At 64.8% G+C, this 221,551-nt stretch carries 216 protein-coding genes and 4 tRNA genes (2 of these 220 running past the window's edge); 132 read left to right on the top strand and 88 right to left on the bottom strand.

Translation table 11 applies throughout. The features are described from left to right. Positions 1-1,875: the 3' portion of a PepSY domain-containing protein gene (locus PSV26_RS20305; protein ID WP_300573533.1), read on the top strand. It extends 333 nt beyond the left edge of the window; only the last 1,875 of its 2,208 coding nucleotides appear in the window; its start codon lies beyond the left edge, outside the window; its stop codon occupies positions 1,873-1,875. Then, positions 1,856-2,863, top strand: a complete 1,008-nt coding sequence (locus PSV26_RS20300; RefSeq protein ID WP_300573530.1) for an FAD:protein FMN transferase — start codon at positions 1,856-1,858, stop codon at positions 2,861-2,863. The genes PSV26_RS20305 and PSV26_RS20300 overlap by 20 nt, the downstream gene beginning before the upstream one ends. On the opposite strand, the gene PSV26_RS20295 is transcribed toward PSV26_RS20300, so the two are convergent. The 3 genes from PSV26_RS20295 to PSV26_RS20285 form a co-directional block, all read right to left on the bottom strand. After that, on the bottom strand, positions 2,846-3,178 hold the full coding sequence (locus PSV26_RS20295) for a BON domain-containing protein (RefSeq protein ID WP_300573527.1): 333 nt from the start codon (positions 3,176-3,178) through the stop codon (positions 2,846-2,848). The two genes, PSV26_RS20300 and PSV26_RS20295, sit on opposite strands and share 18 nt — an antisense overlap. Before the next feature lie 230 nt (positions 3,179-3,408). Beyond that, a complete protein-coding gene (xdhB, locus tag PSV26_RS20290; protein ID WP_300573524.1) occupies positions 3,409-5,793 on the bottom strand; it encodes a xanthine dehydrogenase molybdopterin binding subunit in 2,385 nt (794 codons plus the stop codon). Further along, on the bottom strand, positions 5,790-7,355 hold the full coding sequence (locus PSV26_RS20285; RefSeq protein ID WP_300573521.1) for an FAD binding domain-containing protein: 1,566 nt from the start codon (positions 7,353-7,355) through the stop codon (positions 5,790-5,792). Before PSV26_RS20285 ends, xdhB begins: the two co-directional genes overlap by 4 nt. A 72-nt stretch (positions 7,356-7,427) precedes the next feature. On the opposite strand from PSV26_RS20285, the gene PSV26_RS20280 reads away from it, so the two are divergent. From PSV26_RS20280 to PSV26_RS20255, 6 genes are all read left to right on the top strand, one after another. Then, on the top strand, positions 7,428-8,360 hold the full coding sequence (locus PSV26_RS20280) for a LysR family transcriptional regulator (RefSeq protein ID WP_300573519.1): 933 nt from the start codon (positions 7,428-7,430) through the stop codon (positions 8,358-8,360). 60 nt (positions 8,361-8,420) lie between these two features. After that, positions 8,421-9,998, top strand: coding sequence for an ABC transporter ATP-binding protein (locus PSV26_RS20275; protein ID WP_300573517.1), 1,578 nt, complete (start codon positions 8,421-8,423; stop codon positions 9,996-9,998). Next, on the top strand, positions 9,985-11,070 hold the full coding sequence (locus PSV26_RS20270) for an ABC transporter permease (RefSeq protein ID WP_300513391.1): 1,086 nt from the start codon (positions 9,985-9,987) through the stop codon (positions 11,068-11,070). Before PSV26_RS20275 ends, PSV26_RS20270 begins: the two co-directional genes overlap by 14 nt. Continuing rightward, complete coding sequence (locus PSV26_RS20265; protein ID WP_300513389.1) at positions 11,070-11,990, top strand: ABC transporter permease; 921 nt, start codon at positions 11,070-11,072, stop codon at positions 11,988-11,990. Before PSV26_RS20270 ends, PSV26_RS20265 begins: the two co-directional genes overlap by 1 nt. Positions 11,991-12,068: 78 nt before the next feature. Then, a complete protein-coding gene (locus PSV26_RS20260) occupies positions 12,069-13,220 on the top strand; it encodes a BMP family ABC transporter substrate-binding protein (RefSeq protein ID WP_300513387.1) in 1,152 nt (383 codons plus the stop codon). 90 nt (positions 13,221-13,310) lie between these two features. Next, positions 13,311-14,351 carry an adenosine deaminase gene (locus PSV26_RS20255; RefSeq protein ID WP_300573514.1) on the top strand — a complete coding sequence of 347 codons (1,041 nt, stop codon included), beginning with the start codon at positions 13,311-13,313 and terminating at the stop codon, positions 14,349-14,351. A 63-nt stretch (positions 14,352-14,414) separates the two neighbouring features. Here PSV26_RS20255 and PSV26_RS20250 read toward each other — a convergent pair whose 3' ends face one another. Continuing rightward, the gene (locus PSV26_RS20250) at positions 14,415-15,200 is read right to left on the bottom strand and encodes a response regulator (RefSeq protein WP_300573511.1); all 786 of its coding nucleotides are present in this window, start codon (positions 15,198-15,200) and stop codon (positions 14,415-14,417) included. Positions 15,201-15,373: 173 nt separating this feature from the next. Between PSV26_RS20250 and PSV26_RS20245 the strand changes: the two genes are divergently transcribed. From PSV26_RS20245 to dcd, 4 genes are all read left to right on the top strand, one after another. Beyond that, positions 15,374-15,760: a surface-adhesin E family protein gene (locus PSV26_RS20245; RefSeq protein WP_300573509.1), complete on the top strand. Its 387-nt coding sequence runs from the start codon at positions 15,374-15,376 to the stop codon at positions 15,758-15,760. 220 nt (positions 15,761-15,980) lie between these two features. After that, positions 15,981-17,063 carry a BMP family ABC transporter substrate-binding protein gene (locus PSV26_RS20240; RefSeq protein WP_300573506.1) on the top strand — a complete coding sequence of 361 codons (1,083 nt, stop codon included), beginning with the start codon at positions 15,981-15,983 and terminating at the stop codon, positions 17,061-17,063. Positions 17,064-17,118: 55 nt separating this feature from the next. Beyond that, positions 17,119-18,441 carry a guanine deaminase gene (gene guaD / locus PSV26_RS20235; RefSeq protein WP_300573503.1) on the top strand — a complete coding sequence of 441 codons (1,323 nt, stop codon included), beginning with the start codon at positions 17,119-17,121 and terminating at the stop codon, positions 18,439-18,441. Positions 18,442-18,557: 116 nt separating this feature from the next. After that, positions 18,558-19,130: a dCTP deaminase gene (dcd, locus tag PSV26_RS20230; protein ID WP_096663150.1), complete on the top strand. Its 573-nt coding sequence runs from the start codon at positions 18,558-18,560 to the stop codon at positions 19,128-19,130. 183 nt (positions 19,131-19,313) lie between these two features. On the opposite strand, the gene PSV26_RS20225 is transcribed toward dcd, so the two are convergent. Both PSV26_RS20225 and PSV26_RS20220 read right to left on the bottom strand, forming a co-directional pair. Next, positions 19,314-19,736: a universal stress protein gene (locus PSV26_RS20225; protein ID WP_300513373.1), complete on the bottom strand. Its 423-nt coding sequence runs from the start codon at positions 19,734-19,736 to the stop codon at positions 19,314-19,316. A gap of 44 nt (positions 19,737-19,780) precedes the next feature. Next, positions 19,781-20,224 (bottom strand): universal stress protein, encoded by a 444-nt coding sequence (locus PSV26_RS20220; RefSeq protein ID WP_300513371.1) that lies wholly within the window; start codon positions 20,222-20,224, stop codon positions 19,781-19,783. A gap of 109 nt (positions 20,225-20,333) precedes the next feature. On the opposite strand from PSV26_RS20220, the gene PSV26_RS20215 reads away from it, so the two are divergent. The 10 genes from PSV26_RS20215 to PSV26_RS20170 all read left to right on the top strand — a co-directional run bounded on the left by PSV26_RS20215 (position 20,334) and on the right by PSV26_RS20170 (position 28,815). Further along, a complete protein-coding gene (locus PSV26_RS20215) occupies positions 20,334-22,607 on the top strand; it encodes a cation-translocating P-type ATPase (protein WP_300573499.1) in 2,274 nt (757 codons plus the stop codon). 12 nt (positions 22,608-22,619) lie between these two features. After that, positions 22,620-22,757 (top strand): cbb3-type cytochrome oxidase assembly protein CcoS, encoded by a 138-nt coding sequence (ccoS, locus tag PSV26_RS20210; protein WP_300513367.1) that lies wholly within the window; start codon positions 22,620-22,622, stop codon positions 22,755-22,757. Between the two features lie 64 nt (positions 22,758-22,821). Next, complete coding sequence (gene ccoN / locus PSV26_RS20205) at positions 22,822-24,255, top strand: cytochrome-c oxidase, cbb3-type subunit I (RefSeq protein WP_300513365.1); 1,434 nt, start codon at positions 22,822-22,824, stop codon at positions 24,253-24,255. A gap of 10 nt (positions 24,256-24,265) precedes the next feature. After that, entirely contained in the window at positions 24,266-24,991 is a 726-nt protein-coding gene (gene ccoO / locus PSV26_RS20200; RefSeq protein WP_300573497.1) for a cytochrome-c oxidase, cbb3-type subunit II, read from the top strand. Positions 24,992-25,005: 14 nt separating this feature from the next. Next, a complete protein-coding gene (locus PSV26_RS20195) occupies positions 25,006-25,143 on the top strand; it encodes a CcoQ/FixQ family Cbb3-type cytochrome c oxidase assembly chaperone (RefSeq protein WP_096663174.1) in 138 nt (45 codons plus the stop codon). Between the two features lie 2 nt (positions 25,144-25,145). Continuing rightward, positions 25,146-26,072: a cytochrome-c oxidase, cbb3-type subunit III gene (gene ccoP / locus PSV26_RS20190; RefSeq protein WP_300573494.1), complete on the top strand. Its 927-nt coding sequence runs from the start codon at positions 25,146-25,148 to the stop codon at positions 26,070-26,072. A 20-nt stretch (positions 26,073-26,092) separates the two neighbouring features. Beyond that, positions 26,093-27,511 carry a cytochrome c oxidase accessory protein CcoG gene (gene ccoG, locus PSV26_RS20185; RefSeq protein ID WP_300573492.1) on the top strand — a complete coding sequence of 473 codons (1,419 nt, stop codon included), beginning with the start codon at positions 26,093-26,095 and terminating at the stop codon, positions 27,509-27,511. Positions 27,512-27,522: 11 nt separating this feature from the next. Then, entirely contained in the window at positions 27,523-27,828 is a 306-nt protein-coding gene (locus tag PSV26_RS20180; RefSeq protein ID WP_300573489.1) for a FixH family protein, read from the top strand. Positions 27,829-27,851: 23 nt separating this feature from the next. Then, complete coding sequence (locus tag PSV26_RS20175) at positions 27,852-28,133, top strand: hypothetical protein (RefSeq protein ID WP_300573486.1); 282 nt, start codon at positions 27,852-27,854, stop codon at positions 28,131-28,133. Between the two features lie 43 nt (positions 28,134-28,176). Then, the gene (locus PSV26_RS20170) at positions 28,177-28,815 is read left to right on the top strand and encodes a phosphoribosyltransferase (protein WP_300573483.1); all 639 of its coding nucleotides are present in this window, start codon (positions 28,177-28,179) and stop codon (positions 28,813-28,815) included. Between the two features lie 53 nt (positions 28,816-28,868). On the opposite strand, the gene PSV26_RS20165 is transcribed toward PSV26_RS20170, so the two are convergent. Then, complete coding sequence (locus tag PSV26_RS20165) at positions 28,869-29,339, bottom strand: universal stress protein (protein WP_300573481.1); 471 nt, start codon at positions 29,337-29,339, stop codon at positions 28,869-28,871. A gap of 201 nt (positions 29,340-29,540) precedes the next feature. On the opposite strand from PSV26_RS20165, the gene PSV26_RS20160 reads away from it, so the two are divergent. The 7 genes from PSV26_RS20160 (at position 29,541) to PSV26_RS20130 (ending at position 35,441) form a co-directional block, all read left to right on the top strand. After that, positions 29,541-31,010, top strand: a complete 1,470-nt coding sequence (locus tag PSV26_RS20160) for a PAS domain-containing sensor histidine kinase (protein ID WP_300573478.1) — start codon at positions 29,541-29,543, stop codon at positions 31,008-31,010. After that, a complete protein-coding gene (locus PSV26_RS20155) occupies positions 31,007-31,651 on the top strand; it encodes a response regulator transcription factor (protein WP_300573476.1) in 645 nt (214 codons plus the stop codon). The genes PSV26_RS20160 and PSV26_RS20155 overlap by 4 nt, the downstream gene beginning before the upstream one ends. Before the next feature lie 92 nt (positions 31,652-31,743). Then, positions 31,744-32,583: a universal stress protein gene (locus PSV26_RS20150; RefSeq protein WP_300573473.1), complete on the top strand. Its 840-nt coding sequence runs from the start codon at positions 31,744-31,746 to the stop codon at positions 32,581-32,583. A gap of 169 nt (positions 32,584-32,752) precedes the next feature. Beyond that, positions 32,753-33,157 carry a response regulator gene (locus PSV26_RS20145; RefSeq protein WP_300573470.1) on the top strand — a complete coding sequence of 135 codons (405 nt, stop codon included), beginning with the start codon at positions 32,753-32,755 and terminating at the stop codon, positions 33,155-33,157. A gap of 313 nt (positions 33,158-33,470) precedes the next feature. Further along, entirely contained in the window at positions 33,471-34,169 is a 699-nt protein-coding gene (locus PSV26_RS20140; protein ID WP_300573632.1) for a helix-turn-helix domain-containing protein, read from the top strand. A 26-nt stretch (positions 34,170-34,195) separates the two neighbouring features. Further along, complete coding sequence (locus PSV26_RS20135; protein WP_300513341.1) at positions 34,196-35,122, top strand: J domain-containing protein; 927 nt, start codon at positions 34,196-34,198, stop codon at positions 35,120-35,122. Next, the gene (locus PSV26_RS20130; protein ID WP_300573468.1) at positions 35,103-35,441 is read left to right on the top strand and encodes a chaperone modulator CbpM; all 339 of its coding nucleotides are present in this window, start codon (positions 35,103-35,105) and stop codon (positions 35,439-35,441) included. Before PSV26_RS20135 ends, PSV26_RS20130 begins: the two co-directional genes overlap by 20 nt. Positions 35,442-35,453: 12 nt before the next feature. On the opposite strand, the gene PSV26_RS20125 is transcribed toward PSV26_RS20130, so the two are convergent. Beyond that, positions 35,454-35,786: a metalloregulator ArsR/SmtB family transcription factor gene (locus PSV26_RS20125; RefSeq protein WP_300573465.1), complete on the bottom strand. Its 333-nt coding sequence runs from the start codon at positions 35,784-35,786 to the stop codon at positions 35,454-35,456. A gap of 101 nt (positions 35,787-35,887) precedes the next feature. Here PSV26_RS20125 and PSV26_RS20120 point away from each other — a divergent pair, with 101 nt between their 5' ends. The 9 genes from PSV26_RS20120 to PSV26_RS20080 all read left to right on the top strand — a co-directional run bounded on the left by PSV26_RS20120 (position 35,888) and on the right by PSV26_RS20080 (position 45,529). Beyond that, positions 35,888-36,748: an MBL fold metallo-hydrolase gene (locus PSV26_RS20120; RefSeq protein WP_300573462.1), complete on the top strand. Its 861-nt coding sequence runs from the start codon at positions 35,888-35,890 to the stop codon at positions 36,746-36,748. 156 nt (positions 36,749-36,904) lie between these two features. After that, positions 36,905-37,981 (top strand): efflux RND transporter periplasmic adaptor subunit, encoded by a 1,077-nt coding sequence (locus PSV26_RS20115; protein WP_300573459.1) that lies wholly within the window; start codon positions 36,905-36,907, stop codon positions 37,979-37,981. Between the two features lie 7 nt (positions 37,982-37,988). Then, complete coding sequence (locus tag PSV26_RS20110) at positions 37,989-41,285, top strand: efflux RND transporter permease subunit (protein WP_300573456.1); 3,297 nt, start codon at positions 37,989-37,991, stop codon at positions 41,283-41,285. Between the two features lie 41 nt (positions 41,286-41,326). Further along, positions 41,327-42,598, top strand: a complete 1,272-nt coding sequence (locus tag PSV26_RS20105) for an FAD/NAD(P)-binding oxidoreductase (protein ID WP_300573453.1) — start codon at positions 41,327-41,329, stop codon at positions 42,596-42,598. A gap of 39 nt (positions 42,599-42,637) precedes the next feature. Further along, on the top strand, positions 42,638-42,862 hold the full coding sequence (locus PSV26_RS20100) for a DUF2892 domain-containing protein (RefSeq protein ID WP_300513328.1): 225 nt from the start codon (positions 42,638-42,640) through the stop codon (positions 42,860-42,862). 2 nt (positions 42,863-42,864) lie between these two features. Then, positions 42,865-43,311 (top strand): OsmC family protein, encoded by a 447-nt coding sequence (locus tag PSV26_RS20095; RefSeq protein ID WP_300573451.1) that lies wholly within the window; start codon positions 42,865-42,867, stop codon positions 43,309-43,311. 112 nt (positions 43,312-43,423) lie between these two features. Further along, a complete protein-coding gene (locus PSV26_RS20090) occupies positions 43,424-44,770 on the top strand; it encodes a DUF3422 family protein (protein ID WP_300573449.1) in 1,347 nt (448 codons plus the stop codon). An 87-nt stretch (positions 44,771-44,857) separates the two neighbouring features. Then, a complete protein-coding gene (locus PSV26_RS20085) occupies positions 44,858-45,238 on the top strand; it encodes a rhodanese-like domain-containing protein (RefSeq protein WP_300513322.1) in 381 nt (126 codons plus the stop codon). A 51-nt stretch (positions 45,239-45,289) separates the two neighbouring features. Beyond that, complete coding sequence (locus PSV26_RS20080) at positions 45,290-45,529, top strand: hypothetical protein (protein ID WP_300573446.1); 240 nt, start codon at positions 45,290-45,292, stop codon at positions 45,527-45,529. 299 nt (positions 45,530-45,828) lie between these two features. Here the strand turns inward: PSV26_RS20080 and katG are convergent, their stop codons facing one another. From katG to PSV26_RS20025, 11 genes are all read right to left on the bottom strand, one after another. Further along, positions 45,829-48,003, bottom strand: coding sequence for a catalase/peroxidase HPI (gene katG, locus PSV26_RS20075; protein ID WP_300573443.1), 2,175 nt, complete (start codon positions 48,001-48,003; stop codon positions 45,829-45,831). Between the two features lie 327 nt (positions 48,004-48,330). Continuing rightward, on the bottom strand, positions 48,331-48,981 hold the full coding sequence (locus tag PSV26_RS20070) for a nitroreductase family protein (RefSeq protein WP_300513316.1): 651 nt from the start codon (positions 48,979-48,981) through the stop codon (positions 48,331-48,333). A 26-nt stretch (positions 48,982-49,007) separates the two neighbouring features. Beyond that, positions 49,008-50,534 carry a DASS family sodium-coupled anion symporter gene (locus PSV26_RS20065; RefSeq protein WP_300573441.1) on the bottom strand — a complete coding sequence of 509 codons (1,527 nt, stop codon included), beginning with the start codon at positions 50,532-50,534 and terminating at the stop codon, positions 49,008-49,010. A 57-nt stretch (positions 50,535-50,591) separates the two neighbouring features. After that, positions 50,592-51,185 (bottom strand): NAD(P)H-dependent oxidoreductase, encoded by a 594-nt coding sequence (locus PSV26_RS20060; protein WP_300573438.1) that lies wholly within the window; start codon positions 51,183-51,185, stop codon positions 50,592-50,594. After that, positions 51,182-52,084 (bottom strand): ribose-phosphate pyrophosphokinase, encoded by a 903-nt coding sequence (locus tag PSV26_RS20055; protein WP_300573435.1) that lies wholly within the window; start codon positions 52,082-52,084, stop codon positions 51,182-51,184. The genes PSV26_RS20060 and PSV26_RS20055 overlap by 4 nt, the downstream gene beginning before the upstream one ends. Then, positions 52,084-53,610, bottom strand: coding sequence for a thymidine phosphorylase family protein (locus tag PSV26_RS20050; RefSeq protein WP_300573433.1), 1,527 nt, complete (start codon positions 53,608-53,610; stop codon positions 52,084-52,086). Before PSV26_RS20050 ends, PSV26_RS20055 begins: the two co-directional genes overlap by 1 nt. 122 nt (positions 53,611-53,732) lie before the next feature. Further along, the gene (locus PSV26_RS20045; protein WP_300573430.1) at positions 53,733-55,202 is read right to left on the bottom strand and encodes a bifunctional aminoglycoside phosphotransferase/ATP-binding protein; all 1,470 of its coding nucleotides are present in this window, start codon (positions 55,200-55,202) and stop codon (positions 53,733-53,735) included. A gap of 7 nt (positions 55,203-55,209) precedes the next feature. Next, on the bottom strand, positions 55,210-56,412 hold the full coding sequence (locus PSV26_RS20040; RefSeq protein WP_300573427.1) for an HlyD family efflux transporter periplasmic adaptor subunit: 1,203 nt from the start codon (positions 56,410-56,412) through the stop codon (positions 55,210-55,212). Positions 56,413-56,431: 19 nt separating this feature from the next. Continuing rightward, the gene (locus PSV26_RS20035; protein ID WP_300573424.1) at positions 56,432-58,813 is read right to left on the bottom strand and encodes an ABC transporter permease; all 2,382 of its coding nucleotides are present in this window, start codon (positions 58,811-58,813) and stop codon (positions 56,432-56,434) included. A 4-nt stretch (positions 58,814-58,817) separates the two neighbouring features. Next, positions 58,818-59,543, bottom strand: a complete 726-nt coding sequence (locus tag PSV26_RS20030) for an ABC transporter ATP-binding protein (RefSeq protein WP_300513300.1) — start codon at positions 59,541-59,543, stop codon at positions 58,818-58,820. An 11-nt stretch (positions 59,544-59,554) separates the two neighbouring features. Beyond that, the gene (locus PSV26_RS20025) at positions 59,555-59,845 is read right to left on the bottom strand and encodes an Hsp20/alpha crystallin family protein (RefSeq protein WP_300573421.1); all 291 of its coding nucleotides are present in this window, start codon (positions 59,843-59,845) and stop codon (positions 59,555-59,557) included. 350 nt (positions 59,846-60,195) lie between these two features. Here PSV26_RS20025 and PSV26_RS20020 point away from each other — a divergent pair, with 350 nt between their 5' ends. Continuing rightward, on the top strand, positions 60,196-61,947 hold the full coding sequence (locus PSV26_RS20020) for an alpha/beta fold hydrolase (RefSeq protein ID WP_300573418.1): 1,752 nt from the start codon (positions 60,196-60,198) through the stop codon (positions 61,945-61,947). Between the two features lie 51 nt (positions 61,948-61,998). Here the strand turns inward: PSV26_RS20020 and PSV26_RS20015 are convergent, their stop codons facing one another. Together PSV26_RS20015 and PSV26_RS20010 are read right to left on the bottom strand one after the other, a co-directional pair. After that, positions 61,999-62,484 (bottom strand): phasin family protein, encoded by a 486-nt coding sequence (locus PSV26_RS20015; RefSeq protein WP_300573416.1) that lies wholly within the window; start codon positions 62,482-62,484, stop codon positions 61,999-62,001. Between the two features lie 33 nt (positions 62,485-62,517). Then, a complete protein-coding gene (locus tag PSV26_RS20010; protein WP_300573413.1) occupies positions 62,518-62,904 on the bottom strand; it encodes a TraR/DksA C4-type zinc finger protein in 387 nt (128 codons plus the stop codon). 134 nt (positions 62,905-63,038) lie between these two features. On the opposite strand from PSV26_RS20010, the gene PSV26_RS20005 reads away from it, so the two are divergent. Together PSV26_RS20005 and PSV26_RS20000 are read left to right on the top strand one after the other, a co-directional pair. Further along, a complete protein-coding gene (locus tag PSV26_RS20005; protein WP_300573410.1) occupies positions 63,039-65,714 on the top strand; it encodes a bifunctional acetate--CoA ligase family protein/GNAT family N-acetyltransferase in 2,676 nt (891 codons plus the stop codon). A gap of 23 nt (positions 65,715-65,737) precedes the next feature. After that, positions 65,738-66,208: a universal stress protein gene (locus PSV26_RS20000; RefSeq protein ID WP_300513288.1), complete on the top strand. Its 471-nt coding sequence runs from the start codon at positions 65,738-65,740 to the stop codon at positions 66,206-66,208. Between the two features lie 119 nt (positions 66,209-66,327). On the opposite strand, the gene PSV26_RS19995 is transcribed toward PSV26_RS20000, so the two are convergent. Further along, the gene (locus PSV26_RS19995) at positions 66,328-66,990 is read right to left on the bottom strand and encodes a helix-turn-helix domain-containing protein (RefSeq protein WP_300514585.1); all 663 of its coding nucleotides are present in this window, start codon (positions 66,988-66,990) and stop codon (positions 66,328-66,330) included. Between the two features lie 244 nt (positions 66,991-67,234). Between PSV26_RS19995 and hemN the strand changes: the two genes are divergently transcribed. Together hemN and PSV26_RS19985 are read left to right on the top strand one after the other, a co-directional pair. Then, entirely contained in the window at positions 67,235-68,617 is a 1,383-nt protein-coding gene (gene hemN, locus PSV26_RS19990; RefSeq protein ID WP_300573407.1) for an oxygen-independent coproporphyrinogen III oxidase, read from the top strand. Between the two features lie 13 nt (positions 68,618-68,630). Further along, the gene (locus PSV26_RS19985; RefSeq protein ID WP_300573404.1) at positions 68,631-69,323 is read left to right on the top strand and encodes a sulfite exporter TauE/SafE family protein; all 693 of its coding nucleotides are present in this window, start codon (positions 68,631-68,633) and stop codon (positions 69,321-69,323) included. A 37-nt stretch (positions 69,324-69,360) separates the two neighbouring features. Here the strand turns inward: PSV26_RS19985 and PSV26_RS19980 are convergent, their stop codons facing one another. After that, entirely contained in the window at positions 69,361-70,719 is a 1,359-nt protein-coding gene (locus tag PSV26_RS19980; protein WP_300513282.1) for an MBL fold metallo-hydrolase, read from the bottom strand. 75 nt (positions 70,720-70,794) lie between these two features. Then, the gene (locus PSV26_RS19975; RefSeq protein ID WP_300513280.1) at positions 70,795-71,709 is read right to left on the bottom strand and encodes a delta(1)-pyrroline-2-carboxylate reductase family protein; all 915 of its coding nucleotides are present in this window, start codon (positions 71,707-71,709) and stop codon (positions 70,795-70,797) included. Between the two features lie 184 nt (positions 71,710-71,893). Here PSV26_RS19975 and PSV26_RS19970 point away from each other — a divergent pair, with 184 nt between their 5' ends. Together PSV26_RS19970 and PSV26_RS19965 are read left to right on the top strand one after the other, a co-directional pair. Beyond that, complete coding sequence (locus tag PSV26_RS19970; RefSeq protein ID WP_300513278.1) at positions 71,894-72,265, top strand: hypothetical protein; 372 nt, start codon at positions 71,894-71,896, stop codon at positions 72,263-72,265. Positions 72,266-72,362: 97 nt separating this feature from the next. Further along, positions 72,363-72,584, top strand: a complete 222-nt coding sequence (locus tag PSV26_RS19965) for a hypothetical protein (RefSeq protein WP_300513276.1) — start codon at positions 72,363-72,365, stop codon at positions 72,582-72,584. Here PSV26_RS19965 and pcp read toward each other — a convergent pair. Then, positions 72,577-73,215 carry a pyroglutamyl-peptidase I gene (pcp, locus tag PSV26_RS19960; RefSeq protein WP_366946020.1) on the bottom strand — a complete coding sequence of 213 codons (639 nt, stop codon included), beginning with the start codon at positions 73,213-73,215 and terminating at the stop codon, positions 72,577-72,579. The two genes, PSV26_RS19965 and pcp, sit on opposite strands and share 8 nt — an antisense overlap. Positions 73,216-73,308: 93 nt before the next feature. Beyond that, on the bottom strand, positions 73,309-73,986 hold the full coding sequence (locus PSV26_RS19955; RefSeq protein ID WP_300513272.1) for a DUF4136 domain-containing protein: 678 nt from the start codon (positions 73,984-73,986) through the stop codon (positions 73,309-73,311). Positions 73,987-74,128: 142 nt separating this feature from the next. Between PSV26_RS19955 and PSV26_RS19950 the strand changes: the two genes are divergently transcribed. The 3 genes from PSV26_RS19950 (at position 74,129) to PSV26_RS19940 (ending at position 77,612) form a co-directional block, all read left to right on the top strand. Continuing rightward, a complete protein-coding gene (locus tag PSV26_RS19950; RefSeq protein ID WP_300513270.1) occupies positions 74,129-74,998 on the top strand; it encodes a neutral zinc metallopeptidase in 870 nt (289 codons plus the stop codon). Between the two features lie 151 nt (positions 74,999-75,149). Beyond that, entirely contained in the window at positions 75,150-76,607 is a 1,458-nt protein-coding gene (locus tag PSV26_RS19945) for a DEAD/DEAH box helicase (protein ID WP_300573396.1), read from the top strand. Positions 76,608-76,706: 99 nt separating this feature from the next. After that, positions 76,707-77,612 (top strand): YihY/virulence factor BrkB family protein, encoded by a 906-nt coding sequence (locus tag PSV26_RS19940; protein WP_300513266.1) that lies wholly within the window; start codon positions 76,707-76,709, stop codon positions 77,610-77,612. 96 nt (positions 77,613-77,708) lie between these two features. Here the strand turns inward: PSV26_RS19940 and PSV26_RS19935 are convergent, their stop codons facing one another. After that, positions 77,709-78,560, bottom strand: a complete 852-nt coding sequence (locus PSV26_RS19935; protein WP_300573394.1) for a symmetrical bis(5'-nucleosyl)-tetraphosphatase — start codon at positions 78,558-78,560, stop codon at positions 77,709-77,711. A 23-nt stretch (positions 78,561-78,583) separates the two neighbouring features. Between PSV26_RS19935 and PSV26_RS19930 the strand changes: the two genes are divergently transcribed. Beyond that, the gene (locus PSV26_RS19930) at positions 78,584-79,927 is read left to right on the top strand and encodes a hemolysin family protein (RefSeq protein ID WP_300513262.1); all 1,344 of its coding nucleotides are present in this window, start codon (positions 78,584-78,586) and stop codon (positions 79,925-79,927) included. Between the two features lie 128 nt (positions 79,928-80,055). On the opposite strand, the gene PSV26_RS19925 is transcribed toward PSV26_RS19930, so the two are convergent. Next, positions 80,056-80,493, bottom strand: a complete 438-nt coding sequence (locus PSV26_RS19925; RefSeq protein ID WP_300513260.1) for a hypothetical protein — start codon at positions 80,491-80,493, stop codon at positions 80,056-80,058. 277 nt (positions 80,494-80,770) lie between these two features. Here PSV26_RS19925 and PSV26_RS19920 point away from each other — a divergent pair, with 277 nt between their 5' ends. The 7 genes from PSV26_RS19920 (at position 80,771) to PSV26_RS19890 (ending at position 85,548) form a co-directional block, all read left to right on the top strand. Next, positions 80,771-82,093, top strand: coding sequence for a cation:proton antiporter (locus PSV26_RS19920; RefSeq protein ID WP_300573391.1), 1,323 nt, complete (start codon positions 80,771-80,773; stop codon positions 82,091-82,093). Between the two features lie 130 nt (positions 82,094-82,223). After that, positions 82,224-83,231 carry a metal-dependent hydrolase gene (locus PSV26_RS19915; protein ID WP_300573389.1) on the top strand — a complete coding sequence of 336 codons (1,008 nt, stop codon included), beginning with the start codon at positions 82,224-82,226 and terminating at the stop codon, positions 83,229-83,231. 137 nt (positions 83,232-83,368) lie between these two features. Next, positions 83,369-83,881, top strand: a complete 513-nt coding sequence (locus PSV26_RS19910; RefSeq protein ID WP_300573386.1) for an NUDIX domain-containing protein — start codon at positions 83,369-83,371, stop codon at positions 83,879-83,881. Between the two features lie 290 nt (positions 83,882-84,171). Then, the gene (locus PSV26_RS19905) at positions 84,172-84,378 is read left to right on the top strand and encodes a BrnT family toxin (RefSeq protein ID WP_366946017.1); all 207 of its coding nucleotides are present in this window, start codon (positions 84,172-84,174) and stop codon (positions 84,376-84,378) included. After that, positions 84,365-84,646: a BrnA antitoxin family protein gene (locus PSV26_RS19900; protein WP_300573383.1), complete on the top strand. Its 282-nt coding sequence runs from the start codon at positions 84,365-84,367 to the stop codon at positions 84,644-84,646. The genes PSV26_RS19905 and PSV26_RS19900 overlap by 14 nt, the downstream gene beginning before the upstream one ends. A 48-nt stretch (positions 84,647-84,694) precedes the next feature. Then, positions 84,695-84,988: an addiction module antidote protein gene (locus PSV26_RS19895; protein ID WP_300573380.1), complete on the top strand. Its 294-nt coding sequence runs from the start codon at positions 84,695-84,697 to the stop codon at positions 84,986-84,988. A gap of 17 nt (positions 84,989-85,005) precedes the next feature. Then, entirely contained in the window at positions 85,006-85,548 is a 543-nt protein-coding gene (locus PSV26_RS19890; RefSeq protein ID WP_300573377.1) for a hypothetical protein, read from the top strand. A 68-nt stretch (positions 85,549-85,616) separates the two neighbouring features. Here PSV26_RS19890 and PSV26_RS19885 read toward each other — a convergent pair. The 9 genes from PSV26_RS19885 to PSV26_RS19845 form a co-directional block, all read right to left on the bottom strand. Further along, positions 85,617-85,692, bottom strand: a tRNA-Thr gene (locus PSV26_RS19885). 22 nt (positions 85,693-85,714) lie between these two features. Continuing rightward, positions 85,715-86,722 carry a class 1 fructose-bisphosphatase gene (locus PSV26_RS19880; RefSeq protein ID WP_300513212.1) on the bottom strand — a complete coding sequence of 336 codons (1,008 nt, stop codon included), beginning with the start codon at positions 86,720-86,722 and terminating at the stop codon, positions 85,715-85,717. A gap of 154 nt (positions 86,723-86,876) precedes the next feature. Continuing rightward, the gene (gene pepN / locus PSV26_RS19875) at positions 86,877-89,570 is read right to left on the bottom strand and encodes an aminopeptidase N (RefSeq protein ID WP_300573374.1); all 2,694 of its coding nucleotides are present in this window, start codon (positions 89,568-89,570) and stop codon (positions 86,877-86,879) included. A gap of 42 nt (positions 89,571-89,612) precedes the next feature. Next, a protein-coding gene (gene prfB / locus PSV26_RS19870) for a peptide chain release factor 2 (protein WP_300573371.1) occupies positions 89,613-90,717 on the bottom strand; the annotation gives its coding sequence in 2 pieces (ribosomal slippage) (positions 89,613-90,635 and positions 90,637-90,717; 1,104 coding nt in all). A 144-nt stretch (positions 90,718-90,861) separates the two neighbouring features. Continuing rightward, positions 90,862-92,067, bottom strand: a complete 1,206-nt coding sequence (locus tag PSV26_RS19865) for a hybrid sensor histidine kinase/response regulator (protein WP_300573368.1) — start codon at positions 92,065-92,067, stop codon at positions 90,862-90,864. Beyond that, positions 92,054-92,659: a chemotaxis protein CheB gene (locus tag PSV26_RS19860; protein ID WP_300573365.1), complete on the bottom strand. Its 606-nt coding sequence runs from the start codon at positions 92,657-92,659 to the stop codon at positions 92,054-92,056. The genes PSV26_RS19865 and PSV26_RS19860 overlap by 14 nt, the downstream gene beginning before the upstream one ends. Before the next feature lie 8 nt (positions 92,660-92,667). Continuing rightward, a complete protein-coding gene (locus tag PSV26_RS19855; RefSeq protein ID WP_300573629.1) occupies positions 92,668-93,495 on the bottom strand; it encodes a protein-glutamate O-methyltransferase CheR in 828 nt (275 codons plus the stop codon). 53 nt (positions 93,496-93,548) lie between these two features. Continuing rightward, on the bottom strand, positions 93,549-97,022 hold the full coding sequence (locus tag PSV26_RS19850) for a response regulator (RefSeq protein WP_300573361.1): 3,474 nt from the start codon (positions 97,020-97,022) through the stop codon (positions 93,549-93,551). 131 nt (positions 97,023-97,153) lie between these two features. Beyond that, positions 97,154-98,068, bottom strand: coding sequence for an alpha/beta hydrolase (locus tag PSV26_RS19845; protein ID WP_300573359.1), 915 nt, complete (start codon positions 98,066-98,068; stop codon positions 97,154-97,156). Between the two features lie 2 nt (positions 98,069-98,070). Here PSV26_RS19845 and PSV26_RS19840 point away from each other — a divergent pair, with 2 nt between their 5' ends. Continuing rightward, the gene (locus tag PSV26_RS19840) at positions 98,071-99,921 is read left to right on the top strand and encodes an AMP-binding protein (protein ID WP_300573356.1); all 1,851 of its coding nucleotides are present in this window, start codon (positions 98,071-98,073) and stop codon (positions 99,919-99,921) included. A 202-nt stretch (positions 99,922-100,123) separates the two neighbouring features. Here PSV26_RS19840 and PSV26_RS19835 read toward each other — a convergent pair whose 3' ends face one another. Further along, positions 100,124-101,263: a sensor histidine kinase gene (locus PSV26_RS19835; RefSeq protein WP_300573353.1), complete on the bottom strand. Its 1,140-nt coding sequence runs from the start codon at positions 101,261-101,263 to the stop codon at positions 100,124-100,126. Between the two features lie 137 nt (positions 101,264-101,400). After that, positions 101,401-102,060, bottom strand: coding sequence for an OmpA family protein (locus PSV26_RS19830; RefSeq protein WP_300573351.1), 660 nt, complete (start codon positions 102,058-102,060; stop codon positions 101,401-101,403). Between the two features lie 209 nt (positions 102,061-102,269). On the opposite strand from PSV26_RS19830, the gene PSV26_RS19825 reads away from it, so the two are divergent. The 3 genes from PSV26_RS19825 (at position 102,270) to plsY (ending at position 104,684) form a co-directional block, all read left to right on the top strand. After that, on the top strand, positions 102,270-103,334 hold the full coding sequence (locus PSV26_RS19825) for an aldo/keto reductase (RefSeq protein ID WP_300573348.1): 1,065 nt from the start codon (positions 102,270-102,272) through the stop codon (positions 103,332-103,334). A gap of 177 nt (positions 103,335-103,511) precedes the next feature. After that, entirely contained in the window at positions 103,512-104,003 is a 492-nt protein-coding gene (locus tag PSV26_RS19820) for an aminoacyl-tRNA deacylase (RefSeq protein WP_300573345.1), read from the top strand. Positions 104,004-104,051: 48 nt separating this feature from the next. Then, positions 104,052-104,684: a glycerol-3-phosphate 1-O-acyltransferase PlsY gene (plsY, locus tag PSV26_RS19815; protein WP_300573342.1), complete on the top strand. Its 633-nt coding sequence runs from the start codon at positions 104,052-104,054 to the stop codon at positions 104,682-104,684. A gap of 74 nt (positions 104,685-104,758) precedes the next feature. On the opposite strand, the gene PSV26_RS19810 is transcribed toward plsY, so the two are convergent. Together PSV26_RS19810 and PSV26_RS19805 are read right to left on the bottom strand one after the other, a co-directional pair. Continuing rightward, on the bottom strand, positions 104,759-105,424 hold the full coding sequence (locus PSV26_RS19810; protein WP_300513170.1) for a TIGR02281 family clan AA aspartic protease: 666 nt from the start codon (positions 105,422-105,424) through the stop codon (positions 104,759-104,761). Positions 105,425-105,435: 11 nt separating this feature from the next. Next, a complete protein-coding gene (locus PSV26_RS19805; RefSeq protein ID WP_300573339.1) occupies positions 105,436-105,921 on the bottom strand; it encodes a YajQ family cyclic di-GMP-binding protein in 486 nt (161 codons plus the stop codon). 56 nt (positions 105,922-105,977) lie between these two features. Between PSV26_RS19805 and murB the strand changes: the two genes are divergently transcribed. Beyond that, positions 105,978-107,039: a UDP-N-acetylmuramate dehydrogenase gene (gene murB / locus PSV26_RS19800; RefSeq protein ID WP_300573336.1), complete on the top strand. Its 1,062-nt coding sequence runs from the start codon at positions 105,978-105,980 to the stop codon at positions 107,037-107,039. Between the two features lie 115 nt (positions 107,040-107,154). Continuing rightward, entirely contained in the window at positions 107,155-107,790 is a 636-nt protein-coding gene (locus PSV26_RS19795; RefSeq protein ID WP_300573334.1) for a hypothetical protein, read from the top strand. A gap of 91 nt (positions 107,791-107,881) precedes the next feature. Here PSV26_RS19795 and argG read toward each other — a convergent pair whose 3' ends face one another. Next, the gene (gene argG, locus PSV26_RS19790) at positions 107,882-109,213 is read right to left on the bottom strand and encodes an argininosuccinate synthase (RefSeq protein WP_300573331.1); all 1,332 of its coding nucleotides are present in this window, start codon (positions 109,211-109,213) and stop codon (positions 107,882-107,884) included. A 69-nt stretch (positions 109,214-109,282) separates the two neighbouring features. Next, positions 109,283-109,600, bottom strand: coding sequence for a pyrimidine/purine nucleoside phosphorylase (locus PSV26_RS19785; RefSeq protein WP_300573327.1), 318 nt, complete (start codon positions 109,598-109,600; stop codon positions 109,283-109,285). 172 nt (positions 109,601-109,772) lie between these two features. Here PSV26_RS19785 and PSV26_RS19780 point away from each other — a divergent pair, with 172 nt between their 5' ends. Both PSV26_RS19780 and PSV26_RS19775 read left to right on the top strand, forming a co-directional pair. After that, positions 109,773-110,348 (top strand): sigma-70 family RNA polymerase sigma factor, encoded by a 576-nt coding sequence (locus PSV26_RS19780; RefSeq protein ID WP_300513154.1) that lies wholly within the window; start codon positions 109,773-109,775, stop codon positions 110,346-110,348. A 96-nt stretch (positions 110,349-110,444) separates the two neighbouring features. Beyond that, the gene (locus PSV26_RS19775; protein ID WP_300573324.1) at positions 110,445-111,227 is read left to right on the top strand and encodes an anti-sigma factor; all 783 of its coding nucleotides are present in this window, start codon (positions 110,445-110,447) and stop codon (positions 111,225-111,227) included. 74 nt (positions 111,228-111,301) lie between these two features. On the opposite strand, the gene PSV26_RS19770 is transcribed toward PSV26_RS19775, so the two are convergent. Next, on the bottom strand, positions 111,302-112,045 hold the full coding sequence (locus PSV26_RS19770) for a glycine zipper 2TM domain-containing protein (protein WP_300573320.1): 744 nt from the start codon (positions 112,043-112,045) through the stop codon (positions 111,302-111,304). Between the two features lie 162 nt (positions 112,046-112,207). Next, entirely contained in the window at positions 112,208-112,552 is a 345-nt protein-coding gene (locus PSV26_RS19765) for an arsenate reductase (RefSeq protein ID WP_300513148.1), read from the bottom strand. Positions 112,553-112,711: 159 nt separating this feature from the next. Between PSV26_RS19765 and folC the strand changes: the two genes are divergently transcribed. The 10 genes from folC to PSV26_RS19715 all read left to right on the top strand — a co-directional run bounded on the left by folC (position 112,712) and on the right by PSV26_RS19715 (position 120,631). After that, positions 112,712-114,037, top strand: coding sequence for a bifunctional tetrahydrofolate synthase/dihydrofolate synthase (gene folC / locus PSV26_RS19760; protein WP_300573317.1), 1,326 nt, complete (start codon positions 112,712-112,714; stop codon positions 114,035-114,037). 28 nt (positions 114,038-114,065) lie between these two features. Further along, a complete protein-coding gene (locus tag PSV26_RS19755) occupies positions 114,066-114,848 on the top strand; it encodes an SPOR domain-containing protein (RefSeq protein ID WP_300573314.1) in 783 nt (260 codons plus the stop codon). A gap of 14 nt (positions 114,849-114,862) precedes the next feature. After that, on the top strand, positions 114,863-115,345 hold the full coding sequence (locus PSV26_RS19750; RefSeq protein WP_300513142.1) for a CvpA family protein: 483 nt from the start codon (positions 114,863-114,865) through the stop codon (positions 115,343-115,345). Positions 115,346-115,373: 28 nt separating this feature from the next. Continuing rightward, positions 115,374-116,891 (top strand): amidophosphoribosyltransferase, encoded by a 1,518-nt coding sequence (purF, locus tag PSV26_RS19745; RefSeq protein WP_300513140.1) that lies wholly within the window; start codon positions 115,374-115,376, stop codon positions 116,889-116,891. A 2-nt stretch (positions 116,892-116,893) separates the two neighbouring features. Next, complete coding sequence (locus tag PSV26_RS19740) at positions 116,894-118,108, top strand: O-succinylhomoserine sulfhydrylase (RefSeq protein WP_300573311.1); 1,215 nt, start codon at positions 116,894-116,896, stop codon at positions 118,106-118,108. Further along, entirely contained in the window at positions 118,105-119,508 is a 1,404-nt protein-coding gene (gene gltX / locus PSV26_RS19735) for a glutamate--tRNA ligase (protein WP_300573308.1), read from the top strand. The genes PSV26_RS19740 and gltX overlap by 4 nt, the downstream gene beginning before the upstream one ends. A gap of 50 nt (positions 119,509-119,558) precedes the next feature. Further along, positions 119,559-119,634, top strand: a tRNA-Ala gene (locus PSV26_RS19730). Between the two features lie 91 nt (positions 119,635-119,725). Next, a tRNA-Glu gene (locus PSV26_RS19725) sits at positions 119,726-119,801 on the top strand. Positions 119,802-119,898: 97 nt separating this feature from the next. Beyond that, positions 119,899-119,975: transfer RNA gene (locus PSV26_RS19720), tRNA-Asp, on the top strand. Between the two features lie 176 nt (positions 119,976-120,151). Continuing rightward, positions 120,152-120,631, top strand: coding sequence for an Arm DNA-binding domain-containing protein (locus PSV26_RS19715; RefSeq protein ID WP_300573305.1), 480 nt, complete (start codon positions 120,152-120,154; stop codon positions 120,629-120,631). Positions 120,632-120,803: 172 nt separating this feature from the next. On the opposite strand, the gene PSV26_RS19710 is transcribed toward PSV26_RS19715, so the two are convergent. Genes PSV26_RS19710 through PSV26_RS19665 form a run of 10 tightly spaced genes read right to left on the bottom strand, consistent with a single transcriptional unit; the run spans position 120,804 to position 133,605 of the window. Continuing rightward, on the bottom strand, positions 120,804-121,916 hold the full coding sequence (locus tag PSV26_RS19710; protein WP_300573302.1) for a CoA transferase: 1,113 nt from the start codon (positions 121,914-121,916) through the stop codon (positions 120,804-120,806). Further along, positions 121,913-123,160: an acetyl-CoA acetyltransferase gene (locus tag PSV26_RS19705; protein WP_300573299.1), complete on the bottom strand. Its 1,248-nt coding sequence runs from the start codon at positions 123,158-123,160 to the stop codon at positions 121,913-121,915. Before PSV26_RS19705 ends, PSV26_RS19710 begins: the two co-directional genes overlap by 4 nt. After that, on the bottom strand, positions 123,153-124,121 hold the full coding sequence (locus PSV26_RS19700; protein WP_300573296.1) for a nitronate monooxygenase: 969 nt from the start codon (positions 124,119-124,121) through the stop codon (positions 123,153-123,155). The genes PSV26_RS19705 and PSV26_RS19700 overlap by 8 nt, the downstream gene beginning before the upstream one ends. Before the next feature lie 5 nt (positions 124,122-124,126). Then, positions 124,127-125,116, bottom strand: coding sequence for a tripartite tricarboxylate transporter substrate binding protein (locus PSV26_RS19695; protein WP_300573294.1), 990 nt, complete (start codon positions 125,114-125,116; stop codon positions 124,127-124,129). Positions 125,117-125,141: 25 nt separating this feature from the next. Further along, positions 125,142-125,843, bottom strand: a complete 702-nt coding sequence (locus PSV26_RS19690) for an alpha/beta fold hydrolase (protein WP_300573291.1) — start codon at positions 125,841-125,843, stop codon at positions 125,142-125,144. Next, complete coding sequence (locus PSV26_RS19685) at positions 125,840-127,591, bottom strand: class I adenylate-forming enzyme family protein (protein WP_300573288.1); 1,752 nt, start codon at positions 127,589-127,591, stop codon at positions 125,840-125,842. The genes PSV26_RS19690 and PSV26_RS19685 overlap by 4 nt, the downstream gene beginning before the upstream one ends. A gap of 2 nt (positions 127,592-127,593) precedes the next feature. Then, complete coding sequence (locus PSV26_RS19680) at positions 127,594-129,039, bottom strand: carotenoid oxygenase family protein (RefSeq protein WP_300573285.1); 1,446 nt, start codon at positions 129,037-129,039, stop codon at positions 127,594-127,596. An 11-nt stretch (positions 129,040-129,050) separates the two neighbouring features. Beyond that, positions 129,051-130,790, bottom strand: a complete 1,740-nt coding sequence (paaN, locus tag PSV26_RS19675; RefSeq protein ID WP_300573282.1) for a phenylacetic acid degradation protein PaaN — start codon at positions 130,788-130,790, stop codon at positions 129,051-129,053. Then, positions 130,787-132,370, bottom strand: coding sequence for an AMP-binding protein (locus PSV26_RS19670; protein ID WP_300573279.1), 1,584 nt, complete (start codon positions 132,368-132,370; stop codon positions 130,787-130,789). Before PSV26_RS19670 ends, paaN begins: the two co-directional genes overlap by 4 nt. Further along, complete coding sequence (locus tag PSV26_RS19665; protein WP_300573276.1) at positions 132,367-133,605, bottom strand: thiolase family protein; 1,239 nt, start codon at positions 133,603-133,605, stop codon at positions 132,367-132,369. Before PSV26_RS19665 ends, PSV26_RS19670 begins: the two co-directional genes overlap by 4 nt. A 132-nt stretch (positions 133,606-133,737) precedes the next feature. On the opposite strand from PSV26_RS19665, the gene PSV26_RS19660 reads away from it, so the two are divergent. Together PSV26_RS19660 and PSV26_RS19655 are read left to right on the top strand one after the other, a co-directional pair. Continuing rightward, positions 133,738-134,535: an IclR family transcriptional regulator gene (locus PSV26_RS19660; protein WP_300573273.1), complete on the top strand. Its 798-nt coding sequence runs from the start codon at positions 133,738-133,740 to the stop codon at positions 134,533-134,535. A 150-nt stretch (positions 134,536-134,685) separates the two neighbouring features. Then, the gene (locus tag PSV26_RS19655) at positions 134,686-135,138 is read left to right on the top strand and encodes a LysR substrate-binding domain-containing protein (RefSeq protein WP_366946019.1); all 453 of its coding nucleotides are present in this window, start codon (positions 134,686-134,688) and stop codon (positions 135,136-135,138) included. A 54-nt stretch (positions 135,139-135,192) separates the two neighbouring features. Here the strand turns inward: PSV26_RS19655 and PSV26_RS19650 are convergent, their stop codons facing one another. Continuing rightward, positions 135,193-135,513 carry a hypothetical protein gene (locus PSV26_RS19650; protein WP_300573271.1) on the bottom strand — a complete coding sequence of 107 codons (321 nt, stop codon included), beginning with the start codon at positions 135,511-135,513 and terminating at the stop codon, positions 135,193-135,195. Between the two features lie 120 nt (positions 135,514-135,633). On the opposite strand from PSV26_RS19650, the gene PSV26_RS19645 reads away from it, so the two are divergent. Together PSV26_RS19645 and PSV26_RS19640 are read left to right on the top strand one after the other, a co-directional pair. Further along, on the top strand, positions 135,634-135,888 hold the full coding sequence (locus PSV26_RS19645) for a hypothetical protein (RefSeq protein ID WP_300513132.1): 255 nt from the start codon (positions 135,634-135,636) through the stop codon (positions 135,886-135,888). A gap of 119 nt (positions 135,889-136,007) precedes the next feature. Beyond that, on the top strand, positions 136,008-136,667 hold the full coding sequence (locus PSV26_RS19640; protein ID WP_300573268.1) for a DUF1345 domain-containing protein: 660 nt from the start codon (positions 136,008-136,010) through the stop codon (positions 136,665-136,667). A 5-nt stretch (positions 136,668-136,672) separates the two neighbouring features. On the opposite strand, the gene PSV26_RS19635 is transcribed toward PSV26_RS19640, so the two are convergent. The 4 genes from PSV26_RS19635 to PSV26_RS19620 all read right to left on the bottom strand — a co-directional run bounded on the left by PSV26_RS19635 (position 136,673) and on the right by PSV26_RS19620 (position 140,284). Continuing rightward, positions 136,673-136,843 carry a hypothetical protein gene (locus tag PSV26_RS19635; protein ID WP_300513128.1) on the bottom strand — a complete coding sequence of 57 codons (171 nt, stop codon included), beginning with the start codon at positions 136,841-136,843 and terminating at the stop codon, positions 136,673-136,675. Continuing rightward, a complete protein-coding gene (locus PSV26_RS19630) occupies positions 136,840-137,757 on the bottom strand; it encodes a DMT family transporter (RefSeq protein ID WP_300573265.1) in 918 nt (305 codons plus the stop codon). Before PSV26_RS19630 ends, PSV26_RS19635 begins: the two co-directional genes overlap by 4 nt. Continuing rightward, positions 137,754-138,383, bottom strand: a complete 630-nt coding sequence (locus tag PSV26_RS19625) for a methylated-DNA--[protein]-cysteine S-methyltransferase (protein WP_300573262.1) — start codon at positions 138,381-138,383, stop codon at positions 137,754-137,756. Before PSV26_RS19625 ends, PSV26_RS19630 begins: the two co-directional genes overlap by 4 nt. Positions 138,384-138,631: 248 nt before the next feature. After that, complete coding sequence (locus PSV26_RS19620) at positions 138,632-140,284, bottom strand: AlkA N-terminal domain-containing protein (RefSeq protein WP_300573259.1); 1,653 nt, start codon at positions 140,282-140,284, stop codon at positions 138,632-138,634. A gap of 112 nt (positions 140,285-140,396) precedes the next feature. Between PSV26_RS19620 and PSV26_RS19615 the strand changes: the two genes are divergently transcribed. The 8 genes from PSV26_RS19615 (at position 140,397) to PSV26_RS19580 (ending at position 148,555) form a co-directional block, all read left to right on the top strand. Then, the gene (locus PSV26_RS19615; protein ID WP_300573256.1) at positions 140,397-141,854 is read left to right on the top strand and encodes a phosphomannomutase/phosphoglucomutase; all 1,458 of its coding nucleotides are present in this window, start codon (positions 140,397-140,399) and stop codon (positions 141,852-141,854) included. Positions 141,855-141,945: 91 nt separating this feature from the next. Further along, positions 141,946-143,127 carry a lipopolysaccharide heptosyltransferase I gene (gene waaC / locus PSV26_RS19610; protein WP_300573623.1) on the top strand — a complete coding sequence of 394 codons (1,182 nt, stop codon included), beginning with the start codon at positions 141,946-141,948 and terminating at the stop codon, positions 143,125-143,127. After that, a complete protein-coding gene (locus PSV26_RS19605) occupies positions 143,109-144,443 on the top strand; it encodes a 3-deoxy-D-manno-octulosonic acid transferase (RefSeq protein WP_300573253.1) in 1,335 nt (444 codons plus the stop codon). Before waaC ends, PSV26_RS19605 begins: the two co-directional genes overlap by 19 nt. 4 nt (positions 144,444-144,447) lie before the next feature. Further along, entirely contained in the window at positions 144,448-145,572 is a 1,125-nt protein-coding gene (locus PSV26_RS19600; protein WP_300573250.1) for a DNA alkylation repair protein, read from the top strand. 441 nt (positions 145,573-146,013) lie between these two features. Further along, positions 146,014-146,652, top strand: coding sequence for a DUF2239 family protein (locus PSV26_RS19595; protein ID WP_300573247.1), 639 nt, complete (start codon positions 146,014-146,016; stop codon positions 146,650-146,652). A gap of 26 nt (positions 146,653-146,678) precedes the next feature. Then, complete coding sequence (locus tag PSV26_RS19590; RefSeq protein WP_300513112.1) at positions 146,679-147,044, top strand: GIY-YIG nuclease family protein; 366 nt, start codon at positions 146,679-146,681, stop codon at positions 147,042-147,044. Beyond that, positions 147,041-147,472, top strand: coding sequence for an AsnC family transcriptional regulator (locus PSV26_RS19585; RefSeq protein ID WP_300513110.1), 432 nt, complete (start codon positions 147,041-147,043; stop codon positions 147,470-147,472). Before PSV26_RS19590 ends, PSV26_RS19585 begins: the two co-directional genes overlap by 4 nt. Positions 147,473-147,619: 147 nt before the next feature. Then, positions 147,620-148,555, top strand: a complete 936-nt coding sequence (locus PSV26_RS19580; RefSeq protein WP_300573245.1) for an alpha/beta hydrolase — start codon at positions 147,620-147,622, stop codon at positions 148,553-148,555. A 92-nt stretch (positions 148,556-148,647) separates the two neighbouring features. Here the strand turns inward: PSV26_RS19580 and PSV26_RS19575 are convergent, their stop codons facing one another. After that, entirely contained in the window at positions 148,648-149,244 is a 597-nt protein-coding gene (locus PSV26_RS19575; protein ID WP_300513106.1) for an ATP-dependent Clp protease proteolytic subunit, read from the bottom strand. Between the two features lie 89 nt (positions 149,245-149,333). On the opposite strand from PSV26_RS19575, the gene PSV26_RS19570 reads away from it, so the two are divergent. Then, the gene (locus PSV26_RS19570) at positions 149,334-150,131 is read left to right on the top strand and encodes a sigma-70 family RNA polymerase sigma factor (RefSeq protein ID WP_300513104.1); all 798 of its coding nucleotides are present in this window, start codon (positions 149,334-149,336) and stop codon (positions 150,129-150,131) included. On the opposite strand, the gene PSV26_RS19565 is transcribed toward PSV26_RS19570, so the two are convergent. Further along, complete coding sequence (locus tag PSV26_RS19565; protein ID WP_300513102.1) at positions 150,064-151,035, bottom strand: LysR family transcriptional regulator; 972 nt, start codon at positions 151,033-151,035, stop codon at positions 150,064-150,066. The genes PSV26_RS19570 and PSV26_RS19565 overlap by 68 nt on opposite strands. 139 nt (positions 151,036-151,174) lie before the next feature. On the opposite strand from PSV26_RS19565, the gene PSV26_RS19560 reads away from it, so the two are divergent. Next, positions 151,175-151,579, top strand: a complete 405-nt coding sequence (locus PSV26_RS19560) for a RidA family protein (RefSeq protein WP_300573242.1) — start codon at positions 151,175-151,177, stop codon at positions 151,577-151,579. A gap of 51 nt (positions 151,580-151,630) precedes the next feature. Here the strand turns inward: PSV26_RS19560 and PSV26_RS19555 are convergent, their stop codons facing one another. The 7 genes from PSV26_RS19555 to PSV26_RS19525 all read right to left on the bottom strand — a co-directional run bounded on the left by PSV26_RS19555 (position 151,631) and on the right by PSV26_RS19525 (position 160,195). Continuing rightward, positions 151,631-152,974, bottom strand: coding sequence for a TolC family outer membrane protein (locus PSV26_RS19555; protein ID WP_300573239.1), 1,344 nt, complete (start codon positions 152,972-152,974; stop codon positions 151,631-151,633). A 47-nt stretch (positions 152,975-153,021) separates the two neighbouring features. Then, on the bottom strand, positions 153,022-153,378 hold the full coding sequence (locus tag PSV26_RS19550; protein WP_300573236.1) for a rhodanese-like domain-containing protein: 357 nt from the start codon (positions 153,376-153,378) through the stop codon (positions 153,022-153,024). A gap of 14 nt (positions 153,379-153,392) precedes the next feature. Then, positions 153,393-154,076, bottom strand: a complete 684-nt coding sequence (locus PSV26_RS19545) for a protein-L-isoaspartate O-methyltransferase (RefSeq protein ID WP_300513094.1) — start codon at positions 154,074-154,076, stop codon at positions 153,393-153,395. 44 nt (positions 154,077-154,120) lie between these two features. Next, complete coding sequence (locus PSV26_RS19540; RefSeq protein WP_300573233.1) at positions 154,121-157,348, bottom strand: efflux RND transporter permease subunit; 3,228 nt, start codon at positions 157,346-157,348, stop codon at positions 154,121-154,123. An 87-nt stretch (positions 157,349-157,435) separates the two neighbouring features. After that, complete coding sequence (locus PSV26_RS19535; RefSeq protein ID WP_300573231.1) at positions 157,436-158,629, bottom strand: efflux RND transporter periplasmic adaptor subunit; 1,194 nt, start codon at positions 158,627-158,629, stop codon at positions 157,436-157,438. Next, positions 158,626-159,312, bottom strand: a complete 687-nt coding sequence (locus tag PSV26_RS19530) for a TetR/AcrR family transcriptional regulator (protein ID WP_300573228.1) — start codon at positions 159,310-159,312, stop codon at positions 158,626-158,628. The genes PSV26_RS19535 and PSV26_RS19530 overlap by 4 nt, the downstream gene beginning before the upstream one ends. A gap of 112 nt (positions 159,313-159,424) precedes the next feature. After that, complete coding sequence (locus PSV26_RS19525) at positions 159,425-160,195, bottom strand: YdcF family protein (protein WP_300573225.1); 771 nt, start codon at positions 160,193-160,195, stop codon at positions 159,425-159,427. 223 nt (positions 160,196-160,418) lie between these two features. Between PSV26_RS19525 and msrA the strand changes: the two genes are divergently transcribed. The 16 genes from msrA (at position 160,419) to PSV26_RS19445 (ending at position 176,614) form a co-directional block, all read left to right on the top strand. Next, on the top strand, positions 160,419-160,979 hold the full coding sequence (msrA, locus tag PSV26_RS19520; RefSeq protein ID WP_300513084.1) for a peptide-methionine (S)-S-oxide reductase MsrA: 561 nt from the start codon (positions 160,419-160,421) through the stop codon (positions 160,977-160,979). A gap of 276 nt (positions 160,980-161,255) precedes the next feature. Further along, positions 161,256-162,050 carry a GntR family transcriptional regulator gene (locus tag PSV26_RS19515; RefSeq protein ID WP_300573222.1) on the top strand — a complete coding sequence of 265 codons (795 nt, stop codon included), beginning with the start codon at positions 161,256-161,258 and terminating at the stop codon, positions 162,048-162,050. A 19-nt stretch (positions 162,051-162,069) separates the two neighbouring features. Further along, complete coding sequence (locus PSV26_RS19510) at positions 162,070-163,272, top strand: ABC transporter substrate-binding protein (RefSeq protein WP_300573219.1); 1,203 nt, start codon at positions 162,070-162,072, stop codon at positions 163,270-163,272. 107 nt (positions 163,273-163,379) lie between these two features. Beyond that, on the top strand, positions 163,380-164,252 hold the full coding sequence (locus PSV26_RS19505) for a branched-chain amino acid ABC transporter permease (RefSeq protein WP_300513078.1): 873 nt from the start codon (positions 163,380-163,382) through the stop codon (positions 164,250-164,252). Then, a complete protein-coding gene (locus PSV26_RS19500) occupies positions 164,249-165,241 on the top strand; it encodes a branched-chain amino acid ABC transporter permease (RefSeq protein ID WP_300573216.1) in 993 nt (330 codons plus the stop codon). The genes PSV26_RS19505 and PSV26_RS19500 overlap by 4 nt, the downstream gene beginning before the upstream one ends. Beyond that, positions 165,234-166,007 (top strand): ABC transporter ATP-binding protein, encoded by a 774-nt coding sequence (locus tag PSV26_RS19495; RefSeq protein ID WP_300573213.1) that lies wholly within the window; start codon positions 165,234-165,236, stop codon positions 166,005-166,007. The genes PSV26_RS19500 and PSV26_RS19495 overlap by 8 nt, the downstream gene beginning before the upstream one ends. After that, positions 166,004-166,714 carry an ABC transporter ATP-binding protein gene (locus PSV26_RS19490; protein WP_300573210.1) on the top strand — a complete coding sequence of 237 codons (711 nt, stop codon included), beginning with the start codon at positions 166,004-166,006 and terminating at the stop codon, positions 166,712-166,714. Before PSV26_RS19495 ends, PSV26_RS19490 begins: the two co-directional genes overlap by 4 nt. Positions 166,715-166,733: 19 nt before the next feature. Beyond that, positions 166,734-167,681, top strand: coding sequence for a tripartite tricarboxylate transporter substrate binding protein (locus tag PSV26_RS19485; protein WP_300573207.1), 948 nt, complete (start codon positions 166,734-166,736; stop codon positions 167,679-167,681). Next, positions 167,678-168,958, top strand: coding sequence for a 3-isopropylmalate dehydratase large subunit (locus tag PSV26_RS19480; protein WP_300513069.1), 1,281 nt, complete (start codon positions 167,678-167,680; stop codon positions 168,956-168,958). The genes PSV26_RS19485 and PSV26_RS19480 overlap by 4 nt, the downstream gene beginning before the upstream one ends. Then, on the top strand, positions 168,955-169,464 hold the full coding sequence (locus PSV26_RS19475; RefSeq protein ID WP_300513067.1) for a 3-isopropylmalate dehydratase: 510 nt from the start codon (positions 168,955-168,957) through the stop codon (positions 169,462-169,464). The genes PSV26_RS19480 and PSV26_RS19475 overlap by 4 nt, the downstream gene beginning before the upstream one ends. Beyond that, positions 169,457-171,175 (top strand): hydantoinase B/oxoprolinase family protein, encoded by a 1,719-nt coding sequence (locus PSV26_RS19470; RefSeq protein WP_300573204.1) that lies wholly within the window; start codon positions 169,457-169,459, stop codon positions 171,173-171,175. Before PSV26_RS19475 ends, PSV26_RS19470 begins: the two co-directional genes overlap by 8 nt. Next, the gene (locus PSV26_RS19465) at positions 171,172-173,223 is read left to right on the top strand and encodes a hydantoinase/oxoprolinase family protein (RefSeq protein ID WP_300573201.1); all 2,052 of its coding nucleotides are present in this window, start codon (positions 171,172-171,174) and stop codon (positions 173,221-173,223) included. Before PSV26_RS19470 ends, PSV26_RS19465 begins: the two co-directional genes overlap by 4 nt. Then, complete coding sequence (locus tag PSV26_RS19460; RefSeq protein ID WP_300573198.1) at positions 173,220-173,822, top strand: isochorismatase family cysteine hydrolase; 603 nt, start codon at positions 173,220-173,222, stop codon at positions 173,820-173,822. Before PSV26_RS19465 ends, PSV26_RS19460 begins: the two co-directional genes overlap by 4 nt. Continuing rightward, positions 173,819-175,213, top strand: coding sequence for an FAD-dependent oxidoreductase (locus tag PSV26_RS19455; RefSeq protein WP_300573195.1), 1,395 nt, complete (start codon positions 173,819-173,821; stop codon positions 175,211-175,213). Before PSV26_RS19460 ends, PSV26_RS19455 begins: the two co-directional genes overlap by 4 nt. Further along, complete coding sequence (locus tag PSV26_RS19450; RefSeq protein WP_300573192.1) at positions 175,210-176,076, top strand: isocitrate lyase/PEP mutase family protein; 867 nt, start codon at positions 175,210-175,212, stop codon at positions 176,074-176,076. Before PSV26_RS19455 ends, PSV26_RS19450 begins: the two co-directional genes overlap by 4 nt. Before the next feature lie 31 nt (positions 176,077-176,107). Beyond that, on the top strand, positions 176,108-176,614 hold the full coding sequence (locus tag PSV26_RS19445; RefSeq protein WP_300573190.1) for a DUF2127 domain-containing protein: 507 nt from the start codon (positions 176,108-176,110) through the stop codon (positions 176,612-176,614). Positions 176,615-176,692: 78 nt separating this feature from the next. Here the strand turns inward: PSV26_RS19445 and PSV26_RS19440 are convergent, their stop codons facing one another. Next, complete coding sequence (locus tag PSV26_RS19440) at positions 176,693-177,670, bottom strand: succinylglutamate desuccinylase/aspartoacylase family protein (protein ID WP_300513053.1); 978 nt, start codon at positions 177,668-177,670, stop codon at positions 176,693-176,695. A 140-nt stretch (positions 177,671-177,810) separates the two neighbouring features. Here PSV26_RS19440 and PSV26_RS19435 point away from each other — a divergent pair, with 140 nt between their 5' ends. The 13 genes from PSV26_RS19435 (at position 177,811) to PSV26_RS19375 (ending at position 190,084) form a co-directional block, all read left to right on the top strand. After that, positions 177,811-178,608 carry a DUF5677 domain-containing protein gene (locus tag PSV26_RS19435; protein ID WP_300573188.1) on the top strand — a complete coding sequence of 266 codons (798 nt, stop codon included), beginning with the start codon at positions 177,811-177,813 and terminating at the stop codon, positions 178,606-178,608. A gap of 148 nt (positions 178,609-178,756) precedes the next feature. Continuing rightward, positions 178,757-179,254 carry a Fur family transcriptional regulator gene (locus PSV26_RS19430; RefSeq protein ID WP_300573186.1) on the top strand — a complete coding sequence of 166 codons (498 nt, stop codon included), beginning with the start codon at positions 178,757-178,759 and terminating at the stop codon, positions 179,252-179,254. Next, positions 179,251-179,907 carry an ATP-binding cassette domain-containing protein gene (locus tag PSV26_RS19425; RefSeq protein ID WP_300573183.1) on the top strand — a complete coding sequence of 219 codons (657 nt, stop codon included), beginning with the start codon at positions 179,251-179,253 and terminating at the stop codon, positions 179,905-179,907. Before PSV26_RS19430 ends, PSV26_RS19425 begins: the two co-directional genes overlap by 4 nt. Beyond that, positions 179,904-181,106 carry an FtsX-like permease family protein gene (locus PSV26_RS19420; protein ID WP_300573180.1) on the top strand — a complete coding sequence of 401 codons (1,203 nt, stop codon included), beginning with the start codon at positions 179,904-179,906 and terminating at the stop codon, positions 181,104-181,106. Before PSV26_RS19425 ends, PSV26_RS19420 begins: the two co-directional genes overlap by 4 nt. A 16-nt stretch (positions 181,107-181,122) precedes the next feature. After that, a complete protein-coding gene (locus tag PSV26_RS19415; RefSeq protein ID WP_300514579.1) occupies positions 181,123-181,371 on the top strand; it encodes a hypothetical protein in 249 nt (82 codons plus the stop codon). Positions 181,372-181,405: 34 nt separating this feature from the next. Next, entirely contained in the window at positions 181,406-181,990 is a 585-nt protein-coding gene (locus PSV26_RS19410) for a DUF3299 domain-containing protein (protein WP_300513043.1), read from the top strand. A 6-nt stretch (positions 181,991-181,996) separates the two neighbouring features. Next, a complete protein-coding gene (locus tag PSV26_RS19405) occupies positions 181,997-182,404 on the top strand; it encodes a hypothetical protein (protein WP_300573177.1) in 408 nt (135 codons plus the stop codon). A gap of 77 nt (positions 182,405-182,481) precedes the next feature. Then, the gene (locus PSV26_RS19400; protein ID WP_300573175.1) at positions 182,482-184,581 is read left to right on the top strand and encodes a TonB-dependent receptor; all 2,100 of its coding nucleotides are present in this window, start codon (positions 182,482-182,484) and stop codon (positions 184,579-184,581) included. A gap of 634 nt (positions 184,582-185,215) precedes the next feature. Then, positions 185,216-187,129, top strand: coding sequence for a DUF294 nucleotidyltransferase-like domain-containing protein (locus tag PSV26_RS19395; protein ID WP_300573172.1), 1,914 nt, complete (start codon positions 185,216-185,218; stop codon positions 187,127-187,129). Continuing rightward, complete coding sequence (locus PSV26_RS19390) at positions 187,126-187,779, top strand: 3'-5' exonuclease (protein ID WP_300573169.1); 654 nt, start codon at positions 187,126-187,128, stop codon at positions 187,777-187,779. The genes PSV26_RS19395 and PSV26_RS19390 overlap by 4 nt, the downstream gene beginning before the upstream one ends. Before the next feature lie 77 nt (positions 187,780-187,856). Next, positions 187,857-188,219 (top strand): DMT family protein, encoded by a 363-nt coding sequence (locus tag PSV26_RS19385; protein ID WP_300513033.1) that lies wholly within the window; start codon positions 187,857-187,859, stop codon positions 188,217-188,219. 204 nt (positions 188,220-188,423) lie between these two features. Beyond that, positions 188,424-189,071, top strand: a complete 648-nt coding sequence (locus PSV26_RS19380) for a DUF47 domain-containing protein (RefSeq protein ID WP_300513031.1) — start codon at positions 188,424-188,426, stop codon at positions 189,069-189,071. Between the two features lie 2 nt (positions 189,072-189,073). Next, positions 189,074-190,084 (top strand): inorganic phosphate transporter, encoded by a 1,011-nt coding sequence (locus PSV26_RS19375; RefSeq protein ID WP_300513029.1) that lies wholly within the window; start codon positions 189,074-189,076, stop codon positions 190,082-190,084. A gap of 23 nt (positions 190,085-190,107) precedes the next feature. On the opposite strand, the gene PSV26_RS19370 is transcribed toward PSV26_RS19375, so the two are convergent. After that, on the bottom strand, positions 190,108-190,800 hold the full coding sequence (locus tag PSV26_RS19370; RefSeq protein WP_300573167.1) for a glutathione S-transferase N-terminal domain-containing protein: 693 nt from the start codon (positions 190,798-190,800) through the stop codon (positions 190,108-190,110). A gap of 38 nt (positions 190,801-190,838) precedes the next feature. Further along, positions 190,839-191,714 carry an AEC family transporter gene (locus tag PSV26_RS19365; protein ID WP_300573164.1) on the bottom strand — a complete coding sequence of 292 codons (876 nt, stop codon included), beginning with the start codon at positions 191,712-191,714 and terminating at the stop codon, positions 190,839-190,841. A gap of 138 nt (positions 191,715-191,852) precedes the next feature. On the opposite strand from PSV26_RS19365, the gene PSV26_RS19360 reads away from it, so the two are divergent. After that, positions 191,853-192,689 carry an AraC family transcriptional regulator gene (locus PSV26_RS19360; protein ID WP_300513023.1) on the top strand — a complete coding sequence of 279 codons (837 nt, stop codon included), beginning with the start codon at positions 191,853-191,855 and terminating at the stop codon, positions 192,687-192,689. Positions 192,690-192,707: 18 nt separating this feature from the next. Here the strand turns inward: PSV26_RS19360 and PSV26_RS19355 are convergent, their stop codons facing one another. Both PSV26_RS19355 and PSV26_RS19350 read right to left on the bottom strand, forming a co-directional pair. Beyond that, the gene (locus PSV26_RS19355; protein WP_300513022.1) at positions 192,708-193,160 is read right to left on the bottom strand and encodes a hypothetical protein; all 453 of its coding nucleotides are present in this window, start codon (positions 193,158-193,160) and stop codon (positions 192,708-192,710) included. Positions 193,161-193,168: 8 nt separating this feature from the next. Beyond that, complete coding sequence (locus PSV26_RS19350; protein ID WP_300513020.1) at positions 193,169-193,726, bottom strand: GNAT family N-acetyltransferase; 558 nt, start codon at positions 193,724-193,726, stop codon at positions 193,169-193,171. A 183-nt stretch (positions 193,727-193,909) separates the two neighbouring features. On the opposite strand from PSV26_RS19350, the gene rpsP reads away from it, so the two are divergent. The 7 genes from rpsP to hisC all read left to right on the top strand — a co-directional run bounded on the left by rpsP (position 193,910) and on the right by hisC (position 199,273). Then, positions 193,910-194,170 (top strand): 30S ribosomal protein S16, encoded by a 261-nt coding sequence (gene rpsP, locus PSV26_RS19345; RefSeq protein ID WP_096668573.1) that lies wholly within the window; start codon positions 193,910-193,912, stop codon positions 194,168-194,170. A gap of 15 nt (positions 194,171-194,185) precedes the next feature. Further along, a complete protein-coding gene (gene rimM / locus PSV26_RS19340; protein WP_300573161.1) occupies positions 194,186-194,761 on the top strand; it encodes a ribosome maturation factor RimM in 576 nt (191 codons plus the stop codon). A 169-nt stretch (positions 194,762-194,930) separates the two neighbouring features. After that, a complete protein-coding gene (trmD, locus tag PSV26_RS19335) occupies positions 194,931-195,710 on the top strand; it encodes a tRNA (guanosine(37)-N1)-methyltransferase TrmD (RefSeq protein WP_300573159.1) in 780 nt (259 codons plus the stop codon). Positions 195,711-195,841: 131 nt separating this feature from the next. Then, positions 195,842-196,207, top strand: coding sequence for a 50S ribosomal protein L19 (rplS, locus tag PSV26_RS19330; RefSeq protein ID WP_096668567.1), 366 nt, complete (start codon positions 195,842-195,844; stop codon positions 196,205-196,207). A gap of 70 nt (positions 196,208-196,277) precedes the next feature. After that, a complete protein-coding gene (locus PSV26_RS19325) occupies positions 196,278-196,985 on the top strand; it encodes a CoA pyrophosphatase (protein WP_300573156.1) in 708 nt (235 codons plus the stop codon). Between the two features lie 176 nt (positions 196,986-197,161). Then, positions 197,162-198,169 carry a CobD/CbiB family protein gene (locus tag PSV26_RS19320; RefSeq protein WP_300573153.1) on the top strand — a complete coding sequence of 336 codons (1,008 nt, stop codon included), beginning with the start codon at positions 197,162-197,164 and terminating at the stop codon, positions 198,167-198,169. Positions 198,170-198,190: 21 nt separating this feature from the next. Beyond that, entirely contained in the window at positions 198,191-199,273 is a 1,083-nt protein-coding gene (gene hisC / locus PSV26_RS19315) for a histidinol-phosphate transaminase (protein WP_300573150.1), read from the top strand. Here the strand turns inward: hisC and rsgA are convergent. The 3 genes from rsgA to PSV26_RS19300 are packed head-to-tail and all read right to left on the bottom strand — an operon-like array spanning position 199,267 to position 201,814. Further along, positions 199,267-200,214 (bottom strand): ribosome small subunit-dependent GTPase A, encoded by a 948-nt coding sequence (rsgA, locus tag PSV26_RS19310; protein ID WP_300573148.1) that lies wholly within the window; start codon positions 200,212-200,214, stop codon positions 199,267-199,269. The two genes, hisC and rsgA, sit on opposite strands and share 7 nt — an antisense overlap. Then, the gene (locus PSV26_RS19305; RefSeq protein WP_300573146.1) at positions 200,211-200,531 is read right to left on the bottom strand and encodes a 4a-hydroxytetrahydrobiopterin dehydratase; all 321 of its coding nucleotides are present in this window, start codon (positions 200,529-200,531) and stop codon (positions 200,211-200,213) included. The genes rsgA and PSV26_RS19305 overlap by 4 nt, the downstream gene beginning before the upstream one ends. Then, positions 200,528-201,814: a M48 family metallopeptidase gene (locus PSV26_RS19300; protein ID WP_300573143.1), complete on the bottom strand. Its 1,287-nt coding sequence runs from the start codon at positions 201,812-201,814 to the stop codon at positions 200,528-200,530. The genes PSV26_RS19305 and PSV26_RS19300 overlap by 4 nt, the downstream gene beginning before the upstream one ends. Before the next feature lie 35 nt (positions 201,815-201,849). Here PSV26_RS19300 and orn point away from each other — a divergent pair, with 35 nt between their 5' ends. From orn to PSV26_RS19285, 3 genes are all read left to right on the top strand, one after another. Continuing rightward, positions 201,850-202,413, top strand: a complete 564-nt coding sequence (gene orn / locus PSV26_RS19295; protein WP_300513001.1) for an oligoribonuclease — start codon at positions 201,850-201,852, stop codon at positions 202,411-202,413. Positions 202,414-202,562: 149 nt separating this feature from the next. Beyond that, entirely contained in the window at positions 202,563-202,811 is a 249-nt protein-coding gene (locus tag PSV26_RS19290) for a hypothetical protein (protein WP_300573140.1), read from the top strand. Continuing rightward, positions 202,804-204,765, top strand: a complete 1,962-nt coding sequence (locus PSV26_RS19285; protein ID WP_300573137.1) for a DEAD/DEAH box helicase — start codon at positions 202,804-202,806, stop codon at positions 204,763-204,765. The genes PSV26_RS19290 and PSV26_RS19285 overlap by 8 nt, the downstream gene beginning before the upstream one ends. Before the next feature lie 72 nt (positions 204,766-204,837). Here the strand turns inward: PSV26_RS19285 and PSV26_RS19280 are convergent, their stop codons facing one another. The 4 genes from PSV26_RS19280 to PSV26_RS19265 all read right to left on the bottom strand — a co-directional run bounded on the left by PSV26_RS19280 (position 204,838) and on the right by PSV26_RS19265 (position 208,931). After that, on the bottom strand, positions 204,838-205,734 hold the full coding sequence (locus PSV26_RS19280) for an NAD(P)-dependent oxidoreductase (protein ID WP_300573134.1): 897 nt from the start codon (positions 205,732-205,734) through the stop codon (positions 204,838-204,840). A 59-nt stretch (positions 205,735-205,793) separates the two neighbouring features. Next, the gene (locus PSV26_RS19275; protein ID WP_300573132.1) at positions 205,794-207,152 is read right to left on the bottom strand and encodes a Gfo/Idh/MocA family oxidoreductase; all 1,359 of its coding nucleotides are present in this window, start codon (positions 207,150-207,152) and stop codon (positions 205,794-205,796) included. A 168-nt stretch (positions 207,153-207,320) separates the two neighbouring features. Beyond that, the gene (locus PSV26_RS19270) at positions 207,321-208,202 is read right to left on the bottom strand and encodes a phytanoyl-CoA dioxygenase family protein (RefSeq protein ID WP_300512991.1); all 882 of its coding nucleotides are present in this window, start codon (positions 208,200-208,202) and stop codon (positions 207,321-207,323) included. Positions 208,203-208,238: 36 nt separating this feature from the next. After that, a complete protein-coding gene (locus tag PSV26_RS19265; protein WP_300573129.1) occupies positions 208,239-208,931 on the bottom strand; it encodes a GntR family transcriptional regulator in 693 nt (230 codons plus the stop codon). 139 nt (positions 208,932-209,070) lie between these two features. On the opposite strand from PSV26_RS19265, the gene PSV26_RS19260 reads away from it, so the two are divergent. After that, on the top strand, positions 209,071-209,940 hold the full coding sequence (locus PSV26_RS19260) for an alpha/beta hydrolase (RefSeq protein WP_300573127.1): 870 nt from the start codon (positions 209,071-209,073) through the stop codon (positions 209,938-209,940). Positions 209,941-209,944: 4 nt separating this feature from the next. Here the strand turns inward: PSV26_RS19260 and PSV26_RS19255 are convergent, their stop codons facing one another. Both PSV26_RS19255 and PSV26_RS19250 read right to left on the bottom strand, forming a co-directional pair. Next, the gene (locus PSV26_RS19255; RefSeq protein ID WP_300573124.1) at positions 209,945-210,922 is read right to left on the bottom strand and encodes a GMP reductase; all 978 of its coding nucleotides are present in this window, start codon (positions 210,920-210,922) and stop codon (positions 209,945-209,947) included. 197 nt (positions 210,923-211,119) lie between these two features. After that, complete coding sequence (locus tag PSV26_RS19250; RefSeq protein ID WP_300573121.1) at positions 211,120-211,836, bottom strand: hypothetical protein; 717 nt, start codon at positions 211,834-211,836, stop codon at positions 211,120-211,122. A gap of 23 nt (positions 211,837-211,859) precedes the next feature. Here PSV26_RS19250 and PSV26_RS19245 point away from each other — a divergent pair, with 23 nt between their 5' ends. Then, a complete protein-coding gene (locus PSV26_RS19245) occupies positions 211,860-214,292 on the top strand; it encodes a UvrD-helicase domain-containing protein (protein WP_300573118.1) in 2,433 nt (810 codons plus the stop codon). A gap of 173 nt (positions 214,293-214,465) precedes the next feature. On the opposite strand, the gene PSV26_RS19240 is transcribed toward PSV26_RS19245, so the two are convergent. Next, on the bottom strand, positions 214,466-215,614 hold the full coding sequence (locus PSV26_RS19240; protein ID WP_300573116.1) for an ABC transporter substrate-binding protein: 1,149 nt from the start codon (positions 215,612-215,614) through the stop codon (positions 214,466-214,468). A 188-nt stretch (positions 215,615-215,802) separates the two neighbouring features. Between PSV26_RS19240 and PSV26_RS19235 the strand changes: the two genes are divergently transcribed. Continuing rightward, complete coding sequence (locus PSV26_RS19235) at positions 215,803-216,639, top strand: IclR family transcriptional regulator (RefSeq protein ID WP_300573113.1); 837 nt, start codon at positions 215,803-215,805, stop codon at positions 216,637-216,639. A 54-nt stretch (positions 216,640-216,693) separates the two neighbouring features. On the opposite strand, the gene PSV26_RS19230 is transcribed toward PSV26_RS19235, so the two are convergent. From PSV26_RS19230 to PSV26_RS19215, 4 genes are all read right to left on the bottom strand, one after another. After that, positions 216,694-217,413: an iron dicitrate transport regulator FecR gene (locus PSV26_RS19230; RefSeq protein WP_300573110.1), complete on the bottom strand. Its 720-nt coding sequence runs from the start codon at positions 217,411-217,413 to the stop codon at positions 216,694-216,696. Next, on the bottom strand, positions 217,410-218,207 hold the full coding sequence (locus tag PSV26_RS19225) for a BPSS1780 family membrane protein (RefSeq protein WP_300573107.1): 798 nt from the start codon (positions 218,205-218,207) through the stop codon (positions 217,410-217,412). Before PSV26_RS19225 ends, PSV26_RS19230 begins: the two co-directional genes overlap by 4 nt. A 189-nt stretch (positions 218,208-218,396) precedes the next feature. After that, positions 218,397-219,386, bottom strand: coding sequence for a homoserine kinase (locus tag PSV26_RS19220; protein WP_300573104.1), 990 nt, complete (start codon positions 219,384-219,386; stop codon positions 218,397-218,399). A gap of 33 nt (positions 219,387-219,419) precedes the next feature. Beyond that, positions 219,420-219,785, bottom strand: coding sequence for a hypothetical protein (locus tag PSV26_RS19215; RefSeq protein WP_300573101.1), 366 nt, complete (start codon positions 219,783-219,785; stop codon positions 219,420-219,422). Between the two features lie 330 nt (positions 219,786-220,115). Here PSV26_RS19215 and polA point away from each other — a divergent pair, with 330 nt between their 5' ends. Continuing rightward, positions 220,116-221,551, top strand: partial view of a DNA polymerase I gene (gene polA, locus PSV26_RS19210; RefSeq protein ID WP_300573098.1) — the 5' portion only. The gene runs 1,396 nt beyond the window's last position; 1,436 of the gene's 2,832 nt are visible here — the first part of the coding sequence; the start codon lies at positions 220,116-220,118; its stop codon lies off the right edge, out of view.

The raw sequence follows: 221,551 nt of genomic DNA, 5'->3' as shown, positions 1-221,551 counted from the left end.
CACCGCTCACTGCTGCTCGGCGACGCCGGGCGCTGGGGTGCAGCGGGCATTGCGCTGGCCATGGGCCTGGTGTGCGTTTCTGCGCTGGTGCTGCTGCTGCGGCGCATGGGCGGCTGGCGGCGGCTGGCGGCGCGGGTGCGTGGCTCGATGGCGCAACGCATCCATGTGGTCGCGGGCCGTGTGGTACTCGCAGTCCTGTGCCTGACATCGATCACGGCGCTGACCATGAGCGCATCGACCCTGGGCCTCGTGGCACTGGACACCAGGATCGAGCCTGAAGTGCTCTCGGTGGTCACCGGCAAGCCAGCCTTGCCCGGCGCACAGCTCGCCACGCTGCAAAGCCTTGCTGTGCAGGATTTGCGCAAGCTGAATTTCCCCGGCGCCACCGACCCGGAGGATACCTGGAAGGTCGCCACCGCCCAGGGTCAAGGCTGGATCGACAGGTACTCGGGGCAAATGCTGGCCTGGCAGGACGCCACCTCTGCGCAGCGTGTTTACGACCTCGCCGTGGTGCTGCACACGGGCGAAGCGGCCTGGCCCTGGGCCGTGGTGCTCGGGCTCGTGGGCGCCAGCGTGCTGCTGTTCTGGCTGTCGGGCCTTGTCATCTGGTGGCAAGCACGCCGCCAGGCACCACACATCACGGGCAACACCCCGCTGGCACAGGCCGACGTGCTCATCTTCGTTGCCAGCGAAGGCGGCAGTACCTGGGGTTTTGCCCAAACGCTGCAAGACGCGCTGAGCCAGGGCGGCCACCGCGTTCACACCAGCGCGCTGGAAAATTTTCGAACCACGGCCGCCACGCGGCAGGTGTTTGTGCTTGCAGCAACCTATGGTGAAGGCCAGGCCCCGGCTCACGCCAGCCACGCCCTGGAGCGCATCGCCAGGCTCAACGCCAGCGCTGTGCCGGTGACGGTGCTGGGCTTTGGCGACCGGCAGTTTCCGGCCTTCTGCGCCTTTGCCGAGGTGTTGGACCAGACGCTGCGCGCGCAGGGCTGCCCCGCACTGCTGCCGCTCGAGTGCATCCACCAGCAATCGGGCCAGCAGTTCGCGCGCTGGGGCCTTGCCCTGGCACAGGCGCTGGGCGAACCCCTGGTGCTGGAGCATGTGCCGCGCGTGCCACCCACTGCGGCGCTCACGCTTTTGGCGCGCCAGGACTACCCCGGTGCGACCGGGCAGGCCACGGCGATCCTGCGCTTTGCGTGGCCTGCACAGGGCCCGGGCGCACGCCTGCGCGGGCACGGTCTGGCGCGGTTTGCAGCAGGCGATCTCGTGGGCATCGTGCCGCCGGGTTCGGCCGTGCCGCGCTACTACTCGCTGGCGTCGGGGTGGGAAGACGGGTTTCTGGAAATCTGCGTGCGTCAAATGCCTGGCGGCCTGTGCTCCACGCACTTGCTGGGCCTGCAGAAGGGGGATAGCATCACCGCCTTTATCCGGCCCAACCCCGGCTTTGCACTGTCGCGAACGCGGCGGCCTGTGCTGCTGATCGGGTCGGGCACAGGCGTGGCGCCGCTGGCCGGCTTCATCCGCCGCAACGACAGACGGACCCCGATGCACCTGTACTTTGGAGGACGAGACCCGGCGCTGGATTTTTACTTCGGCCCCGACATCCAGCGCTGGCTCGGCGAAGGGCGCCTGACAACGCTGCAGACGGCTTTCTCCCGCGTGCCCGACGGCGGCGGCTATGTGCAGGATGCCCTGCGCCGCGACGCCGAGCGCGTGCGCGGCCTGGTGGCACAGGGCGCCATCGTGCGCGTTTGCGGAAGCCGCGCCATGGCGCATGGCGTGGCCGAGACGCTGGACGTGGTGCTGGCACCCCTGCAGTTGAATGTATCGACGCTGAAAGCAAAGGAGCGTTATGCCGAAGATGTCTTCTGAGCCCGCCACGGCCTGCAAGCGGACCACCCTGCACGGCCCGACCATGGGCACACGCTGGTCGGCCAGTATCGACGCCGACCACACCATGGACCTGGAGGCCTTGCACCAGGACCTCGCCGCTGCGGTGGAGCAGGTGGACGAGCAGATGTCGCCCTGGAAACCGGACAGCGACCTCATGCGCCTGAACCGCGCGCCCGTGGACGACTGGGTGGACCTGCCCGCTGAAATACTGGAGGTACTGGACTGTGCGCTCGACGTCCGCCGCCTGAGCGCGGGTGCATTCGATCCGTGCGTTGGGGCACTGGTTGATGCCTGGGGGTTTGGCGCGGTGCGCGATGCACCCGACGCGCAGGCGATCCGCGCCGCAAGCCAGTCCACCCCCCTCACTGCGCACGGGTGCCTGGAGCTGGACAGGCCCGCAGGCCGCGCCCGCAAGCGTGCGCCCTTGCAGCTCGACCTGTGCGGCATCGCCAAGGGCTACGCGGTGGACCGCATGGCCACCGTGCTGCTACAGCACGGTGTGCGGCATGCGCTCGCAGCGCTGGATGGTGAGCTGCGCGCCGTGGGAGCCCAGGCCAGCGGCGTGCCCTGGGCGGTGGCGCTCGAACGCCCCGAGGCGGGACACCGCGCGGTGCACGGGGTCATCGAGCTGGAAGATCTGGCCGTGGCCACCTCGGGCGACTACCGGCGTTATCTGGAGGTGGGCGATGCGCGCCTCGCGCACACCATGGACGCGCGCCGCTGTGCGCCTGTGAACAACGCCGTGGCATCGGTCACCGTGCTGGCGCGTACCTGCATGCAAGCGGACGCCTGGGCCACGGCCTTGCTGGTGGCAGGCCCCGACGAAGGTCTGGCCATGGCACAGCGCATGGGGATGGATGTGTTGTTCCTGCTTCGCCGTCCCGAAGGTCTGGTGGAGGTGGGGCTGGGTCGGTTTGGCAGGCAGGGTGACCGGATCGCGGGGCTGTATTCACTGCTTGACGGTTAACTCATCGTGGATGGTGTGGGCGCCCTGGGCGGCCCGTGCGGCGCTGATGGCGGTATCGATCTGCGCCTGGCTTGACACGACACCCGTGAGCCGAACGTCGCCCTTGGTGGTGACGACTGCGATGTCCAGCCCCGCCAGACCGGGTTCCTTGTTCAGTGCGGATTTGACATGGATGGTGATGTCGGCGTCTGAAACATTGGCAACTGCGCTGGCAGCCGGAGTCAGTGTCGCGCCCGGGTTCTCCGCCTTGTTGCATGCGGTCAGCAGCATCGTGCAGCAGGCGGTCAACAGGAAGACCTGGTTGATGGATTTCATGGAATTCTTTCGCGGGATGTGGGCAAGAAAAGCGCTTTGCTCTGCGGCTTTTCTCTACGGCTTTGCTCGGTGGGAAAGGTTCAAGGGGTTGAGGCCCGGTGGTCTGTCCTGAACCTTGGGGCCATGTTGCAGGCGTGCGGCTGAACCTGAGCTGAACAGGATGCGCGTTCGGTGGCGTTTGAGCCAAATCTTTGCGTCATCGACCTACAACTCGCAAACTCCTGATTGTCCTAGCCCTGGAGTGCCCGCAGCACATGTTCGGCCGTCGCCGGTGCTTCCAAATTCACCGCACCCGGCCTTGCCGCCGCGACGGCCTCCTTCAGCGCTTCCAGCACGCTGATCGCCAGCATGAAGGGCGGCTCACCGACGGCCTTGCTGCCGAAGACGTTGTCCTCCCGGTTCGGCTCGGGCCAGAAGTCCACCTTGAAGTGTTCGGGGATGTCGCCGGTCGCCGGGATCTTGTAGGTGCTGGGCGCGTGCGTGCTCAGGTGGCCCTTGTTGTTCCACACCAGCTGCTCTGTCGTCAGCCAGCCCATGCCCTGCACAAAGCCGCCCTCGATCTGGCCGATGTCGATGGCCGGATTGATGCTGGTGCCCACGTCGTGCAGGATGTCGACCTTGAGCACGCGGCTTTCGCCGGTCAGGGTGTCGATGGCGACCTCGCTGCAGGCCGCACCGTAGGCAAAGTAATAAAACGGCCGGCCGGTCAGCGTGGTTTTGTCGTAGTGGATTTTGGGTGTGCGGTAAAAACCGTCGCTCCACAGCTGGATGCGGTTGGCGTAGGCCAGGCGCACCACTTCCGGGAAGGGACGGCTGCCTTTGGGCGAGCTGATCTTGCCGCCGGCAAAAGACACGGCGCCGGCGCCGCAGCCGTCCAGCCCGGCCACAAACTGCGCCAGGTTGTCGCGTACGTTGCGCGCGGCGTACTGGGCGGCGCGCGCGTTCAGGTCGGTGCCGGCCGAGGCGGCGGTGGCCGAGGCGTTCGGTATCTTGCTGGTGTCGCTGGCGGTGGCCAGCACGTCGTCAAAGGCCACGCCGAGTTCGTCGGCAACAATTTGCGCCACCTTGGTGTTCAGACCCTGGCCCATCTCGGTGCCGCCGTGATTCACCTGCACGCTGCCGTCGGTGTACACATGCACCAGCGCGCCGGCCTGGTTGAACAGGGTGGCGGTGAACGAGATGCCGAACTTCACCGGCGTGATCGCGATGCCGCGCTTGATCACCGGGCTCTTCGCGTTCCATGCCGAAATGGCCTTGCGCCGGCTCCGGTATTGCGCAGACAGCTCCAGTTTTGATAGCATTGGGTCGAGGATGTTGTCTTCGACCTTCATCTGGTAGTGGGTGACATTGCGCCCGTCGACGCCGTACAGGTTGCGCTTGCGCACATCCAGCGGGTCCAGGCCCAGGTGCCGGGCGATGTCGCCGAGGATGGTTTCGATCAGCACCACGCCCTGCGGACCGCCGAAGCCGCGAAACGCGGTGTGGCTCTGGGTGTTGGTCTTGCATCGGTAGGACGCAATCTCCACGTCTTCCAGAAAGTAGGCGTTGTCGGTGTGAAAAATCGCGCGGTCCGCGACCGGGCCGCTCAGGTCGGCGCTGAAGCCGCAGTTGGCGGCCATCAAAAGTTTCAGGCCGTGCAGGCGCCCGCTGTCATCGAACCCCACCGTGTAGTCGTAGGCAAACGGGTGGCGCTTGCCGGTGACCATGAAGTCGTCGTCGCGGTCCAGCCGCAGCTTGATGGGGCATTTTAATTTGTTCGCAGCCACCGCGGCCCACACCGCCAGGTGGCCGGCCTGCGTTTCCTTGCCGCCGAAGCCGCCGCCCATGCGCCGGCATTCGACACGCACCGCATGGTTGTGGATGCCCAGCGCGTGCGACACCCAGTGCTGCACCTCCCCCGGGTGCTGGGTGCTGGAATACACCAGCCACTGGTTCTGCTCCTGCGGCACGACGTAGGCGATCTGCCCTTCGAGGTAGAAGTGTTCCTGGCCGCCCACCTCGAGCTGGCCGCTCAAGGTGTGCGGGGCCGAGGCCAGCGCCTGCGCCGCGTCGCCGCGCTGGACGAACACCGGTGGCAACACGTAGTTTTCGGCTTTCAGCGCATCGCGTACGTCCAGGATGGCCGGCAGTTCCTCGATGGCCAGGGTGACCTTGCGTGCAGCGCGGCGCGCCTGCATGACCGATCCGGCGACCACCAGTCCGATCACCTGGCCGATGTGCTCGACGGTATCGGTGGCAAACACCGGCTCGTCATGCACAAAAGTAGCCAGCAGCGGGTCGCCGGGCACGTCGCTAGCCAGCACGATACCGCGCACGCCGGGCATGGCCAGCGCGGCGGCGGCATCCACGCCCAGCAGCCGGCCGTGGGCGATGGTCGAGAGAATGGGCGCCGCGTACAGGGTGCCGCGCGCTTCCAGGATGTCGTCCACATAGGTGGCGGCACCGGCCACCTGCGCGCGGGCGCTTTCGTGTTTGTGCGACTTGCCGGCAGCGCCGCGCGCGGGCTTGTTCGATGCGGCGGGGGCGGCCACGGGCGGCACAGGGGCAACCGGCGTGGCCGGGTTGTCGGCGCGGCTGACCGGGCCTTCGTTGTGGTTCTTTTCCCGGGCGTTCATGCGGATTCCTCCACCAGGACAAAAGACTCCAGATTGATCTGCTGCAAACCCTGGCTCTCCAGCCAGAAGCGCTGCAGCAGGTTGCCCAGCACCTCGCTGCGGTAGGCGCCCGAGGCGCGCATGTCGGAGATCGGCGAAAACTCGGCGCGCAGTGTGGTGATGGCGCGCCGCACGGTTGCCTGTGACCAGGGCTGGCCGGCGAGCGCGGCTTCGGTGCGCGCCGCGCGCACGGGCGTGGCCGCCACGCCGCCCGCGCCGATAGAGGCTTTCAGCACCTTGCCGTCCTCGATCTGCAGGTTCAGGGCTAGGCAGACGGCCGAGATATCGTCGTCGTAGCGCTTGGAAATCTTGTAGACGCGCAACAACTCCTGCCCCTCACCCCGGCCCTCTCCCCGGTGGGGCGAGGGGGTCGGAGCGTTTGGTGTTTTTCCCTCTCCCTCTGGGAGAGGGTTAGGGTGAGGGCTGCCAGGCTTGGGCACCTTGACCCAGGCCAGCACCTCGTCTTTGGCCATCACATTCTTGCGGTAGCCGGTGTAGAGCTGCTCCAGCGGCAGCTCGCGGTGGCCGCGCACACTCATCAGCACGACATTCGCGCCCAGCGCAATCAGCAGCGGCATCGAGTCGCCAATCGGCGAACCGTTGGCCACGTTGCCGCCCAGGGTGCCGGCGTTGCGTACGGGCAGGCCGGCAAAACGATGGGCAAAGGCCTGCAGCTGCGGCCGATCGGTCACCAGCGCGGCGAAGGCGTCGCTGAGCGTGACGGCCGCGCCTATCGCGATGTGGTGCGCGTAGTGCTCGACGCGCCGCAGTTCTGTCACCCGCGTGACGTCCAGCACCTGGCCGAACTGCATGTGCATCTTGGTCACCCAGAGGCCGACGTCGGTGCAACCGGCCACGAGTTGGGCCTCGGGGTAGGCGGCGCGGGCGGCCAGCAGTCCAGCAAGCGTCTGCGGCGCGTTATAAGCCGAATCGGCCCCCAGCCCTTGCCGGGTCTGAGCAAGCAGCTCCAGTTTTGATAGCAAGGTGACGTCCACCGGCACGGCCGGGAGCGTCGCCATCTGCTGCGCAGCGTCCAGAATAGGCCGGTAGCCGGTACAGCGGCACAGGTTGCCCGACAGCTCCTGCTGCGCCAGCTCGCGCGTGATGGTCTGGCCTTTGCTGACATGGTTCTGGTACATGCCAAACAGGCTCATGACAAAACCGGGGGTGCAGAAGCCGCACTGGCTGCCATGACACTGCACCATGGCCTCCTGCGCCGGATGCAGCGTGCCGTCGTCGGCGGCCAGGTCCTCAACGGTCCACAGCGCCTGTCCATCGATCGAATGCGCCAGCTTGATGCAGCTGTTGACCGCCCGGTAACGGATGCGTCCGCCTTCGGCCTCGCCGACCACCACCGTGCAGGCGCCGCAGTCGCCTTCGCCGCAGCCTTCCTTGGTGCCGGTGCAGCCCAGGTCCTCGCGCAGCACCTCCAGCAGCGTGCGGCTGGGTGGTACATTGGCGAGCGCGACCACTTCGCCCCCCCGGATGAACTGAATGGTTTTAAGAGGCGATTGAATGTCCATAATTACTAGGGTAAACCCAATCGCGCGACGCGGGTATACCCATCGCCGTATCAAGCCGATGCACAAAAAGGTATGAAAGACCAGGCCTTATTCGACAAGATAGACCTCCATCTCATAAGGGTCTTGAATACCGTGCTGACCGAACGCAGTGTTTCACGCGCCGCCATCCGCCTGGGAATGTACCAGCCCGCCGTCAGCGCCGCGCTCAAGCGCCTGCGCGAGCTGGCGGGGGACCCGCTGCTGGTGCGTTCGGGCGCGGGCATGGTGCCCACCGACGCCGGCCTGCGCATGATCGACCCGTCGGCGCGCATTCTCCGGGCGGCCGAGGTGCTGTTCAGCGATGCACGCGGCTTCGACCCGGCCACCGCCACCAGCACCTTCAGCCTGGCCTGCAGCGACTACATGGACCCGCTGTTTTTGCCGCAGCTCGTGGCGCAGATCAAGAACACGGCGCCGCTGTGCCATGTGGACATTCATCCGCTGTCGGGCGCGTCGGACTACCGCACGCGGCTGGCGCAGGGCGAGGTCGACATCGTGGTCGGCAACTGGCCCGCGCCGCCGGATGACCTGCACATGGCGCGCCTGTTCGGTGACGAGGTGGTGTGCCTGGTGGCCCAAGACCACCCGGCGGCCCGCCGCGGCTGGGACAGCGCCAGCTGGCTGGCCGCCGAACATGTGGCGCCCACGCCCACGCACCCGGGCGCCAAGGGGGTGATCGACGAACACCTGGACAAGCTGGGCCTGCAGCGCAACATCACGGTGCGCTGCCCGCACTTCGGCCTGATCCCGGCCATGGTGGCGTCCAGCCTGCTGGTGCTGACCACCGGCCGCCAGTACTGCGAGCGTTACACGGCCACCTTGCCGCTGAAAATCCTGCCGTGCCCGGTAGACTTCCCCCGCATGATGTATTACCAGCTCTGGCATGAGCGCACCCATGCGTCGGCGTCGGCCAAATGGCTGCGTGACCGGGTCAAGACGGTGGCATCGGCGCTACGAAAAGAATAGCTGTTTGCGCATGATGCACAAGGGCTAGAGCCTTAAAACATATATAAAAACCACGAGACAATGTCCGCTTCCACTGTTCCTTCCGACCCGACTGCCGGCCCGCCCTCCGCTGGCGCGCCGCGCCTGCGGCTGACCGGCATCACCAAGGCCTACCCGGCGGTGGTCGCCAACAGCGATGTCTCGCTGACGGTGTTGCCGGGCGAAATCCACGCCGTGCTCGGCGAAAACGGCGCCGGCAAATCGACGCTGATGAAAATCATCTACGGCGCGGTCAAGCCCGACGCCGGCCAGGTCGAGGTCGACGGCCGTCCGGTGGTGATCCGCAACCCGCAGGAGGCACGCGCGCTGGGCATCGCCATGGTGTTCCAGCATTTCAGCCTGTTCGACACGCTGACGGTGGCGGAAAACGTCTGGCTCGGTCTGGGTAAAAGTCTGAGCCTGGCCGAGGTATCGCGCCGCATCATCGCCACCACGCAGGAGTACGGCCTGCAGCTCGAACCCACGCGCCCGGTGCACACCCTGGGTGTGGGCGAGCGCCAGCGCGTGGAGATTGTGCGTTCGCTGCTGACCAACCCCAAACTCCTGATACTTGACGAGCCGACCTCGGTGCTGACGCCGCAGGCGGTCGAAAACCTGTTTGTCACCCTGCGCCAGCTGGCCGCACGCGGCTGCAGCATTTTGTACATCAGCCACAAGCTGCACGAGATCCGGGCGCTGTGCACGGCGTGCACGGTGCTGCGCGGTGGCAAGGTCACCGGCGTCTGTGATCCGCGCGAGGAGTCCAATGCCTCGCTGAGCCGCCTGATGATTGGCGCCGAGCCGCCGGCACTGGAACACCGTGAGCAGCCCGCCGGCGCCGTGGTGCTGCAGGTGCGCGACCTGAGCCTGGCGCGGGAAGACCAGTTCGGCGTGGACCTGCAACACATTGCGCTGACGGTGCGCGCCGGCGAGGTGGTGGGCATTGCCGGCGTCTCGGGCAACGGCCAGAAGGAGCTGCTGTATGCGTTGTCGGGTGAAGACAGGCGTGCGGCAGGCGACAGCATCCAGGTCGCGGGGCAGGGCGTGGGCCGGCTCGGTCCCATGCAGCGCCGTGCGCTGGGCCTGCATTTCCTGCCGGAAGAGCGCCTGGGGCGCGGTGCCGTGCCGACGCTGAGCCTGGCGCACAACCTGCTGCTCACGCGCAGTGATGCGGTGGGCCGGGGCGGCTGGCTCAAGCTCGGTGCCCTGCAGGCGCAGGCGGCCGGCATCATCGCCCGTTACCAGGTCAAGGCCGGCGGCCCGCAGGCGGCGGCGCAGTCGCTGTCGGGCGGCAACCTGCAGAAATTCCTGGTCGGCCGCGAGATCGAGGCCCAACCCACGCTGCTGATTGTTTCGCAACCCACATGGGGTGTGGACGTGGGCGCCTCGGCGCAAATCCGCGGTGAACTGCTCAAGCTGCGCGACAACGGCTGTGCGGTGCTGGTGGTCAGTGAGGAACTCGAGGAGCTGTTCGATATCTGTGACCGCCTCTACGTGATGGCCAAGGGCCAGATCTCGCCGGCCCTGCCGCGTGCCGGTGCGACGGTGGAACTGGTCGGGCAGTGGATGAGCGGACTGTGGACGGACCATGCCGGGGAGGTTGCCCATGCTCAAGCTTGAAGCCCGGCCGCAGCCCTCGCGATGGTGGAGCATCGGCTCGCCGCTGCTGGCGCTGCTGATCACGGTGGTGATCGGCGTGTTGCTGTTTGCGGCACTGGGCAAGGACCCGGTGCGCGGCCTGCAGATCTTTTTCTGGGAACCGGTCAAGTCGCCTTATGCGCTGAGCGAACTGATGGTCAAGGCGACCCCGCTGCTGATCATTGCGCTGGGTCTGGCCGTGTGTTTCCGCTCCAATGTCTGGAACATCGGCGCCGAGGGCCAGTTTGTCATCGGCGCGGTGGCGGCGGGCGGCGTAGCCCTGCTGGCCGACAAAACCACCGGTCCGTGGATCGTTCCGGCCATCATCGCGGCCGGTGTGCTGGGTGGCATGGCCTGGGCCGGCATCACGGCACTGCTGCGCGACCGCTTCAACGCCAATGAAATCCTGGTCAGCCTGATGCTGGTTTATGTGGCCGACATGGTGCTCAGCTACCTGGTGTTCGGCCCCTGGAAGGATCCGCAGGGCTACAACTTTCCGCAGACCAAGACCTTTGAGGCGGTGACGCAGATTCCGCGCCTGATGAGCGGCTCGCGCGTCAGCATCGGCCTGCTGATCGGCCTGGCCGGCGCGCTGGCCTTGTGGCTTTTCCTGTTTCGCACCCGCGCCGGTTTTGCCCAGCAGGTGGGCGGCCTGGCGCCCGCCGCGGCGCGGTACGCCGGCTTTTCCTCGCGCAAGGCCTTGTGGGTGGCGCTCTTGACCTCCGGCGGGGCGGCCGGGCTGGCCGGTGCGCTGGAGGTGGCCGGGCCGATTGGCCAGCTCACGCCTTATGTGCCGGCCGGCTACGGCTTTGCCGCGATCATCGTGGCCTTTGTCGGGCGCCTGCACCCGGCCGGCATGGTGTTTTCGGCGATCCTGATGAGCATGTTCTATATTGGCGGCGAACTGGCCCAGTCGCGCCTGGGGCTGCCCAAGTCGCTGACCGGGGTGTTCCAGGGCCTGCTGCTGTTCAGTCTGCTGGCCTGCGACACCCTGATTGCTTACCGTGTACGCTGGACAGGCCGCATCTCCGCATCCATGAAAGGAGCGCGCTGATGGACTCCACCGCATTGCTGGTGGCAGCCACCCTGAGCGCCGGCACCGTGCTGGCGATTGCTTCTCTGGGCCTCTTGATCAATGAAAAAGCCGGCATCGTCAACCTGGGCGCCGAGGGCATGATGCTCTGCGCCGCGATTGCCGGTTTTGCCGCCGTGGTGCACAGCGGCAACATCTGGCTCGGTTTTGCCGCCGGCATGGCCGCCGGCGCCCTGTTGGCCGCCGTCTTCGGTGTGCTGGTGATCTGGCTGAACACCAACCAGTACGCCACCGGGCTGGCGCTGAGCCTGTTTGGTGCAGGCTTTTCGGCCTTTGCCGGCATCAAGTACGTGCAGGAAAAACTCCCCGAGCAGGGCCAGTACGCCTTGCCCTGGCTCGGTGACCTGCCTTTTGTCGGGCCGGCGCTGTTTCGCCAGCACCCCATGGTCTACCTGGCCATGGTGCTGACGGTCGGGCTGATCTGGTTTTTGTACCGCACCCGCGCCGGTCTGGTGCTGCGTTCGGTCGGTGAAAGCCCGGAATCGGCGCACGCGCTCGGTTACCCGGTGCGGCGCATCCGCCTGGCAGCGGTGGTGGCCGGTGGCGCGCTGTGCGGCCTGGCCGGTGCCTATGTCTCGGTGGTCTACACGCCGCTGTGGGTCGAAGGCATGATTGCCGGCAAAGGATGGATTGCGCTGGCCCTGACCACCTTTGCCACCTGGCGCCCGGCACGGGTGTTGCTTGGTGCTTATCTGTTCGGTGGCGTGACCATGCTGCAGTTTCATCTGCAAGGGCTGGGCGTGGATGTGCCGCCCCAGTTCCTGACCATGCTGCCCTACCTGGCGACCATCGTGGTGCTGGTGCTGATCTCGCGCAACCCGCGCTGGATCAGGCTGAACATGCCGACATCGATCGGAAAGCCTTTCTACCCCGGTTCATGATGTTCCCGGCCCATAATCGGGGGTTTGCCGCCTCGCCAACCGTTAACCGCAACCGCAACCGTCCTTACAGGAGATGACATGACTGACCTACAAAAACGCTCATTGCTCAAGCTGGCTGCCCTTTCCGCAGTCGCCTCAGCCGCCCTCATCGGTTGCGGCAAAAAGGAAGAGCCCGCACCTGCACCGGCCCCTGCGCCTGTGGCAACGCCGGCTCCGGCCAAGGTGGAGCCTTTGAAAATCGCCTTTGCCTACGTCGGCCCGGTTGGCGACGGTGGCTGGACCTTTGCGCACGACAACGGCCGCAAGGCGATCGAGAAGGAATTTGGCGACAAGGTGGTCACCAGCTTCGTCGAGAAGGTCCCCGAGTCGGCCGATGCCGAGCGCGTCATCCGGGACATGGCCAGCCAGGGCAACAAGCTGGTCTTCGGCACCACCTTCGGTTACATGGAGCCCATGCTCAAGGTCGCGGCCGACTTCAAGGACGTGAAGTTCGAACACGCTACCGGTTACAAGACCGCCGACAACCTGCGCACCTATGACAGCCGCACCTACGAAGGTGCCTACATGGCCGGCGTGATCGCCGGCAAGATGAGCAAGACCGGCACGCTGGGCGTGGTCGGCTCGGTGCCGATTCCTGAGGTCGTGCGCAACATCAACAGCTTCACGCTGGGCGCGCAGTCGGTCAACCCCAAGGTCAAGACCAAGGTGGTCTGGGTCAACGAGTGGTTCAACCCGCCGAAGGAAACCGAAGCTGCCACTGCGCTGATCAACGGCGGCGCCGATGTGCTGTTCCAGAACACCGACTCGTCGGCCGTGCTGCAGACCGCAGAAAAGATGAACAAGCGCGCCTTTGGCTGGGATTCGGACATGACCGCCTACGGCCCCAAGGCTCACCTCGGTTCGGCCGTGATCAACTGGGGCCCTTACTACGTCAAGGCCGTCCGGGAAGCGCTTGAAGGCAAGTGGGCGACCGGCCAGGCCTGGTGGGGCGTCAAGGAAGGCGCCATCGACATGGTGTCGATTGCCGCCGATGTGCCCGATGACACCAAGAAGCGCATCGACGAGATCAAGGCCGGTCTCAAGGACGGCAGCTTCTCCATCTGGAAAGGCCCGATCATGGACAACACCGGCAAGGAACTGGTGGCCAAGGACACGGTGGCCGACGACAAGTTCCTCGGTGGCCTGAAGACCTACGTCAAGGGCGTGGAAGGCAAAGTCCCGGGCAACTGATGCCTTGCTCCCTCTCCCTCTCCCCAGGGAGAGGGCAGGGGTGAGGGTCCCAGCTGCCTTTGGGCAGCTTTTTTCGTTTCTGGAGCAGACATGAATTCCGTTCGACCCGTATCCCCCGACAGATTGCCTGAGCTGCTGCGTGTCATGCCCAAGGCCGAGCTGCACATCCATATTGAAGGCTCGCTCGAACCCGAGCTGATTTTTGCGCTGGCAAAGCGCAACGGCATGGCGCTGCCTTATGCAAACGTGGAGACCTTGCGCGAGGCTTATGCCTTCACCAACCTGCAGAGTTTCCTGGACATCTATTACGCCGGCGCCAGCGTGCTGATCACCGAGCAGGATTTCTATGACATGACGCGGGCTTACCTGGAGCGGGCCGCGCAGGACAACGTGATTCACACCGAAATTTTTTTCGACCCGCAAACCCACACCGCGCGCGGTGTCAGCATGGAGACGGTCATCAAGGGCCTGCACCGCGCCTGTGTCGATGCGCAGGCCGAGCTCGGCATCAGTGCCGCGCTGATTCTGTGTTTTCTGCGCCATCTCAGCGAGGAGGACGCTTTCGGGACGCTGGAGCAGGCCCTGCCCTGGCGTGATCTGATCGTCGGCGTGGGGCTGGATTCCGGCGAGGTCGGCAACCCGCCCGAGAAGTTTGCGCGTGTGTTCGCACGCTGCCGCGAACTCGGCCTGCACCTGGTGGCGCATGCGGGCGAGGAGGGCCCGCCGGCCTACATCTGGACCGCCCTCGACCTGCTCAAGGTCGAGCGCATCGACCACGGCGTGCAGTCGGCCAAGGACCCCGCGCTGATGCAGCGCCTGGCCAAAGACCGCATCGCGCTGACGGTGTGCCCCCTGTCCAACCTCAAGCTGTGCGTGTTTCCGGACCTGGCACAGCACAACCTGCCCCGGTTGCTGGATGCCGGACTGGCCGCGACCGTCAACTCCGACGACCCGGCCTATTTTGGCGGCTACATGAACGACAACTTCACGCAGACCTTTGCGGCCACCGGCATGGATGCGCAGCACGCCTGGACGCTGGCGCGCAACAGTTTTGATGCCAGCTTTGCCGACGCTGCGGCCAGACGCGGCCACATCGAGCGGCTCACTGCCTGTTTCGAGACTTTTCGCTAGAGGGAAAAGAGGGTGAGAGGGGGAGAGGGCCGCCGCCGGGTGCCTGGTCCGTCTCCGGACGGCTTACAGCAGCGAGAGTTCCGGCCCCTTGGATTCCGGGGGAAGGCCCAGCACGGTCCGGACGACAAGCATCAGGGCATCGGCTTCGAAGGGCTTGGTGACATAGCCATCGGCACCGCCGGCCAGGCCCTTGAGCACGGCTTCGCGTGTGGCCTTGCCGGTCAGCATGATGACCGGCACGTCTTTCAGCGCGGGATGCTGGCGCAGCCTGAGCAGGATGTCAAAGCCGTCGGCGTCGGGCAGCATCACGTCCAGAAGAATCAGGTCCGGCGCGGGCTGCTTGCGGAACTCGGCCACCACTTCCGCACGGTTGCTCGCCAGCCGCACGTGGAAACCTTCGAAAGACAGGTAGCTCTGGATGAATTTGGCGAGCATGGGCTCATCGTCCACCACGATGGCGGACAAGGCTTCGCCGGGTTGTCGCGTGCGAGCCGGTCCGCGGGGTCGCGCGATCCTGACGTAATAGCCGGCTTTCTTGAGGGATGCGGCCCCGGAGTCGGCTTCTGATTCGGCCTGGGTCACCGCGAAGTCAGTCATCCGGGCGGTGAACTGCTCGGTAAAGGGGTCGACCTCTGCCAGCGTGACCAGTCCCTTGTCCCGCAACGCCATGAACGCTGCAGTGAACATGCCTGGGGCATCCGTCGTCATGCCCGCCCTGAGCTGGCTGAGGGTCTGCGATCCGTCGACCCTGATCAGCAGTTCCATTTCAGCCGGGTTCAGGGCGGTGGCACCACCGCGCAGTTCCTCCTGGCCCCGGGGGGTGAGCGTGTAAATGTCGTTGTCGTGCATGGTTGCTGGCTTCCTTTGGAAAAGTGGCCTCCGCGGTCCTTTCTGCGAGAGCCTTGTTTTTCAGGCGATTATCCTCGGTTGGTCACGGGTCGGGCTGATACGGTGTGCTAATGTGGTGACCGGACAACCTGCCGCATTGCGGCGGGATTCATCCTACTGCCAGAGCTGCGCCCATGAAACGCCTGATCACCGTCCTGTCCCTGATGTGCCTGAGCGCCGGCGCTGCCGCGCAATGGACCCCGGTCATGATTGATCCGGTGGTCGTCACCTACATCGACCGCACCACCCTGCGCGGCAAGGGCCGCATGGTGAGGATGTGGTGGCTGATGGATTACCAGCTGGTGCAGATCACCGACGAAAAGGGCTATTTCTCGCGCCTGCACCACAGCGAATTCGACTGCAAGGGCCAGCGCATGCGCCTGCTCTCGGTGGCCCTGCTGTCCGAGCCCATGGGCCATGGCCAGACCGTTTTCGAGGACGTGTTGCCGCGTCAATGGGAAGCCGTGCAGGAGGGCTCCTTCCAGGACGCGTTGTGGGACATTGCCTGCGTGGCTTATTAGCCCCCACGCTCGGCACTTCGTGTCCTCGCTGCCCCCCGAGGGGGCGCTGCGCCTGCGGCCCGGCAAAGCCGGTTCCGCGGCCCCTGCTTGAATAAGACCTCCGTGGATGCTTCGGTCCTCTGCGGGGCCTGAGCGCCTGAGCGGCTAAAATAGCGTTTCACCCGCGTGCTGTCCCGGCGCGCTGGTGTTTTTGTTTTCCGGGGCCATGTAGAGGACCACCATGTATAAAAACCTCGCTGCCGCGCTCGCGGCCGCCTGTTTTATTTCACCCGTTTTTTCCCAATCCGCGGCCCCCGCCCGGGAGCCTTTGAAGATCGGCTTTGTGTATGTCGCGCCCATCACCGATGCCGGCTGGGTGCGCCAGCATGACGACGCCCGCAAGGCGGTCGAGGCGGCGCTGGGTGACCGGGTCAAAACCACCTATGTTGAAAACGTGCCCGAAGGTGCCGATGCCGAACGCGTGATCCGCGACCTGGCCAGTCAGGGCCACCGGCTCATCTTCACGCCCAGTTTCGGCTACATGGAGCCGACGCTGAAGGTGGCGAAGGACTTTCCGGATGTGAAATTCGAATCCATCACCGGTTACAAGACGGCAGCGAACGTGGCGGTGGCCAATGCGCGGTATTACGAAGGCCGCTACCTCGCCGGCATCGCGGCGGGCCGGATGGCCAGCAGCGCCGGTTACGTCGCGGGTTTTCCGATTCCTGAAGTGATCCAGGGCATCAACGCCTTCACGCTGGGCATGCGTTCAGTCAATCCGCGGGCCAGCGTCAAGGTGGTCTGGCTGGGTGCGTGGTTTGATCCGCCGCGCGAACGCGAGGCGGCGATGACGCTGTTCAACCAGGGCGTGGAAGTGATGGCCTTTCACACCGGCTCCACGGCGGTGATGAGCGCCGCGCAGGAGCGCGGGAAACTCGCCATTGCCTACCACTCGGACATGCGCAAGGTCGCGCCCGACGCCCAGCTGCTGGCCGTGACACATCAGTGGGGCGACTACTACACCCGGCGCGCCCGGGCCGTGCTTGACGGCAGCTGGAAAAGCGGCGCGCTGTGGGGCGGGGTCAAGGACGGCATGATCCGCGTCGACAGCTTCGGCCCGAAAGTGCCGAAAAAGGTGGTTGACGAGGTGCTGGCGCGGCAAAAGGACATTGCCGCCGGCAAGCTGCATCCGTTCCGGGCGCGCACTGCGCTGCTGGACAACGAGGGCCGCGAAGTGCTGGCGGCCGGCCAGACGCTGACGGACGAGCAGATTCTGGGCATGAACTTTCTGGTGCAGGGCGTCCAGGGCAAGCTGGCCAGATAAACCTTATGCGGGTCGGCATATCGCCGGGGCCGGCGGCTGCGTTAAGCTTTGAGGAATGAAAGCCTGGCGCGCCTCCCTTCTTTATTTTCCCGAGCCGGCGCAGGCTGTGCTGGAAACCGACGGCCTGCTGGTGGTCGGACCGGACGCTGGCGGCCGGCAGGTCGTTCAGGCGGTGGGCAGCTACAGTGCGCTGGCGCCGCGTTTTCCCGGTCTTGAGGTCACCCACCTGCCCGGCCGCATCATCGCGCCGGGTTTTGTGGACATGCATATCCACTACCCGCAGCTCGACGTGATCGGCTCGCCCGCCGAAGGCCTGCTGCCGTGGCTGGAAAATTACACTTTTCCGCATGAAAAACGCTTCACCGACCCCGCCTACAGTGCCGAAGCAGCTACTTTTTTCATAGCGGAGCTGCTGCGCCACGGCGTCACCACGGCGCTGGCCTTTGCCACCTCGCATCCCGAGTCGGTGGATGCCCTGCTCGGCGAGGCGCAGCGCCGCAGCCTGCGATTGATTGCCGGCAAGGTATTGATGGACCAGAACGCGCCCGATGGCGTGCGCGATGCCACCGAACAAAGCCTGATCGACACCGAGGCGCTGATCACGCGCTGGCATGGCGTGGACCGGCTCGGTTACGCGATCACGCCGCGTTTCGTGCCCAGTTGCAGCGAAGCGCAGCTGCGCGGCGCCGGCGAGCTGGCCGCGCGTTATGCCGACGTGTGGATCCAGTCGCATGTGGCGGAGAACAGGGACGAGGTCGCCTGGGTGCGCGAGCTCTATCCGCAGGCGCGCAGCTACCTCAGCGTGTATGAACAGTTCGGCCTGCTGCGTCCACGTGCCGTGTATGCCCACTGCATCCACATCGACGACGAAGACCGCGCGCTGATGCGCGGCACCGGCACGGCCGCGGCCGTCAGCCCGACCAGCAACCTGTTCCTGGGCAGTGGTTTTTTTGACTACGCCGCCGCCGACCGGACGGGTTTCCTGTACGGACTGGCCAGCGACGTCGGTGGTGGCACCAGCTTCAGCCCCTTTCACACCATGCTGGCCGCCTATTACGTGGGTCGGGAAGGGCAGACCAAGACGGGCGTGTCGCTCAAACCGCAGCAACTTTGGTGGCAGCACACCGCAGGCGCAGCGCGGGCGCTGGGTCTGGAAGGAGTGGTGGGCAACCTGTTGCCCGGCTGCGAGGCAGATTTCGTGGTCCTCAACCCGCAGGCGACGCCGCTGTTGGCACGCAAGACAGCGCAGGCCGGCAGCCTGGACGAGTTGCTGTTTGCGCTGATCGTGCTGGGCGACGACCGCGTGATAGAGCGCACCGTGATTTCGCAGGCTGCCAGCACCACCTGGCCGGATCATGAAGAATTTTCAGCTAAATAGGCCGCTAACCCTTTCCTCACGGGCGCAAGCAGCTATCAAATAAGTAGCAGATCCGGTGGCAGCCAGACCCTGCCGCAGCTTGCCTACAATTGGCGGCAAAGCGAGGAACCTTCCGAATGAGCATCAAAAGCGACAAATGGATACGCCGCATGGCGGAAACGACCGGGATGATCGAACCCTTCGAGCCGGGCCAGATCCGCGAAAGCGAAGGCAGGAAGATCATCAGCTACGGCACCAGCAGCTACGGCTACGACATCCGCTGTGCGCCCGAGTTCAAGGTGTTCACCAACATCCACAGCACGGTGGTTGATCCGAAAAACTTCGATGAAAAGAGTTTTGTCGACTTCCATGGCGACAGCTGCATCATCCCGCCCAACAGCTTTGCGCTGGCCCGCACGCTGGAGTACTTTCGCATCCCGCGCAACGTGCTGACCATCTGCCTGGGCAAAAGCACCTACGCGCGCTGCGGCATTATCGTCAACGTCACGCCGTTCGAGCCCGAATGGGAAGGTTATGTGACGCTGGAGTTCTCCAACACCACGCCGCTGCCCGCGAGGATTTACGCCGGTGAAGGCTGCGCGCAGGTGTTGTTCTTCGAGAGCGATCCCGACGACGTCTGCGAAGTCAGCTACAAGGACCGCGGCGGCAAGTACCAGGGCCAGGTCGGGGTGACCCTGCCCAAGGCCTAGCTTTAAACCTGTTCGATGTGGATGCAGGTGGTGATGGGAAAACTTCTCACGTTTGACCGGAGGGCGGACGTGGAAGGCCTGCCAAACGGGGGTGTCGAGACGCTTGCTTCAATGAAAAAAAGCTGGCGCTGCCAGCTTTTTTTGTGGGATGGCGGTTGAGGTTGAGGCCTGGTGTGCTGCCGTCTATTTAACCAGCAGTACCGGAATTTCCGAGTCTGTCACCACCCGCTGGGCCACGCTGCCCATGACGGCCCGGCCGAGGATGCCGTGACCGTGGGTCCCCATGACAATCATGTGGGCCTTTTCGCGCTTGGAGGCGCGCGCCACTTCTGTCGCTGGTGATCCTGCGACCCAGATGGTGCGGTATTGCAGCTTGTGCCGCTTGAGGAAACGCCCGATCGGGTCCAGCACTTTCTTGGCCTCGTCCTCATAGTAGGCGTTGACGGTGCTTGCACCCACCATGCCCTTGACCCGCGGAGGAACAGGCGGCTGCACGTTGAGCACCACCACTTCATCCTCGGGGCCGGCCAGGCTTTCGTGCGTGACGAGAAAGGCCAGGGCCTTCTTGGTGTATTTGCTGCCATCAGCGGCGAACAGGACCTTCATTGTTTCTCCTTGTGCTGGGTAAGTACCGGTGTTGAGAAATCAGTTTAGCGCAACACCAGAACCGGCACGCTGCTGTGTGTCAGCACATGCTGGGTTTCGCTGCCCAGCAGGACGCGCTTGATCCCCTTGCGGCCATGCGAGGCCATGACGACAAGGTCGCATTTGTGTTTTTTCACGGCCGAGATGATGGACTCGGCCACCAGGTCGGAGCGCGCAATGACGGCCTTGGCCTTGAGGCCTTCGCCCTGCGCCTGCAACTGAACGGCATCCACCACAGCCTGGCCCTTGTCGGCCCATTGTTTCTCGGTGCGCGCCACGTCCTGCGACGAAATCGTGATCCCGCCTTCAAAATAGCTGACCGGATAACGCGGCACCACATACAGCGCGACCAGGTCCGCGCCAACGGCGCTGGCCAGGTCAATGGCGCTGCGCACGGCTTTTTTCGAGAGGGCGGAACCATCGGTGGCGACGAGGATGCGTTTGTACATGGTGGTTTCTCCTGGGAGTTGATGCGAGGCTTGCAGCTTAGGCTGGCGATTGTCCGGCGCGCTTGATCCATGTCAATCGGGTGCTACCGGCTGGCGGTAGGCTTGCTCCATGCTCACTGCCACCCTCGATACCGGCGCCGCGCAACAGGCTTTGCGCTGGTCCGCTCTGGACGAGCGCGCCGAATGGGAGGGCTTCAGTCGGCCGCTGTCTGGGCGCGCGGACCTGTGGGAGTCCTACCTCGCGATCGAGGGCATGCATTGCGCAGCCTGCTCGCTCACGGTGGAGGAGGTGCTGCAAAAGCTTCCCGGCGTGGACAACGTACAGGTCAATGGCGCCAGCGCCGTGGCCCGCGTGGTCTGGTCGCCAGGGCAGGGCCGGCCTTCTGCCTGGCTGGCCGCGCTGCAGCGAGCCGGTTACGGTGCGCTGCCCGCCGGCGACATGCTGGCTGCCGCGCCGCGCATCCAGGCCCAGCGAATGATGCTCTGGCGCTGGCTGGTGGCGGGCTTTTGCATGATGCAGGTCATGATGTACGCCTTCCCGGCCTACATCGCCGGGCCGGGCGACATCTCGGCCGAGGCCCAGGGGCTGCTGCGCTGGGCCTCCTGGGTGTTGACCCTGCCGGTCGTGCTTTTTTCGTGCTGGCCATTTTTCTCTTCGGCCTTGCGCGATCTGCGCAACCGGCGTGTCGGCATGGACGTGCCGGTGGCGCTGGGCATCCTCATTGCGTTCGGTGCCAGCTCTGCGGCCACCTTTGACCCGGCTTCGCGCTGGGGCGCCGAGGTCTGGTACGACTCTGTCACCATGTTTGTGTTCTTCCTGCTCTCCGGGCGCCTGCTGGAGCAGCGCCTGCGTGATCGCACCGCCGGTTCGCTCGAGGCGTTGATGCGCAGCCTGCCCGATGGCGTGGAGCGGCAGGGGGCGGACGGCGCCTTCGAGCGGGTGGCCGTGCGCCGTCTTGTACGCGGGGACCTGATCCGCCTGCTGCCCGGTGACGTGATTCCGGCAGACGGTACGGTGACGGCCGGCGAAAGCCGGGTCGATGAAGCGCTGCTCACCGGCGAGTCCACCCCGCTGCACCGCCGTGCCGGTAGCGCGGTCATTGCAGGCAGCCACAACCTGAGCGGCATGCTGTTGGTGCGGGTGGAGCGCGCGGGCAGTGAAACCCGTTACGCCGCCATGGTGGCGCTGATGGAGCAGGCCTCGGTACAGAAGCCGCGTCTGGCGCGAATCGCCGACCGTATCGCAGGGCCCTTTGTCCTGCTGGTCCTGCTGGCGAGTGTCGCCGCGGCGCTCTGGTGGTGGACCAGCGACCCGGTGCATGCGATCAGCGTGGCCGTGGCGGTGCTGATTGTGACCTGTCCCTGCGCGCTCTCGCTGGCCACGCCGGCCGCGACACTGGCCGCCGCTGGCGCCCTCGCGCGGCGGGGTGTTCTGGTGCGCCGGTTGGAGGCGCTGGAGAGCTGTGCCATGGTGGATACCGTGGTGTTCGACAAAACCGGCACGCTGACCGAAGACCGCATGGCGGCGAGCGTCAGCCGCACGCGCGAGGGGACCACTGCGCCGCAGGCCCTGTTGCTGGCGGCTGCGCTGGCGCAGCATTCCCTGCATCCTCTGTCGCGTGCCATTGTTCACGCGGCCGGCTTTGCGCCGGGGTCTGCTGTGGATGTCACCGAAGTTCCCGGCCAGGGTTTGCAGGGCCATGTCGCCGCCGGTACCGATGGAAAATTTCGCGCCATGCGTCTCGGAGCGGCCGCGTTTTGCGGAGCGCCGGCCGATGTTCAGGCCGCGGGCGGCCCGCAGGTGCACCTGTCGGATGAGCAGGGCTGGCTCGCCAGTTTTGAGATGGATGAGGCCTTTCGGCCAGATGCCGGACCGGCGGTGGACGCGCTGCATGCTCTGGGCCTGCAGGTGCAACTGCTTTCCGGCGACCGGATGGCCGCCGTCACGCGGCTGGCTGAGCGCGCCGGCATCGACAGGGCGTACGGACAGCGCACGCCGGAAGGCAAGCTGGCGCACGTGCGCGAGTTGCAGCAGCAGGGCCAGCGCGTTGCCATGGTCGGCGACGGCATGAACGACGGGCCGGTGCTGGCCTGTGCCGATGTATCGGTCGCGATGGGCCAGGCCGTGCCGCTGGCGCAGGCCAAATCCGACTTCATTGTGCTGGGCGGTCAGCTGGCTGCAGTGTCTGCGCTGCTGAAGCATGCGCGCCGTGCCCGTGCCGTCGTGCGCCAGAACCTGGCGTGGGCAGCCCTTTACAACGCCGTGTGTGTGCCTCTGGCGATTCTCGGCTTCATGCCGCCCTGGCTGGCCGGACTGGGCATGGCCGCCAGTTCGCTGCTGGTTGTACTCAATTCAGCCCGGCTGGCCCACATGCCGCAATAACAGGACGATGCCATGGACATTCTTTTTATTTTGATTCCCCTGTCGGTCGGCCTGGCGCTACTGATTATTGTGGCGCTGGCCTGGGCCGTCTGGCGCGGCCAGTTTGATTCCGTGGAAGCCGAAGGTGAGCGCATTCTTCGATCGGATTGACTTGCATCAAGCGAATCCGTGATGCCGGAAGAGACACTACTCACATCTCGACAATAGGTGACTCATGAACGAACCACAAGCTCGCGCTGCGCACTACCACGACACGGTAGTTCGGCAGTTTTCCCTGATGGCCGTGGTCTGGGGTGTCGTCGGCATGCTGGTCGGCGTGATCATCGCCTCCCAGCTTGCCTGGCCCGAACTCAACTTCGGTATCCCCTGGCTCAGTTATGGCCGCCTCAGGCCGCTGCATACCAATGCGGTGATTTTTGCGTTCGGGGGTTGCGGATTGTTCGCCACCAGCTATTACGTGGTGCAGCGTACCTGTAGCGTGCCGCTTTTTGCGCCCAAACTGGCCGCGTTCACTTTCTGGGGCTGGCAGCTTGTCATCGTGGCGGCAGCGATCAGCCTGCCGTTGGGTTACACCTCAGGCAAGGAGTACGCTGAACTGGAGTGGCCCATCGACATCCTGATCACGCTGGTGTGGGTGTCCTACGCCATCGTCTTCTTCGGCACCATCGGCATCCGCAAGGTGCGCCATATCTACGTGGCCAACTGGTTTTTTGGTGCATTCATTCTGGCCATCGCCTTGCTGCATGTGGTCAACAGTGCCGAGGTGCCTTATAGCTGGATGAAATCCTATTCCGCCTACGCCGGGGTGCAGGATGCGATGATCCAGTGGTGGTACGGTCACAACGCGGTGGGCTTCTTCCTGACCACCGGCTTCCTGGGCATGATGTACTACTTCATTCCAAAGCAGGCCGAGCGCCCTGTGTACAGCTACCGGCTGTCCATCGTCCACTTCTGGGCGCTGATCTTCACTTACATGTGGGCCGGTCCGCACCACCTGCACTACACGGCCTTGCCGGACTGGACCCAGTCGGTCGGCATGGTGTTCTCGCTGATCCTGCTGGCGCCCAGTTGGGGCGGCATGATCAACGGCATCATGACCCTGTCGGGGGCCTGGCACAAGCTGCGCGACGACCCGATCCTGCGCTTCATGATCGTGTCGCTGTCCTTCTACGGCATGAGCACCTTCGAAGGGCCCATGATGTCCATCAAGACCGTCAATGCCCTGAGCCATTACACCGACTGGACAATCGGCCACGTGCACTCCGGCGCTCTTGGCTGGGTCGGATTGATCACGATGGGCTCCTTGTATTACCTGATCCCGCGCATGTTCGGCCAGAAGAAGATGTATTCGGTCAAGGCGATCGAGGTGCATTTCTGGACCGCCACCATTGGCATCGTGTTCTATATCGCCGCGATGTGGATCGCCGGGGTGATGCAGGGCCTGATGTGGCGCGCCCTCAATGCCGACGGCACGCTGACCTACACCTTCGTCGAATCTGTCAAGGCGACCTATCCCTTCTACGTTGTTCGGGTGTTCGGCGGCCTGCTGTACCTGTTCGGCATGCTGGTGATGGCCTGGAATACCTGGATGACCGTGGCCAATGGCCGTTCCGTCACCGTGGCCGTGCCGGCGCCGCAAGCCGCCTGAGGAAACACACATGAGCGACAACAAAAACATATCCCCCGGCTTCTCGCACGAGAAGGTCGAAACCAACAACTTCCTGATGATCGTGCTGATCCTGCTGGTTGTCGCCGTCGGCGGCCTGGTCGAGATCGTGCCGCTGTTCTTCCAGAAGTCCACCACCGAGCCTGTCACGGGTATCAAGCCCTACACCACGCTGCAACTGGCCGGGCGCGACATCTATATCCGTGAAGGCTGCTACAACTGCCACTCGCAGATGATCCGGCCGTTCCGCGCCGAGACGCTGCGCTATGGCCACTACTCGGTGGCTGGCGAATTCGTCTACGACCATCCCTTCCAGTGGGGCAGCAAGCGTACCGGGCCTGACTTGCATCGCGTGGGCGGCAAGTACAGCGACGAATGGCACCGCATCCACCTGAACAATCCGCGCGATCTGGTTCCCGAATCCAACATGCCCGCCTATCCCTGGCTGGAGAAGAACTTGGTTGATGCCGCCGACATGGCGCCGCGCATGCGGGCACTGCGCATGGTGGGTGTGCCCTACACCGATGCCGAGATCGCCAAATCCGCCGAGGACGTCAAGGGCAAAACCGAAATGGACGCTCTGGTCGCCTATCTGCAGAACATGGGCCTGGCCCTGACCAACAATTTCGCCGGCAAGACCGTTGGGGGCAGCGCCGCCACAGGGGCACCCGGCGTATCGGCTCCGTCAACGGCGCCTGCAGCACCTGCTGCCAACTGACCAGGAGCCAGCCAATGGACATCACCACCCTGCGTATTCTGGCCACGCTGGCCAGCTTCGCCACCTTTCTGGGCATTGCATGGTGGGCCTACGCCCGCCACAACCGTGACCGCTTCGATGAAGCTGCACGCATCCCCTTCGAGCAGGATTGATCATGAGCGATTTCACCGGTAATTTCTGGTCGGTCTATGTGACCGTCTTCACCCTCGTCGGTATCCTTGCCTGCCTGCTGCTGCTTTGGATCACGGCCCGCAAGAAGGTCACCCCCAGCGCCGATAACACCACGGGCCATGTCTGGGACGAGGACCTGCGGGAAATGAACAATCCCATGCCGCGATGGTGGATGTGGCTGTTTGTGCTGACCATCATTTTTGGTCTTGGCTATCTGGCGGCTTATCCCGGCCTGGGCAGCTACAAGGGCGCGCTGGGCTGGACTACCCACGGCGAATATACCGATGAGGTGGAAAAAGCCAACAAGGAGCTGGAGCCGCTGTATGCGCAGTTCACCGCGAAACCGGCCGAGGTACTGGCCGGCGACCCTGCGGCCATGGCTGTCGGCGAGCGCCTGTTCATGAACAACTGCGCCCAGTGCCACGGCTCGGACGCGCGCGGCAGCAAGGGTTTCCCCAATCTGACTGATGGTGACTGGCTGCACGGCGGTGCGCCTGCCAAGCTTGTCGAGACCCTCACTCTGGGCCGGCAGGGCAACATGCCGCCCATGGCGGCGGCCGTGGGGACCCCCGATGACGTGAAGAATGTGGCTCACTATGTGCTCAGCCTGTCCGGCAGTCCGCACGACTCGCTGCGCTCCCAGCTCGGCAAGGCCAAGTTCACGGCTTGTGCCGCCTGTCACGGGATGGACGGCAAAGGCAACCAGGCCCTGGGTGCCCCCAACCTTACGGACGACATCTGGTTGCACGGCTGGGGCGAACAGGCCATCGTCAGCATGGTCAATAACGGCAAGGTCAACGTCATGCCGGCCCAGGCAGGCAAGCTGACCGAAGCGCAGATCCATGTGTTGTCGGCTTACGTCTGGGGCCTGTCCAACAAACCAGCGACGCTCGCAACCGCGCGCCCCTGATAAGCGAAAGAGTTCACGCCGTGCAGGAAACCCCGGTCCGCAAGGTCATCCCCATCGTTCCCGAGGAAGAGGTGTCGCTGTACGAGGCGCAGAAGAAGCTGTATCCGCGTTCGGTGACCGGGTTGTTCGCCCGCTGGCGCTGGTTTTTCGTGTTCCTGACCCAGCTGGTGTTCTACGGCCTGCCCTGGCTGGAATGGGGTCAGCGGCAGGCCGTGTTGTTCGACCTGGGGGCACGCCGCTTCTACCTGTTCGGCGTCGTTTTGTATCCGCAGGACTTCATCTATCTGACAGGTCTGTTGGTCATCAGTGCGCTGTCATTGTTCCTTTTTACGGCGGTGGCGGGCCGGCTGTGGTGTGGGTTCACCTGCCCGCAGACCGTCTATACCGAGATATTCCTCTGGATCGAGCGCAAGGTTGAGGGTGATCGTAGCGCGCGCATGCGACTGGACGCGGAGCCGGCTTCGGCGCGCAAGCTGCTGAAAAAGGGGAGCAAACACTTTTTATGGATCGCCCTGTCGCTGTGGACCGGCTTCACCTTTGTGGGCTACTTCACCCCGATCCAGACTTTATGGGCCCAGGCCTTCACGCTGTCGTTCGGCCCCTGGGAGTGGTTCTGGGTGAACTTCTACGCCATCGCCACCTACGGAAACGCCGGTTTTCTTCGCGAGCAGGTGTGCAAATACATGTGTCCTTATGCCCGCTTCCAGAGCGCCATGTTTGACCGCGACACCTTGATCGTGAGCTATGACACCGCGCGTGGCGAACCCCGCGGCGCTCGCTCGCGCAAGGCCGACCTGTCGACGCTCGCGTTGGGGTCCTGTGTGGATTGCACCCTGTGCGTGCAGGTTTGCCCGACGGGCATCGACATCCGCGAGGGACTGCAGTACGAATGCATCGGTTGCGCCGCCTGTGTTGACGTGTGTGACACCGTGATGGACAAGATGAGTTACCCGCGGGGCCTGATCCGCTTCAGCACCCAGAACGCCATGGCTGGTCAGTGGAGCAAGGCCCAGCTGTGGAGCAGGGTGCGGCGCCCGCGTGTGCTGGTCTACAGCGTGATTCTTGTGGCGCTCTGCGTCGGTCTCATGTGGAGCCTGCTTGAACGCACGCCGCTGAAGGTGGACGTGGTGAGGGACCGCGCAGCGTTGTCGCGCATCGTGGCCGGCGGCAAGCTGGAAAATGTGTATCGGCTGCAGATCATGAACGCCACCGAGCAGCCGCAGCGTTACCGCATCACGGCGTCCGGTCTGGAAGGTCTGGTCCTGGCGTCGGAGTCCGAAGTCGATATCGGACCTGCCGAATCGCGCTGGGTGCCGGTACGGCTGCAGATCGGCTACGGCTCGGCCAATCCCGGATCCCACCCGATCGAATTCAATGTCGGTGACCTTGCAGGCGAGAGCCGTGTGAGCGAAAAGTCGATTTTCCTTGTCCCGCGATGATGGAGAGCAGCATGAAGGAAAACAACATGAGTATGGCCCAGGCACCCCAGATGGCGCCCGCACCCTGGTGGAAATTCGGCTATGTCTGGATGGTGATTGCCGGTCCCGCCATCGTGGTGGTGGCCGGTTTTGCAACGCTCTGGCTTGCCCTGGCCAACCCGGAAACTCTGGTGGCCGAAGACTATTACCGGCAAGGCATCGAAATCAACAAGACGCTCGCCGCAGAGAAGGATAAATCCCTCATGCCAGCGGTGCAGGGCCGTAACCATGCAGCCACGCCGCCTGGTGCCACGCCGGCGCCGGCCGGACAGCGCTGAACCACCAACAGACGGAGACAGCCATGTGGAACCAGAAACTGATGTGGATCGCGTGGCCCGCGTTCCTGGGTGCTTGCGCGCTTGAGCTGCTCGTTTTCGCGGTGGTGGATCCAGGCGATCTGCACTGGTCCGGCCAGCCGCTTGGTCTTTCTCGGCAGGGCGTGTACACCGCGGCTTTTTTTGTATTCTGGATGGTGTGCATGGTGTCGTGTGCATTGGCCACGCTGCTGGGAATGTCGTCAGCCGAGGTCAACCGCTGCCCTGTCCCCACAGGCGATCGTCCGGACAGTTGCCGCCCGCGGTAACGCGGATACGGGGTGCACTGGCGCATTTCAGCACCGCACGGTCATGACCACCCTGTTCGAGGACCGCGTTGACGCCGGTCGTGTATTGGCCTCCCACCTGCAGGCGTATGCGGGACGCGACGATGTCGTTGTACTGGCACTGGCACGTGGCGGCGTGCCAGTTGCGTGGGAAGTAGCCCGGGCGCTGATTGCCGAACTCGACTTGCTGGTTGTGCGAAAGCTGGGGCTTCCGGGCCGTCCCGATCTGGCCCTGGGTGCCATTGCCAGCGGCGGCGCAAGGTACATCGATCCCAAGGTGCTGGTTGCCAGCGGGCTGAGCCCGCAGCAGCTCGAAGAGATCGTCGAGACCCAGAGCCGCGAGCTGGCGCGCATCGATGCGCTGTATCGCGGGACAAGGAAAGCCGTACGCATTGAAGGTTGCACGGTCATTGTGGTGGACGATGGTGTAGCCACCGGAGCCTCGATGTGCGCCGCACTGATGGCTTTGCGGGAGGCCAAGCCAGCGTGGATTGTGGTGGCTGTGCCGGTCGCGCCCCCCGGTGCGCAGGAATGGATCGGAACCGCGGCGGATGAGTTTGTCTGCGCCGTGAGTCCGCCGGATTTCCGCGGTGTTGGAAGCTGTTACCGCGACTTCGCACCGGTAGGCGACGAGAAGGTGCGCACGCTACTGGCCGCGTCCTGAGGACGCGCTCCCAAGTCAGCCTGCCAGGTCAGCCCGGGTATCCTTGCCCCGCTTCAGTGAGCGGCTGGCTGGCTTTCCGACTCCGATCGGATCACCAGCACCGGCACCGGGGCAAGCCGGATGACCTGCTCGGCACCGCTGCCCAGCAACATGCGCCCGACGCCGCGTCGGCCATGGGTACCGACAACCACCAGCTCTGCTTTCCATTGCCTGGCTGCCTCGGCCACCGTCTCGGCGAGACGTTCTCCCAGAGTGTCGAAAAGTACCGTGTCCGCCTCCACGCCGGCGGCGGCTGCAATGGCCTTGGCGTCATTGAGGATCTGCATCCCGGAGTCGCGCATGATCCGGGTCATGTCTCCCGAATAGCCGCCAAACTGTTCATAACCGCTCAGGTAGCTCAACTCCTCCAGCACATGAACAAGACGGACCCGGCCACCAGCATCCCTGGCGAGTTGCAGGGCCGCTGTCAGGGCCTTGTTGGAGGTTTCGCTGCCATCGACGGGGACAAGTATGCGCTGGTACATGATCTATTCCTTCAAAGGCTGCCTTGGCTGGATTCAGTGTGAAGGGGTGGCGGAGGAAAGCCATTGATGTGGATCAACGGCATTTGATCGGGGAACTGGACAGGGGAGAGGGGAGAGGGGAGAGGGGCAGCCTGGTCCCAGGTTGTCGCCACCCGGTTATGGGTCAAAAATGAGTACTTTTGGTCATTGCTACACTGAGGCATGGATTCTTCTCCTATCGGTCTCCTGGACACAGCCTCACTGGCTGACAACCCCGGCAGCGCAGCGGCTCTGCTTGCGGGGGTGCTGGACTCGGCCATGGATGCCATCATCACCGTGGATGAGAACCAGAACATTGTTTTGTACAACCGCGCAGCCGAAACAATCTTCGGATGGCCTCAGCAGGAGGTCATGCATCAGTCCCTGCAGAGGTTGATTCCCGGCCGTTTCCGGCAAGGGCATGGCGAGCATGTCGAACGCTTCGGAACCACGGGGGCGACATCGCGGCGCATGGGTACGCGCAATGTGGTTTACGGCCTGCGCGCCAACGGGGAGGAGTTTCCGCTGGATGCGTCGATTTCGCATCTGGATACACCGAACGGGAGGCTGTTCACGGTGATCCTGCGCGACATCACCGGCCGGCTGCTGGCGGAAGAGGAGCATTCGCGCCTGGCGGCCCTGCTGGACTCCGCGATGGACGGAATCATCACAGTGAACGACAAACAGCAGATCGTGATGTACAACCGCGCGGCGGAAAAAATCTTCGGCTGGCCGAGCGGGCAGGCCCTGGGTCAGGCTCTGGGCGAGCTCATGCCCGAACGTTTTCGCGCCGGTCACGATGAGCACGTCCGCCGGTTTTCGGCAACCGGTGTCACCTCACGGCGCATGGGTGATGGCTCCGTGATTTACGGGGTGCGCGCCAACGGGGAGGAGTTCCCGATGGACGCCTCCATCTCCCAGCTCGAGACGGCCGACGGAAAACTCTACACGGTGATCCTGCGCGACGTGACCGAGCGGGTGCGGGCCCAGCAGGAACGCAGTGCCTTTGCAGCTGCCGTGAATGCCGCGCGTGAGGAAGAAAAAACCCGGGTGGCCCGTGAGTTGCACGACGAGCTGGCGCAGTCGCTGACGGCGCTGAAGATGGACACTCTCTGGGTACGCGACAACACCCTCACGGAGCCTGACGTTGCCCGGGCCAAACTGACGGACATGCTGGGGATGGTGGACGGCATGGTGGCTTCCACGCGCCGCATCGCGGCGGACTTGCGGCCGCTGTTGCTGGACGACCTGGGCCTGCTGGCAGCCATCGAGTGGCTGGTTCACAGCTTCAGCCAGCGTACAGGCGTGGCTTGCAGCCTCTCGGCCGGCGAAGAGCTGGAGTTGCAGGAGCCTTATGCCACTGCTGTTTTCCGCATTGTCCAGGAGGCGCTGGCCAACGTCGCCAAACACGCCGCAGCGACCGAAGTCGCCGTTGCCATCGGCAGCCTGCCGGGCGAGATCACGCTGTCGGTGAGCGACAACGGCGGAGGCTTTGTGACCGGGATGCCGCGCAAGCCACAGTCGCTGGGGCTGATGGGTTTGCACGAGCGGGCCCAACTGCTCAACGGGCGCGTCATCATTGACAGCGCGCCGGGGCAAGGCACGCGTATTGGCGTGACCATTCCGTTGCCCGAAGCGGAGGCCACCCCGTGATCAGGATTGTGATTGCCGACGACCACGCCATTGTCCGCGAAGGTCTCAAACGCATCGTCTCTTCAGCGGATGACCTGCAGGTGGTGGCTGAGGCAGCCAACGGCACCGAAGTCATGCAGCGCGTGCGCGAATTCGATTTTGATGTGCTGGTGCTGGATCTGTCCATGCCAGGCCGTAGCGGCATGGAGCTGATCAAGCTGGTACGCAGTGAAAAACCGAAGGTACGGATTCTTGTGCTCAGCATGCACCAGGAGCTTCAGTACGCGGTGCGCGCCATCAAGTCCGGCGCCAGCGGTTACCTGACGAAGGAAAGCGCCCCGGGGCAGCTGGAGCAGGCCATCCGCAAGATCGCCGCCGGCGGCGCCTTCATCAGCGCGGAAGTGGCCGAGCAGCTCGCCCTGAGCGCGATGCCGGGCGGAACCTCGGCGCCGCACGAGTCGCTGTCGAACCGCGAATTCGAGGTGTTTCGCCTGATTGCTGCTGGCGTTTCCGTGACGGACATCGCCACGCGCCTGAAACTTTCAGTCAAGACCATCAGCACCCACAAGGCCAATCTGATGCAGAAGATGGGTCTGCAAAACCAGAGCGAGCTGATCCGCTACGCCATCAAACACGGGGTGTCGGAGCCGTTGGAACCCTGAGCTGGCTCGTGCCCCGCGCTTGACCTTCGTCAAGCCGCTTCCCGGGCCTGCCCCCTAAGGTGGCGGGATCGCAATGACCCAGGAGCCGGCCCATGAAAACCACCCTCACGCAGCTGCTCGTTCATCTGGACGCTTTGCCGCAGGCCGCGCAACGTCTCGATGCAGCGTGCCGTATCGGTCAGGCCCATGGTGCTGCCGTGACCGGCCTTTACGCCGTGACACCCAGTTTCGTGGCGCTGCCTTTCGCGCCCGAGGTCGGCCCGGGCGTGGCCGCGGCCTTGCGCGAGATCGATGACGAGTTGCGAACGCGCGCCCGCGCAGCGTTCGACCGCGTGCAGGCCAAGCCCGGTATGCAGGCCGCCTGGGCCGAGGTGGGAGACGACCCCATCATGGGCGTCTTTGCCCAGCAGGCCCTGTATGCCGACCTGCTGGTTCTCGGCCAGCACGATCCGGCCAGTACACCGGCGACTGGCGTGCCGGCCGATTTTGCCGAGTCCGTGATGGTCGCCAGCGGCAAACCGGCCCTGATCCTGCCCTACATCGGTGTGCCAGCGTCCATCGGCGACACCATGGTGCTTGCCTGGAAGCCGACGCGCGAGGCGGCCCGGGCGGTCAGTGCTGCGCTGCCCCTGCTGCAACGGGCCAGGCGTGTGCATGTCCTTTCCTGGTCAGACGCGGACGAGGCGGTGAGCGGTCAGCGGCTGGATCTGGACAGTTATCTCAAACTGCACGGGGTGGATGCGACCTGGCACCGCGAGACCGGGGAGCCCGAGCTGCTCGGTGAGTTGCTGCTGTCGCGCGCCTTCGACCTGGAGGCCGACCTGCTGGTGATGGGCTGCTATGGCCACAGCCGCGCGCGGGAGTGGGTTCTGGGCGGTACGTCGCGTACGGTGCTGCGGTCCATGACCCTTCCGGTGCTCATGGCGCATTGACGGGTGCGGTCACGCCAGGACCGGCCGGTAGAGGCGTGTCCCGACACCCTGCGCTCGGATTATTCCTAGACCGGGTAGGCGCGCAGGCGTCGGGAATCCGGACTTCGCCGAGGTGTGTATTCAGCCACTGCCTATAGCCGCAGGGAGCACCGGCAGTCACAGTAGAGCCATGCCTTCCCGCCACGCGCCTGTCAAAGTTTTTATCGCCGACGATTCGGTTCTGATCCGGGATCGTGTCGCGGCCATGTTCGAAGCCAGCGCGATGAATGTCGTTGGTTGGGCCGCGACGCCGCAAAGTGCCATTGAGGGCATTCTGTCCGCTGCGCCCGATGTGGTGGTGCTGGATGTCCAGCTTGAAGGGGGCTCAGGCCTGCAGGTTCTGCGCGCTGTCCGCCAGGCCGCACCGGACATCGCTTTTGTGGTGTTCAGCAGCAATTCCGGCCCTGCGTACCGCAAACGTTATGCGGCCGAAGGTGCCGAAGTATTTCTCGACAAAAGCATCGAATTTGACCAGCTCGTGGACGTCGTCATAAAAGCGTCGCGACATGGGGCTGCGCTGATTCCGGATAACTGAAGGAGAACACCATGCTCTCTCTCCCTGCTGCCACCATCAGGCGACCTGCGTCCGACTCTGTGAAAGTCGTCGCGAAGGTTGAGTGTGCCAGCGCACAGACGGTTAATGCTCCAAGGGCGCAACCTGTTCTCATGAGTTGGTTTGCGCCTTGCTGCTCCGCACGTTCCCCATCGCCCAGTCGTCCTCACGCTGCACGCCTTTGATACCCCCAGTCCCCAAGGAGAACATCATGTCCATATCCACGGCGGTAGCCAGGGACACGCCTGTAGGCATCGTGCCCCGCCAGGCGGTCCCTCTGGCCGTAGTGCCTCTCATGACGCATTGCTCCACCTGCCACCTGCGCGACCTGTGTCTGCCTTGCGGCATGACGGGCAGCGACGTGGAGCGGCTGGACAGCCTGATGTTCAGCCGGCGCAAGGTGAAGGCTGCCCAGACCCTGTACCGTGAAGGGGACCGTTTCCAGTTCATCTATGCCGTACGCAGCGGCACCTTCAAGTCCAGCCTGACGCTGGCGGACGGCCGTGAGCAGGTGGGGGGTTTTTACATGGCCGGTGAACTGATGGGCCTGGACGGCGTCGCCAACGGCGCCCACGCCAGCAGCACCACCGCGCTGGAAGACACCGAGGTGTGCGCCATACCCTTTGCCCATTTCGCCGAAGTGGCGGCCGGCAACCCCGGCATGCAGCATGTGGTCACCCGGCTGATGAGCCGCGAGATCGTGCGCGAGCACAGCCTCATGGTGTTGCTGGGCAGCATGAATGCCGAGGAGAGGCTGGCGGCATTTTTGTTGAACCTGTCGCAGCGCATGAAGGCGCGCGGGTATTCCGCGACCGAGTTCCACCTGCGCATGTCGCGCGCCGAGATCGGCAGCTACCTCGGCATGACCCTTGAAACCGTGAGCCGGACCTTCTCGGCTTTCCAGCAGCAGCGCCTGCTGGAGGTGGACAAGCGCCACATCCGCATCACCGACCTGGACGGCCTGACCCGGGCTTTCGAGACCCGCGTTCACTGAACGCGGGTTGAGCGGCGAGCCCTGGCATGAAGTACAAGGACTATTACGCCGCTCTGGGTGTGCCCCGCGACGCGGACGCCGAGCAGATCAAGAAGGCCTACCGCAAGCTCGCGCGCCAACACCATCCCGACGTGTCCAAGGCGCCCGATGCCGAGGCCCGCTTCAAGGAAGCGGGGGAAGCGTATGCGACGCTCAAGGACCCCGAAAAACGTGCGGCTTACGACCAGTTGGGACGCCGTCCTGCCGGGGAGGAGTTCGCGCCGCCGCCGCAGTGGCGCCAGGATTTCGGTGCGGACGGCCAGGGGTTCGAGGGGGTTGATCTGGCCGATCTGCTGGCGGCGATGGGCCGGGGGCAAAGGTCGGCCCGGGGTCCTGTGCCGATGCGCGGTCGTGACTATGAGACCAGCATTCGCATCACGGTGGAAGACGCGCACCGGGGCGCCAGCGTCAGTCTCAATCTGGCCGATGATGAAGGTGAACGCATGCTGGAAGTCACTATTCCGCCCGGCGTGACCGAGGGCCAGAAGCTGCGCTTGCGGGGCAAGGGTGGAAAGGGCAGCAACGGCGGTACCGATGGCGACATTTACCTGCACATCACACTGGCGCCGCATCAGGTGTTTCGTCCGGATCACCACGACCTGTACTTTGATCTGGCGCTGACACCCTGGGAAGCAGCGCTCGGCGCGGAAGTGGAAGTGCCGACGCTGGACGGCCCGGTGGTTCTCACCGTGCCACCGGGAACACACTCGGGCCGCAAGCTGCGCCTGCGGGGCCGGGGTCTGGCCGATGGCCGCAGCGGGCGTGGCGACCTGTACGCCGCCGTGCGCATTGACGTGCCCGCCCACCTGACCGAACGGGAGCGCGAGCTCTTCGGGGAGTTGGCAAAAACCTCGCATTTCAACCCGCGCGAACCAGCGGGCACGGAGAAGTCTTATGGAAAAACAGCTGTTTGACGTTGCCTGGCTCGACGCACGCGAGGCTGTGACCCTGGCTGAACTCGCACAGATCTGCGCCATGAGCGTGGATGAACTGGACGAACTGACGGACTATGGCGTCCTTGTGCCGATGGGGGATGGGCGCCAGGAGCGCCTGTTCAGTGCCGAATGCGTCGTGCCGCTCCGCACGGCTGGCAAGCTGCGCCAGGATTTCGACCTGGATCTGTTCACGGTCGGGCTCATGCTTGGTTACCTGAACCGCATCGAGGCGCTGGAGCGCCAGCTGCTGTCCCTGCAGGCGCAACTGCCCGGCAACGCGCCGGCCGAACCTCGTTAGGTCCAGCGGGCGTCAGCGCTTTTTCTTGCCGGGAACGCTGCAGAACTGGTCGTAGAGAACCTTCATCACGTCGAGCGCCTGCGGGCTGTCGATGCGGTAATAAATGGCCTTGCCGTCGCGGCGGGTGCTGACCACGCCCTCGTCGCGCAACACGCCAAGCTGTTGCGACAGTGTGGGCTGCAGAATGCCGACCGACTCCTCCAACTCGCCGACGCGCATCTCGCCCTGGGCCAGCTGGCACAGCAGGAGCAGGCGATCCGGATTGGAAAGCACTTTCATCAGTCGGCAGGCGGCATCGGCAGAACTGCGCAGGTTGCCGAGATCCATCACGGTGTCTGCGGGCATGAAAAACTCCTTTTGATTTGCGATAGTGATATTATATTGACAAATATAATGTATTTAAATATACTTTGAAAATCAAAATGGAACAAACCGGAAAACAAGACATGGCACCGATTGTCACCAGCTTTTTTGACCCCGACACCTGGACCGTCAGCCACGTGGTTCATGAGAAGCAGGGCGGGGCCTGCGCCATCGTCGACGCCGTGCTCGACTACGACGCCAGGTCCGGCCGCACCCGTACCACCTCTGCCGACAAACTGGCGGTTTTCGTGCGGGACAACAGGCTGCAGGTGGCGTGGATTCTGGAAACCCATGCCCATGCGGACCACCTGTCTGCCGCCCACTATCTGCGCGGGAAGCTGGGCGGGAAGATCGCCATCGGGGCGGCCATCACCCAGGTGCAGGCCACCTTCAAGCATATCTTCAACCTCGAGCCCGGATTCCAGACCGATGGTCGCCAGTTCGACCACTTGGTGCAGGATGGCGAGACCCTGGCCATCGGTGCACTCGAGATGCGCGCCTTGTCCGTCCCCGGCCATACGCCGGCCTGCATGGCCTACCGTCTCGGCGATGCCGTATTTGTCGGCGACACCCTGTTCATGCCCGATGTCGGCACGGCACGCTGTGACTTTCCTGGCGGGGACGCCTCCGTCCTGTACCGTTCCGTGCGCAAGCTGCTGGACTTTCCGCCTGAAACCCGCCTGTTCATGTGCCACGACTACCCGCCCGCAGGCAGGTCTCCGGCGTGGGAAACCACGGTTGCCGAGCAGCGGGCCAGGAACATCCATGTCCATGACGGCGTGGACGAAGAAGAGTTCGTGAAGATGCGCACCGCCCGGGACGCCACCCTTGACATGCCCAACCTGATCCTGCCGTCGGTGCAGGTCAATATCCGCGCCGGCGAGATGCCCCCGGCCGAGGACAACGGCGTCTCCTACCTGAAGATTCCGCTCAACGCACTGTGATTCAGCGCGACTTCCCATTCGAAAAAGAAGATGCATGGCTGCAAAAGAAGCGGGACATTGACATGAAGCAAGTGCAGAAACAGCTATTGAACCCACTATGAAAAGCAGGCCGCGGCGCTGACGCCCGGCGACCTCGCGCATGACAAAGGACAAATGATGAAAAATTTTCGGTTTCCCGCTTCTCCGGTGCTCGCCGTGCTGCTGGGCCTGACGCTCAGCGCTGCTTCGGCACTCGCTGCTACAGCCGTTGAGGTGCCGGTGGTGCAGATCCGGGCGAAGGCGGTACCCACGGGCTTCGAGCTCGACGGTGTGGTCCAGCCGGTGCAGCAAAGCACCTTGTCGGCGCAGGCTTCGGGACGTGTGGCCTCCTTGCTGGTGAAGGCGGGGGACCGGGTTCGTGCCGGACAGTTGCTGGCCACCATTGACGACCGCGAGACCCAGACCGGCGTTCAGCGCAGTCAGGCGCAGGTGGCGCAGGCCGAGGCCGAGTTGCGCAATGCCCGGGCCAACGCCGAGCGTTCCCGTGAGCTGCAAGCCATGGGGTTTGTCAGCAAGGCTGCACTCGACACCGCCAATACGCAGCTCAACGCCGCGCAGGCCGGGCGCGACCAGGCCGCCGCCGGTTCCCGTCAGTCGGCACTGGCGCAGGGTTTCACGCGCGTGTCAGCGCCTTATGACGGCTGGGTGTTGCAGACCCTGAGCGAAGCGGGCGACCTGGCCATGCCGGGGACGCCCCTGCTGACGCTGTATGCGCCGCTGCCTTTGCGTGCCGTGGTGCAGGTTCCGGCGTCGCTGGGCGACATTGCCCGGTCGGCCAGCCGGGTGGACATCCAGGGTCCGGCCGGCAAGACCGGCTCGCAGTGGCTGGTCCCGGTGGCCCGCAGTGTATTGCCCTCGGCGGACCCGGTATCGCAGACCATCGAGTGGCGGCTGGAGCTGCCGAGCGCCGGCGCGGAGGGTCTGGTGCCGGGCCAGCAGGTGCGTGTGCGTTTTGTCGGTGGCGCGTCCGAGCGCATGGTGTTGCCGGCCTCGGCCGTGGTCCGGCGTGGTGAGCTGACCGCGGTGTATGTCGTGGCCGGACAGGGTTTCTCGCTCCGGGCGGTACGGCTGGGCGCCGACCATGGCGCGGCCGGCGTGGAGGTGCTGGCCGGCCTGTCCGCCGGGGACAGCGTGGCGCTGGACCCGGTGCGCGCCGGGCTGGCCGGTGCCCGTCCGCAGACCGCTGCGCGCTGAGGTGGCCATGAACGACCACACATCTTCCGGTTCCACCCGCCTCGGCACCTCAGGTCGCATGGCGGCGGCCTTCCAGTCCAATGCCATCACGCCGCTGCTGGCACTGATGGCCCTGCTACTGGGCTTGTTTGCCGTGCTGGTCACCCCGCGCGAGGAAGAGCCGCAGATCAACGTGACCATGGCCAACGTGCTGATCCCGTTTCCCGGGGCCAGCAGCGAAAACGTGCAGAACATGGTGGCCCGGCCCGCCGAGCAGGTGCTCAGCCAGATTGCGGGCATCGAGCATACCTATTCTGTGGCCCGGCCTGGCCTGGCCGTGCTGACGGTGCAGTTCAAGGTGGGTGTGCCGCGCACCGAGGCGCTGGTGCGCCTGTACGACGTGCTCAACGCCAACCAGGACTGGTTGCCGCGTGACCTGGGCACACTCGCGCCCATCGTCAAGCCCAAGGGCATCGACGACGTGCCGGTGCTGGCCGTCACGCTCTGGAGCGGCGATGCACTGGCCGCCAACGATCTCGAGCGGGTGGCGCGCACCCTGGAGATGGAACTCAAACGCGTGCCGGGCGCACGTGAAGTGCAAACCATAGGCGGCCCGGGCCGTGCCGTGCACGTGTGGCTGGATCCGGTGCGCCTGCGCGAACGCGGGGTCGATGTGCTGGGACTCAAGCAGACGCTGGCCGCTGCCAATTTCGGTATGCCTTCGGGTTCGGTGCTGGACCCTTCGGGCCCGACGCCGCAGATGCTCAGCGTGGAGACCGGCGAGTTTCTCTCTTCCGCCGAAGAGATCGGCTCCCTGGTCGTCGGTGTCAGCAACGGCAAGCCGGTTTATCTGAGCGAGGTGGCCCGCATTGAGGCCGGCGCCCAATTGCCGCAGCGTTATGTGTGGTTCACGCCGGGCGCCGCCGTGACGGATGCCGGTCCGGCGGCCGCAGCGCCACCGTCTGCGGGGCAGGTCTACCCTGCGGTGACGCTGACCGTGACCAAGAAGCCCGGCGAAAACGCCGTGGATGTCGCGCGTGCGGCCAATGCCCGCCTGGAGGAGCTGCGCAACACGGTGATCCCGGCCAACATCCAGACCACCGTCACGCGCGACTATGGCGAAACGGCGGCAGAAAAAGCCAACAAGCTGATCCAGAAGCTGGCCTTTGCCACGGGCTCGGTGATTTTGCTGGTGGGTTTCGCCCTGGGACGCCGGGAGGCCGTGATTGTCGGTGCGGCCGTGATCCTGACGCTGATGGCCACGCTGTTTGCCAGCTGGGCCTGGGGTTTCACGCTGAACCGCGTGTCGCTGTTCGCGCTGATTTTCTCCATCGGTATCCTGGTGGACGACGCGATCGTGGTGGTGGAAAACATCCACCGCCACCAGCAGCTCTACCCGGAGAAATCGCTGGCCGAGATCATTCCCGGTGCGGTCGACGAGGTCGGCGGGCCGACCATTCTGGCGACCCTTACGGTGATTGCCGCACTGCTGCCCATGGCCTTTGTGAGCGGCCTGATGGGGCCTTACATGAGCCCGATCCCGATCAACTCCAGCCTCGGCATGGCGATTTCGCTGGCTATTGCCTTCACGGTCACGCCGTGGCTGGCGCTCAAACTCATGAAGCCGCACGGCGGCGGGCACGGCCATGAGGTCGCGGCAGCGCCCGGCGGGCTGGGTCCCAGGCTGCAACGCTTTTTCACGCGCGTCCTCACGCCCCTGCTCGACAGCGCGCGCAAACGCTGGTTGCTGCTGGCCGGCATCCTGGTCGCCCTGCTGCTCTCGGTCGGCCTGACCATGGTCCAGTGGGTGGTGCTCAAGATGCTGCCCTTTGACAACAAGAGCGAGTTCCAGGTGGTGGTGGACATGCCGGCCGGCACGCCGCTGGAAAACACCGCGGCAGCCCTGCACGAACTCGGCGCCTTCCTGGCGCAACAGCCCGAGGTGCGTGACCTGCAGGGTTATGCCGGGACGGCCAGCCCGATCACCTTCAACGGCCTGGTGCGCCAGTACTACCTGCGTGCCGAGGCCGAGCAGGGCGACCTGCAGGTCAACCTGGTCGACAAGCATCACCGCAGCGACAAGAGCCATGTGATCGCCCAGCGCCTGCGCCCGGAACTGGAAAAAATCGGCGCGCGCCACCAGGCCCGGGTCAAGGTGGTGGAAGTGCCGCCCGGCCCGCCGGTCATGAGCCCGCTGGTGGCCGAGGTCTACGGCCCGGACGAGGCCGGCCGCCAGGCACTGGCCCGGCGCATTGCCGCCGCCTTTGCGGCCACGCCCGACATCGTGGGTATCGACACCTCGCTCAAGGAAGACGCGCCGCGCGCGCACCTCACGGTGCGCCGCCAGCGCGCCGAGTCGCTGGGCATTCCTGTGGCGGCGATTGCCCAGACGGTGCAGGGTGCGCTTTCTGGCGCGGATGCCGCCTACATGCACGATGGCCAGTCCAAGAACCCGGTGCCGGTCCGCCTGCAACTGCCGCTGGACAGTCAGGTGGGGCTTGATGCCCTGCTGGCGCTGCCCATGAAGGCCGCCAACGGCCGCATGGTGCCGCTGTCGGAGCTCGTGCGTGTGGACCGGGGCGTGATCAACAAGCCGCTGTTCACCAAGGACCTGCAGCCGGTCAGTTATGTCTTTGGCGACATGGCGGGCAAGCTCGACTCGCCGCTCTACGGCCTGTTCGGCATTCGGCCCAAGCTGGCACAGGCGGCGCTTCCCAACACCGGCGAGCTCGGTGAATACTGGATCCACCAGCCCTCCGATCCCTACCGCCAGTACGCCATCAAATGGGACGGCGAGTCGCAGATCACCTATGAAACCTTCCGCGACATGGGCACCGCCTACGGCGTGGGTTTGATCCTGATCTACCTGCTGGTGGTGGCGCAGTTCAAGAGTTACCTGGCGCCGCTGGTGATCATGGCGCCCATTCCTCTGACCATCATTGGCGTGATGCCGGGGCACGCGCTGCTCAATGCCCAGTTCACGGCCACCAGCATGATCGGAATGATCGCGCTGGCCGGCATCATCGTGCGCAACTCCATCCTGCTGGTGGACTTCATTGAGCTGCAGGTCGCGCAGGGCATGGCCTTCAAGGAGGCCGTGGTGAGCTCGGCCGCCGTGCGCGCCCAGCCGATTGCGCTGACCGGCCTGGCCGCCATGATAGGCGCCTTTTTCATCCTGGACGATCCCATCTTCAACGGTCTGGCCATTGCGCTGATCTTCGGCATCCTGGTGTCCACGTTGCTGACACTGGTGGTCATTCCGGTTCTCTATTTCGCGCTGTACCAGCACCGGGTGGCCCCGCCGGCTGCGCGCATGGATGCCTGAGCGACGGACTGATTTTTCAACCTGAACCACGGAGACAAGACATGGCCAACATCATCATCATGGGTGCCGGAATAGGCGGCATGCCGGCTGCCTACGAAATGCGGGAGCTGCTGCCGCCGGAGCACAAGATCACGGTGGTCAGCGCGGTGGACTATTTCCAGTTCGTGCCTTCCAACCCCTGGGTGGCGGTGGGCTGGCGCAAGCGGGACGACATCGTGCTGAAGATCGCCCCTCTGCTGGAGCGCAAGGGCATTGCCTTTGTGCCCAAGGCCGTCACCACCATCGACGCCGAGGCCAGGCGCCTGACGCTGGAAGGCGGCGACAGCCTGGACTACGACTACCTGGTGATCACCACCGGTCCCAAGCTCAGCTTCGACGAGGTTCCGGGTGCCGGCCCCCACGGCGGACACACCCATTCCGTGTGCACCGTGGCGCACGCGGAGGCCTTCTGGGCGGAATACCAGGAGTTCCTCAAGAACCCCGGCCCGGTCGTCATCGGTGCCATGCCGATGGCCAGCTGTTTCGGGCCGGCCTACGAATTCGCCTTCATCCTCGACGCCGACCTGCGCAAGCGCAAGCTGCGCCACCTGGTGCCCATCACCTTCGTGACCAGCGAGCCCTACATCGGCCACCTGGGCCTGGGCGGTGTCGGCGACAGCAAGTCCATGATGGAGTCGGAGATGCGCGGCCACGACATGAAGTGGATCACCAACGCCAAGACCACGCGTGTCGAGGACGGGAAAATGTTTGTCACCCAGGTCGATGACCTCGGCAATGTGTACAAGGAGCATGAGGTCCCGTTCAAGCTGTCCATGATGCTGCCGGCCTTCAAGGGCGTGGACGCGGTGGCGGCGGTGCCGGGGCTGTGCAACCCGCGCGGCTTCGTGCTGATCGACGAACACCAGCGCAGCAAGGCCTGGCCCAACATCTTTGCGGCCGGCGTCTGCGTCGCCATCCCGCCGGTGGAGGTCACGCCGGTGCCGACGGGTGCTCCCAAGACCGGCTACATGATCGAAACCATGGTGACCGCCATCACCCACAACATCGCCGACGAAATTGCCGGCCGGCCGGTGCAGGCCAAGGCCACCTGGAATGCGATCTGTCTGGCCGACATGGGCGACACGGGGGCTGCCTTTGTGGCCCTGCCGCAGATACCGCCGCGTAACGTGAACTGGTTCAAGAAGGGCAAATGGGTGCACCTGGCCAAGATCGCATTCGAGAAATATTTCATCCGCAAGATGAAGACCGGCAACTCGGAGCCGGTGTATGAGAAGTACGTGCTCAAGCTCCTGGGCATCGTGCGCCTGAAATAAAACCCGCTTTTTCTTTTTTTTAACTCTCTGGAGAATTTCATGACCGTCGAACGTTACATCCGCATCATTGCTGGCCTGTTCATCCTGGCTTCGCTCGCACTCGGTATCGAGGGCAGCCCGCTGTTCGTGAGCAAGTGGGCCCTGGCCTTCACCGCCTTTGTCGGCTTTAACCTGTTCCAGTTCGGTTTCACCAACGTCTGCCCGCTCGGCTTCATCTTGAAGAAGCTGGGTGTGCCTGAGTCCAAAGTGTCCTGCGGTACCTGACCATGAGCGACACCCTCGTCCAGGTCAGCCTGGTCCAGCAGCACGACTACCGGTTTGACATCCACTTCGGTGGCGACATACCGCTACTGACCGGTGATGAGCCGGCGCCACTGGGGACCGGCCTCGGGCCCTCGCCGGTGCAGCTTCTCAGCGCCGCCGTCGGAAACTGCCTGAGCGATTCGCTGCTGTTTGCGCTGCGCAAGTTCAAGCAGGCCCCGGAGCCGATACGCTGCGACATCACCTCGCAGGTGGGCCGCAACTCGGAAGGGCGCCTGCGTGTGCTGGCCATGACCGCCCGGTTGACGCTGGGCGTACCGGCGGCCTCGCTGCAGCACCTGGAGCGCGTGATTGAGCAGTTTGAGGCCTTCTGCACCGTCACCCAGAGCGTCGGGCAGGGCATCCCGATCACCATCGAGATTTCCGACAGTACCGGGCAGCGCCTGAAATAGACCGTGTCGATCTTCCACGCCTTCCGCTTTCCATTGGTGCGGTCCTCATGAAAACTGGCCTTGGCCCTTATAGGGAAAACGCAGGCCGCTATCAAAACGGTAGTATCCGGTCATGACTCCCAGCCTGCCTTCCACTGCTGCCTTCTCCGCTGCGTCCTTTGCCCTGCTGCCGCCCGACGACGCGCAGCGTGCCGTGCTGCACAACGAACTGCATGCGCGGCCGTCGGCCCGCGTGCGGCTACCGGCACTCATTATTTATGTGGCGGTGCTCAACGCCGGCGTGACGCGCGAGCAGGAATGTGAGCATCTGCGACGGCTGCCGGGTCAGCAGGATTTGCCGCAGGACAGCCTGAACGGCAACTTCCTGAGCCTGCACTGCGAAGGCTACACCGTACAGTGGGAACGTCACACCGAGTTTACGCGTTACGCCGTCGTGCAGGCGCTGCCTGCCAGCGCGCTGCTGGGTGCCACCGAGCCGCCCCTGCTGGCTGCCCCGGTGGTGGCGCCGGGCTGGTTGCCGGGCATTCCCGGGAAAACGGTGGCCGCCATCCAGCTGGCCATGGTTCACGGCGACCTTTCCGGCGAGGCGGCGCTGATGGCACAGGCACTGGCCTGGTTCGGCGGCCGGTCCGTGGTGGCCTCGCAGCTGGGCAACGGCCACTCGTGGGCGGTGACCGAATTCCACCTGGGCGCCGATGGGTTCGAGCGCATGCTGGTGATCGCCCCACCGGGCATGACCGACATGCGTGCCGGCCGCATCTCCCAGCGCCTGCTGGAACTCGAAACCTACCGGCTGATGGCGCTGCGCGGCCTGCCCGTGGCCAAGGCGCTGGGCCCGATGCTGGCCGAGGCCGAAGGGCAACTGGCCGAGATCACGGCGCGACTGGAAAACAAGTCAGCCTCGGACCAGGACCTGCTGGACACGCTGGTGTCGCTGGCGGCCCGCGTGGAGCGGGCCACGGCCGAGCATAGCTACCGCTTCTCGGCCACGCGTGCTTACAGTGCGCTGGTCGGTCAGCGCATCGCGGAGCTGCGCGAAAAACCGATTCCAGGCACCCAGCTCCTCGGTGAATTCATGCAGCGCCGCCTGTCGCCGGCCATGGCCACGGTGGAGGCTACCGCGCAGCGGCTGGCTTCCCTGTCCGGGCGGGTGTCGCGCACCAGCGCGCTGCTGCGCACGCGGGTGGACATCGCCACCGAGGTGCAGAACCAGCAACTGCTGGAAAAACTCACGCGCGGGCAGGAACTGCAACTGCGTCTGCAATCCACAGTGGAGGGCCTGTCGATTGCGGCCATCTCGTATTACGTGGTGAGCCTGCTGCTGTATGTGGGCAAGGCGTTCAAGGCCGCAGGTGCGCCCGTCAACCCGGAAATCGCCGCCGGGGCCCTGATCCCGCTGGTGTTGTGGGGTGTGTGGCGCACCACGCGCCGCATCCACGAAAAAATCCGCGCACCCTGAACTTCCGGGATCCGGCGCACGCGCCGGGTGCATGCTGCCCGACCTGTTCCCAATCCGATTCTTCACTTTGTTACCAGGAGCCATTCCATGAAAACCGCCCATGATCTCGTTGCCGCTGCCAAAACCCGCGTGCAGGAAATCGCTCTGCCAGACGCTGAAGCCGCCGTGCGTGATGCCGACCTGCTGGTGGACGTGCGTGAAGCCGACGAATACGCAGCCGGTCATCTGGCCGGCGCGGTGCTCGTCCCGCGCGGCCTGCTTGAATTCAAGTTCAGCGGTACCCCGGCACTGCAGCCGCGTGACCTGAAGATCGTGCTGTATTGCAAGACCAGCGGCCGCGCCGCCCTGTGCGGCGCCGCTTTGCACGAGATGGGCTACCTGAACGTGCAGTCGATTGCCGGCGGCATCGATGGCTGGGTGGCGGCCGGCAAGCCGGTGGTCAAGCCGGAGGCGCCGTCCTTTGAATGATGATCTGCCTGTTCGTCTGGCTGGGCCGCCGCGGCTGCGGGAGGCCGGGCCATGAGGTGGCTGGACCGCATTCCGCTGGTATGGCTGGTCGTCCTGGCCCTTTGGATGGCTGTGGCGCCGATCACACCCGAGCCGCACCTGATTGAAAAAGTGCGGATGCTGGGTCAGGGCACGCTGTCCCGACCCCTGGACATCTTCGACCTGTTCATTCACGCCCTACCCTCGGCGCTGCTGGTGCTGCGACTCTGGCGCCGGGTGACCGGCGCACGCGCTGCAGCAGGGGAGCACTGAGCCTGCCGACGCCGGGCCTGACGGGTCATGACCGGGTGCTGCACTGCCCTCCGGCGGCGCTTGCAGCATCGCAATAGTGATAAAAAGTGGCCCCAGCCCTTTCCTGTATCGCGCAAGCAGCTATCAAATAAGTAGCAAATTGTGGTCAGCGACCGTGCGTGCACCGCTGCCACTGTGACTCATGGCCGGGGCCCGCAAAGCCCGGCACGGGACACGCGTCACCTGGTCGATGGCACCGGAAGGACCCCGCGCCGCGCTACGCGTGACGTGGGGATGTCTGCCAGACCTCAGCCCGGACTTCAGACCAGGTCGAAGCGGTCAGCGTTCATGACCTTGGTCCATGCGGCGACAAAGTCCTTCACGAACTTTTCATGGTTGTCGTCCTGCGCGTAGACCTCGGCATAGGCGCGCAGGATGGCGTTGGAGCCGAACACCAGATCCACCCGGGTGGCTGTCCACTTGACTCGACCCGTCTTGCGGTCGCAGATGTCGTACAGGTTCTGGCCGGTGGGCTTCCACGTGTAGGCCATGTCGGTCAGGTTCACGAAGAAATCGTTGGTCAAGGCACCGGCGCGATCGGTCAGCACGCCGTGCCGGGTACCACCGTGGTTGGTGCCCAGAACGCGCAGGCCTCCCACCAGCGCCGTCATCTCATGGGCGGTCAAACCCATCAGCTGCGTACGGTCGAGCATCAACTCTTCGGCGCTCACGGCATAGTCCTTCTTGAGCCAGTTGCGGTAGGCGTCATGCACCGGCTCCAGCGCCTCGAACGACTCGATGTCCGTGGCATCCTGGGTCGCATCACCACGGCCTGCAGAGAACGGGACCGTGATGTCGACCCCGGAAGCCGTGGCCGCCTGCTCCACGCCGAGGTTGCCGGCCAGCACAATCACGTCCGCCACACTGGCGCCACTCTCAGCCGCAATACCTTCAAGCACGCCAAGCACCCTGGCCAGACGCGCAGGCTCGTTGCCTTCCCAGTCTTTTTGCGGGGCCAGCCGGATGCGGGCACCGTTGGCGCCACCGCGCATGTCCGAACCACGGTAGGTGCGGGCGCTGTCCCAGGCGGTGGTGACCATCTCGCTGACGCTCAGGCCGCTGGCTGCAATTTTTGCCTTCACCGCCGCCACGTCGTAGTCGGTGCGGCCTGCGGGTACCGGGTCCTGCCAGATCAGGTTTTCCTCGGGCACCTCGGGGCCGATGTAGCGCGCCTTCGGGCCCAGGTCGCGGTGGGTCAGCTTGAACCAGGCGCGGGCAAAGACTTTCGAGAAGTAGTCGGGGTCCTTGTGGAAACGTTCGGCAATCACCCGGTAGGCCGGGTCCATCTTCATGGCCATGTCGGCGTCGGTCATCATGGGCATGCAGCGGATAGAGGGGTCTTCCACGTCCACCGGCATGTCTTCTGGCCGGATGTTCACCGGCTTGTACTGCCAGGCGCCCGCCGGGCTCTTGGTGAGTTCCCAGTCATAACCGAGCAGCAGCTGGAAGTAGCCGTTGTCCCACTGGGTGGGGTGGGTCGTCCAGGCGCCTTCGATGCCGCTGGACATGGTGTCGCGGCCGATGCTGCGGGTGGTTTTGTTCATCCAGCCCAGGCCTTGTTCGTCCACATCGGCGCCCTCCGGGACGGGGCCCAGCAGTTTGGCATCGCCATTGCCATGGGATTTACCCACCGTGTGTCCCCCGGCGGTCAGGGCCACGGTTTCTTCGTCATTCATCGCCATGCGCAGGAATGTCACGCGCACGTCCTGCGCTGTCCTGAGCGGGTCAGGCTTGCCGTCCACGCCTTCCGGGTTGACGTAGATCAGGCCCATCATCACGGCAGCCAGCGGGTTTTCCAGATCGCGCTCGCCGGAGTAGCGGCTGTTTTCGCTGCCGCTGGGGGCCAGCCACTCTTTTTCGGCGCCCCAGTAGATGTCCTCTTCCGGATGCCAGATGTCGGCGCGGCCAAAGGCAAATCCGAAGGTCTTCAGGCCCATGGATTCATAGGCCACAGTACCGGCCAGGACGATCAGGTCAGCCCAGCTGAGCTTGTTGCCGTATTTTTTCTTGATCGGCCAGAGCAGCCGGCGGGCCTTGTCCAGGTTCACGTTGTCGGGCCAGGAGTTCAGCGGCGCGAAGCGCTGGTTGCCGGTGCCGGCGCCGCCGCGGCCGTCGGCGATGCGGTAAGAGCCGGCCGAGTGCCAGGCCATGCGAATCATGAGGCCGCCATAGTGGCCCCAGTCAGCGGGCCACCAGTCCTTGCTGTCGGTCATGAAGGCGGTCAGATCCTTCTTGAGCGCTGCCACGTCGAGTTTCCTGACTTCTTCCCGGTACTTGAAGTCCTCGCCCATGGGATTGGTCTTGGTGTCGTGCTGATGAAGAATGTCCAGGTTCAGCGCCTTCGGCCACCACGCCATGTTCGAGTTGCCGGTGCTTGTATTGCCGCCGTGCACCACCGGGCATTTGCCGGCAGTGTTCATAATTTTCGAGTCCATATAAATTTCCGTTCAAGGCATCGTTTATTGAAGTTCGCCAAAGTGGGACGATCGGGCTGCGAAGAGCCTGCCGTGCGCAAGGCTTGAAAAAACAAACACTGCGGGCCACCTTTTCGATCGAAGGGTCAGTGTACTGAGCGGGAGTTGTTTTGAATGTCATTTTTAACAATCGTCCCGATAGTCCAGGGGCAGGAAGCCCCACGGGGCGCGGCCAGTTTCAATGCGCGCCAAGGTTCCCGCCCGGGCTGTTGAAGGACCGCCAGCACCGGCCGGAGCAGCACCCTCCCGGTCATTGCGGGGCGGCGGTCGGCCTGTTGCGCCGCGCAGTCAGGGGGCGGCAGCCGGATAACCGACCGTCTGCGACAGCAGGACCTGCTGGTCATGCGTCAATCCCAGGGCATCGGCGATGGCGGCGCGGTCTATCCAGGCGCGTATCACCGTGGACAGGCCGCTGCTGGCCGCAAACAGGTAGACGTTCTGCGTGATGGCGCCGGCGGCGACATGGGCGTAGGCCTCGCGTTGCCCGGCCGGCACGAGCGACATGCGCGGGTGGTTGGCGACGTAGACCAGGTCCATGGGTGCCTCATCGACAAAGTCCTGGTAGCCGGTCACCCGCCGCAGGTCGGCGCCGGCGATCAGTTGCAGTTGATGGGCGGCGGCGTCGTAGCGGTAGGCGCCTTCGGGCAAGGCCACATAAATGTCGATTTCCTGCGCATTGAGGGCCGACGGTGCGGTGCGACCGCCATCGGCGCGGTTGACGCCGCAGGCGGCCCAGAGCAGGCCGGACAGCAGCACCAGTGGCAGCGGGGCCGGCTTGTAGTCGCGGCACGACTGGCGTTGGGCCAGCGCCTGCATCAGCGGCAGCCCGGCCTGCCGGTCAGGCGGGGGCAGGCTGATCAGGGCGGTGGCGTTGCCGAGGGCCGGTTGGGGCCGCAATTTGCCCATCATGCCGAGGGCGAGCTTGGTCAGGGTGGTCATGTTGCTCCTCCTTGTTTCCGTTCTGCCTAGACCGCCTTGGTCATGTAGCCCATCCACGGCCAGTAGGTCAGCGCGAAGACGACCAGCAGCGCCATGGCGGCCAGTGTGATCACCAGGCCGGTGCGCACGAAGTCGCGCGCATCGAAGGTGTCCGTGCCGTAGGCGATCATGTTTTGCGGCGCATTGACCGGCAGGATGAAGCCGAAACTCACCACGAACTGCAGCAGCATGGTCATGCCGATCACGTTGATGCCCGGGGTCTGCACGGCTGTCAGCACGCTGATGATGATGGGAATCATGGTGGATGCCAGCGCCGTGGCGCTGGCAAAGCCGAGGTGGATCACGATCAGGAACAGCGACAGCAGCATCAGGATCGCAAAGGCGCTGGCCTGCTGCAGCCCGAGGTGCTGGACGATCAGGTTGGCCAGCCAGCCGGCCGCGTTGGTTTTCAGGAGAGCGGTGCCGACGCTGATGCCGACCGCGAACAGGATCACCGTGCCCCAGGGGAAACCGCGCTGCGATTCCTTCCAGTCCATCACCCCCAGACGCGGCACCAGCATCAGCGCAATGGCCGCGATGGTGGTCGACGAGGTGTCGAAGTTGTGCAGCACTTTTTCGGTGGCCCAGAAACCCAGCAACACCAGCACGATGAACAGCAGCTTCCACTGCCGCAGCGTCATCGGCCCGATCGCTTCGAGCTGTTGCCGGATGGTGGCCTGGCCGCCCGCGATTTCCTTCATCTCCGGTTTCATCAGGCGGGTCATGATGAAATACACGGCCACGCTCAGCACGGCTGAAAACGGCGCACCGGCAACGAACCACTCGGTCCAGCTGATGCTGGTGCCGAACTGCTTTTCGATGAAGCCGATGGCCACCATGTTTTGCGCCGCCGCCGTCTTGATGCCGATGTTCCAGACGCTGGCGGTTTGTGCCGCGGTGATCACCAGCAGGCCGGCAAAGCGGCTGCGCCTGTCGACCTTGAAGGCCAGAATGAAACCCATCATGATGGGCACCAGGCAGGCGACGCGCGCCGTGGTGCTGGGCACGATGAAGGACAGCAGGAAACCCGTGACCATGGCACCGATCACGATGTGGTTGGTGCCCGCATCCACCCTGGACAGCACCTTGAGCGCGATGCGCCTGTCCAGCCCGGTGGCGGACATGGCCGCGGCGATGAAGCAGGCGGCCGCCACCAGCGCCACGGCGCTGTTGGAAAAGCCGGACAGAGCCAGGCCCAGCGCTGCGCCGGTACCCATGTCCGGCCCGGCGGGTTTGGCCGCATCGGGCGCATAGGCCAGCAGGAAGATCATAAGCGCGCCTATGACCACAGAACTCACCGCGTAGTCGAGCGCTTCGGTCATCCAGACAATCACGGCAAAGGCCAGGATGGCCAGCATCACCTGCCCGGCGTGCGGCAGGCCCGGCAGGGCAGGCATCCAGACAATGGTCAGCAGGGCGGCCAGCGCGGCGAGCAGACCGACACGCTTGACGATGTCGCTGCCGGGGTTGCCGGGTGCGGGAGCGGTGGGTGGTGCAATCGGTGCAGGGTTCATGGTGGTCTTCCTGGCGTGGAGGGGTTCGGTGGAGTGGGTGGGTTGGCCATGCATGCCCTACTTAGCGCTTTGCCCGAGCCGCCGCAGTTTGGACAGCCAGCGGCTGCCGTCGTTCGCCTTGAAATCGCCGACCATGCCAATCAGTGTGGTGTGGACCGGGGTGATGCCGATGAAGCCCAGGATGTTGCGCTCCAGCGACTTGATGCTGTGGGCGCGAAAATACCAGCGGTAAACCATGGCAGGCATGCCCATGGTCACCACCACCCGGGCCGATCGGCCTGTCAGACCTTTTTTGGTGAAGGTCGCGCGGCCCGCTTCATGTTCAAAAGCAAAACCGGGCCTGGCCACCTGCTCCAGAAAGCCCTTGAGCAGGGCCGGCATGTCGCCCAGGCAGAGCGGGAAGAACAGCACGATGTGCTCGGCCCAGCGGATGTCGGCCTGTGCCTGCTTCAAGCCGGCGGGCAGCGGGTCTTCCTCCCAGGCCTGCTGGCTGCCCAGCAGCGGGAAATCGAGTTCGGCGACTTTGACGATGCGCACGATGTGCCCGGCCTCTTGGGCGCCCGCGGTATATGCGGCCGCGAGCGCGTGACACAGGTGGGGCTCGGTGCTGTCGGGATGACCCTGGATCAGGACAATGCGTCTGGCCGTCATGGTTTGGCATCCTTGCCGGCTGCGCTGAGTTGGCGCACGGCGCGGGCCAGCAGTGGGGCCATGCGTATCGCGTTGCTAGGGTGTGTGATGGTGTCGCAGGTCAGCACACGCGTGACGCCTGCTTCGAGCAGCTGGCGTTGGGCCTCGGCGTTGAAGAGCGCATGCACACCTATGCACAGCGGTGCACCCAGACCGGCTTTTTTCAGGAGCCGCGTGGCGGCCAGCATGGTTTGCCCCGTGGAAATGATGTCGTCGAGCAGCACCGGGGTCCGTTCTGGCCAGCGTTCTCGGCTGGCCAGCCGGACCCCCACCTCGCGGTCGCCGCGCCGTGTCTTGGCCAGCACGGTCCAGGGGGCGCCGGCCAGGCCTGCCACTTCTGAGACCCACTGTTCGCTTTCCTGATCGGGGCCGATCAACCAGGGGGCTGGCACGTGACTGCGCAGCCAGCGCGCGATCAGCGGCGCGGCCGGGATGACCTGCGTGCGGATGCTGTACACCTCGTCCAGGCTGTGAATGCGGTGCAGGTGCGGATCCACGGTGACCAGAAAGTCCAGCGAAGCAGACAGCAGCCGCGCGTAGCTGCGGGAGGTCACGGCTTCCCCTGGTTTGAAGCGTTTGTCTTGCCGCATGTAGGCCAGGTAGGGCGCGACCAGTCCGACCTGCCGGGCGCCCAGTTCGCGCGCCGCGTCGGCAGCAAAAATCAGCGGCAGGGTCTTGCCATCGGGCTGGTCCAGGCTGCCGGCCAGCACCACGCAGCGGCCCTTGACTGGCGCATCAATACGCACGCCGGTTTCGCCGTCGGGAAACTGGTGCAGCTGCAGGCTGGCGCAGTCGCAGCGCAGGCGGCTGGCGAGGCCGGCCGCGAGCTGCTCACCACCGGGAAGTGCCAGGACCAGCATCAGGCTTCTTCCATCACATGCACCGCTTCGGCCTGGGTGGTGGCGTACTCCAGCGCGTAGGCGAGTTCGCCCGGCGTTGCCGCGTGCAGCGTGAACAGCGGCTGGCCGCGCTCGACCACCGTGCCGAGCTGCACATTCATGTCGATGCCGGCACACGCCGCCGAAGGGGCGCCGGCCAGTTTGGCGATGCGCGCCAGGCGCCGGTTGTCGATGGCGATCACGGTGCCGCCATGCCGGGACAGCACTGCTTGCTGGTGAGGGGCCACAGGCGGCTCGCGCAGGCCGCCCTGCGCCTCGCAGATGTCCTGGAATTTCTGCCAGGCGCGACCGTCCTCCAGCACCGCTCTGGCCAGGGCCAGGCCGGCGCCGGCTGGCGCCGCGCCGCCGAACTCGAGAATCTGTCCGGCCAGCTGCAGCGCACGCAGTGCCAGGTCGGCCGGGGCCGAGGTTTCGCGGCGAAGAACGGCCAGCACGTCGCGCGCTTCCAGCGCGGGGCCGATGCCGCGGCCCACCGGGGCCACGCCGTCGGTCTGCACCACACGCACCTGCATGCCCAGCGCCTGGCCGACCTGCTTGAGCTGCTGCCCCAGCAGGTTGGCCGCGTGCGCGCTGCGGACCTTGGCCGTCAGCCCGACCGGCATGTCGATCAGCACATGGGTGGCACCGGCCGCGGCTTTCTTGGACAGGACCGAGGCTACGAGTTGCCCCTGGCTGTCCAGGTCCAGCGGGCGCTCCACGCGGATCAGGATGTCGTCGGCGGGGCTGAGCCGTACGGCACCGCCCCAGACAATGCAGCCGCCGGTGCGGTCGACCACGCGCCGGATCTGGGCCACGTCGAGGTCCACCGGTGCCAGCGTTTCCATGGTGTCGGCGGTGCCGGCCGGCGAGGTGATGGCGCGCGACGAGGTCTTGGGCATGCGCAGCCCGCAGGCGGCAATGATGGGAACAATGATCATGGTGGTGCGGTTGCCGGGCAGCCCGCCCACGCAGTGTTTGTCCATGACCAGGCCCTCACCCCAGTGAATGCGCTCGCCCACATTGACCATGGCGCGGGTCAACGCGATGGTTTCATCCATGTCCAGATGATCGCCGGCACAGGCCGTGACAAAGGCCGCGAGTTGCAGGTCGGAATACCGCCCGGCCGCCACGTCCCCGATCACGGCGTCGATGGCGGCCTGGCCGAGGCGGCGGCCATAGACCTTGGCGCGTACATGGCTGAGCGACTCAAGCGGAGCCGGATGGTGCAAGGAAATTTCATCGCCAGGTTGCGCATGGAGCAGGCGCCATGCTGCCTCGGACAGGCCGGCCTCGTCGGCGGCGAGGAAGTCTCCGGTCACCACATTGAGCGTCGCCACGATGGTGCGGCCATTGAGCCGCAGTTCCACGCGCGACCGCGCCTCGAAGCCTTCCGAATGGCAGATGGGGCAGTCGCGGTGCATATAGAGCACCGGTTCCTGGTAGGTGTCGATGCCCAGCCTGCGCAGGCGCAGGCGGTTGACAGTGGGAGGGGGCGACGTTGCTTGCATGGGAATCCTTCGCGTCACTGTAGGCAAGGCGAGTATCGCTGGCCTTGATAAAACGCAAGTCCGGCTTCCGGGCCGGGGAGCGCGCAAGTGCACTGGTGCGCACCGGTCCCACCGGTGGAAGATCACGCGGGTTTGTCTGGCGCCATAGAGCGCACAAGAGAAAACTCGTTTCCCGACAGGGGCTCCACGACTTCGCGCACCTGTTCAAGCACAGTCACGTTGGCCTCCGACGCATCGCCACGGCGCGCCAGCAGGCGTTCGCGCAACACAGGCAGGGGCGCTTCGCAGTGCACGATGGAAAACGGCACACCCAGGTCTTGTGCCAGCGCGTGCGCCTGATCCCGTTCGATGCGGCGCGGGAAAGCCGCGTCAAGGATCACCGGGTGACCGGCCTGCAATACCGTGCGTGCCAGGCCGAACAGCTGCGCATAAGTGCGCGCGGTGGTGTCCGCGCCGTACAGATCCAACCCCTTGGCACGCGAATCCTCCAGCATGCCCAGGCCGTACAGGCGCTTGCGTTCCACGTCCGAGCGTAGCCGGATCGCACCTTCCTGCTCTAGAAGGCGCTGCGAGACCCAGGTTTTTCCCGACCCCGGCAGGCCGTGCATGATGGACAGCCCCGCCTTGCCCGGCTGCGCCCAGGTCAGGGCTGTTGCCAGGTAGCGGCGGGCCGCGTCGCTCCCGGCGCTGCGCAGGTGCGCCACCTGGGCGCGGACCAGTGCCCGGTAAACGACGGAAAAACGCAGTGCCGGCAGGCCGGCGTGGTCGCCGGTGCGGTCCAGCCAGGCGTTGAGGAAACGGAAGCACAGGTCCTGCCGCTGGTGGGCAGCGAGATCCATCACCACAAAGGCAACATCGTCGATCACGTCGATCCAGCGCAGTGCCGGGTCGAACTCGATGCCATCGAAGGCTGCGACATGGTCTTCAAGACGCACCACGTTCGCCAGATGCAGGTCACCGTGGCATTCGCGCACATGCCCGTCTATCTGGCGGGAGGTCCACAAGGGCGCCAGTGCGTCGGACTCCGCCGTCAGCCATGTTTGCAAGGCGGACAGCGCGGCTTCGCTGGCCAATGGCCGGACGCCTTCGAGCGCAGCCAGCGCGATGCGCCGGCGCTGGTCGGCGCCGGAAAAACCATCCGAGGCAGTGGCGCGCGGCGCACTTTCATGAAAGTCGGCCAGCAAGGCGGCCAGCTGATCCACGTCTTGGTTGTTGAGGGTGCCGGCGGCGATTCTTTCGCTGAAGAGTGCTCCCGGGGGAAAGCGGCGCATGCGCACGGCGTGTTCCAGCACCGCCCCGGCACCGTCGATCTCGGGCGAGGCGGGCATACCGGTGATGTCCGTGACGCCCAGGTACAGCCCTGGCGCCAGCCGCTGGTTGAGCCGGACCTCTTCCTCGCAGAAATGGCGCCGGGCCTGCAAGGTGCTGTAGTCGACGAAGGGCAGGTGCACCGGCTTCTTGATCTTGTACGCGGTGTGTGTGGCCAGCAATACCCAGGAAATATGGGTTTCGATCAGTTCCGCGCGCAAGGCGTTGGCCAGGGTGGTGACCAGCGCCCGGGCAGGGCCCATGGAATCGTCTGGGATGGACATGGCTGGCTCAGGGCGTGCGCACGTGCACTTTGCTGCCGTCCCGGATGGTGGCGGGAGGGTAAACAACCACGACCTGCCCCTGCGTCAGGCCGCTGCGCAGCCAGGCCTCGTTGTTGTTGCGTGCGCCCACTTCGACCGGTTGCAGCCGGGCATGGGAACCCTCCAGCCTGTAAACCGCCATACCCTTGCCGTGAGGAAACAGCGCCCCCAGGGGGGCGAGCACGGCCTGCTCGACACTGGCCGTGATGATCCGCACCGACACCCGGAAGCCGTCACCCATGCTGCGCCAGGCTTGGGGCGGGTTGCTGACGTCGATCTGCACGTTGACACGCTGCTCTTCGATGCCCAGCGCAGAAACCTTGGTGAAGGCGGCCGGTTCCACGCGGCGCACCACGCCCTCGACGGGCGGCCCGCCCCAGCGTTCGATCACCACGCGGCGCCCGGCCGTGGCCTGCACGGCGTCGGTGGTGAGCAGTTCGCTGATCACTTCCATGCGCTGGGGGTCGCCAATGTCCAGCAGGGCGGCGCCGGCGGCAAGGGTGGCCTCGCTGGGCTGCGGCACGCGCAACACCACCCCGCTGACCGGCGAACGCACGCTCAGCGGCCGGGTGCTGCTGCTGCCGGCCCCGGCTGGTTGCAGCACCGCCGCGGCCTGGGCCTTTTCCTGCACCGCCATCTCACGTTCTGCGTCCGCCACCTCCAGTTCGCGGCGGGCGCCTGACTGGGCCAGCCGGACCGCATCGAGCTTTGAGGCCGACAGGAATCCTTCACCGGCCAGTTTCTCGGTGCGCTCCTTTTCCAGTTGAGCCTCCTGCAGGGAAATTCTGGCGCGTGCCACGCGGGCCGAGGCGCGCTCTACCCCGGCAGCGGCCGCTTTCAGCCGCGCCGTCGCTTCGCGCGCACTGCGTTCATCGACCATTGATGACATGACCGGCGTCAGCACGGCCACGACGTCGCCGGCGGCCACAGGGTCACCCTCGCGCAGCACCATGCGTGCCACACGTGCGGCCACCGGCGCCGAGACGGTGTAGCGGTCCTTGAGCCGGGTGCGACCATCCTCCTCGATGGACTGCTCGAAATGGCCTTGTTTGACGGCCGCGGTTTCGACTTCGACGGGTCGCGGCGAAAAGGCCCAGGCCAGCGCCGCAAGCACCGCGACGCCCGCCGCGATCCATAGCCAGGTTGTTTTTTTCAGTTTCAGCACATTCATTCCCTGTTTCCCCTCTTCCTTATTCCCTGGTCTTGAGCGCAGCCACCATGTCCAGCCGGTCGATCCGCCGCCGCACCACCAGGGCGCTGGCCACGCCGGCGGCGACCACGCAGATGGCCGCCCAGGCATAGGTACGGGGCTGGATCACCACCGGGAACTGGAACTGGTCGGACTTGAGCAGTTCCGCGACCAGATGTACCAGGCCCCAGCCCATCAACATGCCCAGCGGCAGCGCAATGGCGATGCTGATAGCCAGTTCACCGAGCAGCAGCACCGAGACTTCGGCACGCGTGAAGCCCAGCACCCGCAGGCTGGCCAGCTCCCAGGTGCGCTCCGACAGCGCAATGCGTGCATTGTTGTAGACCACCCCGATGGCGATCACGCTGGCAAACAGGGTGAGAACCGTGCTCATGAGGCGGACGTTGCGGGCGCTGACTTCCTGCATGTTGCGCAGCAGATTGGCTTTGCTGAAAGTGCCGGCGACGCGCGGCAGGCCCTGGCTGGCGGCCAGGAAGGCGGCTTCGCTGCCGCGCTGCAGTGCCACCGCGTACTGCGAGGCCACATCGCCTTCGCGCATCAGCCGGTTCAGCGCGCGGCGCTCCATGTAGGCGTTCAGTCCCATCATTTCCTGTGCGGTGGCTGCCAGTGTCAGCTGCAGTGTCTCGCGGCGTCCTTCGAGCACCTCGGTGCGCACCGTGTCACCTACACGCAGCCCCAGCTTGCTGGCCAGGCGGTCGGTCATCACCAGTCCGCCATCGGGCAGGGGCACTTCCTTGCCGCGGATGTCGATGATGCGCCGCAGCTCGGGGTTTTCTGCATAACCCTGGATGAGGCCGCGCTCGCTGACCGGGCCGTTGACGAAACGCACCGGAACGTCGCGGGTTGCCTCCACCGCGATGACCCCGGGCAGGCGCGCCACCTCATGGCGGGCCTCGTTGCCAATGGGGTCGCTCATCCACAGGATCACGTCGCTGCGCATGGCCAGGGAGAACTGGGTGTCCACAATATGGTCGATCGCATCGCGTATGAAATTTCCCATCACCACGATGGCCACGGCTGCTGCCACGCCGGCAATGGACAGTCCGGTGCGCAGCGGGCGGCGCTCCATGTTGCGCAGGATCATCTGCAGGGCCGGCTTGACCCCCTTGACGCCCAGGCGTTCCAGCAGCGTGCGCCGAAAGTGTCCCGGTGCGGGCGGGCGCATGGCCTCGGCCGGTGCCAGGCGCACCGTGGCGCCGATGGCACTGAGCGTCCCGACCACGGCGGTCGCCAGCGTCAGGCCCGCGCCCACCACCAGCAGCCACGGTGCAAGGTGGTGCTCGAACTTCGGGAAGTAGAAGAAGTCGGCATACAGCCGCGTGAAGGCGCCGCCCAGCCAGTCGCCGAGCCAGATGCCCAGCAAGAGCCCCAGGATGACGATCACCAGCACCATCTTGAGATAGTGCGCACCTATGCTTCGGTTGGTGTAGCCCAGCGCCTTCAGGGCGGCGATCTGCTCACGTTGTGTGGACACCAGCCGCGAGACCACCACATGCAGAAGAAAGGCTGCCACGCCGAGAAAGATGGAAGGCAGCACCGTGCCCAGCACCTGCTGCTCCTTGATCTCGGCGTCGAGCATGGCGTGGGAGATCTGGTCTTCGCGGCCGTAGGCTTCTCCCGCACCGTAACGTGACAGCAGCCGGCTCATACGGGCAATCACGTCGCGCTGCGATGCCCCGGGTGCGAGCTTGATACTCACGCGGTTGAAGGCGCCCTGCATGTCGTAGGCCGCGGCCAGGGTGTCGCGGTCCATCCAGAACACCCCGAAGCCGCGCTGGTCAGGGCTGCCGCCCAGGCCGGCAAAAATATACTCGGGGGACAGCGCGATGCCGGCGATCAGGAGGGTACGCTGTTTCCCGTTGATCAGGGCGGTGAAGATGTCGCCCGGTTTGACGCCGCGCGATGTCGCAAAGCCGGCCGAGACCAGCACCTCGATGCGGCCGTCGCTGCGTGCGCCGGAGGAGAGTCCCGCGTGGTCGAGCGCCCGGCCGCGCGAGACGCTCACCTGGTTCATGCGCGGCAGCTGTTTGCGGTCCACGCCGATCAGCTGACCGAGGATGGGGTCACTCACTCCCGGAGCCGCTATGCGGACCACCTGTTCGATCGTGGTCTGCACGTCGGCCACGCCGGGCACCTCCCGCAGTGTCTCCACCAACGCGTTCGGCGCGCGTTTGACGGTGGCGAACACATCGGCAAAATGAGCCTCAGCATAAAAACGTTCGCGTGCCAGGCCCAGCGAGTCCACCGCACTCAGGCTGGTGATGAAGCCGCCGATGCCGCTGGCCACCACCAGCGCGATGGTCAGGCCCTGGCTCCACAGCAGCCGCAGGTCCCTCAGCAACTTCCGGTCCAGTGCTTTCATGGCTTCACCATGACAATTCTGCGGGGGTGAGGCGCCGCGACGGCGCCTCAATGCTGGCGATGCGCCCGTCCGCCAGGCGGATGACGCGGTCGGCCATCCCGGCGATGGCGGCGTTGTGCGTGATGACAATGGCCGTGGTGCCCAGTTCCTGGTTGATGCGGGCGATGACTTCGAGCACCAGCTTGCCGGTGGCATAGTCCAGCGCGCCGGTCGGCTCGTCGCACAGCAGGAGCTGTGGACGCTTGACGATGGCGCGCGCAATGGCCACGCGCTGCTGCTCGCCACCCGACAGCTGGGAAGGGAAGTGGTCCTGCCGGGGCGTCAACGCCACCAGCGCCAGTGCCTCGTCCACCGGCATGGGGTTGCTGGCGATGTCGGTGACCAGTGCCACGTTCTCGCGAACGGTCAGGCTGGGAATGAGGTTGTAGAACTGGAATACGAAGCCGACGTGTTCGCGACGGTAACGCGTCAACTCCTCATCGGGCGCATCGGTCAGGCGGTGGTCCAGGAATTCCACCTCGCCGGTGCTCGGCCGGTCCAGTCCGCCCAGGATGTTCAGCAGCGTGGACTTGCCGCTGCCCGAGGCACCCAGCAGCACCAGAAATTCGCCCGCCCGCACCTCGAGATCCACATCGCGCAAGGCAAACACGGCGGTTTCACCGCTGCCATAGGTTTTGGACAGCGACCGGATGCGCAGCACCGGGGCGTCCGGCTGCTGCGCCGTGGTCATGCGTGCGGGGCCTATTGAATCGTTATTTTTTTGCTCGCTGCCGAGGCCTTTTTAGGCAGCTCCAGGCTCAAGACGCCGTCGGCATACCTGGCCTGGACCTTGTCGTCGTCCACGTCCTGGGCCAGGCTGAAGGTGCGCGAAATATTGCCCCAGTAGCGCTCGCTGCGCAGGACCTTGTCACCATTTCCTCTGGTCTCTTTTTCGCGCTTGACCCCGGCGTCGATCCGCACCACATTGCCGACCATGTGCAAACCGGGAATGTCAGCCTTGACGTCGGCCTTGATGTGGGCATCCGTTTTCATGGAACTCTCCTGCGTGCTTTCGGAATCTGAACGCGGCGGCATGGCGCTGCCAAGGCGCCCAATTTATGCTTCTTTGCGCGGCGGGCATTGACATTGCTCAAGTCGGCGCGGAACCCGGCTCGCGCGGGGTGAATGCGCCTGCGGCACAGGTTGCAGTTTCGCACCGGAGGAATTGACGGTCATCGCGAACATGGCATCGGGCGGCCTCCGGACAGGGTACGCAGCTGGCGAGGCCGGAGCCGGGATTGAGGGCTTTTGTTGACCTTGCGCAAATGCGGGGTGGCGCTGCTACGGGACGATCATGTTTTTTGACTGACTGGAGGCGCGGCGTAGTGACGCCGGACTTTTTCATGGCAATTTCTGACTCCCGCCCGCACGGGCACACGCCGGCTCCGATGGACCTTCCACTCAAGGCCGGGTTGGCCCGACTCACGCACGGCGTCTCACCGGCCTCGGTCGCCGGGGCGTATGCCGACTGGTTCACGCACCTGCTGGCGTCGCCTTCCCGGCAGGCTGAATTGGTTGCCGACGGGCTGCGCAAGGGTCTGCTGTGGGCGCAGTATGCGCCGCAGGCCTGGCGCGGTGATTGTGTGCGCTGCGTGGAGCCGGCCCCCCAGGACAAGCGCTTCTCGCCGCAGGAGTGGGACATGCTGCCGTTCAGCGCCATGGCCCAGGCCTTTCTGCTGCAGGACCAGTGGTGGACTGCGGCCATGACAGGCGTGCGCGGCGTCTCCCGGCACCATGAAGACGTGGCGGCATTCACGACACGCCAGTGGCTGGACATCTGGTCGCCCTCGAACTTTCCGATGACCAACCCCCAGGTACTGAAAGAAACCCTGGCCACGGGCGGGGCGAATCTGGCCAACGGTTTTGCCAACTGGTCGCGCGACGCCATGGCGGTCCTGACGGAGGGCAAGCCACGCGGCGTGGAGGCTTTTCTCCCCGGAACAGGGGTGGCGCTGACCCCGGGCAAGGTGGTTTTCCGCAACCGCCTGATCGAACTGATCCAGTACGAGCCGGCTACACCGAAAGTTGACGCCGAGCCGGTACTGATCGTGCCCTCGTGGATCATGAAGTACTACATCCTTGATTTGACGCCGGCCGATTCGCTGGTCCGCTACCTGGTGGACCAGGGCCACAGCGTCTTCATGGTTTCCTGGAAAAATCCGGACAGCCAGGACCGGGACCTGGGGCTCGACGATTACCTGGAACTCGGGGCCATGGCCGCGCTGAAGGCGGTGGGCGAGTTGCGGCCCGGTGCCGGCACTCACGCGGCGGGTTATTGCCTGGGCGGCACCTTGCTGGCCATGGCGGCTGCGGCCTTGGGCGCCCGGCCGCGCAACCCGCTGAAAACCGTGTCATTGCTGGCCGCGCAGGTTGATTTTCATGAGCCTGGCGAGTTGGGGTTGTTCATCGACGAGAGCCAGATCGCGTTTCTGGAAGACCTGATGGCGGGACGCGGCTATCTCGATGGCCGCCAGATGGCCGGCGCCTTTGCCCTCATCAATTCCAAAGACCTGGTCTGGTCCAAACTCGTGCATGAATACCTGATGGGCGCGCAGACACCGATGACGGCGCTGCGCGCCTGGAATGCCGACGCCACGCGCATGCCGGCGCGCATGCACAGCGAGTACCTGCGCAGGCTGTACCTGCACAACGACCTGGCCGAGGGGCGCTACATGGCAGCCGGCCACGCCATTTCGCTGGCCGACATCAAGGTGCCGATGTTTGTGGTGGCCACCGAGCGCGACCATGTGTCGCCGTGGACTTCGGTCTACAAGATTCACCGTCTGACGCGCGCGCCTGTGAGTTTTGTGCTGACCTCGGGGGGGCACAACGTCGGCATCGTCAATCCGCCGTCCGGCGCCGCCGCCCATTCCCAGGCCGGTTACCGCGTCGCCACCCATGCGGAAGGCAGGGCGCCTGCAGATCCGCAGGACTGGCTGCAAGGTGCGCCACCGGTCGCCGGCTCCTGGTGGCCGTGCTGGCATGCCTGGCTGCATGAACAATCGACGGGACAAACCAAGGCAGCGCCGGTCGCCGGCCTGCGTTCTGCGGGCCTGCTGTCAGCCGCACCCGGCACCTACGTTCACCAAGGATAAGGTGCGGTTTTAGTACCCCTGCCCGCGGACACCGGCAGCGGGTAACCGGCTTCAGGTGCGGGTTGGTGGTGCCGTGGCGGTGGGTTTTCCCGCAAAAAAGCCATTACCTGAAGCGATCGCCGCCTGAAAACTCTCCATGGCCGATTTCAATGCACCGCCCTGTTCGTTGTCGAGCAGGTGGGTGGCGTTGGCCATCATCTCGACCTGCGACTGCAGTGCCGTGGCCGTGATCTGTTGCCAGTACTGGGTGGCACCCAGCAGGTCAAAACGCAGCAGATCCGACTGGATGGCCAGCAGGTCGGCTGGCTCACAGTGGTCGTGCAGCTTTTGCGCCGCCGCCTGGTGACGCAGGGACGCCTCGTGGGCCGCCTGATGCTGAATGGCCCGCATGGCTTCGCTGCCGCGCAACAGGGCGCAGGCCGCATCGGTGGCAACGGCCAGTTGCTGGCGTCCGAGGTCGGCCAGAAAGCGGGCGGGGGTGGTGTCCGTCTCCGTACTTTTGCGAGGCGAGGCAGGGAGAGATGGTTTTGCACGCATGGGATTCCTTTCGGGTGGAGGACGGTTGCCGGTTCAGCGCCGCATCGCCATGGGACGCTCATGCTCATGAATGGCCTGGCACGTTGTGCACAAGGCTGCGGCGGGCCGGGCCGCGAGGCGCCGCAGGTCGATCGCTTCGCCGCAGTCCAGGCAATAGCCGAAGCTCTGGTCGGCCAGACGGCGACGCGCCGCCAGCACTTCCTCGAGCTCAAGCACCGCGTGCCCCGCCTTGGCCTCATCGACCGTGGCCACAGCCTGTTCCATGGCGTCATCCTTGAAATCCATCACACGGTGCTGCCCGGTGCCACCCGCCTCGTGGAGCTGTTCGGCGGTGGCACGCAGGAGGGCACGCAGTTCGGTTTCGCGCTGCGCCAGAATCTGGCTGAAGCGCGGCATCAGGGTGCGGTCGTATGTTTCCATGAGGAACCTTGTGCTGGCGTGACCATTCTGTGGGTCACCCGGCACCCGGGTCTTTGATCTGGAGCAACTGCGGGTGCTGCCCGGGCACTAATCTTCCAGCATGGGGATGTTTGACCCCTGTTCCAAGGAAATTCATGAGCGTACGCAATCTCGAGACCCTGTTCCACCCCGCCTCCGTGGCCCTGATAGGCGCCTCCGACCGCGAGGGCAGCCTGGGCGCCGTGGTCCTGCGCAATCTCCGGGCGGACGGGTTTCAGGGGCCGGTCTGGCCGGTCAACCGCCAGCACAGCCATGTCGGGGGCGGGCCGGCCTGGCCCGATGTGGAGTCGCTGCCGCAGGCGCCCGACCTGGCCATCATCTGCACGCCTGCTGCGACGGTCCCCGACCTGATCACGGCCCTGGGCCGCAAGGGCACACGCGCCGCCATCGTGCTCTCGGCCGGGCTCAAGCAGGCCGCAAGCCCGGGCGGGCCCACCTTGGAGCAGGCCATGCTGGATGCGGCGCGGCCCTGGCTGCTGCGCATCCTCGGGCCGAACTGCATCGGGGCGCTTGTGCCGGGCATCGGACTCAATGCCAGTTTTGCGCCCGGCAATGCCTTGCCCGGCAAGCTGGCCTTCGTGACGCAATCGGGCGCGCTGGCGACTGCCATGCTCGATTGGGCCAACAGCCGCAGCATCGGATTTTCGCATTTCATCTCGCTGGGCGACAGCGCCGACGTGGACTTCGGCGATGTCATCGACTACCTGGCCAGCGATCCCGGAACGCGGGCCATTTTGATGTACATGGAGTCGGTCAAGGCCGCGCGCAAGTTCATGTCGGCGGCGCGCGCCGCCGCGCGCAACAAGCCGGTCATTGTGGTCAAGGCCGGGCGTGCGCCTGAGGGTGCCCGGGCGGCAGCCTCGCACACCGGGGCGCTGGCAGGCTCCGATGTGGTGTTCGACGCCGCCGTCCGCCGCGCCGGCATGCTGCGGGTGGATACCCTGGAGGCGCTCTTCGACGCGGCCGAAACCCTGACCCATGTGAAGGGCTGGCACGGCGAGCGGCTGGCGGTCCTGACCAACGGCGGCGGTGCCGGGGTGCTTGCCGCCGATGCACTGGCGCTGGGCGGCGGCAAGCTGGCCCTGCTGGATGACAGGACGCTGGAAGCGCTCAACCAGTGCCTGCCGCCTACCTGGTCGCACGGCAACCCCATCGATATCGTCGGGGACGCACCTGTCACTCGTTATGAGGACGCGTTGAAGGTGCTGCTGGCCGCGCCCGAGGTGGATGGTGTGCTGTTCATCCATGCACCTACGGCCATTGTTCCGGCGGACCAGATTGCAGCGGCCTGCCTGCCCTTGATCCAGACGTCGGCCAAACCCGTGTTGACGTGCTGGCTGGGCGGCGCGGCGGTGGCGGCGGCCCGGCTGGCCAGTGCCGCGGCGGGTGTTGCCGGCTACAACACGCCGGAACGCGCTGCGGCGGCCTGGCTGCAACTGGCTACCTACGCGCGCAACCAGCAGGCGTTGCAGCAGCTCCCTGCGTCTGCGCTGGAGGACTTCACGCCAGACCGGCAACTCGCGCAGTCGCTGCTCGTGGACGCGCTGCAGGAGGGACGCGAGTGGCTCGGTGACGCGCAGGCCCAGGCGTTGCTGCGGGCCTACGGCATTCCCACGGTGCAGACCGTCCGGACCGGCGATGTCGAGGAGGCGGTCGCGGCGGCCAGGCGCATCGGTTACCCCGTGGCCTTGAAGATCGTGTCGCCCCAGGTCATCCACAAGTCCGACGTCGGCGGTGTGGCGCTCAACCTGGTTTCTGAAGAAGAGATCCGGCGCGCAGCCGGGAAGATGCGGCGGCAGGTGACTGGTCTGCTGCCGCAGGCGCAGATACTCGGCTTCACTGTGCAGGCCATGGCTGACCGCCCAGGGGCGCACGAACTGATCGTCGGCATTGCCTCGGATCCCGTGTTCGGGCCGGTGATGCTGCTCGGCGAGGGCGGTGTTGCCGTCGAGTTGCACAAGAACCATGTGGTGGCGTTGCCGCCGCTCAATACCCGCCTGGCGCAGGACATGCTTGCCGGCAGCAGGCTGTCGCTCCTGCTGGCGGGCTACCGCGGGCGACCGCCCGCCGACGAGGCAGCGCTGCTGGCCACGCTGCTGAAGGTCTCGCAGATGGCCTGTGACCTGGCCTGGCTGGCGGAACTCGACATCAACCCCCTGCTGGTGGATGAACACGGCGTGCTGGCGCTGGATGCACGGGTGCGCTTGCGCCCGGTCCCGGCGGGCGAGCGCAGCCGCCTGGCCATCCGTCCCTACCCGCAGGCCCTGGAAGAACACGTCAAGGTCAAGGGCCAGGATGTGCTGCTGCGCCCGATTCGCCCCGAGGATGGCCAGCGCCTGATGGCCTTTTATGCCGAAGCGTCGCCCGCCGACATGCGGCTGCGGTTTTTCATGGCCCGGCGCGAGGTACCGCATTCCGAGCTGGCTCGTTACAGCCAGATCGACTATGACCGCGAGATGACCTTCGTGGCGATGGTGCCTCAGGCGGGAGGCGAGTCGCTCATGGTGGCAGAAGCGCGCGCCGTCTGCGACCCGGACAACCTGCAGGCGGAATTCGCGATCCAGGTGGCCACGGGCTGGCAGGGGCACGGCCTGGGGCGCCAGTTGATGGACAAGCTGATTCGCTACCTGCGCGAGCACGGCACCGCCGAGGTCGTGGGGCAATGCCTGCCGGAGAACGTGGGCATGGCGGCCCTGGCACGCCAGACCGGTTTCGACGTGTCCATCGCCAGCGGGCAGGAAACCGTGGCGATGCGCCTGTCCTTGCGCTGATTTTTTTGACTGGGGAGAAAACAGTGTCCGCCTACCATCAGATTCTCGTTCCCTTCGACGGCAGCCCGACTTCGGAAAAGGCGCTGGATGAAGCCATTCGCCTGGCCGGGCTGACCGGCGCGCGGCTGCGGCTGCTCCATGTGGTCGACGAGCTCAGTTACGTCAACGGATTTGAGACGGCGATGAATTACGCCAATGAAATTGTTCCGCTGATGCAGGCGGCGGGTGAAAAGTTGCTGGCGCTCGCGCGGCAAAAGGCCGTGGACCAGGGTGTGGACACCGACAGCGTGCTGTTGGTGGGCGGGCCGGGCCGCATCTGCGAACAGGTCGCCGAGCAGGCCAGGAGCGTGAAGGCGGACCTGATTGTGGTCGGCTCGCACGGCCGGCGCGGCATAGGCCGTGTGCTGATGGGCAGCGACGCAGAACAGATCGTGCGGACTGCGCCGGTGCCGGTGCTGGTGGTGCGCGGGGCCGAGGAGGCCGCCCGCCCGTAGTCCCGGGTTGCCAATCGCCCGAGTTACCAGCCGGGGCCGCGGAACCGGCTTTGCCGGGCCGCAGGTGCAGCGCCCACTCGGGGGGCAGCGCAGTACGCGAAGCGACAAGCGTGGGGGCTCTAGTTACCGCCCTGCTGGTTGACGATGGACTGCAGGGCGGCTGTGTCGAGGATACGCACGTGGCGCTGGTGGACATCGATGATGCCGTCGTCGGCAAACTTTGAGAAAGTACGGCTCACGGTTTCCAGCTTCATGCCCAGGTAGCTGCCGATTTCCTCGCGTGTCATGCGCAGGACCAGCTCCAGCCCCGAAAAACCCCGCGCGTGCAGCCGCTGCACCAGGTTCAGCAGGAAGGCCGCCACACGTTCTTCAGCCCGCATGCTGCCCAGGAGCAGCATCACGCCGTGTTCGCGCACGATCTCGCGGCTCATGATGCGGTGCACATGGTGTTGCAAGGCGTTGATCTCGCGCGAGAGCTCCCCGATGCGATTGAAGGGCATGACGCAGACCTCGGCATCTTCCAGGGCGACGGCATCGCAGGTGTGACGGTCGTTGACGATGCCGTCCAGCCCGATCACCTCGCCAGCCATCTGGAAGCCCGTGACCTGGTCGCGGCCATCGCCGGAGGTGACGCAGGTCTTGAAAAAGCCGGTGCGAATGGCGAACAGCGATTCGAAAGGCTCGCCATTGCGAAACAGGGTGGCGCCGCGTTTGACCTTGCGGCGCACGGCCACTACCTCGTCAATCCGTGCGAGCTCCTGCGGGCTCAGTCCCACCGGCATGCACAGTTCGCGAAGGTTGCAGTTCGAGCACGCCACCTTGATAGTCTTTTCATCGACAAACGGCGCGTCCGGGGCATGTGTTACCAGATTCGCGGGGGGCGTACGTACGGGGATTTCCTTCATGGGAGCGCCTTCTATGATCTTGATCAAATTGTCCGGTCCCCCGCCCCGGCGCCCTTGATCCATGTCAAGCGCTCAGGGGGGCAGACGCGGCACAGTCACTTACCTCCACGAGAAACATGTCATGACCAATGTATCGCCCGATCTGCTCCAGCGATTCGACGTTCCGGGGCCGCGGTATACATCCTACCCAACGGCCGATCGTTTCGTAGAAGCCTTTACCGCAGCAGACTATGGACAGGCCCTGGTCCAGCGCCGCACCGGCCCGGCCGGGTTGACCATGCCGCTGTCGCTGTATGTCCATATTCCGTTCTGCGAATCGCTTTGTTATTACTGCGCCTGCAACAAGATCATCACCAAGCACCACAACCGGGCCGTCAGCTACCTGCGTTACCTGAGCCGCGAGATCGACCTGCACACGGCCCAGCTCGGCCAGGGCCAGACGGTCACGCAACTGCATCTGGGCGGCGGTTCACCGACCTTCCTGTCCGACGATGAGTTGAGGGAACTCATGGCCATGCTGCGGCGCAGTTTCACGATGGTGCCCGGCGGCGAATACTCCATCGAGATTGACCCACGCACGGTGGATGGCTCGCGGTTGCGCGCCCTCGCCGAGATGGGTTTTAACCGGCTGAGTTTTGGTGTGCAGGACTTTGATCCCGATGTCCAGAAGGCGGTGCACCGCGTCCAGCCTTATGAGCAGGTCAGCGAGCTGATGGCCCAGGCGCGTGAAGTGGGGTTTGACTCCATCAATGTGGACCTGATCTACGGCCTGCCGCGCCAGACGCCCGAATCCTTTGCCCGCACGCTGGCCCAGGTGGCGCAGTTGAAGCCCGACCGCATTGCGCTGTATGCCTATGCCCACCTGCCCGAGCGCTTCAAGCCGCAGCGGCGTATTGTCTCCGCCGACTTGCCCGGCGCGGCGGCCAAGGTGGCCATGCTGTCGCAGTCGCTCGCGGCCTTCATGGCCGCGGGGTATGTCTACATCGGCATGGACCACTTTGCGCTGCCCAACGACGCGCTGGCCGTCGCCAAGCGCCAGGGCCGGCTGCACCGCAACTTTCAGGGTTACAGCACCCAGCCTGACTGCGACCTCATCGGACTGGGCGTCTCGGCCATCGGCCGCATCGGTGCGACCTACAGCCAGAACGCCAAGACGATGGAAGAGTACTGCGACCATCTGGACCAGGGACGCCTGCCGGTGGTGCGCGGGCTGGCGCTCAACCGCGACGATCTCGCACGCCGGGCCGTGATCATGGCGCTGATGTGCCAGGGCCAGGTGCTCTTCGAGTCGGTCGAACTGGCCTGGTTGCTGGACTTCCGCAGCTATTTCTCGGCCGAGCTGGAACAACTGCGTAGTCTGGCGGATGCGGGGCTGGTGCTTCTCGACGAATCCGGCATCCAGGTCACGGCGCAGGGCTGGTTTTTCGTGCGTGCGGTGGCCATGGTGTTCGACCGCTACCTGCAGGCCGACCGCAACCGCGCGAGGTTCTCGCGCATCATCTGAACAGCTTGTTGCCATGTCCACCACACTGGCTGTGACCGCCCTGATGATGGGGCTGGCCGGCGGCCCGCATTGCGCTGCCATGTGCGGCGCAGCCTGTGCAGGCATCTCCCGCCTGGGTCCCCGTCAGGGCGCGGGCTCGTCATCGCGTTCGCTCTGGAGTTTTCAGGCCGGGCGCCTGGCGGGTTACTCGCTGGCCGGCGCTGCTGCCGCGCTGGCCGTGCAGAGCCTGGCCTGGCTGACCACGAACACTGCGGCGCTGCGTCCGGTCTGGACGCTGTTTCACCTGGCTGTTCTGCTCTGGGGGCTGATGCTGCTGGCACAGGCCCGCCAGCCGGCCTGGGTCAGCGACGCCGGCCGCGCCGTCTGGGCGCGCATCCGGCCGCTGGCTGGCGCGCGCGGCGGCATCTTCGCCACCGGTGCGTTATGGGCCTTCATGCCCTGCGGCCTGCTGTATTCGGCGCTGCTGGTCGCGTCGCTCAGCGGCGGGCCGCTGGAGGGCGCCTTGTCGATGGCGCTGTTCGCCGCCGGCAGCAGCGTGTCGCTGATGCTCGTGCCGCTGCTGTACGACAAGCTGCAGGGGCGAGGTAACAAGTTCAAGCCGGACTGGGGGACACGCGCGGCTGGTGGCCTGCTGATCCTCGCGGCTGCCTGGGCACTCTGGGCGGATGCCTTTCATCGCTTTGCCGAGTGGTGCGGCCTGGCCTGAGCGCGAGCCCTGACCTGCGTCGGCAGGCTTGCAGGTCTTAGCGGAGTGTGACCGTTTCGAGGTAAAACGGCATGTGCACGTCCCAGTGCAGTTCGCGCTCGATGTGCTGGCGCATCGCGTCGGCAGCCGCAGGTTCGCCGTGGGTGATGAAGGTCTGCCGGGGCGGCGCCTTGAAACCCCTGAGCCAGCTGACAATTTCGGCGGCGTCGGCATGCGCCGACAGGTCGTCGAGCATGGCGACCTCGGCCCGGATGGGCACGTCCTCGCCGAAGATCCGCACCGTAGTCGCGCCCCCCGCGATGGAGGCCCCGCGCGTGCCGCCGGCCTGGAAGCCTGCGAACAGGATCGTGTTGCGTTTATCGGGCGCAAAGGCCTTGAGGTGGTGCACCACGCGACCGCCCGTGGCCATGCCGCTGGCGGAGATGATCACCATCGGACCATGGCGTGCGTTGAGCAAGCGCGACTCTTCCGGGGTCTGCACGATATGCGCGGCGTGCGCCAGTGCACTGCACTCGGCGGCTGTCAGCCGGAGCTCCGGTTTGTGTTTCATGTACACCTGCATGGCATTGGCCGCCATGGGGCTGTTGAGGTACACCGGGATGTCCTGGATCACGCCCTGGGCCTTGAGCAGCTGGATGCAGTGCAGCAGGCTCTGGGCCCGGCCCACGGCGAAAGCCGGGATCACCACCACGCCGCCGCGCGCGGCGGTGCGGTTGATCACCTTGCCCAGTTCCAGCAGCGGGTCCGAATTCTTGTGCGGGCGGTCGCCATAGGTGGATTCCACCACCAGGTAGTCGGCGCCGTCCATCGGCGCGGGTGGCTTGAGCACCAGGTCGTGGGGCCGGCCGATGTCCCCGGAAAACAGGATGGAGCGTGATCCGTCGTCCAGCCTGACAAATGAGGAGCCGACCATGTGGCCCGAGGGCGTCAGGCGGGCATGCAGGCCCGGTACGGGTTGCCAGTCGGTGTCATAGGGAACGGGATGAAACAGCTTGAGGCAGGCCATCGCGTCCTCCCTTGTGTACAGCGGTAGTGCTTCTTCGTGTCTCGACAGCTTGTGGCGGTTGGCGTATTCGGCTTCTTCCTCCTGCAGGTGCCCGGAGTCGGGAAGCAGGATGCGGCACAGGTCGTAGGTGGCGGGCGTGCAGAACACCTTGCCGCGAAACCCCTGGCGCGCCAGCAGCGGCAGGTAGCCGCTGTGGTCGATGTGGGCATGTGTCAGGATCACCGCGTCGATCGATGACGGCTTCACCGGCGGCGGTGCCCAGTTGCGCAGGCGCAGCAGTTTGTAGCCCTGGAACAGCCCGCAATCGACCAGCACTTTGGACTTGTCGTGCTGGATCAGGTATTTGGAACCGGTGACGGTATCGGTTGCGCCCAGGAATTGAAGTTTCATGGGCTCAGTCTAGAAAGTGCGGTGGCGGACATGTTTGCGGTGGATCAACAGGGGTGGACGTGACGAAAACCACTTTTACAGCGCCAACGCCGTCCGCGCGGCCGCCAGGTCCCAGCCGGCCCAGCCGCAGCTCTTGAAAAGCACCGGCCCTGCTGGCCGCGGCGTTCCCTGGACCAGCACGTCCGCGAGTGTTGCAAAGCGGCTCACATCAAGACCGGCCTGCAGCAGATCGCCCGCTTCATGGCTGGCGTCGGCAGTGTCCACAAACACCGCGCCCTGCTGCGCAAAGTGGCGGCAGAGGTCCGGCCCGAGCTCCACCATCTGCGGCGTGAAGGCGCCGACCGCGCTGATGAAAGCATCCCGGCGCGGCAGCCTGGCCAGCACCACGCCACGGGCCGGGGTGCAGGTGACCACCAGCGGGCAGTCGGCCAGCGCCGCGTTGGCGTCCTGGACTGCGCGAGCCTGCAGGCCCAGCGCCTGGGCGTGTTGCACCAGGGCCTGCGCACTGGAGCCGCTGCGCGAGGCGATCACGATTTCGCGGACTGGCAGCACTTCGGCAAAGGCTTCGAGGTGGGCCTTGCCCTGTACCCCGGCGCCCACAATCAGCAGGGGCCCACGGGTGTCGGGGGCCAGTCGCTGCGCCGCCAGCAGGGAAACGGCAGCGGTGCGCCGCGCCGTGACGGTCGGGCCGTCCAGCACCAGCCGGCGTTCACCGCTGGCGATGTCAAACACCACCACATCGCCCTGGATGGTCGCGCGCGCGGTTCCTGCATTGGCTGGCGTGAAGGTGATCAGTTTGGTCATGGCCACCCGGCTGTCCGAGGCTGGCATCACGAACAGGCTGCCGCCACCGGCCAGCGGTTGCACCAGACGCTGCGGGACTTGCACCGAGGCATCGCCCAGCAGGCGCACGATTTCCTGCAGCAGGGCAGGGTAGGGCAGGCGGGCCGCGGTCTGCGCGGCGCTCAGCAGGATGGGAGAATCGGTCATGGCTGGATGGTAATCCCCGGCTTGTGTATGGCCTGTGCGTGGCCTGTACGTGGCGTCGACGAGGGCCGGTCAGGCGCTTGTGGCGGGAAGCGGTTTTATCCTACAGGTGCACGGGCAATGCCCCGTGTTGCATGCCCAGGGCGCTTTCATAACATTGAAACAGTCGCAACGAGGAGTCTGTTTCATGTTTTCCACCCATCTGCCCCAAGGCCATACCGTCCGTCGTGAATATTTTTATCTGGGCGCCGGGGTGGTCCTGATTGTCAGCCTGCTGACAGCCATTGCCATGGTGGCGAGCGGTGAAGTCAAAAAAGCCCATGCGCGTGACTCCATGCTGGCCTCCCAGCAAACCGCTGTGGCTTATTGTGTGGAAACCATGCGCGGAGCGGCCCTCAGCAACTGCATGCGGCATGCCCGGGCCGACATGTACAACGACGGTGCAAAGGACACCCTGGCCGGCAATGAGCCCACAGGCGAAGTGATGGCCTTCGGCCAGACCAAGGCGCCTGCGGACAACATGGGCATGCTGCCGGTCTCCTTTCGCGCGGTTCGCTAGACCCGGTTTTTCTCCCTGTTTTCCGGCAGGCAGCGGTCTGCTGTGCAACGGGTTATCGGCTCAGAAGGGAGTACCGCTTGCGGTTAGCATTCCTCTCATGAAGTTAGCCCGCCTTTTTCAGCCCCGCAATCCCCTGTTCTGGATGGCCATGGCGCTCAATGCCCTGTCGGCTGCGCTGGCCTGGATTGTTCACAACCGGGTACTGGACACCTGGGCCACCCTGATCGTCGGCGGCTTTGCCCTCAGCAACGCGCTGATCGGCAGCTGGCTGGTCTGGCGCCTGCTGCGGGATGAGCCCGCTCCCCCCAACATCAACTGATCGCTCCAGCGCCCCGCGTGATGTCGCGCTGCGTTCTTATTGCCGCACCTGCGGCCACACGCAGCCCGCGCACCACGTCGTCCAGCGCCATGTGCGGCTGGCCCTGGCCGGGCAGGAAGGGCACGTGAACAAAGCCACCGCGGGTGCGCTTGAAGCCGCGCTGCGTGGCCAGCATGTGCATGAGTCCGTAGAACACGTGGTTGCAGACAAAGGTGCCGGCGGTCTGCGACACCTCGGCGGCAATGCCTTCTTTTTGCAGTGCCTGCAGCATGGCCTTGATGGGCAGCGTGCTGAAATACGCCGCCGGCCCGCCGGAGACGACGGGCGTGTCCACCGGCCGCGCGGCGGCATTGTCGGCAATGCGTGCGTCGTTCACATTGATGGCCACACGCTCCAGCGAGAGGGCGGCGCGCCCGCCGGCCTGACCGACACAAATGACCAGCGCCGGCTTGTGCGTGCGCAGCAGTCGTCCCAGTTCGGCCAGCGAGGCCTCAAACACGGTCGGCAATTGAGCGGCCACCACCTGATGGCCGCCAATACGTCGGCCGTGCAGCGCCTGGACCGCCAGCCAGCTCGGGTTCAGGGTGTCGCCTCCGAAGGCGTCAAAACCGCTCAGCAGGATGCGCGGCAGGGGCGTGGAGGTGCTTGGGCGAGGCATGCCGCCATTGTGAAGCAGTACGGACCGTATCAGCCTTCAGCACTGCCCCGGGGCCGTGCAAGACGCCTATTTCCGGATCAGTGCGCCGGTTTCCCGGTCGAAGCGGATCTGGCGCACCTGCCCGTTCTGGCCGGGAAAGCCGTCCAGTGCTGAACGCACCAGGTAAGGCATGACCTCCGGCAGGCTGGCGTTTCCCTCGTACACCACGCGCGATTCGAACACGGCGCGGGGCTGCCCCGGCGGGCCGCTGCGGGTGTCGAGCAGGCGCAGGTTGAGCTGACTGAACTGCACGGTGTAGGGCACCACCCGGTCCCCCACATAGGTCGGGCCGAAACGGCTGGGCGCCCAGAAGCCGGGGAAATACTGGCCAGCGGCGTTGCGGCGCGGCGGGTAGAACACCAGCGGGTCTTCATACACCGGCTGCAGATAGGTTCTTTGCTGGGTCTGGTTGACGGTGCTCAGTTCGGCCAGCAGGCGCGCGGGCTCACCCGCGGCGGCAGGCCGCAGGCCCAGCTTTTCAAGCTCCAGCTGCGCATACCGCTCGTAGGTGGCCTGTTCCAGCTCCTGCGGCGCGCCCCAGCGATTCGGCGGCGGCTTGATGAAACTGAAGCTGCTGCCAGCGGCGTCGGCGGGCCATTGGTTGAAGCTGGTGACCTGGGTCACCAGCGGGCTCGCACAGGCGGTCAGCAACAAGGCTGACAGCAACATGGGAAAAATGCGGGCGCGTTCAAGAAACTTGTTCATGTTCAATGGGATGCTGCAGCAGGCGAAATGTTCCGTCTCTGGATTCAAAGCTCAAGTAAAGTAGTTTGTACAGCTTGTACAGCTTGTACAGCTTGTACAGTTTGCACCGCACCTGCGGCGCCGACACCAACGAAAGTTCATCATGAAGTGGGAAGGCAACCGCGAGTCCGACAACGTCGAGGACCGCCGCAGTGGCGGAGGTGGGGGCGGGCTGCTCGGTGGCCGGAGCATCGGTATCGGCACGATTGTCCTGGCAGTGGTGGGCGGCTGGATTTTTGGCATCAACCCGCTGACCATTCTGGGTGCGCTCAGCGGCGGGGCCCCGACTGCCCAAGTCCAGCAAGGGCCGGCGCAACGCCCGCCGGCTGATGACCGGATGGCCAGTTTTGTGTCCACCGTGCTGGCCGACACCGAAGATGTCTGGAAAGTCGTGTTCACCCAGGGCGGCAGCACCTACCAGGAGCCACGGCTGGTGCTGTTTCGCGGTGCCACCGCCACGGCCTGCGGCCAGGGTCAGGCGGCCATGGGGCCTTTTTACTGCCCGGCCGACCAGAAGGTTTACATCGATCTGGGCTTTTATGAAACCCTGCAGAAAAAGCTGGGCGCGCCGGGCGACTTCGCCCAGGCGTACGTGATCGCGCATGAGGTCGGCCACCATGTGCAGAACCAGCTCGGCATCACCGGCAAGATGGACCAGATGCGCGGGCGTGTCAGCAAGACCGAATACAACGCCATGAGCGTGCGGCTGGAGTTGCAGGCCGACTGCTTTGCCGGCTTGTGGGCGCATCACGCGCAGCGTGCCCGCGCCATCCTGGAGCAGGGCGATGTCGAGGAGGCCATGAACGCTGCCGCAAAAATCGGCGACGACGCGCTGCAGAGCGGACGCGGCGGCGCCATCGTGCCCGAGAGTTTTACCCATGGCAGCAGCGCCCAGCGTGCGCGCTGGTTCAACAATGGCTTGCAGCAAGGCAACGTCAAGGCCTGCGACACCTTTTCTGCCAGGAATTTATAGAAAACAGGCTTCCAGCCCTCGCCCTGTATGCGCAAGCAGCTATTAAATCAATAGCATTCTGGCGAAGGAAAACCGGCCCTCCGCAGGCGGGAGCGGACGGCGGGCCGGCTGAAATGCCTTTATCGCCCAAAGTGCGACAATAGCAGGCTAAATGACATCCTCCTTTTCGAACCTTTCGCTGGCAGAACCGCTGGCCCGCGCCGTAGCCGAAATGGGCTACGAAACCATGACCCCCATCCAGGAGCAGGCCATTCCGGTCGTTCTCCAGGGCAGGGACGTGATGGGCGCCGCCCAGACCGGCACCGGCAAAACCGCCGCTTTCGCCTTGCCGCTGCTGCAGCGCATGATGAAACACGAGAACGCCTCGACCTCGCCCGCGCGCCACCCGGTGCGTGCGCTGGTGTTGCTGCCGACGCGCGAGCTGGCTGTGCAGGTGGCCGAGCAGGTCAAGTTCTACGCCAAGTACACCAACCTCAACAGCGCGGTGGTGTTCGGCGGCATGGACATGAAGCCACAAACCGCCGAGCTGAAAAAAGGCGTCGAGGTGCTGGTCGCCACGCCGGGCCGGCTGCTCGACCACATCGAAGCTAAAAACGCCGTGCTCAACCAGGTGGAGTACGTGGTGCTCGACGAGGCCGACCGCATGCTGGACATCGGCTTCCTGCCGGACCTGCAGCGCATCCTGAGTTACCTGCCCAAGCAGCGCATCACCTTGCTGTTTTCGGCAACTTTCTCCCCCGAGATCAAGCGCCTGGCATCCAGCTTCCTGCAGGACCCGGTGACGATCGAGGTGGCGCGCTCCAACGCCACCGCGTCCACGGTGGAACAGCATTTCTACGCCGTCAGTGCCGACGACAAGCGCCGCGCGCTGCATCAGGTGCTCAAAACACGCGGCATCAAGCAGGCGTTTGTGTTTGTCAACAGCAAGCTCGGTTGCGCCCGCCTGGCCCGCTCGCTGGAGCGCGAAGGCCTGAAAACCACCGCCCTGCACGGCGACAAAAGCCAGGACGAGCGCCTCAAGGCGCTCGAGGCCTTCAAAAGCGGCGAAGTCGATTTGCTGGTGTGTACCGATGTGGCCGCGCGCGGCCTGGACATCAAGGACGTGCCTGCGGTGTTCAACTTCGACGTGCCTTTCAATGCGGAAGACTATGTGCACCGCATCGGCCGCACGGGCCGCGCCGGCGCCTCCGGTCTGGCGGTGAGTTTTGCGGCTGCCAGCGACCAGCGCCTGGTGATCGACATCGAAAAACTCATCAAGACCAAGATCGAACTCGAACCCATGGAGTTCGACGAAGACCAGCCGCGCATCAAGGAACAGGGCCGCATCAACGACGGCCGGCGCATGTACCGCGACAGCGGCGACCAGCCCGTGCGCGAAGCGGCCGAAGCCCCGCGCGACAGGCCGGAGCGCCGTGAACGCCGCGAGGCGCCGCCACAGCGCCAGTCGGCCTCGCGCGACCCCTTCTTTGACAAGCCTTACGAATCCAGCCTGCCGGCCGAAGCACAACCGGCCTGGGAAGCGGCCGCCAAGAGCGGAGCCTCACGCGGCGTGTCGGCCAACATCAAGCCGAAGAAAAAAGTCGCGGCACTGTTCAAGACAGCCGGCTGAAGCGGCGGGTCTCTGGCGGCATTCGGGGCCCAGGCCTACTGTTTGCCGCGCAGGCGTCCGATGGTTTTTCAGGGCCGGCCGCGTTATGCTGACAGCATGATGCCCTCGTACGCTGGCTTGCGCCGCGCCTACCAACGTTCTTCCTTTCCCAACCTGTTGCGCCCGGCGCGCCGCGCCGTCGACCTGTGGCTCAACGCTGACGGGCTGCGCATGAGTGCCGCCATGTCTTTCTACGGCATTCTCAGCCTGGCACCCCTGCTGGTGCTGCTGGTGGCGGTGCTGGGCTGGTGGCTGGACCGCAGCTACATCGAGAGCAGCCTGATCCGCGAGATAGGCGGCGTGATCGGCGAGCAGGGCGCGCAGATGATCAAGCAGGCCCTGGCCAGCGCGCAGAAGCCGTCCGAGGGGCTGCTGGCTTCGGGCATCGCTTTCGTGTTGCTGCTGTCGGGCGCCACCGGCGTGTTTGCCGAGCTGCAGGACGCCTTCGAGCGGCTCTGGCGCCAGGACACCGGCGTTCCGCCGCAGCAGAAGTGGTGGTACAGCGCCTCGCTGCGTGTGCGCGGCATTGCCTACATCCTGGCCTTCGGTTTTCTGTTGCTGGTCTCGCTGGTGATCTCCGCCGTGCTGAGTTTCCTGACCACCTGGGCCGGCAGCTACATGCCGCTGGAGCGTGTGGCGGTGGTGATCAACGAGCTGGTGTCCATGGCGTTTTCCGCGGGGCTGTTTGTTGCGCTGATGCGCATGAGCGCCGGGCCCAAACCTGCCATGCGTTACCTGGTGATGGGCGGCATTGCCGGCGGCATCCTGTTTGCGCTGGGCAAGTACCTGATGGCAATTTACCTGTCCACCGCGGCCGTGGTGTCGGCCTATGGCGCGGCCGGCTCGCTGGTGGTGCTGCTGATGTGGATCTACTTCTCGTCGGCGGTGCTGCTGCTCTCGGCCAGTGTGGCACGCGCCCTGGCCGACGAGGCGGCGCTCAGGAACCCCGGCCCGGCCCCCGCCTGAACAACTGGCGGTTCGCTGGGTTGCTACCTTATTGATAGCTGCCGGCGCAGGTGGCTATTGGGCTGAAGGCCAAAAACCCTTTGTTTTTTGTGGCGCTCAGCCCGGTGCGCGGACCTGCGGGCAGGGCACACGGATCAACTCGAACTGACCGGGCTGGCTGCCCAGCCGCGCCGCCGTCAGGCAGCCGCCCCAGACGCAACCCGTGTCCAGCGGCAGGGTGTTGGCCAGCAGGCCGGCCCCGCTGGCCGCGGTATCGGCGCCCAAGGTGGACCAGTGGCCGAAGGCGATTCGGATGTCGGCGGTTTTGCGGCCCGGGACTTCAAACCACGGCAGGTAACCGGGCGGCGCCGTCTGCGTGCTGCCGGTGGTGGCAAATTCCATGGCGCCGTCGGCGGTACAGAAACGCATGCGGGTCAGGGCATTGACAATCACGCGCAGCCGCTCGGCACCGGCCAGCGTCTCCTGCCACTGGTTGGGGGTGTTGCCATACATCGTTTTCAGAAAGCCGGGCAGGTCGGGGCCGCGCAGCGCCTGCTCGACCTCGCCGGCCAGCGCCATGGTTTTCGCGGCGCTCCACTGCGGCAGCACGCCGGCATGCACCATGAGCCAGCCGTGTTCATGGATCGCCATGCGGCGGTGCCGCAGCCAGTCGAGCAGGGGCTCACAGTCGGGCGCGTCGAGTACCTGTTGCACGGTGTCGCTGCGGTGCGGCTTGCGCAGCCCGTGGCGGATGCCGAGCAGGTTCAGGTCGTGGTTGCCCAGCAGGCATTGCGCGGCATCGCCCAGGCCGGACAGGCTGCGCAGCACGCCCAGCGAGTCCGGGCCGCGGTTGACCAGGTCGCCCAGGATGTAGAGCGTGTCGCGGCTGGGGGAAAAATCCACGCTGCGCAGCAGACGCTGCAGCGGCTCGTTGCAGCCCTGCAGGTCGCCAATCAAGTAAAGTGCCATGTGTTCATTCTGCCTTTGGATCCATGGATTTCATCCTCATCGCCTTTTTGACCCTGCTCAACGGCGTTTTTGCCATGTCCGAGCTGGCGCTCGCTTCCAGCCGCAAGGCCAGGCTCAACGCCATGGCGGAGTCGGGCGACAAGGGCGCAGGGGCGGCGCTGACGCTGCTGGAGAACCCGACGCAGTTTCTCTCGTCGGTGCAGGTCGGCATCACCTCCATCGGCATGCTCAACGGAATCATCGGCGAGGCCGCCTTCAGCGGCAGCCTGTCAAGCTGGCTCCAGACTTTTGGTGCGTCGCCCCGTGCGTCCGACATCACGGCCACCGCGCTGGTGGTCACCGTCATCACCTTCATCACCATCGTGTTCGGCGAACTGGTGCCCAAACGCATCGGCCAGCTGTACCCCGAAACCGTGGCGCGGCTGGTGTCGCGTCCCATGATGTGGGTGGCCACCGGTGCCAAGCCTTTTGTGCGGCTGCTTTCCTTCAGCACCCAGTCCGTGCTCAAACTGCTGCGGGTGGACAACGCCGGCGAGCGTACCGTGACCGACGAGGAAATTGCCGCCAGCCTGGAAGAGGGCGTGGACGCCGGCCTGATCGAGGAGCACGAGCACCAGATGGTGCAGAACGTCTTTCTGCTCGACGACCGGCTGCTGACCTCGCTGATGCGGCCGCGTTCGGACATCGAGTGGCTGGACGCCAGCGACACCGTGGCGCAGGCGATTGTCAAGGCCGGCGCCACCGGCCACTCGTGGTACCCGGTGTGCCGCGGCAGCCTCGACGACGTGGTGGGCGTGGTGAACATTGCCAAGCTGCTGGCCCTGCGCGGCCAGATCCAGCCGGCCGGTGAGGACACCGGCACCGGCACCACACCGACGCTGGCTGACCGCATTGACGCCTACGCCATTCCGGCCATGTTTGTGCCCGAAACGCTGACCGGCATGGAGCTGCTGGAGCAGTTTCGCACCCAGTCCACCCGCATGGTGTTTGTGGTCGACGAATACGGCGTGGTGCAGGGCCTGATGACACCCATCGACATGCTCGAGGCCATCACCGGCGAGCTGCAGCCCGGCGCGCAGGTGGACGCCTGGGCCACGCGCCGCGCTGACGGCAGCTGGCTGATCGACGGCGTGATGCCGGTGTCCGAGCTCAAGGCCAGGCTCGACATCCGGGAGCTGCCCGACGAGGACAGGGGCCGCTACAACACCGTGGCCGGCCTGCTCCAAAGCGTGTCCGGCCGCCTGCTGGGCACGGGCGATCTGGTCGAAGCAGCGGGCTGGCGTTTTGAGGTGCTGGACCTGGACGGCAAACGCATCGACAAGGTGCTGGCCAGCCAGATCATTGTCCCGGCGGAACAGCCAGTCTGAACCGGTTCTCGGTCCACCCGCATTTCTGACAGCGTTTTCGACCTCCAGCCCAGGCAGGGCGGGCGCCAGCAGCTATGGATTCAATAGCAGTGCGGTGGACGGACGGCGCAGGGCCGGCTCAAGGCCGATCAGGGCCGGCTGGCCGGACGCACTGCCGGCGCCACCGTGATCAGCACCTCGTTGCCGCCGAAGTTGCTGCCCTGCATCTGCACCGTGGCCACACGTTCGGCCTTGGTGAAGGTCAGCAGGCTGAGTTTTGAAAACGAGCTCGAGGTCAGGGTCCAGCCGGCGGCGGGCAGGTTGTCGCGGAACCAGGCAAACGCGGGTTGCGCCTCGCCCGGCACGGTCAGGCTCAGCCGCCCCATCCAGGTGTTGCCCGAACCCATGACCAGGGTGTCCTGCTGCTTGATGACCGTGCCCTGCGGCAGCGGCACGTCGCCCGCCAGCTGTTTGGCCGTGGCCTCGGTCACCGTGCTGTCGCTGCCCACGGGCGTGCTGCCCATGGAGCTGCAGGCCAGCAGCGCGAAAGTGGCGAAAAAAACGAGCAGGGTCTTGAGGGACGTCATGGTTGGAACCCGGTAGGTGGTGACACATACTCTTGACCGCACCCGTGTGATGCTGCGCCAGAGGCCGCCGGCTCCCGCTTCCCGGCTGGCAGGCAGCGAGATTGTAACGGGGGGTATGCCAGGGGTGCAGGCGCCCGCGGCCGCGGCGGACGTTGTATCCTTGTTTGCATCACCAACCGAACAAGACATCCGGGCCGCCTCGGCCGGAAAGCCTTCATGAACCCTCCACACCGCCCGCCGCACGTCTGGCGTGCCCGGCCCCTGACCGGTCTGCACGATGAATAATGCCCTGTGGTTCATGCTGGTGGGCGGCCTGCTGCTGGTGATGGGTCTGACCCATACCGTGCTCAAGCGGTCGCCGGTCACGGCCGCCATCATTTACCTGGCCGTGGGGCTGCTGGTCGGCCCCAGCGTGCTCAACCTGATGCACTTCAACCCGCTCAAGGAGTCGGCCCTGCTGGAGGTGCTGACCGAGGGGGCGGTGCTGATCTCCCTGTTTTCCGCCGGCGTCAAGATGCCGGTGCCCTTCAGCTTTGCCCGCTGGCGCGCGCCGATTCTGCTGGCCACCGTGTCCATGACCCTGACCGTCGCGATGGTGGCGGCCTTTGCCTTCTATGTGCTGGGCCTGCCGCTGGGCGCCGGCGTTTTGCTGGGCGCGATCCTGGCACCGACCGACCCGGTGCTGGCCACCGATGTGCAGATCCGCCACCCGGGCGACCGTGACCAACTGCGTTTTACCCTGACCTGCGAGGCGGGCATGAACGACGGCAGCGCCTTTCCCTTTGTGATGCTGGGGCTGGGCCTGCTGGGCCTGCACGAGCTCGGCGACTTCGGCCTGCGCTGGATCCTGGTGGATGTGCTGTGGGCCACGCTGGCCGCCATCCTGATCGGCGGCGTGGCAGGGATTGCGCTGGCCCGCCTGGGCTGGAAGTTCCGGCGTGCGCCGCACAGGCACGAGTTGCTTGACGACTTCCTCGGCCTGGGGCTGATCGGCGTGGTCTACGGCTTGACGGTGATGGTGCATGCCTGGGGTTTTCTGGCCGTCTTTTTTGCCGCCGTGGCGCTGCGCCAGGCTGAACTGAAGCTGGCACGGAACGCGCTCAAGCCATCCGCCGGCGCCACCGAAACTGCCGGACCGGGCGCGCCGGTCAGCGCCGGCCCCGCCGACGATCCGGACTCGCTGCACACGGTCAGCGAAGGCTCGCTGGTCTTCAAGGAGCACCTGGAGCGGCTGTCGGAGCTGGTGCTGGTGCTGCTGGTGGGTGGCTCCATGTTCCTCTCCTCCTGGAGCTGGCCGGCGGTGGGGCTGGCCTTGTTCCTGTTTCTGGTGGCGCGCCCGCTCAGTGTGCTGGTCGGCATGTGGTTCACACCGGCGCCCTGGCGCATACGCGGCATGACCGCCTGGTTCGGCGTGCGCGGCATTGGTTCGCTGTATTACCTGATGTACGCCATCCAGCACGAATTGCCCGAGACGCTGGCCCTGCAGATGATCCAGATGACGCTGGTGGTGGTGGCGCTGTCCATCCTGCTCCACGGCGTCAGCGTCAAGCCCTTGATGGCTCACTTCTGGCGGCGCGGCAAACAGACGCCGGTGCCCTGACCCCAGCCTGTTTTTCTGACATGCCGGCGGGTGACACGGCGCCCGGTGCGCGCACAACGTCCCGTCCCGGCCAGGGGGAAAGGGCCCCACGTCGCGCCTGCCGGCGGGCCGCTGCGTTAAGCTGCCCGCCATGGATTCACTGACCCAGATTGCACTTGGCTCGGCTGTCAGCGTGGCCGTCATGGGGCGGCGCACCGCTGTGTGGAAGGCCGCGTTGTGGGGCGGGGTAGCAGGCACGCTGCCGGACCTGGACGCCTTCATCGACCACGGCAACGCCATCCTCAACATGACCTTGCACCGCGCCGAAAGCCACGCGCTGTTCTACCTCACGCTGGCCGCACCGCCGCTGGCCTGGGTGGTGTCGCGGCTGCACGGCGAGGCCGTGATGTTCAAGCGCTGGTGGCTGGCACTCTGGCTGGCGCTTGTCACCCACCCCCTGCTGGACGCCATGACGGTGTACGGCACGCAACTGCTGCTGCCGTTCACCAACTACCCGTTCGGGGTGGGCAGCGTGTTCATCATCGACCCGCTTTACACCGTGCCATTGATCGTCGGCGTGGTCGCTGCGCTGCGCCTCAAAAGCAGCCTCGGCCTGCGATGGAACGCGGCGGCGCTGGTGCTCAGCACGCTCTACCTCGGCTGGAGCGTGCTGGCGCAGCAACAGGCCACCGCGGTGGCGCGCAGCTCGCTGCAGGCCGAGGGCATCACCGCCAGTGCGCTGCTGGTCACCCCCGCGCCCTTCAACACGCTGCTCTGGCGCCTGGTCGCCACCACCCCCACGCAGTATTTTGAAGGCCACTATTCGCTGCTTGACACCTCACCGCGCATCACCTGGACGGCGCACGAGCGCGGCGCCGACCTGATCACCTTGCACGGCCAGGACCCACCGGTGGCGCGCATCGCGGCCTTCAGCCACGGCTTTTTCCGCCTGTCGGAAGCGGGAGGGCGCCTGTTTGTCACCGACCTGCGCATGGGCCAGGAGCCGGCCTACACCTTCCACTTCGACCTGGGCACCGCCGCGGCCCGCGCCGCGCAAAGCCACGTGCCCACACTCAACAGCGCGCGGCCCGATGTGGCGACGGCTTTGCCCTGGCTGTGGCGGCGCATGTGGGGCGAGCAGTTGCCACCACCGCGGTGAGGGGCTGGGGTCGCACTCTGTGCTACTGTTTCGATAGCTGCCTGCGCAGGGGTTGATTGGGCTGGCACCCGATTTGGCTTGATGAATCAGCCGGAAACAAGCCATCGTCGAGAATGTCCCCGAAGCGAAACCCATCCATGAGCCTGCCACCCTTGCCCCTCCCGTTGCCCATCGCCCAGTTCTCTGCCGCCTGCGCGGCCTTGCCGCTGGTGTCCATCGACCTCGTGTTGACCAATACCGACGGCCAGCTGCTGCTGGGCCTGCGCAACAACGCGCCGGCTCGCGGCTGGTGGTTCACGCCGGGAGGCCGGATACGGAAAAACGAACCCCTGGCCCATGCCAAACTGCGCATCGCGCACGACGAGCTGGGCTTGCCCGCATCCGCGCTCGAACGCGCGACGCTCATGGGCACCTGGGACCACTTCTACCCGGACAGCGCCTTTGACCCCCAGGTGTCCACCCACTACGTGAACCTGCCGCTGTGGCTGCAGCTGACGCAGGGCGAGGAAACACATCTCCAGTTGCCGCAGGGCGCCGGCGAACAACATGCCCGGTGGCAATGGCTCGCGCTCGACCAGGCCGAAACCGACACGGCGGTGCATGACTATGTTCGTGTTTATGCGAAGTGGGTCATGCAGCACCGGCACTGACGCTGTGTTTCGGTCGATGCGCGGATTCGAGCCGCGCCAAGCCCCCCCGTCAAATTTGCACGGGGTGTCAGCGCGTTCGCCAAGGCAGGTGCGAGCGGCGCCAGAGCCCGCCGATCATTCCCGGGGTTATGGGGTGTGAGCCCGAAAAATCTCGGTTTGCTGATATAGCGTAGTTACAAATAATCCTTGTAATTCGAATAAACGTAACTACAATAAACCATGAACGTGACGTTCGACCCAGCCAAGGATGCCGCGAACCTTTCTAAGCATGGCTGTCATTGCTGGACGCCGTGGGTTTTGAATGGGAAACCGCCGTGGTGTGGCCTGATCAGCGCCGCGCGTATGACGAGGCCCGCATGGTGGCACTGGGCTACATCGGCTTGCGCATCATGGTCGTGGTGTTTGTTGACCGCCCGCCCGAGTTGCCCACAGAGCGCCGCATCATCAGCTTGAAAAAAGCCAACACACGCGAGGTGAAACGTTATGCCGAAACTTAAACCCGGAACCATCCTTCCGACCCCTGCCGAGGATGCCGCCATCATGGCCGCTGCCCTGGCAGACCCTGATGCAGTCGCCTTCACGGATGCCGAATGGTTGCAAGTCAAACCACAGGTGCGTCGTGGCCGCCCGCTGGGCAGTGGCAGCAAGACCCAGGTCACCCTGCGCCTGGACGTGGAGGTGGTGGAGAAATTCAGGGCTACGGGTGATGGCTGGCAAACCCGTATCAACGATGCCTTGAAAAACTGGGTGCGGACGCACGCATAAACTGATTCGGGATTCACTTAGACGGAAAAAAAGAATGGAGGCAGCAAGATGGCTGAGAAACTGACGACCTACGATCCTGCTGCCGCGCTGGTCAATGGCGAGGAAATTGCCTTCTTCATGGCCGACGCACTGGAAACCGGCGACGCCGCCTACATCGCCAAGGCGCTGGGCGTTGTTGCGCGCGCCAAAGGCATGACGCAAATTGCCGGCCAGACCGGCCTGTCTCGCGAGCAGCTTTACCGTGCTTTCAGCGAGAACGGCAACCCCACCTTGAAGACGACGCTGGCGGTCATGAAGGCGTTGGGAATTGAGCTGACGGCCAGGGCTTCGACGCACGCGTAACTTAGTGGAGGACTCCTGTGTACGACCATGCGATACGTATGTACGCCGACGCGAATGCTCGACTCGCCGACGCCGATATTTTGGCAGGCTCTCTCGATAGGCAATCTGATTCGGGAGCGCTTTTATCGATCCTTGGCTTTGAGGTGCTGCTTAAGTGCGCAATTGTTCTATCGGGTACATCCCCCAAAAACAATCACAAATATGCGGCCCAGTGGAGTACGTTGCCTGAATCCGTTCGCAACGAGATTTTGAGTTCGGCCGTTTCGAGAATGCCAGGATATACCGACTTCAGCGACCTAAATAAGCTGCTGATCGCGTATCAGTTTGCTTTTGAGAAAGGACGATACCACTATGAGTTTTTTAAAGATTACAGCTTGGTGGAACAGTTCGAATTGAGTCAATTCTGGATGGATCTCGGCGCGCCTTTGGATGAAGCATTGGTTCAATACTTCCCAAACGAATTGACCTGCCTTATACATGGGCTGAGGCGATACATTGAGCGCCGACTGGGCGAGCGAAATTCGGATATCGCTTCTTCTGAAGGTGAAGTTGCGCCATAATTTCTGGCCGGCTACGAATTGACTCCATGAAAAAGCCCCTGTTCCTTGCGAAACAGAGGCTTTTCATTTGGTGCCGGAGAGATGAATCGAACACCCGACCTTCTCATTACGAATGAGCTGCTCTACCGACTGAGCTACACCGGCGGTTTTTGAATTCAGCCTGCGATTATAGCTTGGCGTGGTAGGCGGTGACGCGCTCGACTTCGTTCTTCGAACCCAGGATCACGCTCACGCGCTCGTGCAGCTTGCCGGGCTGGATGTCCAGGATGCGCTGGTGGCCGTTGGTGGCTGCGCCGCCGGCCTGCTCGATCAGCCAGCTCATGGGGTTGGCTTCGTACATCAGCCGCAGCTTGCCGGCTTTTTCGGGCTCGCGTTTGTCCCAGGGGTACATGAAGATGCCGCCGCGGCACAGGATGCGGTGCACGTCGGCCACCATGGCGGCCACCCAGCGCATGTTGAAGTCCTTGCCGCGCGGGCCGTCCTTGCCGGCCAGCAGTTCGTCCACGTAGCGTTTCACCGGCTGGTCCCAGTGCCGCATGTTGCTCATGTTGATGGCGAACTCCTTGGTGTCTTCGGGGATCTGCACGTTCTCTTCGATCAGCACAAACGAGCCCTGCTCGCGGTCCAGCGTGAACATGGCGACGCCGTCGCCCACCGTCAGCACCAGCGTGGTCTGCGGGCCGTAGATGCAGTAACCCGCGGCCACCTGCTTGTTGCCGGCCTGCAGGAAGTCGCCTTCGTCCACCCCGCGGTCGTCTTCGGGCATTTTCAGCACGCTGAAGATGGTGCCGATGCTGACGTTGATGTCGATGTTGCTGGAGCCGTCTAGCGGGTCGAACAGCAGCAGGTATTCACCCTTGGGGTAGCGGTTCGGCACCACGTAGATGGTGTCCATTTCCTCGGACGCCATGCCGGCCAGGTGGCCGCCCCATTCGTTGGCCTCGATCAGCACCTCGTTGGCGATGATGTCGAGCTTTTTCTGCATCTCGCCCTGCACGTTCTCGCTGTCGGCGCTGCCCATCGCGCTGCCCAGCGCGCCTTTGTTGACGGCCTGGCTGATGCTTTTGCAGGCGCGGGCCACCACTTCCAGCAGCAGGCGCAGCTGAGAGGGGATGTGGCCGTCGATGCGCTGCTGCTCGATCAGGTAGCGCGTCAGGGAAACTTTGGAACTCATGAGGACTCCAGTCGTCGAAAATTAAAAGGGCGGACGTTGCATGTCTTCCCCGCTTTTTTCAGCAGGGGCCGCGGAACCGGCTTAGCCGGGCCGCAGGCGCAGCGGCCCCCGCGGGGGGCAGCGTAGTACACGAAGTGACAAGCGTGGGGGCCATTCAATCTGCCAGGGCCCGCGTGACGACTTCCAGCGTGTCCTTGCTCAGGTCGGTGCGGGCGGCGACGCGGGCAATCGCTTCACGCGCGGCGCTGCGGTAGGGCTCGGCCAGCTTGCTCCAGCGGTCCAGCGCGCGTGCCAGGCGGGCCGCCACCTGCGGGTTGATGGCGTCGAGCTCGATCACGCGTTCGCTCCAGAACACGTAGCCGGCGGCATCCGCGCGGTGGAAACCGGCCGGGTTGCCTTGGCAGTAGGTGCTGACGACGCTGCGCGCGCGGTTCGGGTTGCGCAGGCTGAAGTCGGCATGTTTCATGAGCTGTTTCACGGCCGGCAGGATGTTGCCGCCGCGGTCCGGCGCGCTGGTCTGCAGGCTGAACCATTTGTCGATGACCAGCGCCTCGTCCTTGAACATGGCATGAAAGCGCTGCAGCGCCCCGGCGGCCAGCGGGTGGCCGCTGGACACCAGCGCGGCGAGCGCGTTGAAGCGGTCGGTCATGTTGCCGGCGTCCTTGAAACGCTGATACGTCTTGCCGGGCCAGACCGCATCGCCGCTGGCAACCGCGGCCAGGCACAGCTGCGTCAACGCCATGCCGGCCAGGGCGCGGCGGCCCGAGGACAGCGGGTCGGGCGTGTAGGCGCCGTTGTCGTGGTTGGCCTCGAAAGCGGCTTCCCAATCGGCCTGCAGCGCCGTGGCGAGTTGCAGGCGCATGGCTTCGCGCACCGCGTGAACCCGCTGCGGGTCCACAACGTCGAGCTGCTCGGCCAGGTAGGTTTCCGACGGCAGGGTGAGCACCAGGTCCTTGAAGGCGGCGTCCAGCGCCGGGTCGCGCAGCACACTGCGCATGGCCTCGATGTAGGCGTCATTCAGGGGCGCGGCCCCCACCGGATAAGCGGAAGCAGCTATTGATTTAATAGCGCTTCGCACCGCCAGACGCTGGCCGGCTTCCCAGCGGTTGAAAGGGTCGCTGTCGTGCGCCAGCAGGTGCAGCAGCTGCGCATCGCTGTAATCGAACTCCAGCACCACCGGCGCGCTGAAACCGCGCAGGATGGATGGCACGGGCTCGACGTCCACGTTGACAAAACGCAGCGTCTGGCTGGCTTCGGTCAGCACAACCGTGCGCGGGCCGGCCACGGCGGCAGGCTCGCCTTCCAGCTGCAGCGGCAGGTCGCCACCGTCGGCGCCCAGCAGGCCCAGGCCCACCGGAATCACAAAGGTTTCCTTGGCCGACTGGCCGGGCGTGGGCGCGCAGCTTTGCGCCAGCGTGAGGGTGTAGCTGCGTGCGGCGGCGTCGTACACGGCGTCGGCATGCACGCGCGGGGTGCCGGCCTGGCTGTACCAGCGCTTGAACTGCGGCAGCAGGCGCGCCAGGTCGGAGGCTGGGTTGGCGTCGGCAATGGCCTGCGCAAAGTCGTCGCAGGTCACCGCCTGGCCGTCGTGGCGCTCGAAGTAGAGCTTCATGCCTTTGGCAAAACCGTCGCGACCCACCAGGGTCTGCATCATGCGCACGACTTCGGCGCCTTTTTCGTAAATGGTGACGGTGTAGAAGTTGCTGATCTCGATGTAGCTGTCGGGCCGCACCGGGTGCGACATCGGGCCGGCGTCTTCGGGGAACTGCGCAGTGCGCAGCACACGCACGTCTTCGATGCGCTTGACGGCGCGGGCCGAGGCTTCGCCGCAGAGGTCCTGGCTGAATTCCTGGTCGCGGAACACCGTCAGGCCTTCTTTCAGGCTCAGCTGGAACCAGTCGCGGCAGGTGATGCGGTTGCCGGTCCAGTTGTGGAAGTACTCGTGGCCGACCACGCTTTCGATGTTCGAATAGTCGGTGTCGGTCGCAGTCGCCTGGTTCGCCAGCACGTACTTGGTGTTAAAGATGTTCAGGCCCTTGTTTTCCATGGCGCCCATGTTGAAGTCGCTGGTCGCAACAATCATGAAACGCTCCAGGTCCAGGCTCAGGCCAAAGCGCGCTTCGTCCCACGCCACCGAGTGCACCAGCGAGTTCATCGCGTGTTCGGTCTTGTCCAGGTCGCCCGGGCGCACATAGACCTGCAGCAGGTGGTCTTTTCCGGCGCGCGAGGTGATGCGCTGCTCGCGTGCGACCAGCTGGCCGGCCACCAGGGCAAACAGGTAGGCGGGTTTTTTGTGCGGGTCCACCCACTTCGCAAAGTGGCGACCGCCCTCGAGTTCGCCCTGCTCGACCAGGTTGCCGTTGGACAGCAGCACCGGGTACCTCGCCTTGTCGGCGCGCAAGGTCACGGTGTAGCTGGCCATCACGTCGGGACGGTCCAGGAAGTAGGTGATGCGGCGAAAGCCCTCGGCCTCGCACTGGGTGAAGAAGGAGTCGTTGCTGACGTACAGGCCCATCAGCTTGGTGTTTTTGGCCGGCGCGCAGGTGGTGAAAATCTCCAGCTCGAAGGACTCGGAGCCCAGCGGCAGGTTTTCCAGCACCAGTTTGTCGCCGTCCATCTTGAACGAGGTGCCCTGGCCGTTGACCAGCACGCGCGCCAGGTTGAGTTCCTCGCCGTCAAGCTTGAGCGGCTGGGCCGGCACGTCGGCATTGCGCCGCAGCGTCATCTTGTTGAGCACACGCGTCTTGGCCGGGTCCAGGTCAAAACACAGATCGACGGTGTCGATCCAGTAGGCGGGGGCAACGTAGTCTGCACGGTGGATGGCCGTGGCTTGTCCTTCACGCAGCATGGTGGGTTCCTGAAAAGTGAAAGGGGAGAGCGCGTGTATTCATCACACGCCCTGCTTGAGCGAAGCTTCGATGAACGGGTCAAGGTCGCCGTCGAGCACCTTCTGGGTGGCCGAGGTCTCGTAGTTGGTGCGCAAGTCCTTGATGCGGCTCTGGTCCAGCACGTAGCTGCGGATCTGGTGGCCCCAGCCCACGTCGGTCTTGGTGTCTTCCAGCTTCTGCTGGGCTTCCTGCTGTTTGCGCAGCTCGAAGTCGTACAGGCGCGAGCGCAGGCGTTTCCAGGCCACGTCGCGGTTGCCGTGCTGCGAGCGGCCGTCCTGGCACTGCACCACGATGCCGGTCGGGATGTGCGTCAGGCGCACCGCCGAGTCGGTCTTGTTGATGTGCTGGCCGCCGGCGCCCGAGGCGCGGAAGGTGTCGACCCGGACGTCCGACGGATTGATCTCGATCTCGATCGAGTCGTCGATCTCGGGGTAGACAAACACCGAGGCAAACGAGGTGTGGCGCCCGCCCGAGGAGTCGAAGGGCGACTTGCGTACCAGGCGGTGCACGCCGGTTTCGGTGCGCAGCAGGCCGAAGGCATATTCGCCCTCGATCTTGATGGTCGCGCCCTTGATGCCGGCGGTGTCGCCCGCGGTCTCGTCCTCGATCTGGGTCTTGAAGCCCTTGCGCTCGGCATATTTGAGGTACTGACGCAGCAGCATGCTTGCCCAGTCGCAGGCTTCGGTGCCGCCGGCGCCGGCCTGGATGTCCAGGAAGGCGTTGAGCGGGTCGGCCGGGTTGTTGAACATCCGGCGGAATTCCATCTTCTCGACTTCCACCGCCACTTTTGCGGCGTCTTCTTCAATCGCCAGCATGCCGGCGTCGTCGCCTTCTGCCCTGGACATCTCGAAGAGCTCGGTGTTGTCGGCGAGCTCGGAGCTCAGGCGGTCAATCACATGGACCACGTCCTCCAGCGACTTTTTCTCGCGACCGAGTTCCTGGGCGCGCTTGGGGTTGTCCCAGACCTTGGGGTCTTCCAGCGCGGCGTTGACTTCGCTTAATTTACGTTCTTTGGCAGGGTAGTCAAAGATACCCCCGAAGTTCGTTGACCCGGTTGCTCAGGTCTGCGAGCTGGTTGCCGATGATATTGATGTGTTCTGCGTCCATGGGGAAGTCCTGTCCTGGTATCTGGGGTTCAATCCGGCATTTTCTCATGCTCCGGGCTGCGCGGCGCCTGTCGGGCCTGGGAACCGTCGGCCGCTCAAGGGCCATGCCCGCCAGAAACCCGTGGCAGCGCCCGCCGGGGCGGGTTCAGGCCACCGGCGCAGCAGGGGGCGTCAGGGGCAGGGTGACGGTGAACACGGAGCCCTCGCCCGGCTGGCTTTGCACGCTGATGCTGCCGCCGTGCGCTTCGACGAGCTGGCGGGTGATGAACAGGCCCAGGCCGAGCCCGCCGGTGCCGTCGTCGCTGGCGACACGCGAGAACTGCTCGAAAATGCGTTGCTGGTCAGCCGCAGAAATGCCCCGGCCCTGGTCGCGCACGGAAATGGACGCGCCCTCGGGCTGCAGGCGCAGGCTGACCTCCACCGGTTTGCCCTCACCATAACGCAGCGCATTGGTCAGCAGGTTGATCACCACCTGCTCGATCCTGAACTCGTCCCACAGGGCGGTGACCGGCGGGCCGGCGTCCAGGGTGATGGAGCTGCCGGCGGCCGCGGCCTGGCGGGACAGGTTGTCCACCACGCGAGCCAGCAGCGCTGACAGCTCCATCGGCACCGGCCGGATGGACAGCTGCTTGCTGTTGATGCGCGAGGCGTCCATCATGTCGTCGATCAGACGCATCATGGCCTCGATCTGGCGCCGGTCGCGCGCGACCATGGCGTGCAGGTAGGGCTCGTCAAAAATGTCCGCGCGGCCCCGGTCCAGCTGCAGCTTGCGCAACTGCGCCTCCAGGTACAGCGTGTTCAGCGGCGTGCGCAATTCGTGGGCGGCCATGGAGATGAAGTCGTCGCGCGTGCGGACGGCGGCCTGCAGCTTGTCCTGCATGGCCGTCAACTGCTGCATCAGCACCTGCTGCTCCTTACGACTTTTCTCCAGCGCTTCGACCTGCCTGAGGGTTTCCATGCGCTGGCGGTACAGGTCCACAAACACGTTGACCTTGCTGCGCACGGCGTCCACGTCAAGCGGCTTGTACAGAAAATCCACCGCGCCGGTTTCGTAACCGGTGAAGGCGTAGTTCTGCTCCTTGCCGGCAGCCGTGACGAAAATGAGGGGGATCTGCCGCGTCTTTTCGGTGCCGCGCATCAGCTCGGCCAGCTCGAAGCCGCTCATGCCCGGCATCTGCACGTCCAGAATGGCCAGTGCGAACTCGTGTTCGAGCAGCAGATCCAGCGCTTCCTCGCCGGAGCTGGCCTGAAAGATCTGCCGGCCGTCTCCGCGGATCAGCGCATTGAGCGCCAGCAGGTTGCCAGGCAGATCGTCAACGATCAGGACTTTTACAGCCTCAGGTTTTTGCATGGTTGTGATCAAGTTGAATGAGCAGTTGCCGGAGGCCGTCCAGCGTGAGAATCAGGTTGGGTTTGAGCTTGCGAATGGCCGCTTGCGGCATCGTGGCGACCTGGGCCTCTGCCGGGTCCTGCACCGCGGTCAGGCCACCGCGCTGCTTGATGCGGGCCAGGCCGGCCGCGCCGTCGAAATTGGCGCCGGTGAGCAGCACGCCCGCCAGCTTGGCGCCATAGGCGTCGGCCGCGGATTCCATCAGCACGTCGATCGACGGCCGGGAATAGTTGACCGGTTCCTCACAGCTCAGTGAAAAAGTCCGGTCCGTCTCGATGGACAGGTGGTAGCCGGACCCGGCGAAATACAGGGTGGACGGGGCGATGGTTTCCTTGTCGGCGGCCTCGCGCACGGCCATGCCCAGCCTTTGCTGGAAAACGTCGGCCAGCCGGCTGTCGCGCTCTTTGGGAAGATGCAGCACCGCGATGATGGGCAGCAGAAAACGCTCCGGCAGCCCCGACAGCAGGGTCAGCAAGGCATGCACCCCGCCGGCCGACGCACCAATCACCACGGCCTCGACGGCATGTCTTCCTGCAACCTGCTCGATATTCATGAGAGGGCTCAGGCCTCCAGCTTGCGGAAGATCCGCTCGGGCCGGTCCAGCGGCTCAAAGCGCGTGGCATAGCCCGAAAAGTCGATGCTTTCCTTGCTGCCCAGGCCCATGAAGCCGCGGTGGCTCAGCGATTCGTGAAACAGGCCCAGCGCGCGGTCCTGCAGCTTCTTGTTGAAATAGATCAGCACGTTGCGGCAGAGCACGAGCTGGGTTTCCGAAAACACGCTGTCCGTGGCCAGGCTGTGGTCGGCGAAGGTGACGTTGTCGCGCAGCGACTTGTCAAACACTGCGGCGTCGTAAGCGGCCGTGTAGTAGTCGGAAAACGCCTGCTGGCCGCCGGCGGCCTGGTAGTTGGCGGTGTGACCCTGGATGCTGGCCAGTGAAAAAATGCCCTGACGCGCCTTGGCCAGCGACTTGGGGTTGATGTCGGTGGCGTAGATCAGGGAGCGGTCGAGCAGGCCTTCCTCCTTGAGCAGGATGGCCAGGGAGTACACCTCCTCGCCAGTGCTGCAGCCCGCGACCCAGATCTTCAGCGAGGGATAGGTGCGCAGCACCGGCATGACCTGCTGGCGCAGGGCCAGGAAAAAAGACGGGTCGCGAAACATCTCGCTGACGGGAATGGTCAGGTACTGCAGCAGCTGCATGAAGACGACGGGGTCGTTTGCAACAGCGGCCTGCAGGTCCGCGATCGTCGGGTAGCCGAGCTGCGCGAGTGCCTTGATCACCCGCCTTTTCTGCGACGCGCCCGCGTAGTCGCGGAAATCGTAGCTGTACTGGCTGTAGATGGCCTGGACCAGAAGGTGCAGGTCGGCTTCCGGAAGGTCGTCAGCGGCCATGCCGCCGGGAGCGTGCCCGGGTGCTCGTGAATGCGTGTCAGTCTTTTTGGGCATCAGCTGCGATCCGTGGCGGGCATCCACACGCGAAGCAGGGAAAACAGGCGGTCCAGGTCAATCGGCTTGGCCAGGTAGTCGCTGGTGCCGGCCTTGAGGCATTGTTCCTGGTCGTCTTTCATGGCCTTGGCGGTGACGGCAATGATGGGCAGCTTTTTGAAACGTGCGTCCTTGCGGATACGGCGCGTGGCCTCCAGTCCGTCCATGCCCGGCATCATGATGTCCATCAGGACCAGGTCGATGCCTGCGATCTCGTCGAGCTTGCTGATCGCCTCGAAGCCGTTGCGGCCGATCTCGACCCGCATGCCCTTTTGCTCCAGGGCGCTGGTCAGGGCGAAGATGTTTCGCGCATCGTCGTCCACCACCAGGACCTTGCGGCCTTCAAAGGCGGTGTCCCGGCTGCGCAGGCTCTTGAGCATGATCTGGCGGTCGGCCGACAGCTCCGACTCGACCTTGTGCAGGAAGAGCGTGACTTCATCGAGCAGCCGCTCGGGCGAGCGCGCGCCCTTCATGATGATGGCGCGTGAGTACTTCAGCAGCTCGGCTTCTTCCTGGCGCGTCATGTCGCCTCCGGTGTAGACGATGACCGGAGGGAAGGATGAAATGCCTTCGGTCGACATGCGCTGCAGCAGCTCATGGCCCTGCATGTCGGGAAACTTGAGGTCCATGATCATGCAGTCAAACACAGTGTCGGTGAGCAGGGTCAGTGCTTCGCCGCCGGTCCCCACCGCGGTGATCTCGACGTCGTCGTCGCCGATCAGCTGCACGACGCTGGCGCTCTGCAAGGCATCGCCTTCGACCAGTAGCACGCGTTTTATTTTCTGGGCCAGCTTGTCGCCCAGCTTCTGGAACACGTCCTTGAGCTGCTCGCGTGTGGTCGGCTTGAGCGCGTAACCAATGGCGCCCATCTGCAGCGCTTCCTCGCTGAGGTCGTCGCCGGACACCACGTGCACCGGAATGTGCCGCGTTTTTGGATTTTCCTTGAGCCGCTGCAACACCGACAGGCCCGGGCGGTCCGGCAGGCCCATGTCGAGCAGGATGGCATGGGGCAGGAACTGCACGGCCAGTGCAAATCCGTCTTCGGCACCATGGGCCACGAGGCAGTGGTAGTTCATCTCACGCGCCAGGTCGTAGAGGATCTGCGCAAAAATGACGTCGTCCTCGATCACCAGCACCAGGCGTTCGCCCGGCGGCAAATGCCTGTCGTCGGCAAAAGCCGCGGCCGGAACGGCCACCGGCAAGGGGGCGGGCGCCATCGCCGGTGCCGGATTGCGAAGCCGGCCGGGTGCGCCGCGGGTAGGTTTCAGCTCCGGCTGGGGCGCCGGCGCCGGGCTCCATTCGCAGGGCAGCAGCAGGGTGAAGGTGCTGCCCCCGCCTTCGCTGCTTTCCACCGACAGCGAGCCGCCCAGCAGGGTGGTCAGGTCGCGCGAAATCGACAGGCCCAGCCCGGTGCCGCCATAACGCCGGCTGGTGGTGCCGTCGGCCTGGCGGAAGGCGTCAAAAATAAGCTGCTGCTGGTCGGGGCGGATGCCGATGCCAGAGTCGCGCACCGAAAAGGCAATGATGCCGTGCGGCTGCAGCGAGACGCGCAGGCTGACCTCGCCGGCATCGGTGAACTTGATGGCGTTGGAGAGCAGGTTTTTCAGGATCTGCTCGACCCGCTGGCGGTCGGTTTTCAGCGTCGCCGGGGTGCCTGATTCGATGCGGATGCTGAGCGTCAGGTTTTTCTGGCCGGCCAGCGGCTCGAAGGTGCTTTTCAGTGAATCGACCAGTGTGCCCACGACCATGTCCTCGGGCGAGAGCTCCAGCTTGCCGGCTTCGACCTTGGAAATATCGAGAATGTCGTTGATCAGGCTGAGCAGGTCGTTGCCCGCCGAATAAATGGATTGCGCAAAGCGCACCTCTTCCTGGCTGAGGTGGCCCTTGGGGTTGTCGGCCAGCAGCTTGGCAAGAATCAGCGAGCTGTTCAGCGGCGTGCGCAGCTCGTGCGACATGTTGGCGAGAAACTCCGACTTGTAGCGGCTGGCGCGGCTCAACTCGGTGGCGCGTTCCTCCAGCAGGGTCTGGGCCTGGTTGAGCGCCGCATTCTTGTGGTCCAGCGACAGGGCCACTTCCGACAACTGCTCGTTGGTCTGTTCGAGTTCTGCCTGCTGGTTTTCCAGGCTGACCTGGTACTCCTTGAGCACGCGGGACTGCTCTTCCAGCTCCTCGTTGGTGGTGCGCAGCTCTTCCTGTTGCACCTGCAGCTCTTCATTGAGCTCCTGCGACTGGCCCAGCACGTCTTCCAGACGCCGGCGGTAAAGCGCCGCGTGGAGGGAGTTGCCGATGTTGCTGGCAATCATGGTGACGAATTCCAGGTCGCGCGGAGCGAGGGCGCGCAGGAAGCCGAGTTCGACCACGCCGTTGACCAGCCCGTCGTTGTGCACGGGAACCACCAGCACATGGCGGGCCGCCCCCTGGCCCAGGCCGGAGCTCACCTTGAGGTAGCTGGCCGGCAGGTCATCGAGCTGAAGCACCCGGTTTTCAAGGGCGGCCTGGCCGACCAGGCCCTGGTCGCTGTCCAGCGACTGGCCTTCATCGCCGCTGTCATGGGTCAGGCCGTAGGCGGCCACACGCTCCAGCCGGCCGCCCTCCTGGCGGATGTACAGGGCCGCCACGGCCACATCGAGATACCGCGCCAGAAACTCCAGCACACTGCGGCTGAGCGAGCCGATGGCATGCTGGCCAAGGGTGTGCTCGGCCAGTTGCCTTTGTCCGGTGCGCAGCCAGAGCTGCTGCTCCAGCAGCAGGGCGGTGGCTGCCTGCTTGCGTTCCGTTTCACCATAGGAGTCCGCCAGGCGATGCAGTTCGCGGTGCCCGAGCAGCGCCAGCAGGCCGCTCAAGCCCAGGCTGAACAGCAGGTAGGCCGCCATGCCCCAGGCCGTGTTGCTGCGGGCCTGCGCATTGCGGTCCTGCAGCAGGCGCTCTTCAATGGTGATGAATTCCCCGAGCTCGCGGCGGATTTCGTCGGTCAGGCTTTTTCCGCCGGCCGAGCGTATCGGCGCCTGGTAGTCGAGGTCCTGGCGCCGCAGATCGACAATGGTCTGCGCAAACTCGTTCCACTGGGTCTGCAGGGCGGCGATGCGCCGGAGGCGGCTGACCTGGTCCTGGTTGTCGCGCACCAGGCCGGCCAGCGTGGCCGTTTCGGCGGCGATGCGCGGCTTGCCGATTTCAAAGGGCTGGAGCAGGGGTTCTTCGCCGGTGACCAGGTAACCGGACATGCTGGCTTCCATGTCGGCGCCCAGCTTGGCGATCTGGTTGGCATTGCTGATGGCCCGCTCGGCCTGTTCGACCCCGCCCAGGGCGGACAGGAGATAGAAAATCAATCCAACAAAAACGGCGGCACTGAGAGCCCCGACGCCCAGCGGCAGGCTGACATTGCGTGTCAGGATGCGGCGAAAGTTTTCCTGTTGAATGGCGCTGGGTGCGGTCATGTATCTTCCCCGCGCCAAGCGCAATAAAGGCCCGATTGTCCTACAAAGCGGGCTTTTCTTGTGTACTTCTTGTGTACGTTACCGAACTTAAGCCTTGCGTCGGGCCTTTTCTGGCCCCGGCGCGGCAGGCGCTAACCGAGAAAGTCTTCAAACAGGCGCGCCAGTGGCTCCGGCTGGTCATGGTGCAGCATGTGGCCGGCGTCCTGGACCACTGCGGTGGTCAGCTGCGGCACCGACTGCAGGCGCTCATGGTACTGGGCCAGGGTGTATTTACCCTCCCACCATTTGCCCAGTGAGTCGTCGGAGGCTTCGACTGCCAGGGTGGGCGCGCTGATGCGCTGGTAAATCTCCAGCACCTCGTCGACACGGTAAAGCTGGGCATTGGTGATCTTGTGGGCCGCGTCGCCCAGAATGCGCCACTGGCCCTGCGCGTCGGGCGCGGCCCAGTGCCGGGCCAGCCAGTCGGCCTTGTCCTGGGACAGCCGGGGGTTGGTCCGCATCAGGCGCCGGGCCACGCCGTCCACGTCGTTGTAGGGTTTGAGCGCCATCTCGCCCTGGTGCAGGCTTTTGAGCTCGTCCATCCATTTGGCAAAACGCCCGGGCGCCTGGCTGGGCCGGGTCGCGGGCATGCCGAAACCTTCGAGATTGACCAGCTTGCGGATGCGTTCGGGCCGCACGCCGGCGTAAAGCATGGCCACATTGCCGCCCATGCTGTGGCCGACCAGGTCCACCGGCTGGCCCGGGGCGTAATGGTCAAGCAGGAAATCGAGGTCGGCCAGATAGTCGGGGAACCAGAAGTTGTCGGCCCCCGCGCTACCGGTTTTCCCGTAGCCGCGCCAGTCGGGCGCCAGGATGGTCCGGCCCTGCGCAAAAGCGTCGGACAGAGCGTCGACGACAAACTGGTAGGACGCGGCCACGTCCATCCAGCCGTGCACCAGCACCAGGGGCGGGAGCTTGCTTTGGGCTTCGCCCCAGTGAAGCACGTGGTAGTTGATGCCGCGTATAGGGACATACTCGCTGCGGGAAAGACGTTTTTCTTTGTACATTGATGCCCATCATAAGGAGAGCCGATTTGAAGCGCAGTCAAGACAGGGACAAGGCCGCCGCGCGGCAGCCCGACCATTACGCCGCCCTGCACCAGGGCTTTCGCTGGCAGGTGGACGAGTACTTCAACATCGCCGACGTCTGCTGCCGGCGCTGGGCGGCCGGCAGTGGCAAAAACGCTCCTGAAAGAGTAGCTATCCGCGCCCACCAGACGGGGGCTTCAACCACTTTTTATACCTATGTCCAGCTGCAGCAGGCCGCCGACGCGCTGAGCCATGTGCTGGTGCAGCTGGGCGTGCAGCGCGGCGACCGGGTGGCGATTGTGATGCCGCAGCGTTTCGAGACCGCCGTGGCCTACATGGCGGTGTTCCAGATGGGTGCGGTGGCCATGCCGCTGTCCATGCTGTTCGGCCCCGAGGCGCTGGAGTACCGGCTGCAGGACAGCGATGCGGTGCTGGCCATCTGTGATGAAAACTCCATCGCCAGCGTCAACACCATCCGCAGCCGCTGCCCGGCCCTGCGCACGGTCATCGCGGCCGGCGCGGCGGCCGGCCAGGGCGACCTGGACTACGAAGCCGCCCTGGCGGCGCAGCAACGCAGCTTCACCGCTGTGAAAACCAGGGCCGACGATGCGGCCATCCTGATCTACACCAGCGGCACGACCGGCCCGCCCAAGGGCGCCTTGCTGGCGCACCGGGCGCTGATCGGCAATCTGCCGGGTTTTGTCTGCAGCCAGAACTGGTTCGGGTTCAGCCCTCACCCCCACCCTCTCCCGCAAGCGGGAGAGGGGGCTGATTCCTCCCTCTCCCTCGGGGAGAGGGCCGGGGTGAGGGAGGACAGCCGCGCGGTCTTCTGGAGCCCCGCAGACTGGGCCTGGACCGGCGGGCTGATGGACGCCTTGCTGCCCACGCTGTATTTCGGCCGCCCCATCGTCGCCTTCAACGGGCGCTTCAGTCCCGAGCTGGCCTTCACGCTGATGGCGCAGCAGGGCGTCACGCACACCTTCCTGTTCCCGACCGCGCTCAAAGCCATGATGAAGGCCTATCCGCACCCGCGCCGCCACTTCAAGCTCAAGCTGCAAGCCATGATGAGCGCCGGCGAAGCGGTTGGCGACGCCGTGTTTGCGTACTCCCGCGACGAACTCGGTGTGCTGGTCAACGAGATGTTCGGGCAGACCGAAATCAACTACGTGGTCGGCAACTGCTCGGCCCTGTGGCCGGCGCGGCCCGGCAGCATGGGCAAGGGCTACCCGGGCCACCGCGTGGCGGTGATCGACGACGAGGGCCGGGAATGCGCTGTCGGTGTGCCGGGGGACGTGTCGGTCAATCGCTACGACGTCCATGGCGATCCGGACCCGATCTTCTTTCTGGGTTACTGGAAAAAGGAAGGCGCCACGCGCGCCAAGTTCACCGGCGACTGGTGCCGCACCGGCGACCTGGCGACACGCGACGAAGACGGTTACCTCTGGTACGAAGGCCGGGCTGACGACGTGTTCAAGGCCGCCGGCTACCGCATCGGCCCCGGCGAGATCGAGAACTGCCTGGTCAAGCACCCGGCGGTGGCGAACGCGGCGGTGGTGCCCAAGCCCGACCGCGAACGCGGCGCCGTGGTCAAGGCCTTCATTGTGCTTGCTCCTGATTTTGTAGCGGCTCGCGCAAGTCGGGCGGGGGCTGAAGCCCAATTTGACCTCAAGTTGACGGCTGAACTGCAGGCCCACGTCAAGGGCCTGCTGGCGCCCTACGAGTACCCCAAGGAGATCGAGTTCATCGATGCGCTGCCGATGACCACCACCGGCAAGGTGCAGCGGCGCGTGCTCAGGCTGCAGGAGGAAGAACGCTTCCGCCAGGCGGGCTGAACAGTCTTTCTTTACCAGCAGGGGCCGCAGATCTGGCTTTGCCAGGCTGCAGGCGCCGTCCCCTGGAAGGGGAGAGGGTGCTACGCGAAGCGAGCGCCAACAGGGGTGAACCAAGTTTTTTGGCTTTGCCAGGCTGCAGGCGCCGTCCCCTGGAAGGGGAGGGGGCGCTACGCGCAGCGAGCGCCAACAGGGGTGAGCCTATTTATTTCGGGGCCACCGGCGTGCGGGGCAGGGTCACGGTAAACGACGTCCCGCTGGTGGCGTCCGAGGAAACAGCGATGCTTCCGCCGTGCGCCCGAACGATTTCCTGGCAGATGAACAGGCCCAGGCCCAGGCCGGTCGGCTCCCGTTGCTCGGCCTTGGCAGGAACCTGGCCGCGAACCAGCGGCTTGAAGATCTGTTGCTGCTCCTGCACGGGAATTGGTGTGCCCAGGTTATGGACTGAAAAAACCACCTTGTCCTGCTGCTCCCACAGGCGCACGGTGACGGGCTTGTCGCGCGCGCCGTAGGAAATGGCATTGGTCAGCAGGTTGGACAGGAGCTGCCCCATGCGGCCTTCGTCCCAGATGCCGTTGAAATCCCCGGTGCTTTCCAGGCGCACGGTGGCCTTCGGATTGCGTACACGGGTTTCTTCCACGACTTTTTCGAACTGGTTGACCAGGTTGCCCGGGCTGGGCTTGATGGGCATCAGGCCTTCGGACTGGGCGCGCGTGAAATCCACCACATGTTCGATCACCCGGTTGATGCGCACCACGCTGTTGATGATGGCGTCCGCTGCATGGGCCGCCAGCTGGCCGGAGCGCACCAGGTATTGTGCGGACATGGAAATCGTGCCCAGCGGATTGCGGATGTCATGGCCGAGGATGCCGATGAACAGGTCCGTGGATTTTTTCGTCTGGTCGGTGTATCGCGCGACAGATTCGGCAATCGCCTGGTCCATCGCTTCATTGAAGCGGATCAGGTCGCGCATGTCGTTCTGGTGGTCCTGTCCGCCGCCTGCGGAGGTCCAGAGATGCACGACGTTGGCCCGCAGGGCGCGGTACTCGGTGATCATGGCGTCGATGGCAAAGCCCGACACCATGCGTGTGTCGGCGTGGGTCTCGGCCGCTGTCTCGAGCGCTCCCTGGGGCTGCTTGCTTTCGCCCCGCGACTTTTCTTCCTGTTCGGCAGCGGTCTGGGGTTGCTCCAGATCGTTGGCAATGGCGGCGAGGATTTCGCCCGCGTGATCGCGCAAGTCCTTCTTGTCCATCATGGTTCCGTCGTGTGCCACGGTGGCGGCGAATTCGTCCCACGCGGTGAGGATTTCTTCAGCGTTCGATCGGAGAAAGGTGGAAAGTCGCATGTTTGAACTTTTCGGTTGCTGAAACGATGGTCAGGCCATGACGGGTGCTTCCGGCAGGGGTTGCGCACGCTGACGTACGCTGGAATAAAAAAAACCTCCGGGGGAACCGGAGGGTTTTTTTCAGCTTGGCGGCGGGCTTAGCGGGCGACAGCCTGCACAGGCTCGGCCACATAGATTTCGACGCGGCGGTTTTTGGCGCGGCCTTCGTTGGTGTTGTTGTCGGCGATCGGCTCACGCTCGCCGCGACCGTCGGTGGCAATGCGGTTGCCGCTCACGCCACGCGCGACCAGGTAATTGCGCGTGCTGTTGGCGCGGTCGATGGACAGCGGGTTGTTGATCGCATCGCTACCGGTATTGTCGGTGTGGCCAATGATGGTCACCGTTGTCACCGGGTTCTGGTTCAGGCTGGTGGCAAACTGGTTCAGGATGGGTGCGAAGCTGGTGTTGACATCCGAGCGGCCGGTTGCAAACGAGATGTCCGAAGGGATGTCAAGCTTGAGGCGGTTGTCGGCGGTCTGGCTCACAGCCACGCCGGTGCCGACCGTAGCCTGTTCCATGGCGGCCTTTTGTTGCTGCATGCGCTGGGACCACAGATAACCACCCCCTGCACCAACGGCACCGCCCAGCACCGCGCCCTGGGCCGCACCTTTGGATCCACCGGTGGCGGCGCCGATCACGGCGCCAGCGACGGCACCGATGCCGGCACCTTTGGCCGTGCCCTGCTGGGTTTCGCTCATGTTGGCGCAACCGCTCAGGAAGAGGGCGGCGCAGGTCAGGGAAGTAAGTACTAATTTCATGGGAGCTCCTGGAGGAAGTTGTTGTGGAAGGGGATTAAACCCCTCGTGTGTGAATGGTAGGAGGTGCTCGGGTGTGAATTTGTAAGCGAATCGCCCGAAATTCTGCCCGCCAGCAACGATGTTGGTGAGCCCTTAAACTAGGCGCGGCCTTTTTTCAGCCCCTTTCCAGCCCCTTCACTGTCCTTGACTCCCTTTCACTTTCCATCCCCATGCAAAAAATACAGCTAGGCAGCAGCGATCTGCAAGTCACCCCCATTTGCCTGGGCACCATGACTTTCGGCGAGCAGGTGAGCGAAGCCACGGCCCATTCGATTCTTGACCGTTCCCTGGAGCGCGGCGTCAATTTTCTTGACGCGGCAGAAATGTACTCGGTGCCGGCCCGGGCCGAGACCTTCGGCGCCACCGAAGCCATCATCGGCAACTGGCTGGCCCGGCGCCCGGGCGCCCGTGACAAGCTGGTGGTGGCCACCAAGGTCGCCGGTCCGGCCCGCGGCATGCCCTGGATACGCCAGGGCAGCCCCGATCTCACGCCGCAGGACATCGTGCAGGCCTGCAACGACAGCCTGAAGCGCCTGCAGCTAGAGACCATCGACCTGTACCAGATCCACTGGCCGGCGCGCAATGTGCCGGCCTTCGGCATGGTGTATTTCGACCCGGCCAAGGACAAGACCGTCAGCTCCATCCACCAGCAGCTCGAAGCGCTGGCCGGCCTGGTGAAGGCAGGCAAGGTGCGGGCCATCGGCCTGTCCAACGAAACCCCCTATGGCGTGCACGAATTCGTGCGGCTGGCCGAACAGCACGGCCTGCCCAAAGTGGCGACGGTGCAGAACCCGTTCTGCCTGATCAACCGCACGCTGGAAAACGGCCTCGACGAAACCATGCACCGGCTCGGCGTGTCGCTGCTGGCCTATTCGCCGCTGGGTTTTGGCCTGTTGACCGGCAAGTACGATGCCACCGGCACCACCGGCCCGGATGCTCCCAAGGGTGCGCGTATTTCGGGGTATGAGTCGGTGCGCAAGCAGCGCTGGGGCCGGCCCGAAGCGCTGGCCGCCGCGCGCCGCTACAACGCGCTGGCGCGCGAACACGGCCTCACGCCCACGCAGCTCGCGCTGGCTTTTTGCTACACCAAGTGGCAGGTGGCCAGCACCATCATCGGCGTGACCTCGGTGGCCCAGCTCGACGAAGACCTGGACGCCTGGGGCACGCAGCTTTCCCCCGAGCTTCTGGCCGCCATCGACGCGATCCGCTGGGAGCTGCGCGACCCGGCGCTTTAAATATGGTTTCCCCCCGAAGCGCCTTCGGCGAGGTGCCATTGCCAGAGCCAATGGCTCTTCGTGTCCGTCCAAACCTGCGCAGGCAGGTTTTGAGCCGCGGCCTCTCAGCCCGCAAGGGGGCGCCACCTGCGGCCCGGCTAAGCCGGTTCCGCGCTGGCACTTGAACGAGGCACCGCTGTGGGCAAAAAAGAACATGTGTCAGAGACACCGGCAACGCAGATGTTGAAGGCTGCCGGTGTGGCTTTCACTGAGCATCCGTACGAGTACCTGGAGCATGGCGGCGCGCAGCACAGTGCCGAGGTGCTCGGGTTCGATCCTTTCACCGTGGTCAAGACCCTGGTCATGCAGGACCAGGACGCCAAACCGCTGCTGGTGCTGATGCACGGCAACCGCAAGGTGTCGACCAAAAACCTGGCGCGCCAGATCGGCGCCAAGTCGGTCGAGCCCTGCAAGCCCGAGGTTGCCAACCGGCACAGCGGCTACCTCGTTGGCGGCACCTCGCCGTTTGGCACGCGCAAGGTGATGCCGGTGTATATCGAGGAAAGCATCCTGGCCCTGCCTGAAATCGCCATCAACGGCGGCCGGCGCGGTTACCTCGTTCGCATCGCGCCGCAGGTGTGTGTGGACCTGCTGGGTGCAAAATCGGTCCATTGCGCGCTTGCTGATTGAAGACAGAACTACAACAACAACAACAACAACAACACTGGAGAGAACACCATGGACTACGCTTATTCCGCCCTGGCCGTGCTGGGGGCCTACCTGATCGGTTCGCTGTCCTTCGCGGTCATCGTCAGCCGCCTGATGGGCCTGAACGACCCGCGCAGCTACGGCAGCAAAAACCCCGGCGCCACCAATGTCCTGCGCTCGGGCAACAAGGCGGCGGCCGCGCTCACGCTGCTGCTCGATGGGCTCAAGGGCTGGGTGCCGATGGCGCTGGTTTTGTGGTTCGGCAAGGACTACGGCATGCGCGAAGGCACGCTGGCCGCCGTCGGCCTCGCGGCCTTCATCGGCCATCTGTACCCGGTGTTTTTCGGCTTCCAGGGCGGCAAGGGGGTGGCGACGGCTGCCGGTGTGCTGTTTGGCGTGCACTGGGTGCTGGGCCTGGCGACACTGGCCACCTGGATCATCGTGGCCTTCTTCTCGCGTTATTCCTCGCTGGCCGCGATTGCCTGCGCCATTTTTGCGCCCTGGTATTACCTGATCGGCGACCGCTCGTTCTGGTATGTCGACAAGATGATTGCGCTGGCGATTGTGGCCATGAGCGCCTTCCTGATTTTCCGGCACCGGGAAAACATCAACAAGCTGCTCAAGGGCACGGAATCGAAGCTGGGCGCGAAGAAGAAGGGCTGATCCGGCCCCGAGATTTGCTATCAATAAGATAGCTGCTCGCGCTTGCGTGGTATGGGCTGCAGCCTGTTTTATTCCTAGAAACGCTTGACCAGCGTCATCTGGTCGTTTTCGCGGATCATCTGGAAACGCGTCAGGAAGCTGTTGCCCAGCAGCATGTGGGCCATGCCCTGCGGCATGACGACGGCGTCCACGTCATACACCTCGACATCGCCGACCCGCACGGAACCGAGTTTCACGCGAAAGCCCTGGGTCACGCCGTTGGCGGTGCTCATCTGCACCGGTTGCCCGCTTTTGTAGTTGACGCCGGCGCGTTCGGCATCGGCGGCGCTCATGGCGATGCTGGTTGCCCCCGTGTCCACCACGAACTGGACCGCACGGCCGTTGATCTGGCCCGGGGTGAAGAAGTGACCGCCGGTGCCCGCGGTCAACACAATGCGGCTGCCCTTGCCGGCGCCGCCGCCCGCGCCCCCGCCGGCACCCACGCTGACCGGCGCATCGCCGACGCGCACGGTGTGGCGCTTGCCCGAGAGTTCCAGCACGGCCTGGTCACCGCCGGTGGAGACCACTTTCACCCCCTGGTGGGTTTCCCCGGGCGCGACCGATTTAGGGGCGCCGCCATTGACGATCAACAGCGCCTTGCTGCCCAGCATGCCGGCCAGCGCAACGCTCTGCGCGTGTGCCGCTGGAGCCAGAAGCCCCGCCATGCCGACGAGCCCCGCGATCAGTGTTTTGGCCCGCATGGCAAGCCTGCTCAGTCGCGAAAGTTGTTGAAGCTCAGCGGCATGTCGGGCAGGTCCGCCTTGATCATGGCCATCGCCTCCTGCAGGTCGTCGCGGTTTTTTCCGGTCACCCGCACCGCGTCGCCCTGGATGGAGGCCTGCACCTTGACCTTGCTGCCCTTGATCAGCTGCGAGATCTTCTTGGCCTGTTCGGCCTCGATGCCGTTGCGCACCTTGATGACCTGCTTGACCTTGTCGCCGCCGATTTTCTCGACCTTGCCGGCGTCGAAAAAGCGCACGTCCACGCCGCTTTTGGTGGCCTTGTTGCGCAGGATGTCGGTGATCTGGTCGATCTGGAAGTCGCTGTCGCCGATCAGCGTGATTTCCTTGTCCTTGAGCTCGATCGCTGCTGCCGTGCCCTTGAAGTCGAAACGGGTGCCGATTTCCTTGGCGGTGTTTTCGACCGAGTTTTTGACCTTGACCAGATCGGCTTCGAGAACGGTGTCAAAAGAGGGCATGGTTTTCCGGCTTCCGGGGTTGCGTTGCAGAGGTGTCAGGGTGCGACAATCCCGTGATGTTAGTCGAGAAAAACGTTCCCCTCCAGTTTTCCAATACCTTTGGCATCGTGGCCAAGGCCCTCACGCTGGTGCGTATTGCCAGTGAAGAGGACGTGGCCGCCGTGCTGGCCGATCCGGCCCTGCTGGCGGCACCCAAGTTCGTGCTGGGCGGGGGCAGCAACATCGTCATCACCGGCGACGTCAAGTCCGTCGTGCTCAAGGTCGAGATCATGGGCCGGAAGCTGGTGAGCGAAACCGCCAAAGCGTGGATTGTCGAGGCCGGCGCCGGCGAGAACTGGCACGAGGTGGTGGGCTGGACCTTGCACAGCGGCTACCCGGGCCTGGAAAACCTCGCCATGATCCCCGGCACCGTGGGCGGCTCGCCGGTGCAGAATATCGGCGCCTACGGCGTGGAGTTGCAGGACCGTTTTGATTCACTCGACGCCATCGATCTGACCACCGGAAAAAGCTTCACGCTGAACGCGGCGCAATGCGCATTTGGCTACCGCGATTCGGTCTTCAAACACAGCAGCACCGGCCCCAATGGGCGCCCCGGCCTGGGGCTGGCCGGCAAGGCCCTGATCACGCGGGTGCGTTTTGCGCTGCCCAAGGCCTGGAAGCCTGTGCTGGGTTATGCCGACATCGAGAAAAAGATGGCGCAGTCCGCCATCACCCAGCCGGACGCGCTACAGATTTATGAGTGGATCTGCGAGATCCGCAAGGCCAAGCTGCCCGACCCCAAGGTGATTGGCAACGCCGGCAGCTTCTTCAAGAACCCCACGGTGACGCCCGAGCAGTGCGCCGACATCATCCAGCGCGAGCCCAAGATCGTCCACTACCACCTCGACGACGGCTCGGTCAAACTCGCCGCCGGCTGGCTGATCGACGCCTGCGGCTGGAAAGGCAAGAGCATAGGCAACGCCGGCGTGTACGACCGGCAGGCGCTGGTGCTGGTCAACCGCGGCGGCAGCACCAACCCGGTGACCGGCGGCGAGGTCATGACCCTGGCCAAGGCCATCCAGACCAGTGTTTATGAACGCTTCGGCATCCTGCTGGAGCCGGAGCCGGTGGTGGTGTAGTCAGTGGGGAGTCGAGGGGCTGCGGCACTACGGACTGTATGACACTGTCGTTGCGAAAGACTGACCGTTCGCGCCGCCCAGGTCCGTCACAGGCTGGCGCTTAAGTCGAGAACTCATGCGCATTACGCTGATCGCAACTGTCCACGCTGAATCTGGCCGCGCCAATATAGCGGAACTGCGGGCGATCCTTGATCGACTTGCACCTGACGTCATCTTTGCCGAAATTCCATCTGCCTTTCTTGCTGACTATCTCAACGGCTCTCATGGCACCCTTGAATCCGCTGCTGTTGTTTTGTATCGGGAACGCCGTCCAGTCAATGTTGTCCCTGTGGACTTGGACAAGCCAGGCGAAGAATTCTTCAGCAATTCTGAAGACATGTTCAAGAAGGTCGCGAGGACGAGTACCGACTATCGACGACTTGTAGACCAGAACAGCCTAGACATGCTGGAACTCGGCTTCCCCTACCTCAACAGCGATCGCTGCGCGCAGGCATGGGAAGGCATCTGCAACGAGGCTCTTGCAACCGTCGAGTGGATCGACGACACCAAGTTGAGACAGACCTACGATCTGTGGAATCAGACAAATGCCGATCGCGAGACCGGAATGATCGAGAACATTGAGAGCTATTGCATCCGCCACGTTCCCGCTCATGGCGTGTTTCTCGTTGGGGCCGCACACCGGAAACCCATCATGGAGAAGGTTCGGAAGCGACAAGTTGCTGGCGGACCAGGGGTCTTCTGGGACTTTTAAAGTGCGCTGAAATAGATGGCGGAATGATCAAAATGAACAAAGCCCGCCAAGTTTGCACTTGGCGGGCTTTGTCTTTTGGGGTTAATTGGACTTACTTACCCAGCTTCAAAAAGTCGTCCCCCTTGCCCAACTCCAGCAGTCCGGCGTTGGAGTACACCTGCAGCTTGGCGCGGGTGTCGGTGATGTCCAGATTACGCATCGTCAATTGCCCAATGCGGTCCAGCGGCGAGAACGGCGCGTCTTCCACCTTTTCCATGCTCAGGCGCTCAGGCGCGTAGGTCAGGTTGGGTGATTCGGTGTTCAGCAGGCTGTAGTCGTTGCCGCGGCGCAGTTCCAGCGTCACGGTGCCGGTGATGGCACTGGCGATCCAGCGTTGGGCGGTTTCGCGCAGCATGATGGCCTGGCTGTCGAACCAGCGGCCCTGGTACAGCAGGCGGCCGAGCTTGCGGCCGTTGTCGCGGTATTGCTCAATGGTGTCTTCGTTGTGGATGCCGGTGACCAGGCGCTCGTAGGCGATGAACAGCAGCGCCAGGCCAGGGGCCTCGTAGATGCCGCGGCTCTTGGCTTCGATGATGCGGTTTTCGATCTGGTCGCTCATGCCCAGGCCGTGGCGGCCGCCAATTTCGTTCGCCTTGAGGATCAGGCTGACCAGGTCGGGGTAGTGGATGCCGTTCAGGGCCACAGGGCGGCCTTCTTCAAAGGTCACGCTCACTTCTTCGGCCTTGACGACGCAGTCGTCTTTCCAGAACGGCACGCCCATGATGGGGTTGACGATCTTCATGCCGCTGTTGAGGTTTTCCAGGTCCTTGGCTTCGTGCGTGGCGCCCAGCATGTTGCTGTCGGTGCTGTAGGCCTTTTCGGCGCTCATCTTGTAGCCAAAGCCATTGGCGGTCATGAAGGCGCTCATTTCAGAGCGGCCCCCCAGTTCGTCGATGAACTGCTGGTCCAGCCAGGGCTTGTAGATCTTCAGCGCGGGGTTGGTCAGCAGGCCGTAGCGGTAAAAGCGCTCGATGTCGTTGCCCTTGAAGGTGCTGCCGTCGCCCCAGATGTTGACGTCGTCTTCCTTCATGGCGCTGACCAGCATGGTGCCGGTCACGGCGCGGCCCAGCGGCGTGGTGTTGAAGTAGGTGGAGCCGGCGGTGGTGATGTGGAAGGCGCCGGCCTGCAGCGCGGCCAGGCCTTCAGCCGCCAGTTGCGGGCGGCAATCAATCAGGCGCGCCTTGATGGCGCCGTATTCCATGGCCTTGCGCGGGATCTCGTCGTAGTCGGCCTCGTCGGGCTGACCCAGGTTGGCGGTATAGGCGTAGGGAAGGGCGCCCTTTTGCTTCATCCACAAAAGCGCGGCGCTGGTGTCGAGGCCGCCGGAGAAGGCGATGCCGACCTTTTGGCCGGCGGGGATGTTTTGCAGGATGGTGTTAGACATAAAATTGGCCTCTAGCCCTTGTGGAGTCAGCGCAAGCTGCTATGAAAGTAGGAGTAAGTCGCCTGCGGATCAGCCGAAGTGGCAGATGTAGTGGTAAGCCTCGCCGACACGGATGTCGAAGGACGAGTTGCCCGGCACGCTGAATTTTTCACCGGCTGCGGACTTCACCCAGGCGTCGCTGCCGGCCAGTTTGTACTCACAGGCGCCGGCCACACACTCCATGATCTCGGGCGCGCCGGTGTTGAAGGTCAGTGTCGAGGGCAGCACCACGCCGACGGATTTTTTGGTGCCGTCGGCAAAGGTGATGCCGTGGCTCACGCACTTGCCGTCGAAATACACATTGGCTTTCGTGGTGACGCTGATGTTGTCGATTGTTTCTGTAGTCATGGTGGTGTGAAGGTGGGCGGGGGAAAACATCCGGCAGCCGGGCCGGGATGCAGAGCGCCTGATTTTAGGTCACCCGGGCCGCCGGCACGTGGCGGACGGGTCCTGACGAGGCAAGGGCCCTGAATCCGTTCGGCTATTTCAGGCGTATCACGAATGCAGGACAATCACGTCCATGAAAGCAGAAAGCCCGGATACCCAATTGATCGCGCTCATTGACCGCGTCGCGCTGGCCGACGAATCGGCGCTCAGGGAACTGTACGAACTGACCTCCTCCAAGCTGTATGGCGTGGCGGTGCGTGTGGTCAGCAACAGAAGCTGGGCCGAGGATGTGCTGCAGGAAGCCTTCATCAACATCTGGCGCATTGCGGGCGACTACAAGGCCACGCTGTCGCCGCCCATGGCCTGGCTGTGCCTGATCGTGCGCAGCCGGGGGCTGGACTTTCTGCGGCGCCGCAACTCCGACCGGGCCGACGCGGTGCAGGAACTCGACGATGTGATGTCCGACACGCTGGAAGGCGACTCCGCCAACCCGATGGACACCGCCCTGGCGGGCGAGCAGGCCTGGGCCCTGCACCAGTGCCTGAGCCAGCTGGGCAACAAGCAGCGCGAGGTGGTGAGCCTGGCCTACCTGCGCGATCTGAGCCACGGGGAGCTGGCCGAGCAGCTCAAGCTGCCGCTGGGCACGGTGAAGACCTGGATACGCCGCGGCCTGGAGCAGTTGCGCGGCTGCATGTCCCGGTTTGCCTGAGATGAAGCCGATGCCTGTTTTGTTTGCTTTATTGACTCTATTTGCCCTGTTTGTTCCCGCTGCGTTGCGGCGGGAAACTTCTGAAGAAGGTGTTGTATGAACCTGACCCGCAATCCCGCGCTGATTGATCAGCTGGCGGCCAGTTATGCGCTGGGCACCTTGCGCGGCGGCGCGCGTCGCCGGTTCGAGGAACTGGCGCGGACCCATGCAACCGTGCGCGCCGCGGCACTGATCTGGCAGGGGCGCATGGCTTCGGTCACCGAACTGCAGGCGCAGCAGGCGCCCAGTGCCGCCGTCTGGAAGCGGATTGAAAACCTCGTCCAGGCGGACAAGCAGGCACGAGCCATGCAGGCCGCGCGCCAGGCGCCGGTCGCCGCTGGTTCCGTTGCAGGCTGGTGGGCCAGCCTGGGCTTGTGGCGCGGTGCGAGCGCGGCCGGCGCCATGGCGGCGGTGGTGGCCGTGGTCACCGGACTGAACTTCAACACCCAGCTCAACGGCCAGGTTCGGGAACTGAACGCCCGGCTGGCGGCCACCCCCGAAATCCGTTATGTGGCGGTGCTTGCCGACGACAAGGCCGCGCCCGCGGTGCTGGTGACCTACGACCCCAAACACAGCCAACTGCAGCTCAAACATGTGGGCCAGTTCCACCCCGGGCCGGACAAGTCCCTGCAGCTGTGGGCGCTGCCGCAGTCCGGCGGGCCGAAGTCGCTGGGCGTCCTCGGTGAAGGCACGGTGATCCGTCTGCCGGCCCCCAGCGGTGAGGTGAACAACGTGCCGGCGCTGGCCCTGAGCCTGGAACGCCTGGGCGGCGTTCCGGCAGGCAGCGGTCCGAGCGGGCCCGTGCTGTTCAAGGGGGCCTTGCTCCAGACGGCGCTGTAAAGCCGGAAAGCGCTTCAGCCTCGGCGGCAACAAAAAAAGGGGCTTGAAAGCCCCTTTTTTTTGTTTTGCCTGGATTAGCGCCAGTGACGGTGACCGTAGCCGCCGCGGCTGTACCCGAAATTGAACGACAGGCCCACCGGCGGGTAATAGGGGCGCGGGTAATAACCGGGGTAGGCGACCACTGCCGGCTGCACGTAGACCGGCTGGGAATAAACCGGCTGGTAGACGGGCTGCGAATAAACCGGTTGCGAATAGACAGGCTGCGAGTACACCGGTTGCGAATAAACCGGCTGGGCAGGCTGGCCATAACCTTGCTGGACACCGGCCTGCGGCGCGGGCATCGCGCCCACCGGCGTGACCTGCAGCCGCACATACAGGCCGGGGTCATTGGGCATTTGCACGGTGTACTGCTTGTCGGCGTATTCGTAGACCACGTTGTAGTGCGAGGTGCGGTTTTCGTACGAGGTCTGGGTGCCGCACTGCTGCACGTTCTGCACCTGGCTGCGGTTGCCTTCGATGTTGTTGCCGACCATCGCGCCACCGACCAGGCCGATCACCGTTGCCAGGGCGCGCCCGCCGCCGTCACCGATGGCATTGCCCATCGCGCCGCCGGCCAGGGCGCCCATCACCGCGCCGGCACCCGAGGGAGGCGCTTCGGTGATCATGGACTGGGTGCTGCAGACCTGGCGCGGAACGCTGACCTGCTGGACCACCGGGGTGCTGGAGATCACACGCGCCAGGATGTCCATGGCGGACGCGTTGACGGCAAACAGGCCGGAGGCTGCGGCAACAGCGGATAAAACAAGTGCTTTTTTCATGGTTCAAATCCTTTTTCAGCCAGCTGGAAGAGCCCCTTGCGGGAGGCCAAAATGACGGCTATCAGTTTAATGATTCAGAGTCAATTTGGTGCACACAAGTTCAGTAAAGCCCTGTAAAGCTGACCCGGACCCGCACGCTTTACCAACGTCCCGCCGGCGGCTTCACAGCCGGTCAGACCAGCTTTTTTCGTCAAATCCGACCGTGACCTGCGTGCCCCAGTCCACCACCGGGCGTTTGATCACGCTGGGGTGGGCCAGCATCAGCGCGCGGGCGCTGGCCGCGTCCACCGTGGCGGCCTGCAGCTGCGGGTCCAGCTTGCGCCAGGTCGTGCCCTGGCGGTTGAGGAGTTTTTCCCAGCCCACCGCGCGCTCCCAGGCGCTGAGCCCCTCGGGCGGCACGCCCTGTTTTTTGAAGTCGTGAAAAGTGTGGGCGACAGCGCGCGCGGCCAGCCAGGCGCGGGCTTTTTTGACGGTGTCGCAGTTGGGAATGCCGTAAACAGTGATCATGCGCGGATTTTCGCATGGTTTGGCATCAAATTGGCCCCATCCCCTTGCAGGGCGGGCGCAAGCAGCTATTGTTTTGATAGCTATGCAACCCCATCCGGCGTACGGTCGGGGCGGCGGCGCGATCGGGTGCGGCGCGGCAGCGGCGACAATACGGCTTCCATGGACAAGCCCACCACCCTAGCCGACTGGCTCGCGCACTGCGAGCGCCTGCACCCCCACGCCATTGACCTCGGACTGGACCGCGTCCGCCGTGTGGCCGAACGCATGGCGCTGCGGTTTGACTGCCCGGTCATCACCGTCGCCGGCACCAACGGCAAGGGTTCGAGCTGCGCCATGCTCGAGGCCATTTTGGGGCAGGCCGGCTACCGCACCGGCGTCTACACCTCGCCGCACCTGGTGCATTTTGAAGAACGCTGCCGCCTGCGCGGCGAGATCGCCCGTGCCGACCAGTTGCTGCCGCACTTCGAGCGGGTCGAGGCGCTGCGCGGTGACATTTCACTGACCTATTTCGAGTTCACGATGCTCGCCATCTTCAGCCTGATGGCCGCGTCCGGCCTGGACGTGGTGGTCCTCGAGGTCGGGGTGGGCGGGCGGCTCGACTCGGTCAACATCATTGATGCCGACTGCGCATTGATCACGAGCATCGACATCGACCATACCGAACTGCTCGGCAAGGACCGCGAAAGCATAGGCCGCGAGAAAGCCGGCATCATGCGCGCCGGCAAGCCCGCCGTCGTGGGCGACCCGGTGCCGCCGCAAAGCGTGATCGATCACGCCGCCGAAGTGGGCGCTGACCTGTGGCGCCTGGGCCATGACTTCAACTTTTCCGGCGACCAGCAGCAGTGGGCCTGGGCCGGCCGCGGCAGGCGCTACGCCGGCCTGGCCTATCCGGCGCTGCGCGGCGCCAACCAGCTGGTCAACGCCTCGGGCGTGCTGGCCGCGCTGACGGCCCTGCGTGACCGGCTGCCGGTGACCGCCCAGGCGGTGCGCAACGGGCTGGGCATGGTGGAACTGCCGGGGCGCTTCCAGATCATCTCTGGCCAGCCAACGCTGGTGCTGGATGTGGCGCACAACCCGCACGCGGTGGCGGCGCTCACCGAGAACCTCGACGCCATGGGTTTTTACCCCTGCACCCACGGCGTTTTCGGCGCGATGGCCGACAAGGACCTGGCCCAGATGCTCAAGCGGGTGGGGCCGCTGGTCGATCGCTGGTATTTCACCGATCTGCCGACCCCCCGCGCCGCCACGGCCGGGGACTTGCTGGCCACGTGGCAGGCGCAGAACACCCGCCAGGATGCCCGTGCGAGCGTCCATGCCGGCCCGGTGCAGGCCCTGCAGGCGGCCGTCGCCGCCGCAGACCCCGCTGATAGAATTGTGGTCTTCGGATCGTTCTATACGGTGGGGGGTGTTTTGAAGGACGGCCTGCCGCGTCTTTTTGCTCCGCACGCTGCGCCTGAGCGCCACGCTTCATCAACCGATACCTAACCGATACCTAACGGATACCGTCATCGCCATGCCGTTTTTCAACTTTCGCCGGGGCCAACCCTCTGCTGCTGCCGGGTCTGCCACCCAGACCGAGAGCGTGGAAGTCATGCGCAAACGTGCCAAGCACCGCCTCATCGGTGCGGTGGTGCTGGTGCTGGCCGGAGTGATCGGTTTCCCCCTCTTGTTTGACACCCAGCCGCGTCCGGTGGCTGTCGACATTCCGATCGAGATCCCTGCCAAGAGCGGGGTCAAGCCCCTGGTGATGCCGCTGCCGGCCACTGCGCCGGCTGTCGCCGCCAGTGCCGCGCCGGCGGGCAACGACAAGGTCACCGCGCCGACCAGCCTCTCGCCGCGCGAAGAAATCGTCTCGGAAAAAAAGGCTGAAACGCCCGCTGAATCTGCGCAGCCTGCTATCAAAAAAGAAGCAAAGCCCGAACCGAAACCGGAGCTGAAGCCGGAGCCGAAACCCGAGCCCAAGGCCGCGGCCAAAACGCCCGCACCCGCCGCAGACGAGGGTGCCCGCGCCAAGGCCCTGCTCGACGGCAAGGCGCCCGCTGCCAAGGCCGCACCGGCCGAGGCGGAAGGCCGCCTGGTGGTGCAGGTGGGCGCATTTGCCGATGCCGACAAGGCCCGGGAAGTACGCCAGAAACTGGAGCGGGCGGGGCTCAAGACCTACACCCAGGTCGCCGACACCAAGGACGGCAAGCGTATTCGCGTGCGGGTCGGGCCGTTTGCCAGCAAGGCCGATGCCGACAAGGCCGCCAGCAAGATCAAAAGCCTTGATTTGCCGGCCGCCATCCTGACCTTGTAGGCATGTAACGCGTCGTGGCTGTTGCGGACTGGGCGTTTCTGGGGGTGTTGGTGGTGTCGCTGATCATCGGCGCGTGGCGGGGGCTGGTGTACGAGATCCTCTCGGTTCTCGGTTGGGCGCTGTCGTTTTACATCGCGCAATGGTTTGCGCCAGATGTGGCGGCCGTGCTGCCATTGCAGAGTGCGTCCGATTCAGTGCGTTACGCCGCGGCCTTTGTCCTGCTTTTCATTGTGTCCGTGTTTCTGGCGGGCCTGCTGGCGGTGCTGTTCAAGAAGCTGGTGGAGGCCATTGGCCTGCGGCCGGTGGACCGGACCCTGGGGGCGGCGTTTGGCCTGGTGCGCGGGGTGATCCTGCTGCTGGCGGTGACGGTGGTCGTCAACATGACTGCGTTCAAGGCCAGCGCCTGGTGGCAGGAGTCCGTCGGTGCCGGGGTGCTGACGGCGGCGGTCAAGGGCCTGAAGCCGGTGTTGCCCGAACAGTTTGCAAAGTACCTTTAATGATTGGCGAATTGATGAACGGAAATGTATGTGCGGAATAGTTGGCGTCGTCAGTAACGCACCGGTGAACCAGCTGATTTACGACGGACTGCTCCTGCTGCAGCACCGTGGTCAGGATGCGGCCGGGATTGTCACGCAGCAGGGACGCAAGTTCTTCATGCACAAGGCCAAGGGCATGGTGCGCGACGTGTTTCGCACGCGCAACATGCGCGCGCTGCCGGGCAACGTGGGCCTGGGCCAGGTGCGTTACCCGACGGCCGGCAACGCCTTCAGTGAAGACGAGGCGCAGCCGTTTTACGTCAACGCGCCGTTCGGTCTGGTGCTGTCGCACAACGGCAACCTGACCAACGCTGCCGAACTCAAGGCAGAACTGTTCAACACCGACCATCGCCACATCAACACCGACAGCGACTCCGAAGTCCTGCTCAACGTGCTGGCGCACGAGCTGGAAAAAACCACGCGCGGCCTGCCGCTCACGCCCGCCGACGTGTTTGCGGCCGTGCGCGGCGTGCACAAGCGCATCAAGGGCTCGTATGCTGTGGTGGCGCTGATTGCAGGCCACGGCCTGCTGGCTTTTCGCGACCCCTTCGGCATTCGCCCGCTGTGTTTGGGCCACGGCCAGAACGACAGCGGTCGCACCGTCATGGTGGCCAGCGAGTCGGTGGCTCTGGAAGGCACGGCCCACCAGTTCGAGCGCGACATTGCGCCGGGCGAGGCGGTGTTCGTGGACATGCAGGGCACGGTCCACGCCGAGCAGTGTGCCGAGCACCCGCAACTGATGCCCTGCATTTTTGAATTCGTCTACCTGGCGCGGCCCGACTCGGTGCTGGACGGCATCTCGGTCTACCAGGCGCGCCTGAACCTGGGCGAGACGCTGGCCAAACGTGTGGTGTCCACCGTGCCGCCCAACGAAATCGACGTGATCATTCCGATCCCGGAATCCAGCCGCCCGAGCGCCACGCAGCTCGCGCATCTGCTGGGCATTCCCTACCGCGAGGGTTTTGTGAAGAACCGTTACGTCGGCCGCACCTTCATCATGCCGGGCCAGGGTGTGCGCAAAAAATCCGTGCGGCAAAAGCTCAATGTGATCGCCAGCGAGTTCAAGGGCCGCAACGTGCTGCTGGTCGATGACTCCATCGTGCGTGGCACCACCTCCAGGGAGATCGTGCAGATGGCGCGTGACGCCGGCGCCAAAAAGGTCTACCTGGCCAGCGCCGCACCGCCGGTGCGTTATCCCAACGTCTACGGCATCGACATGCCCACCGCCGCCGAACTGGTGGCGCACGACCGCACGGTCGAGGAGATCCGCCTTGCCATCGGCTGCGATGCGCTGATCTACCAGGATGTCGAAGGCATGAAGCGCGCCATCGGCTCGCTCAATGGCAAGCTCGACGGCTTTGATGCCTCGTGTTTCGACGGCGTCTACATCACCGGCGACATCACGCCCGAGACCATCGCCAAAATGAACGAGCAGCGCGTGGACAGCAGCGAAGAAGGCGATGTCGATGTCTCGCGCCTGGCGCTGCCCAACCCCCAGGAAGCCTGAGCATGACCGACCGACCACTGCCCGACAACCTGCACCGCGATACGCTGGCCGTGCGTGTGGGGCTGGAGTCCAGCCAATACGGCGAAAACTCGGAAGCACTCTTCCTGACCAGCGGTTTTGTGCAGCCCGACGCTGAAACCGCGGCCCGGCGCTTTGCCGGCACGGAAGACGGCTACACCTATGGCCGCACTTCCAACCCGACGGTCACCAGCTTCGAGCGCCGGCTGGCCGCACTGGAAGGTACCGAAGCCGCCATAGGCGCCTCGACGGGCATGGGCGCGATCCTCATGATGTGCATGGGCCTGCTCAAGGCCGGCGACCACGTGATTTGTTCGCGCTCGATGTTCGGGTCAACCATCAACCTGATCGGACGGGAGTTCGGCAAGTTTGGCGTCGAGACCACCTTTGTGTCGCAGACCGAGGTGGCCGAGTGGAAAGCGGCCATCAAGCCCACCACCAGACTGCTGTTTGCCGAAACGCCGACCAACCCGCTGACCGACGTCTGCGACATTGCCGCCCTCGCCGATCTCGCGCACGGCGCCGGCGCGCTGCTGGCGGTGGACAACTGTTTCTGCACGCCGGCCTTGCAGCGGCCGGCGGAACTGGGCGCCGACCTGGTGATCCACTCCGGCACCAAGTACCTCGATGGCCAGGGCCGCGTGATGGCCGGGGCGATCTGCGGCCCGGCCAAGCTGATCGTCGATGTGTTCGGCCCGGTGGTGCGCACCGCCGGCATGACGCTGTCGCCCTTCAATGCCTGGGTCGTGCTCAAGGGGCTCGAAACCCTGGGTATCCGCATGCAGGCGCAGTGCGCCAATGCGCTGGCCGTGGCCCGCTGGCTGGAAGCGCAGCCCGGCGTGGCGCGCGTTTATTACCCGGGCCTGGCCTCTCATCCGCAGCACGACCTGGCCATGCGCCAGCAGTCGGGGCAGGGCGGGGCGGTGGTGTCGTTCGACGTTGTGGGCAACGACCCCGACACCGCGCGCGCCAATGCTTTCCATGTCATCAACAGCACCCGCGTGCTGAGCATCGCCACCAACCTGGGCGACACCAAGACCATCATCACCCATCCCGGCACCACCTCGCATGGGCGCCTGACCGAAGCACAGCGGCAGGGCGCCGGCATCGGGCAGGGCCTGATCCGCGTGGCTGTGGGCCTGGAGCATATTGAAGACATCAAGGCCGACCTGCTGCGCGGCCTGGGCACCCTGACATGACACCAAAAACAAGAACGCGGTTTGCGCCTTCACCGACAGGCTTCATCCACCTCGGCAACATCCGCTCGGCGCTTTACCCCTGGGCGTTTGCACGCGCCACCGGCGGCGACTTCATCCTGCGCATTGAAGACACGGATGTCGAGCGTTCCTCGCAGGCCGCGGTGGACGTGATCATCGAAAGCATGCGCTGGCTGGGCCTGGACTACGACGAAGGCCCTCATTACCAGATGCAGCGCATGGACCGCTACAAGGCGGTGCTGGCCGAGCTGCAGGCCGCAGGCCATGTCTACCCCTGCTACATGAGCATGGCCGAACTCGATGCCCTGCGCGAGCAGCAGATGGCTGACAAACAGAAGCCGCGTTACGACGGCACCTGGCGGCCCGAGCCCGGCAAGACCCTGCCACCGGTGCCGGCAGGCGTGTTGCCTGTGCTGCGTTTCAAGAACCCGCAGGGCGGCGCCGTGGTCTGGGACGACAAGGTCAAGGGCCGCATCGAGATCAGCAACGACGAACTCGACGACCTCGTGATCGCGCGGCCCGACGGCACGCCGACCTACAACTTCTGCGTGGTCGTCGACGACCTCGACATGGGGATCACGCATGTGATCCGCGGCGACGACCACATCAACAACACGCCGCGCCAGATCAACATCTTCCGTGCCCTTGGCAAGGATGTGCCGGTCTATGCCCACCTGCCCACCGTGCTCAACGAGCAGGGCGAAAAAATGAGCAAGCGTCACGGCGCCAAAGCCGTCACGCAGTACGCCGAAGAAGGTTACCTGCCCGATGCCATGGTCAATTACCTGGCGCGCCTGGGCTGGAGCCATGGCGACGATGAAATCTTCAGCCGCGAGCAGTTCCTGCAATGGTTCAACCTCGACCACCTCGGCAAAAGTGCGGCGCAGTTCGACGAAACCAAGCTGCGCTGGGTCAACGCCCAGCACATCAAGGCCACGGCCGACGACCGGCTTGCCGAACTGGTCCTGCCCTTCCTTCCCGCGCGTGCGCTCGCCGGGCTCGATGCGGGCCGGCGCGTTGCTGCCTGCGCCTTGCTGAAAGACCGTTGCAGCACCCTGGTGGAACTGGCCGACTGGATGGGTGTGCTGGTCAGCCATGAGCCGGTGAGTGCGCAAGACATCCAGGCCCACGTACCGGCCGATGTGGTGCCGGCGGTGTACCAGCTCGCCGAGTTGCTGGCCAGCTGCGAGTGGAGCAAGCCGGCGATCGCGGCCGCCATCAAGCAGGTGCTGCTGGACAAAGGCCTGAAGATGCCGCAACTGGCCATGCCGGTGCGGGTGCTGGTCGCCGGACGCCAGCAAACACCGTCGCTCGATGCCTTTTTGGCATTGATGGACAGGGAAAACGTGATTGCGCGTCTCGTCCGCTTGAAAAGGCTCTGATTTTCGGGCTATAATTCAAGGCTCGACGATTGCAGGGAAACTTGCAACAGGGGGGTATAGCTCAGCTGGGAGAGCGCTTGCATGGCATGCAAGAGGTCAGCGGTTCGATCCCGCTTACCTCCACCATCAAATGGTCGAAACGTTTTTTTGAATAGAGTTTTTTTGGCGGGTCTTTGTGTAAAAACAAAACGCCTGCTGACGGAAGTTCCAAGGTTTTGACCCTATCGTCTAGAGGCCTAGGACACCACCCTTTCACGGTGGCTACAGGGGTTCGAATCCCCTTAGGGTCGCCAGAATTCTTCACAGCGATGTGAAGCACAAGGCACAAGTTGATAACAGGCCTGCGCAAGCAGGCGACTTGGCTCGAAAGAGCGAATGTTGTCGCTACCAGGAGTGGTAGTTCAGTTGGTTAGAATACCGGCCTGTCACGCCGGGGGTCGCGGGTTCGAGTCCCGTCCACTCCGCCAGTATTGGTTCAGCAAGGTCCTGCAAGCACCCCTGAAAATCGAAAAGCCCCTCTGAAAAGGGGCTTTTTCGTTTCAGAGCGTTCGTTGTCGTCTCCCTGGCTCCGGTCTTTTATCGGGGTGTTTTTTGGGGTATGGCTTTTCGCCTATTGGGTATCCTGAACGCACAACAGGATTCCATGCGATCAGAGTCAATTTCTAGCACCCCCATAGTCCGGCGAGACCGAAATCCACGCGCCAAGCTCACCGACAAAGAACTTAGCCAAGCAAAGCCAAGTGCTGCGCAATTCAAGCTCTACGATGGCAACGGTCTGCACCTGATCGTGACCCCAAGTGGGTCAAAGCTTTGGCGTTGGAAATACAGCAAAGAAGATGGCAAGGAGGGGTTGGCTTCCCCCGGTTTTCGACGGAACTCAACACCTGACTGCTATTACGACTACTTCCGTGGCGCGATTACTGGCAAAGAGTTGTTTGAACACCCCGACGTGAAGGATGCTTCGGCCTTGGCCAAATCCGAGGCAAGGCAAGCCGAACTCGGCACAACACCGTCGAGCACCACCGATGGATGGATTCAGAAAGCCTTGGAAGGCGTTGAAGATTGGGCTCTTGTCGGTGGCCCTCCATGCCAAGCCTACTCGCTGGCTGGCAGGGCCCCATGAAGCGTCCCCCAACCCGCACCATTGCTCAGCCGCCTCCATAGCTGCCAAAAAAGCTCGAACAACAGGGACACCCCAGGGCCACTCTCCCCCAAAGCAACGTCAACCTCAGCTCCGTTGACCCTCACCCCGACCTTCTCCCTGAGGAGGCAAGAAATGTCTGTCGCGCAAACTCTTAGATATCGAGCTGGGTATGCAAACCCAACGCGGGCGCTGGCTGTCTCTGCAAGTCCCTTGAAGCGCCGGGAATGGACACGACCGCAAGGTCACCTTCCGGCGTCTCCGTCGCCAGCACGGCTTCGGCGGCTGCCATCTGCTCATCCTGAAGCAGCTGCCAGGGTGACAGTACGGTCGAGCCCATGGCGCCTTGCGCTTCAAACCGCCTTTCGCAGTCGGCACTCTCGAGTTGCGTAAAGCGCTGCGCGAAAAGTTCGGTCAATGCCTCGCCGTTCCTGCCGCGTAGCGCCCTGGATGCAAAGCGCGGATCCTGCGCCAGCCCGTCGCAGCCCAGGGCCTGGCAGGCCAACGCGAACTGCGGCTGCGAAGTGACCGCGACCAGGAACCATCCGTCCCTTGTCTGGAACACGCCATTGGGCGGGCTGAATAGTTCGGGGGGCACGCCGTGGGCCAGGGCGATCTCCAGCATACGGGGACCCATGAAGGCCGCTGCCGCCTCCATGAGGCTTACCTCCAACCGCGCACCTTCCCCAAACCGCCATCGCCGGATCAGGCCCTGAAGCACCGCCTGGTAGGCGTACATGCCGGCCAGCATGTCCACCGCGAAGTAGGGAAACACGCGGGGCTGGCCGCCCGTGCGGTTCACGTCCGCCCAGCCGCAGAACGCCTGCAGCACGCCGTCCACGGCCGCGCGGCTGGCACGCGGCCCGCTCTGTCCGTAACCGGAGATGAGGCAATGCACCAGCGCCGGATGGCGCGCCTGCAGGTCCGCATATGAAAGGCCAAGCCGCTCGACGACTCCCGGCCGGAAGCTCGCCAGGAACACGTCACAGCCGGCAGCCAGATCGATGGCCTCACGGCGCTGCCCCGGGTTTTTGAAGTCAAAGACGCGCGACGTCTTGCCCCGATTGAGGTACCAGGAATGCGGGCTGTGGTCGCCGACGCGATCGCCCAGCTGGCGCAGCCAGTCCCCCTCGGGCGGTTCGATCTTGATGACCTCGGCACCGTTCATGGCCAGCAGCAGCCCGCAGTAAGGCCCCGCCACGCCCTGTGAAGCGTCGAAGATCCGGACGCCTTCCAGCGCAAGCCTGGCCGTTGCGCCGGATGTCATGGGGACGGCGCGTGGGAGCCCGCCGCGCCCGCTTCGACCACGAAGCTGACCACCGTGCCAAACGAGCCGCCGATGTTCAGCGTCTGAATCCGCCGGGCGCCTTCTATCTGGCAGGCGCCCGCCTGGCCCGCCACCTGCTTTGCGGCGTCCAGCAGCATGCGTGCACCGGTCGCGCCCACGGGATGGCCGCAGCCGATCAGCCCTCCGCTCATGTTCACCGGGCATCGGCCGCCGGGCGCGATGCTGCCGTCCTCCACCGCCCGCCAACTCTGGCCCGGCGGGGTCAAGCCCAGATGGTCAATGGCGACATATTCGGTGACGGTGAAGCAATCGTGGGTCTCGACACCGTTCATGGCCTCCACGCCCGGCACGCCGGCGCGCCGCCAGGCATCTTCCAGGGTCTGGCGCACATGGGGGAACACATACGCCTGCCCCCGGCTGCGCTCGAACTTGTCGAGCAGGCGCAGGCCCGCGTTGCGGTGGCCCCAGCCTGCGATGCGGGGCAGCAGCTCCGGCTTGCGCCCCTGCTCCCCTGCAAAGCGCGCTGAAACCAGGATGACCGCACAGGCGCCGTCCGTGACCTGGCCGCAGTCCTGGCGGCGCGTCCCGGGCTCGATGACCGGGTTGGCCACGTCGTTATCGGTGAAGCTTTGCTCGCCGAACTGCCACGAGCGTGTCTGCGCCAGCGGGTTGCGCCTGCCATTGCCGTAGTTGATCTCGGCAATGCGATTGAGGTGGCTGCGGTCCAGACCAAAGCGGCGTTCGTATTCCTGGGCAACCCGGCCGAAGGCCGCGGGCCACATGTAGGTGCAATCGATGTCTTCATGGCCCTGCCAGGAGGCGGCATTCTGGTTCCTAGACGCCTCGTGGCCAGGCAGATTCCTGAACTCCTCCACGCCAAGCACCAGCACGCAGTCGTAGCGCCCGGCCTCGATCTCGGCCATCGCAGTCAGAACGCCCAGCGAGGACGAGGCACATGCGCCTTCGTGGCGCATGGCAGGCACGCCCCAAAGCTCGGGAACCCTCTGCGCGACCATGGCGCCCAGATGGCCTTGGCGCCGCTGCAGTTCGCCAAAGGCGTTGCCCACATGGATGCTCTGGACTTGCACCGCATCCACCTGCGCGGCCTCCAGGGCGCCCAGCGTCGCCTCGCGGACCATGTCGGAAATATCTAGGCCCTCGCGCGACCAGGCGCGTGCAAAGTCGGTCTGGTAGCCCCCCAGGATGAAGACGGGCTCAGCCATGGGGCAGCTCCGCGAACCGGCGCGCCGCGGCACCGTACTCCTGCGCCAGGCGGTCCACCACCACAGCCACCGGCTCGACGGTCTTGATGGCGCCGACGCCTTGGCCCGCGGCCCAGACATCCTTCCATTTCTTGGCTGCGATCGATTGGCTGCTGTCGTAGTGGCGTTGCGGCGCGGCCGGCATGTTGTCGGGGTCCAGCCCGTTGGCGCGCAGCGACGCCTTGAGCCAGCTGGCGGGCGTGCCGGTGATGCCGGCGCTGACCACCAGATCATCGACCGTGGCGTCCACCACCATGCGCTTGTAGTCGTCGTGCGCCATGCTCTCCTCGACGGGGATGAATCGCGTTCCCATGTAGACCAGGTCGGCGCCGCTGGCGATGGCACCGGCCACGCCCCAGCCGTCGCTGATGCCGCCGCCGGTGACGACGTACCCGTCAAAGAACTCACGCACCGCGCTCACGAAAGCAAACGGCGAGAGAAAGCCGGTATGGCCGCCCGCGCCGGCCGAGACGCAGGCCAGGCCGTCGGCGCCGGCCGCAACGGCCTTTTTCGCCAGCGTGACGTTGATGACGTCGGCAAACACCAGGCCGCCGTAGCCATGCACCACCTCGATGGCAGGCTTGGGGCTGCCCAGGGCCGTCACCACGATGGGTGGTTTGTACCTGGCGATCAACTCCAGGTCCTGCGGCAGGCGCGTGTTGGAGGAATGCGTGACAAGGTTGGCGCACCAGGGCCCGATGGTCGCGGCAGATTGCTCGTCCCGCGCACGCGCCAGGCCCTCGGTGATCTCGTGCATCCAGTCGCCCAGCACCTCGATGGGCCGGGCGTTGGGCGTGGGAAACGCCCCGACAATGCCGGCGCGGCAGGCCGCCAGCACCAGCGCCGGACCAGAGATCAGGAACATCGGCGCGGCCACCACGGGCAGCCGCAACTTGAAGGGCAAGGGTCGTGACATGGTCATTCGTGTTACTCGGTGGCCTTGAAGCCGGATATCTTCACCGCCTCGGCCCAGCGACGCGAATCGGCCTGCGAGAACTTGGTGAGTTCATCGGGCATCGACGGCAGGGGCTCGAAATCCATCACACGCCATTTCTCGCGGATCTCCGCCGAGCTGATCGCCTTGACCAGCTCCGCGTTCAATTTGGCGATGAGCGGATCGGGCGTACCAGCCCGCGTGACGATCGCGGCCCAGATGTAAATCTCCAGATCCGGATAGCCCTGCTCGCGGAAGGTGGCCACATCGGGCATCAGCGCAGAGCGCTTGGGGCTTGTGACCGCCAGCACCTTGACCTTGCCGGTGTCCAGGTGCGGCTTGACGGCGAGCAGTGGGAGGAAAGCAGCATCCACCTGCCCGCCCACCAGGTTGGTGACTGCGGGCGGCGTGCCGTTGAAGGGCACGTGGACCATGTCGATGCCCGCGCGCTGGTTCAGGATCACGCCGGCAAAATGCGATGAATTGCCGGCCGTGAAGGAAGCGAATGACACCTTGCCGGGCCTTGACTTGGTCCAGGCGACGAACTCCTTGACATTGCTGGCCGGCACACTGGCGTTGACCGCCATCACCATGGCCGATCCCAGGAAGTTGGTCACCGGCTTGAAGCTCTTGTCCGGATCGTAGGGCAGCTTGGTGAAGGTGTGCGGGTTGATCGTGAGCATGCTCGTGTTGGCCAGGAGCAGCGTATAGCCGTCGGGCGGCGCCGTCATCAGGGCCTGCGCGGCGATGATGCCCGAGCCGCCGGGCTTGTTGTCGATCAGCAGCGGCTGGCCGGTGTTGGTCTTGAACACCTCGGCCACTTGCCGCAAGGCCGTGTCCAGCGTGTTGCCTGGTGCAAAGGGCACGACGATGCGCAGCGGATGGTCCGGAAACGTCTGCGCCAGAGCGCGGGTGGGTGCGAAAGGAAGCGCCATCGCCAGGGGCGCGGTGACAAGGGAACGTAGGACTTGACGTCGTTTCATGGGTGTCTCCAACAGATGTAGTTATTCAAAGCAGGGTGGCAATCAACGCAGCAACGCGGTCGGGTTGCTCGGCCAGGCCCATATGGCCCGCGCCTTCTATCCATTCGAGCCGGGCCCCCGGTATCAGTGCGGCAAGCTCTTCGGACAGCTCCGGTGGCGTGATGCGGTCGCCCCGTCCGCACATCACCAGCGTCGGCAGGCTCAGCCGTGCCAGCGCGGCGCGGTGGTCTCCTCGACCCATGATCGCGCGCACTTGCCGGATCGCGGTCGGCGCGCCGGTGCCCAGTTCGATGGCCTGGAGCGCCTGCATCAGCTCGGCGCGCGCGTGGCTGTCCGGATGCGTGCCAAACGGCACCAGGCCGTCGACCACCTTGGCAAAGTTGCGTTCCATCGCAGCGATGGTCTTTTCGCGCACCACCAGGCCTTCTGCCGATTCGGGACGGCCTGACGTGTCCAGCAGCCCCACCGCGTGCAACGGCCGGCGCACATGGGCCAGCATGTCAAGGGCGACATAGCCCCCCATCGAGAAGCCGCACACCACCACGGGCGTTTCCGCCGGCACGTCCCCCAGCTGGGCCCAGGCGTCATCTGCCATGCCGGCAATGGTCTCCTGAGTCAGCACATCGGCGATGCGGATGTCCGCGCGCTCCTTGAGCAAGGGAACCACCCAGTCCCATATGGCGGGCGTGTTGAGCATGCCGGGGATCAGTAGCAGGACAGGTTTCATGCGGCGACTTTCTGAGCTTGCGGCGCCAGCTGCGCGGCCTGGCCGCGCAGCTCCCGCTTGAGAATTTTTCCAACCGGATTGCGCGGCAGGCTGGGCAGCAGCAGCAGGTATTCCGGCACTTTGTAGATGGCCACGCGCTTTTCGTCGCGCAGGTAGGCGGCGATCGATTGCAGCGTGACGGACTGCCCCTCGGCCGCCACCACGCAGGCGCACAGCTTCTCGCCCATCGTCGGATCGGGCACGGCGACCACGGCCGCCTCGCGCACGCCCGGGCAGGCCAGCAGCAAGTTCTCGACTTCTTCTGACGAGATGTTCACGCCCCCGCGCATCACCAGGTCCTTGGAGCGGCCGACGTAGTGGTAGTACTGCAGCCGGTCACCGGCAATCTCGAACAGGTCGCCCGTCTTGTAGAAGCCCTGCGCGTCAAAGGCGCGTGCGCTGAACGCCGGGGCACCAAAGTAGCCGCTGAAGATCGTCGGGCCACTGAAGCGCAGCTCACCCGGCAGACCGGCCACGGTGATGTCCTCACCGCTTTCCAGGTCCACCAGCCGCGTGCGGATCTTTCGCGTGGTGGACACGCTCCATGCATGGCCGGGCACGCCCGCGCGCGGAAAGAACTGGGCCCGCAGCTCCGGCTCGGGGATGTCGATGGCGTTGCCCGACAGCGCCGCGCCTTCGTTGGAGCCGAAGTAGTTGATGATCTGCACGCCATACTGCTCGGCGAAGCCGCGCACCATCCAGTCCGACAGCGGCGCCGAGCCCGACCCGATGCGCGACAGCCGTTTGAAGTCAATGCCCTCCAGCAGCGCGGCGTTCTGCAGCAGCATGTTGAGAATGGCGGGCGGTGCCACCGTGTAGTCAATGCGCTCCTCGCGCAGCTGCTGCAGGAACACGGGTAACGTGAACGGCTGGTGCTGCACCACGGTCCCGCCCAGCGCAAGCCAGGTGACGAAGGCGGTGGAGATGCCCGCCATGTTGACCAGGGCAAACGGGTTGAGGAGCCGCGCGTGCTGGGGGATCTGCGCCGCCTCGATGATGGACGGCGCGATGATCAGCCACTCGTTGTGGCTGCGCGGAACGCCCTTGGGCTGGGCCTCCGTGCCCGAGGTCCAGCAGACGGTGAACACGTCATTGGCGGTGACGGCGGCGTCGCGCTCGGCCTGGGCCAGACGCGACCGAGCGTCGTCCGTCAACGCGGCCGATGTTCTGGCGCCAATGTCAATGGCCGACGCCGGGACCGCATCACCCCACGCCAGCACCAGCCGCAGGTCAGGATGCGCGACCGCAAGACCCACGAACATCGCCGCGGCCGCGTGGCCTCCGGTGGGCTTGCCGATACGGGTGAACGTCACGGCGGCACGGGCGCGGGTGACTTCCAGGATGTGCTCCAGCTCATGGTCCCGGTACTGCACTGGCACGGGCGTGACGATCAGGCCCAGCCGCGCGCAGGCCAGGTACACCACGAACTGCTCGACACAGTTGGGCAGTTGCACCACCAGCACGTCGTCGCGCGTGAGGCCACTGTCCAGCAGCAGCAGGCAGAAACGATCGACCTCATCCCCCAGCTGCGCCCAGGTCAGGCTCCTGGGTGCACCATGGGCGAAGTCGGCACGATTGCACGCGTCGGCCACGGCCTGGGCATCCGGCCGCTCGCGCCGGTGCTGCACGAACAGGTCCCATAGGGTGGTGGTTCCCCACCAGCCGGCATGGGTGTACTCGTCGATCTTTTGCGGGCTGACCAGGATCATGGTTACCAGCCGCGCGCCAGGCGTTCGCCGCTGACCCAGGTGGCGTGAAAGCCGTTGGGCACGCGCTGGGGCAGCTTGATCCGCGCCACCGGCCCCTTGGTGATGTCCTTGGCGTCGAAGATGGCGACGTACGAGGCCTGCCTGGTGTCGTCCCACATGAAGCCGACGAGGTAGCCGTCGTCCTCTTCCTTCCAGTGGTCCTTGGGCGCGAACGGCGCCTCGCTGAACCATTTGTCCACGCCTTCGTGGTAGGTGGTGCAGGTATTGCGCTCCAGGTCGTAGCGCACCAGGCCGCAGAAGCGCGGGTCCTCCGCACGGTTGCTGCGTCCCATCAGCACGTTCCAGGAATAGCGCGTCTTGTAGCCCTGCATCCATGAATTGATCACCGGAAACTCCTGGTTCACGATGTCATCGATCACGCGCTCCCGGGTCTCCCCGGTGCGCAGGTTGAACCGCCATTCGTAGAAGAGGAAGTCATGCTCCAGATTGGCCGGCATCTTGGGAAAGCGCTCATGCTCAACATTGCCGCGCCAGTCGCGCGGCAGACGGAACGGCGTGCCCGTCATCACGATCTCGATGCCACCCTGCCCATCATCCTCTTCCCATGCATTGGACACGTGGTACATGTAGGCCGGCTTGGCTTCGAACCAGCGGATCTGCTCCGGCGTGCCGTGGCGCGGCACCACGGCAAAGCGGGACGGCGTCTCGTGATAGAACTTCAGCTTGTGGCGGCCGGCGGACAGCGCTTCCATGTCATAGAACAGCGGCAGGTCGTGCAGGATGGTGTAGTTGGGCGTGATCGCCATGTCGTGCGGCAGGCGCGGGCCGGGCAACTGCACCGGCATGAAGGTTTGCAGCTTGCCAAAACGGTCCATCACGCCATAGTGCATGTACGGTGACTTCTTGCCGTACGCAAAGAACAGGAACTCCCCGGTGCGCTCGTCCACCTTGGAGTGGGCCGAGATCGGCAGGCCCTGCAGGCGCGGGTCGACGTCCAGCTTGCCGGCCGTGGACAGATCCCCCGGATTGACGCGGTACACCGCGCCGCCCAGGTACCACATCGACACCAGGTGGCCGGCAAAGAACTTCACGTCGGTGTTGGACGTGTTCTTGATCGGTTGGTCGGGTCGGTCCTTGCGCGGCGGGTCCTTGATGCCCTGCCACAAGGCGCTGCCGGCGGCCAGCTCCTCGCGCAGGCCGTCGGTCATCACCCAGCGGTTCTGGTAGCGCACCTTGCCGCCCTCGAAGCGCACCGCGTGCAGCATGCCGTCACCGTCGAACCAGTGGTAGCGCCCGTCCGCCTCGAAGCGACGGTTGGGACCATTGCGAACATACATGCCCGTCAGGTCCCGGGGCACCTCGCCCTCGATATCGGTGAGTTCGATGTCAAGCTCCTGCTCAACCGGCGCGAAGCCGCCTTGCAGAACCGGAATTTCATTGATGCCCATGATGGTCTCCTTCAAAGGGTGGTTCCGGCAGCGGCTGGCCGGCGCGACTGGGTGATGCGAAAACGGCTGGCCACGAAGGCCAGGTCGGTCAGGCTGGCATTGCCTGCCGGGTTCAGGCCGGTGACGTGGTAGTCACTGTAGGCCGCTGCGAAGTTCAGCGGCATCGGGCCGGTGAGATTGATCGTGAGCTGCGCGCCGGCCTGGGCGTAGGCCTGCTCGGCGCGCGCGATGAACGCCTCGTCTTCCGAATACAGGAACGCCGTCAGGCCGCCAAACTGTTTGACGTCCTGCGTGGCCTGGGCCAGCGCGTCGGCAGCGTCGTCGCAGGCGATGACAAAGCTCACCGGCCCGAAGCGCTCCTGGCCATAGAGCGCGCGCGCGTCCTTTCCCACGGCCAGCATCAGCGGCGTGCTGGTGCGCGCGTCGGGGTACTCGGGGTGCCGGTAGGCTGCAGGCGCAAGCAGCACCTCACCCGTGCCTTCGGCCTGATGCTGCAAGTCCGCAAGCATGGCCAGGGTCTGGGGAGACTGGATCGTGGCCAGGATCATGGCCGCCTTCTTGGGCTCGCTCGTGAGCGCCGCCACGGCGTCGGCCAGGCGGCGCGCCACCTCGGCATACGGCACCGTGCCGGCGGGCGTGCGCACGCCCTGCCTGGGCACATAGATGTTCTGCGGGCTGGTGCACATCTGCGCGCTGAACATGCACAAGGTCGTTGCCAGGCTGCGCAGCGCTGCATCCAGGTCGGGCGCGGACTCCAGCACCACCGTGTTGCAGCCCGCGGTTTCGGTGAAGCACAACGCCGGCCAGGCGTTCTGCTCGACCCACTGGCCAAAGCGCACGCCGCCGGTGAAATCGACGATGGCGGTCTTGGGGTGCTTGACCAGCAGCTTGCCGGCCGGCTCCTGCGTGCTGTCCAGCGCCAGCGTGACCAGGTTGGGGTCGAACCCGGCGGCCGCCAGCACCTGGCGGAACACACGCACCGTGATCGCCATAGGAAGCACCGTGGCCGGGTGCGGCTTGACGATCACCGCGTTGCCCGTGGCCAGGCTGGCCAGCATGGAAGGCCAGGCATTCCAGGTGGGAAAGCTCGCGCAGGAGAAGCACACGGCGACGCCGCGCGGCACCAGGCGGTAGGTCTTGTCCAGCGTGATGTTGGCGCTGCCGAAGCTGCGCTCCCAGCGCGCGGTGGTTGGCGCGGCGCGCATGGCCTGCTCCGCATAAACCAGCGCCTCGATCCCGCGGTCCAGCGCATTGACACCGCTGCCGGCATAGGCCATGTTGAAGCTCTGGCCCGCGGTGTGCATGACGGCGTTGGCGATCTCGAAGAGGTGGTCACGGTACAGTGTGTCGAGCACCTCCATCAGCGTGCCGATGCGCGTGTCGATACTGGCGCCAGCCCACCCGGGTATCGACGCCTGGGCGGCATCGAACAGGGTGTCGATGTCGGCAAAGCGGTAGCTGGCGCCCAGGGGCTGTTGTGTGTAGGGAGAGACTTCCTCGGCCTCCCGGGGCGTGGCACCCTGCACGCCCGGCTGGTCCAGCGCGAACACCGCGCCAAGATGCGCCTCGAACGCCTGGCGCCCACGCAGCTGGGCGGCGCCCGCGCCGGGGTATTTGCCGGGCATGTCGGGGTAAGGGCTCCAGCAGTGGCGCTCGCGGCAGGCCTGCTGCGCGCGGGCAAACACCGCCCGGTGCCGGTCCATCAGGTCAGGCCCGGCCAGGGCCACGGAATCGGTCAATACTACGTTCATGCAAACCCCTGTTCGTGTCGAGTCTGGTAGTGGTGGCGCAATGCTTTCTTGTCCGCCTTGCCCAGCCCGGTGACCGGGACGGTGTCGACGAAATCAACGGACTTGGGCGTGTAGATCGCCCCCTTGCGGCTGCGCACGTAGGCCATCAGGTCCTCCGCGCAGGCCTGCGCGCCCGGCCTGCGCACCACCACAGCCTTAACGGCCTCGCCCCACCTGGCGTCAGGTACGCCGATGACGGCAACGGCGGCCACGTCGGGGTGGCTGGCCAGCACGTCCTCCACTTCCTTGGGATAGACGTTGAAGCCGCCGCTGATGATCATGTCCTTCTTGCGGTCCACGATGAAGAACAGGCCTTGCGGGTCGCGCCGCGCCAGGTCGCCCGTGCACAGCCAGCCGCCGCGCAAGGCGGCGCGGGTCTGCTCGGGCTGACCGCGGTAGCCGCTCATGAGCAGCAAGCCACGCACGCAGATCTCGCCCACCTCACCCTCGGGCACGGGCCGTCCCACATCGTCGTGCAGAGCCACTTCAAGCCCGGGAAACGGCCGGCCGGCGCTGGCCAGCTGAACGTCCGTGGCCTGCGCGTGGGCTTGCTGGTCCAGCAGCAGGATGGTGTTGGGCGCCTCGGTCTGGCCATAGGTCTGCACCAGCACGGGCCCGAAGACTTTCAGCGCCTGGCGGATCCGGCTGGGCGAGGCCGGCGCAGCGCCGTACATCAGTGCGCACAGGCTGTCCAGATCGCCCGTGGCGGTGGCCGGATGGTCCAGCAGCGCGTACAGCATGGTCGGCACGATGAAGGTGTGCTGGATGCGGTGGGTCCGCACCGCGTCCAGCCAGCCCTGCGGCGTGAAGCCGCGCTGCAACACCACGGTACCGCCACGCGCCAGCGTAGGATAGATCAGTGAGCCGGCCCCATGCGAGATCGGGGCGGAGCACAGTGTGCGCACCCCATCGGGCCAGTCCAGGCCCGCAAGCCACAGGCGCGCATTGGTCAGCATCGACCGGTTGCTCAGCATCGCGCCCTTGGGGCGCCCGGTGGTACCGCCGGTGTAACCGATGCGGATGATGTCCTCGGCCGCACCCTGCGCCTGCGGCACTGCGCCTGCCGCCTGTGACGCCTGGCGCCAGAAATCCACCTTCGCATCGTCTCCATCATGCGACAGCCAATGCGAAACCCCGGCGCAGCGTTCGCGCAGCAGCTGCGCCCGCTGGGCATAGTGGCTCTCGCACACCAGCATCCGGGCACCGCAGTCGTCAAGGATGGCGGCATGGTCGTCGGCGCCAGCCATCGCGTGCAGCGTCACCGAGCAGTAGCCGCCGACATAGGCGGCCGCCATCACGCAGAACATGTCGATGCGGTTGCCGCACAGCTGCGCCACCACCTCGCCCTGGCGCAGCCCCAGAGCACGGAACACCGCCAGCGCGTGCGCAATGCGCGCGCCGAGCGCCTCATAGCTGAGCGACGCATCGGCATCCACCAGCGCCACGCGCTGCGGAAAGCGTGCGATGGCATCCACCAGCAGGTCGCCCAGCCGGGACGCTTGAGAACCGGCATCGCCAGGGGCCAGGTGCGCCAATGTCATGTCTTCTCCAGAATCGTGACCGCCGCGACCGCTTCCTCGCCATCGTAGAAGCCGCCACCATTCTCCGCAGCCGCCAGGCGCGCGCCCTGCACCTGGCGCGGCCCGGCCTCGCCACGCAGCTGCGTCACCAACTCATGCAGCTGGATCACGCCCGTGGCCGCGATCGGATGGCCCTTGGACACCAGGCCGCCTGAGATATTGACCGGGATGCGCCCCCCCAGCCGGGTCTCGCCACGCTCTGCCATGGCGGCGCCCTCGCCCAGCCCGCACAGGCCCAGGTTCTCCACATGGCGGATCTCGGCGAACGCGGACGCGTCGTGGACCTCGACCACGTCCAGGTCCTGCGGGCCAATGCCGGCTGCCTCATAGGCCTTCAGCGCGGCAAGGCGGCCCACGTGGCGCGAAAAATCATCGGGCGCCCGGCTCACGCCGCTGGCCAGCCGAGTCGCGCGCACACGCACCGCGCGTCCGCGGCCAAAACGCCCCAGCACCCGGCCGGAACACAGCACCAGGGCGCCGGCGCCATCGCTCATAGGCGCACACATGGCGCGGGTCAGCGGCCAGCTGACGAGGCGATCGGCCAGCACCTCGTCCACCGTCATCGGGTTGCGGTACTGCGCCAGCGGGTTGAACTGCGAATGCCAGTGGTTCTTGGCCGCCACCGCCGCGAACTGGCGCTGGGTGGCGCCGTACAACAGCATGTAGTGGCGCGCCATGGCGGCATAGCTGTCCATGAACACGCTGCGCTCGCCTTGTGTTTCGGCCCCTTCGGGCAGCACCAGCGCGGCGGACAACTCCTGCTGGCGCGCCAGCTGCGCGGCAGCCAGTTCGCGGTCCATGCCGCCCCAGAAGGCCTCGAACATCAGCTCGCGCTTGTGGGGGTAGTGCATCTTCTCCGCGCCGACCACCAGCGCCACGTCGCACTCACCGGCCTTGAGTGCGGCAAAGGCCTGGTTGACGCCGGTGGAGGAGCTGGCGCAGGCGTTGTCGCAATTGATGATGGGAATGCCCTGCACGCCCATCGCCCGCAACGCGGCCTGGCCCCGTATGCCGTGCTGGCCTTCCAGCACGCCCTGGCGGGTGTTGGAGAACCAGGCGGCCTGGATGTCCGCCAGCCCACACCGGGCATCGGCCAGGGCCGCATTGACTGCATCGGAAGCAAGTTGCTTCACCGAGGACTCCAGGTGCTTGCCCAGAGGCGTCATGCCCGCGCCGATGATGTAGACACCGCTCAAGAACAGGCCCCCAGGCGGCGGGCGCCAGACGGTGCGGGGTCAATCGGATGGAGGTGGGTCATGGGTGTGGATCGCTCAGGAATGTCCATATTCTGCCGGTAACATGCGCAGAATTAAGGCAAAATCATCCGCATGTTGGACATTTCTTCAAAAAATCCGGCCGCCGGCTCTCAAACCGTGGCCCGCGCCATGGAACTGCTACGCGTGGTCTCCACCCACAGCCGCGAGGGCGTCCGCCTGGTGGACCTGGTCGACGCCCTCGGGCTCAGCCGCCCGACGGCACACCGGCTGCTCAAGGAACTGGTGGACTGCGGCCTGCTGATGCGCTCACACGACAAGCGCTACTACCTGGGCCAGTTCGCCTATGAACTGGGGCTGTCGGCTGCGTCGCACTTTCACCTTCGCGAACTGTGCGCACCCTTCCTGGACAAGGTGGCGGAGGCCACGGGCGACACGGTGTTCCTGGTGGTGCGCAGCGGCGCCGACTCGTTCTGTCTGGATCGGCGCACAGGCGCCTTTCCGGTCAAGGTGTTTTCCGTCGAGGTCGGCAACCGCCAGCCCTTGGGCGTCGGCGCGGGCGGCCTGGCGCTGCTGGCCTGGCTGAACGAGGACGAACGCAAGGCGGCCATCCAGGCCAACGCTCCGCGCCTGCCCGGGTATGGCGGACTGACGCCGGGCCTGCTGGAGACGCTGGTCGAAGAAGCGCGCAAGCAGGGCCACTCACGCATCTCGGACTTCGCTATCGCCGGCGTCACCGGCGTCGGCATGCCGGTGCTGGACCGCGCGGGCCAGCCCATCGCGGCCATGAGCGTGACCGCCATTTCCATGCGAATGACACCATCGCACCAGGCCGACGTGCTCAAGGATCTGGACCGCGAAGTGGCGCGCTTGCGATCAGCGTTGTACCGCAGCGGGTCGAGGGTGCGGTAAGCATGAGGGCTGGCCGGTAGACGTCCATCGAGGCCGGACCGTCGTCGTGCCTCCTGAGGTTTGTCACAGTTCTTGCTGATCTATGACCAGCGGACCATGGAGCGCTGAACGAACTTCGACGACAGAACCGTTGTCCGTCGGAATCGTGGAATTACCGCTGTTTCGATCCGCCATCACGATCGAGCCTCTGGAGCCTCTGCCGTTTGTGGCTGTGATTCCTGCAACCCACCGCTTGGCAAAAAAAGCGTGATTTCGCTTAAGGATCTCCACGGCGAGCGCGTGGTGTTATTGGTCCGTCAGAGTTTTGTAAGGCACCAGATTGACGACGTGCTCGCAAGCCTGGATGTCGAGCCCAATGTGGTACTCGCAACACCGAGCTCAACAATCGCCTGCGCGTTGGTGGCGGCGGGCGCTGGAATCACATTGGTCGGTAAATCGACAGCCATGCCGTTCGCAGGTTCGCAGGTCGTCGCCCGACCGATCAAGGAGGCGCTCTCTTCAGGTTACGCCATCATCTTTCCGGAGTCAGAACAGCGTCTGCAACTTGCCGACGCGTTTGCGAATGAACTTCGTGAGGAGATTCGGTGCTCCGACCTGTCCTGATGTGTAGCGGCTCTCTGAAACCCGTTCACCGCTGGCTGTATTCCTCACATCCGGTCAGCGCCCCGTCGGGCAGTAGCTGTTTTTCGGCTCTTCGCCGCGCAGGTACTGCAATTCCTCTTCGTCGGTGGCCTTGCGCACAGACGCCAGCTTGGCGCGGTCACCGTACAGGTCCTTCAGGGTATCCGTCATTTGCTGGAACGGATCGTCATGCGGGCCGAAGGCTTTGAACCAGCGGCGTGGACGGCCTTCGTAGTGGAAGTCGACGACCCAGGTGACGGAGGTCTTGAAAAACTCGGCCATACAGATGTGTGATCCGGTGGGGATGATGACCCATTGTAGGCAGGCGCTGACGGTCTTGCTGCTCTGGATGGCCAACGTTTTCCACGGCGCCGCAAGCAGGGCGCCTGCTGACGCGGTAACCTTCGTCAGTCATGACAAGAAATAACCAGGCAGGCGCGCCGATCTGGTCGGCCGCCGTCCATCAGGGAGAAAAAAATGAACCGGGATTTTGTGATGCGTCTGCTCAACGAGCGGATGGACCAGGCGGACCTGTCCGAGGCGCGGGTGTTCGACATGGGCACCCTGGCCGAAGTGCTGATCAACGAGCTGGCTGAGAGCTGGGAAAACATTCCGGAGCGCACCCGCGCCATCATGATGGGCGCTGCCTTTGACCTGGTGATGCAAAACCTCAAGCTGCAGGAGGCCGACATCGAGGCAGCGCTGGTCATTGAAGGCCTGAAGAGGAAATAGGCGCAGTTCCCGCAAGCACCGGCCCAGCGGCGCCGGCCAGTGCCGCCTCATCTGCAACACAGGGACAGGCCGCCGCTGCAGGCCTTGAGGCGGCGCGTCGCTGGCATCACAATGGGCCCATGCGCCACCATTTTTCCGAAACCACCGGACCGCAGCGCCTTGTGTACGGCCTGGCGGCAGGTCTGGCCACGGCCGCCCTGCCGCTGCCGCTGGCCTGGCCGCTGCGCGGCCTGCTAGGCTGGTGTGCGGGCGTGGCTGTTTACCTGGTGCTGGCCTGGTGGCTGGCCATGGGTTTTGATGCAAAGGGCACCCGCGAACGTGCCCAGGCGCAGGACGAGCCCAGCGTGGTGATTTTCCTGATGCTGCTGCTGGCCACCCTGGCCTGTGTGACGGCCATTGTGTTCATGATGCAGCAGAGCCGGGGCCTCTCCGGCGTGGGGCGCACCCTGCAGATTGCCTTGTCGATGGCGGCGCTGGCCGCCTCCTGGCTGTTCATTCAGGCCGTTTTTTCGTTTCATTACGCACACCGCTACTACCGGGAAGAAAAACGCCATCAACCCGGCGGGGCCGGATTGTTGTTTCCAGGCGGGCAGGACCCTGACTATTTTGATTTTCTCTACTACGCCCACGTGGTCGGCATGACCTCGCAGGTGTCCGACGTGCAGATCACCTCGCGCGCGATGCGCCGGCTCACCACGCTCCACGCCGTCTTGTCCTTTGCCTTCAACATGCTGATCCTGGCGCTCAGCATCAACGTGGTGGCGGGCTCCCTGAAATAGGACCTTCAGTCTTCGCGCAGCTGCTTGTCCAGCGCCCGCTTGTCGGCATGCCGGGTGGCCGATCGCGACTTGCGGTGCGCACCCGCCTTGCGTTGTGCCGCCGGCACGACCAGCGGGTTGCGCGGCCGGGTGGCCTTGAGCTTGAGTTTGATCTTGGTCTTGCGGGCGGAACTCATCGGGGAATTTTAAGCAGCCCGGTGGACAGCGCGGTGCCGCACACAATCACCACCGCGCACAGCAGCATCCACAGCGTGACGGCCTCGCCCAGAAACAGCACGCCGTACAACACCGCAAACACCGGCACCACAAAAGTCACGGCCAGCGCGCGTGCCGGGCCGGCGGTCTCGATCAGCCGGAAGTACAGGATGTAGGCAACGCCGGTGCACAGCACACCCACCACCAGCAGGGCCAACCAGGCGCTGCTACCGGGCATCTTGGCCGGCCACAGCCACAGGGCCGGCAGCGCCAGACCCAGCGTGGCGCCGATCTGGCTGCCAGCGGCAGTGACCAGCGGCGGCAGCCCTTTCAGGTAACGCTTGGCATAGCTGGCCGACAGCGCGTAACAGATGCAGGCCAGCAGGCAGGCCAGCACGGCCCAGCCGGGCGCCACACCGGAGGCGTCAGGCTTGAACGTGGCCTTGTCCCAGGCCAGCATGGCGACCCCGGCAAAACCGACCACCAGGCCCAGCAGGCGCGATGGGTTGGGCTTGTCCTTGAGCCAGAGCCAGGCCACCAGCGCGCCGAACATCGGCACGGTGGCGTTGAGAATGGCCGACAGCCCGGTTGTGATGGACAGCAGCGCAAACGAAAAGCAGGCAAACGGAATGCCGGAATTGAACAGGCCGACCAGGAACACATGGCGCCAGTTTTTCGCCAGCGTGGGCCCCAGCCTGCGCAGCAGCACCAGCGGCAGCAAAAAGGCCGCGGCAATCGCAACGCGCACGGCCGCCGTCGGCAGCGGGCCGAACTCGACCGTGCCGATGCGCATGAACAGGAAAGACGAACCCCAGATGGCGGCCAGCAGCACGAAGTCGATGGCCCAGTGTTTCGGGCGGGCGCCGACGGCTGCACTTGCAGATGTTGAACTCACAGCCGGTGCTCCTGAAGAACGCCTTCAAGCTTGAGCAGGGCGGTTTTTCGGTCCAGCCCGCCGGCGTAACCTGTCAGCGCACCGTTGGCACCCATCACGCGGTGGCAGGGCACGATGATGCTGACCGGGTTGCGGCCGACGGCGGCACCCACGGCGCGCACGGCGGCTGGTTTGCCGATGCGCTGGCTCACTTCGCCGTAGCTGGCGGTGCCGCCTTGCGGGATTTTCAGCAGTGCCTGCCAGACCGATTGCTGGAAAGCCGTGCCGTAGGCCAGGTCCAGCGGTACGTCGAATTGCGTGCGTTGGCCCGTAAAGTATTCGGTCAGTTGGCTCATCACCTGCTGGAGAACCGGATGTGCCGGATCGCTGGGCCATACCGCACGCGTGGGGGTTTTCTCTTTACCAGCCGGGGCCGCGGAACCGGCTTTGCCGGGCCGCAGGGGCAGCGCCCCCTCGGGGGGCAGCGAGGACACGTCAGTGCTGAGCGTGGGGGCCAACAACTCTTGTGGGAGATGGCGCTGGCCCTCGAACCAGAGCCCGGCCAGGCCCTTGTCGGTCGCGGCAATGGTCATCTTGCCCAGAGGGCTTTGAAAAGTGGTCTGAACGATGGAGGGGTCAAATTTCATGGGGTTCACCTTTTGAATGGTTTCGGGTTCCCGCCTGGTATTCAGGCTGCTGCGAGGCCTTTTCCCTTTGCGCACGGGGTTTGTTTGCTATCAAATAAGAAGCGACATGGCTGTTTATCCATCCGCACACATTTCAGGGAAAAAGGAAGCTCCATCATTCGCCGCTGATCGTCGCGCGGCGGCGCCTTCCCGTCCAATGAAATCGAAGCGCCTGATTCATTCCCTGAACGCATGGATCGCGGTGGCCGTCAGCCGGTGGGTTCCATCGCGCCGCTCCAGGCCCGGATCACGGCGTAACTGCGCCAGGGCTTCCAGGCCAGCGAGGCGAGCCTGGCTTCCTTGGCTGGGTTTTTCAGCCCCTGCACGCCGAGCGCCTTGTGCAGCGCCACGTCGCCGGACGGAAAGGCGTCGGGCCAGCGCAGTGCCCGCATCGCGATGTACTCCGCCGTCCAGTCGCCAATGCCGCGCAGGGCTTTCAAGGCGGCGATGGTGGCGTTGACATCGGCGCCGCCATGCAGTTGCAGGCGCTTTTCGGCCACGGCCTGGGCAATGCCGACGATGGCGGTCTGCCGCTGCCTGACAATGCCGAGCTGGCCCAGCGCGTCGCCGCTGGCCTGCGCCAGCACCGCCGCCGCAGGAAAAAGCCGCGTCAGGGCGGGCCAGGGGGTTTCAATCGGTTCGCCGAATTTGTCCACCATGCGCTGCGCCAGCGTGCGCGCGGCCGCCACCGTGATCTGCTGGCCCAGCACCGCACGCACCGCGAGTTCATAACCGTCCATCGCACCGGGTACGCGCAGGCCGTCGCCGCCCGGAAAAGAGGCGTGCAGCACGCTGTTGATGGCCTGCGGGTCGGCGTCGAGGTCGAGCATGGCGCGCAGCCGCCGTATCACCAGCGGCAACACCTCGCGCAGCGAGTCGCTGATGCGCAGCGCGACGTGGCAGCGGCTTTCGTCGAAGCTGGCGTGGATCCAGCCGGCATGCACCTTGCCGCCGGCTTCTACGCGAAAAGTGCGCCCTATCCCTACGCTGCCTGCGCCGTCAGCTACAAATTCGATAGCGTTGATCTGTCGCTTCCTGAAAAAAGCGGTCATGGCTGCCACGTCATACGGCGGGCGGTAACCGAGCCTGACGGTGATGCCGGCGTCCGGCGAGGTGTCGCCCTGGCGCCGCATCTGCGTCGGGTTCAGGCCGTAGTGGCCGACAAAGGCCGCGTTGAAGCGCCGCACGCTGGCGAAGCCGCTGATCAGCGCAATCTGCGTGATCGGCAGCGCGGTGTCGGCCAGCAACTGCTTGGCCGTCAGCAGCCGGCGCGTCTGCAGGTACTGCATGGGCGACACGCCGAACTGCGTCTCGAAAATCCGCCGCACGTGGCGGTCGCTGACGCCCAGCTTGGCGGCCAGACCGGCCACTGTGGGCTCGGTGTCGTGCGGCGAAGTGCCGCCCCGACCGAGCGTGGAGGCTGCCTCTTCACCAGCCGGGGCCGCGGAACCGGCTTCGCCGGGCCGCAGGCGCAGCGCTCCTCTTCCTCGTGCAAGGGGCAGTGCACCGCCGTAGGCACGCGAAGCGACAAACGAGGGGGCCCAAGCTTCGGGCTCGTCCAGCAGGCGGGCCGCCTGGTGCGCGAGAATGTAAGAGGCGTCCTGGATGGACCAGACCACCGAGTGCGGCGCCAGTTCGGGCCGGCAGCGCAGGCAGGGCCGGAAACCCGCGGTTTCGGCCTGCGCCGCATGGCCGAAGAAGCGGCAGTTCTCGCGTTTGGGCGTCTTGACGCTGCAGACCGGCCGGCAGTAGATGCCGGTGGAGGTAACACCTGTAAAAAAGCGGCCGTCGAAGCGGGCGTCCCGCGCTTTCAGCGCGAGGTAGCAGGCGTCGTCGGCGAGAGGGGTGGCGTCCGGGGTCATGGGCTGGATGATACGTGGCGGGCGGGTTTTGACTGGCCGTTTCCGGACATCTGCCTCACAGTCCCGGCGCCTACAATCGCTGCTGTTTCGCAACCCCAGGAGTGGCCACCCCATGCAGCTTGACGCATCCATTTTCAAAGCTTACGACATCCGCGGCGTGGTGCCCTCCACTGTCAATGAGCCGGTCGCCGAGGCGCTGGGCCGGGCCTTCGGCAGCATCGCCCTGGCCCAGGGTGAAAAGGCGGTGGCGGTGGGGCGCGACGGGCGCCTGAGCGGGCCGGCCCTGAGCGCGGCGCTGATACGCGGCCTGGCGGCCAGCGGCGTGGACGTGATCGACATCGGCATGGCCACCACGCCCATGCTTTATTTCGCGGCCAGTACGCTGGCCAGCTCCGGCATCCAGATCACCGGCAGCCACAACCCGAAAGACTACAACGGCTTCAAGATGGTGCTGGCCGGCCGCGCCATTTACGGCGAGGACATCCAGGCCCTGCGCCGCAGCATGGAAGCCGAAGGCTGGGCCGCGCCCGCCCGTGCGGGGAGCATCACCCCGGTCAACGTGCTCGCGGCCTACCGCGAGCGCATCGTGGCCGACGTCAAGCTCACGCGGCCCATGAAAATTGTCATTGACTCGGGCAACGGCATTGCCGGGGCGTCGGCGCCGGACATCTTCCGCGCGCTGGGCTGCGAGGTGACCGAGCTGTTCAGCGAGGTCGACGGCACCTTTCCGAACCACCACCCCGACCCGAGCAAGCCGGAAAACCTCAAGGACCTGATCACCGTGCTGCAGGCCGGCGACGCAGAGCTGGGCCTGGCCTTCGACGGCGACGGTGACCGGCTCGGCATCGTCACGCGTGACGGCAACAACATCTACCCCGACCGCCAGATGATGCTGTTTGCGCGTGATGTGCTGTCGCGCGCGCCGGGCGGCGCCATCGTGTTCGACGTGAAGTGTTCGCAGCGCCTGGCCCCCGAGATCGAGGCCGCCGGCGGCGTGCCCATGATGTACCGCACCGGCCACTCGCTGATCAAGGCGAAGATGAAAGAGGTCAATTCGCCGCTGGGCGGCGAGATGAGCGGCCACATCTTCTTCAAGGAGCGCTGGTTCGGTTTTGACGACGGCACCTACGCCGGCGCCCGCCTGCTGGAAATCGTGAGCCGTTCGCCCGACGCCGGCGCCCTGCTCAATGCCCTGCCCACCAGCTTCAGCACGCCCGAACTCAACGTGGCCTGCAAGGAAGGCGAGCCGCACACCGTGGTCGACGCGCTGGTGTCCCTGGCCATGGAGGCGATGCGCGATGCCGGTCCTGCGCCGGCTGGCCCCGATCCCTCAGGCGCCAGCGCCCTGCGCGAAGCCCTCAACGCCGGTGCCAGGATTTCCACGATAGACGGCGTGCGCATCGACTGGGCCGACGGCTTTGGCCTGATCCGCGCCTCCAACACCACGCCGGTGCTGGTGCTGCGTTTTGAAGGCCGCACACCGGAAGCGCTGGCGCGCATCCAGGCTGACATGCTGGGCCTGCTGCGCAGCGTCAAGCCCGATGCCAGTTTTGCCGCTGCGGCGCACTGATGCCACCACGGTCGCAACATCCCGTTCGTCCTGAGCTTGTCGAAGGATGTCCCCCAAGAGTGCTGGCCTTGCTTGGGGCGGCCGGCGCATGGTGAAGATACTTCTCGTCAAGCTGTCGTCGCTCGGCGACGTGGTGCACACGCTGCCGGTGGTGCAGGACATCCTGGCGGCGCGTCCCGGTGCGCAGATCGACTGGGTGGTGGAAAAATCTTTTGCGCCTTTGCTGGCCCCGCTGCTGGCGAGCGGCCATGTGCAGCACGTGATCCCCTGCGAGTTGCGCCGCTGGCGCAAGGCGCCGCTGGCGGCGGCCACGCGGGCCGGGTGGGGCGCTTTCAAAAAGCAGTTGCAGGCGCAGCCGTATGACGCGGTGATCGACCTGCAGGGCCTGACCAAGTCCGCCCTGGTGGCGCGCCTGGCCCGGCTGGCGCCGGGCGGCAAGCGTTATGCGCTGGCCAACCAGACCGAGGGCTCGGCCTACGAAGCGCCGACGCGCTGGGTGGCCGACGTGGCGATTGCCCTGCCGCCGCACATCCACGCCATGCAGCGCGGGCGCGAGCTGTGCGCGCGCGCCCTGGGCTACACCTTGTCGCCGGTTCCGGATTTTGGATTAAAAGTGCCACCGGCCCTTATGGAGCATGCGCAGGCAGCTCCTGAAACCATAGCATTCGTGCATGGCACCTCGCGCCCCGACAAGCAGTGGCCGCTGGAGAACTGGGTCACGCTGGGCCGCCAGCTCATTGCGCAGGGCTACCGCATTGCCCTGCCGCACGGCAGCACGGACGAACTGGCGACGAGTCAGGCGATCGCCGCAGCCCTGAACGTTGATGACGAGCTTGGGGGATCTCTTGCAAGCAGGGGCCGCGGAACCGGCTTTGCCGGGCCGCAGGCGCAGCGCCCCTCTTCGTCCTGCAAGGGGCAGGGAACCGCCGCAGGCACACGAAGTGACGAGCGTGGGGGCGCTATCGTGTGGCCGCGTTTGGCGCTCGACGCACTGACGCAGCATCTGGCGCAGTGTGCCGGCGTCATCGGTGTGGACAGCGGCCTGAGCCACATCGCCGTGGCCCTCGACCTGCCGCATGTGCAGATCTACAACTTTGACACCGCCTGGCGTACCGGGCCACTGCCTGATTCAGCGCGGCCGGCGGGCGCAGGAGCCGCGCGCCAGCTCAGCGTTTTTGCCCAGCCCACGCCGTCGGTGCAGGCGGTCTGGGACGCATGGCTCAGTTGCCTGCCGCTCCCGGCGCAGGTGTCCGAATGGGCAGCGCTTCCCTGATGATCCGCCAGCTTTATTCACTGCTGATGTGGGCGGCCCAGCCTTTTTTGCGGCGCAAGCTGCGTCGGCGCGGTCTGGCCGAGCCGGGTTACCTGGATGCCATCGAGGAGCGCTTCGGCCACTACACCCTGCCCGCTGAAACCGCTTCCGAACTGGTGTGGGTGCACGCCGTGTCGTTGGGTGAAACCCGCACCGCGGGCATTTTGCTCGCGGCCCTGCGCACGCGCTGGCCCGGGGTTCGCATTCTGCTGACCCATGGCACGGCCACCGGCCGGGCGGAGGGCGCGGGCCTGCTGCGCGCGGGCGACGTGCAGGTCTGGCAGCCCTGGGACAGCCAGGCCGCCGTGGCGCGTTTTTTCACACACTTCAAGCCGCGCCTGGGCCTGCTGCTGGAAACCGAGGTCTGGCCCAACACCGTGGCCGGCGCGCAGGCGCGCGGCGTGCCGCTGGTGCTGGTCAACGCGCGCCTGTCCGACAAGTCGCTGCAGCAGGCTCTGCGCATGGCGCGGCTGTCGCGGCCGGCTTATGCGGCGCTGGCGGCGGTGTACGCGCAGAGCGACAACGACGCCGAGCGCCTGCGCAAGCTCGGTGCGAGGGTAGAGGGGGTGTTCGGCAACCTCAAGTTCGACGCCGCGCCCGATGCGGCGCAGCAGGACCTCGGGCGGCGCTGGCGCCAGGCGGGGGGCCGGCCGGTGCTGATGCTGGCCAGTTCGCGCGAGGGCGAGGAAGACGATTTTTTAAATCAAGTAACGGCCCTGGCCCTTTCCACACGGGCGCAAGCAGCTCCTGAAAAAGGAGCAACCGGCGAGCCGTCGCCGGCCACCGCCGACTTCCGTATCCTGATCGTGCCGCGTCACCCGCAGCGTTTTGACGAGGTGCAGGCCCTGGTGGAAAAACACGGGCTCTCGGTGTCGCGCCGCTCCTCCTGGGCCGATGCGCCCGTGGCCGCCGATGTCTGGCTCGGCGACTCGCTGGGCGAGATGGCGCTGTATTACGCCATGAGCGACGTGGCCCTGCTGGGCGGCAGCTTCGCGCCGCTGGGCGGGCAAAACCTGATCGAAGCCGCCGCCTGCGGCTGCCCCGTCATCATGGGCCCGCACACCTTCAATTTTGCCGAGGTGGCCGAACTTGCCGAAGCCGCCGGTGCCGCGCGCCGTGTGCAGGACATGGCCGAAGCCGTGCGCGCTGCCCGCGCCATGCTGATCCGGCCCGCCGCGCAACAGGCCGCCGCAACCGCAGGGCGGCAGTTTTCCGCGCAGCACCGCGGTGCGGCCGCCAACACGGTGCGGGCACTGGAAGAACTTCTGAAGGACTGAAGCCGTGGCAGAACCCCTGGTCAACCAGTACGGTGCCGACGTGCCCAAAGCCATCGCACGGATGATCACCGCCGTGCACCCGGCGTTTGAATCGCGCAGGTTTGTCGCCGATGCGCTCAAGGGGTATGACGCCCTGGCCCTGATGCCGCGCGGCAAACACATCGCACGCGCCCTGCAGCGGCACCTGCCGCCCGACTACCCGAAAGCCCTGGAGATTCTGCTGGCCTCGCTGGACCAGCCGCACGCGCGCGATGCGGGGCTGACCCTGGGCTCTTTCCTGTACCTGCCGCACACGATGTTTGTGGCCGAGTTCGGGCTGGATCATTTTGAGGAGTCGATGCAGGCGCAGCATGCGTTGACGCAGCGCTTCACCGCCGAGTTCAGCATCCGCGCCTTTCTTCAGAAACACGAAGCCGCCACACTCAAGCGCTTCAAACAATGGGCCAGCGACCCGAGCGAGCATGTGCGCCGCCTGGTCTCCGAAGGCAGCCGCCCGCGCCTGCCCTGGGCCAGCCGCCTGCCGGCGTTCCAGAAGAACCCGGCACCGGTGCTTGAACTGCTGGAGCTGCTCAAGGACGACCCCGCGCTGTATGTGCGCCGTTCGGTCGCCAACAACCTCAACGACATCGGCAAGGACCACCCGGACCTGCTGGCCAGAACCGCGAAGCAGTGGCTCAGAGGGGCCAGCGACGAACGCCGCTGGATCGTCCAGCACGCGCTGCGCTCCGCCGTCAAACGCGGTGAGGCCGGCGCGCTGGAGGTGCTGGGCTTCGGAAAAAGCGCCAAGGTCGAAGTGTCGAACGCACGCATCACGCCCGCGCGAGTGCCCATGGGCGAGAAGGTCCACATCGCGTTTGACATCACCAACACCAGCGCGAAGCCGCAGGACGTGCTGGTGGACTTCTGCATCCACTACGTCAAGGCCAGCGGCAAGACCAGCGCCAAGGTGTTCAAGCTGAAGGTGCTGAGCCTGGCGCCCAAGGAAGCCGTGCGATTGAGCAAGACGGTGTCCACTGCTGAAATGACTACGCGCAAACACCATGCGGGGTTGCACCGGGTGGATGTGCTGCTGAACGGGCAGGGCAGGGAGTTGGGGGTGTTTGAGTTGACGGCTGTTTCGACGAAATGATTTTGCTCAAGGTATACCGGTACTTCTGCGGCACGCGTGTCAGGCCTTCTCGGCGCTTAACGTCATTTGGCTGGGCATCGACCGTGTTCGAATATCGGTAGCCAACGAGGAATGTGGCTTTCCAGGGGCTGCTTTGGGCGCCCTGCCATCTTTCAGGTTGTTGCCGCGAACTATCGCTTCGCGGCGATTGCGGCCGTTTTTCTATCTCAATGAGCTTCCCTATCTTCGGCGCATTGGGTTGGTCGGCACAACGGAGTGGGCACTGACCGAATTGGCGCGTGGAGTTGATCCACGTTCGGTGTATAGCGCAGGAAGGGGCGCCCTGGCCCTACCGATGCGCTGCTTACACAAGCACGAGGGTTTAAATTTACCCGGGTATTATTGACACGTTAATTTAACCCGGGTATTATTGGTTGAATCCAATTCGAGCCTGATTTCACCGTGATTGATACCGCCAGTCCTTTCTATACGAGCTTCAACGGCCACAAGCGCATCGCCTCCGGCAGCTTGCCGGTCAATGCCTTGGCTGTGAAACACGCTCTGGCCTCCGGCGTACCCAATCCGCTGCTGACTTTCTGTGACCAGACGGGCCAAGTTGTCGAAATCGACCTTCGAGGAAGCGATGCCGAGATGTTGGAGCGTCTGCCTCCAGAGGTGGACCAGCTTCAAGGAAACGAATTCGCACCTGTCAATTCCGGGGAATCTGGTGAGCCACGTGGCCGTGGCCGGCCAAAGCTTGGGGTTGTCTCGCGAGAAGTCACGCTACTGCCGCGCCACTGGGACTGGTTGGCTGCACAGCCAGGCGGTGCATCGGTGACTTTGCGGAAACTGGTTGATGAAGCTCGCCGGGCCAACGTGGACCGAGACCGGCAACGCCGGGCGAGTGAATGTGCTTACCACTTCATGTCGGTCATGGCTGGTGATCTGGCTGGCTTTGAGGAGGCCTCGCGTGCGCTGTTCGCAAACGACGCGGCAAAGTTCCGCCAACAGACCGAAGCCTGGCCGGCCGACGTCCGCGATTACGTCAGGCTCCTGGCGTATCCGCTGCCGCCGACAGAAGTGGCATCGCTTGCACCGTGACTTATTTGGAACCAAAAGGATTGATGATGACAAACAGAAAAACGCTGAAACGACAGTATCTGGAGACGAAAACCCGAGCCGGTGTCTATGCGATCCGCAACCAGATCACTGGCCGGGCCTTGGTTGCCGGAAGTACGAACGTTCAGGGCACACTCAACCGGCATCGTTTTGAACTGCAGCATGGACAGCATCGCAATGCGAGGCTGGCTCAGGACTGGGTCGAGCACGGCGAGACCAACATTCTCTTCGAGGTACTCGACATGGTCAAACCCAGCGACGATCCGGCGTTCAATGCCGCACGAGAATTGGAGATGCTGGTTAGCCTGTGGCGCCAGGAAATCCCTTGTGTCGGCGAACTCGACTACGACCAACCCAGGAGCGAACCTCGATGAACACGAATCTCGACTTCTGTTTGGCGCTACACCGTGCCCACGCCAGCCTGCAACTCAAGCTTGACGACGAGTTGGGCATACACCATGGCATCAGCTTCAATGATTTTGCGCTACTGAATTTGCTCGCGCAAGCGGACGGTGGCCGGGTAAGCATCCCGGAACTCGTGCGTCCGATGGGTCAGCCTCAATCGGCTGTGCTGCGTCAGTTGATCTTGCTCGAGAAGATTGGCCTCGTGGTGCGCGAAGGTGCGAATGGATTTCGTCAGGGCGTGCTTCGCCCGGCCGGGCGTGCGCTGGTGAACGCCGCACGCGAGACTGCCGACAGCATTTGCACCGAAGCCGTCGAATCAATCGCCCCCGCAGCGGTTGCGACGGTGTCCGCAGCACTGGTAACGCTTGCAGACACGCCAAACTTGGCACTCTCATGAGCAACGCTATCGCGACGATTTGCTGGGTAGGCGGCCACTTGCACAACCTGGTGGAGCATCCGTGGTGCTGTAGCGAATCCGGCCAAGCGAAATATCGAAGCGCTCCCAAAAAGCGCGCGACGCAAGAAAATTTAAGGACCCCATGCCATGCCCAAGATTAAAGCGAACGGAATTGAAATTGAATACGATTGTTTTGGCAATACCGACGCGGAAGCTGTTCTGCTGATTTCCGGTCTGGGTACGCAGATGACTCGCTGGACCGAAACGTTTTGCCAGATATTGGCAGAACAAGGTTACCGCGTGATTCGTTTTGACAATCGAGACGCTGGCCTTTCAACCCACTTCCATAGCGCGTCGATGCCAGATCTCGCTGCAATTGCCGACGCAGTCTCTCTCGGCGAAACGCCCCATGTGCCGTATACGCTGTTCGATATGGCGAACGACGCCGTGGGACTTCTCGATGCGTTGATGATCAAACGGGCGCACGTGGTTGGCAGATCAATGGGCGGCATGATTGCACAACTGTTGGCCAGCGAGCATGCTGAACGCGTTCTATCGCTGGTTTCCATCATGTCGAGCACGGGCAATCGTGATCTGCCGCAGGCCAGCCCTGCAGTGATGGCGGCGATGACATTGCCCGCGCCACATCCTTTGAAAGACGAAGAGGGTTATCTCTCACATTGCGTTGCCTTTTCTCAAGTGATTGCCGGGCGAGGCTATCCGTTCGACGAATCCGCTCAACGAGACCAAGCCTTGGCCGACGTCAAACGAGCATACAACCCAACCGGATTCTGGCGGCAGATCGCCGCCATTGCAGCGACCGGTGACTTGAGATCACGACTGGCCAACATCAATGTGCCGACGCTTGTGATCCATGGGTCAGACGACCCACTTGTTCCCCCGGAGGCTGGGAACGACACGGCGGCCAATATTAAAGGAGCCGAACTACTCATCGTCGAGGGAATGGGCCACGATTTATCGCCATCGCTCTTTGGGTTTTTGGCCGGAGTCATTGCAGAGAACGCACGCCGCATGTTCAACCCTGTGAATGGCCCCGGGGTCACCAGACCTTTCACTGCCTGATAGCCAGTCGACCGCCTTCTCCGCGCCACCCGTTTCAGCGTGGCCAGCCCGACTGCTCGACCCAGAGGCCTGCACGCGGCCTGCCAGCAGGATCAAGCTCCCCTGAGCTCGGCCTTTCGCTCGATGATCCGCGAGACGAGCCCGTACTCGACGGCTTCCTCGGCCGACATCCACCGGTCGCGCTCGATGTCGGCCAGGGCCACCTCCAGCGACTTGCCGGTCTCACGCGCGATCGTGCGCGCGATGCGCTCGCGCGCCTTGACGATCTCGCGCGCCTGGATGGCGATGTCGCTGGCCGGCCCACCGGCGCCGCCGCTGGGCTGGTGGATCAGAAAACGCGTGTTGGGCAGGCAGTAACGCCGCTCGCGGGGCACCGCCAGGTACAAATGGGTGGCCGCACTGCCGACCCAGCCGGTGCCTATCATGTTCACTGGCGCGGCGATGAAGCGCACGATGTCGTGGATGGCGTCGCCGGACTCCAGGTGGCCGCCCGGCGAGCTCACCAGCACGTCGATGGGCTCGGCGCTGTCGGCGTCCAGTGCGATGAGGCGGCGCGTCACGTCGGCGGCCATCACGTCGGTGACGGTGCCGAAGATCAGCAGGGTGCGTGCCTTGAAGGCCTTTTCCTCCAGGTAGGAGGTGCGCGGCTCGGTGGCGCTGGCCGGTGCGGTAGTGTCTGGGGTGTCCATGTGGAATCCATGTAGTTGAACTGCCTTGACGAACGAGACGCCTCTTGCGTGACACCGAACCGGCGGTCTGGCTCTGATAAGCTGCGCGCATGTACGACGAACGGCAGCTCGCCCTGATCGACTCTGACCGCCGCCGCCTGGTGCGTGCGGCCACCCGGCTGCTGGGCCCGGCCGATGCCGAGGATGCCGTGCAGGACGCCTACGTCCGTGCGCTGGAGTCTGACCTGCCCGAGCTCAACGCCGCCCAGGCCTGGCTGCTCACCGTGGTGCGCCATCTGGCCATAGACCGTCTGCGGCGGCGCCACTGGATGCAGCAATGGTTGGCGCAGATGAACACGGGCGACACGCCACTGGCGTCGCCCTCGGCCGAGATGGATGCGGCGGTGGCGCAAGAGGCCGCCCGCGCCTTGCGCCTGCTGGCGGCCCACCTGCCGCCGGCCGACGGTGCCCTGCTGCTGCTGCACGAGGTGTTCGAGGTCGGCCATGCCGAGATTGCCCAGTTCAGCTGCCGGTCCGAAGCGGGCAGCCGACAGCAGCTGCGGCGGGCGCTGTTGCGGCTGCGGCTGGCGGGCGGCGCACCAGAGCCTGGGCCCTATCCCGAACTTGATCCAGACGAAGAGATCGTCTTCCGTCTGTACCTGCAGTCACTGCAACTGCGTGATCCTCAAACTTTATGGGCGATGCTTAGTCCGCCGCCTATCAGTGCGTTGGCGGGGATGTCCACGGTGGCAGCCAAAGCCGCATCAGCGCCGCGTAAGACCGCATGCGGCGTCGTACAGGTGGGCGGGCAGCTGGGCCTGGTGCTCACGCTGGACGGCGTCACGCTGTGTGTGGTACCGCTGGGCGTGCAGCCCGAGCGCATCCCGTCGGAGAATGTCGGTCAATGATCGGCGCATGCTCCGCCATCAACCCAGCAACCCACTCAATAAACACCCGCAACTTGCTGCTGACATGCCGGTTAGTCGCAAACGCGATATACAGCGGCATGGCATCCAGGCGCCAGCCTTCGAACAGCGGCACCAACTCGCCGTTAGCTACATGCGCCTTCGCCATGTAGTCCGGAAGCCAGAGAACGCCCATGCCGGCCAGGCCGGCCGCGAGGTAGGCGTTGCCGTCATCGACCGAGAGCACATAGCGCCCCTGCACGGTGATGCTTTCACCGCCTGAGTGCATGGCGTACGGCACCGCCTTGCCGGTGCGTGCCCACAGAAAACCCACGATGCGGTGTTGCGTGTCCTCCAGTTCACGCGGGTGCAGGGGTGTGCCGGCACGTGCGAGGTAGCCTGATGCCGCGTAGACCCCAAGTTGCAGGTCGCCCACGTGGCGGGCCATCAGCGACAGGTCGGTGAGTTCACCGCCGCGCACGACGCAGTCCACCTTGTCGCTGATGATGTCCACCATGCGGTCGCTGACGCCCATGTCGAGCTGGATGTCGGGGTACTGCGCGTGGAAGGCCGGCAAGGCCGGAATCAGGATCATGCGGGCCAGGGGGCTGGGCACATCCACCCGCAGGCGGCCCCGAGGTGAGGCCGAGGCGCTGGACAGGCTGGTCTCGGCATCGTCCACATCGGCCAGCACGCGCAGCACACGTTCGTAATAGGCGGCGCCATCGGCCGTGACGTTGACCTTGCGTGTGGTTCGGTTGAGCAGCCTGACGCGCAGCCTGGCCTCGAGTTGCTGCACCAGCTGCGTCACGCTGGTCTTGCTCATGTGGAGCGTGTCGGCCGCCTTGGTGAAGCTGCCTGTTTCCACCACGCGGGCGAAGGCCTGCATTGCATCGAAACGGTCCATGCGGGCTCCAGGCGTTGTTGATTGTTTGGATTCTACAAACAGTGATGAACAAAACTGCTGGTTTATCGGAAGAACCAGGCGACCTAAAGTGCCTTCTCTACTAACCACGGGTCGCATCGACCTCCTGTTGAAAGCACTTATGAACCAGCGTAACGCCGTTTTCCCCGCCGGTCGGCATGACCTCTACACCTCGCATGCCTACTCCGCAGCGATCAAATCAGATGATCTCCTGTTCGTGTCCGGTCAAGTCGGCAGCCGCAGCGATGGCTCGCCCGAGCCGGACTTTGAGGCTCAGGTCCGTCTGGCATTTGCCAATCTGGAGGCGGCGCTGCAAGCGGGTGGCTGCACGCTCGACGATATCGTCGACGTGACGACCTTTCATACCGATCCCGAGAACCAGTTCGGCGCGGTCATGGCCGTTAAAAGCGAAGTGTTCCCGCAAGCGCCTTATCCGACCTGGACGGCGCTCGGCGTCAACTGGCTCGCCGGGTTCGACTTCGAGATCAAGGTGATTGCCAGGGTACCCCAGGCCATGCAAGCATGATCGAGAGACTATCGCAAGTGAGCCAGGCCTGGTCGCCAGTCTTGCGCCGACCTACTGCACCAGCAGCGAATTGATCAGCAGCAGGTCTTCCGGCGTCAGCGTGCCGTTGGCCTGTCGCAGCCGCAGGCCGCCGATCAGCACGTTGTAGCGCGCCTGGGCGAGGTCGCGTTTGGTCTGGAACAGCTGGCTTTGCGCGTTGAGCACGTCGATGTTGATGCGCACGCCGACCTGGTAGCCCAGCTTGTTGGCGTCCAGCGCGCTCTGGCTGGACGCTTCGGCGGCTTCCAGCGCCTTGACCTGCCCCTGGCCCGACAACACGCCGAAGTAGGCAGTGCGGGTGCTCAGGGCGACGCCGCGTTTGGCACCTTCCAGGTCGGAGCGTGCTTTTTCTTCAAGTGACAGGGTTTCGCGGATGCGGTTTTGCGTGGCGAAGCCGGCAAACAGCGGCAGGTTCAGCGCCAGGCCGACCGTGGTGCTGTTGCTGCGGTTGTCCAGCGGGCTGGTGGTGCTGCCCTGCGGGTTGCGCTGCACGCCGTAGCTGGCGGTCAGGTCCAGCGTGGGTTTGTGGCCGGCTTCGGCCTTGTCGATTTCGAGCTTGGCAACTTCGAGGTTGGCCAGGGCCTGGCGCACCGACGGATGCAGGTCTTCAGACTGGCGGACCCAGGTGTTCACGTCGGCGGGCACCAGCGGCGGCAGCTCCACGGGCACCAGCAGGCCTTTGGGCTGGGCGTCGGTTTTGCCAACCAGTTGGTCCAGGGCAATCTTCTTGACGCGCAAGTCGTTTTCGGCGGCGATTTCCTGGGCGGTCACCAGGTCGAAACGCGCCTGCGCCTCGCGCGAGTCGGTGATGGTGGAGGTACCGACCTCGAAGTTGCGTTTGGCTGAAGCCAGTTGTTCGCCCACCGCGGCTTTTTGCGCCCGCACAAAAGCCAGCGTGTCCTGCGCGGCCAGCACATCGAAATAGGCCTGGCTGGTGCGCACGATCAGGTCCTGTTCGGCAGCCTCGAGTTGCGCCCTGGACAGCACCACCTGCTGCTTGCCCTGTTCGTAGGTGGCCCAGTTGCCGGGCCGGTAGAGCGGCTGCGAAGCGTTCAGTGAGCCCGTCTGGGTGGGGAAGTTGCGGTCGATGACCGGGTTGGTGTTTTCAAAATTGGTGCGCGACACACCCAGTGACAGCCCGGCGGTTGGCAAAATGCCGGCCTTGGCCTGCTCTGCCTTGGCCAGGTTGGCCTCGTACAGCGAGCGTGCCGACTGGTAGGACGAGTCGTACTCGCGCGCCGAACGGTACAGCTCCACCAGGTTCTGCGCCTGGACGGCTGGTACAAAAGCCGCCAGCACGGCACCCAGCGCAAGAGACAGGGGCAACAGGGCCGGTTTTTTCAAGAGCGTTTTCATGGGTGTCCTGATGGAGGGTGAAGTCGGTGAAGAGGGTTGGCCGGAGCTCAGTAGCGCGGGACGGAGGCGTCGCGCTGCTCGGACCAGGCGTTGATGCCGCCCTGCAGGTTGACCACTTGCGTGAAACCGTTTTGCGCCAGGAAGCTGGCCACCTGCTGGCTGCGCGCGCCGTGGTGGCACAGGCAGGCCACCGGCTGGTCGGTGGGCAGTTCTTCCTTGAGGTCAAAAATGCGCGCGGGGACGGCGCGCATCGGAATGTGCAGCAGCCTGAAACCGTCTTCCTGGACCGAGGCTGTCTGCACTTCCCACGGCTCGCGCACATCCAGCACGATGGGCGCGGGGCCGCCGGCGGGGAGGCCTGCAAGCCAGGCGTTGAAGTCGGCAGGGGAGAGCTGGTCAATCATCGGGACGGCTCGGCTTAAAAGTTGAATGTCGACGGTTCGGGGAAGTTGAGCAGGCGCGGAGCAACCGTGTCCCAGCCCTGCGTGGTGCGAAAGGCGGCGTCGCCGACGCGGGTGACCAGCGTGGCACGCATGACGGGTTCAAAACCCACCACGGCGCTGAGCCGGCCGCCGATCTTCAGCATCGCCAGCAGCGCGGGCGGCACCTCGGCGACCGAGCCGCTGAGCACGATCACGTCGAAGGGGCCGCTCAGCGGGTCGTTGCCCGAGACCGCCTTGCCAAGTTTGACGGCACCGTCGCCGGTGCGTACTTCGGCGTTGTAGACGCCGGCTTTTTTCAGGTTGTCGCGGGCCAGCTGGGCCAGGTCGGGGTCGATCTCGAGCGTGATGACCTGCTGGGCGCGGTGCGCCAGCAGGGCGGCCATGTAACCGGAGCCTGCGCCGATCTCCAGCACTTTCTCGTGTTTCTGCACCGCCAGGTCCTGCAGCATGCGTGCCTCGACCTTGGGCGCCAGCATGCACTGGCCGGGCTCGGCGCCCAGCGGGATCTCCATGTCGGCAAAAGCCAGGGCCCGCATCGCAGGCGGCACGAAGTCCTCGCGCTTGACCACTGCCAGCAGGGATAGGACCTGGCTGTCCAGCACTTCCCAGGGGCGGATCTGCTGCTCGATCATGTTGAAACGGGCTTGTTCGTAGTTCATGGTGTGGTCTGTAATAAACGTTGGGACTGTCGGGGAGACACCGGTCATTTTAGTTGGGGGGCAACCACCGGGGCGGGCAGGGCGCGCCGCCCGGTGAAGATTCTTTTGAACCATTGCGCCAGATCATCCAGGTAGCAATAGGTCACGGGCACCACCACCAGCGTCAGCAGCGAGGAGGTGATGACGCCGCCAATCACGGCCTGGCCCATGGGCGCGCGCTGCTCCGAGCCCTCGGTCAAGGCAAAGGCCAGCGGCACCATGCCGAAAATCATGGCCAGCGTGGTCATCAGGATGGGGCGCAGGCGTACACGGGCGGCCACCAGCAGGGCCTCGCTGCGTTCCATGCCTTCGTCACGCATGCGGATCGCAAAGTCCACCAGCAGGATGGCGTTTTTTGTGACCAGGCCCATCAGCATCACCACGCCGATGATGGAAAACATCGACAGCGTCGAGCGGAACAACAACAGCGCCAGCACCACGCCGATCAGCGTCAGCGGCAGCGAGGTCATCAGCGCCATGGGCTGCAGAAAGCTCTTGAACTGGCTGGCCAGGATCATGTAGATGAACAGGATCGCCATGACCAGCGCAGAGATGGCATAACCAAAGGACTCGGCCATGTTCTTGGTCGAGCCGCCAAACTGGTAGCGGTAGCCGGGCGGAAAGCTGATGCCGTCGAGCGCCTTGCGGATGTCGGTGGACACCTCGCCGGCCGAGCGGTTGTAGACGTTGGCATTGATGGCGACTTCGCGCGTCAGGTCGCGCCGGTTGATCTGGTTCGGGCCGGTGGCTTCCTTCACCGTGGCCACCTGGCTCAGGCGCACCGTGCGGGCCGAGCCGTCGGGGTTGTTGCCGATCACGCTGCTGATGAAGGGCAGGCGCTCCAGGTCCTGCGGCGTATTGCGGGCGTCGGGTGCGAGCCGCACATTCACGTCGTAGGTCTGGTCGTCGGGCGCGCGCCAGTTGCCCACCGTCTGCCCGGCCACCAGCGTGCGCAGCGAAGCCGCAATCTGCGAGACCGACAGGCCCAGGTCGGACGCGGCATTGCGCTTGACGTCCACCTCGATGGTCGGTTTGTCGGCCTTGAGGCTGGAGTCCAGATCCACCAGGCCGGGGATGCCGCTGATTCTGGCCATCACCAGGCCGGTCAAGCGCTCCAGCTCCTTCAGGTCGGCGCCCTGCAGCGAAAACTCCACCTGTTTGTTGCCGCCCACCGCGTCGAGCAGACCGACGTGGGTGACGGTGATGCCGGGCACCTGTTTGAGCCGTTCACGCAGCACGCCGGACATCTCGTCCACGTTGCGGGCTCTGGCCTTGCGGTCCACCAGGCGCACATAGATGCTGGCGTACATCTTGCCCTGCGCATTGCCGGTGTTGATGGTCGACAGCGTGTATTTCACCTCGGGGAATTCGCGCAGAATGGTTTCGACCTGCCGCGTCTTGGCTTCGGTCGTCTCCAGCGACGAACCCACCGGCGTGTAGAAATTGAGCGAGGTTTCCGAGAAGTCGGCCTTGGGCACGAACTCGGTGCCGAGCAGGGGCACCATGAAAACGCTGGTCACAAAAATCGCCAGGGCCAGCCCCACCGTGGCCAGGCGGTGGACCAGGGCCCAGCGCAGGATGCGCTGGTAGGTCTCGGCCAGCGAGTCGGTGGCGCGCTCGAACCAGCCGGTCACCCGGCCTATGGTCCTGTCGTAAAAAGTGACCGGCTTGCCATGCTGGCCGTGGGCATGAATGCTGGGGTCATGCCAGATGCTGGAGAGCATCGGGTCCAGCGTGAAGCTGACAAACATCGAGATCAGCACCGCCGCCACGATGGTGACGCCGAACTCGTGGAAGAACTTGCCGATGATGCCACCCATGAAACCGATGGGCAGGAACACCGCCACGATGGAAAACGTGGTGGCCAGCACCGCGAGGCCGATTTCCTGCGTGCCTTCCATCGCGGCCTGGTAGGGCAGCTTGCCCATCTGCACGTGGCGCACGATGTTCTCGCGCACCACAATCGCATCGTCGATCAGCAGGCCCACACACAGGCTCAGCGCCATCAGCGTGATCATGTTGATGGTGAAGCCGAACAGGTTCATGAACAGGAAGGTGCCGATGATGGAGATCGGCAGCGTCAGGCCGGTGATCACCGTGGAGCGCCACGAGTTCAGGAACAGAAAAACAATCAGCACCGTCAGCAGCGCGCCTTCAATCAGCGTGCGGCGCACGTTTTCAACCGCGACCCGGATGGGCCGCGAGCCGTCGCCGATCTGCTCCAGCCGCGTGCCGGGCGGAAGCTGCGCCTGCAATTCCTTGATCGCGCTGTTCAGCCCGTCCACCACGGCAATGGTGTTTTCGCCCTGGGCCTTCTGCACCGTCAGCAGCAGCGTGCGCTGGCCGTTGTATAGCGCCAGGCTGTCGATCTCCTGCGAGCCGTCGCGGATGGTGGCGACCTGGTCCACGGTGACGGTGCTTCCCGCGCCGGCGGCGGACACCTTGCGCGCGACGATGATCTTGCCGAAGTCTTCGGGCCGTTTCATGCGGGCGTCGATTTTCACGACGCGTTCCTGTGCCAGCGAACGGATGGCGCCCACCGGCAGGTCCTGGTTTTCATTGCGCACGGCGCTCGCCACCTGGTCGGCCGTGATGCCCAGCGCCTCCATGGCCTGCGGGTTCAGGTAGATGTTGATTTCGCGCTTGCTGCCGCCCACCAGGCTGACCGAGCCGACGCCGCGCACGTTTTCCAGCCGCTTCTTGAGCACCTGGTCGGCCCAGTTGGTCAGTTCGACGGCGGTGGGCAAGGTCGCTGTGCCTGCCGCTGCAGGTGTTTTGCCATCGGCGCCTGCAGCCATCGGCAACACGGCAACCGACCAGATGGCGCGGTTGGCCGGGTCGAAGCGGAGCACGCGTGGCTCCTTGACCTCGTCACGGAGCAGCGGACGCAGCGAAGCAATCTTTTCGCGCACGTCTTCCGCGGCCTTGCGGCCGTCAATGTGCAGCTGGAACTCGATGATGACGACCGACTGGCCTTCGTAGCTGCGGGAGGTCAGGGCATTGATGCCGGCGATCGAGTTGACGCCTTCCTCGATTTTTTTGGTGACTTCGCTTTCGACGATTTCGGGGGAAGCCCCCGGGTATTCCGTCGTGACCACCACCACCGGAAAGTCGATGTTGGGAAACTGGTCCACCTGCAGGCGCTGGTAGGAAAACAGACCCAGCACCACGATGGCGAGCATCACCATGGTCGCGAAGACCGGATTTTTCAGGCTGACCTGCGTGAACCACATATCAGTACCCGCCCGGCCGCCCGAAGGGCACTGAGCGCCCCCTCGGGGGGCAGCGAACGCAGAGAGCGTGGGGGCAGCACATCTGGCTTACGGCGCGGTTCTGGCGGTAGCCGCGGGTGCAGTCTGGGCCCATGCGGGCGCCTGCGTGAACTTCACGGCCGTGCCCTCGCGCAGGGTGCCCACGGCGCCGGCGATCACCACCGCGTTTTCAGCCAGTCCCTTGACGGCCACCAGGGTGCTGCTGCCCGCGTCGGCGGCGCTGCTGCCGCGCAGGCCCATTTGCACCGGCTTGTGCACCACCTGCTTGTTGTCCACCACCTGCACATAAGGCGCGGGTTTGTCGGTGCGCACGGCGCTCAACGGTACGGCGAGGGCCGGTATGCGTGTGGTGCCCAGGGTGCCCTGCGCAAACAGGCCCTGGCGCAGGCCCAGAGGCGTGGCTGTGTTGTCGATGGCCAGGTACACCAGCACGCTGCGGCTGCCGCCCTGCGCGCTGGGGTTGATGCGAGCCACCGTCGCCTTGACGGTTTGCGTGCTGCCTTCAATCTGCAGTATGGCGCTCTGGCCGGGGCGCACCGTCAGCGCATCGGCTGCGCTCAGGCTGGCCTCCAATTCAAGCCGGCTCAGGTCCACAATTTCCAGTACCCGCACGTCCACCCCGAGGCGTTCACCGGGCTGGGCCAGGCGCTGCGCGACCTGTCCCGACAGGGGGGCACGCAGCACCGTGTCGTCCAGTGATTTTCTGGCCACCTCGGCAGCGGCAAGCGCGGCGCGGTGGTTGGCCTTGGCCGCATGGAGGTTGGCCTGCGAGGCGTCGAGCGCCGTTTTGGAGATGAAACCTTGGTTGACCAGGGCCTGGTTGTTGTCGTACTGGCGCTGCACGATGTCGATCTGCGCCTTGGCCGAATCCGCCTGCTCCTGCGCCTGCCGCATGCGCGACTGGTATTCGCTGGCGTCGATGCGTGCCAGCACCTGTCCGGCCTTGACGCTATCGCCTTCACGCACCGTCAGGCCCTGCAGCTCGCCGGCCACCCGCGTCTTGACGAACGCGGAGTTGACGGCCTTGAGGGAACCCGATACCGGCAGGCCCTGGCTGAGTTCCACGGTTTTGGCCTGGAACACATCGGTGACGGCCAGTTCGACCACGGTTTGCGCCTTGGCAGCGGTGGTATCGGCCAGTGCCTGCTGCTGCTTTTTGCGAGCTGACAACGTGCCCCACACGGCCGTGGCCAGCAGCAGCAGCAGGACGAGGGCAATGACCCATTTGATCCAGGGTTTCATTTTTTCGCTTTGTCGGTGGTGGGGGTCGCGCAGATTCCGTGGAGGATGGTGTCAACCTGGGTGGCGATGTACTTCGCCGCGTTGCCCGGCAGGCCGGGGTCTGCGCAGGTGCCCGCGGAGTGTTTGGCCAGAATCAGGAAAATCATGGGTGCAATCACGCTGTAGATGGCGTGGTCCAGGTCCATGGGCCGGAATTCGCCGCGGTCGATGCCTCGCTGCATGATGCGGCGAATCAGGGTCTGGCCTGGCAGGATGACTTCCTGCTGGTAAAAAGCGGTAATTTCCGGAAAATTGCCGGCTTCGCTCATCATGAGTTTGGTGATGCCCGAGGCTCGGGTGGCACCGACACGCTCCCACCACACCGTCATGCAGTAGGCCAGCATTTCGGCGGCCGTGCCTTCAAAACGTTCGAACTCGTCGTTCCACTCCTTGAAGCGGCCCGAGATGTTTTCGCGCACGACAGCCTTGAGCAGTTCTTCCTTGCTCTGGAAATACAGGAACAGCGTGCCCTTGGAAACACCGGCGCGGGCTGCTACTTCTTCGGCGCGGGTCGCGGCAAAACCTTTTTCGACAAACAGGTCAAGGGCGGCGTCCAGCAGTTCGCCGGGGCGCGCCTCTTTGCGACGCTCGCGTTTGGCCGAGAGCGTGGCGGTGGTATCGCTGAGGAAGGTGGAGATAGACATTAGTTACTGACTGACTGGTTAGTAATGTAGTGCCTTGCTCCCGGTCCGTCAAGGGACCCGCCCACTTTATCCGGGCTCAGGCAGGTGAAGATGGGGTAAAGCTTGCGGCAGATCAAGGCCGGGCAATACGCAGCGCCAGCCACTCCTTGAGCACCAGCCGCGACGCATCCAGGCCATCGCCGGAGGGCAGCCATTCGAGCACGCCGTTGCGGCTGGGCAGCATGAAACCCATGGGCGCAGCGGTCACCAGGAAGCCGGCGTGCTCGAATGCCAGTACCGAGCGCGGCATGTGCCAGGCATGGGTGACCAGCGCGATCCGCTGCACGCCGTCTTTTTGCAGCAGCGGCCTGAGCAGGCTGGCGTTCTCGGCGGTGTCGCGCGACCGGTCGTCGATCCAGCGCAGCTTCAGCCCGTAGTCCCGCTCAGCCATGCGGCGGGCGACTTCGCCTTCCGACAGGGCTTGTGCGTCGGCCGCGCCCCAGCCCATGCCGCCTGCAAACGCCACCGGCAGGCCGGTCTGGCGCGCCAGCCAGACGCCGTAACGCAGGCGCATGGCCGCGGCGGGGGAAGACTGCGCCTCGCCGTACTCCGGGGCAACCGGGTGAACCCCGCCGCCCAGCACCACAATGGCCTGCACGCCGCCACTTTTCAGCGCGGTTACCGTCAGCGGCGCGTACTGCGGCAGGATGGTCTGCGCCAGCCACACGGCGACCGCATGGCAGCTCAGGAACCAGAGCAGGGCCAGGCCCGCAAAGGCCAGCAACAGGCCCGATGCCCTTTTGCGGATGGCCAGCACCAGGCCCAGCAGCGCCAGCAGCAGGGGCGCCGCGGGCGGCAGCACCAGCGTGGCGAGAATTGGCTTGAGTTCACCCAGGGACATCATTCAAAATGCTCTCAAATAGATAGCTGCTTGCGCAGGCGTGGAAAGGGCTGGAGGCCGATTTGACTCATGAACTTCAGGAAACAGGTTGCGCGGCTGCGGCACGGCGGTTCAGGGGTTTTCTGCTTTGTCGGATGATCATTGCCTGAATTCAATACCATTCGCTCAGGCGCGCAGAACAGAAATCAGCCGGAACCGGCCCATCGTAACCAAACAAGGATCCCCCATGACACAAGACCCATCGAACGGCACGAGCCTGCAGACCATCACGCTGGGCGGCGGCTGCTTCTGGTGCACCGAAGCGGTGTTTGTCCAGGTGCGCGGTATTGCTGACGTGGAGTCGGGCTACAGCAATGGCCACATCAGCAACCCGAGCTACGAGCAGGTGTGCACCGGCACCACCGGGCACAACGAGGTCGTCAAGCTGGTCTATGACCCGGCGCAGATCAACCTGCGGGCCATTCTTGAAATCTTCTTCGTGATCCACGACCCGACCACCTTGAACCGCCAGGGCAACGACACCGGCACGCAGTACCGCAGCGGCATCTATTACGCCACGCCCGAGCAGAAGCAGGTGGCCGAGGACATGGTCAGCGCGCTGAACCGCGACAAGCTGTTTGGCAAGCCCGTTGTCACCGAGGTGCTGCCGGTGGACAACTACTCGCCGGCCGAGGAATACCACCAGGACTTCTTCGAGAAGAACCCGAACCAGGGCTACTGCATGGCGGTGGCCGGGCCCAAGGTGGCCAAGTTCCGCAAGACCTTTTCGGAATACGCCAAAAGCTGAAAACAGCTGAGCACAGCTGAGAACAGCTGAGAACTGCAGGGAAGGGCGGGACCTGGCCGCCCGGAGGTCGCCAGGCGCGTGAGCGCATGACCTTTGACCGAGGCACCGGGCGCTACACGGAGCGCCCGGACAAGCTCCGGTTTTGATGCTGGTTCTGGTGCGCGGCGCCCGCATCTGGTGCGAAGCAATGCTGCATGGTGCGGGGAAACCCTTGGATGACGCGATGCGTCAAATGTCCTATTGACAGAACAATAGGACTGTTCCTAACATCGGCCCATGTCACCCGTATTGCCCATGACGAAGTACCACCAGATCTACCTGGTGCTCCGTGAGCAATTGCATGAAGGCCGGTTCTCGGAAGGATTTCCCGGCGAGTTGGCGCTGATGCAGCAGTTCGGCGTGGCGCGTGTCACCGTGCGGCGGGCGCTGGAGCAGCTGGCGTCCGAGGGCCTGATTTCGCGCGAGCCGGGTCGAGGCACGCGGGCGCTGGACGTTGGCGCTTCGCCGGCCGCGCCGCGCGGCCAGACGGCGCAGCGGGCCCAGCTCACCGGTCTGCTGGAGAACCTGGTCAGCATGGGACTGAAAACCTCGGTCAACGTGCTCGAGGTAGAGCTGGTGACCGCCTCTGCCAGCGTCGCCACTGCGCTGCAGCTCAAGCCGGGCGACCCGGTGCAAAAAGCAATCCGGGTGCGCAGCACACGGGAAGGTCCGGTGTCCCACATCACGACCTATGTGCCGGCGGACATTGCCCGCAAGTTCGGGCGGCGAGAGCTGGCCAAAAAGCCGATCCTCGTGCTGCTCGAGGAGTCCGGAGTCCAGGTCGGCCGTGCCCACCAGACCATTTCCGCGCGGCTGGCCGATGTCATGGTGGCCAAACATCTGGACGTGGCGGTCGGTTCGGCCCTGCTGGCCGTGCGCCGCCTGGTCTATGACGAGCAGGACCGCCCGATTCAATGGCTGCATGGTCTGTACCGCCCGGACAGGTACGAGTATGAAATGCAGTTGTCGCGCGTTGGCAGCATCGATGCCAAGGTGTGGGTCAGCAAAGAGTTGTCCGCCAAGTTCCATTAATCCACTTCAGGAGAATGCCATGAGTACCCGTCGCCATTTCATGTCCCAATCTGCCGCGGCCGCTTCGGCGCTGGCATTTCCCCTGGTGGGGGGCGCGCAGCCCAAGTCCATCAAGGTGGGTGTGCTGCACCCGGTCACCGGGGCGCTGGCCTATTCGGGTCAGCAGTGCCGCCTGGGCGCCCTCATGGCCATCGAGGACATCAACAAGGCGGGCGGTATCAAGTCCATGGGTGGCGCCAAACTCGAGGCGCTGCTCGGTGACGCGCAGTCCCAGCCGCAGGCCGGTGTGGCGGAGGTCGAGAAGATGAACGAGGCCGGGGTATCCGCAGTGGTCGGCGCTTTTGCCTCGGCGATCTGCCTGGCCACCACCCAGGCGGCCGCCAAGTACAACCTGCCGCACGTGGTTGATGTCGGCGTGGCCGACCAGATCGTCGAGCGCGGCCTGAAGAACACCTTCCGCTTCGGCCCCGGCTACCGCAAGTGCGCCGAAACCGCGGTCGCCAACCTGCATGTGCTCAACAGCGCCGCCGGCAAGCCGGCCAAGACGGTGATGATTGTTCACGAGGAGTCGCTGTTCGGCACCGGCACGGCCAACCTGCTGGCGCGTGAGCTGCCCGGCTACGGCTACGAGGTCAAGGAAGTGATCAAACACGCGAACCCGACGCGCGACTTCAACAACATCGTGCTGCGCATGAAGGCGGTCAACCCCGACATCGTCATCCCGGCCAACTACTACAACGAATATGCCCTGCTGGTGCGCACCATGCAGCAGCAGAAAGTGACACCCAAGGCGATTTATTCGGTGCTGGGTGGTGCGGCATCGAGCTACAAGTTCGTCAAGGAGTTTCCGGACGCGGCCAACGGCATCATCGACTGCAACCACTGGTTCAACCCCAAGGACAAGCGCTCGGCCGAACTCAAGAAGCGGGTCGAGGCCCAGGGCCTGTTCTTCAGCTACGAGGTGTTCATGACCTACACCTCCATGCGCCTGCTGGCCGATGCCATCGACAAGGCCAAATCAGCCGACCGCGCGGCCATCATCAACGCGCTGCAGAACAGCACTTTCTCCGACCACATCATGCCGTACGGCGCGACCCAGTTCGTCAACGGGCAGAACATGGGCGCGCAGCCGCTGATGACGCAGGTGCTCAAAAATGACATCAAGGTCATCATCCCGCGCGACTACCGCGAAGCCGACCCCCTGTTCCCGCTGCGGGCCTGAAAAAGCAGCGTTCGCATCGAGCCCGCGCCGGCGCCTTCATGCGCTGGCCGGGGTCGGTGCCAGCGGCTGTGCCACTTTCCCGGCTGTGCCACCTTCCTGTTTGCCCCATGTTTGACCTCAGCATCCTTTTCCCCTCCCTGCTCAACGGTGTGACCACCGGCGCGGTCTATGCGCTGATCGCGCTGGGGCTGACCCTGATCTACGGTGTGCTGCACATCATCAACTTTGCCCACGGGGCGGCCCTGATGATCGCGCTGTATGCCGTCTACATGCTCAAGCAGCATCTGGGCATCGACCCCTACCTGGCGCTGCCTCTCGTGGTGCCCGGCATGTTTGTGCTCGGTTATGCGCTGCAGCGCCTGATCATCAACCGCGCCAGCCACGGCAAGGACGAAAACATCCTGCTCGTGACGCTGGGGCTGTCCATCATCCTGGAGAACGCGGCCCTGCTGTTCTTCAAGTCCGACACCCGCACCATCGATACGGCGTATACGCTGACCACCGTGGCGATTGGCCCGGCCATGATCGCGCTGCCCAAGCTGGTGGCCTTTGCCGGTGCGCTGGCGGTGTCCGGCCTGTTGTTGTGGGTGGTGGGCAAGACCGACCTGGGCCGCGCCATCCGCGCGGTCGCCAAGGAGAAACACGGCGCCAAACTCATGGGCATCGATGTCGACCACGTGTATGCCATGAGTTTCGGCATCGGCCTGGCCTGCCTGGGGGCTGCCGCCTGTTTTCTGCTGCCGGCGTATTACGTGAACCCGCAGGTCGGCAGCGGCTTTGTGCTCGTGTCCTTCACCATCGTGGTGCTGGGCGGCATGGGCAGCTTTGGTGGCGCCTTGCTCGGCGGCCTGCTCATCGGCGTGGTCGAGTCGCTGGGCGGCCTTTACCTCGGCGAGTCACTCGGACAGATCGGCATTTTTGCCATCTTCATTGCGGTGCTGCTGTTTCGCCCGCAGGGCCTGTTTGGAGCCAAGGCATGAGCAGCGGCATGAAAGACCTGACCGGCATCGTGCTGTTCGTCGCGCTGGTCGCCGGCATTCCGCTGCTAACCGATTCCGGCGTGATCCTGAACTTCGTGATGATGGCGCTGTACGCGGCCCTGCTGGCCCAGGCCTGGAACATCCTGGGCGGTTTTGGCGGGCAGTTCTCGTTCGGCCACGCGCTGTTCTTCGGCACCGGCGCCTACATCCAGGCCATCGCGCAGTTGCAGGGCGGGCTCAACGCCTGGATGGCCCTGGGCCTGGCGGTGGCCGGCAGCGCAGGGGTCGGCGTTTTTGTCGGCGCGTTGTCGTTTCGCTACGGCCTCAAGGGTTCTTATTTCGCGCTGGTCACGCTGGCCTTTGCCGAGGTGTTCCGCATCCTGGCCCTGTCCGTGCCTTTCACCGGCGCCGGCGTGGGCCTCATGCTGCCGCTGCAGGAGTCCTTCGCCAACATGCAGTTCGGCTCGCGCAAGGGTTATATCTACCTCGTGCTCGGTTTTGTAGCGGCCGCGCTGCTGGTGAGCTGGTGGCTCAAGAACTCGCGTTTTGGTGCCTACCTGCAGGCGGTGCGCGACAACGAGGACGCGGCGCGCGCCATTGGCGTCAGTCCCTTCGGCATCAAGCTCGGTGCGATTGCGCTGTCGGGTGGCTTCATGGGGGCGGGTGGCGCCTTCTACCTGCAGGTGTTCCAGTACATCGATCCCGGCATTGCCTACGGCGCGCAGACCTCGGTCGAGGCGCTGGTCGCCGCCATCGTCGGCGGCCTGGGAACACTCTGGGGGCCAGTGCTGGGCGCGCTGGTGCTGCATGTGCTGGCCGACATCACGCGCAACCTGTTCGGCGAGCTGCCCGGCATCAACATGGTGATTTATGGCGTGGTGCTGGTGGCCATCGTGATGTTCATGCCGCGCGGCATAGGCGGGCTCGGCGCGACCGCCCGGTCGCTGTGGCGCGGGCGTGGACACAAGAAAGGAGGACGCGGTGGCTGACACCCTGCTCTCCATCCAGGGCCTGTCCCGATCCTTTGGCGGCCTTCAGGCCGTGCAGAACGTGAGCCTGGACGTGCCCCGCGGCAGCCTGGCTGCCCTGATCGGCCCCAATGGTGCGGGCAAGACCACGCTGTTTGCGCTGATGTCCGGCTTCCTGAAGCCCGACAGCGGCAGCGTGGTGTTCGACGGCCAGGACATCACCGGCCGCGCGCCGCACCTCAATGCGCGCGAGGGCATGACGCGCACCTTCCAGATCGTGCAGCCGTTTGCCACCCAGACCGTGCGCGAGAACATCGCGGTCGGTGCGCACCTGCATCTGAAGGACAGGCACAGCGCGCTGAGCCAGGCCGAGGAGGTCGCAGCCCGCGTCGGCCTGGCGGCGCTGCTCGACAAACCGGCGTCCGACCTGACAGTGGCCGGCCGCAAGCGGCTCGAGCTCGCGCGGGCGCTGGCCACGCGGCCGCGCCTGCTGCTGCTCGACGAGGTGCTGGCCGGCCTAAACCCGCAGGAAATTGCTGAAATGATTCCCGTGGTGCGCGGCATTGCGCAAAGCGGCGTGACCGTGCTCATGATCGAACATGTGATGCAGGCCGTGATGAACCTGGCCGAGCATGTCTGGGTGCTGGCGCAGGGCCAGCTGATTGCGCAAGGTACGCCGGCCGTGGTTACCGCCGACGAGAAGGTGGTCGAAGCCTACCTGGGCCACGGCACGGCCGCGCGCCTGCGTGCGGCGGCCCTGGCCGCAACGGGAGGGGTCCCCGCATGAGCCCGTTATTGGAAATCCGCGGCCTGCGCGGAGGTTACGGCCAGGTCGAAGTGCTGCGCGGCGTCGACCTCGTGGTGCAGGCCGGCGAAACCGTGGCGCTGCTGGGCAGCAACGGCGCCGGCAAGTCCACGCTGAACAACGTGATCTGCGGCATCTATCCTGCCTGGGCCGGCAGCGTGTTGTTCGACGGCAAGGACCTGAGCCGCGCACATTACCGCGATGTGGTGAAAGCCGGCCTGATCCAGGTGCCGGAAGGGCGCAAGGTGTTTCCCAACCTCACGGTGCTGGAAAACCTCGAGCTCGGCTCCTTCACGCGGGCGCGTGAGCGCCGCGCCGCCAACCTCGAGAAGGTCTTTGGCATTTTCCCCCGCCTCAGGGAGCGCCTGCCGCAGCTGGCCGGCACCATGAGCGGCGGCGAGCAGCAGATGCTGGCGATCGGCCGCGGCCTGATGGCCGAGCCGCGCCTGCTGATCCTCGACGAACCCTCGCTGGGCCTGTCGCCATTGCTGGTCGACGAGATGTTCGGCCTGATTCGCAAACTGCACGACGACGGCCTGGCGGTGCTGCTGGTCGAGCAGAACGTCGGCCAGTCGCTGGAAATTGCCGACCGGGCCTATGTCATGGAAAACGGCAGCATCCGTTTTTCGGGCCAACCGGCGGAGCTGCTGGGCAGCGACGAGTTGCGCCGCGCCTACCTGGGCCTTTGATCCCTGATGGAGTTTGATCATGAAACGTCGTGACATTTTGTTGTCCTCTGCGGCTCTGCTGGCGGCCAGCGTGTCTGCGCAAGCCCTGCCCACACGCATCCTGGTCGGCGCGCCGGCCGGTGGCTCCACCGATACGCTGGCCCGTACGCTGGCCACCGAACTGGGGCGTTTGTTGGGCAAGGTGGTGATCGTCGAAAACCGGCCCGGCGCCGGCGGCAACATCGCAGCCGAGGCCGTGGCCAAGGCTGCGCCCGACGGCAACACGCTGTTGATGAGTTTCACCAGCCACGCCATCAACGCCTCGCTGTATCCCTCGCTGCCGTTTGACCCGATCCGCGACTTCACGCCGCTGACCTGCGTGGCGACCTCACCCTCGGTCCTGGTGGCCCACCCTTCGGTGCCAGCCAAAGATGTGCGCGAGCTGATATCACTGGCCAAAGCCAGGCCGGGACAGCTCAACTTCGCCATCGGTGCGGTGGGATCGTCGCTGCATCTGGCGGGGGATCTGTTCAAGATGCAATCGGGCGCCTTCATCGTGAACATTCCCTACCGCGGCACGGCGCCGGCGATCCAGGACGTGATCGCCGGGCAGGTCGAGCTGATGTTTGCCGCGATCGGCAACGCCCAGGCGCAGGTCAAGGCCGGCAAACTCAAGGCGCTGGGGGTGACCAGCAGCAAGCGCCTGGCGGCCTTTCCGGATGTGCCCGCGATAGCCGAAGTGCTGCCCGGTTACGAGTCGAGTGCCTGGTTCGGCCTGTTCGGCCCCGCGCGCATGGCCCCCGAGCTCGCCAAACGCATCAGCGATGCCGCGCGGCAGGCGATTGCCGCACCCGAGGTGCGTCGCCGGCTCGATGCCGAAGGGGCTGTGCCGGTTGGTAATTCACCGGAAGAATTCTCGAAGTTCGTGCAGGGCGAAATCCAGCGCTGGGCCAGGGTGGTGAAGTTCTCGGGAGCCAAACCGGAATGAAAGAACCTGTTCCACAGACCCTCGCGCAAAAACTGATCGCCCGGGCGGCCGGACGTCCGTCGGCCTCGCCCGGCGAGATCGTGACCTGCCGGGTGGATCTGGCGATGTTTCACGATTCGTCGGGTCCGCGCCGGCTCAAGCCCATGCTGGAAGAGCTGGGTGCGCAGATCTGGGACAAGTCGCGCGTCGTGCTGGTGATGGACCACTACGTGCCCGAGCGTGACGACGAGTCGCGCCGGATTGTGCGCATCGCGCGCGACTGGGCGCGTGAGCAGGACCTGCCGCATGTCTACGACAGCCAGGGTATCTGCCATGTGGTAGTGGCCCAGCACGGCCACATCCGGCCCGGCATGTTCTGTGTTGGTGGTGACTCGCATTCGCCCACTGGCGGCGCGTTTGGTGCCTACATGTTTGGCATCGGCAGCACCGAGATGCTGGGCGTGGTGGTGACCGGCGAGATCTGGCTGCGCGTGCCGCAGACCCTGCAGATGTATTGGCACGGCCGCCTGCAAAAAGGCGTGACCGCCAAGGACATGATGCTCCATATGATTGGCCGCTTCGGCATGAACGGCGGCCAGTACCAGGCGGTGGAATTCGCCGGCCCCGCCGTCCATGCGCTGGCCATGCAGGAGCGCATGACGCTGTCCAACATGAGCGCCGAACTCGGCGCGCAGGTCGGCCTGATTGCGCCCGACGAGGTCACCGCAGCCTGGTTGCAGGCCGCCGGCGCACCAGCCAGCGAGCCCGCCGACCTGGCGTGTTGGCACAGCGACGAAGGCGCCGCCCTGACGCGCCACGAATTTGATGCGGATGCGCTCTCGCCGTTTGTGGCCGCGCCGCACAGCCCGGCCAATGCCGAGGTGGTGGGCCGATTCAGCGGCATCCCGGTGGACGTGGCTTACATCGGGGCCTGCACCGGCGCCAAGCTCGACGACCTGCGCGCCGCCGCCGAGGTGCTGCGCGGCCAGCGTGTGGCCAGTGGCGTGCGCCTGATGGTGGCGCCAGCCAGCCAGAAAGACCAGAACGCCGCCCGTGAAGAGGGCGTGTTGCAGGTGCTGCTCAATGCCGGCGCCGAGCTGTTCCCCACCGCCTGCGGCGCCTGCGCCGGTTATGGCGAGACCCTGGGCGACAACACCACGGTGATCTCCAGCACGGCGCGCAACTTCAAGGGACGCATGGGGTCGACAAGCACGCAGGTCTACCTGGCCTCGCCCTACACCGTGGCCGCCTCGGCCCTGCGCGGCGTGATCACCGATCCGCGCGAGGTGCTGGCATGACGCAGGCTGCGACGACCCATCGTGTCTGGAAGCTGGGCGCTGACGTTGACACCGACGTGCTGGCGCCCGGCCATGCCATGAAACACGGTATCGACAGGATTGCCACTTACTGCCTCGAGTCCGTGCGCCCTGAATTTGCGACACAGGTTCGTCCGGGCGACGTGATCGTCGCCGGCCCCAACTTCGGCATCGGCTCCTCGCGCGAGCAGGCGGCCGCCGTGCTGGTCAAGCTCGGTGTGGCGGCAGTGATTGCGCCCTCGTTCAGCGGCCTGTATTTCCGCAACGCCTTCAATGTCGGCCTGTTGCTGCTGACCTGTCCGGAGGCTGACGTGCTGCAGGAAGCGGAGCAGGTCGCGCTCGATACCCAAGACCTCGCGGTGATTTCGGGCGCAGGAAAGCGCCTGGCCTGCGAGCCCATCCCCGACTTCCTGCTCGACATGGCGCGTAGCGGCGGATTGATGAATCAATTACGAATCCGATTTGGCAAGGAGCCTGAACATGTCTGAGATTTCCCCGGGGCCGGCGATGGACCCCGTCACCCTGGCCGTGCTGCGGGGCCGTCTCGAACAGGTTGCCGACGAGATGGACGCCACGCTGTACCGCAGCGCCTTCAACCCCATCATTGCCGAGGCGCACGACGCCTGTCACGGCCTGTACGACGCCGTCTCCGGCGACACGCTGGTGCAGGGCAAGTCCGGCCTGCCGGTGTTTGTTGGCGCCATGGCTTTTGCTGTGCGCGCCGCAGCCCGGGTGGCGCGCGAGCGCAGCGCACCGGATGACCCGCACGCCGGCATGGCCGACGGTGACACCTGGCTGTTCAATGACCCTTACGAGGGCGGCACGCATGCCAATGACTTCAAGCTGGTGCGGCCCTTTTTCCGCGGCGGCAAGCTGTTCTGTTACCTGGCCTCGGCCGCGCACTGGCACGACGTCGGCGGCGCCGTGCCCGGCAACTACAACCCGGCCGCCACCGAGTGCTGGCAGGAGGCGGTGCAGATTCCACCCGTGCGCATCGTCCGCGCCGGTGCACTCGACGCCGATGTGCTGGCGATCCTGCAGGCCAACACCCGGCTGCCCGACAGCCTCTGGGGCGATCTCAACGGCCAGCTCGCCGCGCTTGAATTGGGCGTGCGCCGTCTGCATGGCCTGCTCGACGAATATGGCGATACGCTGGTGCTGCAGGCCATGGGGGAGCTGCGCGCACGCGCCGTGCGGCTGATGCGCTCGCACATAACCTCGCTGCCCGACGGTCGCTACTCGTTCAGCGACATCCTGGACAACGACGGTGTCAAGGACGAGCCACTGACCATTGCGCTGGACATGACGGTGCAGGGCGAACGTTTGACGCTTGATTTCTCACGCACCTCGCCGCAGTGCGCCGGCCCGGTCAATATCTCGCGCGCCACGGCGATTGCCGCCTGTTATGTCGCGCTCAAGCATTTGTTTCCCGACGTGCCGGCCAATGCCGGCGTGCTCGACGCGGTGGACTTCGTGCTGCCGGACGGCCTGGTCATCAGCGCGGCCCGGCCCCGGCCGGTGGGGGGTTACACCGAAACCATCCTGCGCATGATCGACGTGATTTTCAGTGCCGCCGCGCAGGCCGACCCGACACGCGCCGTGGCCCAGGCCTACGGCACCATCAATGCGCTGTCCATCGCAGGACACCGCACGGACGCTGCCCGCAAGGGCCAGCGCTGGGTGATGTTCAGCTTCTTCGGCGGCGGGCATGGCGGCCATTCGGGCGGTGACGGCTTGAGCCACGGCAATGCGCCGATTTCGACAGCGACGATTCCCCCCCTGGAAATTCTGGAGGCGGCTTACCCGGTGCGTTTCACCGAGTGGTCGCTGCGCGCCGATTCCGGCGGCGACGGCCAATTCCGCGGCGGCCTGGGCGCGAACTACGAAATCGAACTGCTGGAGCAGGACGCCGAGGTCTTCATCTTCGGCGAACGCGGCAAGTCCGCACCCAAAGGGATTGCCGGCGGCGGCGAGGCTGCGGTCAATGTCTTCAGCTACGAGAACAACCACGAATGGAAAACACCCCCTATGGTTTCGAAGATGGTCGGCATCAAGCTCAAGAAAGGCGAACGTGTGCGGCTGCAGACGCCGGGTGGCGGCGGCTACGGCGCGCCAGCGGATCGCTTGCAGAGTTCGCGTGAGCGTGATCAGGCCCTGGGTTATGTGACGGCATGCGCCGCGAAGAAGGAGGGCGTATGAGCACTCCAGGCGGTCTGGTTGTCGGTGTCGATGTCGGTGGCACCTTCACCGATCTGTTTGTGCTGGACGAAGCCAGCGGCAGTGCGCGCATCGTCAAGGTGCCTTCCACTCGCGGCGAGGAGGCGCGCGGCTTCATGAACGGCGTGGCGCGTGTCGCCGACTCGGCGGCCAGCATTGCGACCATCGTGCACGGCACGACGGTGGGCACCAATGCTCTGCTCGAACGCAAGGTGGCGCGCACCGGCATCATCACCACGCGTGGTTTTCGTGATGTGCTGGAGATGCGCCGGCGTGACCGCCCGCAGACCTGGGGCCTGCGCGGGAGTTTCGAGCCCATCGTGCCACGCGACCTGCGGCTGGAGGTGGACGAACGTGTGCTGGCCGACGGCAGCATCCACACCGCCGTGGATCTGGAGCAGGTGCGCACCCAGGCCAAGGCCTTGCTGGCCGCGGACTGCGAGGCGGTCTGCGTGTTTTTCATCAACACCTATGCGAACCCGGCCAACGAACGCGCCGCCGTCGCGGCCGTGCGCGAGCTCTGGCCCAATGCCCATGTGACGGCGGCCAGCGAAGTACTGCCGGAGATCCGAGAGTTCGAACGCTGCTCCACCGCCACGCTGAACGCGGCGCTGCAACCGGTGGTTGGCAGCTACCTGACGCGCCTGGAGTCCGACCTGCGTGGCCAGGGATTTGCCGGTGAGCTGTTGATCGTGCAGAGCAACGGCGGCGTGATGTCGCGCCAGACCGCCTGCGACGTGCCGGTGCGCACCGCGCTGTCGGGTCCGGCGGCCGGCGTGATCGCCTGCGCGGCGATTGCCCGCTCGGCCGGTTTTCCCAACGCCATCACCGGCGACATGGGCGGCACCTCCTTCGACGTGTCGCTGGTCGCCAAAGGTGAAGCCGCGCTGTCGGCGCAGACCTCCATCGAGTTCGGCATGGTGGTGCGATCACCCATGATCCAGATCGAGACCATAGGCGCCGGCGGCGGCTCCATCGCCTCGGTCGATGCCAGCGGCATGCTGCAGATCGGCCCGGAATCGGCCGGCAGCAACCCGGGCCCGGCCTGTTACGGCCGCGGCAACACGCGCCCGACGGTGACTGACGCCAACGTGCTGTTGGGCCGGATTGCCGCCGACCGCCCGCTGGGTGGCGGCCTGCTCGCGGCCATGGACGCCGGCAAGGCGCGCGCCGCGATCGAGCAGCATGTGGCGCAGCCCCTGGGGCTGGACGTGATGGCGGCGGCTGAAGCGATTTTGACGGTGGCCAACGCCAAGATGGCCGGTGCGATCCGCGTGGTGTCCATCGAACGCGGGCACGATCCACGCAACTTTGCCTACATGCCCTTTGGCGGCGGTGGCGCGCTGCATGTGTGCGCCATGATGCGCGAGGTCGGGGTGACCACCGGCATCGTTCCGCGTTATCCCGGCGTCACTTCGGCCCTGGGCTGCGTGATGGCCGACATGCGGCACGACGCGGTGCAGACCCTGAACAAGGGCCTGGCCGAGCTCGACATCGCCGATCTGCGCCAGCGCATCACCACCGTCGCGGCGGCCTGCCAGCAACGGCTGGACTCGGCCGGTGTGCGTTTTTCCGAGGTGCAGGAAGTCATTGCGCTGGACATGTTGTACGCAGGCCAGACCCACACGGTGCAGGTGCCCTTGCCGGTGACGCAGGTCGAGCTGATCACCGCGGCCGTGATTCAGACCGCCTTTGAAGCGGCCTACCTGGCGGCCTTTGGACGTGTGCTGGGCGGCATCGCGATCCGCGTCATGAACCTGCGCTACGCCCGCATCGGTGTGCGGCCCAAGTTCGATCTGGCGGTGCTGGCGCCCACTGGGCCGGGCAGCACGGCGCCCAGCGGCGAGCAGCAGGTGTTTCACGCCGGGCGCTGGTGGGCGGCGGTCCGTTACCCGCGCCTCGAATTGCCTGTCGGTGCGCGCATAGACGGCCCGGCCATCCTTGAACAGCCGGACACCACGGTCTGGCTGGAGCCCGGCTTTCAGGCCACGGTCGACAGCTTTGGCAACCTGCTGGTCCAACCCTCATGAACCCATCACCGAAAAAAATCGCGCTGATCATCGTCGATCTGCAAAACGATTTCCTCTCGCCCGAGGGCGCCTATGCACGCGGTGGCGCCGCCAGCGCGGTGGCGCGTGAATTGCCCGGCCGCGTGGCCGGTGTGGCGCGCGCGCTCAAGGCCGGTGGCGGTCTGGTGGCGTCCAGCCAGTTCACGCTCTGGCCAGATGCCCGGGGCGAACCCATGATCTCGCCGCACCTCCTGGCCCTGCGCCCCTTCCTGCGCCGAGGTGACTTCGCCCCCGGCAGCGCGGGGCAGGCCAACGTGGCCGAGCTGCAGCCCCTGATCGATGTCTCGGTCTGCAAGGTCGCCTACTCGGCTTTTTTCAACACCCAGCTCGACTGGGTGCTGCGCCATGCGGGCATAGACACCGTCGCCGTCTGCGGCATCGTCACCAACGGTGGTGTGGCCAGTACGGTGCGGGATGCCCACATGCGCGAGTACCACACCATCGTGCTGAGCGACGGTTGCGCGGCCTTCAAGCCCGAGGTCCACGCGACGGCGCTGGCCGACATGGGCACGCTGGCGCAGGTCATGCGCTGCGAAGAATTCATCGAATCATTGCCATGAGCTCGCCCGTGATCCGCCGGGCCGAACGCATGGACGCACCGGTCCATGTGCCGGTCGCGATTGTGGGTGCCGGTGCCTGCGGCCTGACGGCGGCGCTGATGTTGCGCGACGCCGGCATCGAATGCGTGGTGCTCGAGCGCGACGCCGTGCCCAGCGGCTCGACCGCGCTGTCCTCGGGTTTTGTGCCCGCACCCAACACGCGGGTGCAGCAGTCTAAAAACATTGAAGACAGCCCGCAGCGTTTTGCGGCAGACATCCAGGCCAAGGCCCATGGCACGGCGGCGCCGCACCTGGCCACGGCTTATGCCGAGGCCATAGGCCCGGCGATGAACGCCCTGCAAGGCAGGCACGGGCTGGACTTTGTGCTGCTCGATGATTTTCTTTACCCCGGCCACAGCCGGCACCGCATGCACGCCGTGCCCGAGAAAACCGGTGCCGGCCTGATGGCGCGCCTGCAGCAGGCCGCCGAAACGGCCGACGTTCCGATCGTGACCCGCGCGCTGGTGCGCGAGCTCTGGCTCAATGAGCGCGATGAAGTTCTGGGTGTGGCCTACGAGCGGCCCGACGGAACGCTGGAGCAACTGAGCTGCGACGTACTTGTCCTGGCCTGCAACGGCTTTGGCGGCAACGCGGCCATGGTGCAACAGCTCCTGCCCGAGATGAAAGACGCTACCTTTGCCGGCCACACCGGCAACGACGGCAGCGCCATCGCCTGGGGCCGCTCCCTGGGTGCGCGCCTGGCCGACCTGGGCGGCTACCAGGGCCACGGCTCCTGGGCCGTGCCGCAGGGCGCGCTGGTGTCCTGGGCGCTGATGATGGAAGGCGCGGTGCAGATCAATGCGCTGGGTCGGCGCTTTCACGACGAGACCGGCGGTTATTCGGAAGCCGCCGTGCAGGTGTTGGCGCAGCCGGGCAGCGTGGCCTGGAATGTGTTCGACGAAGCCTTGCTGGCCTTCGCGCGCAGCTTTCCTGATTTCTGCGAGGCCGAAGTCGCCGGCGCGCTCAAGCGCTGCGACGATGAGACGGCGCTGGCAGCGCTGATCGGCTGCGATGCGGCCGCATTGCGCGCCACGCTGGCGGCTGTGACCCCGGGTGCGGCGGCGCCCGACGGACGCGTTTTCAAGCGCGCGTTGCACACGCCTTTCTACGCGGTCAAGGTGACGGGCGCGCTGTTTCACACCCAGGGCGGGCTCGACATCGATGCACACTGCCATGTGCTGCATGAAGACGCCAGCCCTTTCAAAAATCTGCTGGCCGCCGGCGGCGCCGCGCGCGGTGTCTCGGGCAACGCCGTCTGGGGCTACCTCTCTGGAAACGGCCTGCTCAGCGCCATCGCGGGCGGCTACATCGCGGCGCGCAGCGCGGCCACGCTACTGGAAACCAAGCCATGAACTCCAAGCTTTCATTGAAGCAACGCCTGACGCAAGCACCGGCCGTGCTCGCCCCCGGCGTGTATGACGCGCTCAGCGCGCTGGTGGCCGAGCAGGCCGGCTTCGAGGCGCTCTATCTGTCGGGCGCGTCGATTGCCTACACGCACCTGGGCCGCTCCGACGTGGGCTTGACGACATTCACCGAGGTGGCCGACACGCTGGCGCGCATCACCGAGCGCGTCAGCCTGCCGGTCATCGTGGATGCCGACACCGGTTTTGGCAATGCACTCAATGTCATGCGCACGGTGAAGGGCTTCGAGCGCGCCGGCGCAGCCATGATCCAGCTCGAAGACCAGACCTTTCCCAAACGCTGCGGCCACCTCGACGGCAAGGCCGTGGTGCCGGTGCAGGAGATGGTCGGAAAACTCAAGGCCGCCCTCGACGCCCGCTGCAGCGCGAGCACCCTGATCCTTGCGCGCACCGATGCAGTCGCAGTCGAGGGACTGGACGCCGCGCTGGAGCGCGCCGAGCGTTATCTGGAATGCGGTGTGGACGCCCTGTTCATCGAAGCCTTGCGCACGCCGGAGCAGATGGACGCGGCCTGCGCACTGTTTGGCCAGCGCATTCCGCTGCTGGCCAACATGGTCGAAGGCGGCAAGACGCCGGTGCAAAGCGCCACCGAACTGGGCGCGCGTGGATTCCGCATCGTCATCTTCCCCGGCGGCACGGTGCGCGCTGTGACACACACGCTGCAGGGCTACTACGACAGCCTGCATCAGCACCAGACCACGGCGCCGTGGCAGAAACAGATGCTGGACTTTGACGGACTCAACCAGGTCATCGGCACGGACCAGCTGATGGCGGCCGGAAAACGTTACGAGTAGGCAAGTCAGGCGCTGCACACGCTGAAGCACCATGGGCGCCCCCGACCTTGCACCGCCAGCTTCCGCCAGAGCCCGTTCTGCGGCGATCAGAACGGTTGCGCTGTTCGAGGCCTTCAAGGGCGCGGTGGTGCTGTTGGCCGGCAGCGGCCTGCTGCTGCTGATCCACACCGACGTGCATGCCGCGGCGGCCAGGCTCATTGAACATTGGCACCTGAACCCGGCCTCGCGTTACCCGCAGATCTTTCTGGAAGCCGCATCCAACCTGCAGGACAGCCGGCTGATGCTGCTGGCCGCCGGTGCGGCGCTGTATGCGCTGGTGCGTTTCGTCGAGGCCTGGGGGCTGTACGGCGAGAAGGCCTGGGCCGAGGTCCTGGCGGCGGTCAGCGGCGGCATTTACGTGCCGTTTGAAGTTGTCGAACTCCTGCGCCAGCCAAGCTCGCATGGCGCCGTGCTGCTCATCGTCAACCTGCTCATTGTGGCGTTGATGGTCGGGGCGCTGCTGCAACGTCGCAAGCGTGGCGGTTACCCTGATGCCTGATTCTGTGCCGTCAATGCTCCTGATCTGATAGCTGCTGGCGCACGTGCTGATTGGGCTACGGGCACTTTTTGCTTGAAGTCAGTGCCGCTGCAGCGCCATGTAAAACCACTCCTGCCCCGGCTCGGCGCGCGGATTGGGGAACACCACAAAGCCGTCGTGCGGCGCCTTCACTTCCTCGCCGCTGTGGCGAACACCAATCAGCTCGCCGGCCTTCACCGCATCAAAGCTGCGCCACTCGCGCGTGAAGCTGTCGCCTGCGTGTTCGCGGTCCGTCACATCGACCAGGCGGAGGATCTCGCGCTCGGCAGGTGAGGCTTCCATCGGCTGCGACACCATGCCCAGCAGCGCCAGCGTCTGCAAAATCGCTTGGCGCGCCACCTGCACGCCCTGCGGGTCGTCATGCTGGCCGCATTCCAGCGTCACGCCGTAGCCTCCGCGTGAGCGCATGTACTCGGTGGTGCCGACGCCGTAGTTGGGATTGGTCACCAGGGTCTGCGCGCGGGCCGCACCGACAGGCGCGGGTGCCGCAGCACGGCGCAACACGCCACGCGCATAGGTGTCCAGCCAGCCTTCCACAATGCGCGGCGCGCCGGTGCACAGGGCCAGTTGCATTTCTGCTTCGGCCTGGCTGAAAGGCTCCAGTGTGCCGCAGTTGTTCTGCGGGCCGATCATCACAAACGGTGCGCCGCCGGTGTGGAAGGAGTGCAGGTCCAGCAACACGTCATGCGCGTCCAGCAGCGGGCACAGCACATTCGCTATGCGGTCTTCAAAATCCTGCGGAATCGCGCTCGGCGCCATGTTGCGGTTCAGGTTGCGGTCACCGGTGCGCTGCTTGAGCTGAAAGGCCAGCGGGTTGGTGACGGGCACAAAAGTCACCGTGCCGCGTTCGATGGCCAGCGCGCCGCTGTCGAGGTCCTGCAGCAGTTGAGTGATGGCTTTGGCGCCGCAGACCTCGTTGCCGTGGACGGCGCCTATGACCAGCAGCTTGGGGCCGGGGGCCAGGCCGTGGAAGGTGTGGGTATGGAGGTGCGTGGGGCGCTTTGGTTCATTGGGCATGGTGATTGGTGCATTTGCGCTAGGCGTGAAGTTCAACGTATTGAGCTTCTAAGAGTTACGCGTGGAAAATTTGTCGGCTCCGCCTATGATGCCGTAGGCCGCTATCGGATTAGCTTTGCAAAAATTTGGGAGCACGTCGCATGACAAGAATCGAATCTGATGGATTCCTTTCCGACGAAGCAATCGAAGGTCGCTCTGTATTTAGAGGACGATTTTCGGATGTTTTTGCGTTGGCCGAGGATGTAAATCTTATAGCTGTGAAGCGGCTGAGTCAGGCGAAACTGGCTGATATCGTAGATGGGCACTTCGTGCTGTATCTTTTGACCATCCGCATCGTCGAATCGTTTGAGGCTATCGTCATCCTGATGGAGCGCGGAATGCTGTCGCCCGCAAAACTAATTGTTCGACCGATTTTAGAGGCGTTGTTTACGCTCGCGGCGCTTGAAAAGAATAAAGAGCTTATAGCCAAATATTTCGACACGCAGAGTGAGGCTCATTTTGCACTTTTGCGGTCGTCGACAAAGTGGAGAAATGAAGATTTAAAGAGATTGTTTAGGGACTCAAAGCTAGAAGAAAAGTACATAGAAAAGAAGAAAGAGCGAAAGGAGAGTCCGCCAGAATCGTTACGACCGATACAGTGGGCGGAAGCCGCAGGATACGAGGATTTTTATCACTTGCACTACGTCCAATATGCCTCATTCACTCACTCAAACCTAAGTGCTTTGGAAGATCACATGGATATGGATGGCGAGGCAAAAGTGGAAGCTTCTTTCGGCCCTTCTGCCAATGGTTTTTTTGAATTGTTGATAGACGCAACTAACTTCACGCTTTTGTCTGTGATGCACATGTGTTCTGCGTTCCAGATAGAAATTGATCAGGATGCCGACAGAATACAAGAACGCGTTGAAATCCTATGTTCCAAATACAAAGTGGAATAGAAGGCCTGGAGATCTGGTCCACGCGTGTTCTGAGTGCTTACAAGCGTGTAATGGCCGGCTTGTGCGCCATTGCGTGACACTGGGTAGGCGCTTTCCCAGCGTGTAATAATGCAACTCTATTGCGTTAGTTGCCGAATTCCGCCGCCTCATGTCCACCCCCTCTGACCCCATTGATGCCCTTCTGTCCGCCCACGGTCTGCGTCGCACCGCGGCCGCGCGCCGGGTGCTGGGCTGGCTGCTGGCGCATCCGGACACGAGTTACACGCACGCGCAGTTGCAGGCGGCGCTGGCGGGTGAGGGTGATGCGGCCGACAGCGCGGCCCTGGACCGCGTCACGCTCTACCGACTGATTGACCGCCTGACCCAGGTCGGCCTGCTGCTCTGCCGCGTGGACGCCAGCCGGGCGCGGCGCTACCAGGCGATGCCCGCCGGTGTGCATGCGATGCCGCACTTCGAATGCCAGAGCTGCCACCGCGACAGCCCGCTGGAGAATGCCCTGCAGGCCAGCGCGGGCGACCTCGATCGTGCGGCGCAGTCGGCGCTCGAAGCCCTGAAAGCGCTGGGTTACCAGGGCATGAGCCTGGATTTTGCAGTGCGTGGCGTGTGCGCCGATTGCGCCACCAGCGTCAAGGGCTTGCCTGCGTGATACGCACCCAACAACTGGTTTACCGCTACCCCGGCGGCGCCGAGCTTCGTTTCGACGATATCGATGTGGCGCAGGGCGGGGTGCTGCTGTTGCGCGGCGCATCGGGTTCGGGCAAGTCCACCTGGCTGGCGCTGGCGGCTGGCTTGCTCAGCCCGGGCGGCGGCGACATGACGGTGGCCGGGCAGTCGCTGACCGCGCTCGGCAAGGTGGCGAGTGATGCCTGGCGAGCGAAGACGATTGGTTTTCTGCCGCAGAAACTTCATTTGAGTGCCGCGCTGACGGTGCATGCCAACCTTGCGATCGCGCAGTGGGCCGCGGGGCAGGCGCAGGACGATGCGCGCATCCGGGATGCGCTCACCGCGCTCGGTGTGAATGAGCTGGCGGCGCGCAAGCCGGCGCAGCTTTCCGGCGGGCAGGCGCAGCGGGTGGCGCTGGCACGGGCGGTGCTGCTGCAGCCGCAGGTGATCCTGGCCGACGAACCGACGGCCAGCCTGGACGACGACGCAGCGCGGCAGGCCCTTGAACTGCTGCAGGCGACGGCGAAGCGTTACGGCGCGACGCTGGTGATTGCCACGCACGATGCCCGGGTTGCGGAGAATCTTGATGATCAAATCGGCTTCCAGCCCTTGTTCCTCGGGCGAGAACAGCTATGAATACCATAGCATTTGCCTGGCGGTTTTTATGGTCCCGGCCGCTGTCGGCCGGGCTCAATGTGCTGTTGCTGAGTCTGGGCCTGGGGTCGCTGAGTTTTGTGCTGCTGGCCAGCCACCAGATCGACCAGGCCTTCGAGCGCGACCTGGCCGGCATCGACGTGGTGGTAGGCGCCAAGGGCAGCCCGATGCAGCTGATTCTGTCGGGCGTGTTCCACATCGACGCGCCGACCGGCAACGTGCCGCTGGCGGCGGTGAAGGAACTCGAACAACACCCGCAGGTGGCCCAGCTGATTCCGATCAGCCTGGGTGACAGCTTGCGCGGTTTTCGGATTGTGGGCACCACGCCGGACTACCTGACGCATTACAAGGCAGAGTTTGCGCAGGGCAGCGTCTGGACGGCGCCCATGCAGGCGGTGCTGGGTGCACAGGTGGCAAAACAAACCGGGCTGAAGGTGGGCGACCGCTTCGCCGGCAGCCACGGCCTGGGAGGAAGCGGTGACAGCCACGGCCAGACACCGTATGTGGTCAGCGGCGTGTTGGCCGCCAACGGATCGGTGCTGGACCGGCTGGTGCTGACGACGCTGGATTCTGTCTGGCAGGTCCACGAAGACCCCGCGGCGCTGGACGCCGAAGACCGCAGGGTGATGGAAGAAGAGCGCGAAGTCACGCTGGCGCTGATCCGGTACCGCACGCCGCTGGCGGCAGTGACCTTCCCGCGTTTTGTCAACACCACCACGGAGATGCAGGCCGCCGCGCCCGCGCTGGAGATCACGCGGCTGCTGGGCATGATCGGCGTGGGCACCGATGTGTTGCGCGCGCTGGCGGGGGTCTTGCTGATGACGGCGGGCCTGAGCGTTTTCATCGCGCTGTGGAGCGCCGTGCGCGAGCGCCGGGCCGACCTGGCGCTGCTGCGTTTGCTGGGTGCGCCGCCGCGCAAGGTATCGGCCCTGCTGCTGTGCGAGGCGCTGTGGCTGGCGCTGCTGGCCACGCTGATCGGCGTGCTGGCGGGGCAGGAACTGATGGCGGCGCTGGCCTGGTTTCTGCAACTGGATAAATCGGTGTTGATCGGCGGGCTCTCGTGGCCGGCCGGGTTGTGGAGTGTCCCGGGGCTGGCCGTGGGTGTGGCGCTGCTGTCGGCGCTGTTGCCCGCGTACGAGGCTTACCGGGCTGATGTGTCTGAACTGCTTCAATCAAGGTGAATTCATGAAAAAGTTGATGTCAAAAATGCTTCCAGCCCTTGCTGCACTTGCGCTGGCAGCTACGTTTTCAGTAGCGCATGCGCAGCACAGCGACAAGGAAACCAAAGAGGACGTGCAGCGCCACCGCGCCATGGCCGCCGCGCACGAGGCCGCCGCCAGATGCCTGGAGTCGGGCAAAAAGGAAGACGTCTGCATGAAAGAGCTGCAGGCTTCCTGCAAAGGGCTGGCGGTGGGAAAATACTGCGGCATGAAACACGCGCATTGATGCACCGCCCCACCGCACCGTTTCTGGAGAACCCATGAAAACCACTGCTCCCACCGCTTTCAGGACTTCGCCCTTGTTGCTGGCCCTGATGCTGGCCGCCGCCGGCGTTCATGCGCAGCTGAGCTCGCCCCTGCCCGCCGGTAGCGGCAAGCCCGCAGCTGGCAAGGCGGCGCCTGCACCGTTGGGCAGCATCGATCTGCCGGCCGGGCAGGGCGCCGGTGTGCACGGAGCCAACAGCCCGTTTGCGCCGCTGGCTCCGCGCGCCGACGTGGTGCCCTGGTCGGTTCTGACCGACGTGAAAACCAAAAACGAGAAGAACCGCATCCTGCCGGTGTTCAATGAAGGCCAGCTCGGCATGAACGGCAAGACCCAGCGTATCCAGGGTTTCATGATGCCGCTGGAGCCGGGCAAAAAGCAGCGCCACTTCCTGCTCTCGTCGGTGCCGCTGACCTGCTCCTTCTGCCTGCCCGGGGGGCCGGAAAGCATGGTCGAGGTCAAGACCCGAACCCCGGTGGAATACAGCATGGAGGTGGTGGTGGTGGAAGGCCGCCTGCAGGTGCTGCATGACGACTCCTACGGCCTGTATTACCGCATCAACGATGCGGTGACGGTGAAGTAACCGCCCATGCTTTTGCGGCGCATGGCTTGGCGGGCGGCCTGGGGTTATCTGGCCCTGGTGCTGCTGCTTGCGCCGGTGTTGGGCCTGATGCACGGCGTGGTCCATGGAGCGGGCGGGCACCCGCAGGCTGAGCAGACGCAAAAGCCGACGCAGACGCAGACGCAAACCCAGGCAGCACCAACAGGCGACCATGCGCACGGCCACGGCTGGCTGGACGACCTGTTCTCGGCCCATGGCAATGATTCCGATTGCCGCGTTTTCGACCAGCTTTGCCACAGCCAGGCGCTGCCCGCGCAGGCCCTGCTGGTGCTGCCTCTGGCGCTTTTGCCGTTTGTCTTTCACTTTCTGGAGGGCGAAGTCCTCGCCCGTTGGGCTGCGCTTTTCGAAGCGCGCGGCCCGCCCCTGACTCGCTGAATCCCTTTCCCCGAAGTCCCATGCAATGCCTGCCGGCAGCTGCATGGCGTTTCCGTCCTCCGATTCAACGAGTCCCCATGAAGAAACCATTTCCCCGCCCTGCCATCGGCACGGCCGCGCTGTCCCTGCTCGCCCTGGCCGGCGCGCCAGCCCAGGCGCAGGCCCTTGCCCCCACGCTGAAAGAAATTACCGTCACCGGCAACCCGCTGGGTGCGACGGACCTGATCACCCCCGCCACGCAGTATTCGGGCGCCGGCCTGCTGCTGCGCTCCAAAACCACGCTGGGTGAAACGCTGGACGGCACGCCTGGCGTCAGCAGCACCTACTTCGGCCCAAACGCGAGCCGGCCCGTCATTCGCGGGCTGGACGGCGACCGCATCCGCATCCTGTCCAACGGCGGCGGTTCGCTCGATGCGTCCAGCCTGAGTTACGACCACGCGGTGACGGCCGACCCGATCAGCATCGAACGCATCGAGGTGCTGCGCGGCCCCGGCGCCCTGCTGTACGGCGGCAGTGCTGTCGGCGGTGTAGTCAACGTGATCGACAACCGCATCCCGCGCGAGCCGCAGTTTGACGAGAAGGGCGGGATCAGCGGCAAGGCCGACCTGGGCCTGGCCAGCGGCAACTCGGAGCGCGGCAAGGGTGTGCTGCTGGAAGGCGGCAACCACCGCTACAGCCTGCACGTGGACGCCTTCGATCGCCGCACCAGCGATGTGAAAGTAGCTCGCGATCTCAATTGCATCAAGGCCGGCGTCACCACCACCTCGCGGCGCATCTGCAACTCGGCCAGCGAGGTCAGTGGCGGGGCGGTCGGTGGCTCGGTGTTTTTCGACAACGGCTACCTGGGCGCCTCGGCCAGCAACTACCGCAGCACCTACGGCACGGTGGCCGAAGACGAGGTGACCATCGGCATGAAGTCGGACCGTTATGCGATCGAAGGCGAAGTGCGCAACCTGGGCGGGCCTTTCCAGAGCATCAAGGGTCAGTACGGCCAGACCGACTACGGCCACACCGAGTTCGAGGGCACAACCGCCGGCACCGTCTTCAAGAACAAGGGTAGCGACTTCCGGCTGGAAGCGCGCCATGCGAAGCTCGGCAAGCTCGACGGCATGCTGGGTTTCCAGACCGAGTCCAACCGCTTTTCCGCCGACGGCGCCGAAGCCTTTGCGCCCTACAGCAAGACGTCGCAGTCGGCGCTGTTTGCCTATGAGGAACTGGGCACGGACTGGGGCAAGCTGAGCCTGGGCGGGCGGCTGGAGTCGGTCCGGGTCGAGTCCTTCGGCAACCCGCGGGTGGCGCGTTTCACACCGGCGAGCAAGGACTTCAAGCCCGGCAGCTACGCGCTGGGCGCCTTGTGGAACGCCGCACCCGGTTGGCAGTTGACCAGCAACATCGCCTACACCGAGCGAGCCCCCAAGGATTACGAGCTGTTTGCCGACGGCCCGCACATTGCCACGGCCGCCTATGAAGTGGGCAATGCAAACCTTGCGAAAGAACAGTCGGGCAACCTCGACCTGGGCGCGGCCTGGAAGTCGGGCGGGCACAGCTTCAAGGTCAACAGCTATGTGAGCCGCTTCAGGAACTACATCGCGCTGAACCAGACGGCTGGCGTCAGGCGCAATGCGGAAGATGGCGTGGTCAATCCGGTGGAAGACGCCGGCAACCCGGGCTTCACCGCGACGGGTGCCGAGTTCAAGCCGCTGGCCGAATTCCGTTACGAACAGGTGCGCGCACGTTTCACCGGCATCGAGGCCAGCGGCAACATCCGCCTGCTGGAAGGCGCCTCGCAGGTGGACCTGGCGTTGCGCGGCGACGTGGTGCGCGCCACCAAGCTCAGCAACGGCCAGCCACTGCCGCGCATCGCACCCTGGCGTGTGGGCGCCTCGCTGCTGTGGACCAGCGGACCCTGGGGCACCAGCATCGGGTTCGATCACAACGCCGCGCAAAAGCGCGTGCCGGCACCGCCGGTCGGCGCCACGGCCGCCTATACGCTGTGGAACGCCGCCGCGTCCTACCGGGTCAAGGCCGGTGCCGCGACGCTGCTCTGGTATGCACGCCTGGACAACCTCACCGACAGGCTGGCCTACAGCGCGAGTTCGGTGTTGACCAGCACCGCGTTTCCGAAAGCGCCGTTGCCGGGGCGCAGTTTGAAGGTGGGGTTGCAGGCGAGTTTCTAGGGTCTTTTTTTTTATCAAGCGTCACGCTGCGTCTGCTGGCTGCCTTGGACAGTAGGACGGACTCCCCACTCCCTCCCCCGCCCCTCCCTCGCCCCGCTGGGCGATGGCGGGGAGCTTCATTTGGCCGCGTGTGCTGCTCTTGCGTGCAAACATGACGGTCCCCTACTCCGACGATGACGCGCAAAGCGCGTCATCGTCTCCCCGAACCCGAACCCGCATTTGCCCCCCCACCCGTCGGGCTGGGCCGAGGAGCGAAGCCGAAAGCGGATCAGGACGAGCGATTGTCTGAGCCGAAGGCGAGTTCGAGCTCGGCCCCGCTTTCGGTGAGCACCGCAGGTTGCCCGCAGCGAAGCGGAGGGACCCAGACCATCGGGTCGCCTTTTCTTTTGCTTACTTTTCTTTTGGCGACGCAAAAGAAAAGTGAGTTGCCGCCGGGCAATCCCCGGCTTGTTGGAAGCGCCAACCCTGTTCAAGCTTGCACAGGCTTCGCCCTTCGACAAGCTCAGGACAGGCCAGACTCAGCCCGAACGGGCGGGGGTGGGATTGGGTGCACACCGGTAACCCTGTTTGCGCTGCATCAGCACAACAGCAAGTCCTTCCCGGATAATGGTTTTCAAAATATCAGGAGACGACCGTGACGGATGCAGAACAGCCTCTTTCCCTGCTCAACGCCGACCTGAGTCCGTCCAGCAGCCTGCTGGCCAATTTGCGCCAGGAACTGATGCGGCATCCGCCGTTTGCGCAGATGCAGGCTGGCGACGTGGACTTCTTCCTGAGCCATGCCCGGCAAAACTACTTCGCCCCGGAGGAGATCCTGATCGATCCCGACAGCGGGCCGGTCACGGAACTGTTTTTCATACGCCAGGGCGCGGTGATAGGCGAGCGCGGACTGGCCGAGCTGTCGGGCGGCGCTTTTCACTACGAACCTGGCGAGCTGTTTCCTGTCAGCGCGGCGCTGGCGCAGCGTGCGGTGACGGCGTCTTACCGCGCCGTGGCCGACACCTTTGTGCTGGCCCTGCCGCTGGAGTCGATGCATGCGCTGGCGGTGAAGAGCCCGCCGTTTGCCGACTTCGTGAACCGGCGCATCCTGAAGTTTCTGGACCTGTCGCGGCGCGCCCTGCAGGTGGCTTATGCCTCGCAGGCGCTGGCCGAGCAGTCGCTGGAGACACCGCTGGGTGACGTCGCGCGCCAGGCGCCGGTGAGCTGTCGGCCCGACACGCCACTGCGCGATGCGCTCACCCGCATGCACCAGCAACGCATCGGCTCCATGCTGGTGACCGACGAGGGCGGCCGGCCGCTGGGCATTCTCACGCGGTATGACATCCTGGGCCGGGTCACGTTGGCGGCGTTGCCACTGGACGCGCCGATCGCGCAGGCCATGGTGCAGCCGGTGCTGAGCCTGAGCCACGAACACACGGCGCTGGACGCGGCCCTCCTGATGAGCAAACACGGCATCCGCCATGTGCCGGTCACGCGCGGCGGTGTGGCCGTGGGCATGGTGTCGGAACGCGACCTGTTTGCCATGCAGCGCCTGAGCCTCAAGCAGGTCAGCACCTCGATCCGTTCTGCCGCCGATGTGGAGATGCTCAAGATCGTGGCGCAGGACATACGGCGTTTTGCGCACAGCCTGCTGGGCCAGGGGGTGCATGCGCGCCAGCTCACGGCGCTGATCAGCCACCTCAACGACGTGCTCACCTTGCGCCTGCTGGAGATCAAGGCCGGGGAGCACGGTATCGACCTGAGCCGCCTGTGCTGGCTGGCGCTGGGCTCGGAAGGGCGCAGCGAGCAAACCATTGCGACCGACCAGGACAACGCGCTGATCCTGCCCGATGACACGACGCCGGCCCAGCGCGAAGCCGCGCTGCGTTTTGCCCGTGATGTCAATGTGGCACTCGACGCCTGCGGCTACCCGCTGTGCCACGGCGGCATCATGGCCGGCGAGCCGGCCTGCTGCCTGACCCTGCATCAGTGGCGTGAGCGTTTTGCGCACTGGATAGAACACGGGGCGCCCGAGGATTTGCTCAATGCGAGCATTTACTTCGACTTCCGGCCGCTGGCCGGCGATGCGCGCCTGGCCGACGGCCTGCGCCAGGAGATCAGCGAGGCGGCGCGGCGCGCGCCGCGCTTCATCAAGCAACTGGCGACCAATGCGCTGATGCACAGCCCGCCGCTGAACTGGACCGGCAGCATTGCGGTGGACGACGGCGGCATGATCGACCTCAAGCTGCAGGGTGCCGCGATTTTTGTCGATGTCGCCCGCATCTATTCGCTCAGCCGCGGCGTGACGGCCACCAACACCCGGGAACGGCTGGACTCTGTTGGTTTGCTGCTGGGGCTGGCCCCTTCCGAATACCAGGCCTGGGTCAGCGGCTTCGAATTTTTGCAGACCCTGCGGCTGCGTGTGCAGCTCGAAGGCACGGCCTCGCCGCAGCGGCCGAATCAACTCAAAGTCGACCGCCTGAACGACATCGACAGGCGCATCCTGCGCGAGTCGTTTCGCGTGGCGCGCTCGCTGCAGCAGCGCCTGCAACTGGACTACGAGCGATGAGCTGGGCGGACTGGCTGAAAAAGCCTTTCGCCGCGCTGGCCGGCGCGGATGAAGCGCGCTGGGTGGTGCTCGATGTGGAGACCAGCGGGCTGGATCCGCAGCGCGACCAGTTGCTGGCGATTGCCGCGATTGCCGTACAGGTGGACTGGGAGGCCAGACGCTTGAGCATCCTGCCGGGCGACAGCTTCGAGGTGGTGCTGCGCCAGTCTTCCGTGGCCTCAGCGAAAGACAACATCCTGCTGCACGGCATCGGGTTGCAGCGCCAGAGTGAAGGGGTGCCGCCCGAGCAGGCCCTGCGCGCCTTTGCGGACTTCATCGGCGACTCGCCGCTGCTGGCCTTTCACGCTCCGTTCGACCAGGCCATGATTGGCCGGCATGTCCTGCAGCACCTGGGCGCCGGGCTGCCGAACCGCTGGGTCGACATAGAGCAGCTGTGCGCCGTGACCCATGAAAAGGTGAAGGCGCGCGCACTGGACGAATGGCTGGCCCATTTCGGCATCATCTGCGCGCCCCGGCACCAGGCGGCGGCCGACACGCTGGCCGAGTGCGAGCTGCTGCTGCGCATCTGGCCGCGCATGGCCGGGCAGTGCCGGTCCTGGCGCGATGTGGAAAAACTCGCCGCCCATCAGCGCTGGATTGCCCGGGCCTAGGCCGGACGCAGGTAGCGCGCGGCGGATAAGATCGCCGCCTGAATTCGCAGGTTTTGCTCGCTTGAGCGCGGAGTTTTATGCCATTTCTACAGTCCCTTCCGGTATCGGCACAAGCCATCGGCCTGCTGCTGCTGTCCAATGTCTTCATGACCTTCGCCTGGTACGGCCACCTGAAGAACCTGGCGACCTCGCCTTGGTATATCGCGGCGCTGGTGAGCTGGGGCATTGCGCTGTTCGAGTACCTGCTGCAGGTGCCGGGCAACCGCATCGGCTTCACCATGTATGGCATCGGGCAGCTCAAGATCATGCAGGAGGTCATCACCCTGACGGTGTTTGTGCCCTTCGCGGTTTTCTATCTCAACGAGCCGCTCAAGCTCGACTACCTGTGGGCGGCGCTGTGCATGGTGGGAGCGGTGTATTTCATTTTCCGCGGCAGCTGATTCAGACGCTCCGAGCGACTTCTGGCGCTTTCCTGGTCCAGCAGGGGCCGCGGATCTGGCTTTGCCAGTCCGCAGGCGCGGCAGCCCCTCGGGGGGCAGCGCAGTACACGAAGTGACAAGCGCGGGGGCCACATCCACCCGGTTAAACTCGCGGAAGTCATGAATTTGTCACATACCTGACATGTAACGCCCCAGGAGTTGAAGATGCTGTTTGGCAAACTGTTGCCGCGTGAAGGCAATTTTTTCGAGTTGTTCAACCAGCACGCGGACCGCATCGTGGAGGCCGCCCGCGCGTTCTCCAACCTGGTGGCCAACTACAGCGATGTGCAAAAGCGCGAGGCCTATAACCGGGAAGTCGACAACGCGGAACGCGCGGCCGACCGGATCACGCAGGAGGTCAACCGCATGCTGCACAAGACCTTCATCACGCCGATCGACCGCGAGCAGATCCATTCGCTGATCAATACCATGGACGATGTCTGCGACCTGATCCAGGACTCGGCCGAAACCATGGCGCTGTACGACGTGCACCACATGACGGATGAGATCGTGCGCCTGACGGACCTCAGCGTCAAATGCTGCGAGCGCCTGAAAGACGCGGTCGCCCTGATCGACAAGCTCAGCGATGCCGCCACGGCCGAAGCCGCCCTGAAGACCTGCGAGGAAATCGACAGGCTCGAGTCCGATGCCGACCGCGTCATGCGCTCGGCCATGAGCAAGCTGTTTCGCGAAGAGCCTGATGTGCGCGAAGTCATCAAGCTCAAGGCAATTTACGAGCTGCTGGAAACCATCACGGACAAATGCGAGGACGTGGCCAACCTGATCGAGGGCATCGTCCTCGAAAATTCCTGAACATGGAGACCGTACAGACGGCCCTGTGGGTGGTGGTGATGCTGGTCATTCTGGCCGTGGCCTTCGACTTCATGAATGGTTTTCATGATGCGGCCAACTCAATTGCCACCGTGGTGTCGACCGGCGTCCTCAAGCCCGGTCAGGCGGTGCTGTTTGCCGCGACCTTCAATTTTGTCGCCATCTTTGTCTTTCACCTCAGCGTGGCCGCCACCGTGGGCAAGGGCATTGTGCAGCCGGGCATCGTCGACACCCACGTGGTGTTCGGCGCACTGATAGGCGCCATCAGCTGGAACCTGGTGACCTGGTACTACGGCATTCCGAGCAGTTCCTCGCATGCGCTCATTGGCGGCATCGTCGGTGCGGTGATGGCCAAGTCGGGCGCCGGGGCGCTGGTGGCTGGCGGCATCCTGAAAACCGTGGCCTTCATTTTTGTCTCGCCGCTGCTGGGTTTCCTGCTCGGCTCGCTGATGATGGTGCTGGTCGCCTGGGTCTGCCGCCGCGCCACACCGTCGCGCGTGGACCGCTGGTTCCGGCGCCTGCAACTGGTCTCGGCCGGCGCCTACAGCCTGGGCCATGGCGGCAATGATGCGCAGAAAACCATAGGCATCATCTGGATGCTGCTGATCGCCACCGGCTACACCTCGGCCAGCGACAGCGCGCCACCCATGTGGGCGATTGTCAGCTGTTACGTCGCGATTGCCGCGGGCACCATGTTCGGTGGCTGGCGCATCGTTAAAACCATGGGCCAGAAAATCACCAAGCTCAAGCCGGTAGGCGGCTTCTGCGCGGAAACCGGCGGCGCCATCACGCTGTTTCTGGCCACCGGCCTGGGTATTCCGGTGTCCACCACCCACACCATCACCGGTGCCATTGTTGGCGTGGGTTCCACCCAGCGCGCATCGGCCGTGCGCTGGGGGGTGGCTGGCAACATCGTCTGGGCCTGGATCTTCACGATTCCGGCGGCGGCCTTTGTCGCCGCGATCGCCTACTGGGTCAGCCTGTTTTTGTTCTGAATCACCGAACCTTCCGGGGCCGGTCAGGCTTGTGGCGCCAGCCGGACATTCTGCGGAAAAAGGATTTTTCGAGACTCGTCGTCATGCTCGGCCTTGAAGGCGTGCCGTGTCTTCAGCGCTTCGGCGCGTTGCGCCGCAGGGCGGGCATTGATCACGTCCAGCAAGCGTTTGACATGCGGCAGTTCCTCCCAGGCCTGTGCGCCCAGCACGAAAGGCGCCACGCGCGCCCAGCCCCACACCGCCATGTCGACCAGGGTGTAGTCCTCGCCCAGCATCCAGGGCTGGCCGGCCAGCCGGGCGTTGATGATGCGCCAGTGCCGCCAGGCTTCAAAGTCGTATCGGTTCACAGCGTAGTCCTTGGGCTCGGGCGCGAAATGTTTGAAATGAACCGCCTGCCCGCAGTACGGACCGATGCCGCTGGCCACAAACATCAGCCAGGAGTACATCTGCCCGCGCGCCGCCAGGGTGTTGGCGGGCAGGAACTGCCCGGTTTTTTCGGCCAGGTAAAGCAGCATGGCGTTGCTGTCGAAAACGGTGACATCGCCATCAACCAGGGCTGGCGTTTTGGCATTGGGGTTGATGGCCGTGAAGGCGGGTGAATGCTGGTCGCCCTTGCGGGTGTCGACAGGGATGAACGTATACGGCAGGCCGCTTTCTTCGAGAAAAAGGGCGACCTTGGCGGGGTTGGGGGAGGGGTGGTAGTAGAAGCTGATCATGAACTTTCCTTTTAAAAAAGCGGGTTGAAATCCGGGTGCTAGAGGAAGGCCAGCCAGATTGCGAGCGGCAGGAAAATGACGCAGGCAAAGTGACCGGCTATCACGATGGAGGCGACCTTGTCGGGTTCACGTCCGAAGCGGTCGGCCAGCATGTAATTGAAGACAGCGGGCGGCAGCGCGGCAAACAGGATCAAGGCCCCGCGCTGCACCTCGTCCACCGGCAGGAAACGGGTAAGCCCCCACGCCACGGCCAGCCGCACAGGCACGGTGATCGCGGCACCATACACGCCAATGCGCGCCTGGGTGACCCGGCTTTCCCCGAGTCGTGCCCCCAGCGAGAGAAGCATCATGGGCACCAGCACACTGCCAGTCATGGTCAGCGGAACCGCTAGCCAGTGCGGCAGCTTCAGGTGCAGGGTGGAGGCCAGCAGGCCCAGTGCGGTGGCCCAGATCAGCGGGTTGGCATAAACAGACCTGGCCTCCATGCGTCCGCTCATGACCCAGGCGCCGACCGTGAAATGCAGGATGTTGGACAGCACCAGCAGCAATACGGCAGGGCCGAGTCCGGCCTGGCCATAGGCGAGCACCGTCATGGGGATGCCGACCGGCCCCACGTTGCCGAACATGGCGCATGGCAGCAGGGCCCGCCAGCCGGTTCCGGAAAACTTCACCAGGGGCAGGATGGCCAGCCCGCTGAGCAGCACCAGCAGCACGGCGCCCAGCACGAAGTAGCCAGCGGAATGAAGGCTGAATTCCTGCACGGACAGCGAGGTGAAAATCAGCGCCGGCAAAGCAAGATCCACAATGATCCGGTTGGCGCCTGAGAGGTCGGGTTTCGTCGCCCGCGCGTAAAAGAAGCCGGCCAGCGCAATGATGAAGATGGGCAGGGTGATCTCGGCGATTTTTGCAAGCATGAAGTGATTTCCTGGGTCACGAGACGAGAGCCGGCAGCGGTCCGCCCCCGCCGCAAAGCAAGTTGAGCTTGAATTGTGATGTTCTTTGGGCAACAATTAGTCCATTTTTGTTCGCTTATCGTTCAATGTGAAACCGTCATGATCCGACTCGATCGCCTTTCCGCCCTGATGCAGGGGCTCTCTCCCCGGGTGCAACTGATTCCGCGGAGTGAAGCCGATACCGGTATCCGCTTTGACGCGTCGGCACAGGAGGTGTTGTTCCTGCATGTGGTGACCCAGGGATCGGTGCTGTTCCAGGCCGGCATATCCGGCGGGGTGACGGTGCGTGCGCCGGCGCTGCTGGTGTGCCGCGCGGACACGGCTCACGGGCTCTCGTCAGCGGCCGGCGAAAGCCTGCGGGGGCTGGTGAGCGTGAGGACTTTTTTTGATGGGCCTGGCGCATCGCTGTTGCTGCGGGAATTCGAGGAGCCGCTGGTCATCGCGCTGGATCAGGCCGACGTTTCCCTGAGCCACATCATCGAGCTGATCACCTCGGAGCAGGCACAGCCCCGTTGCGGGCATCCCGCGCTGATGGACCGCGCGGGAGAGATTCTTTTCATTGGGCTGTTGCGGCACCTGGTGGCGCAGCCGCAGACCCTGTCAGGGCTTTTCAACGGACTGGCCGACCCGCGCATCGCGCGCACGCTGGTGGCCCTGCATGCGAGCCCGCAAGACCGCTGGACGCTGGACGCCATGGCCCGGGAGGCCGGCATGTCCCGGACCTCCTTTGCCACCAAATTCCGGGGGGTCATGAACCTGCCGGCCGGCAAGTACCTCGAAAACCTGCGTCTGGCGATCGCCGGCCGGGCGGTCGAATCCGGCCATGGCCTGAAGAAGGCGGCCCGGGATTCGGGTTATGCCAGCATCTCGGCGCTGTCGCGCGCCTTGTCCCGCGCCAGGACCAGATCAGGCATCACGGGCGGGATCACAGCGTGAGGGCGCCGCGCGGCGTGTTCAGCGGGAAATCTTCCGGGCTTCCTCGACCTGGTACTCAAAGTAGCGCTGGAAGCTGAAGGCGATGCTGGACATCAGCGCAATGGTGCCCACCAGCAGGGCAAAGATCACCGCGGCCATGGTGAACCAGTTGGTCCTGCCGGCAGCACTGTCAGGTGCAAGCTCGGGGTTGTGTTTGGTATTCCATTTTTCGGGCGTCATCAGGCCGTAATAAATCGCCGTCAGAGCCGTGGCCGCCAGCGTGAAACCCAGCAGCGGCACCAGCACCCACGCTAGCTGGTCATCCTGGCCGTAAAGCCGTACCCGCTGAACACCCCACCAGCCCAGGGCCGCAGTCGCAGGGTGCAGCCAGGCCAGCAGATCGCGCCACCCGTACAGGTAGAGGCGATGGATGCCCAACTGGCCGAAGGCAAAAGCCAGCCAGGCGGCCAGTGTCTTGTTCTTGTTTTTCATGGATGCGATCAGGGGGGAGAGGGTGGGGAAGAAGGGTGCGCGGCATCCAGGGGCGGCGCGGTGTCGCCGGCGCCCAGTGTTTTCTGCATGATCACGATATCACGCCAGGCGCCCATCTTCCAGCCGCAGGACTCGACGACGCCCACCAGCGTGAAGCCGAGCGCGCGGTGCACGCCGACCGACCCCGCGTTGGCCGAGTCGCCGATGATGGCCATGACCTTGCGGATGCCGGCGGCCTCGCAGCGCGCCAGCAGTTCGGTCAACAGGGCGCGGCCCAAGCCTTTGCCCTGCTGGCCGGGTGCCAGGTAAATCGAATCCTCCACCGAATACCGGTAGGCCGGCCGGGGCTTGAACCAGTTTCCGTAGGCAAAACCGACCACCTCGCCGCCATCATCGGCGACCAGGTAGGGCAGGCCCTTGGACAACACGTCGGCACGGCGCGTGGCCATGTCCGTCACACTGGGCGGTTCGGTTTCAAAGGTGCCGGTGCCATGGAGCACATGGTGGGCGTAAATGGCGGTGATGGCCGGCAAATCGGTGTCAAGGCTGGCTCTCAGGAGGGTCATGGCGTGCCAAAAATGAGTTGGAAGGACGTTGGGGAACCGCAGCGGGCGGGACAACGGCAGGCCGCGGGTTATAATCTACGGCTTTGCAGCATTTCGCTGGCCGGGTGCCATGTCGTGTGTCTCAAGCGCTGCAGGAACATTTTGGGGTGATTTTTTTTCACCTCACCACCCGAAGGATAAATCATGGTCGTCATCCGACTCTCGCGCGGCGGTTCTAAGCACCGTCCATTTTTCAATATTGTTGTGGCTGACAAACGCGTTCGCCGCGATGGCCGCTTCATCGAACGCATCGGTTTTTACAACCCGATTGCCAAAGGTGGCGAAGAAGGCCTGCGTATCGAGCAGGACCGTCTGACCCACTGGCTCGGCGTGGGCGCACAAGCGTCACCCACCGTGCTGCGTCTGGTCAAGCAGGGTGCTGCTGCAGCTCCCAAGGCTGCCTGATTGTCGGGTTCCTGAATGCTGCCCGGCCTTGAGCCGTCTGGCCTGCCAGACGATGCGGTTGAAGTCGGGCGCATTCTTGACGCCTGGGGCGTCAAGGGCTGGGTGAAAATCCTGGCTCACAGCGCCTCTTCCGAGGCGCTTTTTTCATCCGGCCGCTGGTTTCTGCAGCCGCCGGATACCAAGCACCGGCCCGGTTTTGACGCTTTCTCCGGCACCGTGGTGCTGACGGTCAGCGAATCCAAAACCCATTCCGGTTCCGTGGTCGCCAAGTTCGAGGGCATCGACGACCGCACGCCGGCCGAGGCTCTGCGCGGCGCGCGCATTTTTGTACCGCGCAGCAGCTTCCCCAAGGCCGGCAAGGACGAGTATTACTGGGTCGACCTGCTGGGCCTGAACGTCGTCAACCGCGAAGGTGTGGCCCTCGGTCAGGTGCGAGATTTGATGACCACCGGCCCGCATTCGGTGCTGTGTGTCGAATACACCGAAGGTGAACAGACCCTCGAACGCATGATTCCCTTTGTGGCCGCTTATGTGGACGCCGTCGATCTGCCGGGCAAGACCATCACGGTGGACTGGCAACCTGATTATTAAAGCCCCCACGGTCGCTCACTGCGTGTAGCTCCCTGCCCCCCGGGGGGGCCGCTGCGCCTGCGGGCCGGCGGAGCCGGACCCGCGGCCCCTGCTTGAAAGGGGAGGGCCCGGATGCGCGCGAATTCTGTTGGTCTGGGCTCGTACATTGGGCCATGCAAAATGGATAGCCATGCGGTTTGACGTCATCACCCTGTTCCCCGAGCTTTTTGCGCCGTTTCTGACCAGCGGCGTGACGCGCCGCGCCTACGAATCCGGTCTGGTCGAGGTGAAATTGTGGAATCCGCGCGATTTTGCCGAAGGCAACTACCGCCGGGTGGACGACCGCTCCTTTGGCGGCGGCCCGGGTATGGTGATGCTGGCCGAGCCGCTGGCGCGTTGTCTTGAAAACATTCGCGGGGAGCGCGCCGAGTCTGCTGGCCAGTTGGCGCCGGTGGTCCTGTTTTCGCCGATTGGCCGGCCGCTGGACCACACGGGCGTGCAGGCCTGGTCGGCCGGTACCGGCGCGGTGCTGGTTTGCGGCCGTTACGAGGGCCTGGACCAGCGTTTTATCGACACCTATGTGGACCAGCAGATCAGCCTGGGCGACTTTGTGCTGTCCGGTGGTGAAATCGCCGCGATGGCCTTGCTGGACGCGGTGGCGCGCCTGCAGCCGGGTGTGCTCAACGACGAGGGCAGCCACCAGTTCGACAGTTTCAATCCGGCGCTCGACGGTCTGCTCGACTGTCCGCATTACACCCGGCCCGAGACCTGGCGCGGCCAGACGGTCCCCGAGATGCTGTTGTCAGGCAACCACGGCCATATCGAGCGCTGGCGCCGTGAGCAGCGGCTGGCGTTGACCCGGCAGCACCGGCCCGAACTGCTGGATGCCGCCCGCGAAGCCGGCAGGCTGACGGCCGCCGATGAGCTATTCCTGCGCGATCTGCCGGCCAAAAAGGCCTCCCAGCCATAAATGGCTATAATCAAAGGCTTTTCGGTCCTCTGGCGGCCACTGCAACCATCTTGACCATCCCTGATGGGTCCATGGATTTGCGGTCTTTAGCGTAGCGCGTGTATGAACGAAAAAGTTAGATGGAATAAATCATGAATCTGATCCAGACCCTAGAGCAGGAAGAAATTGCCCGCCTGAACAAGACCATCCCCGTGTATGCCCCCGGCGACACCGTGATTGTCAGCGTCAACGTGGTTGAAGGCACCCGCAAACGTATGCAGGCTTTTGAAGGCGTCGTGATTGCCAAGCGCAACCGCGGCCTGAACTCCAGCTTCATCGTGCGCAAGATCTCCAACGGCGAAGGCGTCGAGCGGACCTTCCAGGTCTACAGCCCGCTGATCGCCAAGATCGAAGTCAAGCGCCGTGGTGACGTGCGTCGTGCCAAGCTGTACTACCTGCGCAGCCGCAGTGGCAAGTCGGCGCGTATCAAGGAAAAGCTGGGCGCCAAAGCTGCCTAAAAACAGCCGGCCCGAAAAAAAGCCGCTCTACGGAGCGGCTTTTTTTATGCCCTGTTAATCTTGGGTTCTCATGACGACGCCCCGCTTCATCCCGCCTTTGCCCACCTTCGATCCCCGCAGCATCCCGGTGATCGGGGTGGACACGCATCTGTCCGGCGTGCCGGCGCAGGAACTCACGCCGCAGGCCCTGCGCCAGCGCTTCCGGCACCCACCGGTCTGGACGCCGGAGCACAGCGTCGAGAAGCGATTTTCCAACCGCGAGCCGGCACTGGCGGCCGTGCTGCTGCCGCTGGTCATGCGTGATGAGCTGACGCTCTTGCTGACGGAGCGGGCGGGCAACATGTCCACCCATTCCGGCCAGATTGCGCTGCCCGGCGGCAAGACCGACGAGGGCGACCACGATGCGGTGGACACGGCCCTGCGCGAGGCGCATGAAGAAATCGGCCTGACGCGCGAGCATGTGGAGGTGCTGGGCATCCTGCCCACCTACGTTACCGGCACGGCCTTCATCATCACGCCGGTCGTCGCGCTGGTGCGGCCCGGTTTTGCGCTGCAGCCCAGTCCGTCCGAGGTGGCCGACATTTTTGAAGTCCCCCTGCGTTACCTGATGGACCCGTCCAACCACCAGCGCCACGAGTTTGAATTCGAGGGGGTGCTGCGCCAGTGGCTGTCCATGCCCTACACCGGCCCTGTGGACAGCAGCGACAGCAAGGAACGCTATATCTGGGGCGCCACAGCCGGCATGCTGCGCAACTTCTACCGTTTCCTGAGCGCCTGACGACCCCGGTCACACCATCGGGCAGAAGTAGCGGGTCGGATCTGAAGCGAAAAGCGCGAAAATTTATTTTCAAGCAGGGGCCGCGGGTCCGGCTTTGCCGGCCCGCAGGCGCAGCGCCCCCTCGGGGGGCAGAGAGCGACACGCAGTGCGCGAACGTGGGGGCAGTATGATTCAGCATGAGTTTTTTTGCTGTTTTGTTTGCACTCATCATCGAACAGGCGAGGCCACTGGCGCGTGGCAATCCGATTCATGCCGGTTTGCGCCGCTGGGCGCGCTGGGCCAGCCGCAGCCTGGACGCTGGCAAGCCGCAACATGGCTGGGTCGCCTGGGCCACGGCGGTGGTGGGTCCGGCCTTGCTGGCACTGGCCGTGCACTGGCTGCTCTGGAGCGTGAACGGCGTGCTGGCTTTTGCCTGGGGCGTGGCCGTGCTTTATGTGACGCTCGGCTTTCGCCAGTTCAGCCACTATTTCACCGACATACGCGATGCGCTGGACGACGGCGACGAAGCCACCGCGCGCGAGCTGCTGGCGCAGTGGCGTCAGGTTGACGCCAGCGAACTGCCGCGCAGCGAGATCGTGCGGCATGTGATCGAGTATTCGGTGCTGGCCGCGCATCGCCATGTCTTTGGCGTGCTGGCCTGGTTCTCCGTGCTGGCTGCGCTGGGCCTGGGGCCGGCCGGTGCCGTGTTGTACCGCATGGCCGAGTTTGTATCGCGCTACTGGGCTTACAAGTCGAAATCGACTGGCGAGGGCGCGAGCCCGGCGCTGCAGCTGGCCGCTGCGCAGGCCTGGGGCGTGGTCGACTACGTGCCGGCGCGCCTGACCTCGCTCGGGTTCGCGGTCGTGGGCAGTTTCGAGGACGCGATCGATGGCTGGCGCAACTACATGCAACGTTCGCCCGCAGGCCAGGAAAACCGCAACGATGGCGTGATCCTGGCCGCCACATCGGGCGCGGTCAACGTGCGCCTGGGTGGCGAAGCACTCAAGGCCGCGTTTTCCGCCGACGCGTCCCAGGGCTTCCAGGCCGAGGGCATCGATGCCGGCGGCCCGCAGGCCACCGAGAGCACGCCGGGGCGCGAGCCGGAGGTGGGGCACCTGCGCAGCATCGTGGGCCTGGTCTGGCGCTCCGTTGTGCTCTGGATGATGCTGCTGGCGCTGCTGACGCTGGCGCGCCTGCTGGGCTGAACGCGGCAGCAGAGGGTCTCCGTGACTTCCGAGACTTCCTTCTGGAGCCCGGCCCTGCGAGGGCTGACCCCTTACACACCCGGGGAGCAACCTGTCATCGAAGGCCTGGTCAAGCTCAACACCAACGAAAATCCGTATCCACCATCGCCCCGGGTTGTTGCGGCCATCGCCGCCGCCGCGCAGGAGGGACTGCAGCTCTACCCCGATCCGCAGGCTGCCGGGCTCAGGCAGGCGATTGCGGACTTTCACGGCATCGCTGCCAGCCAGGTATTTGCCGGCAACGGCTCGGACGAAGTGCTGGCGCATGCCTTCTTCGCCTTCTTCCGCCAGGGCAAGCCGGTTCTCATGCCGGACATCAGCTACAGCTTCTACAAGGTGTATTGCGGGTTGTACGGCATTGACGCCGGGATCGTTCCACTGGACGCTGCCATGCGTATCGACGTGGCGCAGTATCGGGCACCCTGCGGTGGCGTGGTCATCGCCAATCCCAACGCGCCAACCGGCACAGGTTTGCCGCTGGCCGATATTGAGCAGTTGCTGCAACAACAAAGCCAGTGTGTGGTGCTGGTCGACGAAGCCTATGTGGACTTCGGCGGCGAAAGCGCCATCGGCCTGGTCGCCCGCTACCCGAATTTGCTGGTGGTGCAGACCCTGTCCAAATCACGTTCGCTGGCCGGCCTGCGTGTGGGTTTTGCCGCCGGCCAGCGCCACCTGATCGAAGCACTGGAGACCGTGCGGGACAGCTTCAATTCCTATCCGCTGGACCGCCTGGCACTGGCGGGTGCGGTGGCAGCATACGAGGACCACGCCTGGTTTGAAACCACGCGTACAGCCGTCATTGCGAGCCGCGAAAACCTGGCGCGCGATCTCCGGGCACTGGGTTTCGATGTGCTGCCGTCCGAGGCCAACTTCCTGATGGTTCACCATCCCGGGCATGATGCTGCCGTGCTTGCGGCGGGCCTGCGCGACCGGCGCGTGCTTGTGCGTCATTTCAGGCTGCCGCGTATCGAGCAATACCTGCGCATCAGCGTGGGAACGCCCGCGCAGTGTGCGGCGCTGGTGGATGCCTGCCGCGCGCTGGTCAGCACTGAACCAGCTCAGTAACGCGGGGGCTGCGACAGCTCGGCGAAAAGTTCGCTATACAAACGATAGCGGCTTGCGCTTATACCACTTGGGCCAGAGGCCGATTTGACCTCTGAGATCACGCCGCAGCCGGGTTCATGCAAGTGCGTGCAGTTGTAGAACTTGCAGTCCTGCGCATGGACCTTGAGGTCGGGCATGTAGTTGGCCAGCTGCATCGGCTCGATGTGGTGCAGGCCAAACTCCTGGAAACCGGGGGAGTCGATCAGCGCGCTGGTTCTGGCGTCGTCAAGCCAGTACAGCGTGGTGCTGGTGGTCGTGTGTTTGCCTGAATTGAGCGCCTGCGATATCTCCGCGGTCAGCACTTGCGCGCTCGGAATCAGCAGGTTGGTCAGGCTGCTCTTGCCGGCGCCGGAGGGACCCAGCACCAGCGTTTTTTTGCCGCGCAACAGCTCGCCCAGCTGGGCGGTTTGCGCGTCGTTGGCAACGGGCGTGTCGGTTTTGGGCTTGACCGCCAGCGGCACCACCTGGTAACCCATGGCGCGGTAGGGCGCCAGCTTGCTCCAGGCGCGTGCAAAGGGTTCGGCCAGGTCGCTTTTGTTCAGCGCGATGATGGGAGTGATGCGCTCGGCCTCGGCCGCGATCAGGGCGCGGGTGAGCTGGCTCTCCGAAAACTCGGGCTCCGCCGCGATCAGGATCAGCACCTGGTCGAGGTTGGCCGCAAAGGACTTGGTGCGCATGTCGTCCTGGCGGTAAAACAGGTTGCTGCGTTTTTCCACCTTCTCGATCGTGCCTTCGTCCTGCGAGGGCAGCCACAACACGCGGTCGCCGACAACGGCCTGGCTTTTCTTGCCGCGCGGATGGCAGACCAGGCGCTGGCCGTCGGGCGTTTCCACCAGGCAATGCCGGCCGAAGCCGGCCACCACCAGACCGGGCAGGGTCCCCGCGGAAGAAACAGTGGTCAAGCCAGCAGCGCGTCAACCCTGGACGCGCAGAAAAAGTCGCTGACCGAAATGCCGTTCACGTCGTGCGTGTTGAAACGCACCGTGCATTTGCCATAACTCAGCGCCAGGTCCGGATGATGGTCCTCGGCATTGGCGATGAAAGCCACGGCGTTGGCAAAGCCCATGGTTTCATGGAAGTTCTTGAAGCTGAAGGTCTTCTCAAGCGCACCGTCGATCAGGCGCCAGCCTTGTGGCTGCTCCCCGTTGAGCTGGCTCAGCTGCGTGACGATTTCGGTGGCGCTCAGCGCGCGGCGGTTCTGGTGGATGGGGTTGCTCATGCGGGTGTTCCGGTGGGTGCACCCATGCGGGACAGCCGTTCCGAGGCCGGCGGGTGCGAATAATAGAACTTCACGTACACCGGGTCGGGCGTCAGTGTGCTGGCGTTGTCCTGGTAGAGCTTGAGCAGGGCGCTTTGCAGATCCCGGCCGTCGGTCTGCGCAATGGCGTAGGCGTCGGCTTCAAATTCATGTTTGCGCGATAGCTGGGCAAACAGTGGCGAGATGAAAAAACTGAAGAGCGGCACCACCAGCAAAAACAGCAGCAGGGCCAGCGCGTCGTTGCTACCTGTCATGTTCGGCCGAACACCAAGACCCGTGTAGAACCAGACCTGGGTGGACAACCAGCCCAGCAGCGCAAAACCGCCCAGGCTCATGGCAAACATCGCGACTATGCGTTTGATGATGTGTTTGTGCTTGAAGTGGCCGAGTTCGTGGGCCAGCACCGCGTCGACCTCGGCGGGGCTCAGCTGTTTGAGCAGGGTGTCGAAAAACACCACGCGTTTGGAGGCGCCAAAACCGGTGAAGTAGGCGTTGGCATGGGCCGAACGCTTGCTGCCGTCCATCACGAACAGGCCCTTGGCGGCAAAGCCGCAGCGCTGCATCAGGGCCGTGACGCGCGCCTTCAGGCTTTCATCTTCGAGCGGCTGGAACTTGTTGAACAGCGGCGCAATCACCGTGGGGTAAAGCACGAGCACCAACAGGTTGAAACCCATCCACACGCCCCAGGCCCAGAGCCACCACCATGCACCGGTGCTGCCCATGATCCAGAGGATCAGCGCCACGATCGGCAGGCCGATCACGAGGCCGACCAGCAGGGACTTGACGAGGTCGCCCAGCCACAGCTTGAACGTCATTTTGTTGAAGCCGAAGCGTTCTTCGATGCGAAAGGTGCTGTAGAGCGTGAAGGGCAGGTCCAGCAGGCCGCTGATCAGCCCGAAGGCAGCCAGCAGCGCAAGCTGGGGCACCAGCGGGCCGTAAGCGGCCAGCCCGGAATTCATCAACGCCTGGTTGAGCGCGTCAATGCCGCCCAGCAGCGTCCAGCCGACCAGCACGGCCGTGCCAAAAGCCAGCTCCAGCAGACCGAAGCGCGCCTTGGTGATGGTGTAGTCCGCGGCCTTCCGGTGCGAGGCCAGCGAAATCGTGGCGGCGAACGCTTCGGGCACCTGGTCGCGGTGCCGTGCCACATGACGGATCTGGCGCGAGGCGAGGTAGAACTTCGTGAGCAGAACCAGCACCAGAGCGGCCGAGAACAGCAGGGTGAAGGCGAATGAATAGTCAGGCATGAGGGCAAGTTTAGGCGATCAGCGAGAATCGCAAGATGGCTGAAAACGAAACCCTTCTGAAAAAATCCGACCTGAACCTGGTCTGGATCGACTGCGAAATGACCGGTCTCGACCCGGAAAAAGAGCGGCTGATCGAAATTGCGGTGGTCGTCACCGGCCCGCAGCTGACGCCGCGCATCGAGGGCCCGGTGCTGGTGATCAAGCAGTCCGACGAACTGCTGGCGCAGATGGACAACTGGAACAAGGGCACCCACGGCCGCAGCGGTCTGATCGACAAGGTCAAGGCCAGCACCGTGACGGAAGCCGATGCCGAAAAACAGCTGTTGGCCTTTCTGGCGCAGTACCTGCCCAAGGGCACTTCGCCAATGTGCGGCAACACCATCAGCCAGGACCGGCGCTTCCTGGTCAAGTACATGCCCAAGCTCGAGGCGTTTTTTCATTACCGCAATGTCGATGTCAGCACCTTCAAGGAGCTGGCCAAACGCTGGCGGCCCGAGGTGTTCAGCGCGTTCAAGAAGCAGCAAAGCCACACCGCGCTCGCCGACGTGCATGAATCGATTGACGAGCTGGAGCACTACCGGACCCACTTTTTGAAGTGATTCAGGCTTCCGGCCCTTGCTGGATGTTTGCTGGCAGCTATTGAAAAGAGAGCAAAGAGCCGGTGGCCCCGGCGAGCGCCAGCAGGATTGAAGGTCTTTTGGAAACGCGGGGCTGGTGTAAACCCGTAAACCATGCCATAATCAACGGCTTGACGGATGCACAGGGTGCACCGCATTTGTACATCTACCTCACACTTTTGGGCTCTACCAACAGAGCCATCGCTTCAGGCACCGGTTTTTCCGGAAGTCGCCCGAACCGAAATATTCGTTTGATGGTTGATGTTTTATTAACCACAAACGAAGCCTTCCGCAACGCGGCAGGTGGTCGTTTCTTGTTCGCCTGCTCAAACCACAAGTCGAGCAGCGCGCAAGTGATTTGTGAGAAAAAACATGACTGATTCTTTTGAAGCTCGCGGCGACTTTCTGGCCGAAGCAAACATCGACACCGAGACCAGCCTGGTTGCGGACTTTTCCGACGCGCCTGCCGCCGAAGAAACTTCGCTCGACGCCATCGCCCCCGAGCCCAACGGCTTCGTGAAACTGGGCCTGGCCAAGGAACTGCTGCAAGCCGTGGCCGACATGGGTTTCACCCAGCCGACCGCCGTGCAGATGGCGACCATCCCCAAAGCCATGCAGGCGCTGGATGCTGACGTCAAGGCCGACCCGAAAGCCAAATTCACCGACCTGCTGGTGTCCAGCCAGACCGGCAGCGGCAAGACCGCCGCTTTCCTGCTGCCCGTGCTGCACACCCTGCTCAAGCAGCAGGAAGAGGCCGAGCGCAACGAACGCGCCGAATTTGAACGCCTGAGCGCCGAAGCGGTTGCCCGCGGCGAGCCACCCCTGAAAAAACCCAAGCGCAAGGACCCGACCAACGCGCGCAACTTCAAGGCCGCCACCCCTGGCGCGCTGATCCTGTGCCCGACTCGCGAGCTGGCCCAACAGGTCTGCGCCGACGCGATCGACCTGGTGCGCCATTGCCGCGGCCTGCGCATCGCCAACGTCGTGGGCGGCATTCCTTACCAGCTGCAAATTGCCAAGCTGCAGAACGCCGACCTCGTGGTGGCCACCCCGGGTCGCCTGCTGGACCTGCAGCGCAGCATGCAGATCAAGCTGGATCAGGTGCAATTCCTCGTGGTTGACGAAGCCGACCGCATGCTGGACCTCGGCTTTGCCGACGACCTGACCGAAGTCAACCAGCTCACCATCGAGCGCAAGCAGACCATGATGTTCAGCGCCACCTTTGCGCCGCGCATCATGCAACTGGCCACACGCGTGATGCGCCAGCCACAGCGCGTGGAAATTGATTCCCCGCACGAAAAACATGCGTCCATCACGCAGTCGCTGCTGTGGGCCGACAACATGACCCACAAGCGCAAGCTGCTGGACCACTGGTTGCGCGACACCACCATCAACCAGGCCATCGTGTTCGCCTGCACGCAGGTCGAGTGTGACGGTCTGGCCAACGACCTGGTGCAAGAGGGCTTCAGCGCCGTGGCGCTGCATGGCGCCCTGGGCCAGGGCCTGCGCAATCGCCGCCTGATGGCTTTCCGTGACGGCCGCGTGCAGATCCTGGTCGCGACCGACGTGGCTGCCCGTGGCCTGGACGTTCCGACCATCACCCACGTGATCAACTACGGCCTGCCGATGAAAGCCGAAGACTATGTGCACCGCATTGGCCGCACCGGCCGTGCCGGCCGCGAAGGTCAGGCGATCACGATTGCCGAATTCCGCGACCGCCGCAAGATCCAGGACATCGAGCACTACACCCAGCAGAACCTCAAGCCCAGCGTGATCGCCGGTCTGGAGCCACAGCAGCGTTTTGCGCCGACCTCCGATCGTCCGCGCGGCAATTTCGGGGGTGACCGCAATGACCGCGGTGGTCCCCGCAGCTTCGGCGGCGGCGGTGGCGGCCGTTTCAGCAACGACCGTGCCCCTTCGGGTGGTTTCGGTGGTGGCGCTGGCGGTGGTTATGCTGGCAAGAAGCCTGCCTTCGGCGCTGACCGTGGTGGTTTCGGCGGCAACCGTGATGACCGTGGTGGCGACCGCGGCGGTTTCTCCAACAACCGCAACGACCGTGCGCCTTTTCAGGCACCGGCTGGTGGCGGCGCCTTCAACGACCGTGACAACCGCGGCCCGCGCCGTGATGACCGCAGCTTCGGCAACAACAACAACGGCGGTTTTGCCCAGCGCGACGAGCGTGGCGGCGAGCGCAGCTTCGGCGGCCGTGCGGAAGGTTTTGCATCGGCCCCCCGCGGTGATTTCTCTGACCGCAAACCGGCGTTTGCCAAACCCGCCGGCAAGGTGTTTGTTCCACGTGACGCCCACAAGCGTCCGGCACGCCCTGCACGTTGATTTTTGCGCTGACAACAAAAAAGGCCCGCTCTGCGGGCCTTTTTTCATGGGTGATCAGGATGTTGCCGTGTTTCAACTCATGCCGTTGCGGCTGGCCAGCTCGACAAACAGGCCCGAGTGGTCCAGCTCGCCGAGGCCGTGTTCGATGCCGTCGGCGTAAAGCTGCTCGAACAGTGTGGTCACCGGCGCCTCGAAGCCGATTTCTTCGGCGGTGGCCAGCGCATTGCGCATGTCCTTGAGCTGGATGGCCAGCCGGGCACGCGAGGTGAAGTCGCGCTCGACCATGCGCTGGCCGTGCACCTGCAGGATGCGGCTGTCGGCAAAACCGCCGGTGATGGCTTCCCGGACCTTGGCCATGTCGGCACCGCCCTTGGTGGCAAACAGCAGGGCCTCGGCCACGGCGCCTATCGTGATGCCGACAATCATCTGGTTGGCCAGCTTCGTCAACTGGCCCGCACCATGGGAGCCCACATGGGTGGCGCGCCCGAACACCTGGAGCACCGGCAACGCGCGTTCAAAATCCGCCGCCTTGCCGCCCACCATGATCACCAGCGTGCCACTGTCGGCGCCACCCGTGCCGCCGGAGACCGGCGCATCGAGATGGGCGACACCGAGCGCGCCCAGACGCGCCGCGTGGTCGCGTGCCTCGCGCGGCTTGATCGAGGCCATGTCGATGAACAGCGCGCCCGGCTTCATCGCGCCGGCGACGCCCTGCGCGAACAGGACGTCTTCGACCACGACGCCGTTTTCCAGCATGCCGACGACGATGTCGGCCCCCGAAACCGCTGCGCTGGCCTGTGCATGAACGGTCGCACCCAGTGCCGTCAGTGAAGCGGCCTTGGCCGGCGTGCGGTTCCACACCTGCAGGGCATGGCCGGCCTCACACAGGCGCCTGGCCATGGGCAGGCCCATGCTGCCGGTGCCCAGAAAGGCGATGCGGGGGATGACTGTCTTGCTGCTGGTGCTCATGAAATGTTCCGGGCTGTGGGGTGGCCACCATCATGCGGCACACGGCAGAAAAAAGGCTGTCAGGCAGCTTTCTTCACGGCCGGCGAGAACATGGTTTCCATCTCGTTGCGCACCTTGTACGCAGCGGTGGAGGTGTCCATGGCCACATCGGCCCAGCTCAGGCTCTGGCCTTTCTTCACGGCGCGCACGACCTTGACGTTGTGCGCCAGGCCCAGCGGCAGCCCGCCCATCTTCACCGAGGTGTCGGCCGGCAGCAGCTTGCCCCAGACGGTGTAGCCGCCTTCGCCGTCCAGCATCTCGCCGGGCTTGAGGTCACGCTTGGCGGTGGCCACCACGTCGGCATTCCAGCAGGTGGCCACACCGGTCGGCTCGCCGCGCAGCGCCACGCTGGCCACTGACACGCCCACTTCAAGCCCGATCAGATGCCAGCGCTTGTACAGCGTGAAATAACGCCCGCTCGGGTCTGTGTGCGCGTTGTATTCCTCGAAGCAGTTCTTGATGTAGTCGGTCTCGGCCTCGACCGTGACCCAGACGCCCATGCGGATGTCATAGGGAATCTTGCGGCCATTGGCTTCCAGCGAGGAGATCACTTCCACCATGCCCTTGCGCTCGAGCACGCCGCCTTCGGAAATCGGTCGCGTGACAAAGGGAATGTCCTCGACGCTGGCCGGCGGGTAGAGCAGGCCGTTGCTGGGCACCGTCAGGCCGGTGGCGTTGGCCACGGCGGTTGATTCGATCGAGGGTTTGGAGCCATCGAGAAAGCTGTTGAACATTTTCGGGTTGAGCCCGCCGCGTTCGGCCTGCTCGGGCGTGAGGCCGTAGTTGCCCCAGACCGTCTCGGGTGTCGATTCGGAAAAATGCGGCAGCCATTTGTGGCCGCGGCCCGCCGCCACCACCGGAAAACCGCAGGTGCGCGCCCAGTCCACCAGGTCGCAGATCAGGGCCGGCTGGTCACCGAAAGCCAGCGAATACACGACGCCGGCGTCCGCCGCCTTGCGCGCCAGCAGCGGGCCGCAGAAGGCGTCGGCCTCCACCGTGACGTTGACCACATGCTTGCCGTGTGCAAACGCCTGCAGGCAGTGTTCGACCGCGGCGACCGGGTTGCCTGTGCACTCCACGATGATGTCGATCTGGGGATGCGTGACCACCGCGTTCCAGTCGTCGGTGATCCAGGTTGCTCCTGTTTTGATAGCTGCTTGCGCTGATTCGGCCTGGGTTAGGGCTGGATTCCATCCCACACGCGCAAGGTTGGTGCGGGCGGCGACTGGCGACAGGTCGGCAATCGCGACCAGGTGCACGCCGGGGGTTTTCGGGATCTGCGCCAGGTACATGGAGCCGAACTTGCCGGCGCCTATCAGGCCGATGCGGATGGGTTTGTTGTCTGCCGCGCGTTGCTGGAGTTTTGTGTATAAATTCATTGGGTACTTCCGTAAATCCATTTTTCGGGCGAATTGCGTCGTTGCGCGGTGCTCGCAATCCTCATGTACAGGAAGTACATTCCGGTTGCTGTGCTCCGGGCGCCTCGCACTTCATCCCGAAATTCTGAATTTCCGGAAGTACCTGAGGCGCTGGCGTCGATTCGGTGTTCAGGCGGCCTTGCGCTCCGGCACGATTTCTTCCATCGAGGTCTGCAGCGCGGTCGCCGGCACGCCGTCTTTCCAGGGCAGGTCCACCGGGTAGTCTTTCAGCAGGCAGTCGTCGGGCAGGCATTCGATGGGTGTGAAGTCGCGGTGCGCGATGTACTCCGGGCGCTTGTGGCGGCGGATGTGGTTGCTGACCGCACACAGGCTCAGGTAGACGCTGACGCGGTTGAAGGGTGACAGGTTGCTGCCCGAGGCATGCACCAGGCAGGAATGGAAAAGAATCATGGAACCGGCCGGGCCTTTCGGGCTGACGATGCCGCCCTGCTTGCCGCCGGCGCGCTGCACCAGCTGGCGGATCAGGTCGTTGTCCACCGTCCACAGCGGGTAGCTGGTGGTGGTCAGGTCGTGCTTGGCATCCACCACGCCTTTTTTGTGGCTGCCGGGAATGAACATCAGCGGGCCGTTGTGTTCGGTCACGTCGTCGAGAAAAATCGCCACGTTCATCGCGCGCTCGGTCGGCATCATGTCGTCGTTGAGCCAGGTGCCATAGTCCTGGTGCCACTGCCAGACGTCACCTTCAAAAGCCATCTTGCCGTTGATCTTGAACTGGTGCATGTACAGCTGCTCACCCAGCAACTCCTGCACCGGCTCGATCATGCGCGGATGCCGGCCCAGTTTGGCAAAAGGCTCGCTGTACATGTGGGCCGCGAAGTTGGTGCGCACTGCGTCCTTGCCTTTTTCGCGCACGTTGTAGTCCTCGCGCCGGCTGTAGAGTTCGGGCACGGCGTCATTGAGCACCTGCGTTTCCTCCGGGGTGAACAGGCCGGGGAAAAACAGATAACCCTCGCGGTCGAATTGGGCGAGTTGTTCAGCGGTCAGGTTCATGGGGGTCTCCTTGAGGTAGTGGGCAGGCGGTGGTTTTCAGGCGGGCAGGGCGGTGGACGGGGGCGTCGGGTGCAGGGCGCTGGACAGCAGGCCCGAGAGGTTGTGGCTGGCGTCTTCACCGTGCTGGCGGATCAGGTTTTCGGCGGAGGCCTCATCGCCGGCGCCGATGGCCAGCGCGATGGCCTCGTGTTCGTCCCAGATCGATTCGCGCATGGTGGACACCTGCAGCACCGCGCCCATGGCGCGGCGGATGTGGTGCCAGTGCAGCTGAGCGCTCTGGGCGATCAGTGGGTTGCCGGAGGCTGCGTAAATGGCGCCGTGAAAGGCGGCGTCGGCGGCCATCATGGCCTTGACATCATGGCTGCGTGCGGCGGCGCGCCCCTGGCTGATCAACGCCGGGGCGACCTGGAAACGGGCGCGCGCGGCCAGCCGGGCGGCCAGTGCATCGAGCGCGCTGCGCACCTGGTAGACCTGCATCAGCCAACCCACGTCCAGGGGCGCGACCAGCACGCCGCGGCCGGGGGCATCGAGCACAAAGCCGTCTTTTTTCAGCAGCCGCAAGGCCTGTAGCACCGGCTGGCGCGATACTGCCAGCTGCTCGGCGATGTCTTCCTGCGTGATGCGGGCGCCCGGCGCCAGCGAACCCTCGCTGATCGCGTCGAGCAGGCTTCGGTAGACCTGGTCCACCAGGTCGGGGCTGGATTCGATTTTGATGAGCTGGGATGTCATGGCGTTAACTCTGTATACAGAATACGATGATTGACGATCAAGCTGAAGCGGGTTTACCCGAGGACCTGTTGGCTTCGTCCGACTGTGCCAAGATGACGAACCAGAACAAGTTCTTTGTACCGATTCTTCAGGAGACCTCATGACCCGACCCGATCCCGCCTGGCTGGACAGCATGTACAACAACCGCGCGCTGGTACCCGAACACGCAGCGCATTTCAGCCGCTGGGCGCAGCTGTCGGCGCAGGCGCGCAGCAGCCAGCCCTGTACGCTGGACCTGGCTTACGGCGCGAGCGCCGGCGAGAAACTCGATGTGTTTCCTGCGGCCCGGGCCACGCCGGGCGGCGCACCGGTGCTGGTGTTTGTGCACGGCGGCTACTGGCGTTCACTCGACAAGTCCGAGCATTCGTTTGTGGCGCCGGCTTTCACGGCGGCGGGCGCCTGTGTGGTGGTTCCCAATTACGACCTGTGCCCGGCGGTGACGATTCCGGAGATCACGCTGCAAATGGTCAGGGCGCTGGCCTGGACGTACCGCAACGTGGCGCGTTTCGGCGGCGATCCGAAACGCATCACGGTGATCGGGCATTCGGCGGGCGGCCACCTCGCGGCCATGCTGCTGGCCTGCCTGTGGCCGGTGCATGCCAGGGACCTGCCGGCCGACCTGGTGAAAAACGCGCTGTCGATTTCGGGCCTGTACGAGCTCGACTCCGTCATGCACACGCCCTTCCTCAAAGACGCGCTGCAACTCACGCCCGCGCAGGTCGTGCAGGCCAGCCCGGCCTGGCTGCCGGCGCCCAAACAGGGTGTGCTTTATACCGTGGCCGGCGCCGATGAAAGCGAAGAATTTCTGCGCCACAACGCGCTGATCGAGAAGGCCTGGGGGCCGCGCGTGGTGCCGGTGCGCGAAGCCCTGCTGGGCCTGAACCATTTCAGCATCGTCGAGGCGCTGGTGCAGCCCGGCCACCGGCTGCACCAGCTGGCGCTGCAGCTGCTGGCGGCCACGGCCACCTGAAAGCTCACATCAGCAGGTGTTCGCCGGCGTTGTCGCCACCCAGAATCACGTAGTTGACCTTGCGGATGTCCATCAGTTTGGTGCCGCCCGAATAACTGATGGCGCTCTGCACGTCTTCCTCCATCTCGCGCAGCGTGTCCTTGAGACTGCCCTTGACCGGCTCGAGGATGCGTTTGCCTTCGACGTGTTTGTACTCGCCCTTGTTGAAGTCCGAGGCGCTGCCGTAATACTCCTTGAACAGCCGGCCATCGACCTCCACGGTTTTGCCGGGGCTTTCTTCCAGGCCCGCCAGCATGGAGCCGATCATCACCATGGTGGCGCCGAAACGGATCGACTTGGCGATGTCGCCGTGTTCGCGGATGCCGCCGTCGGCAATGATGGGTTTGGTCGCCACGCGCGCGCACCACTTGAGCGCCGAGAGCTGCCAGCCGCCGGTGCCAAAGCCGGTTTTCATCTTGGTGATGCAGACCTTGCCGGGGCCGATGCCGACCTTGGTGGCGTCCGCGCCCCAGTTCTCCAGGTCAATCACCGCTTCGGGCGTGGCCACGTTGCCCGCAATCACGAACGATGCGGGCAGTTTTTCCTTCAGGTAAGCCACCATGCGCTGCACCGTGTCGGCGTGGCCGTGGGCGATGTCGATGGTGATGTAGTCGGGCGCCAGGCCTTCGGCCACCAGCCGGTCCACCGTGTCGTAGTCGGCTTGTTTGACGCCCAGCGAGATCGATGCGTACAGGCCGCGGGCCGCCATGCTTCTGACAAACGCGAGGTTGTCGAGGTCGAAGCGGTGCATCACGTAAAAATAGCCGTTTTGCGCCATCCACACGCTGATCGATTCGTCGATCACCGTTTTCATGTTGGCCGGCACCACCGGGATGCGAAAGCGGCGGTTGCCCAGCGTGACGCCGGCGTCGCATTCGGAGCGGCTTTCCACGCGGCATTTGCGCGGCAGCAGCAGGATATTGTCGTAGTCGAAGATTTCCATGGATTCCAAGCCTTTAAAAACTGTTGGGAACAGAAGGCACTTGGATTGGACCGGCTTGCCCGCAAGGTCTGCGGAAACAAAAAACCGGGCGCAATTGCTTGGGCCCGGTGATTGATTCTAGGCGCTTGTGCGGGGGGCGCGAAGTTGCGGCGGCGTATAGCCGTTATACGGCCAGGCAGATGGAGAGAGGGAGGGCCTTATTTCCCGGCGCAGCGCGATTGCGCCGCCGCGACGATGTGCCCCTGCGCATCCTGCACCCAGCCAATGACTCGCAGCCGCTCGGTGTTCGTGCCGGCCGGGACATTCATGGAGCGCGACTCGATGAATCTCCGTTGCTCCTGTTTTGATAGCTGCTTGCGCCCATCCCACTGGACCTGAAGCAGGTTTCGTACAAGATGACGCGGCACCGGCGAACCTTCGGTACCGGCCGGGAGCGTTTCCACCAGGGCCAGCCAGCCCGTCCAGGGCTGGCCGGCAGCCCTGCCTGATACGTCCTTGAGCGCGATGGACGCGCCGATGTAGCCGGAGACCGGCAGGCCGTGCGCCACACGCAGCGCGCCCGTGCGGCCTTGCACCGGCGTCTTGAGGGTCAGGCCGGCCACCGGCGGCGCCGTGCCCAGCGCCTCCAGGCGCTTGAGTCCATCACGCGTGGCCACCGCAGACAGCGGGGCGTCTTCACCCCGGCCACCGGGCAAGACCCAGTCCAGCGCCACGACACCGCGGGCGGCGGGCGGGGTGGCCGGGTCGGTCCAGCAGGTGGCGCAGTCGGCGTTGATGAAACGCTCCACCAGGGCCACCGGACGCTTCTGGCCATCGCTGGCGCAGGAAGACTGGGCCAGTGCAGGCTGGGCCAGGCCGGCGGCCAGCAGAAGGGCCAATAACACGGGTACTCGGGCGGCAACGGAATCTGGCATCGGAGGCTTTCTACAATGGGGAAATGTTCTCAGAAGTCGTCCCAAGCTCCCCACTCTTACAGAATCTTAATCCGGAGCAACTCGCAGCCGTGACGCTGCCCAACACCCACGCGCTGATTCTGGCGGGCGCGGGCTCCGGCAAGACCCGGGTGCTGACCACCCGCATCGCCTGGCTGCTGCAGACCGGGCAGGTGTCGCCCGGCGGCATCCTGGCCGTGACCTTTACCAACAAGGCGGCCAAGGAGATGTTGACACGCCTGTCGGCCATGCTGCCGGTCAACGTGCGCGGCATGTGGATAGGCACCTTCCACGGCCTGTGCAACCGCTTTTTGCGCGCGCACTACAAGCTGGCCAACCTGCCCTCGACCTTCCAGATCCTGGACACGCAGGACCAGCTCTCGGCGATCAAGCGCCTGTGCAAGCAGTTCAACATCGACGACGAACGTTTCCCGCCCAAGCAGCTGATGTGGTTCATCGCCGGCTGCAAGGAAGACGGCCAGCGTGCGAAAGATGTCGTGGTGCGCGACGAGGAGACGCGCAAAAAGGCCGAAATCTATGCGCTCTACGAAGAACAATGCCAGCGCGAAGGTGTCGTCGATTTCGGCGAACTGATGCTGCGCAGCTACGAGCTGCTGCAGGGCAACGCGCCGGTGCGCGAGCATTACCAGCGGCGCTTCCGGCACATCCTGATCGACGAGTTTCAGGACACCAACAAGCTGCAGTACGCCTGGATCAAGATGCTGGCCGGGCAGGGCGACGACGCCGCTCCCGGTGCCATGCCCGGCGGCTCGGTGATCGCGGTCGGCGATGACGACCAGAGCATTTACGCCTTTCGCGGCGCGCGGGTCGGCAACATGGCCGACTTCGTGCGCGAGTTCCATGTGTTGCACCAGATCAAGCTGGAGCGCAATTACCGCAGCTTCGGCAACATCCTCGATTCGGCCAACGAGCTGATCAGCCACAACAGCAATCGCCTGGGAAAAAACCTGCGCACCGAGGCCGGCCCCGGCGAGCCGGTGCGCGTCTTCGAGGCCACGTCCGACTTTGCCGAGGCGCAGTGGTTTGTCGACGAGGTGCGCGAGCTGGTGCGCGGCGGCATGGCGCGCAAGGAAATTGCGCTGCTGTACCGCAGCAATGCGCAAAGCCGGGTCATGGAGACCGCGCTGTTCAACAACGGCATTCCCTACCGCGTCTACGGCGGCCTGCGTTTTTTCGAACGCGCCGAGATCAAACATGCGCTGGCCTATTTGCGCCTGATCGAGAACCCGAACGACGACACCAGCTTCATGCGGGTGGTCAACTTCCCGCCGCGCGGCATCGGTGCGCGCAGCATCGAGCAGTTGCAGGACATCGCCCGCGGCTCGGGCTGTTCGCTGCATGACGCGGTCAGCGCCGTGCCCGGCAAGGCCGGCGCCAACCTCGGCGCCTTTGTTGCCAGGCTCGATGTGCTGCGCGAGCAGACACCGGGCCTGAGCCTGCGCGAGATCATCGAGCTGGTGCTGCAGCACAGCGGGCTGGATGAACACTACAAGCTCGAGAAGGAAGGCCAGGACCGTCTCGAGAATCTGGGCGAGCTGGTCAACGCTGCCGAATCCTTTGTCAGCATGGAAGGTTTCGGCCGCGACGCCGTGGCCTTGCCGGTCGATGAACTCGGCACGCCGCTGACGCAGTCGCCCGCCAGCCAGGGGCTGGACCTGACCGCGCCCTTGGGCGACGATCCGTTGCCGGAACTGCTGGCGCCCAACCAGGAAACCGGCGAGACGCTGTCGCCACTGGCCGCCTTCCTGACCCACGCCGCGCTCGAATCCGGCGACAACCAGGCCCAGGCCGGGCAGGATGCGGTGCAGCTGATGACCGTGCATTCCTCCAAGGGCCTGGAGTTCGACTGCGTGTTCATCTCCGGCCTGGAAGACGGCATCTTCCCGCATGAAAACTCCCTGAGCGACGCCGGCGGCATCGAGGAAGAGCGCCGCCTGATGTATGTGGCCATCACGCGCGCGCGCCAGCGCCTGTACCTGAGCCATTCGCAGACGCGCATGTTGCACGGCCAGACCCGCTACAACCTCAAAAGCCGCTTCTTCGACGAGTTGCCGGAGGCCGCCCTCAAATGGATCACGCCGAAAAACCAGGGCTTCTCGTCGGCCTACGGCGGCGGCAGCGGTGCCTGGGGTGCTACGAATTCAGGAGCTGGTGGCGCCCGTGGCGATTGGGCCAAGGCCGCTTTTGCTTCAAAGAGTCTGGGCGGCGACCGGTTTCCCAACCCGGCGGTGCCGGTGCAGCGCGAGGCGCCGGCGCACGGGCTGAAAAACGGCATGAACGTGTTTCACAACAAGTTCGGTGAAGGCAAGGTCATGATGCTCGAAGGCAGCGGCGACGACGCCCGGGCGCAGATCAACTTCACGCGGCATGGCGTGAAGTGGCTGGCCCTGAGCGTCGCCAAGCTGACCCCGGTGTGATGTGGCCCCCACGGTCGTTCATTGCGTGTAACTCCCTTCCCCCCGAGGGGGCCGCTGCGCCTGCGGGCTGGCAAAGCCAGACCCGCGGCCCCGGCTTGGTTTAAAAAGCCCCACAAACGCTCGCAGCGCGCAAGCTCGTTGTTCTGCTGTCTGCTTGCGCAGCCCTGCTCTCGTTATCGCAGCAGCTTGCCGTCGCGGCCGATCACGGTCACTTCGACAAACTTCGAGCCAACGCGGTTGTCCGGTGAGAAGCTCACCTTGAAGCCGCCGGCGTCGTAGCTGTTCATTTTTTCGAGCTGGCCCATGATTTTTGCGCGGGTCGGGTCGGCGCCGCTGCGGCGGATGGCTTCGACCAGGATCTTGGCGGCAATGAAGGATTCCATGCTGGCATACGACACCACCTTGTCGGGCTGGTACTTGGCCATCAGGGTCTGGAACTCGCGCGCCACCGGGGCCAGCGTGGAGTAGGGGTAGGGCATGACCTGGGAGATGCCGATGCCGCGGGCATTGTCTTCGCCGGCGTTTTTCAGCAGTTCCTTGAAGTTCACCACCGAGATGCTGAACAGGCGGGCCTTGCTGCCCTGGGCGCGCATTTTTTTGATGAAGGCGGCCGAAGCCCGGTTGACCGAAACCATGATGATGGCGTCGGGGTTGGCCGCCGCGATGCTGGCCACGGCGGCATCGACTTCCTCGGGTTTGGTGCGGTCGTAAGCGCCTTTGGCCACCGCCTGCAGGCCGAGTTTCTGCAGCGCTGTTTCCGCGCCGGCGAGGCCGCTTTTGCCGAAAGGGTCGTCCTGGTACATCACCGCGAAGCGGCGCAGGCCGATGGTGTGCAGGTGCTCCACCATGCGCGCGGTTTCGTCGGTGTAGCTGGCGCGGATGTGGAAGATGTTCGGGTTCATCGGCTCGCGCAGGTCCTGCGCGCCGGTGTAGGGCGCCAGCAGCGCGATACCGGCGTCTTCAAGCACCTTGTTCTTGTTCAGCGCCAGCACGTTGCCGGTGCCGACAAAACCGAACAGCGCCAGCGGCTTGTCTTCGGCCAGCAACTGCCGCGTCAGCGCCAGGGTCTGGTCCGGCTTGTAGCTGTCGTCCTTGAGCACGACACGGATCTTGCGGCCGTAGATGCCGCCGTTGTCGTTGACCCAGGCGAAATAGGCCGCGCCGCCGGCCACGTATTCGTTGCCGGTCCCGGCGATGGTGCCGGTCAGCGGCGCCACCTGACCGATCACCAGGTCCTCCCGGCCGGGCGCGGCGTGGGCCGAAAGCGCACTGGCGGCCAGGCTCAGCGCCAACGCCAGGACATGAATTGTCTTGCTCGACATGTGAAGTTCTCCTCGTTGCTGTTATGTTCTGAAGATTCTGCACTGCAGAATATTGAAAATGCAATGCTGAGGGATTGTGTGACCACACCTTCCGGACGCCGTTAAGGAATTCCCGTATTTCATTGGGGATTTAGTCTCCCAGGCGACATCGACTGCTAGAATTTGTTAATTCCGCATTGCAGAACAATATGAAAAAAGTACTCATATCAGAACACGCCGCTGCAGCCAGACCCGGCGCCGGGAACGCGAAAGAAGACCGGCATTTTGTGACCGCCCTGGCGCGCGGCCTCGACGTGCTCAGCGCCTTCCGTTCGCGCGACCGCACCCTGGGCAACCAGGAACTGGCGCGCCGCTGCGGTTTGCCCAAGTCCACCATTTCACGCCTGACCTACACGCTGACCAAACAGGGCTACCTCGAACATGCCCAGGACGGCAGCGGCAATCCGGGCTACCGGCTCGGCAGCGCGGTGCTGGCGCTCGGCAGCGCCATGCTGGCCCGCATGGACATGCGCCAGCTGGCGCGGCCGATGATGCAGGAGCTGGCCGACAGCTCGCAGGCCATGGTCTCACTGGGCATACGCGACCGTCTGAGCATGATTTATGTCGAGAACTGCCGCAGCGAATCGGCCCTCACGCTGAGCCTGGACGTCGGCTCGCGCATTCCGCTGGCCAGCACGGCGATGGGGCGCGCCTACCTGGCCGGCTGCAGCGACAGCGAGCGCAGTGCGCTGATGGAGCGCATCCGGGCCCAGGACGAAAAAACCTGGCCGCAGACACGGCAGGCGCTGGAGCTGGCCGTGGCGCACTACCGCGAGCACGGCTGCTGCGCATCGTTTGGCGAGTGGCAGAAAGATGTCAATGCCATCGCCGCGGCTTTCCGGCCGGGGAGCGGGCGTTCGGTGATGGTGGTCAATTGCGGCGGACCGGGCTTCAAGCTTTCGCGGCAATTCCTGATGACCGAGGTGCGGCCGCAACTGCTGGCACTGGTGCGCCGGCTGCAAAATGCTTCCGGCGATGCCTGGTGAGGCGGGCTGAGCGCCCTCGCCGGGCCGGCGGCCCAAGGGTGCAGGGGCGCAGGCTCAGTAGGTCATCTGGCCGCGGCCGTCCTTGATGCCTTTTCTGCCGGCGATCTGCCAGGCGGTGCGCTGGTCCACCAGACCGGCCAGAAACTCCAGCTCTTCGTCGGTGTGGTTCAGCGCCTGGGCAGGCGACAGGTAACGCCCGTTGCGGGGCTCGGGGTCGGCCCAGAAGGACTGGTGGTATTGCGCCTGGGACACCTGCTTGTCGCGGCCCGCGTCCAGGTCCACCGTGCCGTAACAGTTGCAGAAATAGTTGCGGTTGCCCTGGTCGGCAAAAATTTCGGCATACACGCCGGTGCCGCGTATGCCGGCGGTCAGGGTCGGCATGACGATGGCGCGGTTCACGCCCTTGCCCCAGACGCTGGCCACGGCGCCGGTCAGCAGGCGCAGCAGGCTGACCGCATTGAGCGTGCCGCCGCGTTCCACCGACAGGCGCGAGTTCTGGCGCACCTGGAACGCCGAGTTGCCGATCGCAAACACGAGGTTGGCGCCCGGTCCGGTCTGGATCTCGTCGCCGGTCTGGATGGTGTGCTGCGGGCTCAGGCGCTGACCATTGAGGGTGGCGTCGCCGGTCAGTTGCACGATGTTGCTGCGCTGCTGCGCCATCGCGGCCGGCAGGCCCCCCATCGCCACCCAGGCTGCGGCTGCCTTGAGCGCGTCACGCCTCTGGAACCACAATATTTCCTTTTCTTGCCGGCCTTGCAGCAGGTGCTGTGTCATGGCGTCTCTCCTGGGGTGGGGTTGTTGTCGGTGTTGTCGTTGTTGACGGGGCTGTCGGGCAGGGTGGCATCAAAACTGTCGCGAAAGGTGAAATACAGCGAGCTTGAAAACATCGCGGCCATCAGCAGGGCGGCCGGCATGATCAGCGCGGCCGCAGCCTCGGGGCTGGCCAGCAGGCCGGCCAGCAGGCTCACGGCCAGGCCGATGAGCATCAGCACCACCATCCAGGTCAGGCCGAACAAGGCGTAGGCGCCTGCGTTGCGCAAACACACGACAGCACTGAAAAACAGGCTCTTGACAGGTGTCACGCCATGCCAGTGCACCAGCGCGGGCGCATGCCAGAACAAAATCGAGATCGGCAGGTAGAGCACCATGATCACCAGCATCACCCCCTGCATTTCGGGCGCCAGGGCGCTTTCCCGGCTGACCGGCACGTCGAAAAAAAGCGGGACCACGGAGACGATCAGCAGGCAGGCGGCCGCATACAGAAACCCGAGCACCATCATGGCGCGGGCGCGCTGCTGGCCGGCGCGGAAGGCGCTGACCAGAATGGCGGGCATCGGAAAACGGCCTTTGGTGGCCTCCAGCGTCGCGGCCATCAGGCCCAGGGTGGCCGCCGGCACGATGGCCAGCGCCAGCACCACGCCGACGAAGGGAATCAGCGATGCCAGCGTGGCCGCCGCCATGTACATGAAAAACAGGCCGGCCAGTGCCAGCGGCTGCTTGAAAAAGGTTTGTATGCCGAGTTTGACCCATGTGATGCCAGTACGCGCGGGAACGATGTTTAGTTTCATTGCTTGGTTTGCATGTTGATGGATTCAGGTCGGTACCGGTTCAATCGAAGCATCTAAAAAGGCGCGGGCCCGGTGAACAATTATTGACCGACAGGTTCTTGAGACGCTGGCCTGGCAGTTTGCTGCAAAAAGCGGGAACAGCGCCTGCCTTTTTTCCAGCCGGTCGCGTCCAGCCCCGGCGCGACAGGGTCAGGCTGACAGACTGCAAGGATGGGCCACGCGCTGGCGCAGCACCCGTTCAAAATGGCCGGGGTCGTGCGCCTGCAACAGCGCGGCTTCGCGCGGCAGGTAAAAGTCCCACAGGCGCGAGATCCAGAAACGCAGGGCACCCGCGCGCTCCATCGCCGGCAGCAGGCTGCGTTCCTGGGCGTTCAGGGGCCGCACCGCCTGGTAGGCGTCCATGAAGGCCGCGCTGCGCGCAGCGTCGCGTTCCCCGGTAGCCAGGTCCACGCACCAGTCGTTGAGGCTGACGCCGATGTCAAACAGCAGGGCGTCCCAGCCGGCAAAGTAAAAATCAAAAAAGCCGGTCAGATGCAGCTTGCCGCTGTCGCTGTCGAACATCACGTTGTCGCGAAACAGGTCGGCATGGACCGGGCCGCGCGGCAGCGCCTGCCAGGCCGAGGAGGCGGCGACGTGGTTCTGGTAGGCCAGCTCGGAGCGGATCAGGCTGCTTTGTTCGGGGCTGAGGTAGGGCAGGACCACCGGCACGGTCTCGTTCCACCAGGCCAGGCCACGCAGGTTGGCCTGCTGGCGGTCGAAGTCCTGTCCCGCCAGATGCATGCGCGCCAGCATGTCGCCCACCGCCGCGCAGTGGGCGGGCAGGGGCGCCAGCTCGCTGCGGCCGCGCAGGCGGTCCACCACGGCGGCAGGTTTGCCCTTGAGCTTGTGCAGGATGTCGCCGGGCCAGCTGCCGGCACTGGCCGTCAGGGCAGCGTGCGGTTCCGGCACCGGGATGCCGCGCTGCGCCAGGTGTTGCATCAGGTACAGGTAAAACGGCAACTGCTCGAAGCCCAGGCGTTCGAACAGGGTCAGGACGTAGCGGCCCTGGTCGGTGTCGGCGAAATAGTTGGTGTTCTCGATGCCGCCGGAGCAGGGGTCCAGGGTCTTCAATTGCCCCAGACCGAGCGAATGCAAAAGGGGAGCGGCCTCGTCAAACGAGACTTCGGTGTAAACGGCCATGCCTGAAACGGAAACTGAAAACTGAAGAAAAAACTAGAACTTGAGCACGTTCCAGACACGTTTGCCGGTGCTGCCGGCGCCCGAGGTGGACGGTGCGGTGCCGCCGCCCTTGGTGGCGTCGGAGGGCAGCACCTCGTAGGCCGGTACATTGGCTTTGGGCTGCACGGTGATGCTTTGTGTCTCGCCACCCACACGCACTTCGTCAATGCGAGAGCCGGCGTCTTCCGTGCGGATGCGCTGGATGGCCGGCTCGGGCCGGCTGCTGACCGGGTTGGTGCCGGGCGGCAGGGCTTGCGCAGGTGCCGCTGCCGGGGCAGGCGCCGCCGTCTGGGCCAGCACGGGGGCACAGGCCAGAACAGCCGTGGCGGCGAACAGAAGGGAGCGAAGAGGGTGTTGCATGCCTGCATTGTAGGGGGCCGGCACCCCCGTGGATAGGGCCGGCAAAACGGTGACAATCTAGGGCCTGCTCACACTATTTATGGAAGATGCGTTGCGATTCAAAAAGGTCACGCGCGAGGCGCAAAATGCAGCCGGGCTGGCGCCCGGTAAGGCTTTGCAACGCTGCGCATGGCCTTTTTGGCCGCAACCCGAAGGGAATATGGTTAAAACAGCACCATTCGTTGTTGCACTCCTGGCTCAGCCGCCCAGGCTGAGTGTCGTCGCGCGCCTGGATTGGCGCTGTTTTAACCATATTCGCACTTGCATCAATAGTGTGAACAGGCCCTGGCCATGAGCACCGACAAAAAAACACTGCTGCTGGTGGATGGCTCCAGCTATCTTTACCGCGCTTTCCATGCGATGCCCGACCTGCGCGCCGACCCCGGCAACCCGCAAAGCCCCGCCACCGGCGCCATTCGCGGCATGGTCAACATGATGCAGAAGCTGCGCAAGGACGTGCGCGCCGACTTTGCCGCCTGTGTGTTCGACGCCAAGGGCCCGACCTTTCGCGATGCGCTTTACCCCGAGTACAAGGCGCAGCGTTCGCCCATGCCCGACGATTTGCGCAGCCAGGTCGAGCCCATCCACGAGGTGGTGCGCCTGCTGGGCTGGAAGGTGCTGGATGTGCCCGGGGTGGAAGCCGACGACGTGATCGGCACGCTCGCCTGCATGGCGTCGCAGCAGGGCATTGAAGTCATCATCTCCAGCGGCGACAAGGACCTGAGCCAGCTGGTCGATGAAAACATCACGGTGATCGACACCATGAACGACCGCCGGCGCGACCTGGCCGGCGTCGAGTCCGAGTTCGGCGTGCCGCCGCGTCTGATGGTGGACTACCAGACCCTGGTCGGCGACGCCGTGGACAACGTGCCCGGCGTGCCCAAGGTCGGGCCGAAGACGGCGGTGAAGTGGCTGCTCGAATACGGCTCGCTCGACGCGCTGGTGGCGCGTGCCGGCGAAATCAAGGGCGTGGTCGGCGACAACCTGCGCCAGTCGCTCGACTGGCTGCCCCGGGGTCGCGAGCTGCTGACCATCAAGAAAGACTGCGAGCTGCAGGCTTACATCGAGGGCCTGCCTGCTATGGATAACATAGCTGTCGGCGCACAGCAGACGGAGGCCTTGAAGGCTTTTTATGACAAGTACGGGTTCAAGGGACTGGTCCGCGGCCTGGACACCCAGAATGCCCCGGCCGAGCTGCCGGCCGGACCCGACACCCACCGCCAGGACCGCGCGGCGGCCGCGGCCACAGCGTCGCCTGACGAGCCGGGGCTGTTTGACGAGCCGGCCTTTCTGGCCACCCCGCTGGCCGAGCGGACCACCAACCTGCGCTACGACACCGTGCTCGACTGGCCGATGTTCGACGCCTGGCTGGCAAAAATCGAAGCCGCCGAACTGGTGGCCCTCGACACCGAGACCACCTCGCTCGACGAAATGCTGGCGCAGATCGTCGGCCTGAGTTTCAGTGTCACCCCGGGCGAGGCGGCCTACATTCCGCTGACGCACGACTACCCCGATGCGCCGTCGCAACTGCCGCGCGATGAGGTGCTGGCACGCCTGAAGCCCTGGCTGGAAAACCCTGCCAAAGCCAAGCTCGGACAACACGTCAAATACGACCGCCATGTGTTTGCCAACCATGGCATCGAGGTGCAGGGTTACGCCCACGACACCATGTTGCAGAGTTATGTGCTGGAAGTTCACAAGCCGCACGGCCTGGCCAGCCTGGCCGA

The sequence above is a fragment of the Polaromonas sp. genome (genome assembly GCF_029945685.1).
Taxonomy (GTDB): domain Bacteria; phylum Pseudomonadota; class Gammaproteobacteria; order Burkholderiales; family Burkholderiaceae_C; genus Polaromonas.
This window is presented reverse-complemented; position numbering and strand designations above follow the sequence as displayed.

Excerpts from the sequence above, each read along its gene's own strand:
- PSV26_RS20300 (WP_300573530.1), top strand. The coding sequence starts at position 1,856 with ATGCCGAAGATGTCTTCTGAGCCCGCCACGGCCTGCAAGCGGACCACC.
- PSV26_RS20295 (WP_300573527.1), bottom strand. The coding sequence starts at position 3,178 with ATGAAATCCATCAACCAGGTCTTCCTGTTGACCGCCTGCTGCACGATG.
- xdhB (WP_300573524.1), bottom strand. The coding sequence starts at position 5,793 with ATGAACGCCCGGGAAAAGAACCACAACGAAGGCCCGGTCAGCCGCGCC.
- PSV26_RS20285 (WP_300573521.1), bottom strand. The coding sequence starts at position 7,355 with ATGGACATTCAATCGCCTCTTAAAACCATTCAGTTCATCCGGGGGGGC.
- PSV26_RS20280 (WP_300573519.1), top strand. The coding sequence starts at position 7,428 with ATGAAAGACCAGGCCTTATTCGACAAGATAGACCTCCATCTCATAAGG.
- PSV26_RS20275 (WP_300573517.1), top strand. The coding sequence starts at position 8,421 with ATGTCCGCTTCCACTGTTCCTTCCGACCCGACTGCCGGCCCGCCCTCC.
- PSV26_RS20270 (WP_300513391.1), top strand. The coding sequence starts at position 9,985 with ATGCTCAAGCTTGAAGCCCGGCCGCAGCCCTCGCGATGGTGGAGCATC.
- PSV26_RS20265 (WP_300513389.1), top strand. The coding sequence starts at position 11,070 with ATGGACTCCACCGCATTGCTGGTGGCAGCCACCCTGAGCGCCGGCACC.
- PSV26_RS20260 (WP_300513387.1), top strand. The coding sequence starts at position 12,069 with ATGACTGACCTACAAAAACGCTCATTGCTCAAGCTGGCTGCCCTTTCC.
- PSV26_RS20255 (WP_300573514.1), top strand. The coding sequence starts at position 13,311 with ATGAATTCCGTTCGACCCGTATCCCCCGACAGATTGCCTGAGCTGCTG.
- PSV26_RS20250 (WP_300573511.1), bottom strand. The coding sequence starts at position 15,200 with ATGCACGACAACGACATTTACACGCTCACCCCCCGGGGCCAGGAGGAA.
- PSV26_RS20245 (WP_300573509.1), top strand. The coding sequence starts at position 15,374 with ATGAAACGCCTGATCACCGTCCTGTCCCTGATGTGCCTGAGCGCCGGC.
- PSV26_RS20240 (WP_300573506.1), top strand. The coding sequence starts at position 15,981 with ATGTATAAAAACCTCGCTGCCGCGCTCGCGGCCGCCTGTTTTATTTCA.
- guaD (WP_300573503.1), top strand. The coding sequence starts at position 17,119 with ATGAAAGCCTGGCGCGCCTCCCTTCTTTATTTTCCCGAGCCGGCGCAG.
- dcd (WP_096663150.1), top strand. The coding sequence starts at position 18,558 with ATGAGCATCAAAAGCGACAAATGGATACGCCGCATGGCGGAAACGACC.
- PSV26_RS20225 (WP_300513373.1), bottom strand. The coding sequence starts at position 19,736 with ATGAAGGTCCTGTTCGCCGCTGATGGCAGCAAATACACCAAGAAGGCC.
- PSV26_RS20220 (WP_300513371.1), bottom strand. The coding sequence starts at position 20,224 with ATGTACAAACGCATCCTCGTCGCCACCGATGGTTCCGCCCTCTCGAAA.
- PSV26_RS20215 (WP_300573499.1), top strand. The coding sequence starts at position 20,334 with ATGCTCACTGCCACCCTCGATACCGGCGCCGCGCAACAGGCTTTGCGC.
- ccoS (WP_300513367.1), top strand. The coding sequence starts at position 22,620 with ATGGACATTCTTTTTATTTTGATTCCCCTGTCGGTCGGCCTGGCGCTA.
- ccoN (WP_300513365.1), top strand. The coding sequence starts at position 22,822 with ATGAACGAACCACAAGCTCGCGCTGCGCACTACCACGACACGGTAGTT.
- ccoO (WP_300573497.1), top strand. The coding sequence starts at position 24,266 with ATGAGCGACAACAAAAACATATCCCCCGGCTTCTCGCACGAGAAGGTC.
- PSV26_RS20195 (WP_096663174.1), top strand. The coding sequence starts at position 25,006 with ATGGACATCACCACCCTGCGTATTCTGGCCACGCTGGCCAGCTTCGCC.
- ccoP (WP_300573494.1), top strand. The coding sequence starts at position 25,146 with ATGAGCGATTTCACCGGTAATTTCTGGTCGGTCTATGTGACCGTCTTC.
- PSV26_RS20180 (WP_300573489.1), top strand. The coding sequence starts at position 27,523 with ATGAAGGAAAACAACATGAGTATGGCCCAGGCACCCCAGATGGCGCCC.
- PSV26_RS20175 (WP_300573486.1), top strand. The coding sequence starts at position 27,852 with ATGTGGAACCAGAAACTGATGTGGATCGCGTGGCCCGCGTTCCTGGGT.
- PSV26_RS20170 (WP_300573483.1), top strand. The coding sequence starts at position 28,177 with ATGACCACCCTGTTCGAGGACCGCGTTGACGCCGGTCGTGTATTGGCC.
- PSV26_RS20165 (WP_300573481.1), bottom strand. The coding sequence starts at position 29,339 with ATGTACCAGCGCATACTTGTCCCCGTCGATGGCAGCGAAACCTCCAAC.
- PSV26_RS20160 (WP_300573478.1), top strand. The coding sequence starts at position 29,541 with ATGGATTCTTCTCCTATCGGTCTCCTGGACACAGCCTCACTGGCTGAC.
- PSV26_RS20150 (WP_300573473.1), top strand. The coding sequence starts at position 31,744 with ATGAAAACCACCCTCACGCAGCTGCTCGTTCATCTGGACGCTTTGCCG.
- PSV26_RS20145 (WP_300573470.1), top strand. The coding sequence starts at position 32,753 with ATGCCTTCCCGCCACGCGCCTGTCAAAGTTTTTATCGCCGACGATTCG.
- PSV26_RS20140 (WP_300573632.1), top strand. The coding sequence starts at position 33,471 with ATGACGCATTGCTCCACCTGCCACCTGCGCGACCTGTGTCTGCCTTGC.
- PSV26_RS20135 (WP_300513341.1), top strand. The coding sequence starts at position 34,196 with ATGAAGTACAAGGACTATTACGCCGCTCTGGGTGTGCCCCGCGACGCG.
- PSV26_RS20130 (WP_300573468.1), top strand. The coding sequence starts at position 35,103 with ATGGAAAAACAGCTGTTTGACGTTGCCTGGCTCGACGCACGCGAGGCT.
- PSV26_RS20125 (WP_300573465.1), bottom strand. The coding sequence starts at position 35,786 with ATGCCCGCAGACACCGTGATGGATCTCGGCAACCTGCGCAGTTCTGCC.
- PSV26_RS20120 (WP_300573462.1), top strand. The coding sequence starts at position 35,888 with ATGGCACCGATTGTCACCAGCTTTTTTGACCCCGACACCTGGACCGTC.
- PSV26_RS20115 (WP_300573459.1), top strand. The coding sequence starts at position 36,905 with ATGAAAAATTTTCGGTTTCCCGCTTCTCCGGTGCTCGCCGTGCTGCTG.
- PSV26_RS20110 (WP_300573456.1), top strand. The coding sequence starts at position 37,989 with ATGAACGACCACACATCTTCCGGTTCCACCCGCCTCGGCACCTCAGGT.
- PSV26_RS20105 (WP_300573453.1), top strand. The coding sequence starts at position 41,327 with ATGGCCAACATCATCATCATGGGTGCCGGAATAGGCGGCATGCCGGCT.
- PSV26_RS20100 (WP_300513328.1), top strand. The coding sequence starts at position 42,638 with ATGACCGTCGAACGTTACATCCGCATCATTGCTGGCCTGTTCATCCTG.
- PSV26_RS20095 (WP_300573451.1), top strand. The coding sequence starts at position 42,865 with ATGAGCGACACCCTCGTCCAGGTCAGCCTGGTCCAGCAGCACGACTAC.
- PSV26_RS20090 (WP_300573449.1), top strand. The coding sequence starts at position 43,424 with ATGACTCCCAGCCTGCCTTCCACTGCTGCCTTCTCCGCTGCGTCCTTT.
- PSV26_RS20085 (WP_300513322.1), top strand. The coding sequence starts at position 44,858 with ATGAAAACCGCCCATGATCTCGTTGCCGCTGCCAAAACCCGCGTGCAG.
- PSV26_RS20080 (WP_300573446.1), top strand. The coding sequence starts at position 45,290 with ATGAGGTGGCTGGACCGCATTCCGCTGGTATGGCTGGTCGTCCTGGCC.
- katG (WP_300573443.1), bottom strand. The coding sequence starts at position 48,003 with ATGGACTCGAAAATTATGAACACTGCCGGCAAATGCCCGGTGGTGCAC.
- PSV26_RS20070 (WP_300513316.1), bottom strand. The coding sequence starts at position 48,981 with ATGACCACCCTGACCAAGCTCGCCCTCGGCATGATGGGCAAATTGCGG.
- PSV26_RS20065 (WP_300573441.1), bottom strand. The coding sequence starts at position 50,534 with ATGAACCCTGCACCGATTGCACCACCCACCGCTCCCGCACCCGGCAAC.
- PSV26_RS20060 (WP_300573438.1), bottom strand. The coding sequence starts at position 51,185 with ATGACGGCCAGACGCATTGTCCTGATCCAGGGTCATCCCGACAGCACC.
- PSV26_RS20055 (WP_300573435.1), bottom strand. The coding sequence starts at position 52,084 with ATGCTGGTCCTGGCACTTCCCGGTGGTGAGCAGCTCGCGGCCGGCCTC.
- PSV26_RS20050 (WP_300573433.1), bottom strand. The coding sequence starts at position 53,610 with ATGCAAGCAACGTCGCCCCCTCCCACTGTCAACCGCCTGCGCCTGCGC.
- PSV26_RS20045 (WP_300573430.1), bottom strand. The coding sequence starts at position 55,202 with ATGTCCATCCCAGACGATTCCATGGGCCCTGCCCGGGCGCTGGTCACC.
- PSV26_RS20040 (WP_300573427.1), bottom strand. The coding sequence starts at position 56,412 with ATGAATGTGCTGAAACTGAAAAAAACAACCTGGCTATGGATCGCGGCG.
- PSV26_RS20035 (WP_300573424.1), bottom strand. The coding sequence starts at position 58,813 with ATGAAAGCACTGGACCGGAAGTTGCTGAGGGACCTGCGGCTGCTGTGG.
- PSV26_RS20030 (WP_300513300.1), bottom strand. The coding sequence starts at position 59,543 with ATGACCACGGCGCAGCAGCCGGACGCCCCGGTGCTGCGCATCCGGTCG.
- PSV26_RS20025 (WP_300573421.1), bottom strand. The coding sequence starts at position 59,845 with ATGAAAACGGATGCCCACATCAAGGCCGACGTCAAGGCTGACATTCCC.
- PSV26_RS20020 (WP_300573418.1), top strand. The coding sequence starts at position 60,196 with ATGGCAATTTCTGACTCCCGCCCGCACGGGCACACGCCGGCTCCGATG.
- PSV26_RS20015 (WP_300573416.1), bottom strand. The coding sequence starts at position 62,484 with ATGCGTGCAAAACCATCTCTCCCTGCCTCGCCTCGCAAAAGTACGGAG.
- PSV26_RS20010 (WP_300573413.1), bottom strand. The coding sequence starts at position 62,904 with ATGGAAACATACGACCGCACCCTGATGCCGCGCTTCAGCCAGATTCTG.
- PSV26_RS20005 (WP_300573410.1), top strand. The coding sequence starts at position 63,039 with ATGAGCGTACGCAATCTCGAGACCCTGTTCCACCCCGCCTCCGTGGCC.
- PSV26_RS19995 (WP_300514585.1), bottom strand. The coding sequence starts at position 66,990 with ATGCCGGTGGGACTGAGCCCGCAGGAGCTCGCACGGATTGACGAGGTA.
- hemN (WP_300573407.1), top strand. The coding sequence starts at position 67,235 with ATGACCAATGTATCGCCCGATCTGCTCCAGCGATTCGACGTTCCGGGG.
- PSV26_RS19985 (WP_300573404.1), top strand. The coding sequence starts at position 68,631 with ATGTCCACCACACTGGCTGTGACCGCCCTGATGATGGGGCTGGCCGGC.
- PSV26_RS19980 (WP_300513282.1), bottom strand. The coding sequence starts at position 70,719 with ATGAAACTTCAATTCCTGGGCGCAACCGATACCGTCACCGGTTCCAAA.
- PSV26_RS19975 (WP_300513280.1), bottom strand. The coding sequence starts at position 71,709 with ATGACCGATTCTCCCATCCTGCTGAGCGCCGCGCAGACCGCGGCCCGC.
- PSV26_RS19970 (WP_300513278.1), top strand. The coding sequence starts at position 71,894 with ATGTTTTCCACCCATCTGCCCCAAGGCCATACCGTCCGTCGTGAATAT.
- PSV26_RS19965 (WP_300513276.1), top strand. The coding sequence starts at position 72,363 with ATGAAGTTAGCCCGCCTTTTTCAGCCCCGCAATCCCCTGTTCTGGATG.
- PSV26_RS19955 (WP_300513272.1), bottom strand. The coding sequence starts at position 73,986 with ATGAACAAGTTTCTTGAACGCGCCCGCATTTTTCCCATGTTGCTGTCA.
- PSV26_RS19950 (WP_300513270.1), top strand. The coding sequence starts at position 74,129 with ATGAAGTGGGAAGGCAACCGCGAGTCCGACAACGTCGAGGACCGCCGC.
- PSV26_RS19945 (WP_300573396.1), top strand. The coding sequence starts at position 75,150 with ATGACATCCTCCTTTTCGAACCTTTCGCTGGCAGAACCGCTGGCCCGC.
- PSV26_RS19940 (WP_300513266.1), top strand. The coding sequence starts at position 76,707 with ATGCCCTCGTACGCTGGCTTGCGCCGCGCCTACCAACGTTCTTCCTTT.
- PSV26_RS19935 (WP_300573394.1), bottom strand. The coding sequence starts at position 78,560 with ATGGCACTTTACTTGATTGGCGACCTGCAGGGCTGCAACGAGCCGCTG.
- PSV26_RS19930 (WP_300513262.1), top strand. The coding sequence starts at position 78,584 with ATGGATTTCATCCTCATCGCCTTTTTGACCCTGCTCAACGGCGTTTTT.
- PSV26_RS19925 (WP_300513260.1), bottom strand. The coding sequence starts at position 80,493 with ATGACGTCCCTCAAGACCCTGCTCGTTTTTTTCGCCACTTTCGCGCTG.
- PSV26_RS19920 (WP_300573391.1), top strand. The coding sequence starts at position 80,771 with ATGAATAATGCCCTGTGGTTCATGCTGGTGGGCGGCCTGCTGCTGGTG.
- PSV26_RS19915 (WP_300573389.1), top strand. The coding sequence starts at position 82,224 with ATGGATTCACTGACCCAGATTGCACTTGGCTCGGCTGTCAGCGTGGCC.
- PSV26_RS19910 (WP_300573386.1), top strand. The coding sequence starts at position 83,369 with ATGAGCCTGCCACCCTTGCCCCTCCCGTTGCCCATCGCCCAGTTCTCT.
- PSV26_RS19900 (WP_300573383.1), top strand. The coding sequence starts at position 84,365 with ATGCCGAAACTTAAACCCGGAACCATCCTTCCGACCCCTGCCGAGGAT.
- PSV26_RS19895 (WP_300573380.1), top strand. The coding sequence starts at position 84,695 with ATGGCTGAGAAACTGACGACCTACGATCCTGCTGCCGCGCTGGTCAAT.
- PSV26_RS19880 (WP_300513212.1), bottom strand. The coding sequence starts at position 86,722 with ATGAGTTCCAAAGTTTCCCTGACGCGCTACCTGATCGAGCAGCAGCGC.
- pepN (WP_300573374.1), bottom strand. The coding sequence starts at position 89,570 with ATGCTGCGTGAAGGACAAGCCACGGCCATCCACCGTGCAGACTACGTT.
- PSV26_RS19865 (WP_300573368.1), bottom strand. The coding sequence starts at position 92,067 with ATGCAAAAACCTGAGGCTGTAAAAGTCCTGATCGTTGACGATCTGCCT.
- PSV26_RS19860 (WP_300573365.1), bottom strand. The coding sequence starts at position 92,659 with ATGAATATCGAGCAGGTTGCAGGAAGACATGCCGTCGAGGCCGTGGTG.
- PSV26_RS19855 (WP_300573629.1), bottom strand. The coding sequence starts at position 93,495 with ATGGCCGCTGACGACCTTCCGGAAGCCGACCTGCACCTTCTGGTCCAG.
- PSV26_RS19850 (WP_300573361.1), bottom strand. The coding sequence starts at position 97,022 with ATGACCGCACCCAGCGCCATTCAACAGGAAAACTTTCGCCGCATCCTG.
- PSV26_RS19845 (WP_300573359.1), bottom strand. The coding sequence starts at position 98,068 with ATGTACAAAGAAAAACGTCTTTCCCGCAGCGAGTATGTCCCTATACGC.
- PSV26_RS19840 (WP_300573356.1), top strand. The coding sequence starts at position 98,071 with ATGCCCATCATAAGGAGAGCCGATTTGAAGCGCAGTCAAGACAGGGAC.
- PSV26_RS19835 (WP_300573353.1), bottom strand. The coding sequence starts at position 101,263 with ATGCGACTTTCCACCTTTCTCCGATCGAACGCTGAAGAAATCCTCACC.
- PSV26_RS19830 (WP_300573351.1), bottom strand. The coding sequence starts at position 102,060 with ATGAAATTAGTACTTACTTCCCTGACCTGCGCCGCCCTCTTCCTGAGC.
- PSV26_RS19825 (WP_300573348.1), top strand. The coding sequence starts at position 102,270 with ATGCAAAAAATACAGCTAGGCAGCAGCGATCTGCAAGTCACCCCCATT.
- plsY (WP_300573342.1), top strand. The coding sequence starts at position 104,052 with ATGGACTACGCTTATTCCGCCCTGGCCGTGCTGGGGGCCTACCTGATC.
- PSV26_RS19810 (WP_300513170.1), bottom strand. The coding sequence starts at position 105,424 with ATGCGGGCCAAAACACTGATCGCGGGGCTCGTCGGCATGGCGGGGCTT.
- PSV26_RS19805 (WP_300573339.1), bottom strand. The coding sequence starts at position 105,921 with ATGCCCTCTTTTGACACCGTTCTCGAAGCCGATCTGGTCAAGGTCAAA.
- murB (WP_300573336.1), top strand. The coding sequence starts at position 105,978 with ATGTTAGTCGAGAAAAACGTTCCCCTCCAGTTTTCCAATACCTTTGGC.
- PSV26_RS19795 (WP_300573334.1), top strand. The coding sequence starts at position 107,155 with ATGCGCATTACGCTGATCGCAACTGTCCACGCTGAATCTGGCCGCGCC.
- argG (WP_300573331.1), bottom strand. The coding sequence starts at position 109,213 with ATGTCTAACACCATCCTGCAAAACATCCCCGCCGGCCAAAAGGTCGGC.
- PSV26_RS19785 (WP_300573327.1), bottom strand. The coding sequence starts at position 109,600 with ATGACTACAGAAACAATCGACAACATCAGCGTCACCACGAAAGCCAAT.
- PSV26_RS19780 (WP_300513154.1), top strand. The coding sequence starts at position 109,773 with ATGAAAGCAGAAAGCCCGGATACCCAATTGATCGCGCTCATTGACCGC.
- PSV26_RS19775 (WP_300573324.1), top strand. The coding sequence starts at position 110,445 with ATGAACCTGACCCGCAATCCCGCGCTGATTGATCAGCTGGCGGCCAGT.
- PSV26_RS19770 (WP_300573320.1), bottom strand. The coding sequence starts at position 112,045 with ATGAAAAAAGCACTTGTTTTATCCGCTGTTGCCGCAGCCTCCGGCCTG.
- PSV26_RS19765 (WP_300513148.1), bottom strand. The coding sequence starts at position 112,552 with ATGATCACTGTTTACGGCATTCCCAACTGCGACACCGTCAAAAAAGCC.
- folC (WP_300573317.1), top strand. The coding sequence starts at position 112,712 with ATGGACAAGCCCACCACCCTAGCCGACTGGCTCGCGCACTGCGAGCGC.
- PSV26_RS19755 (WP_300573314.1), top strand. The coding sequence starts at position 114,066 with ATGCCGTTTTTCAACTTTCGCCGGGGCCAACCCTCTGCTGCTGCCGGG.
- purF (WP_300513140.1), top strand. The coding sequence starts at position 115,374 with ATGTGCGGAATAGTTGGCGTCGTCAGTAACGCACCGGTGAACCAGCTG.
- PSV26_RS19740 (WP_300573311.1), top strand. The coding sequence starts at position 116,894 with ATGACCGACCGACCACTGCCCGACAACCTGCACCGCGATACGCTGGCC.
- gltX (WP_300573308.1), top strand. The coding sequence starts at position 118,105 with ATGACACCAAAAACAAGAACGCGGTTTGCGCCTTCACCGACAGGCTTC.
- PSV26_RS19715 (WP_300573305.1), top strand. The coding sequence starts at position 120,152 with ATGCGATCAGAGTCAATTTCTAGCACCCCCATAGTCCGGCGAGACCGA.
- PSV26_RS19710 (WP_300573302.1), bottom strand. The coding sequence starts at position 121,916 with ATGACATCCGGCGCAACGGCCAGGCTTGCGCTGGAAGGCGTCCGGATC.
- PSV26_RS19705 (WP_300573299.1), bottom strand. The coding sequence starts at position 123,160 with ATGGCTGAGCCCGTCTTCATCCTGGGGGGCTACCAGACCGACTTTGCA.
- PSV26_RS19700 (WP_300573296.1), bottom strand. The coding sequence starts at position 124,121 with ATGACCATGTCACGACCCTTGCCCTTCAAGTTGCGGCTGCCCGTGGTG.
- PSV26_RS19695 (WP_300573294.1), bottom strand. The coding sequence starts at position 125,116 with ATGAAACGACGTCAAGTCCTACGTTCCCTTGTCACCGCGCCCCTGGCG.
- PSV26_RS19690 (WP_300573291.1), bottom strand. The coding sequence starts at position 125,843 with ATGAAACCTGTCCTGCTACTGATCCCCGGCATGCTCAACACGCCCGCC.
- PSV26_RS19685 (WP_300573288.1), bottom strand. The coding sequence starts at position 127,591 with ATGATCCTGGTCAGCCCGCAAAAGATCGACGAGTACACCCATGCCGGC.
- PSV26_RS19680 (WP_300573285.1), bottom strand. The coding sequence starts at position 129,039 with ATGGGCATCAATGAAATTCCGGTTCTGCAAGGCGGCTTCGCGCCGGTT.
- paaN (WP_300573282.1), bottom strand. The coding sequence starts at position 130,790 with ATGAACGTAGTATTGACCGATTCCGTGGCCCTGGCCGGGCCTGACCTG.
- PSV26_RS19670 (WP_300573279.1), bottom strand. The coding sequence starts at position 132,370 with ATGACATTGGCGCACCTGGCCCCTGGCGATGCCGGTTCTCAAGCGTCC.
- PSV26_RS19660 (WP_300573273.1), top strand. The coding sequence starts at position 133,738 with ATGTTGGACATTTCTTCAAAAAATCCGGCCGCCGGCTCTCAAACCGTG.
- PSV26_RS19645 (WP_300513132.1), top strand. The coding sequence starts at position 135,634 with ATGAACCGGGATTTTGTGATGCGTCTGCTCAACGAGCGGATGGACCAG.
- PSV26_RS19640 (WP_300573268.1), top strand. The coding sequence starts at position 136,008 with ATGCGCCACCATTTTTCCGAAACCACCGGACCGCAGCGCCTTGTGTAC.
- PSV26_RS19635 (WP_300513128.1), bottom strand. The coding sequence starts at position 136,843 with ATGAGTTCCGCCCGCAAGACCAAGATCAAACTCAAGCTCAAGGCCACC.
- PSV26_RS19625 (WP_300573262.1), bottom strand. The coding sequence starts at position 138,383 with ATGAAATTTGACCCCTCCATCGTTCAGACCACTTTTCAAAGCCCTCTG.
- PSV26_RS19620 (WP_300573259.1), bottom strand. The coding sequence starts at position 140,284 with ATGACCCCGGACGCCACCCCTCTCGCCGACGACGCCTGCTACCTCGCG.
- PSV26_RS19615 (WP_300573256.1), top strand. The coding sequence starts at position 140,397 with ATGCAGCTTGACGCATCCATTTTCAAAGCTTACGACATCCGCGGCGTG.
- PSV26_RS19605 (WP_300573253.1), top strand. The coding sequence starts at position 143,109 with ATGGGCAGCGCTTCCCTGATGATCCGCCAGCTTTATTCACTGCTGATG.
- PSV26_RS19590 (WP_300513112.1), top strand. The coding sequence starts at position 146,679 with ATGACAAACAGAAAAACGCTGAAACGACAGTATCTGGAGACGAAAACC.
- PSV26_RS19585 (WP_300513110.1), top strand. The coding sequence starts at position 147,041 with ATGAACACGAATCTCGACTTCTGTTTGGCGCTACACCGTGCCCACGCC.
- PSV26_RS19580 (WP_300573245.1), top strand. The coding sequence starts at position 147,620 with ATGCCCAAGATTAAAGCGAACGGAATTGAAATTGAATACGATTGTTTT.
- PSV26_RS19575 (WP_300513106.1), bottom strand. The coding sequence starts at position 149,244 with ATGGACACCCCAGACACTACCGCACCGGCCAGCGCCACCGAGCCGCGC.
- PSV26_RS19570 (WP_300513104.1), top strand. The coding sequence starts at position 149,334 with ATGTACGACGAACGGCAGCTCGCCCTGATCGACTCTGACCGCCGCCGC.
- PSV26_RS19565 (WP_300513102.1), bottom strand. The coding sequence starts at position 151,035 with ATGGACCGTTTCGATGCAATGCAGGCCTTCGCCCGCGTGGTGGAAACA.
- PSV26_RS19560 (WP_300573242.1), top strand. The coding sequence starts at position 151,175 with ATGAACCAGCGTAACGCCGTTTTCCCCGCCGGTCGGCATGACCTCTAC.
- PSV26_RS19555 (WP_300573239.1), bottom strand. The coding sequence starts at position 152,974 with ATGAAAACGCTCTTGAAAAAACCGGCCCTGTTGCCCCTGTCTCTTGCG.
- PSV26_RS19550 (WP_300573236.1), bottom strand. The coding sequence starts at position 153,378 with ATGATTGACCAGCTCTCCCCTGCCGACTTCAACGCCTGGCTTGCAGGC.
- PSV26_RS19545 (WP_300513094.1), bottom strand. The coding sequence starts at position 154,076 with ATGAACTACGAACAAGCCCGTTTCAACATGATCGAGCAGCAGATCCGC.
- PSV26_RS19540 (WP_300573233.1), bottom strand. The coding sequence starts at position 157,348 with ATGTGGTTCACGCAGGTCAGCCTGAAAAATCCGGTCTTCGCGACCATG.
- PSV26_RS19535 (WP_300573231.1), bottom strand. The coding sequence starts at position 158,629 with ATGAAACCCTGGATCAAATGGGTCATTGCCCTCGTCCTGCTGCTGCTG.
- PSV26_RS19530 (WP_300573228.1), bottom strand. The coding sequence starts at position 159,312 with ATGTCTATCTCCACCTTCCTCAGCGATACCACCGCCACGCTCTCGGCC.
- PSV26_RS19525 (WP_300573225.1), bottom strand. The coding sequence starts at position 160,195 with ATGATGTCCCTGGGTGAACTCAAGCCAATTCTCGCCACGCTGGTGCTG.
- msrA (WP_300513084.1), top strand. The coding sequence starts at position 160,419 with ATGACACAAGACCCATCGAACGGCACGAGCCTGCAGACCATCACGCTG.
- PSV26_RS19515 (WP_300573222.1), top strand. The coding sequence starts at position 161,256 with ATGTCACCCGTATTGCCCATGACGAAGTACCACCAGATCTACCTGGTG.
- PSV26_RS19510 (WP_300573219.1), top strand. The coding sequence starts at position 162,070 with ATGAGTACCCGTCGCCATTTCATGTCCCAATCTGCCGCGGCCGCTTCG.
- PSV26_RS19505 (WP_300513078.1), top strand. The coding sequence starts at position 163,380 with ATGTTTGACCTCAGCATCCTTTTCCCCTCCCTGCTCAACGGTGTGACC.
- PSV26_RS19500 (WP_300573216.1), top strand. The coding sequence starts at position 164,249 with ATGAGCAGCGGCATGAAAGACCTGACCGGCATCGTGCTGTTCGTCGCG.
- PSV26_RS19490 (WP_300573210.1), top strand. The coding sequence starts at position 166,004 with ATGAGCCCGTTATTGGAAATCCGCGGCCTGCGCGGAGGTTACGGCCAG.
- PSV26_RS19485 (WP_300573207.1), top strand. The coding sequence starts at position 166,734 with ATGAAACGTCGTGACATTTTGTTGTCCTCTGCGGCTCTGCTGGCGGCC.
- PSV26_RS19480 (WP_300513069.1), top strand. The coding sequence starts at position 167,678 with ATGAAAGAACCTGTTCCACAGACCCTCGCGCAAAAACTGATCGCCCGG.
- PSV26_RS19475 (WP_300513067.1), top strand. The coding sequence starts at position 168,955 with ATGACGCAGGCTGCGACGACCCATCGTGTCTGGAAGCTGGGCGCTGAC.
- PSV26_RS19470 (WP_300573204.1), top strand. The coding sequence starts at position 169,457 with ATGTCTGAGATTTCCCCGGGGCCGGCGATGGACCCCGTCACCCTGGCC.
- PSV26_RS19465 (WP_300573201.1), top strand. The coding sequence starts at position 171,172 with ATGAGCACTCCAGGCGGTCTGGTTGTCGGTGTCGATGTCGGTGGCACC.
- PSV26_RS19460 (WP_300573198.1), top strand. The coding sequence starts at position 173,220 with ATGAACCCATCACCGAAAAAAATCGCGCTGATCATCGTCGATCTGCAA.
- PSV26_RS19455 (WP_300573195.1), top strand. The coding sequence starts at position 173,819 with ATGAGCTCGCCCGTGATCCGCCGGGCCGAACGCATGGACGCACCGGTC.
- PSV26_RS19450 (WP_300573192.1), top strand. The coding sequence starts at position 175,210 with ATGAACTCCAAGCTTTCATTGAAGCAACGCCTGACGCAAGCACCGGCC.
- PSV26_RS19445 (WP_300573190.1), top strand. The coding sequence starts at position 176,108 with ATGGGCGCCCCCGACCTTGCACCGCCAGCTTCCGCCAGAGCCCGTTCT.
- PSV26_RS19440 (WP_300513053.1), bottom strand. The coding sequence starts at position 177,670 with ATGCCCAATGAACCAAAGCGCCCCACGCACCTCCATACCCACACCTTC.
- PSV26_RS19435 (WP_300573188.1), top strand. The coding sequence starts at position 177,811 with ATGACAAGAATCGAATCTGATGGATTCCTTTCCGACGAAGCAATCGAA.
- PSV26_RS19430 (WP_300573186.1), top strand. The coding sequence starts at position 178,757 with ATGTCCACCCCCTCTGACCCCATTGATGCCCTTCTGTCCGCCCACGGT.
- PSV26_RS19420 (WP_300573180.1), top strand. The coding sequence starts at position 179,904 with ATGAATACCATAGCATTTGCCTGGCGGTTTTTATGGTCCCGGCCGCTG.
- PSV26_RS19415 (WP_300514579.1), top strand. The coding sequence starts at position 181,123 with ATGTCAAAAATGCTTCCAGCCCTTGCTGCACTTGCGCTGGCAGCTACG.
- PSV26_RS19410 (WP_300513043.1), top strand. The coding sequence starts at position 181,406 with ATGAAAACCACTGCTCCCACCGCTTTCAGGACTTCGCCCTTGTTGCTG.
- PSV26_RS19405 (WP_300573177.1), top strand. The coding sequence starts at position 181,997 with ATGCTTTTGCGGCGCATGGCTTGGCGGGCGGCCTGGGGTTATCTGGCC.
- PSV26_RS19400 (WP_300573175.1), top strand. The coding sequence starts at position 182,482 with ATGAAGAAACCATTTCCCCGCCCTGCCATCGGCACGGCCGCGCTGTCC.
- PSV26_RS19390 (WP_300573169.1), top strand. The coding sequence starts at position 187,126 with ATGAGCTGGGCGGACTGGCTGAAAAAGCCTTTCGCCGCGCTGGCCGGC.
- PSV26_RS19385 (WP_300513033.1), top strand. The coding sequence starts at position 187,857 with ATGCCATTTCTACAGTCCCTTCCGGTATCGGCACAAGCCATCGGCCTG.
- PSV26_RS19380 (WP_300513031.1), top strand. The coding sequence starts at position 188,424 with ATGCTGTTTGGCAAACTGTTGCCGCGTGAAGGCAATTTTTTCGAGTTG.
- PSV26_RS19375 (WP_300513029.1), top strand. The coding sequence starts at position 189,074 with ATGGAGACCGTACAGACGGCCCTGTGGGTGGTGGTGATGCTGGTCATT.
- PSV26_RS19370 (WP_300573167.1), bottom strand. The coding sequence starts at position 190,800 with ATGATCAGCTTCTACTACCACCCCTCCCCCAACCCCGCCAAGGTCGCC.
- PSV26_RS19365 (WP_300573164.1), bottom strand. The coding sequence starts at position 191,714 with ATGCTTGCAAAAATCGCCGAGATCACCCTGCCCATCTTCATCATTGCG.
- PSV26_RS19360 (WP_300513023.1), top strand. The coding sequence starts at position 191,853 with ATGATCCGACTCGATCGCCTTTCCGCCCTGATGCAGGGGCTCTCTCCC.
- PSV26_RS19355 (WP_300513022.1), bottom strand. The coding sequence starts at position 193,160 with ATGAAAAACAAGAACAAGACACTGGCCGCCTGGCTGGCTTTTGCCTTC.
- PSV26_RS19350 (WP_300513020.1), bottom strand. The coding sequence starts at position 193,726 with ATGACCCTCCTGAGAGCCAGCCTTGACACCGATTTGCCGGCCATCACC.
- rpsP (WP_096668573.1), top strand. The coding sequence starts at position 193,910 with ATGGTCGTCATCCGACTCTCGCGCGGCGGTTCTAAGCACCGTCCATTT.
- rimM (WP_300573161.1), top strand. The coding sequence starts at position 194,186 with ATGCTGCCCGGCCTTGAGCCGTCTGGCCTGCCAGACGATGCGGTTGAA.
- trmD (WP_300573159.1), top strand. The coding sequence starts at position 194,931 with ATGCGGTTTGACGTCATCACCCTGTTCCCCGAGCTTTTTGCGCCGTTT.
- rplS (WP_096668567.1), top strand. The coding sequence starts at position 195,842 with ATGAATCTGATCCAGACCCTAGAGCAGGAAGAAATTGCCCGCCTGAAC.
- PSV26_RS19325 (WP_300573156.1), top strand. The coding sequence starts at position 196,278 with ATGACGACGCCCCGCTTCATCCCGCCTTTGCCCACCTTCGATCCCCGC.
- PSV26_RS19320 (WP_300573153.1), top strand. The coding sequence starts at position 197,162 with ATGAGTTTTTTTGCTGTTTTGTTTGCACTCATCATCGAACAGGCGAGG.
- PSV26_RS19305 (WP_300573146.1), bottom strand. The coding sequence starts at position 200,531 with ATGAGCAACCCCATCCACCAGAACCGCCGCGCGCTGAGCGCCACCGAA.
- PSV26_RS19300 (WP_300573143.1), bottom strand. The coding sequence starts at position 201,814 with ATGCCTGACTATTCATTCGCCTTCACCCTGCTGTTCTCGGCCGCTCTG.
- orn (WP_300513001.1), top strand. The coding sequence starts at position 201,850 with ATGGCTGAAAACGAAACCCTTCTGAAAAAATCCGACCTGAACCTGGTC.
- PSV26_RS19285 (WP_300573137.1), top strand. The coding sequence starts at position 202,804 with ATGACTGATTCTTTTGAAGCTCGCGGCGACTTTCTGGCCGAAGCAAAC.
- PSV26_RS19280 (WP_300573134.1), bottom strand. The coding sequence starts at position 205,734 with ATGAGCACCAGCAGCAAGACAGTCATCCCCCGCATCGCCTTTCTGGGC.
- PSV26_RS19275 (WP_300573132.1), bottom strand. The coding sequence starts at position 207,152 with ATGAATTTATACACAAAACTCCAGCAACGCGCGGCAGACAACAAACCC.
- PSV26_RS19270 (WP_300512991.1), bottom strand. The coding sequence starts at position 208,202 with ATGAACCTGACCGCTGAACAACTCGCCCAATTCGACCGCGAGGGTTAT.
- PSV26_RS19265 (WP_300573129.1), bottom strand. The coding sequence starts at position 208,931 with ATGACATCCCAGCTCATCAAAATCGAATCCAGCCCCGACCTGGTGGAC.
- PSV26_RS19260 (WP_300573127.1), top strand. The coding sequence starts at position 209,071 with ATGACCCGACCCGATCCCGCCTGGCTGGACAGCATGTACAACAACCGC.
- PSV26_RS19255 (WP_300573124.1), bottom strand. The coding sequence starts at position 210,922 with ATGGAAATCTTCGACTACGACAATATCCTGCTGCTGCCGCGCAAATGC.
- PSV26_RS19250 (WP_300573121.1), bottom strand. The coding sequence starts at position 211,836 with ATGCCAGATTCCGTTGCCGCCCGAGTACCCGTGTTATTGGCCCTTCTG.
- PSV26_RS19245 (WP_300573118.1), top strand. The coding sequence starts at position 211,860 with ATGTTCTCAGAAGTCGTCCCAAGCTCCCCACTCTTACAGAATCTTAAT.
- PSV26_RS19240 (WP_300573116.1), bottom strand. The coding sequence starts at position 215,614 with ATGTCGAGCAAGACAATTCATGTCCTGGCGTTGGCGCTGAGCCTGGCC.
- PSV26_RS19235 (WP_300573113.1), top strand. The coding sequence starts at position 215,803 with ATGAAAAAAGTACTCATATCAGAACACGCCGCTGCAGCCAGACCCGGC.
- PSV26_RS19230 (WP_300573110.1), bottom strand. The coding sequence starts at position 217,413 with ATGACACAGCACCTGCTGCAAGGCCGGCAAGAAAAGGAAATATTGTGG.
- PSV26_RS19225 (WP_300573107.1), bottom strand. The coding sequence starts at position 218,207 with ATGAAACTAAACATCGTTCCCGCGCGTACTGGCATCACATGGGTCAAA.
- PSV26_RS19220 (WP_300573104.1), bottom strand. The coding sequence starts at position 219,386 with ATGGCCGTTTACACCGAAGTCTCGTTTGACGAGGCCGCTCCCCTTTTG.
- PSV26_RS19215 (WP_300573101.1), bottom strand. The coding sequence starts at position 219,785 with ATGCAACACCCTCTTCGCTCCCTTCTGTTCGCCGCCACGGCTGTTCTG.